Origin of the sequence: Mesorhizobium loti (assembly GCA_014189435.1) — a bacterium.
Taxonomy (GTDB): Bacteria; Pseudomonadota; Alphaproteobacteria; order Rhizobiales; family Rhizobiaceae; genus Mesorhizobium; species Mesorhizobium loti_G.
On record CP050294.1, the window covers coordinates 57,672 to 288,357 of the forward strand.

The following is a 230,686-nucleotide window of genomic DNA, read 5'->3' on the forward strand; positions in this document are numbered from 1 at the left end:
ACGTCTGCTCGAGCCTGCTGCTTGAGGCGAAGGATGCAAAGCCCAGCCCGACGCCCCATCAATCCTTTCCTCCCCGGAAATCGGCCGAGCAGTAGGTGATTGCAGCCCAGCTGCACGCTTCCTCAGCGTCTCCAGGATGCCTGCGGTCGGCGAAGACGCCGAAGGCTCGATCTCGCGCAGACCTATTCTCAATTCCTCGTTCCACGTCGACGCAGGCTGACGACTTCCTGGCTTTCGTTACTTCCACCGATTGTAACCGCACTGAGGTCATGACCGAGGGGCGCAGACCGCGTCAACTGTGATCGGGCCGTGATGCCTCTGAGGCGAGCCTGAGAAAACGGGCTGCTAGGTTGGGCTCGTGAATGAATCGGCCGCAATCGTACCGAGGCGGCTGCTTTTGCTGACCAACGGAGGAAATGGCCATGGCTTTGAGTGAACCGGACGTGACAGCGTTCCTGAAGACGTTCGTATCGACATACGAGAAGGGCGACGCGTCGTTCTTCGATCTGTTCGCTGGCGACGCGTCTGTTTTCAGCGTGTCGGTTCCGACCCGCATCGACGGTGCGGAGGAGTACCGGCGAGGCTACGAAGAGCAGTTCCAGGGAAAAAACCGGCGGGCGCAAATCCTTTCACCGGAAATCCGCATCGCCGGCGACGTAGCGGTCGTCACCTATCACAACCGCGTTGCGCTAGACAATCAGTCGACCAACCTGCGGTCGACCCTGGTTCTCTCGCGTGTCGGCAAAGACCTTAAGATCGTGCATCTGCACAACTCACCTCTTGCCTCGCCGGGCGTCAGTGCGACCCCGCGGCGGCCGGAGGACGTAACGCTCCTGGAGGAGCGCGTCGCCACCGCTGCGGCCGCTGTGGGCACGCCGAAATAGCGTTAGGATGGGGAGAGGTATCCATGTCCAAAAACGCCCGTCGCAGGACTGCGCTTGTCGGCATCGACGGATTTGCTCCTGCGTTCATGGACCAGTTCCTGGACGCAGAGACGATGCCGGCGCTCGCGGCCCTGAGGGGGCGTGGGTGTGAGGTGCCTCTCCTGTCCACCATTCCCGCATGCACGCCGGTCGCGTGGGCGGCGATGATGACCGGCTGCCATCCCCAGACCAACGGCATCCAAGGGTTCCTCACGGCGCGGCCCGGGCAGCCGCTCGACTGTCGCGTTCCCGGGGTCTTTGCCGACCGGCTCAAGGCTGAGCCGATATGGCAGACGGCCCTGCTCAATGGCCGCCGATCCTACGTGGTGAAGTTTCCAGTATCGTATCCGTCGCAGGCATCGCTGCGCGTCGACGGTGCGGCGGGATGGGGTGGAATCACATGCTTGCACGAAACGGCAGTGGCCGGCACGTCGAGATGGCCCGGGACCGGACAGATTGGCGAGGGGCCGGCGTGGGCCGGCGCAGCGCCCGGTGGCGGCGCGGTGGCGTTTTTTGGCCGCCTCTCGCTACCAAACATTTGGGGGCATAGAGCGGTCGAATTCTCATTGGCAATCTTCGATCGGAATACTCATCCTGTTTTGGCGATCGCCTCCACACCGGACTGGTCCCGGCTATGTACGACGCTCGAGATTGGTCAATGGAGCGAGCCAATCGTGCTGCCGGTCGAGGGACGAACGGGTCACGAGGACCACGCGCTGCGCTTCAAGCTCATGAGTCTGGAGGCCGCGCCAACGCGGATCGCATTGTTCAATACTTGCGTGCACGCTTTGTCCAGTCACAGCGCACCAGTGGAAATATGGCACCGGCATCTCGCGGCTGCAGGTCCGATCGAGGAGCAGACGGACCCGAGCCTTCTATTCTCCGGCGCGATCGACATCGCCACACAGATTGAGCGGTGTCGACTCAATATCGAGTGGCTCTGTAAGGTCTCGCGCTCGATCCTTACCGCGGAGTCCTGGGATTTCTTCGCGGTCCAGCTCCACTTCGTGGATTGGGCTCATCATCTCCTGCACGGAGCACTCGATCCACGGCACCCACGCTATGACCGCGCCCGGCATCGCGAAGCACATGATTTGTTGCGACTGTTTTATGCCATGGCCGACGAACTTGTCGGCGCGGTAACGGCGGCCGCAGGTGACGCCGATATCATCGTAACTGGGGATCACGGCCAGGACCTGCATCATACCACCGTGCGACTCAACGAGTGGCTCGCGGAACGCGGCCTGCTTAGATTCATCGCGGGCGGCGAGGCTGTTGATTGGGCCGGTACCCGCGTCTGCGCGCTCGGTAACACGCTGCACATCAATCGCAGCAGAACGATTCCGGGAGGCATCGTGTCCGAGCAGGAGGCCGAGTATCTGATCGAACGGCTGTGCTCCGAACTTACGGCACTCATCGTGCCGGACACTGGTGAGCAACCGATCCAGAGCATTTGGCCGCGTCAGCAGCTTGCCTATCTCGGCGGAGCCGGCGAGGGAATGGGCGACGTTGTATTCTTCTGCGCCAGCGGCTATCAGGCCCGCAACGACCGTGGCCCGCTGTTTCAGGTGACGGAGCCGTGGTGCGAGTTCACGAGCGGGCACGATCATTTTTCGCCATTGGATCCGCGCCTTCACAGCCGTCTCTACGCCGCTGGTCCACATGTCGCCAGCCGGGCAGCGCAAGCGCCCCTGCACTCCGTGATCGATGTCGCGCCGACCATCGCCGCGCTGCTCGGTATCGCGCCCTCGCCGGACACGGAAGGGCACGCGATCGACGAGCTGCTGGCTGCGGGCTTCGATGAGATCGACCCGACCAACAACCCTGCCGAGAAGCACGCGGTGCACGCATGAACGTCCAGAATCCAATCATTCAGCCCCGTCCTCGACTGGCCATCGATGGCGGCGACCCCGTGGTGCCGAGCGGCTATGTCATGATGTCGCGTTGGCCGCGGTTGGACCGGGCCGACCTCGACGCCGTGATCCAACAACTCGAGTCCGGCCTGTTCACCGAAATGTCGTGCACGGCCCAGGTGCACGAATTCGAAACCGAGCTTGCAATCCTGACCGGAAACAAATACGCGCTCGCGCTCAACAGTGGCACTGCCGCGCTGCATTGCGCGCTGGCCGGGGTTGGCGTCGAACCGGGCGACGAGGTCGTGGTTCCCGCTCTTGCCTACATCGCCTGCGCAGCTGCGGTGCTGCATCATCAAGCGATTCCGATCTTTGCAGACGTAGACCCGTACTCCTACAACGTGACCGCGCACTCGATCGCAGGGGCAGTCACGCCGCGCACGCGCGTCATCATGGTGGTGCACCTACACGGCCATCCGGCGGACATGAACGAGATCCGCACCTTGTGTGATGGGTTGGGGTTGCCGCTGATTGAGGACTTCTCGCAGGCCGTCGGAGCCAGCTATGGCGGCCGGCCGACCGGGGGGCTGGGGACGGTCGGCGCCGCCAGTCTGATGTCGGGAAAGAATCTACCCTCGGTCGGGGAGGCTGGGGTTCTGGTGAGCCGCGATCGTGGCATCCGTAACCGGGCCGCACGGCTGAAGGCTTTCGGCGAAGAGATCGACAGCGATGGCGGTTATCGCGTGATCGGCACGACCATGGGTTGGAATTATCGTATCAACCTGTTGTCTGCGGTGATGGTCAGCCGCCAAATTTATCACCTCGAATCCTATACGGCGTTGCGGCGCGCTAGCGCAGCCCGGCTCAATGCGGTCTTGGCCGAAATCACAGGCTTTTCCGGTCCATCTGAGGGCGCCGATCGCGAGCATTGCTATCACATGTACCGCTTCCGCTTCGATCCGGCTGAGGCGGGACTCGCAGTCTCCGTCGACCAGGCACATGAGGCGCTCAAGCAAGTGTTCTGGGCCGAAGGCCTGCCGGTGGTCGAATTCCAGAATCAGCCGCTGCCCGGCCACGATCTCATGCAGGGAAAGCTCGGCTATGGACGCGGCTGTCCATGGACTTGCCATGGACGAGGGGACCACAACTACCGCATCGAGGATTATCCAGGCGCGCTGGAGGCAATCCGCAACTCGCTCGTGGTCGGCTATCCGTCGCAGGCGGTGCTGGCTAATCCCGAAGTCGTGGACGCCTATCTCGCGGTCTTTCGCAAGCTGGAGCGGAACATGCGCGTGTTCGAACGTTTCGCAGCTGACCTGCCGTCTGCCCCGCCTTGGCTCGCACCTCCACGGATCTTCTGATGCTCATCGAATATCCCCATGTTGCCGCTGATTTGGCCAGCCAATTGGCCGAGCGCGCCCACGCTTTGCGGATGCTGATCCTCCGGACGCACGCGGCGGCCGGCCAGGGCCATCTTGGAAGCTCGTTGTCGATCGTGGAGATCCTCGTCGCGTTGATGTCGAGCGGGGTCGAAACCGGCTCCTGGGGTAAGGCGCCGCATGGTGACCGCATCGTGCTGTCGAAGGGGCACGCCGCTCTTGCGTTTTATTGTGCGCTCGCCCAAGCCGGCCTGATACCGCAGCGTGATCTCGAATCGTTCAGCCGTAATGGCGGCAAGCTTGAGCCGCATCCTAACGAGCGCACCGTTCCTGCGGTGCAAGCGTCAACCGGTTCGCTTGGGCAGGGATTGTCGATCGGTGTTGGCCTCGCGTTGGGTAGCCGCATATGCGGTCGCAACGACTCCTGCTTTGTTATTCTGGGGGATGGCGAACTGAACGAAGGACAATGCTGGGAGGCTGCGATGTCGGCCTCGCGGTTGCGGCTTGGCAATCTCGTGGCCGTGGTCGACGCCAACGGCTTCCAGCAAGATGGCCCGATGGACGAGATCATGCCGGTCACCGGCCTGGCGGAGGCCTGGCGGACGCTTGGCTGGGCGGCCGCTGAGGTAGACGGCCACGATTGCGCCATGCTGCTTAGCACGCTGGCGGCGACACGCAGCGCCGATCGTCCGGCGCTGATCGTGGCGCGGACTGTGAAGGGCCGTGGCGTACCCTTCATCGAACATATGACCGAGAGTCATTTCCCTCCGCCGCTGACCGCCGCTGAACTCGTCATGATCGACCAATTGGCTGCAAAGGGGACGGCAAATGCCCGCGGCTGAGGTCTACGGCCCGTTGCTGGCGGCGCTTGGTGGTCGAGACGAGCGGATCGTCGTCGTCGATGCCGGGCTCGGCTCATCGATGCAGACCGGTGCATTTCGCGCCAGCTATCCCGAGCGCTACGTCAATCTTGGCATCGCCGAGGCCAACGCGGTCGGCGTCGCTTCGGGGCTCGCCCGGCGCGGCCTACGGCCTTTTGTCCATTCGTTCTCCAATTTCCTGGCGCGCCGCGCCCACGACCAGATCGCGATCTCGGTCGGGGTAGGGGGGGCTGCCAGTCACGTTGATCGCAGGATCGTGCGGTATATTCGATGGTCGCAACGGTCCGTCGCATTTCGCCGGCGATGACTTGGCCGCGATCTGCACAATGCCGGGCATGACCGTCTACGAACCCGCCGATACCATCGATCTCGAAACGTCGCTCGAATGGGCGCTGGCCAGTGCAGGCCCGGTCTATATCCGGCTACGCCGGAACGGCATGCCGCAGAGCATCGGCGATCCGTTGCTGACGCGGGAAGCGGTACGTCTGGTTCGGCTCAGCGTCGCGCCGCCGGTCGTCACGGTCGTGGCCGTCGGCGCCATGTTGGACGAGGTTCTGACCGCCTGCTGGATCCTGCTCGACGACGGGATCGTCCCCGAACTCGTGCACGTGCTCAGGATCAAGCCGTTCGATGAATCTGCAATTCTCGCGTCGGCTCGGCGGACCGGACGCATCCTCGCGGTCGAAAACCACGTCACCCATGGCGGCTGTGCGGCCGGCATTGCGATGCTTGCTGCGCGCGAAGCAATCAGATTTTCTGCATTGACGCTGCCAGATGCCATCCTCCCCGCAGGCGACCCGCGTTGGTTGTTGGCCCATTGCGGCCTCAATGCGACGTCGATTGCCGATCACCTCTCAAGCCTGTTGTCTTGAAGGAGCACCTAATGCTTCAGCATATGGCCCCACTCGCCCATGGTCACCGCGCCGAGCTGCCCGACAAGACCCGGCCGCTGGTGCGATGGCGACGCGAGGCATTCGGCCTCCTTGCCGCCTTTCCGGATGGGCACGTCGCCGTGCTGGACGCGGAAGCGGCGCCTTTGCTGGAGGCCGGCGCCGATTACGCCAGCTGTTCGGGCTATCGCCTCCCTCGGCTCGAAGTGGCGACGGATTTTCATTTCTCGGCGCCGCTGATGGCATGGCTGGAGCTCACCCGCGCTTGCAATCTTCGTTGCCCTCACTGCTTCGTCGAAGGCGGGGTGGCGCGCGCGGGCGAAATGCGCACGGACCGCATTCTCGCCCTGCTCGACGAATGGGCGCGGATGGGGGTGTTCTCCGTCATCCTGACCGGTGGCGAGCCTACGATGCATCGGAATTTCCTCGAAATTGTCCGTCACGCGCACAGCCTCGGCTTCGTGGTCGGGATTGCCACTAACGGCATGCCGATCACCGAGCGCATGCTGTCGGCGATCCCGCGCGACGACGTGATCATCAGCGTCAGCATCGACCATCTGCACGGGCAGGGCGCACGCAAAGGCCTCAGCGATTTCGAGTTCGCCAAGGGCAAGCTCCTGATGATGAAACAGGCCGGATTCAACACGTCGATAATGACGACGACGTCCAGCCAGAACGTGCATCAGCTGCAGGACATTATCGACTGGGCGATCGAGAACGATCTCAGCCTGCGCAGCGTGCCGTTCGTCGAGATGGGGCGCGGCAAGCTCCACGGGCACCTGCTCAACCAGAGCCAGGACGTAGAAGCAGCCGCCCGGTTCTGGATGACGGAGGAAGAGTGGGAGCGCGTGCGTGATCCCAAGCTCGGCCTGTGCGCCGGCAAGGTGTTTAATTTCCTGCTGACGATGGTTTATGCGACCCGCCGCTGCATGAGCGGCCGGGGCATCGCATATGTCAATTCCAACGGCGACGTTTATCCCTGCAGCACCTGTTCCGGCAACAAGGTCCTATGCGCCGGCAATGTGGCCTGGAGCGATTTTGCCGAGATCTGGGAAGGCAAGTGGGACATCCGCGCCATCACCTGGGACACCTTCGAGAGCACATGCAAGGGCTGCGCGGTCGCTGATCGCAAGTATTTCTGCACCGGTCGCTGTCCTGGTAGTTCCAGCGTCCGCCACGGCCGTCTCGACGGCTGCGGGAGCACGGACTTCCAGAAGGCTAGCATCCTGCGGCGCGAGGAATTGTTCAAGGCCAGCATCCATGCGGAGCCGGCCGTACCGGTGCGTGCTCCGCAAACCGTTTCGGATCCACCCGTCAGCGCTTGAGGCGAAAGAAATCGATGCGTATCTCGCTCGCAACCAGCCTTCATCTCGACCATGGTGCACGTCGCTTTGACGCCCGGCCAGGCGATCCGATCAATGTCATGCAGGCATTCGTGCCGGTCGGTCTTCTGTCGCTCAAGGCGTCGTGTCATGCCGCCTGCCCGAGCGCGGCCGTGGACGTGGTCGAAGTCAACACGCTGATTAATGCCGGGCAGATCCAGAACAGCAAGGACTTTTACGATGACCTCGCGGACGCGATCGTCGGCGCCGGCACCGATCTCGTCGGGCTTATGACCGACTCCGACTCGCTCCACCACACCGTTGCGATCGCCAGCCGCGTCAAGGCACGGGCGCCGCGCGCGATCGTTGGCCTTGGCGGCCCGGCATCGTCACCGCTCGCCCGCCCGCTGTTGCAGCGTTTCGAGGCGATCGACTTCGTTGTCCGCGGCGAAGGCGAGGAGACGTTCGCAGAAGCCATCTGTGCGCTTGAGCGTGGGGTGACGTTGTCCGGCATCGCCGGCCTGACCTGGCGTGATCGCTTGGATGTCGCGCATAATACCGATCGCAAAGTGATCGAGGATCTCGACACGCTGCCGATCCCGGATTTCGCCGCCTACTCTGGGATTAGGGACGCCGCACTCTATCTAGACGTCGGCCGCGGCTGTCCCTTCAAGTGCTCGTTCTGCGCGACAGCTCCGTTCTGGGAGCGTCGTTATCGGATGAAGTCGATCCCGCGTATCCAGGAGGAGATTTGGCTGTTGCGCGACCGCTGGGGTCGTGGTCACGTCAATTTCTCGCACGACATCTTCACCTGCGACGCCAAATGGACACATCGTTTCTGCGATGCGATGAAGTCGGCCGAACTCGGCGTCACCTGGAGTTGCTCGACCCGCACCGACGTGATCGACCCGGAGCTGCTCGCTCACATGGCCGAAGCCGGCTGTGTCGAGATCTACTACGGCATCGAGACCGGCTCCCAGGCGATGCAGGCGGTGATCGACAAGGATCTCGATCTCGCACGGTCACGCGACATCGTGCGCGCGACGGCATCTGTCGGCATTCGTCCGGTTACTGGCTTCATTCTCGGTTACCCCGAGGAGACGCCCGAATCGGCCTCGGACACCCTCACGCGTTTCTTCGACTTTCTAGAAGTCGGCGGATATCGCGCGCACATCTTCACGCTTTGTCCGTTCCCGGGGGCACCGATGTTCGCTCGCGCGCAAGAGCTGATCGGGCGGCGGTCCGAATGCCTCGAGCTTCCACTCGCCGCCGAGGCGGCGGCGGAAGCCGACCGGACGATCAGTGAAAATCCCCACATCTTCGTCGGACATTTCCGCTACGCGACGGCGGGCATTTCGTCGGAGCTCGTCGCCGCCGTCGAGGAGATTTCACCCCATCTCGTGCTGCTCAAGCGGCTCTGGCCGATGTTGTTGCCGCACTACGATGCACCGATGACCCTATTGATGCGCTGGACGCATTGGATCGCCGAACGTAATGCGGAGCGACCATGGCGGGGCCGCCATCACGGCGACGCCGGCGATCTGATTGACTTCCTGGCCCGCGAACTTGCTGAACTCGGCATCGCCGATGGACGGCTCGGCGAACTCCTGCGCTACGAGGCCGTGAAACTTGCCGCCGCGGCGTTGCCGGCGAATTCACTCGACGACACCGAGCGTCCGACGCAGGTGAGCAGCGACACCATCCTTGGGCAAGCGAGGCATTACCTAATAGCGGCGTTCGCGGTCGATATCGGCGGGTTGATCGCCGGTCATGCGCAGCCGGCCAACGATGTTGTTCTGCCGCAATGGGTGCTGTTCGCGCGCGGATCGAGCGGCGCAGTCGACACGATGATGATCAGCGATCGCGCCCGCCGGATCCTCGAATGTGCGCAGCGGCCACGAAAGGCCGGCGAACTCGCGCGCGCCGCGCTGATCGATGCTGCCGGACGTGGAGGCGGGCCTACCGAGTGCGGGCTGGACACCGTTCATGCGTTGCTCGAACGAAGGCTGTTGAAGGAGGTGATACCGTCATGACCGTTCCGTCCCACGTCCTCGCCCACGCGCTGTGCTTCGATGGTCCCGTCTATGTTTATGATCTCGCTGTGTTGCGCCAGCGTCTGGCGCGATTGGAAGCGCTGCCGGTACGCCGCAAGCGAATCCACTTCGCTACGATGGCGAACGACAATCCGCAGGTCCTCTGCGAGATTGCGGCCGCCGGACATGGCGTGTTCGTGAATTCAGCCCGCCATCTGGCGCTGGCGTTGTCGGCTGGTTTCACGCCCAATCGGGTCATCTTTGCGTCCAGCAACATGACGGCGGCCGAGATGCGCCATTGCCACACGTGCGGCGTCCACCTCGTGCTGGACTCGTTGGCGCAGGTCGAGACTTTTGATTCGCTCGCCTCACCCGGCACTGCGGTCGGCGTCCGCGTCAATGTCGGCAGCGCTATAGACACACCGGAGATAGGCAACGAGCCGTCTTATCGCTTCGGCCTGTTGCCGGCGGAGCTCAATGCGGCTGTGGAGCGCGTTCGGAGGTTGCGGATCTGCGGTGTGCATTCATATTTCGGCACCGACATCATGGCCCCGGAGACGCTGGCGGAGGGGCTGCGCCGGCTCGTACGCGTCGCGGCATCATTGCCCGATCTGAGCTATGTCGACAGCGGCGGCGGTCTGGGCGTCCCGGAGGACCCGGACGCACCAGAGTTCGACCTGAAAACCTATGGAGGGCTGGCTGCCGCCGAGCTCGCCGAACTCGAAAGCAGGCTCGGCCGTCCGATTGAACTTGTTATCGAGCCGGGACGATGGCTGGTCGCGCCAATCGGCTGGTTCTTCGCCCGGGTCGTCGACATCAAGCGGCGTCCAGATCGAATCTTCGCCGGCACCAGCGCGAGCGTCGCCCAATTTCCGCGACCGCTGGTCTATCCGGACCGGGCTCACCATGCATGCGAGATCATGACCGGCGAGCGTCCACGCGCGCTTGCCGATCGTCCGGTCTGGCTCTCTGGCAATTCGACCTATTCCCGCGACTTTCTCGCCCGCGCCGTAACGCTACCTGAACCGGAAGTCGGGGATCTGATCGCATTCCACCATGCGGGTGCATATTGCCGCTCGATGGTGACCCGTTTTCTAGGCAAGGAAATGCCTGCGGAAATCGCCCTCAACGCCACGGTTCGCCACAATGCTAGGCCGGAGCAAGCCGCTCTGCTCAGCGTCGCAGATTGAAAGGAAGTCGCATGTCGGCACTCGGTATGTACAGTCTACTGCGTCGGCTCGAACCGGCGCGTCACCAACTTGTAGGTCATGAAGTCTATGCGGCGCTCAGTTGCATCGAGGACGTACGCGTGTTCATGGAGCACCATGTGTTCGCTGTCTGGGATTTCATGTCGCTGTTGAAGAGCCTGCAGCGGCGCCTCAGTTGCGTCGAGGTTCCCTGGCTGCCGGTTGGCTCGCCGCGCATGAGGCGACTGATCAACGAGGTCGTGCTCGAAGAGGAAACCGACCTGATCGATGGTGAGGCGACAAGCCATTTCGAGCTTTATCGTTCCGCCATGCTGGCGGCCGGTGCGAACACCCGGCCGATCGATACCTTCGTGAAGGCGCTTCGCGATGGCGCCGAAGTGGCTGTCGCGCTGGCCAGCTGCTCCGCCCCCGTCGGCGCGCGCGCCTTTGTCGGCAAGACCTTCGAGATCATCGCCTCGGACAATCTTCATCAGATTGCTGCCGCGTTCACGTTCGGGCGAGAGGAGGCAATCCCTGGCATGTTTCGCACCTTGGTCGATTCCCTGTCGCGGCAGCAATCCAGCTCGCTGACGCCGTTTCAGGTCTATCTCGATCGTCACATCGGGCTTGACGAGGACACGCATGGACCGATGGCCGTGGCGATACTTGCGGAATTGTGCGGCGACGACGAGCGGAGATGGGAACAGGCGGCAGATGCGGCGCATGCCGCTCTAGCCGCCCGCCTCACCCTCTGGAGCACCGTATCGAGCGAGGTTTCGCTGCGACGGCTCGGTGTTCCCGGCCTTGTGGCTGCCTGAGTCCTCGGGGCGCGATGCCGATGCAGCGGGCGTGCGAGCAGGGTACACTTCTCACGGTCGGCCTGGCCTGGCCGCACGGAAGTCCGGTGCTGCAGACTACGCGGTTCGCAGCCTATTGCGAGGGTACCGAGGCAGCCGGCGTGGGGCGGCACAGCGGTCCGCCTCCGGCGGAGTGGGGCGTTCCCAATGTCGATAGGCCGCCCGTGACGCCGCCGGACACGGCACGTCTGAGGCTCTCGGAATTTGCGGCCGCGGTCGGACTGCCGGCATCACTGCGCTACAGCCGAGTCGCTGCGCAGCGCTGGGTCTTGGAGCCCTTTACCGGCTGGTGCCGCCGTCCCGTCGACGTATTCGCGCTCACGGGGCGGCTGCATCTGGCCAACGGCCGGTTCATGCCGGTGGGATGGAGTGGCACGGGCGATGGACTGGCGCGCCTGCAAGGCGGCGCCCTGCGGCAGCGTCTCGTGCAGGTCGCGCGCGGCGCCGGAATGGCCCAACCCACCGTGTCCTGCGATGGCCCGGCCGTTCTGGCTTCCCAGCCCGCAGCCTTGATTGCGCACGAGGCGATCGGACATTTCGCGGAGGGTGCTGCAGACCCGAGAATCGATCTGCGTCACCGACTCGGCTGCCGGCTGGGGGCGGATGATCTCGAGGTGCTGGATGATCCGACTTGTGGCGCTGCCGCGCGCTACGATGTCGATGACGATGGGATCGTCGCAACGGGAGCCACCCGGATTCTGCAGAACGGGGTGCTGGTGCGCCAGCTGCATGGTCGCGCATCGGCGGCAGCGGCGGGCGAATTGCCAACCGCGAACGCGCGCTCTTCACAGATCACGCTGCCACCGATTCCCCGTATGTCCAATCTGATCGTGTCGCCCGGCACCAACTCGTTCGAGGAGCTCGTCGACGGAGTGGGCAGCGGCGTCATTATTCATCACCTGTCGCACGGTTTTTCGCGCGGGCTCCACGTCGAGGCACGGATCATGCTCGGCGAAGTTGTCGCCGCAGGGCGCGCCACTGGCCGCTTCTTCACCGGTGGTCGGGTGGAGGAGCGCGTCGATGTACTCACCGGCTGTCTGGCGCGTGCCCGTGAGAGCGAACTCAACCCTAACGCCCTGTGCGGCAAGCATGGCCAGATTCTCTACGATGTCGGCACCTTGGCGCCGGCGATGCGGCTGTCGCGATTGAGGATTGTCGCATGAATCAGATCGATCGCAGCGTGGTGTTTGCGCGCACGTCGGACGGCTTGGCGACAAGCCATTTCAGCCATCGCCTCGTCATCGACGGAGCCGCCGCCGACGTTCGGTCCTGCAGCATCGATCCGCGCGATTGCGACGGACCGGCGCGGACGGCGTGGGCGCGGTGGCAAAGTCGAGTACCGGTCAGCCGGAGCCGGGCGGTCACCGCCGAGTGCGGAATCGTGCGGGAGGGTCGACAGACACGGACCTACACAGTTGTTCATCTCGATGGCGCGATCCTGGAGATCGACGAGATAGACTTCGACCACCCCAAGACGACCGACGAACTGGAATGGTCGCAACGTCCGCAACACGCAGCTATGGTGCTCGGGCCGTCCGCGGTTCTTGCGCTGGTGGACTTCGCCATTGATGGTGTGCTGGCCCCGCGCGGGCCGGCCGGTGCCGGCGCCCTCGCACCTTTGAGTATTATCGACACATCGACTTCACCTTATCCGCCCCAGCACCGGGAGGACGGCGCGACGCGACCGCTTGGTACCGCCAATTCCGGCGTGGTCGACGATGCCACCTTCTTGCTGCTCCAGCGCAGTGAACGTTGGCAACGTCCCCTCAACGCGCTGTACAATGTCAACCGCCGCAACTTAGCGCTCTACCATCCGGCCGCAGTCGATAATCCGCCGGTCGCCCTAGTGATCGACACGCTGGTCGCCGAGGGGGAGCCGACCACAACCGCGTCGAATTGGATCGGCAGATGGTACCTGCGCTCGCCCACAGGGGGGGCTGGGGCAGTGGGCCGTTATCCATCCGCTGGGACGTGTCGCAATTGCTCGAAGCCGCCCTTGGCGCAGTCTCGCCGCCGCTTCCCGCATGCGTGCGCGACCCGATCGAAGGCGACATATTCGGGCTGGCTCCGTCGTTGCTCGTTGGCCGGCTGCCGCAGGGATCTAAGCTTGATAAGGTGCGAGGATGACGATGCATGCGATCGACCTCGCACCGCACTGCAATGCCTGCGCGGCCACGTTCGACAGCGAGAGGTCAGCCGGCTGCGTCAACATCTGGGGTAACAGCTTCCCGGCTGAGGATGTGCCCTTCGGTCGCCCCATCATCGTCGGCGGCGTGACCTACCAGCTGGTCGCGAAGCAGCCCGGTGCCCCCGACCATGTCGAAGCGCTTGGACAGCGGATTGAGATCGGTGTGGTTGCAGTTGGGTACGCGCTCGGTGTGCTGGGATTTGGCGAACTCGGACCACAGACCTTGATGTTGCGGTTGACGGACCGCTTCGGCGCGGTCGTCGGCGTTCGCGTGCAGCTCCCGAACTGGCTCTTGCCGCGGGGGGGCTCCCGCCCGCACTGCGACTTGGCGCGCCAGCCACCTGCACTATGTTGGCGACTACGAACTTGACCATCTATGCCCGGCGATGTTCAGCGCGACGGTCCCTCTGCTAGCCCCGTTCTGGCCGGTGACGCTGACAATTGAACCCAACCCGCTTGCCCATGTGATGGCGGTGACCATGTTGCAGAATGGGGGCGGCTATGTCTGATTCGATTGCACCGATCCTGGTGCCGAGTCCCTTGGCAAATCTGCAGACGATTCTCGATGCCCTCCTTGGCGTGCCGAGTGAGTTCATGCTGGCGAGCGTCTGGTCGTTCAACCGCTTTGATCCCGATGCGGCGTCAATAGCCGAGTTCGACGTGCCAGGCGGATGGGACTTGCTCGGCGCACGCGTCGCGGCATATGCGGGGCTGGAGCTCGTGGCGGCGGAGTCCGATCCAACCGAACTCGCTTACCTGCGTCTCGAGCTTGGACAGCCGGTCGTGCTCGCGGTGGATAGTCACGAACTGCCGTATCGTCCGGCCTATGGCAGGGTGCACAGTGCAAGGACCATTCTCGCCACGCGGATCGACCGGTCCGCTGGAACGGTCGATGTGCTCGATCCTTGGCCGCCGACCTACACTGGGTCCATTCCAATCTCCATGTTGGATCGCGCCAGACAATCAGATGTGCCCGAGGACCGTGTCCGCGAGCCGCTCTATGCCGGTGTCGAGCTGAAGCGCCGCTGGTGGACCCTCGCGCTCGCGGCGGATGCCAGGTCCAGGACGGTCGACGGAGCCATGACGGCGATCGCAGAGCTTGCGCATGAAGCCGAAACGACAGCAAGCGCCGACGCCATTGAGCGGTTTCGGGTTATCGTGGCGGAGGCAATGTCAAAGGGGGACGGCGCGTGGCAGGTTCGTCGGGCGGCTGCGCTGCACCTTCGGGCAGAGGTCGGGCTCCGGGCCTACCTGTTGGCGCTGTTGCGCCGGACTGCGCAGCTGCTCGGCGATACGCTGTTCGCCGCCGAGGTCGATCGCTGGGCGACGCATCTCGACGCGCTCGGATTTGCCCGCGACGTACTGATCAAATCGCTCGGCTTCGATCGGAGCGAATACGCCGTGATCCTCGCCCGTGCGCTGTGCGAAGCGAGCGGCCGCGAGCGGCGGTTCGTGCAATTCCTGCGCGCGTTCTGCCTCCTCGACCACACGGACGAATTGACCAAGGGGCAGGCGTGATGGTGAACCACATCGTCTGGGTTATCTTCGACAGCGCGCGCTATGACTGCTTCGAGGCCGCGCATACGCCGGCCATCGACCGTATCGGCCGGGCACAGAAGCGCTACAGCTATGCAAGCTGGACCGCACCCAGCCATCATACCTTCCTGATGGGGCTGCCGCCCCATGCCAACGAGCCGGGTGTGCTGTCGTCCGATGCGCAGCGCCGAGATTTATCGCTCTGGCAGACCCGCATCGGTGGCAACAGGCAAGACGCGATCACATTCGCAGATTTCGCACCGACGCTGTCGTTGCCGCTGTTCCTCAGAAGCCTCGGCTACCGGACCGAGGCCTATGTGTCGATGCCAGTGCTGAATCCGAAGACGCTGATCGCACCCCATTTCGACATATTCGAGCTGATGCCGGTGCACAACGATCTTCGCGCCATCATCGGCCGGCTGAACTTCGACGGAGGCCCGCGCTTCATGTTCATCAACGCTGGCGAAACGCATTATCCCTATGCCTTGCCTGGAGAAAATGCCGGTGACCTGCCCCACATCCCCGGCGTACACGGGGTATGGCGTGGCATGGACGAGTTCGTGAGAGAACCGCAGGCATCGCGCGGCGAGGGCGCGGCGGATCGTTTCGACGTCGATCGTCTGCGGCCACTCTGGAACAAGCAGGTACAGTGCATCGAGTATCTGGACGGTGTGATCGGCGAGCTGATCGAGATGGCGCCGCCGGATACTTGGTTCATGGTGACGTCCGATCACGGCGAGCTGTTTGGCGAAGGCGGCTATTTTGGTCACGGCCCGGTCATGCATGAAAAGGTATTCGAGGTCTTCTTCGTCGAGGGCCGTAATCCACGTCGTAACGGCGGCGAAATTGGCCGCGATGAACTGGAAGCCACAGTGCTGGGTAGGCTCAAGCAGCTTGGTTATCTCTGATGTTTCTGCATGCGATCAGCCTCGAGGATCTGCGCTATGTCGGCATCGGACACCGAAACAGCCATAATACCGTTGCGCCTGAGGACATGGGGGCTGATCGAGAGTCTTTTCGGATCACAGGTCGCGACCGGATGTTGGCGCATGTATTGGCGTGTCGAGAAGGGCGGACGCAGCTCGCATGCAGTGAGTGGGCCGCAGGCGCGGCCGCAGTTTCATGCGCTGGTCGCCGACGGCCGGATCCACGACCTGCTTGCATTCGCGAAGCGGGCACCGGGCGGATGGGCTCGCGTCGGCCCCTGCGAGGACTTTCTGCGGTTTTAGCGCGGGAGCGACCACACGAACCCGGCCCATCATGGTTCTCCATTCAGACGAAATGGCGCGGCTTGGGAGTCGGATCGCGCCTACTCGAACCTGCGATTTTGCCTTCGTTGAGGGCGCGAGCTGCCTGGAAGGCTATCCGGCCATTCCCGCCATTCCCAGCCAGACGTTACCCGGTGCTTTCGTCTGGACCGGCGTGCCCGCGATGTTCGCGGCGGCAGGCTTTCGCGCAATTGCCTGCAAGGGGAAGCTCCGGCGGCTCTCGGACAGGGACTCGAACGAGCAGCCAGATTGATTGAACCAGCGCTTTGCATGGAATATGGAGACGGACATGCCGGTTGCCCTCGTAACTCCTCTCGAAGACCCCTTCGGTCTGTTCGAGCCTGCCATCTTCGATGATCCCTATCCAATATATCACATGCTGCGGCATGCGGATCCGGTTCACTGGTGTGCGCCGATCCAGTCGTGGTTGCTGACCCGCTACGACGACGCGAATTCGGTGCTTTCCGATCGCCGCTTCGCCAGCGCCGCGCGCCGTGCAGTGGCAACTAACCGTATGCCCCTGGAACTGCGGCAGCGCATGACGCCGATCGACGACTTCATTTCCGAGTGGTTGATGAATATGGATCCGCCGAAGCACCTTCAGCGGCGTGTGCCGCTCAATAAGCTGTTTGCCAAGCCAGCGGTCGACCGCATTGCTGGCGAGATACAGCGGGTTGCGGATCAACTGATCAATCGCATGCTCCGGGCGGGCGGCGGCGACTTCATTGAGGACTTTGCCCAACCATTGCCCGTTGCGGTGATCGCCGCGATGGTCGGGATTCCGCCCGAGGATCACGCGAGTCTTTTCACCTGGTTCAGCCGAATGACGGCCTATTTTGAGTTGGGGGCCTCACGGCCGGAGACCCTCGATGGCATGACGACCACCATTGCGGAAATGAGTGACTATTTTGATGCGTTGCTGGACCTGCGGCGCCGCAGTCCCGAGGATGACGTGCTCACTCGTCTGCTTGCACTTGAAGAGCCTCCGTTCGGCCGGGAGTGGACGCGCGCAACGCTCGCTCTGCTACTGTTCGCCGGCCACGAATCGACGCGAGCGACGATCGGGAATGGCATGCTCGCGTTGCTCACACGACCTGATGCGATGAAGCGTTTGCGCAAAGATCCGTGTCTTCTGGACCGCGCGATAGAGGAAATGTTGCGCTTCGATGGCCCGTTTATGCGGCTCGATCGCGTCGCCTCGGGCGACGTCGACATGCGCGGACAGCAGATCACTTCCGGCGATCGCGTGGTCTTGATCCTCGGCGCTGCAAATCGCGATCCGGCACGTTTTCCGCAGCCCGACGTCTTCGACATCGACCGCGCCAATATCGATCATCTTGCCTTCGGTCACGGCGAGCATTTCTGCCTCGGGGCGCGGCTCGCCCGCATGGAATTGGCGATCGGGTTCGAGGCGCTGCTGCGACAGCTGCCGCTGCCGCGTCTCACCGGTGAGGTCGTCTGGCGGCGTCACTTCAATCATCGCGGCCTCCGTAGGATGCCGCTGACTTTTGGAAGCTATATGATCCATTGAAGCCTTTGCGTAGTTGACAATATCCTTATGTGCCGATGCCTATTGCCGACGGCCCCTCCAGGGCACTTCGGCGCCAATGGCTCGAGTTTGAGGACAGCCCCCTGGCACTTATTGATGAAGGGCGCAGCTCATCGCCCGCGACCTTGGTATCAGCAAGAACACCGTCGCAGACGTCGATCTGAGCTTGGTCCAGGCCCACGGCCATCAGAGCTATAGCCTTGCCGATGCAGGAAAAAGATGGTCGGTATGCCCCTAACGCAATAGCGCTGAGCCTTGCAATTTCAGTGACGTTGCACCTGCTCGCCATCTTGGCCTTTGGACTTTCTCCGACCAGGCAATCGCCGCCTCCGCCAACCGAGCAAAGCATCACCGTCGAAATCCTGAGTGACCCCCAGGCTGCAGTAACCGCACAGCCCACTGTTACTCAAAACGACAACAAGCCCATCGCGTTGCCTGCACCGATTGACCGGGCACCTGAGCAAGATACAAAACCAGCGATAGCCAACGAGCCGGCCCCTCAAGGAGACGGTATGGTTCGGGCCAAGGAGTTATTCTCAGCGACAGTGCTGGCAGACCCGCGAAGCAAGGAAGCTTTGGTTGCGCTGAGACAACTGGGCACGGATGATCGTATCATCCAACTCTGCAACGTCGAGGCTATGGAACAGGTCCGTATATGGAAGTCCGACTTCCAGCCGGATTTCGTCGTCGCCTACGCCATGGCCGACACAAAGCTTTCCGGTCTTACACTCCAGGCGGACGGCGCGGCGCTCCGAAGCAAACGGCATTGGTACGACATCAAGTTCAGATGCGAGGTAACCCAGGATTTGGAAAGGGTGGTTGCCTTCGAATTCTCGCTGGGCGCGGAAATCCCCAAGAACGAGTGGGAAACGCATTCGCTTCCCGTCGGCGACGGTCCATCCGACTAAGGTCGAAGTCACTGTATATGCTTAGAGTGTCATTTCGCCCCCCTACCGGCCGACCCCACCTTCTCCGACTGCTCGAGATTGCGGAAGTAAAGCGTCGTGTTTAGCGCATTGTCGAGATAGCCCGTACCATCGCGACCAGCGTTGGTGCATGGATCCTTTGTCAACGGTTTGGCGATAGGCAGGCAGGATCGAAATCAGCTTGATTTGAGTGCCATGCCGTACAAACACAACGCAGATCGTCGTCATCACGTCGGAAAGATGACATTCAGGGTGACGAATTGGCGTGACTACGAAGCAGGTCTGCGCCGGCGTGGTAGCCTGACCTTATGGGTAACGCCGGAGGCACTGGCGGGATGGCGCGCTCCGCGACGCAAGACCCGCGGCGGCCAAGCCCGGTATTCCGATCTCGCCATTGAGACAGCGCTGACGCTGGGTTGCGTCTTCGCAATGCGGCTGCGCCAGACCGAGGGATTGCTTCACTCGCTGCTGGATCTCATGGGGCTGAAAGTCCCAGTTCCAGATCATACGACGCTGAGCCGTCGGGCACAGAAGTGGGAGCCATCAGCCCGACGAAACCCGCCGCAGCCGGACGGCCCGCTGCATGTGCTTGTCGATAGCACGGGATTGAAAGTCTACGGCGCCGGGCAATGGCTGGAGCAGAAACATGGCGCCAGATCACGTCGCAACTGGCGCAAGCTGCATCTGGCAGTGGATGCCAAAAGTGGCGCGATCATTGCCCAAAGGCTGACAGATCAGGACACGGATGATCCTTCCCAGGTGGCACCGCTGCTCGATCAGATCGACGGCGAGATCGACCAGTTCACAGCCGACGGAGCCTATGACGGCAAGCCAACCTATCGGTCTATCCTGCAGCACAGCGCAACCGCGAACATCGTCATTCCACCGCGTTCCACGGCGGTGGAAAGCGGTGATGCCGGACCGCCTGGTCAAAGGGACAAGCACATTGCCGCAATCGCAAGCGACGGTCGGCTGAAATGGCAGGCAGCCACCGGCTACGGCAAGCGGGCGCTGAGCGAAACGGCCATCGGACGATACAAGGGGCTGATCGGACGGCGCCTGCGAGCACGCTCTCTTACGGCTCAACAGACCGAGGTTGCCATCGGTTGCATCGTTCTCAACCGCATGCTGGCATGGGCACGCCCGGAGTCTATCCGGCGTCAAGTCACGCAGGCATAACCAACTACATTAATGATCGAAATGCGTTCGATTTCATATCCGCGCACCAACGCCCAAGGGGACCACCCATCTGGTTTCCGGGACGATCATGCCGCCTTGGCGTCGGTCAGCGCCCTGTCCAAGGCGTCCTTGATCGGCTTGGTGACGGCGGCCACTCCCTTGGTACACTGAGGGCCTGGAATTCCTTGGCCTGCTCCACATACATTTCGACCCGCTTGCGCCAGAAGCTCGACTGCAGCGCGATAACTTGGGACGGCAACTTGGCGCCAACCAACGCCTGTAGATGCGAGAGGTCTGCCTCGGCATTGGCCCGCAATGCAGCGATCGTCTTCAGCGACAGTTCGGCACCGACCGTTTTTGGGGCTTGTCGCAAATTCGGACCCTTAACTGTGTATTGACGTAACCGGGGCAGATTACCGGGCGGTGGGGGTTTGCAGGCGCGTGCTTTCGTGATTCACCCTTTGCGTGACGCTACCACCGACTGATTCGCTTGAAGGCCTGTCGCTCGCGGAACTCCGCGGGCTGGTTTCTGCGCTGATCGGCGAAGTGCGCGGTCTTCAAGGCCGGGTCGAGAGCCTTGAGATCGAGAACCAGGCGCTACGCGCCGAGAACCAGACCCTGAAGGATGAGATCGCCCGGCTGAAGGACCTGCCGCCGCGTCCCCCGGTCAAGCCGACCAAGCCATCGGGCATGGAGAAGGCGACGCAGCCGACATCTGGCAAGGGCAAGCGCCGCCGGCGCGGCGCCAAGCGCGACGGCGGTCGCGTGAGCCGCGAGGTGACGGTTGCGGTGAGCGCTCCTGCGGGCTCTCGCTTCAAGGGGTATGAGACGATCCTGGTGCGCGATCTGGCGTTGTCGGCCGAGGTGGTGCGCTATCGCCGCGAGCGCTGGGTGACACCGACCGGCGAAACGATGGTGGCGCCCTTGCCGGCGGGGATCATCGGCGGCTGGGGCGCGAACCTGCGCCGCTTCATTCTGGCCTGTCACATTCAAGGCCAGGTGACGACGGAGCGGTTGACGGCGTTGTTGACCGGGATCGGGGTCGACATTTCGAAGCGCCAGGTGGTGCGGCTGATTTCGGAGGGCCTGGAGGCCTTCGCGGCGGAGGACCGTGACGTGCTGCGCGCCGGGCTGGCTACGGCGCCCTGGATCACCGTCGATGATACGTCGGCGCGCCACGCCCACCAGGACGGCTACACCACCCAGATCGGCGATCGCCGCTTCACCGCGTTCCGCACCGGGCGATCGAAGTCACGGGAGGCGTTCCTGGCGACGCTGCGTGCCGGGCACAGCGATTACTTCATCAATGAAGAGGCCCTGGCCTATATGCGCGGCCGCAACCTCGCCGGTCCGGTGATCGCGCGGCTAGCGGCTGCGCCGCACAAGGCATTTGCCGACAGCGCCGCATGGCAGGCGCATCTGGCCGCACTCGGCCTCGACCAGCTCGCGGTTGAGCCCAACCCAGTCAGGATCGCCACCGAAGGGGCGATGTGGGGAGCGATCCGCCACCACGGCTTTCTTGGCGATACCGTGGTCGTGTCCGATGATGCCGGCCAGTTCCGCATCGGCGACCATGCTCTGTGCTGGGTCCACGCCGAGCGGCTCGTCCACAAATTGATACCCGTGACCCCGGATCAACGTCAGGCCGTCGACATCATGCGCCAGTTGATCTGGTGGTTCTATCGCGACCTCAAGAGCTACCAGCGTGCTCCTTGTCCGCGCCACGCGGCGGCCCTGCGCGCCCGCTTCGAGCGCCTGTTCAAACGACGAACCGGCTACGTCATGCTCGACCGGCTTCTTGCCAGGCTGCATCGCCGCAAGCATGAACTCCTGCGCGTTCTCGATCGTCCCGAGATCCCGCTCCACACCAATGGTTCGGAAAACGACATCCGCACCTTCGTCACCAAGCGCAAGATCTCCGGCGGAACCGTCAGCGAGGCAGGCAAGAACGCCCGCGACGTCCTGCTCGGCCTGATGAAGACCTGCATCAAGCTCGACGTCTCATTCTTCCGCTATCTCGGCGACCGCCTCGGCATACCAACACAAGAGTCGATTCCGCCGCTCCCGGATCTCGTTAGGCAAGCCGCTCAAGCCTGACTGCCCGGTAATCTGCCCCGGTTACTGTATTGACGATATGACGAGCGAATCGCGCTCCCAATGTTGTGGAGCGTACCGATGATTCTGAATGCTGTTGCCGAGAAGCTGAAGCCAGTCGAAGGATGATTTCAAGGGGCGGCATTTCGAGGCATGGCTGATTGTGCAGGCGGTGTCCTGGTATCTGCGCTATCCTCTCAGCTACCGAGACCTTGAGGAAATGTTCCGAGAGCGCGGGTTCGAGGTCGATCACAGCACAATCAATCGCTGGGTCTTGACCTATGCGCCGATGATCGAGAAGCGGCTGCGCCAGTTCCGCCGACCTCATTGCGGATCGGTCCGGATCGACGAGACTTACGTGAAAATTCGCGGCAAGTGGCGCTATCTGTACCGCGCCATCGACAAGCACGGCAATCCGGTGGACTTCCTGCTCACCGCGAGGCGCGACCTCGACGCCGCCAAGCGCTTCTTCCGCAAGATGTTGAAGGATGAGCGAAAGCGCGAATTTCTCTGCACCTTTTTCCATTGAGCGTGTTTTGGCATGAAGTGTCCACTTTGGAGGTGGACACCACGTGATTGAGGACGATGAACAGAAACTGCTGGTGAGGCGAATTTTGCGTAACGGCCGCCGGCGGTACGACGCGGCGTCAAAAGAGCGGCTCGTTGCGGCCTGCCTTGAGCCTGGCGTGTCGGTATCGGGACTTGCGCTTGAACATGGGATCAATGCCAACCTTCTTAGGAAGTGGATAAAGACGACCAAAGACGCCGTTGCTTTGCCGCCACCTGCGCCGTCGGCGTTCATTCCAGTTCAAGTCAGCGCCGCGGAGTACAGCCTGCCTATGCAGGGCAATTCGGTAGAGAGGCCTGCCACGCGTGGTGAAGAGCGGCTGTCGAAGTCGTCGCCACTCCCAGCCAAGGTGAGCGCGTCTTTGCCGAACGGCGTGAAGTTGACGCTGGAATGCGGTGATGTGGATGCATTGACGGCGATCATCGGAGCACTGGGTCATGTTCAGACTGGGCGCTGACCTGACAGTCTACCTGCATCGCGAACCGATCGACTTCCGCGCCGGCATCAACAGCCTTGCGGTCCTGGTTCAGGAGGTGATGGAGCTCGACCCGTTTGCGCCTGCGGTCTTTGCCTTTTGCAATCGCCGTCGCGACCGGATGAAACTCTTGTTCTTTGACCGGTCCGGCTTCGTGCTGGTTCTAAAGCGGCTGACCGAGGACAAGTTCCGGTGGCCGCGCCGGGAGACGGCGGTGGTTACGCTGACGACCGAGCAGCTCCATTGGATTCTCGACGGCATCGACATCGACGCAATGGTGCGCCATCCGGTGCGGCAATATCAGGTTGCGGGCTGACGGCTCCCGAATTGTGCGGTTGACGCGTCGGTGCGGTTCAGATTCAAAACTACGATGAATCGACCTGGCGAACCGACTGTTGAGGAGTTGATGGCGCGCATTGCTGCGCTGCAGGCGCAGAACCGCCAGCTCGCAGAACGCGTGGCCAAGCTCGAGGAAGAGTTGGCGCTAGCGCGGCTGCATCGTTTTGCGCCGAAGAGCGAAAAGCACGTTGATCGCCTCTTCAATGAAGCCGAACAGATTGCCGATGAAGACGACGCCGGCAGCGAAGATGGCAATGTCGTCGACCTGCCGGACACCGGCTTTCCGTCCACCGAAAAGCCGGAGGGAAAGAAGCGTGGCCGCAAGCCTCTGCCGGAACACCTGCCGCGCGAGCGCGTCGAGTATGACCTTGCCGACGGTCAGAAGGCCTGTCCTTGCTGCCGCCACCAGATGCATCGCATGGGTGAGGCCGTCACCGAGCAGCTCCATATCGAGGTGAAGGCGAAGGTCCTGCAGAATGTGCGGTTCAAGTATGCATGCCGCCATTGCGACCGGACCGGCATCAATACGCCTGTTGTCATTGCCCCGATGCCCGCGCAGCCCTTGCCGGGCAGCATCGCCACGGCCTCGACGCTGGCCTTTGCGCTCGTCCACAAATATGTCGATGGCACGCCGCTCTACCGTCTGGCCCAGGCCTTCGAGCGTGCCGGCGTTCCCGTCAGCCGCGGCGCTCTGGGCCATTGGGTGATCGGATCGAGCGAGAGGCATCTCTCCCGCATCTATGATGCCCTGAAGCTACGGCTTCGGTCACAACCGCTCATCCATGGTGACGAGACGACGGTCCAGGTCCTGAAGGAAAAGGACAGGGAAGCCACCAGCACATCCTTCATGTGGGCGTATCGGAGTGGAGAGGACAGCGACGAACCGATCGTGCTGCTCGACTATCAGCCCGGCCGCGGCCAGATCTATCCGCAGGCCTTCCTCGGTGATTACCGCGGCATCCTGATGAGCGATGGCTATACCGCCTGGCGCACGCTGGCAGGAGCGACCCATCTGGGGTGCATGGCCCATTCCAGACGTCGCTTCGTCGATGCACTGAAGACCAGAAAGAAAGGCGGCGGCCCGCCGGAGCAGGCGCTGAAGTTCTTCGAAAAGCTCTACCGGATTGAAAGCCAGACGCGCAACGAAAAGCCGGACAAGGGCGAAACGCGACATCAATGCATCCGCCGTTTCCGCCAGCAACACAGCGTCCCCATCATGAACGCTCTCAAGGCATGGCTCGACGACATAGCCCCGAAGGTCCTGCCCGACAGCAAGATCGGCGACGCCGTGTCCTACACCCTGAACCAGTGGGAGTACCTGACGCGCTACACCGAAGACGGCAGGATGCCGATCGACAACAACCTGCTTGAGCGCGACATCAGGATTTTTGCCACTGGAAGAAAGAGTTGGCTGTTCAGCGACACTGTGGACGGAGCCAGGGCCAGTGCCGTCGTCTACAGCCTCATGCTGACATGCCGAGCATGCGGCATCGAGCCCTTGGCCTATTTGCGCCACGTCCTCACGGAATTGCCGCAGCGCGCGGACAATGCCGACATCACCGATCTCTTGCCATTCAACTTCGCCAAAACCGCCGCTACTTGATCCGATGCAACTGGCCGACAACGACCCCGGTCAAACGGGCCGCGTCAACGCGCATGGAAATGAGCGCTTACAAACGATCTGCTCGCGCGCCTCTTCGGACTTCAAAAGGTTAATAAAGCGTGAAAAACACCCTGTTCGAAAGGGAATTGCGGCCCAAACCAATCTTTGCGACAAGCCCGCTGAAATGGCAGGCAGCCACCGGCTACGGCAAGCGGGCGCTGAGCGAAACAGCCATCGGACGATACAAGGGGCTGATCGGACGGCGCCTGCGAGCACGCTCTCTTCCGGCTCAACAGACCGAGGTTGCCATCGGTTGCATCGTTCTCAACCGCATGCTGGCATGGGCACCCCCGGAGTCTATCCGGCGTCAAGTCACGCAGGCATAACCAACTACATTAAAGATCGAAATGCGTTCGAGTATAGCGCGACATATGTGGAACGGCCCGCGTTGCAAGGGCTTTTTTAGTCGATTTCATCACGCGGGAACGGTGCAGTCATATGTCCGGCCTTTCAGCGCGGCCCATGACCGCTGGCCTCGATGAAGTCCGCGAAGCGGGTGGCTGATCAATCTGACGTGCTCGAAGCACATTGTCGCGCAAGCCTCTCCCGCGTCGGGATTTCGTCCCGTGGAATCATCGTCTGCTCAATGCACCTCGCCTCTTCCTGGCTCTTCTCCGGTAGCTCGTGTCGGTACTCTGCCCTCAGGCGTTTGCCGCACGAACCGCCATCCCACCAGGTTTCCGATAGGTCCCGCCCTTCGTTAGCAGGGCCCAGATGATCCTCGCGATCTTGTTGGCAAGCGCGATGGCGACGACCTTGAAGGGCCGACGCGCTAGCAACGCGGTCAACCAGGGCAGTGCCCTGTCGTTGTTTCTGGCATGGCGCAGGACAGAGGTAGCGCCATTTACAAGGAGAGATCGAAGCTCCGTGTTGCCCATCTTCGAGATGCCGCCCAACAGCTCCTTGCCGCCGCTCGAATGCGACCTCGGCGTGAGCCCAAGCCAAGCGGCAAGGTGACGGCCCGACCTGAACCCGTCCGGATCGGGAACCAGCGCCTTGACGGTCGCCGCTGTGATCGCGCCGACGCCCGGGATCGTGGTCAGACGGCGCATGTCTTCGTCATGCTTTGCCTCGGTGACGATCTCGCGCTCAAGTCGTTCGACCTGTTCGCTCAGAGTGTCTAATTGGTCGACAAGGGCCGTCAGGGCGAAGCGCGCCGCCGCAGGCAGGCGAGCATCTGTCGGGTCACGCACGATCGCGGCTAATGCCGCCACCTTCGCCGGGCCGGCAGCCGCAATGATGCCCAATTCGGACATATGAGCGCGCAAGGCGTTGATCACTTGTGTTCTTTGGCGCAGCAGCAGAGCTCGCGTCCTCAGCACCATCGCCGCCGCCTGTTGCTCGGCCGACTTGATCGGCACAAAGCGCATGGTCTTGCGGGTTACCGCCTCGCTGATCGCCTCGGCGTCGGCAGCATCGGTCTTGCCGCGCTTGACAAAGGGCTTGACGTAGGCCGGCGGGATCAACCGGACGTCATGGCCGAGTGCTGCGATCTCACGCGCCCAGTAATGTGCCCCGCCGCAGGCCTCGAGGCCGACGAGACAGGTTGGCTGCTTCTCGAAGAAGCGCAGCACTTCGGCCCGGCGCAACCGCCTGTTGAACAGCGGCGCGCCTTCGGCGTCTGCGCCGTGAACTTGGAAAACCTGCTTGGCCAAATCTAGCCCGATGGTGTTAATCTGCGTCACGGAACGGTCCCTCCTTGGTGGCGTTGAAACAACGGCCACGTTAGCACTTGATGCTGTCGGAGCGGGCCGTTCCACCTCATCAATCTGGATGAGAATCTGGTGTCGCGGTGATGCTGATGATCGCGGCATTGATTGTCGCGCGCAAGAGGTTTTATCGGTTTGATTGTCGCGGCGCGTCAATCAGGATTGACGTTTGCGGGCGTCGCATATGAGGCCGGCCGGCCTGGCCCTCGCTTTCGCTCGATGGCCTCGCGCCGCCGATAGCTCTCGACATTCAGCTCGAAGATTGTCGCGTGGTGGACAAGGCGGTCGACCGCGGCGAGCGTCATAGCGGGATCTGGGAAGACCTTCCCCCATTCGCCGAAGGGCTGGTTGGCGGTGATGAGCATGGAGCGCCGCTCGTAGCGGGCGCTGATGAGCTCGAACAGCACGCTCGTTTCGGCCTGGTCCTTGGTGACATATGCGAGGTCGTCGAGGATGATCAGGTGGAAGCGATCGAGGCGATTTATGGCGGCCTCGAGGCCGAGTTCGCGGCGCGCGACCTGAAGCTTCTGGACGAGATCAGTGGTGCGGGTGAACATGACCCGCCATCCGGTCTCGATAAGGGCAAGTCCGATGGCCGAGGCGAGATGGCTCTTTCCGCCGCCTGGAGGGCCAAACAGAAGCAGGTTAGCTCCCTTCTCGAGCCAGCTGTCGCCGGCGGTAATGGCCATCACCTGAGCCTTGGAGATCATCGGCACGGCTTCGAACTCGAATGTGTCGAGGGTCTTGCCCGGCAGGAGGCGCGCCTCGGCGAGATGGCGTTCGATACGTCGCCGGTCGCGCTCAGCCAGTTCATGTTCAATGATCGCAGCCAGGAAGCGAGCGGCCGGCCAGCCTTCCTTGTCGGCCTGTTCGGCAAACTGCGGCCACATAACCTTGATGGCCGGCAGGCGCAGTTCGTTGAGGAGCAAGCTCACCCTGGCGGAATCGACAGCGGGGTTCGTCTTCATGCCGCATCTCCTGTCAGGTTGGCGCCAAGCAGGGCTTCATAGGCGTTGAGCGGAGCAAGACGCACGACGACACTCGGCAGCCGGGCGGGATCCGGCGCGAACCGTTCGCGCAAAGCAGCCATGTCGGGCAATCGCCGTGCCTCTAGCGAGGCGGTCAGTAGATCAGCCAGTTCGCTCTCGCAGCCGCGCTCGTGCGCCATGGCCAGAAGCTCGACCATGGTGCGGCAGGCCTGCCGCTCAGGCAGTCGCTTTATGAGCACGTCGAAGGTTCGCCGGTAGGCCTCGCGGGGGAAGAGCTGGTCACGATAGACGAGGTTGAGCAGCGCCATCGGCTTGCGGCGCAGCGAATGGATGACATGCCGATAATTGACGACCTGGTCGTGCTTGCCGGTTGAAGAGGCGCGCCCGCGCGGCAGCGTCATGAGATGCGTGCCGCCGATGAAGATATCCAGCCGATCATCGAAGAGCCGCACTCTGAGGCGGTGGCCGATCAGGCGTGAGGGCACGGTGTAGAACACCTTACGCAGCGTGAACCCGCCCGATGACGTGATGCGCACGGTGACCTCCTCGTAGTCGGAAGTGCGCCGGGCGGGCAGTTCCTGGAGTTCGGCCCGCTCGATGTCGATGCGCTTGGAGTTGCGAGCATTCACGCGGCTGACGATCTCGTCGACAAAGCGACGGTAGGCTGCCAGGTCGTCGAAATCGCTCGATCCCCGCATCAGCAGCGCGTCATTGATCGCCCGCTTGAGATGGCCGTGCGGGCCTTCGACGGAGCCGTTCTCATGCGCAATGCCGCGATTGTTGCGGGAAGGGATCATGCCGTAGTGGCCGCACAGTTCGTCGTAGCGGCGCGTCAGGTCCTCCCGGGCGTCCTTGTCCAGGTTGCGGAATGCCGCCGAGAGGCTGTCGCTGCGATGCTCGCGGGGAGCCCCGCCGAGCGACCACAGCGCGTTCTGCAGGCCTTCCGCCAGAGCGACGAAACTCTCGCCACCGAGCACGACATGCGCATGCTCGAAGCCGGAATAGGCGAGCCGGAAATGATAGAGCCGGTGATCGAGTGGCTGGCCGGCGATCGTGACGCCGGCGGCGGCCATGTCAGTGAAATCCGACAATCCCATGCGCCCGGGTACGTGAAGCTGCCGGAAGATGACCTCCTGTTCCTCGCCATGGACGGCGCGCCAGGCTCGGACCCGGCGCTCGATCGTGCGGCGAATGCCGGCTCCAAGCTCGGGATGACGCCGGATCATCTCGTCGAAGATGGCGATCGCCCGAATACCCGGAGCTGCCCTCAGCATGGGCACGACCTCGGCTTCGAAAATATCGGCGAGAGGGTCGGCACGGCGCCGTTGCCGCGGCGCCTTCTTTTGTGACGGCAGTCTTGAATCCTTCTCGATGCGATAGGCCGTGGCGATACTGATCGACGCCTTCGCCGCCGCGACGGCCGTCGTATTGGTCTGCCGGAACTTCATGAAAAGCCTCATCTGGTGATCGGTTACGTGGCGGCCGGGCACAAAGTGATTCCTCCCCAACAGGAAAAACCACCGGCATACCCGGCCGACCGTGATCACCAGACGAACGCCCCCGAAAAAGGAACGCGCCGCCGGCGGATTGAAACTCCAGTCGGGCTACGCCCTCCCTGCGTTCCAATCCGCCGGCATTCTCATCCTGATTGACGCTGCGCTCTCACATTGATTGCCGCGCCGCATTCGAGTTCATATCCGCGCACCAACGCCACTCGGCGGCATATTCTGGTTTCGCGAACTGCCCTCAAATCGCCTGTTCTTTATTGGAAACGAATTTTTCGATCAGCCACATTCCAGCAGGACCCAGTGCCTTTTCCTTCCTGCAGGCGATAACCAATGGAAAGCTTGGCATCAAATCAGAGCCCTCCCAGCTTTCTGGCCTCAGCTCGATCAATCGTCCGGCGGCAATATCCCCCTCAACCCTTGACCTTGGCATTGAACCCCAGCCGACGCTGGCGAGGATGAGGTCGTATTTCGTCTGAAGGTCGTTGACGCGCCACCGGTTGGCTGCATGCACCCCATAGTCTCGCCCACTATCAACTTCGGCAGCCGGGCTGATAACCAGTTGGGTGTAGTCACGCAGTATCGTTGCGCTGAACGTCCCGTTGATTTTGCCAAGCGGATGAGTTGGTGCCGCGACCGGCACCAGATCGATTCGACCGCACACCCGGCGTTCGAATTCATCTGGGTGGCGCTCGGCAAGCAAACCCAGGTCAGCAATTCCGTCTCGCAAGGTTTTCGCCGCTGCATCGAAAGTTTCAGTCAAGATGCGAATTTCGACGAAAGGGAAGGCCTGGGTGAATTCCCCAAGCACGCTGCTCAGCAGGATCGCTGGCGCGTAGGAGACAACCGCCAGAGTGAGTTCTGCCTCGAGTCCCTTTGAAATTCCCTGCGCTTGGTGCCGCCAGTCTGCGACGTCGTCAAGAATCCGCCGCGCGCGCGGTAACAAGGCTTTGCCCGCTTCCGTGAGAACCGGGCGGTAGGGCGAGCGATCGAAAAGAGGAAACCCGCTCTGTTCCTCCAATCTCTGAATGCTATAGGTGATCGCCGATTGCGCCCGATTCATCCGGCGAGCGGCTGCGGCAAAACTGCCTTCGGCGACAATCGTTACGAATACCAGGAATTGATCGAGGGTGAGCGCGTCCATAGTCATGCTCATGCCTTCCCTCCCTCGATTGTTGGGTCTTAACAGACCGGGGTCCCAGATCGTCGACTTAAAGAAACGTCAAGTGACTATATCAGTTTATTTGAACGATTATGCCGAAATTTCATCCCTTTCTTTGGTGGCTCTGCGATCTAAAACCGCTCGGAAAGGCAGGAAGGAACGCGCTCAGCCGGCGTCCGTGCTTGCAACCTGCCTGCGCCACAAGAGGTGGTGATTTTTTTGATTTATGGAGTTGTTCAGATGTCAAATACCTTTAGCTTTGCGCCCACAAAGCCAACAGGCAAGCCGCTGCGAGCCGGGCTCTGGATCGCCCAACTTCTTGTTTTCACGTCCTTTACGCTGTTTGGCAGCATGAAGCTGTTTATGCCGGTCGATCAATTGGCGGCAATGTGGGTTTGGCCCGGCGCTGTACCGCCTTGGTTTCTGCACCTTATGGGTCTGATCCGACATTGCAGGCGGATCTGGAGTGCTTTTGCCCGCATTGATTCGGATTCAGCCACGCCTCACCGTCCTGGCTGCACTTGGTTGTGTGCTGCTGCAAATTGCAGCGACAATCTTCCACTTGTCGCGGGGTGAAGCCTCGGCCTTACCACTCAACATCATCCTGCTCGCCCTTTCGGCGTTCATTCTGTGGGGCCGCGCTAAGAAGGACCCAATCCCGTCGCGCGCATCAGCGTCGGGAGGTAACTGCGAACTATCCGATTGCTGCCCCCATCGTTAGTTGCTTTTTGCATGCCGAGTCGCAGCGGCCACCTGTTCGGCCTTCCAGCACTCCACGTGCCTGGATGAACAGGCTGCGATAGATCGTTTCGTGCGACACCTGATTATGCGGCTCCCCTGGGTAGGTGCGCTTGAGCCAGCCGGCTATGGATAGCTAAAGACATGCGTTTCAAAGGGCTTGACCTAAATCTCCTCGTTGTGCTCGACGCGCTGCTGGTGGAGCGCAATCTCTCGGCGGCGGCCCGCCGCATCAACCTCAGCCAGCCGGCCATGAGTGCGGCCGTCGCCCGGCTGCGCGATTATTTCGGCGATGAACTGTTTACGACAAGCGGCCGCGAACGTTTTCTGACCCCGCGTGCGGCAGCACTTGCCCCCGCCGTCCGCGACGCTCTCCTGCACATCCAGTGCTCGATTATTTCCTCGGATCCGTTTAACCCAGCTCAATCCGATCGCCGCTTCAGGATCATTATTTCCGATTTCGCCACGCTCGTGTTTTTTGAGAAAGTCGTTGAGCGTGTTGCACGCGAAGCCCCCGCCGTCAGCTTCGAATTGCTGCCTATCGACGACGGCCCCGATGAGCTTCTCCAGCGCGGTGACATCGATTTTCTAATTCTTCCGGATTTGTTCACGTCGAGCGCGCACTCAAGCGTGGCACTGTTTGAGGAGCGACTCGTGTGCGTAGGCTGTCCCACCAACAAGCAGCTGCCACGGCAGATTACGTTCGAGAGATACATGTCGATGAGGCACGTCTCGGTCAGGTTCGGGCGTACGATGAAGCCCTCCATCGAGGAATGGTTCTTGCTTGAACATGGCCTCAAGAGACGTGTCGAGGTCGCCGTGCAGGGCTTCAGCATGATCCCGCCGATGGTGTCCGGCACGGCCCGTATCGCGACCATGCCCTCCCGGCTGGTCAGGCATTGCGAAAAAACGTTCCCCCTGCAGATCGTCGAACTTCCGCTGCCGCTTCCCGCATTCATCGAGACCCTCCAATGGCCGTCACTCCACAACAGCGATCCGGCAAGCATCTGGATGCGGGAGATCATGATGCAGGAGGCATCTCGGATGGGCGTTGGTGCGCGGATATGAACTCGAACGGGCTTGTCGCAAATTCGGACCCTTAACTGTGTATTGACGATATGACGAGCGAATCGCGCTCCCAATGTTGTGGAGCGTACCGATGATTCTGAATGCTGTTGCCGAGAAGCTGAAGCCAGTCGAAGGATGATTTCAAGGGGCGGCATTTCGAGGCATGGCTGATTGTGCAGGCGGTGTCCTGGTATCTGCGCTATCCTCTCAGCTACCGAGACCTTGAGGAAATGTTCCGAGAGCGCGGGTTCGAGGTCGATCACAGCACAATCAATCGCTGGGTCTTGACCTATGCGCCGATGATCGAGAAGCGGCTGCGCCAGTTCCGCCGACCTCATTGCGGATCGGTCCGGATCGACGAGACTTACGTGAAAATTCGCGGCAAGTGGCGCTATCTGTACCGCGCCATCGACAAGCACGGCAATCCGGTGGACTTCCTGCTCACCGCGAGGCGCGACCTCGACGCCGCCAAGCGCTTCTTCCGCAAGATGTTGAAGGATGAGCCTTTGCTCGCACCGGAAAAGATCGGCACGGATGGGCGTTGGTGCGCGGATATGAAATCGAACGCATTTCGATCATTAATGTAGTTGGTTAGTAAGCGCTCATTTCCATGCGCGTTGACGCGGCCCGTTTGACCGGGGTCGTTGTCGGCCAGTTGCATCGGATCAAGTAGCGGCGGTTTTGGCGAAGTTGAATGGCAAGAGATCGGTGATGTCGGCATTGTCCGCGCGCTGCGGCAATTCCGTGAGGACGTGGCGCAAATAGGCCAAGGGCTCGATGCCGCATGCTCGGCATGTCAGCATGAGGCTGTAGACGACGGCACTGGCCCTGGCTCCGTCCACAGTGTCGCTGAACAGCCAACTCTTTCTTCCAGTGGCAAAAATCCTGATGTCGCGCTCAAGCAGGTTGTTGTCGATCGGCATCCTGCCGTCTTCGGTGTAGCGCGTCAGGTACTCCCACTGGTTCAGGGTGTAGGACACGGCGTCGCCGATCTTGCTGTCGGGCAGGACCTTCGGGGCTATGTCGTCGAGCCATGCCTTGAGAGCGTTCATGATGGGGACGCTGTGTTGCTGGCGGAAACGGCGGATGCATTGATGTCGCGTTTCGCCCTTGTCCGGCTTTTCGTTGCGCGTCTGGCTTTCAATCCGGTAGAGCTTTTCGAAGAACTTCAGCGCCTGCTCCGGCGGGCCGCCGCCTTTCTTTCTGGTCTTCAGTGCATCGACGAAGCGACGTCTGGAATGGGCCATGCACCCCAGATGGGTCGCTCCTGCCAGCGTGCGCCAGGCGGTATAGCCATCGCTCATCAGGATGCCGCGGTAATCACCGAGGAAGGCCTGCGGATAGATCTGGCCGCGGCCGGGCTGATAGTCGAGCAGCACGATCGGTTCGTCGCTGTCCTCTCCACTCCGATACGCCCACATGAAGGATGTGCTGGTGGCTTCCCTGTCCTTTTCCTTCAGGACCTGGACCGTCGTCTCGTCACCATGGATGAGCGGTTGTGACCGAAGCCGTAGCTTCAGGGCATCATAGATGCGGGAGAGATGCCTCTCGCTCGATCCGATCACCCAATGGCCCAGAGCGCCGCGGCTGACGGGAACGCCGGCACGCTCGAAGGCCTGGGCCAGACGGTAGAGCGGCGTGCCATCGACATATTTGTGGACGAGCGCAAAGGCCAGCGTCGAGGCCGTGGCGATGCTGCCCGGCAAGGGCTGCGCGGGCATCGGGGCAATGACAACAGGCGTATTGATGCCGGTCCGGTCGCAATGGCGGCATGCATACTTGAACCGCACATTCTGCAGGACCTTCGCCTTCACCTCGATATGGAGCTGCTCGGTGACGGCCTCACCCATGCGATGCATCTGGTGGCGGCAGCAAGGACAGGCCTTCTGACCGTCGGCAAGGTCATACTCGACGCGCTCGCGCGGCAGGTGTTCCGGCAGAGGCTTGCGGCCACGCTTCTTTCCCTCCGGCTTTTCGGTGGACGGAAAGCCGGTGTCCGGCAGGTCGACGACATTGCCATCTTCGCTGCCGGCGTCGTCTTCATCGGCAATCTGTTCGGCTTCATTGAAGAGGCGATCAACGTGCTTTTCGCTCTTCGGCGCAAAACGATGCAGCCGCGCTAGCGCCAACTCTTCCTCGAGCTTGGCCACGCGTTCTGCGAGCTGGCGGTTCTGCGCCTGCAGCGCAGCAATGCGCGCCATCAACTCCTCAACAGTCGGTTCGCCAGGTCGATTCATCGTAGTTTTGAATCTGAACCGCACCGACGCGTCAACCGCACAATTCGGGAGCCGTCAGCCCGCAACCTGATATTGCCGCACCGGATGGCGCACCATTGCGTCGATGTCGATGCCGTCGAGAATCCAATGGAGCTGCTCGGTCGTCAGCGTAACCACCGCCGTCTCCCGGCGCGGCCACCGGAACTTGTCCTCGGTCAGCCGCTTTAGAACCAGCACGAAGCCGGACCGGTCAAAGAACAAGAGTTTCATCCGGTCGCGACGGCGATTGCAAAAGGCAAAGACCGCAGGCGCAAACGGGTCGAGCTCCATCACCTCCTGAACCAGGACCGCAAGGCTGTTGATGCCGGCGCGGAAGTCGATCGGTTCGCGATGCAGGTAGACTGTCAGGTCAGCGCCCAGTCTGAACATGACCCAGTGCTCCGATGATCGCCGTCAATGCATCCACATCACCGCATTCCAGCGTCAACTTCACGCCGTTCGGCAAAGACGCGCTCACCTTGGCTGGGAGTGGCGACGACTTCGACAGCCGCTCTTCACCACGCGTGGCAGGCCTCTCTACCGAATTGCCCTGCATAGGCAGGCTGTACTCCGCGGCGCTGACTTGAACTGGAATGAACGCCGACGGCGCAGGTGGCGGCAAAGCAACGGCGTCTTTGGTCGTCTTTATCCACTTCCTAAGAAGGTTGGCATTGATCCCATGTTCAAGCGCAAGTCCCGATACCGACACGCCAGGCTCAAGGCAGGCCGCAACGAGCCGCTCTTTTGACGCCGCGTCGTACCGCCGGCGGCCGTTACGCAAAATTCGCCTCACCAGCAGTTTCTGTTCATCGTCCTCAATCACGTGGTGTCCACCTCCAAAGTGGACACTTCATGCCAAAACACGCTCAATGGAAAAAGGTGCAGAGAAATTCGCGCTTTCGTTGGTTATGCCTGCGTGACTTGACGCCGGATAGACTCCGGGCGTGCCCATGCCAGCATGCGGTTGAGAACGATGCAACCGATGGCAACCTCGGTCTGTTGAGCCGGAAGAGAGCGTGCTCGCAGGCGCCGTCCGATCAGCCCCTTGTATCGTCCGATGGCCGTTTCGCTCAGCGCCCGCTTGCCGTAGCCGGTGGCTGCCTGCCATTTCAGCCGACCGTCGCTTGCGATTGCGGCAATGTGCTTGTCCCTTTGACCAGGCGGTCCGGCATCACTGCTTTCCACCGCCGTGGAACGCGGTGGAATGACGATGTTCGCGGTTGCGCTGTGCTGCAGGATAGACTGATAGGTTGGCTTGCCGTCATAGGCTCCGTCGGCTGTGAACTGGTCGATCTCGCCGTCGATCTGATCGAGCAGCGGTGCCACCTGGGAAGGATCATCCGTGTCCTGATCTGTCAGCCTTTGGGCAATGATCGCGCCACTTTTGGCATCCACTGCCAGATGCAGCTTGCGCCAGTTGCGACGTGATCTGGCGCCATGTTTCTGCTCCAGCCATTGCCCGGCGCCGTAGACTTTCAATCCCGTGCTATCGACAAGCACATGCAGCGGGCCGTCCGGCAGCGGCGGGTTTCGTCGGGCTGATGGCTCCCACTTCTGTGCCCGACGGCTCAGCGTCGTATGATCTGGAACTGGGACTTTCAGCCCCATGAGATCCAGCAGCGAGTGAAGCAATCCCTCGGTCTGGCGCAGCCGCATTGCGAAGACGCAACCCAGCGTCAGCGCTGTCTCAATGGCGAGATCGGAATACCGGGCTTGGCCGCCGCGGGTCTTGCGTCGCGGAGCGCGCCATCCCGCCAGTGCCTCCGGCGTTACCCATAAGGTCAGGCTACCACGCCGGCGCAGACCTGCTTCGTAGTCACGCCAATTCGTCACCCTGAATTTCATCTTTCCGACGTGATGACGACGATCTGCGTTGTGTTTGTACGGCATGGCACTCAAATCAAGCTGATTTCGATCCTGCCTGCCTATCGCCAAACCGTTGACAAAAGATCCATGCACCAACGCTCCCAGGAAGAGAACGCGGGAGCCCCATCTTCGAAAGCCGACTAGACAGCGTTAACGTCTCGGCCGGCGTGACGGCGGGCCATCCTAGGGATGTTGCGCAGGGAGGGCTTCCGCGCGCTCCCGCCGCCACGCCCGGCATCATATAGGCAAAGCGAATGCTGCCGCCAGCCGGGCGAGTTTAAGCTTCTTCTTCCAGGTTGATTTGCGCAATCTGCATGGCGCCGCCATTGAGGCGGGATGCAATCAGGTGGCCGATCGCCACCGCGCCAATGCACAACGCCACCGACAGGCCGATGTTTAAGGCCGCCCGAGTCGCGCCGCCGGCGCGGATCAGGTCGAGGGTCTGCAGGCTGAACGATGAAAACGTCGTGTAGCCGCCGCAGACGCCTATCATCACGAACAGGCGCAGCGGTTCGGACACCGGAAACCGCCCGTTGGCCAAGGTAATCGTGCCGAAAAACCCGATCAGCAGCGAGCCGGTGATGTTGATGATGATGGTGCCCCAAGGCAGCTGGCCGCTGATGGGCAGCGCCAGGAATGACACCAGATAGCGCGCCAAGGTGCCGATCGCACCCCCGGCCATGACCACAAGGCAATTCGTAAAAGACATGCTCGATCCTCTTGTTGAGGCGAGCTACAGCCCGCCGTGCGGCGGGGATCTGGGCGGATTCCTACCGCGATTTGTCGCGGTAGGAGTCATCAGCCTTACTGGCGGTTTCGGGAGAACTCCATTCCCATCAGAACTAAATTAGCGCGCTTATCGATCCTTGGAAAGGCCGCCGCGAGCGCAGGCAGGAGGACACCGTTTGGCACAAGGGCTGGATTCCCCAACGGGTGACCGTGAGAGACGAAGCTTCGGCTGGCTGGAAACGGGACCAGCCTCTGACTGCTCGACATGAGATGCGTGGCTCTGGATCCTGAACCTCCGACGCACGAACGAGCCTCGGCGGCATTTCCCTGCACTCCCGCGCCGTAGAGGACCGGCAAGCGATGCTGCTCAGCGCTCGTAATCGTTACCATTCGAGCGATGGGTCTTGCGGTCCTGCTCTTCAGCCTGTTGAGTCTTGTGCTTTTTGGCGTCCTTTTGCTTGGCTCTCTTCTCCTGCTCGGTGCCGGTGCGCGGCTGCTCCGGCTGGCGAGGATCGTCCCGGGTTGGAAGGTCTCGCCCTCGCGCCTCGCGCTCGGGGATCGGTTCCTCACCGCCACCACCACGACGGTGCTGCTGCCGCTCGAACTGCAACCGCGCGAGACGATCGTGCATCTTGTCGTTGACCTCTTCGCGATACTCTTCAAACTGTCCTTGATGCGTCGGCGGCAGCGTCTCGCGTATGTTGTCCAGAGCCTGATTGACGCGGGCCATCTGACGCCGCATTTCCAAGGGGGTTTGCGCCATGTTCAAATCTCCTATCAGTGCATTCAATTCTCTCATACCGGGATGGGACAGGAAAGACTTCTGCCCCGATTGATCAGCTCCGCGACCCGCGGCAGGACCTGGTTGCCCCTCCCCTGCCCGATCGCGACGGAACCGCAGAAAATCGTTGCCGATCGACTCCGCTGCCGTGAGAGCCTGACCGACCACGCCGGCGGTCCGCATCGTCGTCACAGTCTTTTGCCATGCGGCAGCGATTGCATCGCCGTTCACGACAAGGGATTGTCCATCCAAACGGCGTTGCCGCTTGGCCTCCACTCGCTCGATCGTCCTGGCGCTGACCTGATAGCGCGGATCGCTCTGGGCGCGGCTGTAGGCTCCGGCATGCTCCTTCGTGAATGGCCGCGTCATCGCATGATCCATCCGCCGCGTCGCCACCATCGCAATGCCGTTCTCGCGTGCTTTTTCCGCAAAGGTCTCGCGCCAGGCGACCAGATCTGGCTTGTAGAATTTCAGGCGTTCGCCGTCGGCTGACCGTGCTTGCACCATTGCATGGACATGGACGTGCTTGGTGTCCTTGTGATGCGCCAGGACGAACTTGTATCCTGGCGCACGCTCCTCGAGCACGGCGCGCGCCGCGGCCATGACGGCGTTGGCATCGGTGCCGGCCTTTGCCGAGAAAAGCAGGTGATAGGCATTGCGGCGTTCACGCCCTGAAAACTGCGGGCGCCATTGTTCGTAGACCGAAGCCGCCGCCTTGGTCGAATTCTTCCCCCGGGCACCGGCTCGCCATTTGCGAACCGGACTTGGCTGTGGGTGCGGATGAACTTCTGCAGGAAATATTTCGCTTTGGGTTCACGACCGACGGCCGCCATCACCTCTGCCTTGGCTACCACGCCAGCCGCGCCCATAGCCTCAGACAAACGCGCCTCGATCTTGTCGAGCGCCTTGCTGCGCGAATTCTCCCGACCACCGGCCAGGACTCTCGCAAGCGGCCCTGCCCGCTCATCGGTGTGTGCATAAACCTCCACCGCCTGTCCATCCTGCGCATAGATGAACGGTTTTGCACCGAAGGCCTTGTTCAGCGCCTCGCTCAAGGCAGCACCGGTGACTTCGCCGGCGAGTTCGAAACGAACCTCGATAAAATTGGTGTTTTCCAGGGGTGGTTCGAACGTCTCGCAAAACGTTTCCAGGAACGCCTTTCGTGCGCCGCCTGTCGCAAGGACCTGTCCATCCTCGTCAAAAATCTCGATGTCGTGCTTCTCGCCTTTTTCATCCTCGCGCTTTCCGATGTAATTGAGCAGCCGAGCGGCGGCTTCCTTGGTTGATGGCGGATTGGGCATGACCTTGAACACAGCAGGCTGAGCGCCCGCCGCATAGCCTGCCCGTGCCGCGACGGCCCGCGCCTGATAGGAGACCCGCGCTGCTCGGCCTGGACCGCTTGCGCGACCCGCACCACGGCCGCCACCACCACCGCGCCGCTTCCAGTCTTCCTCCTCCTCTTCCGGCCGGAAACCGGCGAGCGTGGCGCCATAGACCATGATCGGCGCGCTAGCGGCCTTGGGCGAGCTCGCAGCAGCCGTCGCTGATTTCGGAGCACCGCTGGAGACGGAGCTTCCTACAACTCCTGTCCCTCCCGGCGACGAACGAAGGGCGTTCCTGCCGCCACCCAGCGTCGAGCCGGCTGGTCCTGGCCTAAGGTGCCCGCCGCCGCCGGTCCGCTCATAACTCTTCATCACCTGGAATTCGCTGGCCTCGCGTCGGGCGCCCGTCAGAGACTTGTCATCGTCCAACTCCTCACGCTTCACGCCGGACTCGCCCCGCAGATAGCGTTCGATTTCGACCGCATAGCCAGCAAGACGACCGCTCATGGCCTGGCCTCCCTCGCCTTGCGGGACCCGCCAGTCATCGCCTTCAGTTCCTCGCGGAACTGCCGCACGAGGTCGCCCACGGCGATCAGCGCCTGCTCAAGATCCTCATCCTGGGCAACCCGGCCGTCGTTCATGGCGCACACGGCCTGATTGAAATTGACGCCGACGCGCCGCAGCTGATCGGTCATGTCCACGATCGCCGGCCGCAACGCCTCTGACGCGATAGGCAGATGCCCGGCCTCAGCCCGCACCAGACGCCGGACGACCTCACTGACGGTGACGCCGTCCCGCTCCGCGATGGCTTTGAGGCTGGCCAACTCGTTAGCCGAAAACCGGATGTGCGTCACCTCGCCGTAGCGTCGTGACGCGCTCTTCACCGCTGCTTTCTGGGCGTCTGCATTCATCTCTCAAGCCCGCTTGCGGGCGCTAAGGCCCGCCAGGGCCGCGCCGCCTATTTTGTGTGTATCACAAAATAGGCTATCCTGCCAGTAAGAAGCAAATGAGGAGGAACGAAAATATGGTCGCGTCTTCTTACCAGCCCAGTTATCGGCGGCGGCAGCGCGGGCGAAATGTTCACATCGTGATTTGATGCAATGTGTCTATGATGGGTTGGCGACTTGGTTCCATGTTAACATGGAACCATCGGCCTTCTGATGGGAAGCCGGAAAGCGTAGTCGGAAATGCGCAGTCGATGGGCCACCGGACCTTCTTTTCTGACGAAAGCAGCTGCGCAAAAACTGCATCTTTAGCGAGCCCTTATCTGTGAGCGCCTGGGTTGCCAAACCAGGCTTCCCCGTCGACTATGTCATGATGTTTCGACCGTGATCTTGTTTCCATGTGTCCATGATGACTTGTCTCCATGTTAACATCGAAACAAGGAGCCAACGCCGGAAGGAGGCCCCCATGATCATCTCCGCTGCGATCCCAAAGGGCGGCACTGGCAAATCGACGATGCTGCGCACCCTCGCATCCGTCGCGCTGCATAGGGGTTATTCAGTCACTCTTATAGACGGCGATCGGCGGCAGAACATGAACCGCTGGTTCCAGATGCTGGGTGACGCTGGCAATCGTCCTGACAGCCTGCAACTGGTGAGCGCGATGACCCCGCAGGAAATCCTTCGCGCGGCAGCCACTCACAACGGTGAACGCTCCGTCGTCTTGATCGATACGGAAGGCACTACAAATGACAACCTCATGGCCGGGCTCTTCGCGGCCGATATTGTCGTCGTGCCGGTCTATTTTGCCCTCGACGACGTGACCGCCGCCATCCAGATCACCGACCACTACATTCCGCTGGCGGTCGAGAGCCGGGGTAGACCGCTGCCTGCGATATTCGTGCTGACCAAGCAGACCATCATCGATGGTCGGGCCCGAGCCTTGACCGAACTGCGGGCCATCATCCAGGCCAACGGCACGCCGATTGCAGAACACGTCCTGCACAATCGTGTTGCCTACCGCGATCTACAGACCGGACAGACCCTTTACAGCTTCGCGGTGCCCGATGCGAAGGCGGTTGCCGAGAGCGAAGGGGTCTTCGACGACCTTCTGCAAACCTTCATCGAAGCCACAAGGAATGCGGCATGAGTGAAGAAACCGCACCGAAACCCGGTGACGACAAGAAAGCGCGCATGATGAAGGCGATCTCCACGCAGCCGCCGGCGCTGCCGAGCATGTTCATCACACCGAAGGTCGAGACGTCAGGGACCAAGGAGCAAGCTACGCCACAGACGCAGGAACCGACAAAGCCGTCCCCTCCAGTCGGGCCCGATTTTCGCAAGCTGCTGCGGCAGGGTCAGAAAAAGGATCCCATCGCCGGCAAGAAGATTCGCGAGGAGGAGATGGTTCGCTGCGGCTACTATCTGATGGCCGTTGAGCAGCGCCAGTTCAAGTTGCTGGCGATCAGCAACGGGCACAGCATGACCGAGCTGCTGCGAAAGGCCGTGCAGGATTATATCCGCATTCATAAGCACAAACTGCCGAAGGAATAATCGGCGGTCGGGAGTCGCTGTCGCATGCTGTGACGGGCGATGTTCCTGGCTCTAGGCGACGCGCAAAAAAAGGGCCCGCGACGGAGCATTCCGTCGCGGGCCCTGAGACGTGTTTGCCTAGTTGGGTTGGTTGAGGTGTTTCAGCAGTTCACCGAGGATTCCGTCCCGTTCCGAACGATCGCCGGCTGCCGCTTTGTCCTCGACCAGCTTTGCAGCCATTTCGGGCGGCAGCGGCATGAAGTCGTAGCCGTGCGCAGTCGCGGCGTGGCGAAGATATCCAAGCGTTTCGAACGCGCGATCGGCGGTGCCAAGCCAGAGCGCGGGCTCGTCGGTTTCTTCGTGCGGGAACGCTTGCAGGAAGTAGGTCCGAAGCGGTGGATCGTAGCCGATGACAGCGTCTGGATCCGAGCGGACTTTTCCGGTGACGGTGCCCGTGACAGTGATGGTGTAGCGGCTCATTGCAACCTCCTTTTGTCGGTGGGGAAGCCGGCCCCTCGAGGGGCCGGCCACCGATGCCTCACTGGGGGTTGTTCCAGAGGATGACCTTCTTGTTTTCCTCGCCACCCGGGGCGGGAGCGAGATTGCCGAAGATGACGCCGATCTCGGGGGCTTCCAGCTTGACCGAGAGGTATTCCTCGCCCGAACGCTGGGAGATGCGGTGCCAGCCGGCTCCGATCTCGAAGCCCGTGCGCTTGTTGACGATCCGGTAGTCGGGCGCGTCCTCGCGCGACTTGTTGGTGTTCGGGATCAGGGTGATCGGAGCGTTGACCCGGAGCGTGGCAAAGACGCCTTCCATCGAGCCGTCGGCCTTGGTGGTGAGGTTTGCGATCGTGGTGGCCATGGTAGTTCTCCTTCGGTTGCATCGGGACCATTCCCGATGGCGCCAAAGGAGAGGGCCGTCCTGCTGCGGTCATCTCGGCGAAAATTCTGGAAAATTCTATTTGCCGAAAAACAGCGGGCAGGCCCTTCGCCTGTCCGCAGAGAAAACACAGAAATCGAATTTTCCTGAATATTCGCCGAGTGTACCCCCAACGGGGGTTGACCGCACAAAGCAGGCGGTCGTCTACAAAGGCGACATGAAACGGGAATGGCCCCGGATGCGGCAGATGGACAAGAACTCAGGCCGCCATCGCTTGGCCGACGCAACGCTGCCGGATCGCAGGAACAGGCTGCAGCCTCTCGGGTCATGTCGTCGGCATCGCCAACACATCGAACAGCAGCAATGGCGCGTGAACCGCCTTGCGCGTTCGGTATGGCGGCACAGCGGTTTCGAGATCGGAGCCGGCTGGCAGCGAACTTCACGCCCCACGGTGGCGATGCCTCGCAGCTAGGTTGGATGACCGCAAGCCCGGATGTTCGGCACGCTTGCACCCGCTTCAGAAGCGAGACGGGTCAAGATGATCATCCTGCACAACGCCCTGCGGCTCTGCGCGTGGGCCGGTCTCGAAAGGGGCCGGCTCCGGCCGTTCATAAAAGTGAGTAGGCAGCGCGGGGTCGGATCAAGCATATCGGATCGGACCGGCCGGGCTGTCGGCGGGACCGGGCGTACATCATCCTGGCAGCGCCAGACGCTCGTCCGCCGTCATGCGCGCTTCGGCTTGGCGGCGAATGTCCGGACCGGCATGGCGGAGCAGGGCGCACCAGTCTTGCACATTGTACGTCGTCGCCATGCTGCCTCTGGCCAGATCGTAAATGACGCACGGCTTGTTCGCCATGGCGAGCCGAAGCACGTTGACGGCCGTGCCGGGTGATGCGCCGTCCCAGACCATCATGCCAAAGTCGGCGCGCCGCGCCATCTCCCGGTCCTTGGCGGCGTGGACCCAGTATCCTCTGGCGCCCTCAGGAGAAGGAACATGGTAGGCGGCCCAGTCGCCCAGATTGTTCCGGGGTTCCTTGCCGGCATGGAAGACCCCGACATGCTCGTACTTGTAGCCCGCGAGCAGGCCCTGCGCCTCTGCATCGGCTCCCGACGCGTCGCCAACCAGCACGCCGTGCTCGGCAGCGACGATTGCGCCGATGCGAGCGATCGCAGGTTCCGGCAGCTCGAATATCTCGCGCGATCCACCTATGAATACCATCGACATGGTGACTTTCCCTTCCTGTCCAGCGCCCCTCGCCCCGCTCCGGCCGCCCTCTCCCCCTGACCCGGCGCGAGGGATCGTCACCCGAAGGCCGAGACGGCGAAGCCGGCTCGGGAAGCGGCGGGACGCCGCGACTAGAGCCCGGCCGGCCGCAGGCCGGCGCGCCCGGATCGGATGGGAACGAAAGACGACCTGTCGAAGATCTAGGGGGTGGTGTTTGCCAGTCAGAGGCGCACGTCCTGAATCGAGCGCATGAGAACGGAAGAATTGTCGCTTGAAGCAATGAACTCCCAACTCTGCCAGTAGCACTCGGCCTCGGCATCGATTGCCCTGACCCCGACCGACATTGGCCGCGTCGAGCGGCGTTGCGCGACTGGTTCGGACAGGTGCACGCGACGAATCCGACCGCCAGCGGTCGGGTTCGTCGACATGGCGATGGAAGCGAGTTCTGAGCGCGGACGCAAGGAAGACGGCGCTTCACGCGCCGTCCTCCGCGAACCGCCAGACGGGGATGCCGAGCCGACGGGCCTTGTCGGCAAGGTTCTCGGTGATGCCGGAGCCGGGAAAGACGATCAGGCCGTAGGGCACCACTGAGAGAAGCTGGTCGTTGCGGCGGAACGGAGCCGCCTTGGCGTGCCGGTTCCAATCCGGCTTGAAGGCGATCTGGGTGACCTTCCGGTTCTCGGCCCAGCAGGCGGCGATGCGTTCGGCGCCGCGCGGGCTGCCACCGTGGATCAGGACCATGTCGGGATGCTTCTCGCGGGCCTTGTCGAGCGCGTCCCAGATCCGGTCGTGATCGTTGCAGTCGAGGCCGCCGGCGAAGGCAATCTTGGTGCCGGCCGGAACGAGCACCTCGTTTTCGGCGCGACGGCGGGCGGCGAGGAAGTCGCGGCTGTCGATCACCGACGCGGTCATCGCCTGGTGGCTGACCTTGGAGCCGGTGCGCGGCCGCCATGCCGATCCGGTTTGTGCCTCGTAGAGGTCGGCGGCCTCATCGCGCATGATTTCGAGCACGTTGCGGCGCTCGATATAGGTGATGCCCTCGGCAGTGAGCCGCTCCAGCTCGACCGACTTCACCTCGGAACCGTCCTGTTCCTGCTGGCTTGAACGCTGGGCCTCCTCGTTGCGGTCGAGACTGCGGGCGACGCGCTCGGCGGCACGGTGGAAGACGTTTGCGAAGGACCAGAGCAGGTCATCGAGATCGGGTTCGAGCCTGGTGTCACCAAGCATGCCGGCGAAGGTCTCGACGATACCGGCGAGGCCGGCCCGGATCACCTCGTCGTCGGGAAGTGGCCGAGCATCAGGTTCGTCCTGATGCGGGCGATGGCCGTACATCTGCAGTTCGAGGATGACGCGATCGGTCGGCGAGGAGGCGTGGTAGGGTTCGTAGGCGTCGTCGAGGGGAAGCTCGTAGGTCATGGCGTGTCTCCGTCGGTTGTGGCCGCGCCCTTCGCGGCCTGACAGCGCATCCCGGCTACGCCCCGGGCGCGGCGGCACCGAAGGCCGGAGCGCGAGCGGAGGACGGCGCAGCCGTTGCGGCCGTGACCGGGGCGTGGCAGGGGTCGCCTCTCGGGCAGGCCGCGGGCGCGGCCTCTCCGGCGGACCGCCGCCATGCCTGCAAGTCTCCCCGTGACGCCACCCCTGCCCGCCTGCCGGTCAGGGCCGTTCATCCGGGCGGCAGAAAGAGACGGGCATCCTCCGGGACGAGCTGATCGCTGAGCCATGCCGCGAGATGGGCGGGTCCGAGATGGCGCAGATCGTCGTTGAAGTCGCCGAGCTGCGGCCGCAACACCAAGGCGAGGATCCCGGCGTCGCCTGCGCGCTGGCTGAGACGCTCGATGCCGTGCCGGCCGGCGGCGTCGGCATCGGCTGCGATGTAGAGGCGACGGCAGCCAGGCGGGAACGTCAGGCCGGCGAGGTGATTGGCCGAGGTGGCGGCCGCCGCCGGCAGCGCCGGCATCACCACCTTAAGCGAAGCCATCGTCTCGAAGCCCTCGCCGGCGGCCATGACCGGGACGGGCTCACCGGGCTGGTGGCCTAGCCAGATGCCGTTGCCAAAAAGATGCCCAAGCGAGCGGCGTGGATCGGCGAGTTGCGCCTTGCCGACCTTGCCGCTCGGGTGCAGCCCAGAGGACAGGTAAGTGCGCTGCAGGCCGGTGATACGCCCGTCGAGGCTGGTGACAGCGGCAATCAGGGCAGGCAGCGTCTGCGTCTCGCCCGTAACGAGATCCCTGTAGTAGCAGCCGGGATGGAAGCGCAGCGCGCGCTCATGCGTTGAAAGCAGAATGCCACGACCGGCAAGATAGCGTTCGGCCAACGTGCCGGCGATCGGTTGCGACATGCCGAACAGGCGACGCGCGGCGTCGGGAGAGCCCCGTGCCGCGGCAAGTTGGCGCTGCGCGCCAAGGGGATGGGGCGGTGGCAGCGGCATAGAGAGGAAGCGGCGTGCTTCATCCGCGACCTCGCGGAAGTCGACCAGACCACAGCTCTGCTCGATGACGTCAAGCAGGTCGCCATATTCGCCCGACGACTCATCGACCCATTTTCCGGCTGCCTTGCCGCCAACCGTCTTAAGCCGCACATGCATGGAACGGGCCGCGCGTGTTGCGGACATCGCCGACCATCCAGTAATTGCCGGAGCGATGGCCGTTGCAGAGATATTCGCGGCACACCGCCTCGGCATGTTTCGCCAAGGCGGCGTGCCAGCTCGGAGGCCGAGCCGGTCATGATCGCCTCCCTCAAGCCGCCGACGTGCGGTCGGTGACGCCGACCAAGCGTATGGCGGTCGAAGAGGGAGGCGAGGATGGCGGACCCTTGCGCGGTCGTCGGGATGAACAGCCGCAGCTTCCAGGAGATGATCTCGGAGATCAGCCCCAGCGCCTTCAGCCGGGGGACCATCGCGTCGGTGAAGCCAATCAATTCGACACGGTAGTCGTTCATGACCCGGCTGCGGCGCAGAATCAGGCCATCGGCGAGTTGCAGCCCGATCCTGCCTTCCACGAAGCCCGGTCCAGGCATCTTCCGGCGCGAGCTTGGGTACATCGTCGAGCCCCAGATTGCGGAACATGGTCGCGACAAGCGCCGGCGCGATGTGACGGCCGATGATGCGTTCGCCGGCATCGGTCTGGATCCGGTAGACCTGACAATCATGGTCTGGCAGCCGACGCCAGATCGGCAACAGCAGACCCGTCACGATGTGAAAGGTGCTGGTGGTGAACTCCGGGACGGCGGCGACTTCTGCCTGCCACAGGTCGCAGAACAGTTTTCGGTCGGCCGGCTGCCAGTGGGTTTCGGCAAGGGCGTCGAGACCGTAGCGCAGCTCGTCCGTCGGCCGCAGCAGGCGCACGCGGTGCTCTATCGCGCCGTCGTCGAGCATCAGGCTCGCCGTTGGCATCCGGATCGCCGCACGGCTCGACCGCGTGTTGACCAACAGGATCGCTTGCGGCTCGGCCCGGGCGATCGCCAGCGCGTCGACCAGGCCGAGCGGCCGCATACGGTCCTTGCGCGCGACGGTCAGCACATGCGACTGCGCGCCCGAGACCGGATGCGTGTAGACGGTGCGACGATCGGTGACGACGATGCTCTCCGCCGCAATCGTCTCCAGACCTTTGTCATAGGAGCCGGCAGCGATCGCGCCCTCGACCTTAGCCGTCATCAGTTGCTCGAACACTTCGAACAGCAGGTTCTGGGTCTCGATCCGCAGCGCCAGCAGGCGGTTGAGCCAGGTCGTGATCGGCGGCAGCTCGTCGCGCAACCCGCCCTCGTCGGTCGTCAGCGACAGTCCGGTCGCGGTCTCGAAGGTCGAAAGCGAGCAGCCCTCGATCTTGCCCTGGTGCAACAGCCTGTAAAATTGGCGAAGTGCGGCCCGTGCATAGGGGCTTTCCAGATTGTCCTCGGCACGGAACAGCCCCGCCCCACCGGTCTGGCGCTGGCCACGCGTGATCGCGCCCAGCGTGTCGAGCCGTCGTGCGATGGTCGACAGGAAGCGCTTGCCGGCTTTCACGTTGGCGGCCATGGGCCGGAACAACGGCGGTTGCTTCTGATTTGTGCGGTGGGTCCGTCCGAGACCCTGGATGGCGTTGTCGGCGCGCCAGCCGGCCTCGAGCAGATAGTGTTTGCGCAGCCTCTGGTTCTTCACCCCAAGATCGGCATGATAGGAGCGGCCGGTGCCGCCGGCATCCGAAAAGATCAGCACGCTCTTGTCGTCGTCCATGAAGCTCTGGGTCTCGGCGAGGTTGGCCGAGACCTGGCGGTTCTCGACGGCAAGCCGGTCGACGCCGTCGCGGCCGGTCTTCTTGACGATGCGGCGCGAGCGGCCGGTCACCTCGGCGACGGTGTCGGTGCCAAAGTGATGGATTATCTGGTCGAGCGCGCTGCCGACCGGCGGCAACGACGCGAGCCGCTCGATCATCTCGTCGCGCCGGCGAACGGCGTCCCGGCACTGGACCGGGTTGCCATCTTCGTCGTGGACAGGCCGCGAATAGACGTTGCCCTCCGCGTCTGAATATTCCTCGAACAACTGGGTCGGGAAGGAGTGCATCAAGTACCCGCCGACATATTCCCGCGGCGTGATGTCGACATGCAGGTCCGACCATTCCTCGGTCGGGATCTCGGCAAGGCGTCGTTCCATCAGCGCCTCGCCGGTCGAGACGATCTGTACGACCGCCGAATGACCGTCGGCGCGGTCCTGCTCTATCGCGCCGATCAGGGTCGGCGCCATCATCGAGGTGATGAGATGGCTGAAGAAGCGCTGCTTGGTGTTCTCAAAGGCTGAACGCGCCGCCGATTTTGCGTCGCGGTTCAGCGTGCCGGCCTTGCTGGTGATGTTGGTCGCCTCGAGTGCTGCGGTCAGGTTGTTGTGAATGACCTGGAACGCGTCGGCATAGGCGTTGTAGATGCGGATCTGTTCGTCGCTCAGTGCATGCTCGAGCAGGTCGTATTCGACCTCGTCATAAGAGAGCGAACGCGCCGCATAGAGGCCGAGCGATTTGAGATCGCGGGCGAGTACTTCCATCGCCGCGACACCGCCATCCTCGATCGCGGCGACGAATTCGGCGCGGTTGGCGAAGGGAAAATCCTCGCTGCCCCAGATGCCGAGGCGCTGCGCATAGGCCAGGTTCTCGACAGCGGTGGCGCCGGTTGCCGAGACGTAGACGACGCGCGCGTCGGGAAGGGCGTGCTGCAACCGCAGTCCCGCCTTTCCTTGCTGCGACGGGGCGACGTCGCCACGCTCGCTTTTGCCGCCAGCGGCGTTGGCCATGGCGTGGGCCTCGTCGAAGACGATGACGCCATCGAAAGATTTTTTCGCCCCCGACGGGTTTTCTCCAATTCCTGTCTGGCTTTCGGCCCTCCCTGCCGACTCTTCTCCGTTCCCTGTCGGGCCTTCGGCCCTCCCCGCCTCTTGGCCAACCCAGTCGAGGATCTGGGCGATCCGGGATTTCTTGCCTTCCCGCTCCTGCGAGCGGAGCGTCGCGTAGGTTGTGAACAGGATGCCCTCGGCAAGGCGGATCGGCGTGCCCTGGCGAAAACGCGACAGCGGCTGGACGAGAAGTTTTTCCTGACCAAGTGCCGCCCAATCGCGCTGGGCATCTTCCAGTAGCTTGTCCGACTTGGAAATCCAGATCGCACGGCGGCGCCCCTGCAGCCAATTGTCGAGGATGATGCCTGCGACTTGCCGTCCCTTGCCGCAGCCGGTTCCGTCACCCAAAAACCATCCACGGCGGAAGCGGACAGCGTTCGCAGCCCCTTCTGGTGCGGCCGAGACGACATCGCAGGTCTCGTCAACCGTCCAGGTGCCGGCGAGATGGCCGCAATGGGCTTCGCCGGCATAGACGACGCTTTCGAGCTGGGCGTCCGACAGCAGGCCCTCGTCGATGATCGCATCAGGAAGAAGCGGCCGATAGGAAGGTTTTGGTGGCGCGACGGCGGCCATTGCGGCCGACTGCACGAGCGGCGTCGGATGCGGCTTTGCGCGGGGAATGTCGATCGACTGTAGCGCGTAGGGTTCGTAGATAGTGTCGGTGAGCCGCCCGCCCTCTTCCGGCATCCAGTCGCGCAGCTCATAGGCGAGGGGGGCCACCGGCGTGCTGTTTGCCTTGACCTGGCTGGCGGGCTTCGCTCGTGCCATCGTACGGACCGGTTGGATGGCCTTTGGAGCACCCGTTGAGACACCGAGGAGGGCGGCTCTCGCCCCCGATCGGCCGCCCATATGCATGGCGGCATTGCGCGGGATGCCGTTGGACAGTGCGCCGATCGAATCCGGAAAGCCGCCCGGTGTCCGGGGCGGCAGAGCCGTGATCCAGGCGAGCAGCGTTTCGACATCAGTGGCCTTGCCGGGCGACCGGACGAAGTTTTTCGGTTCGGCGGCCGGTACCTTGTCGATAATTGTCAGGCGGGTCTCAGTGGTGGTGCCATGGCGGGCGTAGACACGGCCGTCGATCGCCGCGGTAAAGACAATGGTGCCCTGTTGCTGCAGTTGTTCGAAAGCCGGCCGCCATTTGGGGTTTTCCGGACACAGCCCGGTGCCGGTGATGGCGACCAGGCGCCCGCCAGCGCGCAGGCGTGCGAATGCGGAAGAGAGGTGCCGCCATGCCGCGTCAGTGACATGGCCGTCGACATAGGCGCCGACGCTGAACGGTGGATTGATCAGCACAACGGACGGCTCGATGGCCGCGTCGAGATGATCGTCGATATGGGCTGCGTCGTGCCGCGAGACGGGGACCCTTGGAAACAGCAGTCCGAGGAGATCGGCCCGCGTCGCGGCAAGCTCATTGAGGGCGATCGAGGCGCGCGCCATCTCGGCGTGGACGGCGAGCAGACCGGTGCCGGCCGAGGGTTCGAGAACGAGGTCGCAAGATGCGATCGCCGCGGCGTGCGCCGTGACGAAAGCCAGCGGCAAGGGCGTGGAGAGCTGCTGCATGGCCTGGCTCTCGTCGGAGCGCCGCGTGTGGGTGGGAAGAAGTTCCGCGATGCGCCTCATCATCGCCAGCATTGCCTGAGGCGTGCTCGACCGCGACAAGATCGCCGGACCGAACCGGCGCAGAAACAGCACCTGGGCGACTTCGAGCGCCTCATAAGCGTTCTTCCAGACCCAGAACCCTTGCGCATCGCTGCCGTCAAAACTGGTCGTCATGGCGGTGCGCAGTGCGGCGGTGGTGACAGGCTTGCCCTGTTCGAGAGACGGCAGAAGCAGCATTGCCGCCTGATAGATCGCCTGGGCGGTGTCGATGGCGTCTTGTGCCGGCGCGGCGAGGGAAGCGGCCGTCCGGCCAATGGTCGAGGTGGTCGAAACAATGTTCATGGAGATGTCCTTCGCGAGAGGGGGAGTGGCGCCCGGGCCGGCACTCTCTCCGCACCAGCCGGGCCCCAATCTTCCCGCCTCCCCTCTCCCTCTGGCGCCGATGCACCAAAGGGGTTGCGCTCCGCGCAAAGCCAGACTTGAATGCCCGGACAGGGATGCGGCGCGACCTGGAGCTGTGGAGGGGATGCGACGGTTTAGAATTGGCAGTGCGGTCTACGAGGAGGCAGCGCCTGACCTGCAGGCGGCTCTGGCGAACGCCTATGCCCGCACCGAGCGTCCGCTATGCCTGTGCCGCGAGCCGGGCTGCCCGATGTACATCGCCCGCATCGGCGACCTTCACCTGATCAAGCGCATGCCGCTTAGCGGCGGCGGGCATGATCCATCCTGTGATTCCTATGAATCACCTTACGAACTGTCCGGGCTGGGCGCCTTGATGGGCAGTGCGATACAGCTCGATCCGCAAAACGGCTTGGCCGCCCTCAAGTTGGACTTCAGCCTGTCGAAGACAGGGAGCCGCGCGGCATCGGTGCCTGCGGGGCAAAGTTCCGCCAGCGTAACGGCCGATCCCAGGAGGATGTCGCTGCGTGGCCTGCTTCATTATCTCTGGCACGAGGCTGAATTGACTGTCTGGACATCGAGGTGGGCCGGCAAACGGCATTGGTGGAATGTCCGTTGGCATCTGCTCGAGGCAGCCGGGCAAATGACAGTGAGGGGCGGACCACTCGCCGATATCCTGTTCGTGCCCGAGCCGTTTCGGGCCGAGAACAAGCAAGCCATTGAGCAGCGTCGCAACGCGGTTCTCGGCACGGCGCTCCCGCCGAAATCCGGCCCCCGAAAGTTGCTCGTCCTGGTCGGCGAGGTGAAGGAGATCGTGCCCGCCCGCTCCGGTCAGAAACTCGTCATCAGGCATTTGCCCGGTTTTCCCTTCATGATCGACGATGCATTGCACCGCCGTTTGCAGGCACGTTTCGAGAGAGAATTGTCGCTGTGGGCAGCGGATCCGAACTCACATCTGATGGTGATCGCGACCTTCGGACTGAACCCGGCCGGCCTCGCCATTGTCGAGGAGATTGCGTTGATGGTGGTCTCCGAGAACTGGATTCCTTACGAGACGGTCCCGGAGAAAAGGCTCGTCGATGGGCTCGCCCGCCTTCGCGAGAAGAGCGTGAAGGGATTGCGCTTTGACCTGCAACCCGACCAGCCGATCGCCAATGCATTGCTTCAGAACAGGGACGACCCGATAGCGCTCTTTGTCGTTCCGGCCGGAGCGGACGAAAACTACGAAGCGTCGCTCGACGAAATGATCGCCGCGCGACCGGAGATCGGCTCCTGGGTGTGGCGGGTCGGCGAAGGCGATATGCCGCCGCTACCCCTTTGAGCGTCGGGCGGAATTTCCAACGCGCCTCAGTATGCCCTAGGTCAGGCCGAGCTTCTTCTTGAGCTCGGCATTTTCCTTGCGCAGACGGTCGGCAAGCAGGTTCTTGAGACGTTTGTTTTCTTCTTCGAGCGCGACAAGATCACGGAGATCGCCGCTGTCAGAGGAAGGTGCGGCAGCCCTCTTCCAATAATAGTAGGTCTGCTCCGATATGCCGGCCTGGCCGACCGCAATCTTGCTGGTCGCGCCGGCAGCGATCGATTTCTCGATCTGGGCAAGCTTCTGGGAGCGTTCCTTCTCGGAATATGTCTTGCGGACGGTCTTCGCTGCCACCGGCGCTTCCGCGGCCGGGGGCGCAGGTTTCGCTCCGTTCTTGCGGACCGGCTTTACGAGCTCTGCCTTCGCTTTCTTTGCTCGCGGAACTTTCTTCTTGGATTCAGGCACTTCCACTTTGGCTGGGGCTACTGTCGTCTGAACAGTCTGGGCGTCCTGAAAATCGGCCATCATATACTCCGCTTGTGGTTTATCCCCTTCTTCAGCATCAAGGGGTCTTATACTGAAGTCAATGACCTCCGAATTTGGGAGCGGAGCAGCATAGCCCGGCTGCGTCATCTCCGTGGCAATCTTGGGGAGGTCGAGATCGCCCCAGATCGAATGGCTTGGCTTCTGCTTACCGCGCCTCTGTTTCAGTTCCACGATGAATGGCCGGATCTGGCGCTTCATAGTCTGTTCCTTGATGTGAGCATGACTTGCAAGCCAAGTCGCAGTTTGGGTTAGCGAGTACCCGACGTATCATATCGCTTTCGCCGTGCTTTATCGGAGAAGCCCCGCAACGAGCAAGCGGTGTGTCATGGGCCTAGGGCAATCGGCTCAATGAACGGGGGCAAACATGCCTACCGAGAGAGCGCTGCCTCATACACGCGATGCTCAGGCGTCTAGCCGGCCGAGTGCGATGACTGTGCACAATCCGGCTGGACCGATTGCAATCCTTATATTCTTGGGAACTAATCTTCTCATGGCGGCGGATGAGCTGGACGCGCTTGTTTTCGGGATGGCGGTCGACAGCGTTCGTGCGCTTTCTGTTCCTTTCGCGGAAAAAGTCGCGGAAGTCGCCCACAGAAGCCTGGGCGTTGTGCTTTTCAATTTGCGCATCGATGGCGACATGGAACTTCAGCGCGTCGCCGCCATCCGGTATCCAAGTAATCAGACAGGGGTTCTGGTGCTGGATAAGCAGGGCTTGTTGACCAGCCATTGCATGGTCAATGGCACTTTCTCCAGCTTTATCGCTCCGTTGGAGGACTGGAACACGCTGCCGCTCGCAGCGCAGGCCAGGACGAGTATCGCCGGCCCGGCCAGCCTGTTCATCGGCGCTTTACGCAATGCCGGATACCTCCCGCGTGGCAGGCACTGACCCCAAGTTTTGCTGAGGACCGGATGCTTGTATCCTCGGGGCAGTTGGCCATGCGGTCTCGAAGGTCTTAACAGCTGAGGATGGACGCGGGTGCATCCATTGAGCGAAAGTCGGTCACCGTGATGGAGACTTTCGCCGCCGAAGCGCGTTTCTTATAGATGCCCATCGTCGCCTTCCTTTGTCAGCTCCGACGCAATCGCACTCTGGACAGGAATTCGTCGATCTCGAGATCCGACAGATCATCGAGCAGCCTGAAGGCAGCATCATGCCTTCCGGCGTTAACGAGAATCGTGCGTTTGCCGCTATGTTCGGCCCACCCGGTCTCGGGGTCTGCATTGCGGGCGGTCCCCCTGAGCTCGACAGGGGTTATGTTCCAGATCGCCTCGAGCTTTTCCGCGCGGGTCATGCTGTCGCTCGCGCCGGTCTCGTGGGCGATGGTGGCGGCGCGCATCTTGTCTGGCGACTGCCGATCCGTGAGATCGCAGAAGCCATGAAACCAGCGCTCGCGGCCCCGGATCCGGATCGCGAAGAATACGCTGGTCACGTTGCCCGCCTTATACTCCGACATTCCCAACATGCCGGTGCGCATGAAGAGCGGCGGCAACAAATCTAGCATGAAGTGGTATTCGGACGCGGTGATCTCAAACCACTCGCCTGAATAGGGAGTGCCGGAATTGGGATCGATGCCGGGAGTGTCTTTGTGGCGGCTGAACAGTTGGAACATCTGCTCGCGGGTGGCGACGCCGTCGAGCACCTTCCTGAAGGGTGGATGTGCGGTCATGAGGTTCTCCTCAAGGCAAGTCGGCCACGCGCGGCATCGCCGCGCCATGGCAACTGCTTGCTGTGTTGTGGCTGGCGACGGGCCGAGCCTGCGGCCGGCACGTGCACTGGCGATGATGGGGTTTGCAGGAGTTTAGGCGGCGCGTCGCTCGGAGGAACACGAAGCGTCTCGACCAACCCCGGTGATGGCACGGACGGCGGCGGCGAGCGCCGGGATATCGTCGAGCATGCCGAGTGCGACGAAGTGGTTGGCCCCGCCGATGTAGTCTTTACGGCCCTTGCAGGTGCGGATCAGGATACCGTGACCTGAGGACAAACCGAACTGGCCGACCTGGATGTAGGCGTCGTCGTGGTGCAGGGTAATTTCACCGCAAACGGCGATGCCCGCCCTGTTGGAGCGCAGGTCGAAGCTTCCCTGCGGCAGCGCGAGTTCGGCGGCGAGTTTCTTCAGCCGTGAACGGGCTGTGGTGTGGAAACGTCTCTTCTGCTGCTCGTCGTAGGAGCAGGATCTTTTCCAGTCGAACATGTCGATCTCCATGAAACAAAAACTCCCCGGGCGCGCTGTGGCGATCCCGGGCTTGAGGGTGAGTTGGAACTGGATTGGGCCCGGCGGGAGTGCCGGGCCCGGTGCGAGCGTGAGGCCGGCTATTCGGCGGCCTGAAGGTGGTCGGCCTCGTCGCTGTCTATGGTCACCGGCTTAGCCTCGTCCGACATCTCGCTGGCGGCCGCGTCGCCAGCATCGGCAGACACTTCATCGACCTCAACGCGCAGCGGCTCTGGCAGCCAGTTCGAGCCTTCGAGAAGACGGGCAGCTTCACGGGCCATGATGTCCTTCTTCATGTGGTCGATCAGCTGCGCGGAGTCTGCGCCACGCGCTTCACGGACAGCCTGTAGAATCCGCGCCTTGGTGAGCCTCCCGAGGAACTCGACCGTGGGCGTCCAGCCGGCGTCGACCATGTCGAACTGGAGCGAGCGGCCAAGCACGTCTACATGCTCGAGCGCCTTCGCTCGCCTGTTCCAGGGTTCGACCACCGCATTGAGGGTCAGCGAGACGCAGTGCGCGAAAAGCGCCTTGCGGCTTGCTTCATCGAGGCCGAGAAGGAAGTCCCACAGGCCTTCCGCCTCATCGGGCAAATCGCGGTCCCAGGCTTCGTGCCGCTCGGCGATCTCCTTGGCCCAGGAGGTCTCGGCAAGACCGTCAACCTGGCTGAAGCTGCCGCTCTTCATGCAGATCTCCAGGCACGTGTTCGGCGCGAAGCGATAGAAGACCTGCAGGACGAAGGCATGGAGTGCGGCGATGATGGCGATATCGACGTCGCCGGCGAGCGCGTTGCGTAGCGCCAGCGTGCGCTGCGCCGTCAGGTCGAAGACGAGCCGATCAGGGAGGGGCTTGATGCCATCGTCCTCGCCGTCGTCGCCAGAGGCGTCGTTCACCGGCTGGCCGTTGACGACAACGCCATCGCCGTCGTCGTCGCCATTGGATCGGGTTTGGCCCTCGGTGCCCCCTTCCTCGCCCTCATCGACGTCGCTGGTTTCGGGCCGCGGCTCGTCCTCGGACCGAACGAAACCGGCGTCGACCTGGGGCTTACCGTTCGCGGCAAGCATAACGAACACCCCGGCAATGGTCTTCTGGCCGGGATCGTAGCTTTGAGGACGATCATCGATCGCATCGAGCTCGGCACCCAGTTGGTCAAGCTTCGCCTCGATTGCCTCGTCGGTCTCCTCTGCCTCGGCATAGTCCGCATCCAGCTTGTCGTATTCGGCCTTCAGCGCCTCGTAGCGTTCGATCTCCTCGGCGCTGAGCTCCTGCGCCTCGGCGTAGATGCGCCGCATGCCGGAGGTGTGGCCATAGGGAAAGCTGATCGCCGCCTCGACCCATTTCCAGCCTTCGGCGCGGATCGCCTCGGCATCCACCTTCAGCCTGTCGAAGACAAGCTGCTCGAGGAGCGCGGCATCCTGGAACCAGCCGCCGGAATCCTGCTCGAACAGGTCGCGAAGGACGACGCCTCCAGCCGCTTCATAGGCTTCGGCACCGACATAGACGGCACGGCGATCATCGGCCCGCACCGTCGTCTCCGTCAGCAGGCGCCTGATGTAGTATGGTTCCTGCGTGTGCGAGCTGGCAATCCGCTCCCAGACCTGTTCCTGGCGCGCGTGATCGTCGGAGATCGAAAACGCCATGATCTGTTCGAGCCGGATTTCGTCCTTCTCGTAGAGATCGAGAAGTTTCGGTGACACCGAGGCCAGCCGCAGGCGCTGCCTCACCGTCGCCGGCGATACGAAGAAGCGGGCGCCGATCTCCTCCGGATCGAGGCCCTGATCGCTGAGCGTCTTGAAGGCCCGAAACTGATCGAGCGGGTGCAGGTCGGCGCGCCGCAGGTTTTCGGCAAGCGAATCCTCCTCGGCCGAGGTCTCCTGCCCGCGGTTGACGATGCAGGGGATCGGCTCGTTCTTCGCCAGGCGCTTTTGCTTGATGAGGATGCCGAGCGCGAGATAACGCCGGCCGCCGGCGGGCACCTCGAACGTGCCGGTCTCCTCGCCCTCGCCGTCGAGCACGGGACGTACGTTCAGGCTCTGGATCAGCTTTCGCCGTCCGATGTCTTCGGCCAGCTGCTCGATCGACACCCCGTCCTTGATGCGCCGAACATTCTTCTGCGACAGCATCAGCCTGTCATAGGGAATATTCTCCGCAGCGTTCATCGCGATCTTCTGAATGGCGTTCTTTGCCATGGTCAGGTTCTCCATGACGGGCGGCCCGGGGCCTCTCCCCGAACCTCCAAGCCCGTCAGAACCCTCCCCTCCCCCCTCCGCCTCCAGGCCTCACGCCGACCTGACCCCGGCTCGCGGATCTCGACGCGACCGAGCCGCCCGAGGGGCCTGCAGCATGTTGGCGTCACGGTTCTCCCACGAAAAAAGCGCCGTCCTCTTGCTTCGGAGGACGGCGCTGGGGATTGATGGAGACTGCGCGGAGGCGAGGCCGGCGACGAGAGTTTTCGCCGCTGGGCTCCGCAAAGGATCAGGCGGCGAAATCGAGAAGCTTCTTGGCCTTGCCCTCCATTTCCAGGCGGACATCCTGATGCGACTTGTCCCGCGCGACCCGCGTGATGCCCTGCACGAAATCGAAAATCGATTCTGGCGGCCGGCCTTCCTCAAGCAGCACAGTATCGATGATCTTAGTGGTCTCGGACTTGGAGAAGCCCCGCTTGCGCAGGAAGCTCAGGCGCTCTTCGTCGTCTCTGGCAACGATCCGTTGCCGCGCGGTCTTGATGCCGTTGACGAACGGCATGGGGGAGGAATCGGCAAACTGGATCAGGGCTGGTTCGGCTTCGAGGGCGAAACGGGAGGCCGCGTATTTTGAATGGCGGATGGTGATTTCCTCGAAATCTTCGACCCCCCACAGATTGCGATTCTGACAAACCGCGCGCAGATAGAAGCTGGCGATCCCGAGGGTGCGAGCTCCGACTTCGGAATTCCAGCAGTAGAAGCCGCGGAAATAGAGATCCGGTTCCCCATTCGGCAGCCGCCCGGCCTCGATCGGGTTCAGATCGTCGACGAGGAAGACAAAGATATCGCGATCAGACGCGTAGAGCGTGGTGGTATCGCTGGAGATGTCGACGTGCGGATTGTAGATCCCTGTCGACCAGTCGAGCACTCCGGGGACCTTCCAGCGCGTGTCTCCTGTACCGTTGCCGGCGACCTTTTGCACGGCGTCCACCAGCTCTGAGTCATATATTCTGCCATAGTCAGGGCCTGTTACCGCCCGCAGCTCGAGGCGTCCGTTCTCAATTTCCAGCGTCTTCACCTGCTCGGCGCGGTGGTTGAGGAGACCGTGCTGAAGGTTGATTGCCGCGAGCGGGGCCGGAAGCTGGCGCAGATAAGTGGCCGGCGCGCCGACCAGGCTGGCGAGTTGGCCAAAACTCCAATGCGTGGGGGCGACAGGCGCACGCGCATCGGGCAGCATTAGTCTCAGGCGCTCCGGATCGTCGCGGCTGGCCTCGACGCGGATCAGCTCACTTTCGACGATGCGGGTCTTGCTGGGCTCCGATCGGCTCTTCACCGAATTCCGGAGGTCGGTGAGCGACAGGTATCGCTCGTCCGCCGGCCGGTTGAACCATTCTGACGAGACGCGGCCGATGCGCTGGCCGCGGCTGACGTCAACCTTGTAACCGCCACGCTCGTTGCGCTTTGGCGTGTGAATTTCCATCTGGGTCATGGGTGTCGCTCCTGGGCGGGCGCCGGAAGACTCTCTCCCGAACCTTTACCCGTCACCGCAACCCGCCCGCCCTTTTTCTCTCCCGGCACCCCGCGCCCCTAGAAGCGTCGCCATTGCGGCAGCGGCCTCTTCAAGGCTTGCAACCAGGAAAGAAGGCCCGGCCTTCTGGAAAGCCCGAGCCTAGGACCAAGCGCCGCTGCACCTTCCGGACGCTACAGAATTCCGCTGTGCTCCTTGCGCGAGAAGACCGAGGCAATCCGGGTTGAGGTAGCGGCCTGCTGAAATTGGACAGGCAACTTCTCTCGAGATTGTTTCTCTTCGGTGCCTAGCCAATACCTGTATAAACTGACCCAACGTCATGATACGCGAAGTCCGTGTCATGGTCTGAATTGAAAGTGTAATTGCATGTCGAGCAGGTTCGTCCGGCCCGTGGTGGTGCAAGTTGGCCGGCAGGAGCGTGAGCGCGTCATATTCGACGTGAACGACGCAGCCGCGATCCTGCTGCGCAGTTTCCCCCATCAGACGACGAAGCGAAAACTGGCTATGGATGCATGTCTTCAGGTTCTGCGCGGTGAAGCTCAAACGCCGGTTGCGAGACGGGCCTTCGTCGCAGCGGCGTTGGAAGCAAACATCCTACGCAGCGACTGAGGTCCAAATTGATAGTAGCCTCAATGGCTTCGAAAGTGGCTGTGAAAAGTTGAGCTTCAAGTCAGCACCGCGATACCGGGATTTGTTCAGCCGGCAACAGAGCATCGAGTCCTGCCATCGCGGGAAACAACCCGACGTTCATCTTAAGCGACATTGGTCAGGAAGACCGTAAGTAACGCGATCGGAGATGGGATATGCGAGATTTGCCGGGCGACATCGATGCTGACGTTGTGATTGAAGTCAGTCGGCTTCTCGACGATGCCGAGGATCTCGCACCTTTGCCGGTGCACGAACTGGTCAAGCGGATTCGTACGACACTGCAGACCCGCCTTTCCGATCTAGCAATCGAAAAACTGGTCGTCGAGATGGCGTCTAAACGTGGATTGCCCATGGTCTTCGACAAGCCTGCATGACCGGAGAGACCGGCAGGCCGAGAAAGCGGCCATGTACAAGTCTTCGCCTGCCGGGCTGGCGAAGATAAGCCGTTGGCTTGACAGCTCTGACCATGGTTCTCAGTTCACCGGTGAACCGGCAACGCGATATTGGACGATCTTGGTAGCGGGATGGCCAATCAGTGGCCGGACTTCGTCGCCCCAGTTTTCCAGTTTCTCGCGCGCAAGAAAAAGGCCGAACCAAGGGTCCGGCCAGGTATGAAGGTCAAAACCTCCAGAGGGGAACGCGCCAGACGAATGGGATGAAACATCCGACGCACCGCGCATATGGGTTAGCAAAGATGACACTTCAACGACGCGCCGGTAGGCCACCAGACCTATCCGCTTGGTGCACTGAAGCTTGAAGCTTGCGTGCCTGATGCGCTTGCCTAAATCACATGGCTGGTTCAGCCAGCCTTGCTCAGGTTGCCGGTCCGCCGATCTTGTTCTATCCTATAGTTGACCTTCTGGCCGTCCACGAGCGTCGACACGCCAGCGCGCTCGAGAGCAGAAATATGACAAAACATCCTGTCCACCACCGTCGGGCTGAATGAAGCCAAAGCTCTTGGTCGCGTTGAACCACTTTACCGTTCCAGTCGCCATACGCGTCTGAAGATCGACCGCGTCTTTGTTGACCGAATGGCGACCCGCGCCGGCGACGCAGCCATCGTCAAGGCAATCGTCAGCCTGGGTCTGGGCTTTGGCCTCAAACTCGTCGCCGAGGGAATTGAGAGCGGAGAGCAGGCCGCGACGCTTCGTCGTCTCGGCTGCCCCGAAGGCCAGGGTTACCTGTTCGGCCGGGCCATGCCCTTCAACGAACTCCTACAGGCGGTCGAACAGGATGTACTTCGGGGTGCAAAATTGCCCCAAAAGGCGGGGGGGTCAGCTTCGCGCTCAAAGACGTTCAACGGTCTCCCGCTGCACCCCGACAGCTGACATTTCGCGGACCATGCGAAGCGCTGCGCCGTGAGCGCAAAGATCCATCGCAATAGCGCTGGGTCAGAACACGCCTAGTTCAAAGGCATCTCTGGCCAGTCATCCGGCACTAGCGCCGGCGGCTTGGTCCACGGATCCTCAACTAGGGCCGCCTGGAACCAATCATCGCGAAGATTGGCGTGTTCGGTTACGATCAGTTGAAATCCAGGCACGTCCTTGGTGGTGAAGCGCGCAAGCAATTCAAAAAGCCGTCTAACCGCATTGAGATCAGCGTCCTGCTGCTGCTCGGTCTGCTCAACGGACCCGCCAGCAGCCCGGTATGCACTCTCGGACGGGAAATAGACCTGGGTCGGCTGATCAATCACCATGAATCTTGGAATAGGTTGACCATACTCCGCGGCGAAGCGATGCAGGGATAAAAGCGCCGCCAAATGGTAAGCGAGATGGCTGGCTCCTCCCCCGGATTTGTTCATGTAGACCGGCCTACCCGGACGATCTATTACTACAGTCAGATTGTGCATATCCAATCGTGCTGGATATTGGCTGAACTCACCATTCAAGTCCTTAATGTAACCGGACATATGCATAGCGATGTTGCTAAGCGTCGCCACTAACTTGGATTCGGAATCGTCCGCGCCAAGCCTGCCCTCGATATCGGCAATGTGAGCTTTGAGCCTGCGTTCCTCGCTTAAAAGCCGCTCCAGTTCGTCGTCCGTGGCCAAATTTTCGAGGAAAAGGCTGATTCGACCAACGACGCGGGACGCCGCGTTATTCCTATTGCCCATCTGGGCGATGATCTCGTTTGTGGAGATAGCAGATGACAGTTCCAGTTCCTTGCCACGCATGTCGTCGGTCAGGATGGTGACCTCCCTTCGCTGCCCCAAAAGGAATGCCTCAAGCGCCGGACGTTCGCCCGTTACAGCAGCAAGCTCACGGTCAAGGTTTTCGAGTTCGGCCAGCATCGCTTTTGCGATTGGCGTTTCGATACCCAGATTCGCCTGGGCAAACGGCCATTGCCACTCGCCGGTCGCCTTGTTGAACGGAAGCGCTTTGATCGAGGTGAGCCGGTCGCGCTGCTCCACAACTTCTCCTTCAAAACCATTCGCCCGCTTCGCGAACTGTTCGGCGCTTTCAATCTGTTTTTGGATCTCACGGCGGCGATCGCGCATTGAAGCGAGTTCATCCTCGATCGATGATACGCGGTCACTGTCGTCATCCGGCACGGACTGAGGCTGCCAATCGAGGGCCTGGCGGAGCATCTGGATGACATCGGTTCCAGTATCGCCTCGAACAGGAATTCCTACCGCCCTGGCCTCGGATAAAAGCCCTATGGCCCGTTGTTCCGAATTGTCGATTGCATCCCGAGCCTGATTGACCAGCTTCGCATTTAGCCGAAGGTCACGCTGAGCGGCACGCAGTTGTCCTTCCCAGGTGAACTTATCTCGACCGGAGACGCCCAGCAGGATCGGTAGCGTGTCCTTTATCGCTTGAGGCTGAAACGGCTCATTCTGACGGTAGAAAAGTTGGTCCTTGTTCGCGACGATCCCCTGTTTCTGGAACAGGTAGTAGAGGGTGTGCTTGATGTTGGCGTCGTAGCTCTCCCGGCTGCTCTCGATGGCCACCTCGGTGGTGTTCTCGGGAATACCCAGCAACTGAGATAGTAGCGAAACCACCCCATCATCGTTGTCGTTGATCGCAAGCTCATCGTGATCAGGGGCTTGGACGTCGGCGCCGCGCCTGATCATAACGCTGCTCGCGCTCAGGGCGCCCGGTGCCGGCGCGGGCTTGGCCACCAAGACCTCCTCGCCGGCGAAGCGATAAATAACAGCATACCAGGCCACCTTATCTCGAATAACACCTTCTGGGACGTTGAAGGTCGACCGTCCCATGCAGTACTCGATAATCTCCGAAAGTGCGGATTTGCCGGTGGAAGACTGGCCAGTAATGACGTTGAGCCCATCTTGGAACTGCAAATCGCGGCGGCGGCCATCATCGCTGTAGATGTGGATGGATTTGATCTTCATGGCCGTATGCCCATGGTTGAATAAATGGTGCTGCTGTGACCAATGCGCGCAAATTGCTTGCCCAGGAAAGCCGCGGCGCGTTGAGTGGCTTTGGATTCCTCCGTGCCGGTGACGGTCTTTTTAACGCCATCGCCCACTACGATTAGCCGTCCTTCGGACTGCACGCTCATCGTGCCGACACTGTTGAGCACTCCCAAAGCCTCAAGCGTGAATGGGAAAATGTCGATGCACCGTTGGCCAAAATCGACCTGCAATTCCGGATGATCGGCGATGACCTTGAGCAGAAAATTCTTATTGCCACGTTGGATGACTTCACGCGACTGCCGCTGCAACGTCAACGGCAGGATCAACAATGACATGGAGAACGGCATGCCCCTGTCATCGATCTCCTGAAACGTGGCCATGGCCCTGTATAGTACGAGCCCACAGAAGGCCGGATTGAAGAGGTTTCTTACCTCGATCGGTCGCCTGTCCCAGTGCTTCATGCTGCCGCCTCCAGTATCTTGACGAGGCGTTCAAGAAACCTCGGATGCCAATGCACCCTCGGTGTAGGTCGGTCATTGGCCAGCATCTGAAAGGCGCCTCGCACAACGTAGGGCTCGGTGACCCTCTCGCGTATCCGCAGGTGTGAGGTGTTGGTCAGCGCCCACAGATAAAGCGCGTTGCCCGCCTCGACACAGGCGTCATCGTGGCTTCCCTCGTTGATCTTCTCGCAAAGGATGGCCTTGTGCCTATCCCACTCCTCTACCAGGCGATCTTCGTATTCCTCAATTTCGCCAGCTATGACCAATCGTTCACGCGCCCAGAGGGAACGCTGCTCGAAGGCGCGATAATAGTCGATGATTGCGTGCTGTATCCTCTTCTCCGAAAGCTTTAGGGCATGGAGCTGGATAACGAACGTGCGTTTGTCGTTGGATGGATCGATGTCGCCGGGCTTCTTGTTCTGGAAATCGATCGGCAGATTGTCCGATCTGAACTGTTCTGCCAGGAGCACTAGAGCATTTTCCGTGAACGCCGAGTCACATTTGGGATTCACGCGGTGGCGGAAGTCTGTTTCATTTTCCCTGTGATTTGCAGGGAGATGACGATGACACGCAGCTTGAGTGCGGACCTTCGCGGTCGGGTGATTTTGGCTATATCGGAGGGTGTTTCGACGCGGGAGGCAGCACGCCGGTTCCGGATCGGGATTGCTACGGCGGGGAACTGGTATCGCCGCTATCGCGAGACGGGTGAGATGGCGGCACGCAAGCAGGGCCAACCGTCGCGCTCGAAGCTTGATCCTCACGAAGCCTTCATCCTCGGCCTGATCGAGGAGACGCCCGACATCACTCTGGCGGAGATTGCCGAGAGGCTGGCGGCCGGGCATGGCGTGCGCGTGGTTCCTTCGACGATCTGGATGTTTCTCGACAGGCGCTGCGTCACGTTTAAAAAAAGACGGCGCATGCCAGCGAACAACAGCGCCCCGACGTCAAGGCGCGCCGTTGCGCCTGGTTCGACGGCCAGCTCGATCTCGACCCCGAGAAGCTGATCTTCATTGATGAGACTGCGGCCTCCACCAAGATGGCGCGGCTGCGCGGGCGGGCCAAATGTGGCGAACGCTGCCGTGCGCCGGTTCCTCATGGTCATTGGAAGACCACGACCTTCACCGCTGGACTGCGGCTGAACGGCCTGACCGCACCGATGCTGCTCGACGGGCCGATGAACGGCGCCGCCTTCCTGGCCTATGCCGAACAGGTGCTCGCGCCTGAACTTTCTCCCGGCGACATCGTCGTCATGGACAACCTGCCGGCTCACAAGATCACCGGCGTTCGCGAGGCCATCCAAAGGACCGGCGCACGGCTTCTGCTGCTGCCGCCATATTCGCCCGACTTCAATCCCATCGAGATGGCGTTCTCGAAGCTCAAAGCCCTACTCAGAAAAGCAGCCGCCCGCTCCATCGATCAACTCTGGTCCGTCATCGCCGACTGCCTCGACGCCTTCAAACCGGCCGAATGCCGAAACTACTTCGAGGCAGCCGGGTATGACCCGGAGTAACTCGAATCTGCTCTAGCTTATCAGAGACTTCCTGGACCTTTATAGACGGCCCTGCCTTGCCAGTGAGGACAAGGATCACCAAATCCGACCACCACCCCTCCAGCCGGGAGAATAGGGCCTCGCGATCCTCCTTTCTGGTCGTGCGCAGTCGTTGGTCGATCAGCGCTGGGATATCATCGATCCGCGGAGTGCTCGGCGAGATCGTGATGCGCCCGTAGAAATCCTGGGCCTCGACGGTGGTGAGGCCTTCGAGGTCTGCCTTCACCTTGTCGATGTCCTTGGACACGCTGGAGGCCAGGGCGCTGGCGGCCTCGGTGGCGCGGAGTTCACTCGACCCACCTGCACCAACGAAATGTTGCAAGAACGAACCTGGGGAGACGCTGGCGGTGCTGTACAGGATGAACCTGGCGTTGGAACCCGACCTGCCCGACGATTTATAATAACTCACCCACACCCGAACCGACTTCCAGAAATCCACGGAAAGATCGGAAAGGCTCTCACCCTTGGCCTTGTGCTTGAGCGAGCCCAGCGACACCTGGCCATCTGCCGCAACGAACTCGACGTCATCGTTCCGCTCGATGTAGACTTCGCCATCCTCAGGCAAATCAAACATCCTGAGCAGGGCATATCTGGACTGGAAGATATAGCCGAGACCTGGTTCTGCTGCAGAGAATTGGGACGTGATGCCGCTCATGCTGTTCCGCCGGCCCAGCGCAAAATGATTTCGTCAGATGCCAATGCTAGGTCCCCTCCCAGAGCAGTCTGTTCAATACTGAGGTCTATGCCAATTGGAATCAATGGCAATCGAGGAAGAACGATTTCCTAAATATTGGTGGCGAGGCGGCGACCACATGGAATGAACGGGAGTTGCTCAGATGTTCGACTGCGCGAACGAATGGCAGCTTTGATCTTCGGCTTCCCAGAACCGGCCAGTCCCCTCTCGGCCCCACACCGGTCGTTCGGTTGCTCCGGCTTAGTGGACGCTTCTGGCGCTACAGCCCTCTCGCCAAGCGATACGGATCCGAGCTGGATCTTTACACCAACCCCACTCTGAAATCCTCCAGAACCTGAGCCAGCCCTCGCGCGCCGAGAAGGGCCGTAACATGCTTCGCCTGAAGCTTCGGTACCGCGCGATCGTAAATGGCAAGATTGGTCGCCTCATTGAGGCGCGAGGGATAAATGATCCCGTCGGGCTCAGATGGGTGCTTGTGAAACGCCAGAGACCACCGGCGTGCCAGGTTCTGGCGCTGTGCCCGAACGACATCGGTCGGCACACCCGTCCGAACGGCATTGTCGCCTCTGAGATCGACCAGGCGTAGGTCTGTCGTGGTCGCGATCTCCGCGTAGCGCCGTCGGGTCAGCTCCACCTCCTCTATTGGAAGATCGTCAAGGATTCCTTCGCGGCGGTCGCGTAGCACGGTCTCTAGGAAGCACACCTTCAGGGAGTCACCGAGGTAAAGAACGCCAAACCGGTTGGCGTCAAGACGGCGTCGAGGATCGCTGAACCGGCTCGGCGACTTCCCGTACCCCAATGGATCAGGATAGGTGCTCCAATAGATCCGACCGAACGACCGACCCCGCGGTATGGTCTCGATTTCGAGCTTTGCGCGCGCGAAATCGGGTGGAGGTGGAACGCCGGGCATTCAGTCGAAATCGCCCCTGGCCATGCCTTCCGCCGCGGCCAAAACCGAGGCGTCATCGCCTTTTTGAAGGGCTTGAAGGCCGGTCCGCCCATCGAGGGCACCATGGCGCGACACCAGAAACCGATAGACGGCCCAGGCACTATTGCCCAACATGGCATGCAACGCCGGCAATGCGCCGAAGGGACGACCGTCCTTGTCGAGTTGCCAGACAGGGAAGCGGAAACCACGTTTGGCCCCATCGATCCCGAGCACCTGTCCGCTTTGCCGCCTGGCGTTGACCGTCACGCGCGACGTGCCAAGCAGCTTGGCAAAGGCATCCGCGCTCAGCATCTCCTCGCCGGCGACAATTTCGGCGACACGCTTGCGGCCGCGCGCGCGCGCTCCGGCAAGAGCCGCCTCGAGTTCGGCATCGGGCATGCCCGCGTCCTCGACGGGAAAGGTATCGTCCGAAGCGATCGGTTGCTCTTCGACCGGCGTGATCGTCTGCGCATCAGCCGCCGGATCGACCTCTACCCGAAACGATACGCGGTGGCCGATCTTGCGGCTGCGTGCGATCGCTTCCTGATAGCGTTCGAGCAATACCTTCTTGAAGTCTGCCTGTGCCGGAAGCTTTGTCGTGAAGCTCAGGGTGGCGACTCCCGCCTGCGATGCGGTCCCGCTATGATTGCTGCGTTTTGGAGCGACCATGATGACAACCTCCTGCTGGCACCAATATGGTTGCAAATCGAAAGTTCGTCAAGTTCGATAATTTCGTAAAGTTAGTAGCGAATGGCTGCGGACTAAACAATTCCTCATGCCCGAAAATTTCCCCTGCCCGTCATCTCGCGCAGGTCGAGCTCGCCGACCAGGTTGAGCGCTCGCTGTTCTGTCACCTTCAGCCCGTCCTGGATCAGGCTTGTCGAGACAAGTGGCCGCGAGACCACCAGTTCGACCAGGTCGGCCAATTTCGAGTTGGAGCGCCGTTGTTTGAGCCGCCGCTCCATCTGGCTTTTCGCCAGCACGAGACAGTCATGCTCCTTCAGGCCACTGCTGCATCGTGAATGGCATCGAGAGAGGCCAGCAGGCGATCGCTCCGATTGCGCGCCTGCCGCCGCTCCCTCGGAATGTCTTTGGCGCCGAGATGCAGGCTGGAGCGATGGTGCGCGGCAAGCGCCTTCCTGCCGCAGGAGCGCGGCCACCAGTGGCGGCCCTAGCCAGGCGGCGTGCTGCAGCACTTCGATGTTTTGCCAAGCCTCGAGCAGAATCGCGGCGCGCATCACCGACGGCCACTCCCGCGTGGCGGCGAGCTTGGCCTGCCGTGGCGCTAACGATCGACAAGACCGCTCTCTCGCGCTTGAACTAAACGCAAAGCGATAAGCTGCGGGATTGGCGACCGTCATCCCGTCATCCTCGCCGTCGCCCCGTTCGCCTTGAGCGCCGCCATCAGCATCGGCCCGACTGAGAACTGCCCTGCCGTCGCTTTTTCGGTCAGTACCCGCAGATAGCCGCCGGCCGAGCTGATGTGCTGCGCCCTTTGTAGGATGCAGGCAATCACGATCGCCGCGACCTCCTGGCCCATCACATGGCAAGCCTCCTCATACGCTGACGGCGAAACGCCCAGATATCCCCGCACCTGAGCGGCGGTTATCATGAGATCGCGCCAATTGCCGATGCCGTCGACGGCATAATCCCCAATTTCGGGGCAGGCCTTCAGCACCATCCCCAGCGGGTATGTTTTCGGCGCCTCTGCGGTCCTCGTCCTGGGCTCGGCCGTTGCCCCGCTTTTCTCTAAAGCAGGTTCAAATTCAAGAATAGAGTCGGTATTTGAATCAGATTGCTGCCGCTCGTTTTGAGAGTCATTGCCGATCGGATTCGTGGATTTCATATGGATTTCCAGCAGCTTATCCACATCATCACGCAAGGCGGCCAGATCGGCAACGATGGGCTCGAGCTCGGCAATACAAGCTCGGCGCGGAATTGCCTCCACAACGCCGCGGAAACGCTTCCACAGGCCTCCCCAGTCTCCCGGGACATCCTCGTCAAGGGCCGCCTCTATCAGCTTGTGGATGTCACGGCGGTGCAAGGTGATCCGCTCGCGCATAAGCCTGAGCGCCCTTTTGTCGGCGCGAATACGCTCGGCCGCCGCCTCGAACTCGTAAGCACGGGCCAGCAGGGGCGCCAGGGAGAAGCCGAATGCTTCCTCGATCTCCCCTCCCCGGCCCTTGCGGGCGTAACGTTTGCCGTTCGGGCTATCCCGACGGATGATCAGCCCGCAGTCAACAAGAGCCGCCAGGTGCCGCCTGACGGTGGGCTCAGGCATTCCGTGCGCCCTGAGCGACAGCTGTGCGTTCGAGGGAAAGACGATGAGGTCGTTTTCCTCACTCAATTCGCTGTCAGGATAGAATGATATCAACGCATTCAGCACGGCCAAAGCGCGATCGCCAATGCCGACGACGCTCTTGCCCTCGCACAGGTTGCGGTAGATCTGCCACTTGTCGACGACCCTGCCCTTGGGGATTTCACGTGAATCGTTTTGCGCTGCCAGCATGGCAAGCGACATCGGCCGCCGCCCAAAGGGCGTCGTTGCAATACCCGTCTCCATTTTCTTTCACCCTCTATCAGGCAAAAGAAACCTGCTCGCCAAAACGACGCCAATGACTCTTGACAGTGATTCGTGGAGATGCGATTCTCAGAGTGCTTAGTTCAGAGAGAGGCTTCCACGGCTTGCCGTTTGGGGGCCTTTTTCTTTTGCGGTTTCAGACTCCTTGTTTCGTGGAGGACTTCCGAAAGGCCTCAAACAGGTCGTCCAGTTGTCCGGCGATAAACGCTGCGAAACGCGATCCTTCAGCCTCTCCCACCGCAATCATGGTAGTTTTTCCGTTGTCTTTGAGGCTGACGCTCACTGTTTTGTCTGGAGCAGCCCAGGATTTCATAGCAATCGTGGGCTTTGATGGCTTGGCCGGACCCGCAGGGTCTTTGATCGCATCACGATCCAATGGCAGCGTCTCAAGCAGAATAATGAATCTGTCGTCGGACGTTGCCTCGCGGAATTTGTTTTTGCGAACAAGATCGGAAGCTTTTGCGAGTGAGCCGTCGATGGAATAGCGGTTCGAGAATTCCTGCCATCGTCCTCGACCAATCCCGGGAGCTTTACCAATCGATTGCAGTATCTCCTTATCGACAGAGGAGGCGATTTTGATCATCTCGGAGACATGCGATTTTCCTGTCGACAACGAAGCGCAGATGGTGTCCCGTTTGTAGCCCGCTTCCTGCTGCGCAAGCGCAAAAGCGCACTTTTCAATGTATGAGAGATCCTCTCGAGCAGTGTTTTCTTCGCCTTGGAAAATGACTGCTTGTTCATCAGTTAACTCGCGGACGGCCGCTTTGAATCCGATCCCAAGCTGCTTAGCCGCCGCTAGTCTTCTGCGACCATAGACGATTTGAAACTCGCCATCCTTGCCTTGTACTGGCCGAACCAATCCAGGGACAATTTGACCGCGCTCCCGCATGGATTCTGTGATCTCAGCAATGGCTGAAACTTCGTAGGCGTCATCATATCGATCGGTGATAGATGACGGCCGTATTTTGTCGGGATCGAGTTCAATGATCTGTTCGCCTGACTTCAGTAACTTGTCGGCGATATCGCTACGCTCTTGCATTTGGCGAACACCAGCCGCCACCTTCATCAGGTGTGGCGATGATGTGCGGCGGCTAACCCCCTCCTCCGAATTCTCCTCCCCGAGTTGCCCCAAAACAGCAGCAAACATGCCCTTAGAATCTTTACGGCTCACTGTTCACGCCTCCATGCCATTGTGATGAGGCTTTCTATTTCCGCGTTCGCGGCGTTGATCGATTCGATTGCACGATCATAAGTTTTAGGTGCCGAGAACCGCGATCGTTGCACTTCATAGAGGCTCTGCTTCCAAGTAAGAGCGTCCGCTACCGCAGTGGATTTGGAGACCGAATTCAGAAGTAGATCCTCGCCAAACACTTGGCGCATTAGGGCCTGCATGTTGGCTTGCGGGTGGTCGTTGGCCTCAAACTTTGTGATGAGGAATTTGGCGAAATCCCAACGCGCGCCTGCACCAGCCTCATCCAGGATTTGCATATAAGATGCGGCCAGCTCCAAAAACTTCCCTGTGGAGTCAACATCGAGCATGTGCGCTGGTACTGGGATTAGGACTCCGGTAGCGGCAGTGAGCGACGAAAGCGTCAGGAAATTGAGTGACGGCGCGCAGTCGAGAAGAACGATATCGTAGCTATCGACGATCTGTTCGAGGGCCTGTGACACTCGAAGCAGGAAACTGGTTCCTCCGCTCTTGCGCATCTCAAGGGTAACGGCCGTTTCGAATTCTGTTAGCTCAAGACCGGCGCAGATGACGTCGAATCCGATGATATGCGTCTGATGAATAATCTTTTCCGTTGGCACCGGATCATCAAACCGAATCGCCGAGTAAAGGGTGTCACCTTCTCGGTAGTCAAATCCGGGTAACGCTCCCTGCAGACTTGTTAACGACGCCTGGGGATCCATGTCGACCGCGAGAACACGATATCCACGTAGTGCCAACCAATGACCCAAGTGAATAGTGGTCGCTGTCTTGGACGATCCACCTTTGAAGTTCGTGATCGCGATGATCTGGCAATCCTCGCCCTTAACACGACGAGGATTGATCCATTTCTTCCGCGCCTTTTCCGCCAGGTGCATCCGTAGGTCCAGCACCTGCTCCACGGAATATAGGCGCTTTCCGGTGGTCGTTGTCTCTGGCTCGGGTCCCTGCCCTTTTAAGGAGACCTGCCGTATGTAAGCTTCGGTCACTCCTAGCAATGCTGCCACTTCCGTCGAAGTGAATTTGCGCATCGTGCGAACCGCGTCAGGAGGATACTGAGCCAGCGAAAGATTGTTGAGTGCCTTCTCGAGTTTCGTCGAGAAGGTATTCATGAACTGAAGGCTACTTAGATGCCGCGTCACCCAGATTCTCCTCTTGCACCCAGCGCCTATTGATAGCGACTGTGGTTAACAAGCTGTTAACGCCACGCCAACTACGCCAACTTTTCGAATTACGCGGTTTTCCCGTTACTGGGCTTATGCCCGATTCGGAGAATTCGGGCAAATGGACATAAGGCGGTTCCCAGCTGGGAACTTTTCGTGATCGCGGGCTTCCTGTACCGTCAAAGTTGCGCATCAGGTCTTGAAAATTGCAGCTATGAAGCTGGAGCATGGGCGCACGGGCAAGCCCGTTGCCCGCTTTGTTCTCGCACATAGTCGACGTCGGTGTTCCGGTTGGCCTCTAGCTTCCGCGTACGGAGGCGAGCGACCTACAACAGCGTGGGTAGCTTCGGCGCATGGAGAGAGACCGCCACATTGGGGCGGCGGCGAAAATCCCGTTGTGACGGCAGGCACGGAGCTCGCACAGGTCCTTCGCGTCGGAGACGATGGGTTGTGTTTGTGATGCAGCCATGCCACCCACTTCCGATGTCGCTTCGGTGATAGCCTCTACAAGGCTGGCCAGTTAGACGCCCCAGGACCCCTTCCTGCAATAAGGTATTCTTTCCGGGCGGGTTCCTGTGAATGGCACTTCAACGAAAAGGATTTGTCGCCAGCCGTCACACGCGATTTGACAGCAATCAACACCGTTTGGCACGTGGGCGTCCGTCCACGCACCCTCCCCGGTGGGTCGACGACGAGGCAAGCAAGAGGCTGCTGCAGTCGCCAGGCAACTTCCCTCTGGGTCCAAGTGTTGGTGAAGGATCCTGAGGACGTATCGAAAAGCAAACTTCTCGCACAACTCTAGCCTAGCACGCACCACCCGTACTTTGAGTTCCCAGCTGGGAACTGGATTGACGCATCCAGAGTCACCTGCGGTTGGGGGCGAACCAGACCCTACAATGACGCCTTAGGTTAGATAGACTCGAAATCGGTCACGCAGTCTCTGATACTTGCGTGTCATCTCCGTCGAGGCGTGGCCATCTGCTTTTGCACATAGCGCTCGTCGACCTCGGCTGAGGAGGCGAGGCCGGCGCGCAGTGAATGCCCGGAAAACTTTGGCCGCGCTCGCCTTCCGAAGGATCCCCGCGCACACCAGCGGCCAAGGCCGCGCGTTTGACCAGCCGCGCCACCTCCTGATCGTTCAGCCGTTCGGCTCCCACCGCTTTGCCCTGACCGGCGACGCAGCGGAAGAGGGGCCATGCGCGATGCGGGCCAGCTTCAGCCAAGTCTGCGGGGCGACGACCAAGCAGGTGGTGTTGGACGAGCCGCGACCAATTTCGTTTTCGCGCCAGCCGGTCTTGCTCCGCAACGTAACCAGCACGCCCTTGTCTGGATAGAATTCGATCGAGCCGCGACCGTCCTCGGTTTGATCGCGCGCAACATCGAGGCCGACGATTTCAGATCGGCGCAAGCCGGGCGAAGCCCAAAAGCAGCATGGCGTGGTCGCGCAGACCGCGCAGTGTGCCGCGGTCGAGTGTTTCCAGCATGGCAACAAGATTGTCGCGCAGGATGGCTTCCTTTTGACGGGAGGGGAGGCGTGTCTGTTGCGGATGCCGGCGAGCACGGTGGCGATATGCCGGTCCTTCCGGTCGAGCGGTTGACCGCGTCGCATATAGTTCCAGGTCAGCGACGACAGGCGGCGCTCGATGGTCGACACCCGCTTGTTGTCTCTTGGCGTTCCCGAGTCCTGTGGGCCGTGATGTAGAGGCCGACGATTTTTGGGTCTGGCGTCAGCGGATCAAGCGACTGTCGCCGGCACCAGGCGCAAAAATGCTTCCAGTCGGTGGTATGGGCGCGACGGGGGTTTGCCGAACTTGCTGCCTCGACATGATCGCGCGCACGGTCAGCTTGATCCGCGTGCGTGCTAGGGCGGTGGCAGCAGCTTGAATTGGTCGGTCCTGGACTTGAAAACTGTCGAGAACTGCCATATCTTTTGCACACGAAATATGACTCTCAATATGGTAGGATGAATTCTGTGGCCCACGCACTCAAGATCCCCGAGCAGAACGGACCTCTCATCTTGTCCTATATGGACCGGAACGGGAAGATTGCGATCGAGCAGGTCGCGGACGGTTTTGGCATGTCAAAGGGCCAGTTGGCCCAGACCGCCGGTCTTGCTCGCGAGACCCTTTATCGGTCAGAGCGCAGCGCTACGGTTAAGACACAGGGGCGTCTGCGGGAGATGCTTGAGATCATCAGCCGCGTGACGGATTGGGCGGGCGGCAAGGAGCAGGCGATGGCTTGGTACCGAGCTCAGCCGCTTCCAGCATTTGGCGGACGCACTGCTGAAGCGCTGGTGAAGGACGGCAAGGCCGCTGCGGTGCGTGATTATCTCGATCACATGGCCGTTGGCGGGTTTGCGTGAGGTTCGTCAGAACCTGCTACCGCGCACACGATCCACGTTGGGCATTCAAGCCGACTTCCGGCGAAGGGGCGGCAATCCGAGGCGCCCGATTCAATCCCAAAGGCGTGCCGGCGCTCTATCTGGCACTGACCCTCATGACAGCGATCAAGGAGGCCAACCAGGGCTTCGCGCAGCGGATCGATCCGTGCGTGCTGTGTTCCTATGAGATCGACTGTAACGACATCGCGGATCTGACAACGCAAGAGGGGAGGGGAGAGTTTTCTGTCGCTTTCGAAGACATGGCCTGCGCCTGGGCGACGGCGCTTAGCGACGGAGAGCGCCCGGCGTCCTGGTCCATCTACGACCGGCTGCGGTCTCGAAACATTGCCGGCATTGTGGTCCCAAGCTTCGCGCCAAGTGCTGAGATGGAGGATCGCAACCTGGTCCTTTGGGACTGGGGTCCGGATCTGCCGCACAAGGTAACTGTATTCGACCCGAGCGGTCGGCTGCCGAAGGACCAGCTATCCTGGCGATAACGCACTCGGGCATCCGAACGGCAGGGGAGGGGTCGTTTCGTCCTACAGGCCTGATGCTTTGGTGAGATTGACACGGAAACGATCGCGTCTGCGCTGATAGCGGCGAGTCATTTCAGCCGAGGCATGTCCGAGTTGTTTTTGCACAAAGCGTTCGTCGACCTCGGCCGAGGAAGCAAGGCCCGCGCGCAAGGAATGGCCCGAGAATTTTGTGGCGCGATCCCCTTCGGACAGGTCGCCGCGCACGCCGCCGGCCAACGCCGCGCGTTTGACCAGCCGCGCCACCTCCTGATCGTTGAGCCGCTCGGCGCCCACCGCTTTGCCTTGCCCGGTGACGCGGCGGAAGAGGGGGCCATGGGCGATCCGCGCCAGCTTCAGCCAAGTCTGCAGGGCGACGACGGGGCAGGTGGCATCGGACGAGCCGCGGCCGATTTCGACCTCGCGCCAGCCGGTTTTTCCGCGCAGCGTCACCAGCACGCCCTTGTCGGGAAAAATCTCGATCCAGCCGCGACCGTCTTCGGTCTGATCGCGGCCGACATCGAGACCGACGATTTCGGAGCGGCGCAAGCCGCCGGCGAAACCCAGGAGCAGCATGGCGCGGTCACGCAAGCCGCGTAAGCCGGCCCGGTCCAGCGTTTCCAGCATGGCAATCAGGTCTTCAGGCAGAATGGCTTCCTTTTGCCGGGGAGGGGAGGCGTGGCTGTTGCGAATGCCGGCCATGACGGTGGCGATATGCCGGTCCTTTCTGTCAAGCGGCTGGCCACGCTGAGAAAAATTCCAGGTCAGCGAAGAGAGACGGCGCTCGATCGTCGAAACGGCGTTCGGTTTTTTATCCCCTGTTACCTTTCCCGACGCACAAGCGGTGATGTAGAGCCCGACGGTTTGGGGATTTGGCGGCAACACATCGAGATGCTGGCGGCGCGCCCAGGCGCAAAAATGCTTCCAGTCGGCGGCGTAAGCGCGCCGGGTGTTGGCCGAGCTTGCTGCCTCGACGTAATCGCGAGCGCGCTCGGCGAGCCCTTCCAGGTGAGCCGGAAGGCTGACAATTGGCGGCGCCGCCGCTGCCGTGTTTTCCCCCGAAAAATCGTCCGACGGCTGTCCCATGGCGAGGACGACATCGATGATATCGGGGAGATCGTCGGCGACTGCCTCCGCCGGCGAATGATCGATGACGGCGGCCGTGCCGTGGGACGGTCCGGAGGTCGGGTCGACGTGTTTTTCGGGCTTTTGCGCGACGAAAATGGCCATTTCTCACCCTAGCGCAATTACGAACGATAATGCAACATTATCGATCGTGTTCGTAGCACGACAGGCGCTGCGCTTTTTGTCCATTTCTGTTGCCAAAAGCGCCGTCGTGATTCATCGTGCTTTCGATGATTCTGCGTCCCAAACCCTCTCCGCGCCACCACGCCACGCTTGTTGGTGCCCCCTTGATGGCAACGGTGCCGACCTGGCTACGCCGGGCCATCCCGGATGCGCAAAGTCTTGCGGGAAAAGAAGTTGACGACCTCGCGCACACCGCGGGCGCCACTATCGGCGCGAAGGAATATGCCTTGGTGAGCGCTTCGAGAACGTCGAAGTTGACTCCGCAGCCCTTGCCGTCAACGGGAGGGTCGGACACCGAACCCCTCGGTACCGGCGCTCCTGAGCATGAAGAAACTTGCACACCGGGTCTTTGGCGCCTTGCCATTGACCGAATGAAGGGCGGACACTTGCCCGAGCGCCTTGCTCACAGCACTTGCCGCCGGCCGCCGAATCCGGCCCTTGCTTTCGAAGACATGACTCTCCGTGCGGCGTATGCCGATGAAATGCGGCTGGCAGGGACGCGCCCGTCTTCGGGGTAAGCGGAGTAGTCGGTGAAGTCCATGTGCAACTCGATAGCCCACCCACATGGACGAGATATTCAATCTTCATCCTGTCTTGCGCGTACCAATGGGTGAATGCCTCGCCGAGCAGGAACGAAACACCGACCTTCTCCGACTGCTCGAGATTGCGGAAGTAAAGCGTCGTGTTTAGCGCATTGTCGAGATAGCCAGTCGCCATGGCGACCAGCATTCGTTCCCTCCACCTACCCACGACGCGCACGGCCGCCCTTCGGCTCGGATACCCCACGGTCAGCAGTGACCGGATAATGTCCGCGCGCGTTGCGGTCAGTGCGACGGTTCCGTTCAGCTTCTTGAAACGTCCCGAGAAATTCACCGACGTAATGTTCCCGGCCATCGTCAGGCACCTCCTCGAAGGGAGACACCAATAGACTGCAGAGCAGCTATCAGGTCTGGGTGCCGCACTAGATTTGTTGCTGGTGACGCGCCCAGCTTTCCCTCAATGGCTCTATCGTAAACGGCCACACACTCGGCGGATGTGAGACGGGATGCATAAAGCAGGCCGTCAATCGCGAAGGCGCCATGAATCGCCGCGCTGAGTTGTCGCCCTCGCCAATGGTTTTTGGCTCGAGCGGCGTCAGTGCTGACTCCCAACCTGAGGAGGCCCGTGGTCCGCAGATCGAGTACCGTGAGCGGAGACGTCGCCGTAATCTCCGCTACGGCCCACTCTTCGATCTCGCTTTGATCAAGGACACGCTTCATCCTGCCCTCGAACCTGTCCCGGACGATGGTCTCGGCAATTGCCGTTGCAAGGTCGTGGGCGGGTGGTGTCACATTGATTGAGGGGTAAGGAAATTGAGGTAGCAGCGCGCCCATGACCGTGAGTGCACCGACCTACAAGAACCACCGCTATCCGATCGAAATCGTGGCCCGTGCTGTTTGGCTCTACTTCCGCTTCAATCTGAGCCTGCGCGATGTCGAGGAAATGCTGCTCGAACGCGGGATCGTCGTTTCCTACGAGACCATCCGCCGATGGTGCCGAAAGCACGGCCCTGATTATGCGCGCCGCATACGCCGCAAGTCGCCGACGAAAGACGATGTCTGGCACCTGGATGAAGTCGTGGTGCGCATCAACGGTCAGAAATGCTGGTTGTGGAGAGCGGTTGATCAGGACGGATATGTGCTCGACGAGATTGTCCAGACGCGTCGCAACACCAAGGCCGCCCGGCGCCTGCTGACGCGACTTCTGAAGAAGCAGGGTCTGCCGCCAAAGCGTATGATCACCGACAAACTGCGCTCCTACGGGGCGGCCCAACGCCAGGTCATGCCGAACGTGGAACACCGCTCGCATAAAGGCTTGAACAACCGGGCGGAGAATTCTCACCTGCCGTTCCGAAAACGGGAACGAACGCGACAGGGTTTCCGGTCGGTCGGCTCATTGCAGCATTTCGTGTCGATCTTCTCCGCCGTTCGAAATCTCTTCGTCCCATCCCAGACCAACCGCTCCGCCGCACAAATTCGAACCCATCGACGCCAAGCCATGGCCGCGTGGGAAGCCGTGAGTGCACGGCCTGCCTGAAAAGCGCGGTATCGGCCTCACGCGCCCACATTGCAAACAACGTGACAACGCCCTGACGGCGCCTATGACGGAAACCCGACTTACGACGCAGTCATCGATCATAGCGCTGCCGCCGCAATCGTCATTCCGCCTCGTGCCAACGCGGTCGAACCATTCGACGATAAGACCTGCCGGCCAAAGGGAGCAGCATATCGCCGCAATCGGCAGAGACGGCCGGATGAAATGGCAGGTCTCCAACGGTTATGGCAAACGCTCGCTGGTCGAGACCGCCATAGGGCGATACAAGTCCACCATCGGGCGGCGTTTGCGGGCACGGTCGCTTCCCGTTCAGCAGACCGAAGTCGCCATCGGCTGCGCCGTCCTCAACCGCATGCTTGCCTGCGCACGCCCGAAATCCGCCCGCCGCAAGGCGGCCACGGCATAGTCTGCCGCTTCAAAGATCGACATCCGCTCAAGTCCGGACCCATGCACCAACGCCAGCTGGCATCGCTCTGCCACACAACCTCGACGAACAACTCGCCTGAGATCACCCCCAAAATGTAGTGGTAACACGCGCCGGCGCGCGCCTAACGTGCTGATATAATAACATATTCTTACAGGCGGTGTTTAAGTGGGGTATGACCGCTGTGCGCACACCTTCATGTCTGCAATCTGCATCGCAGCAACCGTCATCTTCTGGATCAATCAATGAGTCCTGAGCCTAAGTTGACGCTCAAATATTGCGCCAGAGGCCGCCGTTGAGGCGTAGATTTTCTGGACCCGTTACCAGTACATTCGTCACTTCCTCGAAGAAGGCTTGCTGCCAGCGACTGGAAAACTGTCTCAACCCCTCACCTGCCTCGGCGGTCGGCAGCCTTTTGACAACAAACCGAAATTGGTTTTCTGCCCAGAGGGGAGAGGTAAAGATCGTAGGCACTTTGGTCTTGTAAGAGAGCATCGCGCAAAACGGGGAATATGTTATGGACTTTCCCTCCCAGGTGATGCGTGGCGCATTGGGGGACATCGCGCCGTCGGCGGCGAGGGTGACGAGGCAGCCGGCACGCAGCGAATCGATGACACATCGCGCCACTTGAACTTCGTTTAAGTCTGCCGTGGAGATCAAGGTATTCGCAAAGCCGGTGGTCAAAATTCTTGGCGTTGACGATAGCCACCTGTAGGGCGTTCCAAACGAGTGGATGGCTACAGGGCCTGCAAACATTGGGCCGATATGCGCGCTGACTAGCAACACGCCTTTGCCTTCGTCACGGGCCTCGATGACGGTGTTTCTATTGGCATCGCTGACATTGAAAAAGCTGGCAATCTCTCCAGCTTGATCAATAGAGCACTCCAGCCAATCTTGGATAAGTTTGTCTAGAAGATGTCCCCATTTTGCGCGCCGATCCCAGTCCTCGCGATTGGGTGAAGGTGGGTATCCGAGCTTCTGGCTCACGATTTCCCAAGCCCAGTCGAGTCGCCTCTGCGGCAGCTTGACCTCATCCAGACGTGCATCGAGCGCAGCCAATCCTGCGGAGAAAGTCCTTGTTAACTTGTTCTTCCGTTCGCTCACCATGTCGCCATAAAGCTGCTTTGCCTCGGCTTCGCGCCCGACCTGCAACAGCAAGGCAACTGCGCTGCTCCTGTTCGTTACGGAGGGATCGAGCTTCACAGCGGTCAACATCTCGGTACACGCCTCCTCAAGCCGGTGAGCATGCTTGAGAGCACGGGCCAAAAGAAGCCGGGTATTAGTCGTGTTGGGCCTCAACGATACAATAGGGGCGAGGACATCGACAGCCTCTGCGTAACGCCCGGCAGACAGCAGAAGTTCGCCGTAGGCACGCAGGAAAATACCGTCGTTGCCGGCCGAACTTTTAGCCTTTTCAAGGATCTCCAATGCTTCTGAGACCGGTTTATCGCTGGCGAGAGCGGCGCGCGCCGCCGCTTCGGCGAGACGAGGTTCGACCTTTCCGTTGCCCTCAAGAAGAGTGCGGGCAAAGGCGTAGGCATCGCCGGCTCGATCAGAGCCAAGCAAATGTCGAATGGCCAATACGGCGACTTCAGGCGATGCCTTGCCTTTTGCGACTACGTTGTCGACCAATCGTGTCGCCGCATCGTTGCGACTACCCTTCAAAAACGCCTGCAGAGACACCTGCGCAAGCCGGGGAAAGTCCGCAGCATAAGAGATGTGGGCGAGAGCAAGGTGGATCGCTTCTTCGATATTGCCGGTCTGACCGGCGCGCAAAATGCCGACCGATGCCGCAGCGACGGCTCTCGCGTCAGGTTTTTGGGCAGCGATTTCTACACTCATGTTAGGGGGTCACCTTCGTAGTTTCCTGCGAGCAGTTGGATGGTACGAAGCACCATCGCTTCGGTTGAAAACCGCTCCTCGGCAATCAGACGAATTCTGGCCAGCGCCTGCGGATCGGCCTGGTTGAATGCAAGCACCTCGTCCACCTTGTCACAGCATTCCTCCAGATCGACATCTTCTACTGTCGACAGGACGCAGCCAGTGATACCTTCTACCACCGTGTCGGCCGCGCCGCCCGCCGGCGTGGTGACAACCGGAACGCCGCACAACTGCGCTTCAATAAGTGCATTGGGCAAGCCTTCAAACCGGGAAAGCAGCACGAACGCATCCATGTTCCTCAACCAGAAACCGACATTGTCGGATAAACCAGTGAATAGTACGCGATCGATAATGCCGAGGCGAGCGGCCTTCTCTTTTGCCTCCTTGAGCATGCGCCCACCGCCGACTAGCACAATCTTCGTCTGCGGATGGCGCTGAAGATAGGCATGAGCGAAATGTATCCAGAGAGAGGGCCGCTTATCGGTATCGAAGCGAAAAACGCTGCCGATGGTGGTCGTCGCATCAGCGTTGGACAACTGAAAGTGTTGCCACAAATCGACATCGCCATCGGCGGCAGGAAGCAGCGGAACAAGAACGCCGTTATGCACAATGCTAAAACGCAGGTTGTCGACTTTCAGCCAATCCGTATACGCCTTCACTGCCGCCTCACTGTTGGAGGAAAAGCGCACACCAGGAGTCACTGCGAGTGCGCGATACATATCTTGATAAGCAGGATGAAACAAATGTACACGCAGTGAAGGTGGTAAGCCGCGAACGGAGACGACGATTCGGGGAACACCCGCTATTAGCGCGGCCAAGGCGGCAAATAAGACTGCCCCATCCTGCCAGATGAATGCGACTTCGATCTTCTCCTCCCGAAAATAGTTCACCATCCTCTGGACGCCATAGAGCGCAGACTTGGGAAGCATTGGCAGAAGAGTTGATATCTCGTCGTCGCCCAAGGCAAGGTCTTGAATGCGTACAGTAGGAAAATCATCGATCTCACGTGTTTCCACGTCGTTTCGACGCACGGCTGGGAGGAAAAAATCGTATCCCTCCGCGCTCTTGAGCGATTTAAGCACGACATGGCACGGCTCGGTTAATACGATGCCCGCGAGGGGTCTTTTCATCCGGAAAGCATCCGTCAAGCGAATGCCGACGCGCGCTATCTGGCGTTCCGCCCCTCCCGCTGCTAAGCTTCCGGTAATAAGCGAGACTTTCCCAAGTCGGTTCGTTGCCGTCGGCTCCTCGCGTCTGGATGCGTACTTCTCGATCGCTAAAGCTAGGGCCAATCCTGAAGTGTCTCGCGACTTGACCGAATCATCGTCATAGCGTTTTGCAAGGACCGCCATGCCATCGCGCAGCTCCTTAATGAACTGCCCGGAGGCATGGGAGCCGACAGTTGCGGGATCAATGCCGTCCAAAACGGACAGGGCCACGAAACTGTTGCCCCAGTCCTTAAGGCGGCGCGCATAAGATATCCTTCCGCGCATATCCTCTGGAAATCGTTCGATAAACTGCGTGAAGTAAGTCTGAGCGCGCTCGGTTTTACGCAGTTCGCAGTACAGTTCTCCCTTTTCTAAGAGGTCGTCTGCGGCTTTCGGCACGGACGGCAGCACGGCTTCGATGAAATCGCACGCCTCGTCCACGCGCTTTTCCCGGTAGAACCACCGGACGATGTAGCGCAAAGGTTTGAGTTCTTGAGGGAACCGTTCGTGCAACTGGAGCCACAGCGAGAGCATATCATCCCTCGTGCGACACAACTCCAAGGCGAGGACATGGTTGTAATTGACATCAAATTCCAACGGACAAACGGATACCAGTTCCCGTAGGCGAGGCTCCACGCGCCGCGCGCCCGTGGCGGTTCCGGTCTCATGCATCAATTGCCGAATTTCGATAAGGTAATCGGCGCTCTGTGGAGAGGGAATTCCCTTGAGTGCCGCGTTCACGTCCAACATTGCTTGCCCCTTTAACAGTATGCGGGAGTTGATGTTATAGCAATGACAATCACAAGCCTCGCGAGGCACAGGTCAATAATGGTACAAACCTGCGCTGCGACTCGCTAGAAGTAGGCACTTGCGCATTCGGCGCTTTGAAAGCTTTCGCAGACCATTCCGATTATGTCGCGATGCGGCCTCGACTGTCCGTTTTGCAGCCTTTCGTGTCAGGTGCTTGAGCTTGGCGAAGACCTGCTCGATCGGGTTGAGGGCTCGGCTGTAGATGGAGCGGCAGGTAGAAGAGCATGGCGACCGCGGCGCGAATGGGCGCGACGAGTGGCTTGCCCCTTGGGGCTGCCAAGATTGTCCGTGACGACGATGTCACCGGGCGAGATTGTCGGCACTAGGAACTGCTCGACCCAGGTCCAAAGCTTGCGATTGATGGGATCGTCGATGATGCAGAGCGGGTCGATGCGTTCGCGGCGCAGCACGGCCAGGAAGGTCAGCGTGCGCCGTGGATCAAGCCCGCCCGGTACTTCCTCCGTTGCGCCCGGCGCGTGCAGTCACCGACCTGTCCTACTCGCTGGCGAGCAGCGTTTTTTTAAAGCTGAATTCTTTCAGCACCCGCCACACCGATATAGGGCTGCCAGGATGCGGCGCTCGGCAAGCGCCAACGCGACTGTGAGGCTACCCGCTCCAGCAACCCGCGATGTGGTTCCAAATCCCGTCCGGATTGGCGTCCCATGCGTAGCGCTGACGCGCTTCCGCTCGAGCGCTGGCGTTGCGACCACCTCACAACATCGCGACGCTCGCCTGAACACTGCTCCCGTTTCCCGACATGTCCAGCCGGTGCCAACCGCCACGCCAACGCGCTCACGAATCACAAAATCACCCGAGCGTGACTCCGAACCGATTAACATCAACGGTAACACTCTCTTGAGTTTTGGAGACATGGCCGCTTTCGTCTAAACAGCTTGCCGAGTTGGACTTCCGCCTCTGTTATGGCCGGTTCCTAGTCAGTTAAGGTAGGCCTCGAGAGTTAGCGCAAGCATGTTGTCAATTGAAAAACGTTCGGTAGCATAGTCCCGAATTTGCTCCGCCAAAAGCTTCTGCTCAGGACGAGGACGACACCAAGAAGTCAACACCTTAGCAATCTGCTCCGGGTCTACCTTATCTATGCTGGGTAGCAGTGTTCCCGTTCTTCCGTTTTCAAAAGTTGCCCCGGAACCTCCAGCGGGCGTGGCTACCACAGGCAACCCAGAGTATTGAGCCTCAATGAGGACATTGGGCAAACCCTCATGCCGAGACAGCAGCAAGAAAACATCCATTTGCGAAAGCCAAAAGCCTACATGTTGCGATCGTCCGGTGAAAAGAACCCGATCTTCAATGCCTAGCTTTCGAGCATGGTTCATCGCTGCGCTACGAAGCGGTCCGTCGCCGACCATTATGAACCGCACGTCGGGACGAGATGAGGCGAAGGTTGCCGCGATATCAATCCACTCCAATGGCCTCTTGTTGTTGTCAAATCGCATTGCTGAGCCAACAGTAAAGCAGTCGCGGGGGTTATTTTTACTGAAGGCTCGCGCCATTGCCAAAGTTGCCTCGTCGGCGGCCAAAGACAACGGCTCCAAACCGTTCGGAATGATCCGGACGGTTCCGCGCGGTAGATCGAGCCACTCCTCGTAACGCTTAGCCGCTGCGAGGGAGTTAGAGACGATCACCACACCCGGAGCGGACAATAGTAACCGATACACGATTTTATATTCAGGTTTATTTCGTTCGGCTCGGTCGACCGGCGGCAAAGTTCGTACACCCAGCACTATACGCGGTACGTTGGCGAATAGCGCGGCTAGTCCCAAGGCCAATACAGACCCGTCCTGCCAGATGTGTATGACATCCGGCGATGCCTGACGCAGAACGTCGGCCGCCTGAACCAGGCCCTCACGCATCGGAAATGGAAGGTAGGGGAGACAATGGATTACCTCCCGTAGGCATGACCATCCTGGTCGCCCGGCAAACTTGTCGAATTCCACATACTGGTGAACATTGAATCCCGCGTCCGACATCAGCGGAGCAAAGAAATCGGACCCCGAGCGGGAATTGAGCGATCGACATAGAATTTGAACCGGGCCAATCACGTCATTCCCGTCAATTGAGCGCCCCGCTTCCATAGCCGATTTGATTGCGAGAGCGGTATTGGTTAACTGGCGCTCGGCGCCACCGGAGCCAAGGCCGCCATTGACAAGAATTAGGTGCCCCAAAAATCCTTTATTGTCCGTTGGGCTGCTCGGTCGGAGGCGCTTGGCTTCATTGAAGACGTGTTCGATAAGAAAGTCTTGTGGATCAATGTCTGCGCCGCTACTGCTTTCGACAGCCTTTTCTAGCGCAGATATATTCGCGTCGACCTGTGAAGCGACGCTTATATGTTTTACGGTAAGGCCAAATCGATCCTGGCTCGCATTAACGATTTCTCGCGCTCTAAGCGGTTGGTTTATGGATAAGTATAGCTTCACCACGTCAAGAAGTATGGCCTCGGAAACATCCGCCATTTGGGTTATTTTCGATAGAGCTAGCTCTGCCTCTTCAAAGTCTTTTAGTTCTATTAGCGCACGCGCAAATACGAACATGCCTTCAGAGTGCTTGGGCTCTTCAGGGTATCGCTCAGCGTGGATATTTCGCCCGGCATCTGTCCCGCCTAACCGTATGGTCCAGCGCAAGAGGCGTACATATGCATGGCGCGAATTTAGAAATCGAGAGTCGATGCCGCGCCAAACGGCTAATGCACGCGGGTCTTGGAACCTTTCGAGTGCCTGCGCGGCCATCTGTTGAAGCCTCTCTTCGTTGGGGAACCGCGCGATTTCTCCTAGAAGATAAGAGAGAGTGTCAGGCAATTCTGCCATTTCTCGCAATGAACTAACTCGCTTTTGCGCCCTGCCAACCGCTTTCGTGTCAGCACGTGCTGCGATCTTGCTTTCTTGTAGCCCCTGAAGAACTGCAACTGTGACGGGATCGACATCATGTCGCTCAATTGATTGTACCTTGTCGATCCGATTTGGACCCCGCAACCACTTCTTGGCGGTGAATAACATGTTAGCCGATCCAGTTCGTATGACGATCAATAACAAATTTTTGTGGTTCAAAGAGCCGATCAAAAATACCTAATGTAATAGAAGATCCGGCTAAAAGCGCGTGGCGAACGCCTTATCTCTATTAGAGCCATCGCGCCAGTATCGCGCAAACAATGGGGAACGACTTTGGCGGTTGCCTATACGGCGTACTTACAATACGTCGCATCTTTACTTAGTTATTCTATGCCTGCACTAGGCGTTCGGCGGCGGCTGCGACGGTCATGTCGTGGGCTGCGTTGGTTGCTGCTTGCGAAAGTTGTTCCAGGCTGCCCGGCTGAAGGATGAAGGTCGAGACTGCGTCAACCATTGCCGCGACCATCTCCTCTCCTAAAGCCTCGATGGTTTTCAGGCTGGGTTTCACGGCGCTTGCGATCGGCCCTGCCGCGAGTACAGGGCGCCCATACGCAAGGGCTTCTGCGATCTCGAAGCGTGATCGCCCACAGCGCTGGGTCACTGGCATCGCTGGGATGACGACCAGATCAATCGCGGCAAAGGCGGCTGCGATATGTCCGTTGCGCGGGCGTCCAGGAAATAGGCATCGGTCTCCGTGGCCTAGGGCTTCCAGTTTATCGCGAATCCGGTGGAAGCGCGTGCCGACGCCAAAAATGAGCAGCCTAACTGGAAGCCCGCGCTTGACCAGTTCATCCAGGATCGCCGGGAAAGATTCGAGATCCACTTCGTCGTAAGCGTCGCCGATATATCCGATGACGAAGCCGCCTTTGAGAATCGGCGATGAGGACCAGTCGGAGGAATTCTTGTCCGCGTTGAATTGGAAAACCGATTCTCCGATGGATAGAACCTTATGTGCCGACACGCCAGCTTCGGCTAAGCGGTCAGTGAAGAAGTCGTCACGCACCAGGACCGTATCGGCCTCGGCCAAGAGAGCGTTTTCCAGCGCAATAAGGATTTCCTCGCGCTCGCTAGCCGGATTGCTCTTCGCTCGAGTCATAGTCGTACAATCGAAAATGAAGCGAGATCCGTTAAGGCGCGCCGCTATCGCCGCCGGATAGGCAAGTTCAATCGAGCTTGGTGCGACAACAGCCCCGGCATTCGCGGCAGCGATCCTCTCCGCGAGCAGTTCGCTGGCATCCCAGGAGTAGGTGTCGAGTATGCTACCGTCGACTTCGATAGCCGGCAGTCGGAAGTGGGCAATGCCCGCAACTATATCCTTGGTAAGTTCGACGCGGCCGGATTTGTCGATTGCGGGGTAGCCAGGGACGGTCACTATCTTGACTTCGTTGCCGGCCTTCTGGAAGGCACTAGCTAATGAGAGGCCGCGCAAGCTGGAAGCGGACCAGTGGCCAGGGAAAGAGTTCGGCCAGTAGAAGATGACCGAGTTGGGACTGCCGTTTTGGCTGGCGCTACGGTTCGGCAAGGAAAGCCCAGTCACTTCGAGCCTGGCAAGCGCGGATAATTCGTCGAAGCGTTTGAGTTCGCTCGGGTTGAAGTTGACACCGGCGGCGATCGCCGATCGCATCACCTCCAAAGCCTCTTTGACCACCCCAACATCCGCGAGAACGAATGCGAGATGCTTAACTCTCCACTGTTGCGGATCGGCTGCCAGGGCGGCCTTGGCCAACGAGACGGCGACGGGAATATCGCTAAAGCGCGCGCGCCGCGATAGTTCCAAAAGCACCCGCGATAAGACGCCCGCGGGCAGCCTCTGATCGCGAACCCATTGCTCGGCAGAATGCCAGCCATCATGCCCGGCGATGGCCAGAGCGCGTTCGGCATGCTGTAGGGCTTCGGCCGTTGCCAGATCGAGGCCCAGCTCGACCGGCAAAGCGGCCTTGTCCTTCATCGCCTGTTCTTGAGCGGCACGGTATTTGGCTGGTAGCGAAAACGCGCGTTTCCAGTCTCCCTTGATTGCCAAGATATCTTCACCCAAACTGAAGATCGGGCTACTACGCAGCGTCTCGAGCTTATTATTTATAGTTTTGACCTGGGCCAGGAGGTCGAGGTTGAGAACATCAACATTCTTTTTCGCTTGCTTATAAGATTCCAGCTCCTTCTCGATCTGGTTCACTCGTAACGAAATGTCGCCTCTCGATCTTTCGATGGTGAGCGCATGAATATTGGCTTCGAGCTCACGGATACGCTCCCGGTCCCGGGCCTCCTTTTGGCTGGCCAGGTCGATCTGCACTTCATAAGCTTTTCGCTCCGCAACTGACAGCGCATCTATCTGCGCTGTCTTGAGAGGTTCCCCATTCTTGGCACCTTTGGGGAGCGGCGGGAGATTTTCGTCGATCAATCGCGAAACCGACTTCGTCCCGAGACCTTCCCCAAATAGACTATTGAGCAGATGACCGCTTTGATGATCTTTAGCCCCTGCCATTGGTCTGCCCCCTGAAAAGTGGTCCTCCCTGATGTATGGCTTTCGAGCCGATGGAGGACTTAAGAATGCCGAGAAAGAGACACGCTGCAGAAGAGATCGTCACGAAGCTTCGGCAGGTTGACGTGCTGAGTTCGCAGGGCAAATCGATGGCCGAAGCGATCCGATCGATAGGCGTGACGGAAGTAACATATTACCGTTGGCGGTCCGAATACGGCGGTCTGAAGGGCGACCAGGTTAAGCGTCTGAAGGAACTTAAGACGGAGAACTCGCGGCTTCGGCGGGCCGTCTCCGACCTGACGCTGGACAAGATGATCCTGGCGGAAGCTGCGCGGGGAAACTTCTAAGCCCCGCGCGTCGCCGTGCTTGCGTGGATCGTGTTGTTGCTGAACTTGGCGTTCCCGAACGACGGGCGTGCCGGGTTCTCGGTCAGCACCGCTCCACGCAGCGCAAGGTTCCGACGACACCTGATGATGAAGTGGCCTTGACCGCCGACATCATCGCGCTTGCCCTCCAATACGGCCGCTACGGCTATCGTCGCATCACGGCGATGCTGCATCGTGCGGACTGGGTGAACGTCAAACCCGACTTGAACAGTTGGAGGTGAACGGATGGCGAACGCTGTCCGTTAAGCTATTGAATTCACTCGCCTTGAGTTTTCGGCGCGAAAATGTGTGGTAACAACAGTTGATCTGCTCGCCGTATGTTGTATGGATTTTATGGCATTTATTCGCTAACAACGCTGGCATGTTTGTCGTTGAGAGAGTCGCGCGCGGCCACCGCTATCTTTACCTCGTGGAAAGTGTCCGCGACGGCAAAACCGTTCGCCAGCGCACGATAAAGGCGCTGGGCCGCAAGGATGCGCTGGTTGCCAGCGGCGAACTTGACAGATTGGCGGCCTCGATTGCGCGCCATGGCGAACGCAGCCTCATCCTGTCCGACATTGACGCGGGGCGAATTGCCTCTCGCCGCATCGGCGGTCCGCTGTTGTTCGGGCGGCTGTGGGAGCGGCTCGGGATCGGCGAGGTGCTGGAAGAGGTGCTGGAAGGGCGCCAGTTCGGCTTTGCGGTGGAACGGGCGGTGTTCGTTGGCACGCTGCATCGGCTGTTCGTCTCGGGCTCGGACCGCGACTGCGCGAACTGGATGGCCGATTATGGTATCGAGGGCGCCGAGGGTCTGGCGCTCCATCACTTTTACCGGGCAATGGCGTGGCTGGGCGAGGAACTCGGCGAAAAGGCGCAAGGCGCGCTGGTGGCGCGCTGCGTGAAAGACGCGATCGAGGAAAAGCTCTTCGCGCGCCGGCAGGACCTGTTCACCGACCTCAGCCTTGTGTTCATGGACACCACCTCGTTGTCCTTCTACGGCGCGGGCGGCGAGACGCTGGGCAAGCGCGGGCATTCCAAGGACTTCCGCCCCGATCTGGCGCAAATGATCCTGGCGCTGGTCGTTGATGCCGAGGGCCGGCCGATCTGCACCGAGATGGTGCCCGGCAACACCGCTGACGTGACCGTCCTGTTGCCGGTGGTCGATCGGCTGCGAACGCGCTTCGGCGTCACACGCGCCTGCGTTGTCGCCGATCGCGGCATGATCAGCGCCGATACCATCGCCGCGCTCGAAAAGCTGGGCATGGAATACATTCTGGGGGCCCGCGAACGCTCGAGCAGCGTGATCCACAACGTCGTGCTCAATGACGCGGCACCGATGGTTCCGCTCGTTCTCGAGCGCCAGCGCGGTGAAACTCAGTTGTGGGTCAAAGAGGTCAAGGTCGGTAAAGACCGCTATATTGTCAGCCGCAATGACGCCGAGGCCGAGAAGGACAAGGCCGACCGCCAGGCGATCCTCGCCGGCCTCGAGGCACAGCTCAAGAAGGGCGACAAGGCACTGGTCGGCAACTCGGCCTACCGGCGTTACCTCAAGGCCAGCGGCAAGAACTTCAAGATCGATGTCGGCAAGCTTGCCGAGGAAGCCCGGTACGACGGCATCACCGTGGTGCGGACCAACGCGAAGGTGACCCCGCTCCAGGCCGTGCTGCGGTATCGCGATTTGCTCGAGGTCGAGAGCCTGTTCCGCGCCGCCAAGGCAACCTTCAATACCCGGCCGATCTTCCACCAATCCGATGCCGCCATCCGCGGGCATGTGTTCTGCTCGTTCCTGGGGCTCGTACTCAGCAAGGAACTGCGCCGCCTCTGCCGGGCCAAAGGCCTGACGCCCGAATGGCAGCCGCTCCTACGCGATCTCGATCGCCTCCAGGAAGCCACCATCGAAAAGGATGGTCGCATCGTCACCACCAGAACCCACGTTACGGGCCAAGTGGGCAACGTCTTCAAGGCAGCTGGCATCGCTCTGCCACACAACCTCGACGAACAACTCGCCTGAGATCATCCCCAAAATGTAGTGGTAACACGCGCCGGCGCGCGCCTAACGTGCTGATATAATAACATATTCTTACAGGCGGTGTTTAAGTGGGGTCAAACGGGTCGAACGGATCTGGCGGCGTGAGGGGCTGAAGGTTCCGCAGAAGCAGCCCAAACGTGGCCGTCTCTGGCTGAATGATGGTTCGTGCATCCGGCTGCGGCCGGAATATCCCAACCATGTCTGGTCCTACGACTTTGTTGAAGATCGCACCCACAATGGAAGGAAATTCCGCATGCTCAACGTGATCGATGAGTTCACAAGGGAATGCATCTCTATCAGGGTAAGCCGGAAGCTAAAGGCCGTCGACGTGATCGATGTTCTGGCCGACCTTTTTATCCTGCGCGGCATCCCAGGCCACATCCGGTCCGACTACGGCCCAGAGTTCATCGCCAAGGCTTTGCGCGAATGGATTGCGGCTGTCGGTGCCAAGACGGCTTACATCATGCCCGGCAGCCCTTGGGAGAATGGCTATTGCGAGAGCTTCAACTCAAAGCTCCGTGACGAGCTGCTCGACGGCGAAATCTTCTACACGCTGAAGGAAGCCCAGATCGTCATCGAAGGATGGCGACAACACTACAATCCTGTTTCATAACACCCATCTGTCTATGTTGTTGAAGCGAATAGGTTTTGCTGGTCAGGGTGCGATCCTGTGGGGTGTCTTGGGTTCTGCCTCGCACGCCAGACAATGCTCTGAGCCCCCGGTTCGCCGAGCGTTGATCGGCTGTAGATCCACGGACCATCCGGTAGGGGATGAACACCTTCGATCTCGCCTGCTTCTGCGGCGAGCCTGAGCGTCTTCGGTGCAATGCCGAGCAAACGCGCCGCCTTGTTCAGATTAAGCCATGGCTCATTCCCGTCTGGCGCCGGCCGGAATACTGGAATCTTGTGATGCGACCTGAGCGCAGTGACCCGCTCCCGTGTCCAGCGATTGCCGTGGCCGGTCACCAGGCCGTTCCGGTTGAGGATGCCGGCAATCAGGTCATCATTGGCGATGAGAACCAGTTGCCGGACGGCGGCCAGGATGTCGGCCGAAGTGCTGTTGCGCTGTCCGCGCCGCCTCCTCGGCAGGCGCAGTTCGGTGTGGACGCCGCCAATCCAATGGATCAGGAGAACGATCTCTGACGCTTCTTCATCGATATCGGCGACCACCTCGTGGATGACGGTGCGCACGATGCGCTTCTTGAGCCTCGCGTCGGTCGTCGGCGCCGACCAGACAGTCTTGAGATCGGCGGCGAGCGCGGCGGCGTGTATTGGCGACAGAAGTGATGGTTCCAATGTCGAGCCATCATGCGCGGCAATCCTGCTCTCTATCTCGCCGACACGCGTGAGCGCCCGGTTCCATCGCAACTCCAGTTCCGCCGCGACCAGCCGGTTCTGCGGATCGATGGCGTCGTACTGCCGGAATGCCCGATCAGCGCTGTAGCGTGCCGCCTCGAGATCGCGCACCAGCGCATCACGAACCTGATCGCGGCGACTGGCCGCTTGTGCTTCGGCCTCGACGGCCGCGGTAATCGCTCCCGGCTCGACAACCCGCAGAAGAGCTTCCTCGATGGCGTCGTCGACGCGCAATCCTCCGAATGCGATGCAGCGCGGCTCGCCATTGTCAAGCAAGCCCCGCCAACACGAATAGCGCGGAATGTTATGTCTGGTCCCTGTGTAGCGGACCGTCAGCTTGCGTCCACAGCGCCGGCAGCGGACAAGGCCGGCGAGCAGAGCGTCGCCATGCTTGGGCGCTCCGTGATGCCGGCCGGTGGGCACGTTGTCGCTCACCATCTTGCGGATCGCCTCCGCCCGTTCCCAACTGACATAACCCTCATGGACATCCGGGATCAGAGCCAGCCACTCGGCTCTCGCCTTACGGCGGCTCCTGGGTCGGATCACTCCCGTTGCATCATATCCTGTCGCGACACGACTCTTACCATAGGCGTAGGCGCCGCCGTAGATCGGGTTCTCGATCATCCGGTGGATGGTCGCATAATTTGGCCGACGCCAGACCACGTCACCGTTGTTGCGGCTTGGCTGGCAAATCCAGCCCATGCTCGAGGAACCAGAGCAGGGCCTGCCGGGCGCTGCCGAGTTCGGCCACCTTGTCGAAGACGAGAATGATGGCGTCCTGGACACGGCGATCGGGATCCTTCTCAAGCCTGTCGCCGACCTTCACGAAGCCGACCGGGGCCGTGACAATGAGCTCGCCGCGCCGGGCCTTCTCGTAGCGTGCCGACAGGGAGCGCTGACGCAGAAGATCGAGTTCGTACTCGTTGAGGCTGCCCTTCAATCCCAGCAGCAGCCGGTCATTGCCCTGACGCGGCGCATAGACCGTCTCTTGGTCGACCAGTACGGTGTCGACCACGCGACACATCTCGATGAGTTGCTGCCAGTCGCGGCTGTTGCGGGCAAACCGGGACACCTCTCGCGCCGCCACTGCGCCGACCTTGCCGAGACAGACCTCGGCAACCATACGGTCGAAACCGGCGCGTGCGACGCCGCCGGCGGCAGAGCGGCCGAGATCGTCATCAATCGTCTCAATGCGAGACCAGCCGAGCGCTGTTAGGCGGTCGCGCATGGCATATTGAAGCGTGCTGTCCCAGTAGAGCGCGGAAAACCAGCGCCGAACATGCCGGGTTCAGTGACCTACGCCCATTCTTGCGCCTCTTTGCCTCAGAAACGGCGGTAAATCGAGGTGTCCAATGGGGTGCCCGAAGCGGGTGTTACATCCTGCAGCAGCGTCGCCAAGGCGCGTAGCGCAGCAATATCGACATGGGGAGCGGCGCCAACCTGCAAGGCGGCATTAGCCGCCCGATCAAACATCCATGCTGGAATCTCCAGCCACCGATCGGATCCCCGACCAGAGAGGCTGCAACGGAAAACCTCTCTACCAGCCTTCTCGACCACCTCATGAATATGGACCAGGCTCCCGGCCCAAGGATGCCACGGGTAAAAAAGCTCGTGCTCCGCGATCCCGTGGGCGTTCTGTCGTCGTGTTGTACAACACGGTGCGCCCGCATTCATCTTTAGGCTACAGACCCCCGGCGCCAGAAGCAATCCTGTGGCCGGCTGCGCAACCCGGACCAGCTTCGCCGGCCACCCCGGCTGTAGCGCCGAGACCAAGCATGCACTAACATTCAACATGGATCACCCGATGGGGGCCGGCCACCATGTCGAAATCCTTATGATCCGATTTTCCGCGACGCCATGTGCAAGAAGATGAGCGCAGGGCATCGCGCCCTTAAGCTACTGGCGCAAAAGCGGTGACAATTTGCTCTGCAATTTGATTTCCAGGCTCAATGGAAAGGCATCTCCTTGCGGCTTCAACAGCTGCGGGAAGATCGCCAAGCTTTTTGCGGCTGCGGGCCAGTCCGATCCAAGCCTTCACATTCGACCCGTCTACGGATGCCAACCGCTCATAGTAGGATACTGCCTGTTCGAAATTTGTGACCTTGAAGGAGTATTGGGCGAGGTTCGCCAACGCAAATTGATTGTTGCTGTCGATATCCAGCACCAATTCTGCCAACTGGGTAGATTCCTTAACGCTCCCATCCTTCATTAAGCGTTTGTACTCACGGACGGTGCCGCGGAAGACGCGCTCCTCGATGTTGTCGTATCTGGACAAGTCCAAAGAGGATTTCTTAAGGACGGAGAAACGATGGGCAGCCAAGAGATAATTGTGGGTGCGCAGGAATTCCCTAAGCTGAAGGAAGACAGCGCGTCGGGTTGCTTCGCCGATCTTATCATCGGGCACGGCAGCACCTACGCTCGCCAAAAGGACAAGAGCGTCCAGTTCCTGGTTAGTCAAAAGCGCCAGCCGCAAAACGCGACGCACCACCGATGGATTTTCAGGTGTCAGGCGCACCAGACGCGCCCATAACTCCAGAGAGGCTTCGTTATGTCCGCCTTTTTCATACGCGGTCGCCAATCTTTTCAAAGCGGTACTGTGATCGGGACTGAGCGCCAGGACACCGTGCCAGGTTCGAATATAGGTATTTGCGTCCGTTTCAAAATTGGCCTCGATCGCCTTTACGGCGGCGGCATGAATGAGTTGGCGCAACCTGCGCTTCATCTTGGCGTCTCCGGGACTGAGGCTCAGTCCCAATTGCCAAAGCCTGGCAGCCTTCTCTTCGTCGCCTTCGTTTTTCGCCTGGAGTCCGGCGGCCGCCAATTGGGCGGCGATGCGCCGTGACAAGGTTTCGCGCTGTTCCGTTTTCTCCGCGTTTTCCGGTAGAGCTAGCAGTAACGTGGCTGCATCCTCCCACCTTCGTTTCGCGGCGAGCTGGTGAGCCGCACTTTGCACGTCGGGCGCGGCAATGGCCGCTGCGGCGCGAGCAGTTGCGACGAGGTCTGTGTCGTCCCCTCTGCGAATGGCGGCTTTCAGTTGGAGTTTAAGCGCATTCTGGTTGTCGGGGATCAGTGCCAACAGCGTTGCCGCGGCGTCTCCGACGCGGACATAGTCTCTCTGCTTCCAGGAGACTTTCAACTCCCTGTGTGCGCTGACGACGCTTTCAAAAAATCCGAGATCAGGTGATATACTGGCGGTGGCGGACACGTTTTCGGGGTTCCTCATTTGCGTTTTAGGTTGGTACTTTCGAGACTTGGCTTTCATGCTACCTAATCCTATTTTCGCGTATACTGGCTATTGGTAGGGCAACTCGACGGTCTCTGAGCAGGCCCAATCATACATTTCCGTATTGTCGTGCGGATCTACATAGTACCGAACTTTCGTACGAATGCCGCTTCGCGCTCCTTCATGTCGCCCGCAATTAGTCCCAGTTATGCGTGCAGCTATGAAAAGCTTGGCGCCAGATCGGCTTATTGGGTTCGAAAAATGTATTTCGAGGAGTTTGTCGTCGCGAGCGGATATGGCGAGGGAAGTTATTGTCGGGCCAGCCGCTCCCATCCCTACTGCATCAATACCTAACCCAGCCCCCAGATTTGATACATTTATGCGGTCATCGTTTTGCTCGAGCGTGATTGTTCTGGAATATTCAAGACCGATCACATTTGGTCGCAGCAACCGGACATGACTGACGCGTAGCGGTTCCAATCCAGGCCCGAAAAGGTCATCAAGTATAAAATGGCCGAATTGGAAGCCAATGCGGCGGTAGCCGATTGCTTTCAGATGAGCCGACCGACCATCGGAACGCATTTCGGGCTCGTGATGGTAAACAGGCCCAACACATCGTATATGCGGGTCAGCTTTTGCCACCCGAAGCTGTGACCAGACGCTTTCTGCTATTATTCCTGGTCGCGATGCTCCGCGATTGGCTTGATATGTGAGCATAGGTACAGAAGCCACTTGGCCAGTTAGGTGCCGGATATCCGCGTCATATTGCTGCCGGAGCAGGATCAGGCCTCGCTGATAAGAATCGGCAGGCGTTCCCCGTCCGGCGTCGGACTCGCCGTGTGCGAGACAAATCGCCAGGACTCGGACACGTTTGCCTTCGGCACGGGCAAATTCCGCTGCCTTCGCCACCAAACGCATGACCTCCAGATGCTGTGCTGATCCTCGAAGTAACCCGTCAGCGCTCCCCTGATTAAGCCCGCTCAGGGTTGTGCCCCCGCGTCCGACAGAGGCAAACACCACGGTGGGCTTCTTTCCGAATCGACTTTCGCAGGTACGCATCAAGTAATCGGCCAAACCTCCGCAGGGTGTTTCCTTGGTCGAGCCGGTGGCCCGCTCAAACAGGTCAACCAGTTTTGACACGCGCCTGCCTCGAGGAGCAGATCCGGCATCGAACATCAGCGCGCGCCCAGGATGTTCTGGCACGGCGGTAAGAGGCGCGTCCCCTGCCTCATCGTTATTGCCCCCAAGTGCCCAAGACTGGCCGACGACAAGAATCATGTTGAGCACATTCGCGTCGAAATCGAAATGAGACGCCGTTTCCGGGTGATAAACGAGATCGTCTGCGCTCAACGTCCCACAGTCTGTGCCCGGTTGTAACTCTCCAGCATCTCTCGGGGGAATCTCACGCCCAACCGTTGAGTTGTCCTTCTCGCTCTCGTCGACGCTAGTGGTTTCGCTCGGACGCTTGTCTGGACTCTGGCTCTTATTTGGGATCTGTGGTGGTTCGTCGTTTTCGAGCTCGGTTGGAACGAACGTCCTCTCAATGAGATCCTCCGGCGTCCCTCGCCCGGCGACTCTGCTTATGAATTTATATAGATGGTTGGCGATCTCGGGAAAAAACTCGGGGTTCCAATGACGGCAATCATCGGCGAGGACACGTTTCACGCCGTGGCGTGCTACGAAAGGGGCAAAGTCCATCTCGTAGGCTTTGAGCCGATGTGCGACCTCGATCGATTGGTCCTTAAGTTCAGTGGGCCAGGAGATAGGTCGCCCGTCGGGCATGTATCTAAAATTGTGATGAACCATCGCTAGCGGGACATCCAGCGTTTCTTTGATGCGCCCGATGTAATTGGTCATATCGTCAACGTTCAATTGACGCGTAGTCGTTCGTCCGACTAGATCGTGAAGCCACTCGAACTTCTCCGTAAGAGGAACCAATTCGAGGAGATGTTGTGCATACTTGGCGCGTTCGGATTCGTTCTGTTTAACAAGAGACGACCTCCATTTGGCCACTATGCGTGGCGGCACATTTAGATGTTCTAGCTCTGGCAGGATGATTTCTTGAAACCGATTCGTGTTAACAACGAAGTCATCGTACAAGATATCGATAGAGGTGCTCATTTCGACAATTATTATGTCAGCCGTATATGGGATGCCCATCTGCTCTCTGTTAGGCTCTCGGCTGCTATCGAGATAACAGAACCGCCGCACGTGCGGCGGGGATTGTTTTGCCGCCCGTTATAAAGCCCAGGAGCTGGACAGCACTCGCGGCAGAAATAGAGAACGGCGTCCTGAGAAATCCCATCTCCTTGTATATTCCGCCCAGCTTATTATTCTGATGCAGAGCCGAAATTAAATTATTGAGCAAGCAACCGCCGAATGATATCGGGCGAATATTATCCAATGCGATAACTCCTTTCATCGGCCACAACGACTCTGCTCACAGCGTTTTTAACGCCAATCCATCACCAATAACGGACGCGATTTGGCTCGCACATCGGTGCGCTATGGATCTTCGCCCTTCCTCAAGGTGAATGACTAGAGCATGTCCTGTTTAATCGGGTTCATATCCTGCGGCTTTGAAGTAGTTGGCACATTCGGCTGGGGTGAAGAGGTCGACGACCGCGCCGACCGCGTCCCACAGAGCCTTGATGGTTCTCTCGGCCTTTGCTCGCAGCAGCGCCTTGAGTTTGGCGAAGGCGTTCTCAATCGGATTGAAGTCGGGACTGTAGGGCGGCAGGTAGAGCAGGCTCGCGCCTGCGGCCTCAATCGCGTCGCGCACGCCGGCGGCCTTGTGGGCGGGCAGGTTGTCCATGACGACTACGTCGCCCTCCGACAATGTCGGGACCAGCACCTGCTCGACATAGGCCAGGAACACGTTGCCGTTCATGGCGCCGTCGTAGACGAAGGGCGCAGTCATGCCCGTCAGCCGCAGCGCTCCGGTGAAGGTCGTGGTCTTCCAGTGATGGGATGGACGCCCCCCTGACGGCATCGATGTGCCAGAGTGGTGGCGTTGAGAACCACCGAAGGGAGACGTCCATGACACAAGTTAGCACCATTGGCCTGGATCTGGTATAGCGCGACATATGTGGAACGGCCCGCGTTGCAAGGGCTTTTTTAGTCGATTTCATCACGCGGGAACGGTGCAGTCATATGTCCGGCCTTTCAGCGCGGCCCATGACCGCTGGCCTCGATGAAGTCCGCGAAGCGGGTGGCTGATCAATCTGACGTGCTCGAAGCACATTGTCGCGCAAGCCTCTCCCGCGTCGGGATTTCGTCCCGTGGAATCATCGTCTGCTCAATGCACCTCGCCTCTTCCTGGCTCTTCTCCGGTAGCTCGTGTCGGTACTCTGCCCTCAGGCGTTTGCCGCACGAACCGCCATCCCACCAGGTTTCCGATAGGTCCCGCCCTTCGTTAGCAGGGCCCAGATGATCCTCGCGATCTTGTTGGCAAGCGCGATGGCGACGACCTTGAAGGGCCGACGCGCTAGCAACGCGGTCAACCAGGGCAGTGCCCTGTCGTTGTTTCTGGCATGGCGCAGGACAGAGGTAGCGCCATTTACAAGGAGAGATCGAAGCTCCGTGTTGCCCATCTTCGAGATGCCGCCCAACAGCTCCTTGCCGCCGCTCGAATGCGACCTCGGCGTGAGCCCAAGCCAAGCGGCAAGGTGACGGCCCGACCTGAACCCGTCCGGATCGGGAACCAGCGCCTTGACGGTCGCCGCTGTGATCGCGCCGACGCCCGGGATCGTGGTCAGACGGCGCATGTCTTCGTCATGCTTTGCCTCGGTGACGATCTCGCGCTCAAGTCGTTCGACCTGTTCGCTCAGAGTGTCTAATTGGTCGACAAGGGCCGTCAGGGCGAAGCGCGCCGCCGCAGGCAGGCGAGCATCTGTCGGGTCACGCACGATCGCGGCTAATGCCGCCACCTTCGCCGGGCCGGCAGCCGCAATGATGCCCAATTCGGACATATGAGCGCGCAAGGCGTTGATCACTTGTGTTCTTTGGCGCAGCAGCAGAGCTCGCGTCCTCAGCACCATCGCCGCCGCCTGTTGCTCGGCCGACTTGATCGGCACAAAGCGCATGGTCTTGCGGGTTACCGCCTCGCTGATCGCCTCGGCGTCGGCAGCATCGGTCTTGCCGCGCTTGACAAAGGGCTTGACGTAGGCCGGCGGGATCAACCGGACGTCATGGCCGAGTGCTGCGATCTCACGCGCCCAGTAATGTGCCCCGCCGCAGGCCTCGAGGCCGACGAGACAGGTTGGCTGCTTCTCGAAGAAGCGCAGCACTTCGGCCCGGCGCAACCGCCTGTTGAACAGCGGCGCGCCTTCGGCGTCTGCGCCGTGAACTTGGAAAACCTGCTTGGCCAAATCTAGCCCGATGGTGTTAATCTGCGTCACGGAACGGTCCCTCCTTGGTGGCGTTGAAACAACGGCCACGTTAGCACTTGATGCTGTCGGAGCGGGCCGTTCCACCTCATCAATCTGGAAGAGAGGTGCGCGACATATGTGGAACGGCCCGCGTTGCAAGGGCTTTTTTAGTCGATTTCATCACGCGGGAACGGTGCAGTCATATGTCCGGCCTTTCAGCGCGGCCCATGACCGCTGGCCTCGATGAAGTCCGCGAAGCGGGTGGCTGATCAATCTGACGTGCTCGAAGCACATTGTCGCGCAAGCCTCTCCCGCGTCGGGATTTCGTCCCGTGGAATCATCGTCTGCTCAATGCACCTCGCCTCTTCCTGGCTCTTCTCCGGTAGCTCGTGTCGGTACTCTGCCCTCAGGCGTTTGCCGCACGAACCGCCATCCCACCAGGTTTCCGATAGGTCCCGCCCTTCGTTAGCAGGGCCCAGATGATCCTCGCGATCTTGTTGGCAAGCGCGATGGCGACGACCTTGAAGGGCCGACGCGCTAGCAACGCGGTCAACCAGGGCAGTGCCCTGTCGTTGTTTCTGGCATGGCGCAGGACAGAGGTAGCGCCATTTACAAGGAGAGATCGAAGCTCCGTGTTGCCCATCTTCGAGATGCCGCCCAACAGCTCCTTGCCGCCGCTCGAATGCGACCTCGGCGTGAGCCCAAGCCAAGCGGCAAGGTGACGGCCCGACCTGAACCCGTCCGGATCGGGAACCAGCGCCTTGACGGTCGCCGCTGTGATCGCGCCGACGCCCGGGATCGTGGTCAGACGGCGCATGTCTTCGTCATGCTTTGCCTCGGTGACGATCTCGCGCTCAAGTCGTTCGACCTGTTCGCTCAGAGTGTCTAATTGGTCGACAAGGGCCGTCAGGGCGAAGCGCGCCGCCGCAGGCAGGCGAGCATCTGTCGGGTCACGCACGATCGCGGCTAATGCCGCCACCTTCGCCGGGCCGGCAGCCGCAATGATGCCCAATTCGGACATATGAGCGCGCAAGGCGTTGATCACTTGTGTTCTTTGGCGCAGCAGCAGAGCTCGCGTCCTCAGCACCATCGCCGCCGCCTGTTGCTCGGCCGACTTGATCGGCACAAAGCGCATGGTCTTGCGGGTTACCGCCTCGCTGATCGCCTCGGCGTCGGCAGCATCGGTCTTGCCGCGCTTGACAAAGGGCTTGACGTAGGCCGGCGGGATCAACCGGACGTCATGGCCGAGTGCTGCGATCTCACGCGCCCAGTAATGTGCCCCGCCGCAGGCCTCGAGGCCGACGAGACAGGTTGGCTGCTTCTCGAAGAAGCGCAGCACTTCGGCCCGGCGCAACCGCCTGTTGAACAGCGGCGCGCCTTCGGCGTCTGCGCCGTGAACTTGGAAAACCTGCTTGGCCAAATCTAGCCCGATGGTGTTAATCTGCGTCACGGAACGGTCCCTCCTTGGTGGCGTTGAAACAACGGCCACGTTAGCACTTGATGCTGTCGGAGCGGGCCGTTCCACCTCATCAATCTGGATGAGAATCTGGTGTCGCGGTGATGCTGATGATCGCGGCATTGATTGTCGCGCGCAAGAGGTTTTATCGGTTTGATTGTCGCGGCGCGTCAATCAGGATTGACGTTTGCGGGCGTCGCATATGAGGCCGGCCGGCCTGGCCCTCGCTTTCGCTCGATGGCCTCGCGCCGCCGATAGCTCTCGACATTCAGCTCGAAGATTGTCGCGTGGTGGACAAGGCGGTCGACCGCGGCGAGCGTCATAGCGGGATCTGGGAAGACCTTCCCCCATTCGCCGAAGGGCTGGTTGGCGGTGATGAGCATGGAGCGCCGCTCGTAGCGGGCGCTGATGAGCTCGAACAGCACGCTCGTTTCGGCCTGGTCCTTGGTGACATATGCGAGGTCGTCGAGGATGATCAGGTGGAAGCGATCGAGGCGATTTATGGCGGCCTCGAGGCCGAGTTCGCGGCGCGCGACCTGAAGCTTCTGGACGAGATCAGTGGTGCGGGTGAACATGACCCGCCATCCGGTCTCGATAAGGGCAAGTCCGATGGCCGAGGCGAGATGGCTCTTTCCGCCGCCTGGAGGGCCAAACAGAAGCAGGTTAGCTCCCTTCTCGAGCCAGCTGTCGCCGGCGGTAATGGCCATCACCTGAGCCTTGGAGATCATCGGCACGGCTTCGAACTCGAATGTGTCGAGGGTCTTGCCCGGCAGGAGGCGCGCCTCGGCGAGATGGCGTTCGATACGTCGCCGGTCGCGCTCAGCCAGTTCATGTTCAATGATCGCAGCCAGGAAGCGAGCGGCCGGCCAGCCTTCCTTGTCGGCCTGTTCGGCAAACTGCGGCCACATAACCTTGATGGCCGGCAGGCGCAGTTCGTTGAGGAGCAAGCTCACCCTGGCGGAATCGACAGCGGGGTTCGTCTTCATGCCGCATCTCCTGTCAGGTTGGCGCCAAGCAGGGCTTCATAGGCGTTGAGCGGAGCAAGACGCACGACGACACTCGGCAGCCGGGCGGGATCCGGCGCGAACCGTTCGCGCAAAGCAGCCATGTCGGGCAATCGCCGTGCCTCTAGCGAGGCGGTCAGTAGATCAGCCAGTTCGCTCTCGCAGCCGCGCTCGTGCGCCATGGCCAGAAGCTCGACCATGGTGCGGCAGGCCTGCCGCTCAGGCAGTCGCTTTATGAGCACGTCGAAGGTTCGCCGGTAGGCCTCGCGGGGGAAGAGCTGGTCACGATAGACGAGGTTGAGCAGCGCCATCGGCTTGCGGCGCAGCGAATGGATGACATGCCGATAATTGACGACCTGGTCGTGCTTGCCGGTTGAAGAGGCGCGCCCGCGCGGCAGCGTCATGAGATGCGTGCCGCCGATGAAGATATCCAGCCGATCATCGAAGAGCCGCACTCTGAGGCGGTGGCCGATCAGGCGTGAGGGCACGGTGTAGAACACCTTACGCAGCGTGAACCCGCCCGATGACGTGATGCGCACGGTGACCTCCTCGTAGTCGGAAGTGCGCCGGGCGGGCAGTTCCTGGAGTTCGGCCCGCTCGATGTCGATGCGCTTGGAGTTGCGAGCATTCACGCGGCTGACGATCTCGTCGACAAAGCGACGGTAGGCTGCCAGGTCGTCGAAATCGCTCGATCCCCGCATCAGCAGCGCGTCATTGATCGCCCGCTTGAGATGGCCGTGCGGGCCTTCGACGGAGCCGTTCTCATGCGCAATGCCGCGATTGTTGCGGGAAGGGATCATGCCGTAGTGGCCGCACAGTTCGTCGTAGCGGCGCGTCAGGTCCTCCCGGGCGTCCTTGTCCAGGTTGCGGAATGCCGCCGAGAGGCTGTCGCTGCGATGCTCGCGGGGAGCCCCGCCGAGCGACCACAGCGCGTTCTGCAGGCCTTCCGCCAGAGCGACGAAACTCTCGCCACCGAGCACGACATGCGCATGCTCGAAGCCGGAATAGGCGAGCCGGAAATGATAGAGCCGGTGATCGAGTGGCTGGCCGGCGATCGTGACGCCGGCGGCGGCCATGTCAGTGAAATCCGACAATCCCATGCGCCCGGGTACGTGAAGCTGCCGGAAGATGACCTCCTGTTCCTCGCCATGGACGGCGCGCCAGGCTCGGACCCGGCGCTCGATCGTGCGGCGAATGCCGGCTCCAAGCTCGGGATGACGCCGGATCATCTCGTCGAAGATGGCGATCGCCCGAATACCCGGAGCTGCCCTCAGCATGGGCACGACCTCGGCTTCGAAAATATCGGCGAGAGGGTCGGCACGGCGCCGTTGCCGCGGCGCCTTCTTTTGTGACGGCAGTCTTGAATCCTTCTCGATGCGATAGGCCGTGGCGATACTGATCGACGCCTTCGCCGCCGCGACGGCCGTCGTATTGGTCTGCCGGAACTTCATGAAAAGCCTCATCTGGTGATCGGTTACGTGGCGGCCGGGCACAAAGTGATTCCTCCCCAACAGGAAAAACCACCGGCATACCCGGCCGACCGTGATCACCAGACGAACGCCCCCGAAAAAGGAACGCGCCGCCGGCGTTCTCATCCTGATTGACGCTGCGCTCTCACATTGATTGCCGCGCCGCAATCTGGCCAAGAACATCTTCCAAGCCCATGGCGCAGATGCCGCCGGCACCGTTGTGTTCCGCAGGAAGCTGCAGCGCGAACAGGTGCTGGCCTTCTTCGCTGCCAGCCGCCATGCCTTGTGGCGATGGAGGCATGCCCAGGCGCTCATTATTGGGGTCGTGAGATCGGCACGCTCGGCCATACCGTCAGGCTGATCGCACCGGCTTACGTGAAGCCTTTCGTCAAGCGTCAGAAGAACGATGCCGCCGATGCCGAAGCGATCTGCGAGGCCGCGCAACGGCCGACGATGCGCTTCGTGGCGGTGAAGAGCCAGGAGAAGCAGGCCTCGGCTGTGATCTTCCGAACCCGCGACGTGCTCGTCGGCCAGCGCACTCAGCTCATCAACGCGATCCGCGGGCATATGTCCGAGTTCGGCCTGATTGCGCCGCAAGGCCCCTCGCATGTCGAGCGGCTCATCACGCAGGTTGAGGATCCTACCTCGGGCGTGCCGGAGGCCGCTCGCTGTTGCCTTGCCATGCTCGTCGAAGCGCTACGCCGCTTGCAGGATCAGGTTAGGTCGCTGGACGCGGAGATTGCGAAGCGGGCCAAAGCTGACGAAACGGCCCATCGGCTAATGAGCGTGCCTGGCATTGGGCCGCTGATCGTAACCGCGCTTGAGGCGATGGCTCCACCAGCAGAGACGTTCCGCTCTGGGCGCGATTTCGCAGCCTGGATCGGGCTGACGCCGATCCAGCGTTCGACCGGCGGCAAGGAGCGCCTCGGACGAACGTCGCGGATGGGAGAGCGAACGCTGCGACGCCTGCTCATCATCGCATCCAGCGCGGTAGTGCGCTGGGCCAAGCGCAAAGGCGTGCCATCCGGCTCGTGGCTCCATCGAATGCTGGCGCGCAAGCCGCCAATGCTGGTGATCGTGGCACTGGCCAACAAGACCGCGCGCATCGCATGGGCATTGATGACGAAAGGTGGAACCTACCGAGCTCCGACCGCCGCCGCATGAGTGCAGTGCAGTGAGCGAACGCGAGGCTGCCAGGAGGACGTGAGAAGGTCGAAGGACAGGTATGGCGCAACGTCGGCGAGGCGGGATCAGGAGAACCAGACGCATGGGGAGCGCTTCGAGCGCGTTCCAGTGATGTGGACCTGATCCTCGAACTCCCATACGGGCCCGCGGCCATGACGAAGCCGCAAAGAGAGGCCGAACACATGGCAGCACCCGATCACGCGCAGCAGCCTGAACCGAAGATTCTTCTTGCATCCGGCGGGGCGTCCACACATGGCCATGGGGCACGCCGGCCCGGCAGCGCTCGCCGCGCGGCGCTCTTCCACGCAGGCGGGCCATCTTTGTGGAGAGGCCGGTCTCATCGATGAACACGAGCTTCGCCGGATCGAGATCGAGCTGGCCGTCGAACCAGTCCCGGCGCCGCTTCAGGACGTCGGGGCGATCCTGCTCCAGTGCGTGCGCGGACTTTTTTTGAATGTCCAGCCGTGGCCGCGAAGCCAGGCGCTCAAGGCGCTGCGGCTGATCCGCACCGACTGCTCGGCGACGAGCCGCTCCACCATCTCGTTCAGCGTGATGTCCTTGCGCTCCTCGATCAGCCCGACGATGAAGGCTTCTTGCGCATCGAGGCTGGAGGCGCGGCGGCGGCCCTGCGGGCGTGGCGCCAGTTCGCCGATCTTCGCCCGCGCAATCCAGCGGATCGCGCTGGACACTCCCACGCCGAACCGCGCCGCCGCTTGCCGCGCCGACATGCCCTCGTTCGAAGCCTTCAAGACCCGCGACCGAAGATCCCCGCTCAATGCTCTTCCCATCGTCAACCTCCATCGAGGTGGATGTTGAATCAGCACAAAACGCAGCCGTCACATCACAATCGATTCATCGATCACAGGACGTGCTCTAGTTCTCGATCCGACCTATTGTGGATTACGGACCAGAACGCGAATCGGAAAGTCAGATTCAGATTGACACTGAAATCCTAGCGATTTGTGCAGTTTTATGACGATCGCGTTTGTGTTCGCAGCGTGTAGGTATATTGGAGTATTAGGATAGCGATCAAGCACATGATGCATCAACCGCCGCGCAACTCCTTTTCCCCGAGCCGCCTCGGCCACGGCCATACGCGGGAGATATTTTCCCTCCCCTGATGCAAGGGTTTCAACATTCGAGCCATGGCCTTCGAGGGCTCTCTTGAAATTCATCCTAGCGTCCCGATCCAGGTGCCGCACGATGTCCAACATTCCCATCCGCTGGGATGCATCCAGTTCGCCTGCGTCGACAACTGATAGAAGCCCCAAAATTGCACCCTCTTCCCACAGGGTCCAAGTTTCTGAGAGCTCGGTCGACGGTGAATCAATTTGATCGGCTAAAATGAGGTTGAGCTTCGGACGGTCGATCGGAACCTTGTCATACAACTCCGGCAACGCTTGATATACGAGGTCACCCAAAAACGCCTTTCCCTCTTCTGAAAAGTCGTTCTCAATCTCTCCCTTCACCAATCGCCTGATATTCTGGTCCAAGGTATCCACCTCTTGTAATATAAGAATAATGCACGCTGAATATAAAGAAGCTTATTTCTTACTTCCTCGATATCTTCTCTTTAAGAACATCGAAAAGGCCGCCGACATTATCGAAAGTGACGATCTCCGCACCGATGAAACGAACGCTGAATGCCTCTTCAATCATTGCGATGAGACTAACATGCGCCATGCTGTCCCAACCAATGACATCTTCCGCAACGGTCTCCCGTGCAATTTCGGTGTCATTCTCAGGAAACTCGCCGTTTATGATTTCGACGACTTTCTGAAACAATTTGCTGTCCTCTATCATGTCCGCTCCTTCTTCATAATAAGATTGTCCTCGAACCAGACTGCTGCTGCTGTGCGATCCAGTTTGTCATTCTCGCTGCGCGGTGCTCTCTGAATCTCAAGGATCCATGTCGGTATGGCATGGGCTTCGACGATTTCTGACAACGCTGCTTTCAACTCGCGCTCATTGAGCGGTCCCAGCCCGTTAGATTCCACGACAGCCGCGAGTCCATCGCCTCGTTTAAAGACGACAGCCACAGGCCACCCGCACTGCCGAATGGCGGAAACGATCTCATCGAGCTCGATCCGGTATCCCTTTACCTTAACCTGAAAATCAATCCGCTCCTTGAAGAACAAGCGATCGTCACGGATTTCCGCCCAGTCACCGGTCAGATACCCACGCTCCCCCGACAACTCATCCAATACGCGGAACTGCTGCTCGGTCTTTTCCGGATCGTTCCAATAGCCCTCGGCAAGTTGGGGACCGCTAATCACAATCTGACCCTCGGTGGGAGAACGCCCGCCAATAAGCGAGATCTTCATGCCTGGTATGGTCTGACCCAGGGCGGCAGACGTATGGCAGTAAGATCCGTAGTTGTCGGAGGTCAGAACTTGCTCAGTTACAGAGATCGTAGCTTCGGTGGGGCCATAGGTATTTTGGGCGAGCGTGTCTGGCAATGCGGAAAAAATGGCGTCCAGTTGCTGTCTGACGAGCGGTTCCCCGCAGAAATTAAACAGCCGAACACTCCCTAGGTCTTTCCTTGTTACTTGCCGCGCCCGCATCATCAAGCTAACGGCGCTAGGCGTGGAATTCCAGATCGTAATAGCTTGCCTCGCGATAAATTCGGCGGGCGACATTCTGTCGCCCTCATCCAGCAAGGGGTGAAGCGAAGCGCCATGGCATAGTGCCCCAAATATATCTGTCATGCTGATATCGAATGCTAGATTTGGCTGTTGCGAGAGACGATCATCCGGGGTGATATGAAGGCTCTCCAGCCAGGACACGTAGTTTGCCAATGCTTTGCGTGAAACCATTACGCCCTTTGGCTCGCCAGTCGATCCTGACGTGAACATGACATAGGCTAGTTCGTGGCGCGTTCCATTACCCAAGAAACAGCGATCTGTATTGATCATATCTGGATCCAAGACCTTCAAGTTAGGAACTGCAGTGACAATTTCAGCCGCCAACTGTGGCTTGGCCACGAGAAGATCAGGTTGCAACCGATGCAGGATTCGCCGAAGCTTTTGTATCGGCGCAACCGTGTTCAGGGGCGTATGGAAGCCCCCGGCTAATCCGGACGCCAGGATGCACGCATAAGCATCGGCCTCTTGAGGGAGCGCGATCGCAATTCGCGGCTGCTCGAATGACGAATAAATCTGTGCGTAGATTCGGACTCGCTCCTCAAGCCAAGCATAAGAATATTGACGCGCGCCAACGTCTATGGCCAAGCGCCCAGGATGGCGAGAAGCTACCGAGAGAAACCTGTCAACTACATCCACCATCATTTCATCTATCTCCGCGTAACGATAAGAATATTAGCCGTTGGCTTCCGGAACGGAGTGTCCACTTGACCTTGCACCCGCGCCTGTCAACTGCAAATGGTGACGCGATGCATGACATATCCGAACCGAATGACCGGCAACGTCATACAGGATCCTTAAGTGTGTAGACGACCATAGGCGTGTGAGAAACCGTAGGGCCTTGTTGTGAGTATCTCGTGCTTGTCGCAGGCAAATTGTTCACACGAGCACGACGGCTGGCGGGGGCAAATTCAATTGGCGAAAGCGACACCTCGCAACGAGCCTGCTGTTGAGGTAATCCCTCTGACCATCGTTACAAATTTGTTGAACTGAACCACCGGCGAGTTGGCGACGTATATGATGTCCCTATCACGAATGGCGAGCTGCTGTGCATAGAAGTAGTTATCCGCCTTATTGAGTCGCAGACGATAGATAACTGGAACTGGGTCAGACCCCATAAGATGAGTTGAATTGGGCTTCAATGCGCGTACTAAGCTTGCCTCTTCGCGCCGAAAAAGAAATATCGCACTACTGTCGGCTTGCGCATCGTGAAGCCCGCCCGCTTTGGCGATGGCTTGAAGGAGAGACATGGGTTCTTTGTCTATGGGGTAGTCTTTTTGGGCGGTAACGGCACCAAGCGCCACAAAAATCGGAGGGTCGCGATACACATAGATATTGTCCCCCGGATATACGAAGACATTTTGACTGGGATCTTTTAGGATCGTGTCGAGAAGAGTCACCTCGCTCAGGGCGCCGCGTGTTAGGCGAACCTTGGTCTCCTGCGGCATTGTCCTTATGCCTCCAGATTGAGCAATAACCTCCAGTAGACGATCACCTTTCAAAGAAAGCGCCACGCGCGCCGAGCCGGTCGCGTCGCCTGAAACCGTCGCGGTAGCCGCGCTGCCCTGCGTCGAAACGATGACCTGTGGCTCAACGGCTTTATTTGCCAATCGCGCCTCTATCGCCTTTGCCAGGGAGCCTGGCGTGCGGCCGGCTGCAGTGATACGGCCTGCGTAGGGCACGCTGATTGATCCATCACGGTCGACGGTTTGCTGTGGAAGTGAAATGCTGTGCGAGCTTCCCATGGGCGCACCTGGCGTCGATGATCCGGAGAAAAGTCCGCCGGAAGCCGCTTCGAAAATCGTCACGACAATCTGGTCTCCGATCGTGAGTGCCTGCGAAGGCGCTGGCGGATGGCGTGAGAATTGACTGGCAAGATCACCGGATGGGCGGTTACGTAGCACAGCCAGGGTAGCATCAGTGATATCGACTACCTCATAGAGTGCGGAATCGGCACCTTTACCCTGCGCATTAACCACTGCACTGGCCGTGGGCCCCGAGGCCGGCAAGTTAACGCAGCCCATCAACAGCGCGGGCAAAAGTAATAATAAGTGACTTGTTTTTTTCATCAGCTTGATAATGTCCCCTAGCGGTAGCAGCTATTGGTACGGAATCGTCGTAGAGCAAGCGGAAGGAGACCTGCACTGGACTTCGGACCGACACTCGCCATCGGCCGCGGCGGCGACGATCGTAATGGCGAACTGCATAGCTATGTTGACCTTGAGGCGCGCAGGCGCGGCGCCGTCGTCATCGACCCTGTTGCGCTGGCCAAAGCCTGCCGGACGTCACGCGGCGAATTGTGATCGAACGATGCTTACTATCAGAGAGCCGAAAAAGGCGAGACCGACACCGATGATCGATGCCGCCAGTAGGCTTGTGATCGGGTCCGGATAAGACGGTCTTCCATCCGCCCTGGGCTCGGCGATCACAATCACATATTTTTGCTGTCGGATGGCGGCTTGCCGAGCGTAATCGAGCGCCTGCCGGGCCGATGTCAAATTGGTCTCGGAATATTCCAGGGCAGCGTTCAGAGCCTCATAGCGGGAGATCTGGTCAGTTGCTGATCCACTGGGGCCGACTAATCGCTTGCGCGTCTCCGCGATCCGATCCGTCAATGTCTTGATGTCGAGGAGGAGCGGTCGACGCCGAGGATGATCGCTCGCACCGGACGCGTCGATCGTGGCGAGCTCGTTTTGATCAGCTGTCCGCTGTGTTTCCAATTGATTGATCAATCCGTTTAGCATTGTCACGTCAGCCGTCGGATCGACGATGCCGGTCTCGCTCCGCCAATTAGCCATTTGCTGCCTGGCTTCTGTGGCACGCCTCTCTGCGCGGGCCAATTCTTGCTCGCTGAATCGCAAAGCATCTTCACGAGCGCGTTGGTTCATTTGATCTGCGAATTCCTCGGTCATCCGAACGAGAGAGGACGCGATGAGCACCGAGTCCTCTGGCTTAAAAGAGCTGACGTCCATCACGACGATCTGTTCCAGCATATTGAAGCGCGCTGTCACGCGCGCCCTATAAGCGTCGAAGAGCTGATCGTCATCCGCATTCTGCGGTAACCGCACCAAGGGATCGGAATTCGTTCTGATAAATAGCTTCCGGATATCGATCCGGTGTCCTAGCCTCGCCAAAGCCTCCCGCGAAACCAGAAAGTCCCGGGCCGCATATCCATCAACATAGCCATCCATCGGTCCACTACCTGACGAGAATAACGAGCTGACAGGTGACGTCGCTTGCATGGTGTCGGATCCTCCGCGGATGGCGAACCTCACCTCCGTCGTATACATCGGGGTGGCGATGAAGAAAACGAACAGCGACGTCGTCAAAATCGGCAGCGTTACACAGAGAGCCGCCGCCCAGGTACCCCATTTTGATCGCCTGCGCGTTACGCGACGTAGTTGGATAAATCGGGCTTGGTCGTCCACCCCTCCAGGTGAGACTGGGAAGGTTGGAGCCTCTGCAGGTGAGACCGGGAAGTTTGGGGTTTCTGCATCAGAGAGGGTCGTCGGCAAGGTCGTCTTCGAACTCTTTCTGAGCATCGTAAGAGGCAACACGAGGCGGATACCGATCAAGGGCCTTTTTGAGATCATTCGCAATTGTCACTCGTCCCCTATTAACGACAATAGCCCTGTCGCAGTATTTGCTGAGATCGGCAACCCGATTGCTCCCTGCTATGAGCATCTTGCCAGCCGATCGCTTTTCGAAGAGTGTCTTCCACAGGTAGCTGAAGCGGTCTTTAAGGAACGGGAATACCGCTTCAACTATATAAATATCGAAAGGCGGCAGAAGCGCGGCGGCAAGGCCGTATTCATACCGAAATTCCGCCGGCCAATGTTCTACTTTCCCATTTATATGCCTAGGGTCCGTAACCATCGTCTCTAGCATCGCATTTGATACATGCATATCCAAGCCGTAAAGCCTGCATATCAAGGCAATCACGTGTCGGCCAGTCACATTGCCACGCAAAAAAGCCGGCCGGCCAATCGGCCACGACGTCAAGCCAATGAAACTTATCCTCCCCACCTGCGGAGGCCTGAGCCCGGCCAGAAGATCAACCGCGGGCTTTTTCGCAAGCGGATCACTTGTAAGCAGTGCATATCGTCCCGTTGGGATATCGAGGTCTACAGACGAAGCGATTTGTCGACGAATGCCAGCGATCTCAGGCTCGTCTGATGTTCGTTGAAAGGAAATCATCAAACTTAGCACATCGCTGGCGATGCAGTTGCTTTCCAGCGATTTATTTCTGCTACCAGTCTTGTTATATCCGTGCTGCCACGCGCCGCGGAAGCCGGCGGCCATCTCATCCACGTTTGCGCCAAAACTGCTGGCATTAGGAGTTGGGAGCTCCAGCAATTCATGTCAGTCTCACCCATGTTGTCGAAGGCCGCCAAGCGTTTCTAGAGACCAGTTAGACCGGCTGCACGTGTCGCCGGAACCATCCCTCCAAAATAAGGGCAGAGCAAGCCAAGGAAATAACCGCAAGCCAAAAATATGAAGGCTTTGCGTCAGTGCATGGATATGAATGGAAATACGCGCCACGTAAAAGTTGCATCCCATGACTCAAGGGGTTCCAAAGAACATAGTTTCTATATACTTCTGGGAATTGCTCCGTAACGTAAAACACCGAAGAAACAATCTGCAACGAACGCTCGGCGGCGCCGGTCAATCGCGCAAAAAACGGCCACACCCCGATAATAACACCAAAAATGAAACCTATACTTACGCCACACAGCCACATACCAACGAAGTAAAAAAACGCGGTAAGAATATCGTCCGGCAATGATATCACACCAAGATAGCGGCCGATACCGAAGAGAAGCGCAATAGAAACCATGTAAACGATCAAGTACAGTATTGCTGTGGTTATGCCCTGGTGGAAAGGGGAAACCATTGGCAGGTTTAACATTACGCGGTTGTGAGCTATTTGCCCACTCACGCGAAAAATCGTCATGCGGCAGGCTACCCACGTTCCTGATCCAAGCAGGGCAAATGTAGGAACGTCCATGTTGAGAATGTAGTGAGTTCCGACCAATAAATAGACCGAGCTAATAATTCCCAACATAATCATCGGTTGAATCAATAGCCATATAAAAGCAAATGGGCCGTCTCCGTTTATAGCGTGGAAATTATGGATAAATAGCGCCCATATTATTTTTATCGACCTCAAGGTATGTTTGTGAGCGTCGTTTGCGTTACCAGCTAGGCTGGTATTGAAGTTCGTAATGGCGTCCATGTATTCTAATGTTTCGTCGTGGCTTTGTATTAGCGCGGCGTAGTCGCCGTCCTTCTTTGCTCTAAGTGTCTCTCGCTCTGCACGTATCACCATTAAATCGCGACGTGCCTGGATGTTAATTTTAGCCTGTTCGTTCTTTTGAATGAGCGCGTCCAATTCCGCGGGTTGGTATCCCGCGCGCCAAACATCTACGCCGGCTCGAATGTCTTGCTCCAAGAGACGGATCGTCTGTCTTAGTATCCTAAGTTCGATATCCTGCAGCTCACTGTCGAGCGGAGCGCGCATATTTCCCATGGAGATCTTAAGTTGCTCTTGAGCTTTATCATAGATTTCGCGCCGCTCGCCCATCTTTATATTCGGGTTACGTGCCAGAATTCGAAGGATTATCCTCAAATATGGGACTCTTCTTGATGATGTGCCGCCGACCGTAGATTCCATTCCTCATCCTCAAGCAGCCAGGTGGTCGCCAACTGAGCCTTGTTCGTCTGAGCCGGCGTTTCACGAGCGCCGCAGCTAGTACGACCTCGTGTCGGAGCCTCGACGCCGGCCTATGTGGAACGCCGACTGAAGTGGATCGGTGGCAATCGCCTTTTCGGACCGGCGACGACGAACGACACGATCGCCCCGATCGAAGCCAATTCGGCCGATGCGTCAGCGGGCATCAATGTCGGGAGAGGCCCAAGTTGACGTCGACGCCGGAGCGAGATGAAAGTCTTTCAAAATTGCTGAAAGCATGGAGCGTTCATCATCGGAATGCGCTGCCGCCGAAATACGCCTGATACCAGTCCACAAACCGGCCGACGCCCTCGGGCACGGACGTGCCCGGGCGGTAGCCGACGGCCTGCTCCAGCGCCGAGGTGTCGGCGAAGGTATCGGGCACGTCGCCAGCCTGCAGTGGCAACAGTTCGACAATCGCCCTTCTGCCCAGCGCAGCTTCCAGCGCCATGACATAGTCGGTCAGCTTAACCGGATTGTTATTGCCGATGTTGAAAACGCGCCAAGGTGCATTGCTGGTGGACGAGTCCGGATTGGAGGAGTCCCACGCATCATTGGGTGTGGCTGGCTGGTCGCTCGCGCGCACCACGCCTTCAGCGATATCCTCGACAAAGGTGAAGTCACGCGTGTGGTTGCCATTGTTGAACAGCTTAATCGGGAGTCCAGCAAGGATGTTCCTGGTGAACAGGAACAGCGCCATATCGGGTCGACCCCAAGGACCATAGACCGTGAAAAAGCGCAGGCCTGTGGTCGGCAACCGGAACAGATGGCTGTAGCTGTGCGCCATCAGCTCGTTGGCACGCTTGGTGGCCGCGTAGAACTGCAAGGGGTGATCAGCTGGCCTGTGCTCGGAAAACGGCATGTTTGTGTTGGCACCATAAACGCTGGACGTGCTGGCATAGGTCAAATGCGCTACGCTAGCATGGCGGCACGCCTCGATGATGTTGGTGAAAGCAATGATGTTGCTCTCAACATAGGCATGCGGATTCTCTAAACTAAAGCGCACGCCTGCCTGCGCGGCAAGATGGATGACGCGGTCGAAGTTGTGCTCGGCAAAGCAGGATTTGACGGCGGCGCGATCGGCCAGGTTGGCGCGGATGAAATGGAAGCCGGAATTGTTCGTCTTGTTGAATTCCTGAAGGAGTTTCAGGCGCCCTTCCTTGATGCCTGGGTCGTAATAGGCGTTGACGCTATCAATGCCAACGACCTCGTCGCCGCGCTCCAGCAATCGCCTAGCGACATGATAGCCGATGAAGCCGGCCGCGCCGGTGACCAGAACCTTCATCAGAAACGCCCATCCGTATGTTCCTTAGGGAAGATGCCTTTTATATCGTAGATAACTCCGGGATTCTTGCGCAGCTCCTTCAGGCCGACAATGCCATTCGTCTGGAACTCTCTGTGCCCGACCGCCACGACGATTCCGTCATAGCGGCCTTCGGGCTTGCTCCTCGTGCTGGGAAGGCCGACTTCATAGGCGCATTCTGCTGGCGAAACCCAAGGGTCCCAGATATCTATTACGGCATTGTATTCTTGAAGCCGACTGACGATGTCGGCGACTTTGGAATTGCGCAGATCCGGGCAGTTTTCCTTGAAGGCCGCGCCCATAACCAAGATCCTGCTGCCGACGACCGATATGCCCTTGCGCATCATCAGGCGCGCCGCTTGGTCCGCAGCATGCTGCCCCATGCCGTCATTGATACGGCGGCCGGCCAGGATCACCTCGGGGTGGTAGCCAAGCTCCTGCGCCTTGTGCGTGAGATAGTAGGGGTCGACGCCTATGCAATGGCCGCCAACCAGGCCGGGCGTGAAACGCAGGAAATTCCATTTGGTACCGGCGGCGGCCAGCACCTCGGATGTGTCGATTCCCAGCCTGCCGAAGATCAGCGAAAGCTCATTCATTAGCGCGATGTTGAGATCGCGCTGCGTGTTCTCGATGACCTTGGCGGCTTCCGCCACGGCGATACTGCCGACCAGATGTGTCCCCGCAGACACTATGGAAGCATAGAGCGCATCTATGGCGTTGGCTGCTTCCGGGGTCGAGCCGCTGGTCACCTTCACGATCGTTTGCAGGCGGTGTTCGCGATCGCCTGGATTGACGCGTTCGGGGCTGTATCCCAAAAAGAAATCCTTGTTGAAACGCAGGCCTGAGGTTTTCTCTATCCACGGCGCGCAGACTTCCTCGGTACAGCCGGGATAGACTGTCGACTCAAAGACAACGACAGCGCCCGGAGAGATCGCTTCGCCCACTGTCTTTGATGCGGCAACAAGCGGTGCCAGATCGGGGCGATTGGCCTTGTCTATGGGGGTCGGCACGGTGACGATGAAGATCCCGCAGGCTTTGAGTTTCGTCCTGTCGGTCGTGAAAACCAGGCCTGTAGCAGCAGATATCTCGGCTCCGTCGGTCTCGAGCGTGGAATCCTCGCCGCGCCTTAGGGCGGCAATGCGCGCCTCGCTTATGTCGAAGCCTATAACGGGCCGCCTCACGCCAAAGGCGACGGCGAGTGGAAGCCCGACGTAGCCGAGCCCGATAATCGCTATCTTCTTATCATCCAGATTCACCTGTCCCGGCTCCGTATCTTTACCTGTTCATGCTCAGGATTATCGGACGTAGCCAAACCACAGCTACCGCACTTCCGGGTGAAACCGGAAGTTTTCACATGCAGTCGTGAAATTGCGAAACGAGAACGAACGCCCTCTGATCACGCAATTCCGACAAGACCCCTGGACTCCAGATCGACAGGGATTTCGCCATTCATGAAAGAGATCAGGACCCGGGCGCGCCCTGTAGGATCAAGCCTATCAAGGCGACCTATCAACTCCGCAAAAGGACCTGATACAATTCGAACCGAAGATCCCGGCAAAAGGCCACCGCTGAAATCAAGCAGGCCGTCTTTGCCGGTCAATGCAATGAACCGCTCGACTAAGCCAAAAGGGACCGGAAGCGGCCTATCCCCTTGCGTGATCAAAGAGCGGATACCGATAGTCCCGTTGACAGAGCGCCAGCGTTGCTGAGTGACGTCGAAGGCTACAAACATGTACCCGGGAAAATACGCTGATATTCGTTTTGAGAGCCGCCGGGCGTGACGAACTGTTCTCTCCCCACGTGGCACGAAAGAAGCAAAACCCTGCAGGCGAAGATGTTGTTCAGCTATGGACTCCTTACCCTGAAGTACGCCAGCCACATGCCAACGGACTCCAAGGTCGGCGCGTGCCTTCTCATGCTCGCCGTTGACGCCGGCTGCCGTCATCGGCACTTCAGACACGGCCATGGTCTCAGCCCGATTCCCTGTTCTATTCATGTTGGTGGGCCATGCTCACCCGTTGACCAATATACGCCGTCGCAAGCGTGAGCCTCTCAAAAGGGTCTCGCTTGCGTTGATCATAAATCTTGGCAAGCGGCAAAATATCCAGCAACTGGTCGGCTTTGGCAGGGTCTAATGCCGGGAAGTGGACTGTTTCGACGTCTTGATCTTCGGTCTTGGCCATTTCGTTATCCTTCTGGTCGACGATCTCACTGATGTGCGCATGCTCTTTTTGCATTGCACGAGGGCTCCTTTCGCGCTGGGCAAGCCAAGCGCCGAGTTTTCGTTCGCCGGTCGTTATCTTCTCTACCGTTTCTCACTAGTCGAGGATGGCGATGTCACACGCGGCTTACCGAGTGCAAAATGACATGTACACGTTAGCACAGTATATAACTGTCCAAATAATTTTAGTTGTTAAGCTTATGCTACATTGTGGCGCGCGCCCTTTACAATTTTGACGCGGTTATGATTTTGTCATTGCGGAAGATCTGAGCGTGCCGTTTCAGCCATACTCAAGTAATTACTCACGCCCTTGTCAGGGGCAAGAATCCCTGAACCTATGGGGATTATGGATCGCACTGGCACCGTAACGTTAACCGGGCATCGATCAAAATGTGGGATCTGGCGGCATGACCAGATTTTCCCGTGATCCTCTTTATCGTCGCCACCGATTTCCGGCGCAGGTGATTGCCCATGCCGTTTGGCTCTATTTCCGGTTTCCGCTCAGCCTGCGGATGGTCGAGGATATGCTGGCAGCTCGTGGCGTCATCGTCTTCTCACCAGACCGTGCGACTTTGGGCTGAGAAATTTGGCAGACACTTTGGGCGTTGGTGCGCGGATATGAAATCGAACGCATTTCGATCTTTAATGTAGTTGGTTATGCCTGCGTGACTTGACGCCGGATAGACTCCGGGCGTGCCCATGCCAGCATGCGGTTGAGAACGATGCAACCGATGGCAACCTCGGTCTGTTGAGCCGGAAGAGAGCGTGCTCGCAGGCCCCGTCCGATCAGCCCCTTGTATCGTCCGATGGCTGTTTCGCTCAGCGCCCGCTTGCCGTAGCCGGTGGCTGCCTGCCATTTCAGCCGACCGTCGCTGCGATTGCGGCAATGTGCTTGTCCCTTTTACCAGGCGGTCCGGTATCACGGCTTTCCACCGCCGTGGAACGCGGTGGAATGACGATGTTCGCGGTTGCGCTGTGCTGCAGGATAGACCGATAGGTTGGCTTGCCGTCATAGGCTCCGTCGGCTGTGAACTGGTCGATCTCGCCGTCGATCTGATCGAGCAGCGGTGCCACCTGGGAAGGATCATCCGTGTCCTGATCTGTCAGCCTTTGGGCAATGATCGCGCCACTTTTGGCATCCACTGCCAGATGCAGCTTGCGCCAGTTGCGACGTGATCTGGCGCCATGTTTCTGCTCCAGCCATTGCCCGGCGCCGTAGACTTTCAATCCCGTGCTATCGACAAGCACATGCAGCGGGCCGTCCGGCAGCGGCGGGTTTCGTCGGGCTGATGGCTCCCACTTCTGTGCCCGACGGCTCAGCGTCGTATGATCTGGAACTGGGACTTTCAGCCCCATGAGATCCAGCAGCGAGTGGAGCAATCCCTCGGTCTGGCGCAGCCGCATTGCGAAGACGCAACCCAGCGTCAGCGCTGTCTCAATGGCGAGATCGGAATACCGGGCTTGGCCGCCGCGGGTCTTGCGTCGCGGAGCGCGCCATCCCGCCAGTGCCTCCGGCGTTACCCATAAGGTCAGGCTACCACGCCGGCGCAGACCTGCTTCGTAGTCACGCCAATTCGTCACCCTGAATGTCATCTTTCCGACGTGATGACGACGATCTGCGTTGTGTTTGTACGGCATGGCACTCAAATCAAGCTGATTTCGATCCTGCCTGCCTATCGCCAAACCGTTGACAAAAGATCCATGCACCAACGCTACGCCGAACGCTTGCGCGACCTCGGTCACCGACGACCCCGCCGCGCTCGCTAGGTCGACCAACGCGCGCTTCTCGGTGCAACTCCACAGCCTTCGTTGCCGCACGCGCCCGGGCACCGTTGTAAGATCTTCGGCCGCCGCGGCGCCGCTTAACTCGGCGACCATATCGCCCCTTGCATGTTCCAATGTCATGGCCCGAAACCTCCATGTTCATCGGCCTCTTGCAAGGTGCCTTGGCGCACCGCTTACGATCTTGTCTTCACAGCGTTAAGTTTACGGTGCCCGTTTCAGCCATGACGCGACCGTGTTGGCATTTCGGTCGGGCAACAGATCGAGGACGCGGTTGCGCTCCAGATCGCAGATGATCGTTCCGTAGCGCTGCCCCTTGCGCCAGGCCCAGTCGTCGATGCCGACCACCCGCGGCGCGGCCGGCGGCTCGAACCCGGCTGCGCGGATCATCCGCAACGTAAGCGATGCGCCAAGGCACCTTTCCCGAAATAGTGCTCTATAGTAGATAGTAGGAAGCCGTTGGTCCGCGTCGCCGCCGATCACTGCGGATCGTCATAACGGGTGACGTAGTGGAGTTCGCGCAGGGCGGGGATGACGAGGGCGATGTCTTTGTAGGCCTCATGCTCGATGAAGCGCGCGGTCTCTGGCCCTGGCCTGGGCTTGCCGAGGACGGGCCGCCCCTTTTGTCGACGCAGTAGATCAGGATCGGCAGCAGCAGGCCGTGGTTGGGGTTGTCGAGGTCGAGTAGCCGTTTCCATTTTTTGATGTTGAGATTGATGGCCGCGTAGAACCCCTGGCACCACGGCCGCGGGTCGATGCCGCCGCTGGGCTTGGTGGCGAAACGGGGCGCATAATCCTGCGGTCTGTCGAAGAGCGTCTCGTTGATCCGGTTGTGGATCCTGGCGACGCTGGCAAACACGGCGTGATCGGTTGCAGATCCTTTGGCCAAGACGTCGCGCGGCAACCCCATGAGCGGGCACATCCAGTATTGCGGGTCCGGGAACCGCGGCCCGGTGACCGCCGCCGTTACGAAGCCATCCAGCGCCGACATCGTCCGCACCAGCGGGCGGGGGGCGGGTTTGATGGCCATCCAGGCCTCGAGCGCCTCGTCCGACAGCGCCATGTCATCGATTGCGCTCATGCCGCCAAGGAGAGCGGCATCGCTTGGCGGCGCACCCAATTCCATATGTGGACGGCTCCCACTTGCAAGTGTTTTTTGCGGATATTTTTGATCGGATCGCTTGCATCCATATGTGCGGCCTTTGTGTGTGGTCGCACATGACCACTGGCCAAGATGGTTTCCGCAACGCGTGTTCCTAACACGGCAACGACCTCGAAAGGCCACTGGAATTGGCGGAGTGTCACGCGTCTTGGATCGATCGATCGCACCATCTGCTTTTCTCTTGCAAGTTCACAGCATCAGCTCAACACGGTAGCATTTTTATCGTGCTCGCCGTGGTGGCCAATTTCCTAAATTGCCTGTGTTTGTTCTTCCGGTCGCCGGTACGTTTCGCCGCTCACCATAAGCTTCCAGGCAATTCGGGCGATCTTATTCGCGAGCGCCACCGCCACAAGCTTCGGTTTCTTCCGTTGCAGGAGTTCGATCAGCCATCGGGAAGCATGTCTGCTTCGACCTGTTCTGACATGCTGAAGAAGGGCAGTTGCGCCAACCACCAATATGCTCCTCAGCATTTCGTCGCCAGCTCGGGTGATCACCCCGAGCCTGATCTTGCCTGCGGTGGAATGGTCTTTGGGCGTGAGTCCTATCCAAGCGGCAAAATCGCGACCTGACTTGAACGTTCGGGGATCTGGGGTCTTCATCATCAAAAGCGACGCGCCGACCGGTCCGACACCCGGAATTTCGGCCAGGCGCCTGCTGCATTCATCGGAGCGATGCAACGCGGTTAATTTCTCCTCGACGACTTTCGTTTCGGCAAGCAAGTCTCGATACTCAACGCCATGCATGGCAAAGAGCTCGCGGGCCAATTCAGGCAGGGCTTGATCGGCCGCAATGCGCTCCAATAGCGGTTCGATCCGGCACATGCCGGTGGCCGCGACGATGCCGAACTCCATGGCAAAACCGCGAATAGCGTTGGCAAGCTGTGTCCGATTGCGGATGAGTCTCTCTCGCACACCGACCAGCATTAACGAAGCCTGCTGTTCCGCGCTCTTTACCGGCACGAAGCGCATGGTGGGTCGGCTCATCGCCTCACACAAGGCTTCCGCATCCGCCGCGTCGTTCTTGCCGCGCTTGACATAAGGCTTGGCCAATTGCGGCGCGATCAATTTTACGTCGTGGCCAAAGGAACCTAACAACCTCGCCCAATGATGAGAGCCACCGCAAGCTTCGAGTGCGACGGTGGTCGGTGGTGCTTTCTCGAAGAATTTCACCATCTCCCTACGCGAAAGCTTCTTGCGCAGGATTGGTTGCTCGGCTGCGTTCACGCCATGCAATTGGAAAACGCTCTTTGACGTATCGACACCAATTCGGATAATCTCTTCCACGGACGGTCTCCCTCGATTGAGCTTTCAACGAACTCATTCTGGCACATCGCGATGCCGTTGGGAGCCGTCCACCCCAACACGGCATCAGCTCATCCCATCGCGAGGCTGGCCAGTCGTTCTGGATGCGCTCGGTGACATCGGCCATGTAGGCTTCGGCATCGACGCCGCAGAGCTTGCAGGTCTCGATGATGCTGAGCATGACCGCTGACCGCTCCGCCGCGGCGAAGTTGCCCGAGAAAAGCCAGTTGCGTCGGCCGACTGTAAATCCACGAATGGCCCGCTCCGCGATCAGGTTGTCGGGCTCGAGCTGGCCATCGTAGAGGAAGCGATTGAACGCGCGCCATCGTCTGGTGCCATAGGCGAAGGCCTTCGCAATATCCGCATGGCGCGACAAACCGTTGCCCTGGCGCGTGAGCTGTCGTCGCAGCGCCCGGACCAGTGGTCGGGTCCGACTTCGTCGTGCGGCCAATCTCTCGGCGGGCGGGAGTCCCCGTATCTCTTCCTCGATCCGGTAGACCGCCTGGATACCGGCCATCGCCGTCGTGCTGAGCTCGGTCGGCTGGCTGTCGTGAACGTCGAATATCTTGCGACGCAGATGGGCCAGGCAGGCTGCTTCTCGAATGGCGCCGCCCTTGTAGAGCTGGTTATAGCCGCTGAATCCGTCGGCTTGGAGCGTGCCGGCAAATCCGGCGAGTTCGCTCATCACGCTCTCGCCGGCGCGGCCCATGGTGGCGCGATACCAGGCGATCGGCGGCTCCTTCGAACCCGAGTTGCGGTCGTCGGCGACATAAACCCAGAGCGCGCCCTTGTGTGTCTTGCCGGTGCCGGGCGCCAGGATCGGAAGCCGCGTGTCGTCGGTGTGAATCTTGCTGCGGGTACGGCCGATCTCACGGATGCGGTTGTAGATGGGATCGAGCAAAGCGGCGGCGTAGCCGGCGCTGCGCGCAAGCGTGGAACGCTCGATATCGACGCCCTTGGCGGCCATCATCTGTACCTGACGGTAGAAGGGCAGATGATAACCCCACTTGGCCATCATGATATGGGCGAGCGCAGCATAGCTGAGCTTACCGCGTGCAATGGCCTTGGCTGGTGCGGGCGCCTGGATGATTTTATCGCAGGTCCGGCAGCTGTACTTGGGTCTAATGGTCTCGATCACCTGCCAGGCCTGAGCCACCAGATCGAGCATCTCGTCGCCATCTTCGCCCATGGCGCGAAGATCGCCGCCGCAGCCCGGGCAACATGCGCAAGAGGGCTCGCGAACGACCCGCTTGCGCGGCAGGTTCGGGTTGAGCTTACGCACCGGCAACACCCGCACCTTGTCGCTGTCCGCGACGATAGGCAGTTCGAGATCGGGCACGCTGGCGGCGAAATCGGTCTCGAGATCTTCGAGTTCGAGCTGCATCTGGCCGAGCTTCTCGGAGGAGCGGCCGAAGGCCTTGCGGTTGAAGCGATCGATCCGCAGCTGCAGGCGCTGGATGCGAAGCGCGGCCTCGGCGCGCTCTCTTCGCAGCTGCTCATCCCGTTCGGCAATGGCGATGTCACGGGCACAAACCGCCGCCTCCAGAGTGGCGATCCGGGCGAGGAAATCAGCGATGGAGGGAGCTTGTTCCGACACCCAAATTACATACCCGAAAGACCTCGTCTACGGAAGCAAAATCGACACAAAATCAATGAGAACGGCCGAATTTAGCCGGCCAGACGTGGTCGATAAATCTTGTTCGGCCGGCGCCAATCGATCCCGTCCAAAAGTAGCGAAAGCTGTGCCTTAGTGAGCGACACGGTCACCTGATCCTTGGTGGTCGGCCAGGCGAAACAACCATCGGAAAGCCGTTTTGTAAAAAGGCAGAACCCCTGGTCGTCATGCGCCAAAACCTTGATGATATGACCCTTGCGTCCACGGAAGCAGAAGATCGCGCCGGTATGCGGGTCGAGCGCGAGCACCTGCTGCACCATCCGCGCCAGGCTGTTGATCCCGCGGCGCATATCGGTCTCACCGCAGCACAAGTAAATCCGGTCGGTCGGCACCACTGTGATCAACTGGTCAACTCCGCCAGGACGATACGTAGCGCCGTCGGATCGACGGTCCCCTCGATCCGCAATCGCGCGCCGTTCGGAAAGGCCACGACGATCCTGCCGGCCGGGTCCGGGCAATCGGCGACGGGACGCTCGACCTCGGGCAGATCGTTCACTTCGATCCGCGCGAAAGTTGCCATCGCCTGATCGGCCTCGAGCTCGCCGCCGGCCATCTGCTTGCGCCAGGCATAGAGCTGTGACGGAGCTACGCCGAACGCCTCCGCGACCTCGGTCACCGACGACCCCGCCGCGCTCGCCAGATCGACCAACGCGCGCTTCTCAGTGCAACTCCACAGCCTTCGTTGCCGCACGCGCCCGCGCACCGTTGTAAGCTCTTCGGTCGCCGCGGCGCCGCTTAACTCGGCGACCATATCGCCCCTTGCATGTTCCAATGTCATGGCTCGAAAACTCCATGTTCATCGGCCTCTTGCAAGGTGCCTTGGCGCATCGCTTACCCGCAATCGGCAGAGACGGCCGGATGAAATGGCAGGTCTCCAACGGTTATGGCAAACGCTCGCTGGTCGAGACCGCCATAGGGCGATACAAGTCCACCATCGGGCGGCGTTTGCGGGCACGGTCGCTTCCCGTTCAGCAGACCGAAGTCGCCATCGGCTGCGCCGTCCTCAACCGCATGCTTGCCTGCGCACGCCCGAAATCCGCCCGCCGCAAGGCGGCCACAGCATAGTCTGCCGCTTCAAAGATCGACATCCGCTCAAGTCCGGACCCATGCACCAACGCCGTCCATATGCCACTTGCCGGTGACGGTCCGCTTGCGTTTGTTGAAACGCTCCAGAAGCTGGGGCGAGAAGTGGACGACCCAACGATGCACGGTGGAGTGGTCGACGTTCAGGCCTCGCTCGGCCATCATCTCTTCCAGATCACGCAAGCTCAGATTGTAGGCCAGATACCACCGCACGCACTGAAGGATCACGGATCGATCGAAGTGCCTGCCTTTGAACATTGAGCGCTCCCGAAAATCGAAGAGCTGTCATGCCCCAGTCAAGTTACCGAAAAGTTTGCGACACATCCCCGATGGCGGCATCACCTTCAAATCGGCCGTAGCTGTCTTTGGTTGATAAAGGCCGCGTTGTTTGGCGTACTTTCAACGCGATGCCCTCTCCTTGGCCTTGGCACGTTAAGTTTACGATGCCGTCGCCGGAGTTCCGCTGGCTCGAATTCCATCATTGATGGGAAGGCGGTTTCATCATTCACAGCTGCCGGGGCTCTTCCTCGTGCGGCAAACGCCTCCTCAGCCGGTCTTGCAGCGCCTGCCGATCAGCGACGAGGTCGTCAAGGGGCAGCGGCTGGTGGTCCGGCCCCTCCCCGCCGATCAATCGTCCAACCAGCGCCCACGTGCCGTCCAGCACATAGACGCCGCAATCAACAAGGTTGTCCTGCTGGGCCATGGCGGGTGTCACCAGGGTAGCCTTCATGATTTCTGCTAGCTGTTGTGCAATGCGGCGGTTGCAGTGCCCGGCGGAGTCGTAGTGATAGGCGACCGCTCTTTCCCGGTTGCGGCGATCAACGAACAGCAGTGACCAATGGGTGCCGAGGGAACTAAGATCATCAGGACTGGCATTGTTCACCGGCAGGAACAGGAAGTCGGCTGTGTCGTTGTCGCGACCATAGATGCCCTGCAATCTGCTTTGCACCTGCTGCTCGTCCAGGTGGGGCGAACGCAGTTGCACGGATATCAGCCCTTCCAGCAGCCGCGTCCGGGCGGCGAGCGCTGGATTGGCCCCCTGCAGTTCCTGCTCCAGCAACAGGTAATCCCTGCCGATATGGGCGTCGCTCAGGTGTTCGGTGGCGCCGAGCACCGTCGCCTCGGCCAATGCGGTCGCATCCAAGGCTTCGATCTCAGCATCGGAGGAGGCGGTCAGATCAACCACGGGAACACCGCGATAGGTGTCTGACAGCCCGGCCGTCACTGGCGAGGCGGGTTGGGGAGCCCTTGCCGGTGGCGCTGGCGCAGCTTCACTCATCGGCGAAAGTCGACCGCGATGGACGGGCTGAACGTCATCGGACCCTCCCGCCCCCGGGACGGCGGCGGACCCTGTCCCGTGCATCATGGGCTGCCACTCCGTGTCGCGGAGCATCTGCCCGCGCGGACGCACCGGTGCAGAATGAGCATCATCACGCAAGTCGGACGGCGTGGGCGCATTCAGATCAACAAAAGATTGAAGGCCGCCGAAAATGTCGGAGCGAGCCCGGGCAGAGGGCGCTGGCGCAGCAGCTTCCCCGACGCGCCTCGCGACCGCGTCTTCGGGACGAGGAACAGGGGCAATATGGCCCCCAGATCCCAACTCTCCAGCGCCCGATTGCCGCAGTTGCACCAGCGCGGCGCGGATCCCTATGTAACCACCGGGATAGAGCTTGGCGTCATCATCCAGCGTCTTGTCGTTGAGCCGAGCGGCAATGCCCGTCTTTCCATTTTTCTGCAGGAAATCACTAAAACGTCTAAGAGCAGATGAGTACCTCATGACTCTATCTCTGTCGGCGTTTTTCGCAGACGGAGTTGCATTGTACAGTTTGATGAGGGCTTCGTCCTGGGGATAGGGATTGCGGAGAGCGTGTCCTGCAATTGGCACGCCGCCGGCCTTCGCAGTCTTGACATGGCGCATCGACGCTTCGAGGGACGGACCACCCGATCGCTCGTACTGCTTCAAATCCTGTTTCAGTGACGCCTCGTCAAGGCGAGTAGCAAAGCCCTGCTTTCCGCTGTCAACGAGCCAACGAGCGAACTGCAAAAGAGGATTTACATTGTACTTGAAGGTGGTCTCCGCTACCTTGCCCTTGCGGAGCGCTTCCTCCAGCACTCCGATAAGGGACGCATCTTTGGAACAAAGAGCACGCCTGTCGCCACCCACGGTAACCAGTGTTGAATTTTGGGTCACATTGGAAGGACGCTTGAATCCGTCAAGATCTTTCTCCGGCGCATCAGGGTTGTTGATTCGGCCCCGCCCGATCTGCGCTTCGTTGACAGCGGGCCGCAACCAGGTGGCGGGCTGCATCAGCACGCGAGCGCTTGAATTACCGCTTTCGCTCAGCAGCCCCTGAACGGCGACTTCTTGCCGATTGTTTAGTGTCCTCTGCCTCTTCGCCGGCGCGCCATCCTCATCGGCCCGATCCGCGGCACTACCCAAAAGCCGCTCCTCACCGAAACTTTGCACGGGCAAGTGGGCCGCTGATGGTAACGCCGGTTCTTGGATCCGCCGCTGCACCAACTCCTCGCCCAACCACGCCAAAGCTTCATCGTCCGAGGAGGCTGGCACGGGAGAAAGCCCCTGCGGCGCGCCGGGTTGTCGAGCGCCCTGGTGATGAACCGGTACTGGCCCGGTAAACGGCGGCGGAAAATCAGGCGCTGGAACCCAAGCATTGAGCTCGAATGGTGTGGGCGGATTCTGATGGACCATTGCCTCGAACCCGCCGTCCTGCCGCCTCGGCAGGACGTTGCTCCCGGCCAACTCGTCCGCGGCCGACTGGTAGTCGTGGCGCCCGTTCAAAGCATGAACGGCTCCTGCAGAAGCCGGCGGCTGATAATGGCTCGCACTTGACCCTAGAGATGGCAGTGGGCCGGCCTTATCCACTCCCTCCCAAAGTAGATCCTGATCGTAATCTTCCATAGGAACGACGGATCGCGAAGCGATAGCGTCATGCGGGGCACTGTGCTGCGCAGTGGCGCCTCCGATGCCTCTAGGCTCCGACTGCAGCCTTGGGATGTATTCGGACTCGCTCCCGGGCATCAATGCGCCCACCTCGTAGGTGGAGGGCTGGATCGGCCTGCGGCCGCCTAAATTGCCGATCCCGCTCAGCTGCTGCTGAATGGCGACGGCTGGCGGCGCATTCAGGTTCCTCTGCCGCTTCGCTGGCCTCAACAGCGCTGTGGAATGTTCATTGTTGATGTTGACCCACTCGGTTGGCAGGAGGTTGCCCCTGTCAGGCGCGCCAGGCGCGCCAGGCGAGCGGCGAATCTGCTGTTCGCTAAGCGCTAACGACGGCCGGGCGGCAGCCTGAACCCCAGCGTGCCGAGAGCCGGCTGCTCCGAAAGCGCCCGCCCCGATGCTGTTAAGGTTATCCGGCCCAGCGGGCAACTTCCCTGGAGCGATGAAAAATGACGGGGCTGGTTGATTATCCTGCTGTGCCCGAAGCTCCTTTGGCCAACTGACAGCTTCCTGCGACGCGCTGTGCTGCGCAATCGCCTCGCCGACCCGCGTCGGCTCCATCAGTGCCGCGTCCACGGGAATAGGAACGAGGGGAACCCGGCGCTCGAGCTCCATCGCTTTAACGCCGGCCTGCGATTTTCGGAGATCAGTCAGTGCGTAACCGATGTTCCGATGACCACCGGCGTCCTCTTTATAGCCCTTGACATCTCCATCCAGCTTCTTGCCGGAAAGCCGACCAGCAATGCCCTCCTTGTTGTTTTGACGCAGGTAGTCACTGAAGCTCCTAAGATCAGCTGCATACCTCTTGCCGGTATTTGTCGCCACTTCGTTTTTGTACTCATCGATCAGGGCCACATCCTGAGGATACGGAATCAACTCAGCGCAGCCTGCGATCGGCACGATTCCGCCCGTCGACTGCGAGGTCCGGAGATGATCTATTGCCGTAAGGAGTGTCTTGGGATTACGCTTTCCGATGAACTCGCGCGCATCATCGGCCAGCGACTCGTGATCGAGCCGATCCTTAATGGTGTCTTTGTTGTTTACGAAAAGCCAGTGGCCAAAGCGGAGAAGAGAACCTAAATAGAACTTGGTGGTGTTCTCGGCGGCGTTGCCCTTGATGAGGGCCGCCTCAAGGGCCGAAATAGACTCAGAATCCCCGGGGTGAAGAGGGCGATTGCTGAGCCTTTTCACAAACTGAGGCGGCTGCGGCGCCGAGCCGGTCGGCATTGCTCCACCACCTCCACCTGAATTGGCGATCTCGCTCAGTTGCCGCTCAAACGCGGCCGCACCTGCGAACGGAGCCGCACGTGAGCTATCTTGCAGGCCGGCCCTGTTCGATTGTCCGCGCACCCGCTTGGTTGAGGTGAAATCCATCCGTTCTCACTTTCAGCAATATAAGCGCGTTTGAAGCTGGGCTTGCATCTGACATAGAGAAGCTGTCGAGAACCTGACGACAAGTGCCCGCTAAGACGGATGTGCTGCAAAGTTTTCGGCAACCCTTCGGTGTTTTGCCGGAGGGCTCAGACGTTCAAGCCCAGCGGCTAATGAAGACGATTTCAGTCTGAAGGCGCGCTGCCTTCATGACCGTCGAAGACAACGATGCGGTTGACGCAATGAAGCTCCTTGCAAATCCGAACGGATTCGATCCCGCGATCGTGGCTGATGAAGCGGCGGCGTTGGCGTGGCAGCGCTCTTCAAGGTGGCCTCGGACAAGAGGCTTCGGAAGTCGGCCTCGATCGCGGGATCGAATCCGTTCGGATTTGCAAGGAGCTTGTTGGCGAAACGCCAGAGGAAGTCGCGGCTAAGAATTTCTTGAGAGCCGGAGCGCTGGAACCGCTACCTGACGACGGTAGCTCCCACCAGAGCAACACGAGAAGCCATCGCAACGGCGTTGGTGCATGGGTCCGGACTTGAGCGGATGTCGATCTTTGAAGCGGCAGACTATGCTGTGGCCGCCTTGCGGCGGGCGGATTTCGGGCGTGCGCAGGCAAGCATGCGGTTGAGGACGGCGCAGCCGATGGCGACTTCGGTCTGCTGAACGGGAAGCGACCGTGCCCGCAAACGCCGCCCGATGGTGGACTTGTATCGCCCTATGGCGGTCTCGACCAGCGAGCGTTTGCCATAACCGTTGGAGACCTGCCATTTCATCCGGCCGTCTCTGCCGATTGCGGCGATATGCTGGTCCCTTTGGCCGGCAGGTCTATCGTCGAATGGTTCGACCGCGTTGACGCGAGGCGGAATGACGATTGCGGCGGCAGCGCTGTGATCGATGACTGCGTCGTAAGTCGGTTTTCCGTCATAGGCGCCGTCAGCAGTAAACTGTCCGATCGGACCGCCAATCTGGTCGAGTAGTGGCTCACTTGAGAGACATCGCCAGTGTCCTGATCAGTCAGGGTATGGGCAATGATCTCGCCGCTGTCGGCATCCAGTGCCAGATGCAGCTTGCGCCAACTGCGACGGGATCTGGCGCCGTGCTTCTCCTCCAGCCACTGACCCGCGCCGTAGACCTGCAGGCCGGTGCTGTCGACAAGAACATGCACTGGTCCCTCCGGCGCAACCTGGCGATCATGCCGTTTGTTGGGCGATTGCCATTTCCGCGCCCGACGGCTCAGGGTGGTATGATCGGGGACAGCGAGCGCCAGCCCCATCAGTTGCAGCACCGATTCCAGCAAGCCTTCTGCCTGGCGCAGCCGCAGGCCAAACACAAGGCCCAGCGTCAAGGTGGTCTCGATCGCCAGATCAGAATAGCGGTGCTGGCCGCCACGTGTCTTGCGTCTTGGCGCTTGCCACCTGGACAGGGCTTTCGGCGTCACCCACAGGGTCACTATCTACCCCGCCCGACTATGTCGGGTAGCTAGAGTTCTGCCCACGAATCCAAGGGTTTATGCGATAACATGTAGAGATAGTTTGTAGCCCTTCCGGCAATCCAGCTTGGAAAGGGAGCAAACAATGAAGTGTTTCATCAATGATGATTTGGCGTTGTCGCGGCCACCAGAGGGCCCGGTGGCGAGTTATATCGTTCCGTTTGCCGAATGGCTCGGTGATCGAGGCTACGGTCTTGTTTCCATGAGGAACCAGGTGCTGCTGGCCGCAGGCTTTAGCAAGTGGCTCGGGCAAAAGGGGATTGAGCTAAGCGACATAAGTGGAGACCATCCTGGGCGTTATTTGCTGGACCGAGCGCAGCGGCCAAAGCTTGGAGATACCGCCGCTCTTCGACATCTACTGGCTTTTCTGCGAAGCCAGAACGCAATCGCCGAAGAGATTGAGGCCGAGTACAACCCATCACCGGTAGAACAACATGTGCTCGCATATGAGCGGTATTTGCATCACGCGCGGGCGCTGTCTGGTCAAACGATGGTGCTGTCACATTGATTGAGGGGTTAGGAAATTGAGGTAGCAGCGCGCCCATGACCGTGAGTGCACCGACCTACAAGAACCACCGCTATCCGATCGAAATCATGGCCCGTGCTGTCTGGCTCTACTTCCGCTTCAATCTGAGCCTGCGCGATGTCGAGGAAATGCTGCTCGATCGCGGGATCGTCGTTTCCTACGAGACCATCCGCCGATGGTGCCGAAAGCACGGCCCTGATTATGCGCGCCGCATACGCCGCAAGTCGCCGACGAAAGATGATGTCTGGCATCTGGATGAAGTCGCGGTGCGCATCAACGGTCAGAAATGCTGGTTGTGGAGAGCGGTTGATCAGGAGGGATATGTGCTCGACGAGATTGTCCAGACACGTCGCAACACCAAGGCCGCCAGGCGCCTGCTGACGCGACTTCTGAAGAAGCAGGGCCTGCCGCCAAAGCGTATGATCACCGACAAACTGCGCTCCTACGGGGCGGCCCAACGCCAGGTCATGCCGAACGTGGAACACCGCTCGCATAAAGGCTTGAACAACCGGGCGGAGAATTCTCACCTGCCGTTCCGAAAACGGGAACGAACGCGACAGGGTTTCCGGTCGGTCGGCTCATTGCAGCATTTCGTGTCGATCTTCTCCGCCGTTCGAAATCTCTTCGTCCCATCCCAGACCAACCGCTCCGCCGCACAAATTCGAACCCATCGACGCCAAGCCATGGCCGCGTGGGAAGCCGTGAGTGCACGGCCTGCCTGAAAAGCGCGGTATCGGCCTCACGCGGCCACATTTCAAACAACGTGACAACGCCTGAAATCCGTCCTCCTTCGAGGTTCGCTGCCCTCCGCGCCTGCTGATCTTTTCGCGGAACCAGTACCCGTCGGGAATTCGTGCGTTAATCATACCTCTCCTTCCGCCCTGCTTTCACAAGGATATGCGCCCGCCGTATCAAGATATTGCCGGAAACGTGACGACAAAGCAGGCGCCGCCGTCGGATGGCGATTCGTGGTGCACGGTTGCGCCGTGACGCAAGGCGATCTTGCGCACCAGCGACAGGCACCGAGGCCCCAGCCGGCGGCCGTCTCGCTGCGGCCCTGTGGCCGGAAGAAGGGCTCGAAGACGCGCTCACCGGTTCCTTCCGGCAGGCCCGGCCCGTGATCGCACACCTTGAGCACCACCGAGCCGCCTTCGATCCCCACATGCGCGCTAACCGGCGGGCAGCCATGTCTCTGCGCGTTCTGCATGAGATTGCGAACCAGCCGCGTGAGCAGCTTCGGGTCGCCCGACACGACGCCAGGTTCGCCTGAGACGTCGACGCCGGCCCGTGCGCCTTCCTCGGCCGTGAGTGCCAGCAGATCCACCGGCTCCACCCGCTCCAGCTTCTCGATATGGTCGAGCCGGCCGGCAAGCAGGATTTCCTCCACCAGCGCATCGAGTTCGGCGAGGTTGCGCACGATCTCATCGCGCATCGGGCCGCTTTGTTCGTTGGCGATGAGGTCGATCGCCATGCGCAGCCGCGCAAGCGGCGAGCGCAACTCGTGGCTGGCATTGGCAAGCAGCGAGCTATTCGCGGCAAGCAGCCGCTCGAACTGCTCGGCGGCGCGGTTGAAGCTCGCCGCCACCGCCGCCACTTCGTCGCTGCCGCGCACGGCGACGCGCTTGTCGAGAGCGCCTGCGCCCCAGCGATCGACGCCCTGGCGCATTGCTTCAAGGCGGCGTGTGAGATGACGCACGACTGGAAAGGCGGCAAGCCCTATCACCGCGGCGATCAGCGCGAGAAAGCCTGCCTGGCCGAGCGGCATTCTCAGCCGCGCCGCGATCACACTTCCGTCCAGCTGCCGGCTGATCAGCAGGTGATGCCCGCCGGGGAGGATCCTGCGCGGGGATCCGAACTTTTGCGGGGAGATCGGCCGGCCGATCTCTGCAACCAGCCCCCCTTGCGGGCCGAAGACGGAGATGTCGGCATTGAAGGCCGCCGAAACCCGCTCGACCGTCGCCTGCAGCAGAGCGGGGTCGGAGTCCGCCGGCGGCATCGCCGCGAAGGCGTCGCACGCGGCATGGTCGCGTTCCCGGCTCATGTGCAGGAAGGTCGCGCTGGCGATCACCACTGCAGCGAGGCTGACGAGCACGGTGAGATAGATCTTGACGAAAAGGCTGTTGCGCATGGCTTATCTGTCACCGTCCTGGAAACGGGCAAAGAAATAGCCCGCGCCGCGTACCGTAATGATGCGGCGAGGATCTTTCGGATCGGTCTCGATCGCGGCGCGGATGCGCGAGACGTGCACGTCGATCGACCGGTCGAACGCCAGTTCTTCGCCCTTGACCATGTCCATGAGCTGCACGCGCGACAGCGTACGCCCAGCATTTTCGGCGAGCACCACCAGCAGGTTGAACTGGTAGCTGGTCATCGGGCAGTCGCGCCCGTCGACGCGGGCGGAGCGGGACGCGGGGTCGATCTCCAGCCGTCCGAAGCGCAGGATGCGGGGCGAGGCGTTCGCGCCGGCGTTGCGGCGGCGAAGGATCGTCTTCAACCGCGCCAGCAGTTCGCGCGGATTGAAAGGCTTCGGCAGATAATCGTCGGCGCCTATTTCCAGCCCCACGATACGGTCGGTCTCGTCGCTTCGCGCCGTCAGCATCAGCACCAGCACATCGGAGTTCGCGCGGATGCGCTTCAGCGCCTCGAAGCCGTCCATGTCGGGCAGCATGACATCGAGAATCACGGCATCGGGCGACAGCCGCGCGATCTCGGCAATGCCCGCGCCCGCTGTATCCGCCGTTCGCACACGAAAACCGTTGCCGGTCAGATATTCCGCGACCATGGCGGACAGGCGCCTGTCGTCGTCGACGATGAGAACCTGGTCCGCCATGCTCGTTTGTCTACTCCGATTCGAACCTGTGCCGGTACAGAGCTTACCAGCGTCGGTGCCAGCTGCGATCCTAGAAAAGTTCGACCAGCTCCGCCCGCTGCTCGGCCGTCAGCACCGCGGCGGCGTCGAGCATCGCCGTCGTCAGCTTGCGCGAGACCTTGTCGACCGCCGCGATACGCTCGGCGCGCAGCTTCTCCACTGCCTCGCGGTCGATGGTTGCGGCGCCGAGCAGCTTGGCGACATCGTCTCGCGTATCGCGGAAGCCGCATATGATCGGGCGGACATCGTCGCGGAACTTGTCCATGATCGCCTCCAGCTTATCTTCCTGCTCGGGTGTGGCGTCGACCTTCCCGAACATGCACCCAAAGTTATGCCCGCCGAACCCCATCCCATCGCTGAAGTTGGCCTGCATGTGCATGTCGGGTCCGCCGTGGCCCCCGCCCATGCCGAAGCGCTGCATGCGCCCGTAATCCTGGCTGAGCGCGCCAGGGACGCCGACGCCGGCAAGCGCCACTATCGCGATGCCGCCTATGGCGATGCGCTTGCCCCAGCTCTTCTTCTGCGCGGTGCCGGAGAGGCTGGCCGGTTCCTGATGATGGTTCGTTTCCATGATGGTCCTTTCGCTAATGCGGCATCTCTGCCGCGACTGGGCGAAACTACGAGCGTAATGTTTCGGCTGTTGCGGGCGAATGTAAAGTTGTGTGAAGCCGGCAAGGCGCTATTGCGGCGGGGAAGCGCGGAAGAGAGCTGGCTCGGGAAATTTGGACGGGGGTTATAAGTGGAATTTCTGGTGCGCCAGGAGAAGCTGGCGTGATCCAGCCGGTGGAAGTCCGGCCCAGGTAAGGAGTAGCGTCCGCCTGGTAGCGAGTGTTGCGTGAGCCCGCCGGCGACGGCGGCCGCGAAGCGTACACAGCAATCGTGAGGGGTAGGTTATTGAGCCGCGATATCCACAATGTCGCAGAGGCCGAGACGGTCAGAAACGTCGAAGGCGAAATGTGCGGGGCCGCTATGCGAGGCCTTGACGCTCTGCCGCGGTCGAAGATCCTATCACGCACGAACGGATTGCGTCGGAACCTGGGATATCTCGCGTCTGACCGAAGGTGGGAAACCGCCTCGGCCCGCATCGGGAAGGTGAGGAGCCGGAGCCGATGATGCACGGTCGCGAGAAGTCGGATCCCGCCATAGTAGTGAAGAAGCCGACGAACAAGGCCGGGTCACCGGCGGCGGAGACGGTGGAGCGAAGGGCGGGGGCCAAGGGGAATGCGGAACAGCACCGCACACTCCGGACACAGGGACGGGAGAGTGTGGCACATGGGTTGGACCGCATACGGCAAGTGGCAAGGCACAACAAGGAGACGAAGTTCACTGCCCTTTTGCACCATGTCAGCATTAACCGGATGCGGGAAGCCTTCTACGCCCTCAAACGGAAAGCTGCTCCGGGAGTAGACGGAGTGACATGGCAAAACTACGAAGCCGATCTCGAAAGCAACCTCGCCGATCTCTATGATCGGGTTCACCGAGGGGGACCGTATCACCCGCTTCCATCCCGCCGGCAGTACATACCAAAGGCGGATGGGCGACGACGGCCTCTCGCGGTGGTAGCTCTGGAAGACAAAATTGTCCAAAGGGCGACGCTGGAGGTGCTGAATGCGGTCTATGAGGAAGATTTCCTCGGGTTCTCGTATGGGTTCCGACCTGGACGTAGCCAGCACGATGCGCTGGACGCCCTTGTAGTTGGGATTGGCAAACGGAAAGTGAACTGGGTTCTTGACGCCGACATCCGGTCATTCTTGGATCCATTGTCATAATACCCCCTGGTTCACGGTATCTGTTCGAAGAGGCTGGGATTTTGGTCTATCGTCTTGATCCATAGGCCTTTTCTCTGTCCACGCACGACATGGACGGCTTCGAGTTCGCCGCGTTTTACTCGCTGCAACACGACCTGGCGCGACAGGCCGAGGTTCTCCATGGCGTCGCGGATGGGCTCAAAGCCTTCGCCAGGCGTGGCCAGGAAGCGGGCCTTGAGTTCGGCGGTCAGGCGAATGCGCCATGGCGCACCGGGTGTCACCTGTTCGCCCGGGATGAGGCCGTCGTTGACATGGCGGTGAAGCGTCGATGGCGCCACGCCGAGCGCGGCAGCGGCCTGACGGACGGTGACGATGTCGCCGTCGGCGGCTGGTGGCTTGGCCTTGCAGGCGGGAATCTTCCAGTGCTTACGCAGATAGCCGACGCGGTTGGCGTCAAACCGGTGGCCGTACGCCGTTCGGCGGCCCTGGCGGTTGAGGACGCCGGCAATGACCGCGTCGGGATAATGCGGTGCCAGCCGCCGCAGCAGCGCCAGCGTGTCCTCGTCGGTACGAACCGTCGCCGGCCGCGAGCGCGGCAAGGCGACGGTGAGGCGACTCGTAGCGTCGCCCTTCCAGCGCAGGACGAGAAGCGCCGCTGCCTCGTCGCGATCGACATGGAGGGTGACCTCATCGAGGAGCGTGCGCAGCAATTCCTTGCGGTCACGCGGCGTGGTGGTGGGCGCGTACCAAACGCTCGCCAGATCGGCCCCGAGGGCAAGCAGCTTTTCCCGCTCCGTGGCCGACAGGACGCGCGGACGCTGCTCCTCGCGCCGCGCCAGTTCCGCCTTTGCCGCCTCCAGGGCGCGCAACGCCTCCTCCCACTCCTGCTCGAGCCTGCGGGCGACCAGGCGATTGTCGGGATCGACGGCGCAATAGCGGCGCTCGGCGCGGTTGACGGCGAAGGCGGCGCGCTCCACGTCGAGCCGCCATTGCTTGAGTGCTGCGTCGCGATCGTTCTCCAGCCGCTCGGCCGCTTCGAGCGTGGCGGTCAGGCGCACCGGCTCCAGCGCCTCCAGGAAGGCCGCCACCACGGCTTCATCGATCTGCCCGCCGCCAACATTGAGGCAATGGACGCCTCTGCCCTCGACGACCACCTTGCCGGGACAATGGTAGCCCGGCGTCACGGTGCGGCCGCGATAATGGGTGTGCAGCCGTCGCCCGCAGTGGCCGCAGCGGGCAATGCCCTGCAGCAGGGCGCCACCCTCTCTGGCGGCGCCACCGGCCTGTTCCTGCGCCTTGGCGTGCGTCCGGGGTTGGGTGTTGGCCGCCATGCGCTCTCGATTGGCCTCGAAGGTGGGCCAATCGATATAGCCCTGGTGGTGGTCCTTGATCAGCACTTGCCAGTCTTCCATCGGCAGCTTGCGTATCCGCTTGCACCGCGCGCCGGTTTCGTCGAGCACCGTCTCTCGGCGATACTTGCCATAGACATAGGCGCCGGCATAGACTGGATTGGCAAGCACGCTGTGAACCGCGTGGTAGCTGGCCTCGCCCCAGCGCAGCTCGGTGCGTGCATTAAGCCACAGCGGGAACTTCATCGCTTGCTCGCGGAACCACAGCCACACGCGGCGCGCCGAGCCGAGCTCGGCAAAGCGGGCAAAGACGGTGCGGATGGCATGGGCGACGGCCTCGTCGGGATGGATCAGGATCTCGCCGTCCGCCTCGCCCCAGACGAAGCCGATCGGTAGGCCGCGGCGCAATTCACCGCGCGCTGCCTTGTTGCGGATGCCGCCATTGAGGCGGGCGCGCAGGACGTGCAATTCGGCCTCGCTCATGGCGCCTTTCAACCCGAGCAAAAGCCTATCGTTGAACAGAGCCGGGTGGTAGATCCCGTCGGCATCGCCAATCAGCGTATCGGTCAGCCCGGCCAACTCGATCAGCCGGTGCCAGTCGGCATTGTTGCGCGCCAGCCGCGAAACCTCCAGGCCAAGCACGATGCCGACCCGGGCCAGCGCCACCTCGCTGGTCAGCCGCGCAAAGCCGGCGCGCATGACGCTGCCGGAGCCGGACAGGCCAAGGTCCTCGTCGATGACCAGGACACGCTCGTCCGGCCAACCCAGCTCGCGCGCCCGACCGGAGAGCGCGTATTGCCGCTCGGTCGATTCACGGTTGTTCTCCACCTGTGAGGCGCTCGACTGGCGCAGGTAGACGACAGCCAGCCGGGCCTGGTGACCGGCGGCGATTTTGCTGTGTTCAGTCATGACCGGCCTCCCTCACTGTCAGCATGCGCGCGATCACGAGGGCGAGCCGGCGCAACGCCTCCGCCCGCGCCTCGGCGTCCAGCGTCTCCCAGGTGGGTGGGTCGGGAGGCCGCTTGCGGTCTTCCTCGGCGAATCTCAGCTTCAGTTGCATGTCGCTCCTCCTTGTCATCGGGCGGCGACTCGCCGCGCCGTTCAAGAAGAGCGTCGGTCAGAAAGCGCAGATGCAGAAGGTCTGAAAGCCGCCCAATGCTGGAGTGATTAGCCGGCGAGGCTGTGGAATCACCCCCCAGGCCCCCGAGATCCGTCCACGCGACGGGAATGTAGGTCCGGCTGCCGTCCGGCAATTCTAAAAGCAGCGTTGGCTCGCCGCGGCGTTTGAGGCGGCTGATTACGGCCAGAGGCCGCCCTTCAAAGGCGTGGCCCTCCCGCATGATCGTTGCCGAGGCGGGAAGGTCCTGGTGATGGGCAGTCTGGAGATGTTTCCTTCGACTCGGTAAGCCAAGAATGGCTCATCCGGTTCCTGGAACATCGGATTGGCGACAAGCGCATCATCCGCCTGATCCAGAAATGGCTGAAGGCGGGCGTCCTAGAAGATGGGGTGGTGGCGGTCAGTGAAATGGGGACGGGACAGGGCTCGGTGATCTCACCGCTACTTGCCAACGTCTATTTGCACTACGTCATCGACCTGTGGGCCAAGCGCTGGCGGCGTCGGGAAGCATCCGGCGACATGATCGTTGTGCGCTATGCCGATGATCTGGTCGTTGGCTTCGAGCACGAAACTGACGCAAGGCGCTTCCTCGATGCGATGCGAACCAGGCTTGAGGAGTTCTCGCTATCGATGCATCCGGACAAGACCCGCACGATCGAGTTTGGCCGCCACGCGGCGGCAAATCGCGAGATGCGCGGGCTCGGAAAACCGGAGACTTTCAACTTTCTGGGCTTTACTTTTATCTGCGGCAGATCTCGGCAGGGTAAGTTCCTCGTCAAGAGGAAAACCCGGGCCGATCGCCTGCGGACAAAGCTCAAGGAGGTGAAGGCCACGCTGCGACAGCGAAGGCACCAGTCGACCCCCGAACTGGGGAAATGGCTGGGGCAGGTTGTCCGAGGATTTATGCACTATCACGCTGTGCCGACCAACTACGAGGCCAACGTGGCGTTCCGCCGCCAAGTCATATCACACTGGCGTCGAGCCCTTATTAGGCGCGGCGATCGGGACCGAACGACAAGGCAGCGGATTGAGAAATTCGCCGACGACTATCTCCCCAAGGTCCAGATTATCCACCCTTGGCCGGAGCAGCGCTTCGCCGTCAGACACCCGAGGTGGGAGCCGTATGCGGGAAAGCCGCACGTACGGATCTGTGCGGGGGGCGTGCAGCAATGCGCGTCCCTACCCGCAACCCTGAACACGGCGTTGGTGCATGGGTCCGGACTTGAGCGGATGTCGATCTTTGAAGCGGCAGACTATGCTGTGGCCGCCTTGCGGCGGGCGGATTTCGGGCGTGCGCAGGCAAGCATGCGGTTGAGGACGGCGCAGCCGATGGCGACTTCGGTCTGCTGAACGGGAAGCGACCGTGCCCGCAAACGCCGCCCGATGGTGGGCTTGTATCGCCCTATGGCGGTCTCGACCAGCGAGCGTTTGCCATAACCGTTGGAGGCCTGCCATTTCATCCGGCCGTCTCTGCCGATTGCGGCGATATGCTGGTCCCTTTGGCCGGGAGGTCTATCGTCGAATGGTTCGACCGCGTTGGCACGAGGCGGAATGACGACGTGTCTTTGGAAGAGACCGCGATTTGCGTGGTCGCGGAGGTGCTAATGTTTCCGATTGGGCGCCGCTTCTGAGGCGAGCTCCATGGCCGCCACTCTGAACCATGGTGAGCAAATCCTCCCAGAACGCAAAGAAGCCCGCCCCGGCGTGAGCCGAGACGGGCAATAGAAATGGTCCCAGGCGCGCGTCCACGGAAACAGCGCCGGCAGGTGAAATTCAGCAGAATGTCCATCCTGGCGCACGTCATGTTCCCCAAACTGAGAAATTGACCGATGCCGTGGGAAAACTCGACTGCGCGCCTGTCACCCTACTCCGGTTTCTTATAGGTGGTCGGGTAGCCCCTCCCGATCACCGTGTACCCCTCCTCACCCTCCGAAAGAATCCTGAGAATGTTGGAGGGGGGCAGCTTGTGTTCGACGCCGAGATCGAGGCCTTCGCGAAGGAATTCGGATCCCAGGCTGCACGCATATTCCCTGACGGCAATCCTGGCGGCGCTAAAGCCTGCCAAGCCACCGTTGGCTTCCGCAAGCGGTACCGTGATCTCGAAGACTCTGCCGCGGCCGATTTCCTTCAGAACGCTGATCACGTCCTCATCTTCCGTTCCAACAAGCAGCCAGTAAGCGGATTCGCCGCCCCAGTGCTGGACGAGCAGCTTCACGGCGGATTCGTCCGGATGGAGCGGCACAGTTGTTGACCAGAAGCCTTTGCGGACGCCGAAATCCGTGCGCAGGCGGGGTCGCTTGATGATCCTAGTGCCCTGTTCCGGTGTCAACCCTCCGGCAGCGACCTGACGATCGACGCGGTTGTTATCAGGCATGAATAGGCGCGACGCGCCAATCCGTATTTTCTTGCACGGATGGATCGACTACCGTCCACCTACCGGGATTGGGGTGTCGGGAGCACGCATGGCGGGCAGGCCGAAGTACCTGATGAACTGAGAGTTCGAGTTGTTATCTGGCCGCCCCCTTCGACTTGCCCGGTTGCGCTGCGAGCGCGGATCCGTAGTTGTCGTGTAGCCCGCCGGCTCCCATGGTTGCTGACCCTGGAAAGGAGCCGGGAATGAGAATCATTGCCCTTGATGTTCACCGATCATTCGCCCAAATGGCGATCTTGGAGAAAGGCAAAATCCGGGATGCGGGGAGGATCGATCTTGAACGCAGCCGCCTGTTGCAGTTCGCCATGAAGCTCAAGCCGGATGACGAGATCGTCATCGAGGCAACAGGCAATACAAGTGCGATCGTGCGACTATTGTCGCCTTTTGTGGGCCGCGTGGTTATAGCCAATCCGATCCTGGTCCGGGCCATCGCCTGGGCCAAGGTCAAGACCGACAAGATCGACGCGGCAGTGCTGGCGAAGCTTCATGCGAGTGGCTTTCTGCCTGAAGTCTGGATGCCGGACGAGGAAACCGAGACGCGTCGTCGCGTGGTGGCCGAACGAACGCAGCTCGTCTCCCAGATGACCCGTCTCAAAAACCGAATCCATTCCGTTCTGCACGCCAACCTGATCCCGCCCTACAAGGGCACCCTGTTCTCAAAGCGGGGCAGGGCTTGGCTGGAGGCTCAGCCGCTCGCCGAGGATCAGCGCCGTGTCGTCCTTCGCCATGCCGGTGAACTCGATCGCCTTGGTGGTGAGCTTGCACAAGTAGACAAGAGTCTCGCGCAGACGGCCCTCCAGGAGCCTCGGGGCAAGCGACTGATGACGATCACCGGCGTGAACGTCACGGTCGCGCTGAGTATCGTGGCGGCCATTGGCGATGTCGAACGGTTCTCATCACCGGAAAAGCTTGTCAGCTATTTTGGGCTCAACCCGCGGGTCCGGCAGTCCGGCGACAAGCCGGCCTATCACGGCCGCATCACCAAACAAGGCCGAGCCCACGCGCGGTCGATGCTGGTCGAGGCGGCGTGGGTCATTTCCGGCGTGCCTGGCCCGCTGCGGGCCTTCTTCATGCGCATCCGCGACAAGCGAGGTAAGCACGTTGCCGCGGTCGCGACTGCGCGCAAGCTGGCGGTCATCGTCTGGCACATGCTGACCAAGGACGAAAACTACATCTGGAGCCGCTCGGCGCTCCTGGATTGGAAGCTCCGAAAGCTGGAATTGACCGCCGGCTATCCGTCTCTTCGCGGCGGCAAGACAAAGGGATCTGCTGCCGACTACAGCAACAAGTCGGTACGCGAGAGCGAGCGCGAGACGATCGGCAACGCCGAGGAAGTCTACCGTCGCTTCGTCGCTACATGGAAACAGCAATCGCCGAAGGGGCGCTCGGGCGCCGCACATGAGGTGCGACGATCATAGGCTGAGCGACAGGGTTGCAACCTCGACCCTGTTCTTCGCCACGCGGTCACCCGAGCCGCGACAGAATAACAAAAACAGCTTCGCCGATCCATCCCGCAGCCGGCGAACGATAGCGACGTGCTCGCTCCGTCAAGGCCAAGTCGTGCATACTGCTCGCTGGCCTGCCGGCCAGCCCTGACTTTGCTGCGCGCGCCGCGGTCTCGACCGTCTGCCGGGACAGAACGCCCTGAGAGCACACTTCCAGGACATCAGAGCAGAACGGCCCTTGTCAAATACATCCGTCAGGGAATCCACCGAGGTCGGAACCATGCCTTCGGCCTGCACGGATTCAACCTCGTCGTCAGTCATCCGGGTGTAGTGGAATGTCCGCAACGTTTTCGTTGACATGATTTCGGCAAGGCCATCGACCGTCGCCGCGTAGTCGCCTTGGAACCGGTTCGGCTGGATCGGCACCCAGGTCGCCAGCTTGGCGACCATGATGTCCTTCTTCCGCTCGAGGGCAGAATAGCCGTCGATGATGTCTCGGTGGGACTCGAGATAATCCTTTATCTCGCTGTCGTAGGTGCCGATGTCCCAGAGATCGATCATTCGGTCCGTCCGCCGCGCCACAGTACCCTCAGCGACCTCAACCAGAAACGGATCTCGGTCATTGCGACCGGCGAGCCGTCGCACACTTACCCCCTCGGGCAAACTCACGCGATCGCCAGCGCAAGGCTGAGCGCATTTCGGCAGCTCTGCGAATCAGGCAAGCCGCCGAAAATCCGTTGCCTAAATGAATGCGATAAAGTCGTCGACTACGATCCAGCATGGCCAGGGATATTCGAAGAGCAAAAGCGTCGGATCTTGGAGGTGATCGGCGACGGTCGAGAGCATCCATCACAGAGCTATGACGGATTTTGGGTGACTGGGTTGATCAAGCGGCGCTTTGCGGCTTCATTTCGATGACCTCGATGCCGTCCTGGAACCTGGCACCTGCGAGCAGTTTGGGCGGCGTTTTCACGTTGTTTGAAATGTGGCCGCGTGAGGCCGACACCTCGCTTTTCAGGCAGGCCGTGCGCTTACGGCTTCCCACGCGGCCATGGCTTGGCGTCGATGGGGTTCGAATTTGTGCGGCGGAGCGGTTGGTCTGGGATGGGACGAAGAGATTTCGGACGGCGCAGAAGATCGACACGAAATGCTGCAATGAGCCGACTGATCGGAAACCCTGTCGCGTTCGCTCCCGTTTTCGGAACGGCAGGTGAGAATTCTCCGCCCGGTTGTTCAAACCTTTATGCGAGCGGTGTTCCACGTTCGCCATGAGCTGGCGTTGGGCCGCCCCGTAGGAGCGCAATTTGTCGGTGATCATACGCTTTGGCGGCGGACCCTGCTTCTTCAGAAGTCGCGTCAGCAGGCGCCTGGCGGCCTTGGTGTTGCGACGCGTCTGGACAATCTCGTCGAGCACATATCCGTCCTGATCAACCGCTCTCCACAACCAGCATTTCTGACCGTTGATGCGCACCACGACTTCATCCAGGTGCCAGACATAGTCTTTCGTCGGCGACTTGCGGCGTATGCGGCGCGCATAATCAGGGCCGTGCTTTCGCACCATCGGCGGATGGTCTCGTAGGAAACGACGACCCCGCGATCGAGCAGCATTTCCTCGACATCGCGCAAGCTCAGATTGAAGCGGAAGTAGAGCCAGACAGCACGCGCCACGATTTCGATCGGATAGCGGTGGTTCTTGTAGGTCGGTGCACTCACGGTCATGGGCGCGCTGCTACCTCAATTTCCTTGCCCCTCAATCAATGTGACACCACCGCTCCGCCAACTAAGCTATCAGGAACTGGCCTTTCACCTGTAGGACTCCTATGGAACCTTGCAGCCGGCGTTCTCGTGGCATTTAACCCACTGCGGCGGAAAGGTGGCCGGCGCCGAAGGGGCGGGGGGTGCCACAATAGGCGCCGGCCAAGCGGAAATCAGGTCCGCCGCAGGACCAAGCTAGCAGAGGTCAGGGCAGTCGGTATGGCGTGTTCGCGGAAGGCCGTCGCCTACGCGCTGCCGTGACGTGGATCTGGGGCACAGGTTCAGTCATGGAATCAAAGGCGAGAGCTGGAATTGACTATGAGTTGCCGGGCGCGTTGAGCAGATTCTCGATGTCCTGCGCGCAGACCGGTTTGCTGAAATGATAGCCCTGCATTTCATCGCAATTGTTTTTGAGCAGGAAGGCCACCTGATCGTCTGTTTCGACGCCCTCGGCAATGACCCTCATGTTCAGCTTTTGACCCAACGAAATTACGGCGCTGGCAACAGCCTGATCGTTTTCGTCGTCGGCGACGTCGTTGATGAACGACTTATCGATCTTTAGCCGCGCAACGGGAAAGCTCTTGAGTGCACTGAGGCTGGAATAGCCCGTCCCGAAATCGTCGATAGAGATCTGAACGCCCAGGCTTTGCAGTTCGTTCATCGTTGCGACTGCCAATTCTGTGTCCTGCATGATGAGGCTTTCGGTCAACTCCAGCTCAAGGTAACAGCCCTTCAGGTCGCTTTCTCTAAGCGAGTGGACGACACGTTCAACCAGATTCCTTTCCCTAAATTGCCGTGCCGAGACATTCACGCACACAGTCATCGGCGGCAATCCTGCATCCTGCCAGGCCTTGTTCTGTCGACAGGCTTCATGCAGAATCCAGTCGCCGAGCGGCACGATCAATCCTGTCTCCTCGGCCGTCGGGATGAACGTCATCGGCGGTACCACGCCCAGTGTCGGATGGTTCCAGCGTATCAACGCTTCTACCGCAAAGACGCGCCCCGAGCGAAGATCGACTTGCGGCTGATAGAGCAGCACGAATTCCGAGCGGGCCACGGCGTTTCGCAATTCCTCCTGAAGCACGAATTTATCATGCGCCCTCGAGTTGAATTCGGGAGTGTAAAACTGGAAATTGTCGCGGCCGAATTCCTTCGCCCGATACATGGCCGCATCGGCGTTGACCAGGAGTGTTTCCGAGCTCGCCCCATCCTTGGGGTAGTTTGCGATGCCGATGCTGGCCGTCGTCCTCAGGCGATGCTCTCCGATATGAACCGGCGCTGCAATCGCCGCCCGGATCATTTGCAAGGTCTCCGAAATGAGATCGACATTCGTCGGCTGGTCGAACAGAATGATGACAAATTCGTCGCCGCCAAGCCGCACAACGGTATCGGTCGCCCTTACGCATTCAACCATACGACCGGCGACAGTCTTCAGGAGTTCGTCTCCGGCATTGTGGCCCAGCGTGTCATTGACGAGCTTGAAATTGTCCAGATCGATGAACACCACTGTCACCCAGCGATCGTATCGCTGCGCGTACAAGATCGCTTGAGAAAGCCGGTCCTCCAGCAAGGCGCGATTGGGAAGCCCCGTCAGCACATCGTGATTGGCCATGAAGTGGATCTGATCTTCTGCCAGTTTGCGCTCGATCGCGATCCCGGCGATGCGGGTCGTGAAATCAATCAGCCGGGTCTCGGCCTCGATGGGTTCGCGCACCGTCATCGAATACATCGCAAAGACACCTATCACAGCACCCTGATGCGACAGGATCGGGGTCGACCAGCAGGAACGATAGCCGTAGGGCGCCACCAGCTCGCGGTAATCTTCCCAGAGGGGATCCTGCAGGATGTCGGCGACAATGACCGGCTCCCGCCGATAGACGACGGTTCCGCAGGAACCTACCTTTGGACCGATCGCGATCCCGTCAATGGCGTTCGTATAGTCTTTCGCCAAGCTCGGCGCGGCGCCGTGCAGCAAGTGGCTGCCGTCCTTATCGAGCAGCAAGACCGAACCGAATATCCCCCTCAACTGGGATTCCACGAGGCGCATGAGACGGTCGAGCACGTCCTCGAGCCGAGAGCTCATCGCGATCATTTCCAGGATATGCGCCTGCCCGTTTCGAAGGATGTCGGCTTGCTTGCGGGCCGTGACGTCATGGGCGATGCCAACCAGACCAAATATCTCATTCTGAACATTGCGCAACGGCACCTTGGTCGACGAGAACCACCTGCCGGTGCCTGTCGCATCGATAACAAACTCCTCCTCGTCGATCATCGGTTGTCCGCTGTTGAGGACGCTCTGCTCGATGAAGCGGAACTTCTGCGCAAGTTCCGGGGCATGGAGATCAAAATCGGTCAAGCCGATCATGTCGCTCGTCTTCTCCCGACCACTGTCGGCCGCAAGGGCGCTGTTGACCACGACAAAGCGGCTTTCCCTGTCCTTGACCCACAGATAGTCGGGCACCCAGTCGATCAGCGTTTGCAGCGAGATGCGCTCGTCGGCAATCTGGCGATTGGCAGCGAGTTCCGTAATGTCCTCATGCGTGGAAACCCAACCACCGTCGGGCATCGGTTGGTGGCAGACCTGAATAGTTCGACCGTCGACAAGGTTGGCTGTCCAGACCCTCGAAGCCTTGCCCGAATTCACCGACCGGGCCAATGCGAGAAGGCGTCGGTAGCCATCGCGGATGTTCCTGCGGCAACGCGGCGTTCGACGATTTCGCTCAAGGCCAGGCCCGGCTGCAATTGCTCGGGCGCAATGCGATAGATCTCTGCATAGCGACGGTTCGACAGGATCAGCCGTTCATCGGCATCGAAAAAGCATATGCCTTGCGAGATGTTGTCGATAACAGTCGCGAATCGTAACGCCTGAGCTTCAAGGGTTTCAATTCTAGCTTGAAGATCGTTTTCGAGGGCCTCATACGAAGCCGTCGCCAGTTTTGCGAATGCGGCGAGCCCAGCCGCCTCCGACGCTTCCACAGCTTTTTTGGATGATTTCGTGACCAAACAGAGTTCCTCCGGTTTGGTACTTTGCGCAAAGCAAGAAAAGCCGTTTGCAACTGAGTTGGCAAGGGCTATTTAACATTTGCTAACTGCTAGTGAATCACAAATTCACAAAACGAATGCGATACCACCCAACAAATAAGTCATAACAAGCTGTACTTTTTGTCCCACTTTTCCACCACCTTCAAAAGTGGAACATTTTCGTTCTCTTTTCACCGAAACCAGAACTGCGGGCGGACTGCGCCACTTTCGAGCGGCGTGCTTTGCGGATGTAGTGATTGGGCTGCTGATACGTCGTCCAGCGGTGACTCGCCTTCGGGGATGTCACATTAACGAGAAATACTACTATCTACTCGTCAAGCGGAAAAGTTTCTGGCGAAGAAATCAAAGGGTTAGGGCGTCAAGAAGGTAACCGGGGCAGATTACCGGGCAGTCAGGCTTGAGCGGCTTGCCTAACGAGATCCGGGAGCGGCGGAATCGACTCTTGTGTTGGTATGCCGAGGCGGTCGCCGAGATAGCGGAAGAATGAGACGTCGAGCTTGATGCAGGTCTTCATCAGGCCGAGCAGGACGTCGCGGGCGTTCTTGCCTGCCTCGCTGACGGTTCCGCCGGAGATCTTGCGCTTGGTGACGAAGGTGCGGATGTCGTTTTCCGAACCATTGGTGTGGAGCGGGATCTCGGGACGATCGAGAACGCGCAGGAGTTCATGCTTGCGGCGATGCAGCCTGGCAAGAAGCCGGTCGAGCATGACGTAGCCGGTTCGTCGTTTGAACAGGCGCTCGAAGCGGGCGCGCAGGGCCGCCGCGTGGCGCGGACAAGGAGCACGCTGGTAGCTCTTGAGGTCGCGATAGAACCACCAGATCAACTGGCGCATGATGTCGACGGCCTGACGTTGATCCGGGGTCACGGGTATCAATTTGTGGACGAGCCGCTCGGCGTGGACCCAGCACAGAGCATGGTCGCCGATGCGGAACTGGCCGGCATCATCGGACACGACCACGGTATCGCCAAGAAAGCCGTGGTGGCGGATCGCTCCCCACATCGCCCCTTCGGTGGCGATCCTGACTGGGTTGGGCTCAACCGCGAGCTGGTCGAGGCCGAGTGCGGCCAGATGCGCCTGCCATGCGGCGCTGTCGGCAAATGCCTTGTGCGGCGCAGCCGCTAGCCGCGCGATCACCGGACCGGCGAGGTTGCGGCCGCGCATATAGGCCAGGGCCTCTTCATTGATGAAGTAATCGCTGTGCCCGGCACGCAGCGTCGCCAGGAACGCCTCCCGTGACTTCGATCGCCCGGTGCGGAACGCGGTGAAGCGGCGATCGCCGATCTGGGTGGTGTAGCCGTCCTGGTGGGCGTGGCGCGCCGACGTATCATCGACGGTGATCCAGGGCGCCGTAGCCAGCCCGGCGCGCAGCACGTCACGGTCCTCCGCCGCGAAGGCCTCCAGGCCCTCCGAAATCAGCCGCACCACCTGGCGCTTCGAAATGTCGACCCCGATCCCGGTCAACAACGCCGTCAACCGCTCCGTCGTCACCTGGCCTTGAATGTGACAGGCCAGAATGAAGCGGCGCAGGTTCGCGCCCCAGCCGCCGATGATCCCCGCCGGCAAGGGCGCCACCATCGTTTCGCCGGTCGGTGTCACCCAGCGCTCGCGGCGATAGCGCACCACCTCGGCCGACAACGCCAGATCGCGCACCAGGATCGTCTCATACCCCTTGAAGCGAGAGCCCGCAGGAGCGCTCACCGCAACCGTCACCTCGCGGCTCACGCGACCGCCGTCGCGCTTGGCGCCGCGCCGGCGGCGCTTGCCCTTGCCAGATGTCGGCTGCGTCGCCTTCTCCATGCCCGATGGCTTGGTCGGCTTGACCGGGGGACGCGGCGGCAGGTCCTTCAGCCGGGCGATCTCATCCTTCAGGGTCTGGTTCTCGGCGCGTAGCGCCTGGTTCTCGATCTCAAGGCTCTCGACCCGGCCTTGAAGACCGCGCACTTCGCCGATCAGCGCAGAAACCAGCCCGCGGAGTTCCGCGAGCGACAGGCCTTCAAGCGAATCAGTCGGTGGTAGCGTCACGCAAACGGTGAATCACGAACGCACGCGCCTGCAAACCCCCACCGCCCGGTAATCTGCCCCGGTTACGTCAAGAAGTAACCGGGGCAAAAGCGGTGGCGTTTGCGGGCCGATCTGCTGTTCGGTTTCAGCGAGCGGCGAGGAGAACGGGAAGCGGCAGGATCTTGCTGCCAGGGATGCCGAGGCGGTCGCCGAGATAATCCCAGAAGCTGACACCGAGTTTGTTGCAGGTCTTCATCATGCTGAGCATGGTGTCGCGGGCGGCACGGCCCTAGTCGCTGTGGGTTCCGCCGCTGATCTTGCGCCGGGTCACCACGCTGCGGATATCGTTCTCTGAGCCGTTGGTGTGGAGCGGAATGTCCGGGCGTTGGAGGATCTTCAGGAAGCTTTGGCGGTCGGTCCGGATGCGCGCGAGTAGACGGTCGAGGGTCACGAACTTGGTCTTCATGCCGACGATCCGGTCGAACCGCCGGGCAAGTTCCCTGGCTCTTCGGGGCGTGGGGCTCAGACACCACGCCTTGATGTCGTTGTAGAGCCACCAGATCCGGCTCTGGATCAGGGCCTTGGCGCGGCGCTGCGGTTCGGTGAAGCTATCGAGGGCATGGATCTGGCGCTCCATATGGACCCAGCACCGCGCGTGCTCGCCGATTGCGAACTGGCCCGCCCCATCACTGAGGATGACGGTGCCGTCGAGGGACTTTGCCTCGGTCAGACCGCCCCACAACGCGCCTTCACTGGCGATGCGGAACGGGTCCACAGGGCCATCCTTGGGCTCCAGGCCATGGGCGAGTAGATGGGCGTCCCATGACGCCGCGTCCTCGAACCCGGACGGCTCGCGCCCAGCATGCAGAAGATCCGTCGTGATCACCGGCAGCCCGCGCTCCAGCATGTAGGCGCGTGAGGCGGCGTTCAGGACCCACCGGGCCGACCCGCCGTGCAGGAGCTGCAGGAAGTTCAGCCGGCTCTTCGACTTGGTGGTCGTGAACACGGCGAACCGGTCATTGCCGATTTGCGTGCACACGCCATTGACCGCGCCATGGCGGGCCCCGGTGTCGTCGACGCTGACCCAACCGGCCGAAGCGAGCCCGGCCGTCAGAACCTGCTTCGCTTCGGCGACGAAGGCGTCGATCTTGCTGGTCAGGATCCGCACGACCTGACGCTTGGAGATCGACACGCCGAAGTCGCGCAGCAACGCGACGATCCGCTCCACGGTCGATTGACCCTGGTGATAAAGCGACAGCACCAGACGCCGAAGCTCCAAACCGAAGTGCCCGTCGACCCCGTCCGGCAGCGGAGCGACGACGATCCGGCCATCCGGCAAACGCCAGCGGTCCCGATGATAGCGGACCACCCGCACCCCGATCGTCAGATCCTGCACCACGAAGCTTGTCCGCCCCACAAACCGCGAGCCCGGTGGCGGCTCATAACAAAGACGGCGCTCTTCGGTGACGATCGCCCGGTTCGAGCCACGCCGCTTCGGACCCGTTGCCGCAGGTGAGCTCCGCTTGGACGACTGCTCCATCCCGCTCGGCTTCAGCGTCGGGCGCGGCGGTAGACCTTTCAGGCGCCGGATCTCATCCTTCAGAGCCGCATTCTCGGCGCGAAGCCCGGCGACCTCCGCCCGCAACTGCAGGATCATGTCGAGCAGGTCCGCAGGGGTCGGCGTTCGAGAATCTGGTGGCTCCGCCATGGCCCGACAGAATCACGCCGCCCGCCAAACCGCCACCCACTCTAACGATACACCGAGTCATAACGCCGCGCCCGCCACCGCTTTTGCCCCGGTTACGTCAAGCCCCACTTAAACACCGCCTGTAAGAATATGTTATTATATCAGCACGTTAGGCGCGCGCCGGCGCGTGTTACCACTACATTTTGGGGATGATCTCAGGCGAGTTGTTCGTCGAGGTTGTGTGGCAGAGCGATGCCAGATGCCTTGAAGACGTTGCCCACTTGGCCCGTAACGTGGGTTCTGGTGGTGACGATGCGACCATCCTTTTCGATGGTGGCTTCCTGGAGGCGGTCGAGATCGCGTAGGAGCGGCTGCCCTTCGGGCGTCAGGCCTTTGGCCCGGCAGAGGCGGCGCAGTTCCTTGCTGAGTACGAGCCCCAGGAACGAGCAGAACACATGCCCGCGGATGGCGGCATCGGATTGGTGGAAGATCGGCCGGGTATTGAAGGTTGCCTTGGCGGCGCGGAACAGGCTCTCGACCTCGAGCAAATCGCGATACCGCAGCACGGCCTGGAGCGGGGTCACCTTCGCGTTGGTCCGCACCACGGTGATGCCGTCGTAGCGGGCTTCCTCGGCAAGCTTGCCGACATCGATCTTGAAGTTCTTGCCGCTGGCCTTGAGGTAACGCCGGTAGGCCGAGTTGCCGACCAGTGCCTTGTCGCCCTTCTTGAGCTGTGCCTCGAGGCCGGCGATGATCGCCTGGCGGTCGGCCTTGTCCTTCTCGGCCTCGGCGTCATTGCGGCTGACGATATAGCGGTCTTTACCGACCTTGACCTCTTTGACCCACAACTGAGTTTCACCGCGCTGGCGCTCGAGAACGAGCGGAACCATCGGTGCCGCGTCATTGAGCACGACGTTGTGGATCACGCTGCTCGAGCGTTCGCGGGCCCCCCGAATGTATTCCATGCCCAGCTTTTCGAGCGCGGCGATGGTATCGGCGCTGATCATGCCGCGATCGGCGACAACGCAGGCGCGTGTGACGCCGAAGCGCGTTCGCAGCCGATCGACCACCGGCAACAGGACGGTCACGTCAGCGGTGTTGCCGGGCACCATCTCGGTGCAGATCGGCCGGCCCTCGGCATCAACGACCAGCGCCAGGATCATTTGCGCCAGATCGGGGCGGAAGTCCTTGGAATGCCCGCGCTTGCCCAGCGTCTCGCCGCCCGCGCCATGGAAGGACAACGAGGTGGTGTCCATGAACACAAGGCTGAGGTCGGTGAACAGGTCCTGCCGGCGCGCGAAGAGCTTTTCCTCGATCGCGTCTTTCACGCAGCGCGCCACCAGCGCGCCTTGCGCCTTTTCGCCGAGTTCCTCGCCCAGCCACGCCATTGCCCGGTAAAAGTGATGGAGCGCCAGACCCTCGGCGCCCTCGATACCATAATCGGCCATCCAGTTCGCGCAGTCGCGGTCCGAGCCCGAGACGAACAGCCGATGCAGCGTGCCAACGAACACCGCCCGTTCCACCGCAAAGCCGAACTGGCGCCCTTCCAGCACCTCTTCCAGCACCTCGCCGATCCCGAGCCGCTCCCACAGCCGCCCGAACAACAGCGGACCGCCGATGCGGCGAGAGGCAATTCGCCCCGCGTCAATGTCGGACAGGATGAGGCTGCGTTCGCCATGGCGCGCAATCGAGGCCGCCAATCTGTCAAGTTCGCCGCTGGCAACCAGCGCATCCTTGCGGCCCAGCGCCTTTATCGTGCGCTGGCGAACGGTTTTGCCGTCGCGGACACTTTCCACGAGGTAAAGATAGCGGTGGCCGCGCGCGACTCTCTCAACGACAAACATGCCAGCGTTGTTAGCGAATAAATGCCATCACATCCATACAACATACGGCTAGCAGATCAAATGTTGTTACCACACATTTTCGCGCCGAAAACTCAAGGCGAGTGAATTCAATAGCTTAACGGACAGCGTTCGCCATCCGTTCACCTCCAACTGTTCAAGTCGGGTCAAGAAGGTAACCGGGGCAGATTACCGGGCGGTGGGGGTTTGCAGGCGCGTGCGTTCGTGATTCACCCTTTGCGTGACGCGGCCTTTATCAACCAAAGACAGCTACGGCTGATTTGATGATGATGCCGCCATCCGGGCTTCGGCGCATCTGACGACCCGTGGCGGTGCGAAAAACATTCGTCAATTGCAGCGCAGGCGGCACGCGCGACCACAGGGTTCGCACGCTCTCCCGGCCATGCCGGGTTTTGCGAATGACGTTTCCTGTGACGACGCGCTGCGACCATCGGAAGCCGATCTCGTGGAAATACAGGTCGGCATGCTGCGGGCTGATATGATGAAAGACGCCGGCGATGGTACGGCGGACGCGGGAGTTGAAGCCCTCCACCGAATTGACGTGGACGGCCTCGCGCACATACTCACCGCTGGAATGCTTCACGGTCTCATGCTTGGCAAAGCTCTCACCAATGGCCATGAATGCCTTTCACTCGTCGCTCATCAAATGAGCTCCCAATTCGATCTGCGCTTCAATGACGCGTTCGCTTGCTCGCGCCGAGAGACCGGTCACGACCGCGGCACGCGCGTCACCGGCCAGAGTGCCAGGCATGACGTCAGTCGGCCGCCGCACCATTACCATGACTGGCGTTTTATCCGTATTCGCCTGGCCTTTCCGGCCGCGGCCCGGAGGCGGGTCGTCGGGATTCTTTCTGGGCCTTCCACCGAGATGGAAATGGTCGATCTCCACCGTGCCGGCGAGCATGTTCTCCCGCGCCACCATGAGACGCAGTGCATGTCCCATCCGCCAGGCCGTTGGCTGGCTCACCCCGAGCGCCTCGGCCAGGCGCACCGACGACAAGCCCTTGTCGGATTGCACCGTTGCCCGGCACATTGCTGTCATTGTTTTCGCAGATCCCCGATCCACGCCGTGGCCAGGGGCAGATGTATCCCCAGGCGCCGATCCTGCTGTTCACGGTGCTGGCGATGCTGGCCGGGGCGGTTTCGTATCGTCAGGTCCACGCCTTCATCCGCATCCATCTTGTCCGCCTGAACGGCGTGTTCGGGGTCTCGGTGCGAAAGGCCCCAGCCTACTCGACGGTGCGGTTCATCCTTCGCGGTCTCGACGGGGCGGAGGTCGAAAGGGTGTTCCGCCAGCATGCGGCCGGCCTGCCGACGCCCCCGGCCCAAGAGCCGGACGACGCCATGCCGGACGACGTCATGCCGGCGTGCGTGGCCATTGACGGCAAGACGCTGCGCGGCAGCTTCGACGCCTTCAACGATCGCAAAGCGGCGCATCTGCTGAGTGCTTTCGCCAGCGATGGTCAGATCATCCTCGGCCATCTGGCGATCGATGAGAAGAGCAACGAAATCCCCGCCGCCCAGGACTTGATCGCCACGCTGGGCCTGACCGGGCGCATGTTCACTCTCGACGCCATGCATGCCCAAAAAAACCTTCGCCGTAGCCCTGGCCACGGGTAACCATCTGCTGGTTCAACTCAAGGAGAACCAGCCCAATCTGGATGACGAGATTCGCGCCATCGTCGACAGCCGCACTCCCAGCGACACGGCCTCCTCACGCGACACAGTGCGATCCCGGCAGGAGGATCGAACCGTGGACGTCTTTCCCGTCGGCAAGGCCCTCGTCGACAGCGAATGGCAGCCCTTCGTCAAGACCATCATCCGCGTCACCCGCCAAACTTGGCTCCGCAGTGCCGCCACGGGCATGTGGCAGCCGCGCGGCGAGGTCTCATACTATATCTCCTCCGAACAGGGTCTCCCCGCCAAGACTTGGGCCGCCATCATCCGAGGCCACTGGGGCATCGAGAACCGCAACCACTATGTCCGCGACGTGTCCTGCGACGAGGACCGCAGCCGTATCCGCGACAACCCCGGCATCATGGCCAGAGCCCGCAGCTTCGCCCTCAACATCCTGCGTCACAACGGCACGAAAAACGTCGCTCAAGCCCTCTGGAACGGCGCTCTCTCCCTCGATCTCATCCTCGCTTACAAGGCTCTGTAATCAGCGTTGAACAGCCCTGCAGCCGGAACAAGGCCGTCTCGACCGTCTTTTCATAGGCTTCAAACTCTGCTCGCGTTGTCTCGCGCATTTCCTGACCCTCCAAAACGACTTTCTGCAAGGTTACCAGATTGGCGCGGAATTTTGATCCGAAATCTGCATGGACGACATTTACGCTCGCTTCCGCCTGACCTGCCGAAAGGCTTGCTGTCAAATGATCCCGCTGCTGTTCTGCATAAGCGACAACACGCCGATCACCGCTAGCGAGCGCAATCTTCTGCCAACTCTGCGTTGCCTTTATGGCATACTCCCGGCTTCTTTCGGCCTTCGCCAGACTGCGCCGTCCGCCCCGCTTGGCGTCGTACCGTCCCTGTGCCGCCTCGCTGGTCCCGACGTGCTCGGTCCGCCCTTCACTGCTCACCGGCCTCACCTGATTGCGGGTAAAGGCGGGCGGACTGGCGAACTCGCGACGATCGGTCATTTCCATCGCTATTCCCTGCGCCCGAGCCATCTGCGCCATTGTGGCCCGCCACTCCCGAAACACCTGAGGGGTCGTCTCGATCCGATCGCCTGATTCCGATCGCATGGTGATGATCGCGTGGGCATGGACATGTGGCCGCTTGCCCCCCTCGCCTTCTTCCTTCGGGTCATTGGCCGGATCATGCATGGCAAACACATAGCGATGGCCGGCGAACTGCTCGGCAAGGAAGTCACGTGCAGCGTTTTCAAACGCCTCGACATTCGTGCCGGCCCGGGCCGACATGATCAGATGCATCACGTCGCGGCCTTTGCGGCTGTGCAGATCACCGCGCCATTCCTTTTGCACCAGATCGCCAGCGAGCTTTTCGTCACCAACGATTTGGCCGCGGTCGTCGCGAACGTCGCCGTCATGACGTTCGACCAGGCTCCGCAATTTGCCGGCGCCATACTCGACACCGTTGCCGTAGCCTTGGAACGAGAACCGTGCTGCCCCTTGCGCGGCTGCACTGGCGTCATATCGCGCCTGAATGATGCTGGCAGCCCTGTCGTCGCCAGTCAGCCGCTCGCCTTGCCCGCTTCTGAGCACGATCGCCCCTTGAACCGTCAGCGCGCCGTCGGCCTGGCGCGTCACCGCATAAGCATAGCGTCGATCGCCGAATGCGCTCGTCAAACTGTTCCTGACCAGCTCATGCATCGCCTCGTCTGACGAAACCGCCGCAGTCGCAATCTCTACGGTGAAGCTGCCGATATCGCGGCTCTCTGCGCGGTTCTGGAATAGATGGTTCCAGTCGCCCCGCAACCGCGCCAGGTCCTCGCGGCTGCTGATGCGCTCGCCGTTCTCGTTCTCGACGGCGAGCTCGCCGCCGCGCGACACATAATTCAGCATAGCACTGTTGCATGGATTAGACTTTGGACGAGGCAACCCTATCCACTGCATTTTTCATGCAACGCGCTCGAACTTGGGCCGGCCAAGTTCTGTCATCCGGTTAAGAACACGGACGCCAATCTTCGCTTCAGTCTTCTGATTGTCAAAATGTCGCGCTTTGAGTTTGGGCCCGATCACAGCCTTCCATCGACCCATCTGGGTCTCAGCGCGACTGCGCTTGTTGTAGCCGGTGGATTTCTGCCATGCCATCCGCCCTTTGGTCTGGATTTCTGCAATATGGCGATCGCGGACAGATGGAACCAGCACCGATTGAGGGCTGGCAACGGCAGTCTTGGGAGGTGGGATAATGACCTCCACGATCTCACCAAAGCGTGTCGCCAGAAGATCTCGGGTTGGCGTTCCATCATAGGCGCCGTCGGCAATGAACTTCTCGACGGGGCCACCGATCTGGTCCAGAAGTCCTGGTAACGCTGTCGGATCGCCGACATCATCCACGGTCAGATCGGAACAAACAATCTCACCACTGACAAGATTGAGACCAAGGTGCAGTTTGCGCCATCTTTTGCGTTTGGCCTTGGTTTTGTGCTTGTTTTCCAGCCACTCGCCCTCGCCGAAGACCTTCAAGCCGGTGCTGTCGACAACCAGATGGACCGGACCTGATGTTGTGGCTCGGGACTTTGTCGACGGCAACGCCAGCCCTTTGCTCCGGCGAGACAGGGTGGAGAGTCAGGCACGGCAATATCGAACCCCATCAGCGCCGCGACACTGCGCATCAAGCCTTGGGTCTGGCGTAGCGCCAGCCCGTAGACGACGCGCAGGGTCAAGCACAACGTAATCGCCAGATCCGAGTATTTCGGCTGACCACCCCGCGATGTCCGCCTCCGCGCCGTCCATTAAGACAGGGCCTCATCCTTCACCCAGATGGTCAAATCACCACGTTGACGCAGGCTTTCATTATATGCCGGCCAATTCGTCACTTGATATTTCTGCTTGGCAATCTTGTCCCGCCGATCGGCATTGAACTTGTGCGGCATCGTCGAAATCCGGATCAGGAGACTGAAAACCACCGCTCAATATCAGTCGCCGGGTGATCCACGCAACAACGCCGGTTTCGCATGAATCCCTGCCGACCCTCCTACACGGCCGTTTGTTGCGCGTGTGCGGTGGCGGGGCGCCGTATCGTCATCGATACCGGCGCCCCGCGGTTCAGCGACCGGACGATTCGATCCTCTTGCCGTTCAGTATCCCGGCGGCACGACAGGAGGCCGGGGCAGCGAGTCCAGTTGGTTGGCTGCCACCAGAACTGAATCCACTGCGTATCGGTGCGTGTCCGAGGAAGGATCCATTCCGTAGGCTTCCTGAATCATCCGTGATGCGATTTCCCTTTGTTGGTCTTCAGGAACACGGGACAATGCGTTGCGTACACTGTCGGCGAACTCGGGTGAGATCACTTGTGCTTCTGCATATTTTTCCCACGCTACGGGTGCGTTTTGCCTCTGGCGCAAATTGTGGGCAGTGTCTTCATCTGTGTCCGGATGCACTAACGGAATCAACCCCTCAAGACGGTTTTTGAGGAATTCGGCGCTGCTTTTGTCCATCGACCAAGGACCTTTCTCGGCCGGCTCTCCGCTCCATGCGCTGTCTTTCAACCGAACAGCGGGACCGTTGGCCCAGGCATCCATGACCACGGTCGACCTCGGGTCGCGGCTTCCGCGCCGCAGTTCGTTCCAGGTGTGACCCGTCTTGACTGGGATCTCATCACCTTCGTCGGTTATCTCTTTCATTGACACGGAAGCAACAGAGGTCATACTCCGCTCGTTGGCCGCCATGTGTGGGGCGTGGACGATGGCGGAAAGGGGAGCGGCCTGATCGCAGGCCGCCGCTCCCATGACTACGGCCACTGCAACCTCGTTGTTGGCGTCTGGTGCCATCTTTGCAACCGACGATCCGATGCCGTTGTGGCCGTGCGAGGGAATGTCGTCCGCCTTAACGTTTCCCCGGCCATGCTTGAGCAGCAGACGGACGTCGTGAACGGTTTGCCCGGCTGTCGCGAGTCTTATCGGGCTCGTGACCTCGTCATCGACGACATACGCTCCCATATGGTAGGCGGCCTGCTGGATCTGATGTTGCTCCAGAGGAGCATCTCCGCCCCTTCGCAACCTGTCGGGACGCGTACCCAGGGGGACCCTCAGCGCTGATATGCGGCTCTCAAGGTCCGACGCCGTGGGTTCTCGCGGCGACTCTTCCGTGTCATATGTGGCATGTCGAGTCGATCCGGAGGATTTGGAGCAGCAAATTCCCATATCTACACCTGTAGCGGAGTTTCTGATCGCCTAGGGACGGGATACGCGGGAAGCCGCTTAACCGTGAAGGCAAAATATTTAGAGTGGCTACCTGTTATCTCGACTTTGTACGTTTTTGGTCAGGTCCAGGTCCAGAATAGGCTGTTGGTTGCGATGTGGCTGAGCGCCTGATCGAGGGCAGAACACAGCCGCCCATATCGTCGATGTCTTCCCATTTTCGCCGGTGTGACCAGTAGGCGATCCTGACCAGCGTTGGTGCATGGATCCTTTGTCAACGGTTTGGCGATAGGCAGGCAGGATCGAAATCAGCTTGATGCGAGAGCCATGCCGTACAAACACAACGCAGATCGTCGTCATCACGTCGGAAAGATGAAATTCAGGGTGACGAATTGGCGTGACTACGAAGCAGGTCTGCGCCGGCGTGGTAGCCTGACCTTATGGGTAACGCCGGAGGCACTGGCGGGATGGCGCGCTCCGCCATATCCGCGCACCAACGCCCAGCGAGATCCAACGGAGCTGGGGCGTCCCACGGGATGCGCAGACCTGTATTGCGTTCGGGCGAATGTCATGTGAACTCCTAGGCTAGAGACTGCGCGACGGGCCACGCCAAAACACGTATCATGGCTATGAATATGCAATTTGCATGCCACCAAACGGGTTGCGAGAGCGACCACAAATCGGAGGAGTCGCCCCCTGGCCAGCGTTGGTGCATGGATAGCGTTGGTGCATGGATCCTTTGTCAACGGTTTGGCGATAGGCAGGCAGGATCGAAATCAGCTTGATTTGAGTGCCATGCCGTACAAACACAACGCAGATCGTCGTCATCACGTCGGAAAGATGACATTCAGGGTGACGAATTGGCGTGACTACGAAGCAGGTCTGCGCCGGCGTGGTAGCCTGACCTTATGGGTAACGCCGGAGGCACTGGCGGGATGGCGCGCTCCGCGACGCAAGACCCGCGGCGGCCAAGCCCGGTATTCCGATCTCGCCATTGAGACAGCGCTGACGCTGGGTTGCGTCTTCGCAATGCGGCTGCGCCAGACCGAGGGATTGCTCCACTCGCTGCTGGATCTCATGGGGCTGAAAGTCCCAGTTCCAGATCATACGACGCTGAGCCGTCGGGCACAGAAGTGGGAGCCATCAGCCCGACGAAACCCGCCGCTGCCGGACGGCCCGCTGCATGTGCTTGTCGATAGCACGGGATTGAAAGTCTACGGCGCCGGGCAATGGCTGGAGCAGAAACATGGCGCCAGATCACGTCGCAACTGGCGCAAGCTGCATCTGGCAGTGGATGCCAAAAGTGGCGCGATCATTGCCCAAAGGCTGACAGATCAGGACACGGATGATCCTTCCCAGGTGGCACCGCTGCTCGATCAGATCGACGGCGAGATCGACCAGTTCACAGCCGACGGAGCCTATGACGGCAAGCCAACCTATCGGTCTATCCTGCAGCACAGCGCAACCGCGAACATCGTCATTCCACCGCGTTCCACGGCGGTGGAAAGCGGTGATGCCGGACCGCCTGGTCAAAGGGACAAGCACATTGCCGCAATCGCAAGCGACGGTCGGCTGAAATGGCAGGCAGCCACCGGCTACGGCAAGCGGGCGCTGAGCGAAACAGCCATCGGACGATACAAGGGGCTGATCGGACGGCGCCTGCGAGCACGCTCTCTTCCGGCTCAACAGACCGAGGTTGCCATCGGTTGCATCGTTCTCAACGGTGCTGTCACATTGATTAAGCGGTAAGGAAAGTGAGGTAGCAGCGCGCCCATGACCGTGAGTGCACCGACCTACAAGAACCACCGCTATCCGATCGAAATCGTGGCCCGTGCTGTCTGGCTCTACTTCCGCTTCAATCTGAGCCTGCGCGATGTCGAGGAAATGCTGCTCGATCGCGGGATCGTCGTTTCCTACGAGACCATCCGCCGATGGTGCCGAAAGCACGGCCCTGATTATGCGCGCCGCATACGCCGCAAGGCACCAACGAAAGATGATGTCTGGCACCTGGATGAAGTCGTGGTGCGCATCAACGGTCAGAAGTGCTGGTTGTGGAGAGCGGTTGATCAGGACGGATATATGCTCGACGAGATTGTCCAGACGCGTCGCAACAGCAAGGCCGCCAAGCGCCTGCTGACGCGACTTCTGAAGAAGCAGGGTCTGCCGCCAAAGCGTATGATCACCGACAAATTGCGCTCCTACGGGGCGGCCCAACGCCAGCTCATGCCGAACGTGAACACCGCTCGCATAAAGGCTTGAACAACCGGGCGGAGAATTCTCACCTGCCGTTCCGAAAACGGGAACGAACGCGACAGGGTTTCCGGTCGGTCGGCTCATTGCAGCATTTCGTGTCGATCTTCTCCGCCGTCCGAAATCTCTTCGTCCCCTCCCAGACCAACCGCTCGGCAGCACAAATTCGAACCCATCGACGCCAAGCCATGGCCGCGTGGGAAGCCGTGAGTGCACGGCCTGCCTGAAAAGCGCGGTGTCGGCCTCACGCGGCCACATTTCAAACAACGTGACAACGCCTCCGCCTACCATTCTGAAGCGTTCTGATGCTCGGCAGTCGCACGCGTTGTCGGTTTTGTGACAACGTCGAACGTGAAACACTGCACTATCATCGTGATCGTTTTGTTTTAGTTGGTTTTCCGGTTTGGCGCGGCAGTTGCTTGGATGTGGGGACAATACAATCTCGCGACGCGGACAACAGTTGGCAACGAGGCGCTCGGTTGTCCCGCCGCTTGATAAAGCCCGAGCGCAAAGACGCGCAGGAGGAAACTCGGGCGCCAACTGGTAAGCGGCTAAATCCGACCGGCTCCTGGCAGGTGACGGCAGCGGCGATTTCTCACAGGCTTGGCCGCCTTGGTGGCGATTTTTATTGTCGGCATGTGGCTAGTCGTCCTGACAATGATGATGCAGCGGATCGACATCGAGTTGGAGTTTTAGGATCGCGGCGTGACGATCATGACGTCGTTGCAGGTGCTGGCCTTCGCCGCGGCCGGAGCGCTGTGGGGCGTCAAAGTCCAAGAAAAGGAAACGGAGAAGGCCAAGGACGAGGCCAAGAAGTCGAAGGAGGATGCCCAGGCATCGAAGCTGGAGCCCCACTATGCGCATGCCGGGAAGGACTTGGCGCGGATGTACCTTGACACGATCGGCCAGAAAGCAACCGTCGATCTTCGGCACGAGAGCACTGGCGAGGCGGAAGACCTGAGCCGCCAAGCCACAGCGGTTTGGCCATGTAGAAGTGGTTTCTCTGGGCCTTGGAGGCGGATTGCGGTCCGGCGATCTGGCTCAAACCATCCTTCAGCCATCCGGCAGCATGGAATTGAAGTGAGGTTTGCGAGGATGATCGGATGCCTTTGATCGGTTACTGTGGAGGGTGGTTGGCGATGGATGACGAAATTGATGGCGCGCTGTTAGCGAATGCAGAGGCCGCCGCCGCGCGATGGAAGAACCGCACAAGGATTCGCGAAGCGCGCACTGACGCGCTGATCAGGCATGAGATTCTGGCGGCGGACAGTCCGGATCGCCTGGCTGCGCGATTGAACAACATCATCAGCGATGTCCGGAAATCGGGCGGGGGAATGCTCCCGCCGGAAAGCTCCATCTTGAGGAAGTTTGTGGAGCGCCCCTTGCCCGTGACTGTCGCAGAACTCAGCGACCAGATCGTTAACGAGGTTATCATCGGTGCCCGCGACTTTCTTTCCGTGGAGTTTCTGGACAGAGGATCGGCGGCCGCCCGAAGTGTCGGGCGAGTCCTTATCCGCGCTAATGGAACCCTGAGCGCACGAGGCACTGGCTTCCTCGTCGGACCGGGATTGCTTCTGACCAATGAGCACGTCCTGACCTCGGCGGAGCTTGCGGATCGATGCGTCGTTCAGATGGACTACGAGCAGAACCGCTTCGGCCTGGTGAAGCAGCCTCAGGAATTCGCGCTCGAGCCGAAGCGCTTCTTCCTGAATGACCACAAGCTCGACTACGCGCTCGTGGCGGTTTCTGTGAAAAGCATCCAGGGCGTTGAGATTTCTACATACGGATGGCTTCCGCTCAATGGCGCCCAGGGAAAGATCGCGATCTCGGATGAGGACCACATCAACATCGTCCAGCATCCTGGTGGCCGGGAAAAGCAGGTCGTAATCCGCAACAACCGGGTTCTCGACATGAGGACTGCCGCCGAAGGTCTCGGACCGTTCCTGCATTACGAAGCCGATACGGAGAAGGGCTCGTCAGGGTCACCTGTGATGAATGATGGATGGGAGGTCGTCGGGCTTCACCATAGCGGCGTGCCTGCGATCGACAGCCAAGGGAACTGGCTCCGGAAAGATGACCGCATCTGGGACAAGGAGCAGCACTCGGTCGCGGAAATCAAATGGGTCGCGAATGAGGCCGTGCGGACATCCAGCCTCGTTGCAGCGATCGAAATCGCGCCGCTGGAAAAGGAGAAGCGGGCCTACCTGAATGAAGCCATGTCGGCCACAGCATCCATGGAAACCTTCGCGCCTAGCCTGGTCCCCGAGAGCGTTGCGCACGAGCTGGAGGACACCCCAGTCGTTCGCGATGTGTCGTCCGGGAGAGGCAGCGGTCCCAACCGGGAAATATCGAAGGACAAATGGGAGCCGTCGGCCACCATCGAGGTTCCGCTGAAGATAACCCTTTCCCTAGGCCGGGCCGGCAATCGGTCCGCATCGGCGCCGATGCCGCGCCCGCGGCTTCCGGCCGAGTTGCTCGAAGAGAAATTAGAGGCGCAGGATTTCGCCGATCGCGATGGTTACGCCCGCAAGTTCCTGGGCGTTTCCGTTCCCCTGCCCAAGGTCAAGGCCGAGCCGAAATTCGGTGGTGGTGCCTTGGTCGTTCCCCGGCCCGCTCGACCGGATGATCGGACCGAACTGCGCTATCACAACTACAGCGTCATCCTCTGTGCGAAACGGCGCCTAGCCTATGTATCGGCCTGCAATCTGAACTTCGCCGCGAAGGAAACCGCGAGCCGGGCGGATGGGCGCAGCACCTGGAGGAAGGATCCGCGGATCGAATTCGCGGATCAGCTCGGCGCACGCTTCTATGACTACAACGACTACAACAAGGGACACCTGACACGGCGGGACGATGTCGCTTGGGGTGAGACATTCGAGGACGCCGTTGCCGCGAATGACGACACGTTCTTCTACACCAACTCAGCGCCTCAATATTTTCTCTTCAACCAGTCGGACGAATTCACTGGTGCCGGGCTGGACCTCTGGGGAGACCTGGAAAACTTCATCTCCGAGCAGGGGGAAGAGCAGCGTGCGCGTTTGACGGTCTTCAACGGCCCCGTCTTTGGTAAGCAGGACAAGCCGCTACACGACGCACTTGTGCCGCTGAGTTTCTACAAGATAGTGATTTGGCGCGACGTGAGAGAGGATCCGGGTGCAGTGGGCTTCCGGCTCGATCAGTCCGACCTGATCGCGTCATTACCCCAGGAGGCCATCGATCCGGGCCGTTTCGAACTGCGCCAATGTCGGATCGCTGACATAGAGGATCAGTTGGACCTCGACTTCGGGGTGGCGAAGAAGTGGGACCGGCTGGGGAAGGTTGATGTCAGCGAGGCCTTCGGGGCTGAAGGTATCGAAATCGCCAGCTTGAAGGACATCAGGCTCTGAGCGAAAAGTGCGGACAGTCCGAGTCGACATGGTGGCGGTCCCCGCTGGAGTGCACCCCCAGACTGAGACAAGGAAAATCGCGGACAGTTTCCCCGCGAGGAGAGGAAACTGGGGCATGGCCGGACGGCAAAGAGTTATTGATGAGGACCAAAAACTGGAGCTTCTCCAGCGCATGGAGGCGGGCGAAACCGTTAGCAAGTTGGCAGATGAGGTTGGCGTCAGTCGCCAACGTCTTTACGAGTGGCGCGATCACCTCAGGCTTCGTGGCAATTTGAAGTCACGTCGGCGCGGCCGGCCGGCCAGATCGACAGCAGGAGCTGACGGAGTCGCGCAGCCGCGGAGCGCAGTCGACGTGCCGGCACCTCAGGAAAAGGCACTGAACAAGGCCAGGCGCCGGATCAGGGTATCGGAGCAAAACAGCCGAGGCTCTAATCGCCGCTGGATGACACTTCAGTGGCAGGTCAGCAGGGGGGATTCGCGCTGGTCGCGGATTTGTTAGCGTGCTGTTTCGTGGTCAGGGAAGCGCGCCATGACCAACTGGACAGCGGAGAGTGAAGCATCGACAAGAGTATCCGTCACTCCCCGATCATACGAGGTGGGCAGTTGATGACGCTTACGTTTGAAACTGTGATGTGGGGGCGGAATGGCGCATTTCTGCGAAAGAAAGTCGGATGAGCATCTGCAGCACAGGTTCACGCCGACGATCGATCAATTCGTGATCGGGCTGATTGAAATAGGACAACAGGCAGCGATAGCAGCCCGCTACGCAGTGAGAGTCCTCAACATTTTCCAGTGCCTTCGGTCCACTAACCGCAGCCGCTGAGAGGCTTCCCGGAGCATAGTGCATTATCTCCAGCGCCTTCTTCGCAACGGCGCGAAAGGCACTGCCATCCTCGACCAACCTGGACAAGACCCCGGCGCCACCCTCCGCGGCCTCGTAAAACAACAGTGCTCGGCGATCCTTTCTTGAGGGCGTCGGCTGTCCCTGGATTTCGCCTTCTTCCACTTGGTAAATGGCCTCGATGCCACGCGCAAAAGCATGCTGGATCGTAGCAACTATTGCCTCCGCCTCGTCTCCAGCAGCAGCCAACCAAGCAGCAGGAAACCGGATGAGCAGCGCGTTTTTCCGGTCCTCTACAACCGGGGTGATGGGTTGCCGACTATTGATCGGTGATCCTTCTTCCGCGTCCTGCGCTCGGTTGTCACTTGCCCAATAGCCGCTTTTCGGATCGATCAAAAACCCGATCTTACTGATGTCCTTGCGGCGGCGGAGTCCCCGGTTGATACGACGCGCCTGTGCGGCAGGCGTAAATTCCGCGGAGAATATTTGCCCCTCTGAATCTTCAAACACTCGGGATCTGACGTCGCTCGGGTCTCGAAACGAGAAGGTCGTCTGGAGTTCATAGCCTTGGCGACGACGCTCTTCGTCGTTGGCGGTTATCCGCTCCACTTGGCGCGTACCAACATTCTCGATCCGATGAAGCTGCTTCGTTATGTTCGATTTGTTCAGAGCGCTGTTACATACGTGGCAGCGTTCTGGCGGCTCTCCGTCATGGGCGGCACCGCAGGCTGGGCAAATTGCCGTGCTGAATGTCGGGAGCAATCCATCTTGCTCGCCACCAACCTCCTTTAACAGGGCGCGATCGACCCGATAGGCACGCCCCTCGTGATAGACAAGGCTGCCTGGCCCGAACTCGGCGATCGCCAGAAAGCGTGCACGCTGAATATACCGCTGTCCTTTTCCGCCCTGATCACCTGGCACGAACGCCATAATAGGGAGACGTGGGAAGTTATAGCCAGGCAGGAACCCTTCCGTTGCCAGATACCGGTACACGTAGAAATCGGAGCCTTGGCCCTCGGCCCCCCGTAGCAAAAGCTTTATCTGGGTGTTTCCAGCCGCTTGCCGTGTTTCTGCGGCAAGGCGTTCCTGCGGTGAGATCGAATAATCTTTTAGAGTATGTGCCGCGTCTTCTACCTGCCGTTCGGCCGCAGCCCACAAATCCCTCCACCGGTCAAAGGTATCGGCAAGGCGTTGAGGCGCGGCAGCAACGACCCGGTTTGTATTGGCATCAACACCAACAAACCACTCCGGTGGCGTGGCGCCAAAGTCATCAGCGACAGCTGACAGAACGGCCGCAACGCGCTTTGCACCGGCACTCTTTGCCTCGTCAGCAGACACCCGGTTCCAGTGATGCGGCAAGAGAGGCTTGCCGGAAACTGTCATGTCGAGGTTATCGGCGATCGACGCCGACAATGCCGCTCCACTGGCAGCCAGCCACTCTGCGTGAAGATGGCTTTCGACAAGTTCGTGATTTTTCAGATCAATAGATGGCGGGAGCACCACGCCATCGACCATCGCGCTTGGACGCTCGAAGAAGTATTGGTCATGCGGGCTTTGTGCCGCGCAATAGGTGACAATTAAGGCTGCCTGACCGCTGCGGCCCGCACGCCCACCGCGCTGAGCGTAGTTCGCTGGCGTTGGGGGCACATTTCGCATGTAGACGACGTTCATCGCGGAGATATCGACGCCGAGTTCCATGGTTGGCGAGCAAAACAAGGTTGGTAGGAAACGGCTATCTTCTCGAAGCTCCTTCAATCGTTCGGCCTGGTCGATCAGAAGTTGCCGGTCGTCTATGCCATAACGAAAGCGAGCCTCGCGGATCTCTCGTAGATCACCCTCAACCTGCGCCGTATGCTCTCGGCCTTCGAAGCCGAAGATTGCCTCGCCGCCGTCGGCCAGAAGCGTCGCGATATGTGCATACAGACCACGGAAAAAAGGATTGTCCCGATCCGGAGCTTGATTTGCTGAAAGCGCAAAAGTGATCGATGACGGCACCAGACGCCAACCATCTCCGCCAACAGGGGAGACGACCTGTGTCGCCAGCCCGTAACGACCTGCTGCTTTCAACAAGCCTTCGACAATTTCCGTGATCTGCTTACCGGTTGCCCGTCTGCCACCGAAGGTCATCGACCGAAATTGCCGGCCGATCGTGCTGGTCGGACTGCCCCGAAGAATCAACTCTTCGTCTTTCGGCGACATCTCACGGCGGGTTGGCGGCTTCGGCATGAATACCGGGGCTGCCAAGAAGCGCTCCTCATCCAGTATCCATGGGGCCTTGATTGCGCTCCGCATTCGACTGGCGAGGCTTTCGATCTTCAGTCGATCCAGGGCATCACATTCGACTGCTAAGCCCTTGCGCATCACGTCCAACAACACCCGAAGCGCCGCCTGACGTTCGAGAGCTGAAGCCGCTCGCAACAAAGGGTAGGTTTCAAATTCCTTGTCGTCGTGTGCGAGGTCATCGAGGGAAATGTAGCGCGCCTCGATCAACCCAAGCTGCTCGAGATTGGGATTCGTGTAACGCCACCCCCGCCGTTGCTCGATCCAGAATCGATGCGTCAGCGATTCGCGGATCACCTTTTCAACGGCCAGCAGCTTGGCCCCCCTAAGATCCGGCTCTACCAACCATTCGGTTCGCCGAGATACATTGGATACCACAAAGCCCAGCATTCGCTGGATCGCCTTGCCGACCTCATCCTCTTGCAACCCTTCATCACCGGCCTGGGAAACGGCTGCCAGAATCGCGCCGCGTAGCAGCGTGACGAATAGAAAGTCGTTGAAATGCCCGGCCTGCAGGGCGGCATCCTGTCGGTTGTCAGTGAAGGCCAAGAGCTTGCGTCTCGTCGCCGGGATGGAGTTTTCCGTATCGTTCATCCAACGCAGGATGGCCGCAATAATAATCGTCGTCGCCGAACTGCGCCCCTCGGCGCCCAAGGCGGCGAGCCGGTTAATGTCACGAGTTGAATCGCTGTGGTGCTCCCCGCATGCCGGGCAGAATTTGAACTTACCCGGCATGAACCAGGCTCGTTGGCCGTCATTGCCGCAGGTGCCGTCCGGAAGCACCGATACAAGCTCAGCCCTCGTCTTGCGGTACGTCGCTTTTAACCGCAATTCGCCCGATTTTGTTTCTTCAAGCCAAGCCTCGGGATAGTCCTCATCCCGACCATGGAACGTGAACTCGCCATCCACGGGCTCGGGCATAAGGAAGCCCCAGCGTTCAACGATGCCCTCAGCCTCTTCGTCATCATTGAGGGGGACATCATCGATCTCACGCTTCTCAAATGATTTTGCGCCATTGTCGTCGACCAGCGTGACGGGATGGTTTTCCTGCCCACACCGCCGGCAGAAATAAGCGCTATATAGTCTTTTTGTCGGATTTTCCGGATCGAAGATTTGTCCATCAAATGTGACCGAGCGCGAACCCGAGGGATCGAGGGTCGTGTACAGACGACCTGCGCCTGAAATAAATTGATGTAGCTTAAACGCGAAAAGAGGCTCGTCACTGCCGCCGCTATGGCCTCGGAGTTTCTCCGGCAAGCTAAACGCCAGTAGCGCGTTTTTTAATGCCAGCTCGCATGTCTCGACGGCTTCGCCGGATTCACTAGATAGTAGGACCGCCGCCGTCTTCAGCGATAGGGAGCGCGCCCGCTGCGGCTTCTGGTCTACCTCTCGAGGGCCGAGCCTAGTCTCTACCCAGATGGCAAGATCATCACGAGCGATCTCACCATTTGATTTCCCGTAATAGGGCGTACCTGAAGCCGCGCTGACCACAGCGTCACTCAGTCGAGATAGCCCTCTGTCAGCGGATTGATCTGGATCCGTCGCGCGGCGCAAGGTTTCTGTAACGATCGCGTCTCGGCCGATGTTCGTCCCAAATAAGCGGGACGCGACATCAGCAACAACCTGATTGCGATCTTCTTCGCCGCCTTCGCTGGCCATTGTTGCCGAGGTGCCAATGCAAATCGGCGGATGCCGGGGATCGCCAGCACGCGCCCGCAGACGGCGCATCAGCATCGCAACATCTGCCCCATGGCGCCCTCGATACGTATGTAGTTCATCAAGAACAATAAATCGAAGGCCGCTACAATTTTCCACGACACGTCGGTCAAGATCTGACTGCCGCGTCATCAGAAGCTCGAGCATCATAAAATTGGTGAGCAAAATGTCCGGGGGATTGTTCTTTATCTGCTCCCGTTCCTCCGAATTCTGCTGACCGGTGTATCGAGCGAAGGTCACGGGCACTGCATGGTTTTGATCTGCGAGAAATTTCTTCAATTCCTCAAGCTGGCTATTAGCCAAGGCATTCATCGGATAGATGATTACCGCTCGGGTCCGCGCATCCTCGCCAGCCCGCTTCGCCTTAACAACGGCATCAACAATCGGAATAAAGAAACAAAGGGACTTACCCGACCCGGTGCCGGTCGTTACGACGAAGCTCTTTCCGTCCAGTGCAAGGCCAATTGCCTGCTCCTGATGGCGACGTAACTTCAGAGTCTTGTCGGAGGCGCCGGCAGCGGCGCGTGAGTCCCGGAATATCTGAGCGCAATCATCGATCAGCCCTTTTGGGCCAACAAGGCTTTGGACCGAGCCGCCACCTTCATAGTGCGGATTAAGCTGAATTATGGGTTCAGGCCAGAAACGACGCCCGGCGTAGAGATCGGTTACCTTCTCCAGAATTTCTGACGAACGTATCCGTGTAAAGGATCTGGCAAATCCGGTATATTGAGCCAATAGACTATTATTTAGCGAAAAGACGTCCACAAACTTACTGCCTTCCCAAAATAGAATGCCTGGATTGACAGAGCATTCTCTTTTTCTTTAGACCGGTGTCCGCCGGCAACCAGCTCTGTTCGTCATTTCCAGCATCAACAAGCGGAAGCAGAAACAGACGGAGATCGACGATAACGGCAGCGAACGTCTCCGGCGCGGCAGCCATGCGCTCGCGGCCGAGAAAGGTTTGCCATTGAACGCTCCAGGCCGCCGTGAATTCATCACTCAGCCCAATCGGAATATCTGCGGGCAGTGCCGTCCCCCGCCGTTCGAACGTACGCCTTACAGCCTCAATCAGGGTCTGACCGTTGATGCGAACCACGACTTCATTCAGATGCCAGACATCGTCTTTCGTCGGCGACTTGCGGCGTATGCGGCGCGCATAATCAGGGCCGTGCTTTCGGCACCATCGGCGGATGGTCTCGTAGGAAACGACGATCCCGCGTTCGAGCAGCATTTCCTCGACATCGCGCAGGCTCAGATTGAAGTCGAAGTAGAGCCAGACAGCACGCGCCACGATTTCGATCGGATAGCGGTGGTTCTTGTAGGTCGGTGCACTCACGGTCATGGGCGCGCGGCTACCTCAATTTCCTTACCCCTCAATCAATGTGACACCACCACTTCTGCAACTCGATTCATGTGGCGTTCCAGTTGGGTGGGGTCTGCCCGAGGATGTTGTGAACGAAGAACTGCAGGAGTTTGTACTGGCGATGGGTGCCTGGCGCACCGTGATCGGCGCCAGGCACGTAGACCATGTCGCAATCTTTTCCCGCCTTGATGAGCCGGTCGGCAAGCTGGAAAGCGGAGGTCGGGTCGACATTGTGGTCCATTTCGCCGACGACGATCATCGGCTTGCCCTGCAGCCTGTGAGCATTGTCGATGGAGGAGGATTGCGAATATTCAATGCCGACTGGCCCTGCGTCCATCAGTTTTTCCAGGCAACATCATGAAAGGCGCGCGAGCGGTGTTGGTACCCATGCCATCGATCTGCACAACGACGAAGCCCAACTGCGTGAGCGGCTCTGTCCGCCTTGAGAAGGATTTTGGCACGAAAGAGCCATGCGGCCCGGCGTAGATATCCTCCATCACCGGGTATTTCTTCGTCGGATCGAAATTGGCTGGCAGGTGGATCACGCCCCAGATATCAGTCTTGCCGTCTCGCCCCTTGGCGTGGAAGCTGAGTGGCGCCAGACGGGCCTGATCGAAGGCGGGCTGCTTCACACCCGTGGCAGCATCGACCCGCATGAACTGCTGCTCGCCGTGGCTAGTCCGGCGCGGTATATGAACGCGTCGGGAGTCAGCCAGAACGGCCCCTCGGGGACATTCACGGTGAGCCCGCCATAGCGATCGTTTATCGTCAGTGCCCGCTCAAAATCGCTCAGCGCCAGCGGCGGAGGTGCACCATTCGGACCATTGTCCAGCGCCCGAGCGGTTACCGATCCCGATGCCCCTTGAATTAATAGCGCGAGCGTCAAAGCGCCGGTTTTGTACATATCTGTTCACCTCTTTGGGTTTTCGGAAGACGCATGTTTGGATTTGGCTTCTCATCGCCGGTCTGCAGCAGCGAGCGCCGAGCGTCTTCGGAGGAGCCTGCACGCGGGTGCAGCCGGGGCCGCAGTCACCATGACAGGGCGCTCTTTGAGGACATCCAGGAACTGGTCGGGTGGACCAGATTGAAGAGTTGGCATCCGCGCCGATAACAACTGCCTATGCAGCCCTGACTCGACTATTCCTCGGCGAGTACGGCCTCTTCCTTTTCTGCATCTGGATGGTCCTGCTGTAGTAAGGCCGGATGTCGCCCCGGCAGAAATCATTGTGCTAACATTTTCGATATCATCGGTCCGTGACGCGTTACTGATGACCGGGAGCAATATGCGTGCCAAAGGAAAAACTCGTTGAATTATAAGGCAATCGATCGAACCGGCTATGTCGCATCTCCAACATCGTCGTACATCGGACAATGCCAGGCGACATGTCACGGGTGTCGTGTTGCCTCACCTAATTTTGTTACCGAGTGCCTCATCAGGAATGTTACCCGCAGCAAGACGTGCGGGATTTGGCGCGACGTATGGTGCAAGGCCGCTGACCTCGCCGATAAGCCGCTGCACGGCTTGTCGGCGCCACTCTCTTACTCGCTTTTGCAACGTGTGAAGCTGTCGCAAGGGTGCTGTCACATTGATTGAGGGGTAAGGAAATTGAGGTAGCAGCGGCGCTAAACGCCCGATCCAGCATCCACTCCGCCACCTGGATGATCTCACCCGGCCTGATCTCTACCCGGATGATCGCGCCATTGGCCCGGTCCTCACGACCTTCATGCCGAAAACGACCGCCGTAATATGGATGCCAGCGATAATGAAACTCTACCATCTGCCCGACATGGGCAGAATGACCCTGCGATGGCCGTTCAACGGAAGATCACCAACGGCTATCGCGCCATGTGGGGCGCAAAGGGCGAAGCCGACATTCGAACCGTTGTCGACACGGCTCGTCTCACGCCAGGCACGAACCCCTTCAAAATCATCCTTCAAACCGTCAGCGCCTGAAATCCGCTATGACTGAGCCCGCGACCTTGATCTTCCGAGCCTCTCTTCGGGCGCGGCTTTATCGGGACATCGAGGTGTCGAGTTCGAGCACGCTAGCGGATCTGGCCGAAGCCATCGTAGGGCATTCGGCTTCGACATGGACCACGCCTACGGATTCTATTCAAAGCTGACGGGAAAGCTGTTCGACTCGCCCCTGCGGTTCGAACTCTTCGCCGACATAGAGGGGAGCAGCTCTCGCAGCGTGAAGGGCACGCGCGTCACCACAGCCTTCCAGAAGGTGGGCTCGGCAATGACCTTCTTGTACGACTACGGTGACGAGTGGCGCTTCCGCGCTGAAGTTATTGGAACCGGGCAGGCGCAGCCCCATGCCAACTACCCGAGGATCGTCAGCAAGATCGGCAAGGCTCCCCCGCAGTACCCGGACATCGACGACGAGTGACGACGCACCGTGCCGCATCGAGGGGGCGAGGGGTGGGTAATTCCACTCTGATCATGGTTCAGTGTTCCAGAATAGAATACCCGTCAAATATTACGCTTATTACACAATGGTAAAATAGCCTTCAAAACCCTTAACGGAAACGTAATCCACGATAGGACTCCTCCATGCTAAAGGTCTAGGGCTTTCAACTCCAGAAGGGGTAACGTTATGTCAGAAAAAGTGATTCAGTGGCAGGCGGACACCCGCTGCGGCTTGGGTGTGAATGACCCGATCATCGGCGCCCCCGTGGGGCATTGGCCCCTCAGCGAATCAAGCGCCACGCTCGTTTGGAATATTGAGCTGAGCAAGAATGTCATTCTGCTCGATGCGGGAGGCAAAACCCTCGCCCTTGACTTCAACGACGGGGAGATCGCCCACCAGGTTCCGCTTATCCTTTCCGAATATAGGGGCACGCCGACAAGTCCCAGCAGTGGAACCCCATCGTGCGTCCAGGTTACATCACCTCCCTCGCCGACCCCTCCCTGGTTGCCGACGACCGAGATCGGAAGCCTGAGCCCGGGAGTCCCGCGTGGGCCCATTCGTTCAATGGCTCCGTAGCGCAGCAGTGGAAAGTCAAGGACCCGTTCCAAGTCCTCGCGGACCTCACTCAGGCCGCCTAGCAATTCTGTGAGCGGTGGGGCGCTAATGGCGGTACCAGCGGGCGATGATCTGCGGCGGGAAACGATGCGCTTGTAGCTGACGGTCGCGGTGTTCATGCCATCGGTCTATGCCGCAAATCCCTGAACGCGAGTTAAGGTGATAATGCCCGACCAGCAAAGATCGTGGTCCGAGCCGTCGTCCAAGGGAAGTCGACACCGCCGCTGCTGCATTGCTCGTCGTGTCCTCGGAGCACCCCGGTGCCGAGAGCTGAAGCGGGTACCTTTCCTCGGAGCCAGGATAGAGGAGCCAGGATAGAAAAGGAATTATTCCGCCTTTGCTTGACGTGAATCAACAAGGGGCGACGTCACCGATGACAGATTCCAATCGCCCGCCAAAAAGGAGAACTCACATGAAACGACTTGGTCTTATCTGTCTGACCGTACTTTCCCTCATCGGATTTTCCTTCTCTGCGAGAGCAGAAGAAGTTCACGGGCCCGTCGATGCAACCATGACATTTTCCGGCAGCAGCGTGGCTGCTGGCTTTGGCTACACGTGGGGTAACGGAGCCCTGAACTTCGAGGGTAAATCCTATCCTTTCACCGTTTCGGGATTGACCTTCATCGATGTCGGAGCCGAGCGAATTGACGGCGCCGGAACCGTTTACAATCTGAAGAAGGTCGAAGATGTCGCCGGAACCTATGTCGCGGCCGGCGCAGGTGCGACACTCGCGGGCGGCGGCAGCGTCGTGGCGCTCGAAAATCAGAATGGCGTCATCGTGCATTTCCATTCGACCACGGCGGGATTGAAGCTCAATCTGTCGGTCGGAGGGATTGTCGTGAAGCTGAAGTGAATTTTGTGGCTGGCTATTCATCTTTGGGTGACCAGCCGGATTCACACCGTATCCGCGCCAGACGGCTGGAACATCGCCAAATCAATCGGAAATCGACCTGACCGCATCAGAGCCAACGGCGTTATCACCTTAACTCGCGTTCAGGGATTTGCGGCATAGACCGATGGCATGAACACCGCGACCGTCAGCTACAAGCGCCATCGTTTCCCGGCGCAGATCATCCGCAGATCATCGCCCATGCAGTCTGGCTCTCCTACAGGTTCCCCTTGAGCCTGCGTCTGGTCGAGGAAATGCTGCTGGAGCGTGGGATCGTGGTTTCGTATGAGACAATCCGCCGGTGGGGCATCAAGTTCGGTCCGCATGACGCTCGCCGCTTGCGCCGCAAGCAGCGCAGCCGAAACGATGTCTAGAGCACGTCCGGTTTAATCCGGGTCATAGCCTGCGGCCTTGAAGTAGTTCTGGCATTCGGCTGGGGTGAAGAGGTCAACGAGCGATCCGACGGCGTTCCACAGGGCTGTGATTGTTCTCTCGGCTTTGGCGCGCATAAGAGCCTTGAGTTTTGAGAAGGCGTTTTCGATCGGATTGAAGTCGGGGCTGTAGGGCGGCAGGAACATGAGCCTCGAGCCGGTCGTCTCGATCGCCTCGCGCACGCCGGCCGCCTTGTGCGCCGGCAAATTGTCCATGATGACGACGTCGCCCTCCGACAGGGTCGGAACCAGAACCTGCTCAACATAAGCCAGGAACACGTTGCCGTTCATGGCGCCGTCGTAGACGAACGGAGCGGTCATTCCTGTCAGCCGTAACGCGCCGGTGAAGGTGGTGGTCTTCCAATGGCCGTGCGGCACGCCGGCCCGGCAGCGCTCACCGCGCGGCGCACGTCCCCGCAGACGGGCCATCTTGGTCGATAGCCCGGTCTCATCAATGAAGACGAGCTTCGCTGGATCGAGATCGAGCTGGCCGTCGAACCAGGCGCGACGGCGCTTCAGGATGTCGGGGCGGTCCTGCTCCAGTGCGTGTGCGGACTTTTTTTGAACGTCCACCCGTGGCCGCGAAGCCATGCGCTCAAGGCGCTGCGGCTGATCCGTACCGACCGCTCGTCCCCCAGCCGTTCCACCATTTCGTTCAGCGTGATGTCCTTGCGCTCATCGATCAGCCCGACGATGAAGGCTTCGTGGGCATCAAGGCTGGACGCGCGTCGGCGGCCTTGCGGGCGAGGCATCCGCTCGCCGATCTTCGCCCGTGCGATCCACCGGATCGCACTCGATATGCCGACGCCGAACCGCGCCGCCGCCTGCCGTGCCGACATGCCCGCGTCCGAAGCCTTCAAGACCCGGGATCGAAGATCGCCGCTCAGTGCTCTTGCCATCATCCACCTCATCAAAGGGGATGTTGAATCACCCATGCAGCCCGACGTCACATCACAATCGATTCATCGATCGCGGGACGTGCTCTAGCACCTGGACGAGGTCGTCATCACCATCGCCGGCAGGAAACACTGGTTGTGGCGCACCGTCGACCAGGATGGCTATGGGCTCGACGAGATCGTCCAGAACCGCCGCAACACCAAGGCGGCCAAGCGCTTGCTGACGCGGCTGCTGAAGAAGCAAGGCGTCGCACCGAAGCGCATGGTCACCGACAAGATGCGCTCCTATGGAGCGGCCAAGCGTCAAGTGATGCCGGCCGTTGAACATCGATCGCACAAGGGATTGAACAACCGGGCGCAGAATGCACATGTGCCGCTGCGAAAACGGGAGCGGATGATGCAAGGCTTGCGATCACCAGGAGCACTGCAACGCTTCGTCTCGATCGTCTCGATCGTCTCGGCGCTGCGCAATCTCTTCGTCCCGCCCCAGGCCTCAACGCGTATATATCCAGACAACGTGAATCGCCATGTTAAGCGGAAACTGCTAGGTCGCGGACGCCGCAAATAAGGTCTATGCAATACAACGGACAATCGTGAGCGATTCGATCGCAGAGGGCGACAGTATGAATATGAATCAGAGTGAATATCCTAATGGGGGTCGTGCAATTGTTCGTAGCTCAGAGATTTGTGACCTTATCAGTTATAACTCTCTAGGTTTCGTGGACAAAGGGCATCCAGAGCTTGATTGACGCGAGCGCAACAAAGCCGAGATATGACTCCCTGGTCTTGTCATATCGAGTTGCGACGCGCCGCCAGTTCTTGAGCTTGTTGAAGAGCCGCTCGATCTGATTGCGCCATTTGTATTTGCATCGATCATGCGGGGTGGGTTCGCGCCGGTTGCTTTTGGCCGGGATGACCGCCTCGACATCGGCCTTGGCGATCTCTTCGCGGATGGCGTCCGCGTCATATCCTTTGTCGGCAAGGAAAGCTTCGATCCGGACGGTGATCATCCGGAACAAGGGGGCAAAACCTTGCGTATCGTGCGTCTGTCCGGGCGTCAGCACGAAGCCAAGCGGGCGGCCTTTGGCATCGCATCGGGCATGAAGTTTTGTGGTGAAGCCGCCACGCGATCGGCCAAGCGCCTCGGCTTCCTGAGTCCCCTTTTTATGCCGACTGCACAATGATGTGCTCGGACGATGGTGCTGTCGATCATATCGGCGCTGACGTCTCGCTCGACCATCTCGGCCAGCGTTTCGAGCATGGCATCGAAGACGCCGGTTTCGACCCATCGTCGGTAGCGGCGAAACACGCTGTTCCACTTGCCATATTCGTCCGGCAGGTGTCGCCATTGCGACCCCGTCCGCGCCATCCACATCATGCCCTCGAAATAGAGCCGGTTGTCTTGTGCCGGCCGACACCCGCGTCCCCGCTCAGATGGAAGGAGCGGCCCGATCAGCGCCCACTCCTCGTCCGACACTCCGATCCGTTCGCCCAAGGCTGCCTCCAAATCGGAGCCTTGAATCAAAAACCGGATTCTCCGTCAACCTTTGTCCACGGAACCTAGCATTACAGTTGCATATTTATCTACGGTCTGAATCTATGGGTCTCCATGATTCGGAGGTCATGGATGACAGGTGCATCAATCGAGACGACGCTTGAGCTTTGGGCATCATCGCTGCGTGACGTGAAGGCTCGCATGCGCGGACTGTTTACGCAGGAGCGAGTTGCAGCCTCTGCGAACCTCTTCCTGGACGGCCTGCTGGGTGACGAGCGGCGTAAGACAGGTTGGATGCGCGCTGAGGCGGCCGGTGACCCCGGCCCGTGGCGGCAACAAGCCGTTCTGGGTCGCGGGCGTTGGGACGCGGACGCACTTCGCGACATCGTGCGAGAGTATGTTGTAGAAAACCTCGCCACGGATGATGCGGTCCTGGTCATCGACGAGACGGGCTTCCTCAAGCAGGGCAAGACGTCGTGCGGTGTTGCGCGTCAATATACAGGTTCGGCAGGCAAGATAACGAACTGCCAGATCGGTGTGTTCGCCGCCTATGTGTCCGCTCGCGGTCATGCCTTTATCGACCGGGCCTTGTACTTGCCCAAAAGCTGGACCGGAGATCGGGCAAGGCTTGCAGCAACCCATGTTCCTGAGGCTATAGCCTTCGCTACCAAGCCAGGCTTGGCTGTCGATATGATACGGCGTGCGCTGGCAGCCGATGTGCCGTTTTCATGGGTGGCCGCAGATGCGGTGTATGGCGTCGGGGACGTCGAAGGAACCCTGCGCCGAGCCTGCAAAGGCTACGTTCTTGGGGTCAAATCGGACCACCATTTCGGCTCCTGGTCGGGTAAGCCTCCGGTCGCCGGCACAGCTCAGGAGATCGCCCGTGATCTTGATCCAACTGCATGGCAGCGTCTTTCCGCCGGTGAGGGCACCAAAGGCGCGCGGCTTCATGACTGGGCCTACTGCGAACTCGCCGATCTCGATGCCGACGAATATAACGAGACGAAATCGGGGCTTTGGACCCGTGGCCTCCTAATCCGGCGCAATATCAGCGACGGTGATCTCGCATTCTTCACCACATGGTGCCCGGCCGGGACGGGCATCCAGACGCTCGTTTCCGTTGAAGGCCATCGCTGGGCGATCGAAGACAGCTTCGAGACCGCCAAGAACGAGCTCGGACTCGATCACAACGAAACCCGGTCATGGCATGGCTGGCATCGCCACGTCTCCCTCGTCATGCTGGCCTTCGCCATGATGGCGGTGATCCGATACCGCGCCAATGACGTGACGCCCCAAAAAAGACCGCGGATGCCGACCATCAGGATTTGATCCGCTGGTCTATCCAGGAAGTCCGGCGCATCGCCATCAGACTCGCCCAGCGTCGCATAAAACCCGCCTACGTCATCGCATGGTCATGCTGGAGGCGCGCCCATCAGGCGGCCGCTCGACGAGCTCATCTGAAATCTAAACCGCAACTGTAATGCTAGTTCTTGAACTGCACGCCCGAGGAATTCACTTTGAAGAAGTGCGCAATACCAGGCTCCCGGCCTACGCGCAGATGCATAACCACGATGCGGCGGTTCCCTATATTGTCATTAGCCCATTTAGCGAATGGGGGCTTTCCGAGACCCTGCGATTGCTGCGGCAATATCGGATCTATAACAATATTGCGGTCTCTGTTCGTGCAGGCGGTCACGGCTACTTCAACGGCGCATCGTGCGAAGGTGTAATGATCAATCTCTCCAACATGACCTCGGCGTGCATCAAGGATGACGTCCTAATACTCGATCCTGGCGGAATACTCGGGCAGACGATCCACTATCTAAACAAAGCCGAGAAAGTTGTTCCTCATGGTGATTGTTATGAGGTGGCAGCCGGTGGACACTTTACAACTGCTGGTTGGGACGTCATTCTTTCACGAAAATACGGTCTAGGCTGCCAAACTCTACTTGGTGGCCGCGTTGTACTTTGGGATGGAACGGTTTTGGAGGTAAACGAATCGTCATACCCTGATCTGATGTGGGCCATGCGCGGCGGAGCCGCAGCTGAAGTGGGCGTTGTGTCTCGCTTGGACCTTCAATTGGTCGATGCGCCAAAATACGCCACTTGGCGAGAATCAGTTCTTGACCTAAGGCAGTTGCGTGTCTGCATCGAAAACAACATCGTTGCAAAAGCGGTTGGCCTCCCGCGTGAGTTGTCAATTTACTTCAAGGTCGTATTCGTTCAGAAGAAAGAAGAGCCGGTTTGTCATGTCTCTCTATTCAGTCTACTGCCAGTTTCAGAAAATATATCTATATTGCGGGAGCATTTAGGGAATGGCATTATGGACGCCTTCTCTGACGTTGAGGGTGGGGCACCGGATCAATTGTTGACATCCGAATGCTGCCGGCCTCCGCCTTTCTAAAAAAGAATCCCGAAATGCTGTCGGAACTCCGCGCGACGACTTTCAAGATCGACCCCCTTCGCTTTTGGGAAAAATCTATGGTGGGTTGGGAAATGGGAGGGTCTCACTTCACAACGGTTGCGGACTGGCTGGTTCCAAACTGTGATCCCGTGCTTCTCGACATATGCGAGTGCTTCGAGAGCGTGAAGGACGAGGAATTCCGCCTGCGGATGTACGCGCTTGTCACCGTTGGTGGCGGGAGAATCACCGAACTTCAACACAAGTGCTCGATGCCGCTCGGTGACATCCTCACACGCTTTGAACTTCACTGGAGCGACAACGACGATGTTGATGTCGACCGGTATCACGCATTCACAGCGTCGGTCTATTCCGTCATGAGGAAATACTGGGATCACCGTCCTGGGCGACCCTATCGTGGGGATATCTGGGAAAAGTCTCAAGCATTTGACCCAAGGCTTGAAGAGATTAGACGAAAATACGATACTCGCGAGACTTCTTCACAAATCGGTCGGCGCCTTTGAAGTCAATCGGGCTGCTTTCGGCGCGGGCCGACGACGCCGAGAATGTCGAAGCAAAAATCAAGGCGTTGTCAACTTAGCCCGGAAAATCCACGGGGGTTGGCCGATGGGCTCTGTCGCAATTCCGGGATGTGGACGGGAAGAGCGTCGCCTGGGAGCATTGATCAGGCGGTGAGCATTTCGAATTGCTCGGCAATTGACGGACTCGGATTGTAGGCGAACCTCGCCTGTCGCTTTCGCATCATGTGGACCAGCTCGATGCCGGAGAGGGTGATCTGGGCATTCTCCATAGACTTGAAGCCGAGCATGGATCGAACGCGGCGCTTGATGCGCCGGTGATCCTGTTCGATCCGTGAGGTATTGGCTCTTGCGGATATGGATCGGTGGTTTGTGTGATCGCTCCCGCAGACGGCTTTCAGTATCGCAGGAAATGATTGCCTCACGATTGGTCTGACTGCCGTCGACGACGATGCGGTTCGGGCGTCCATGGTGTGCAAGCGCCTTGCGCAGGAAGCGTTTGGCCGCCGGAAGATCACGGTGTTCGCTGAAGAAGAATTCGACCGTGTCGCCGACGCTGTCGATGGCGCGGTAAAGGTACATCCAACGGCCGCGAACCTTGATATAGGTCGCGACAGCCCCGGCTGGCCCGCTCTCTCACATAGGGCCCGTAGGGGCGGTCGGGGCTGGATGCAGAGCGCGAACGCCTGGCCCCTATTCCTCATTGTCCCGCAAGGCGGCTTCGTAGTCCTGGCCGCCATAATAGACGCCGATAATATTCACGGTGTCGTCCGCTACCTCAAACAGAATCGTCACGCGTCGGCGAAAACCAAGCGTTCGCAGGCCCGGCCGAAGATCGTCGCGCCGCGTACCTCGGTGCGGAAATGTTTGCAGATTTTCGCAATAGTCCACGATGTTATCGACATATCGCGCCGCCACGTTGGGCGACCCCACCCCGGCGATATGGGTTTCCAGCTCGTCAAGCTGTTGCTGGGCTTCCGGGGTGAAATGGACCGTATGGGTCACGCAGCGGGCCGCTTGCGCTTGTCGGCCAGGTGCTGCCGCACCTGGTCCACACTGAGCGCGCGGCCAGGATCGGCTTTCAGGTTGTCGTAGGCGGCAACGCCTTCCGTGCGCAGCCAACTCTCAAGGGCCTTGTCACGCGCCTGCAAGGCACGCAGCCCGTCGCGGATAACCTCGCTCTCGCTGGCATACTCGCCCGATGAAACCTTGGTCTTGACCATCTGCGCCATTTCGTTCGGCAACGTGACGCTGAATTGTTGCGTGCTGCGCATTGGGAACCTCCATTCATCAATCGCGCTCAATAGGATTGAACACTATCACATATAGAGCCGATCGGAAACCGCACTACCCCTCGCTGTCGATAAGCGCACTCATCGCCCGCTCGATCGTCTCCGCAAGCGTGATCTCGTGGCGGTCGGCATAGGCATAGATCGCTTCGAGCGTATCGGCGCGTAACCGGGTCGCAAACTGCTCCGTGCGGCCTGTCTTGCGCCGCGTGCGGCGTGGCGGCCGTCCAGGGGATGACGGAAACAGCTCGGGGGCTTTCGGGGTTTCACGGAATCCCGCCGCGCGTGTCGCCGCCTTCACCGCGTTCGGATCGACTGGCGGGGCTGGTGGCGTTTCTAGTTCATCGCCAAAGTCGAGCGTGGCGCGTTTCTTCTCGTCGCAGCGTTGGTGCATGGATCCTTTGTCAACGGTTTGGCGATAGGCAGGCAGGATCGAAATCAGCTTGATGCGAGTGCCATGCCGTACAAACACAACGCAGATCGTCGTCATCACGTCGGAAAGATGAAATTCAGGGTGACGAATTGGCGTGACTACGAAGCAGGTCTGCGCCGGCGTGGTAGCCTGACCTTATGGGTAACGCCGGAGGCACTGGCGGGATGGCGCGCTCCGCGACGCAAGACCCGCGGCGGCCAAGCCCGGTATTCCGATCTCGCCATTGAGACAGCGCTGACGCTGGGTTGCGTCTTGGCAATGCGGCTGCGCCAGACCGAGGGATTGCTCCACTCGCTGCTGGATCTCATGGGGCTGAAAGTCCCAGTTCCAGATCATACGACGCTGAGCCGTCGGGCACAGAAGTGGGAGCCATCAGCCCGACGAAACCCGCCGCAGCCGGACGGCCCGCTGCATGGGCTTGTCGATAGCACGGGATTGAAAGTCTACGGCGCCGGGCAATGGCTGGAGCAGAAACATGGCGCCAGATCACGTCGCAACTGGCGCAAGCTGCATCTGGCAGTGGATGCCAAAAGTGGCGCGATCATTGCCCAAAGGCTGACAGATCAGGACACGGATGATCCTTCCCAGGTGGCACCGCTGCTCGATCAGATCGACGGCGAGATCGACCAGTTCACAGCCGACGGAGCCTATGACGGCAAGCCAACCTATCGGTCTATCCTGCAGCACAGCGCAACCGCGAACATCGTCATTCCACCGCGTTCCACGGCGGTGGAAAGCGGTGATGCCGGACCGCCTGGTCAAAGGGACAAGCACATTGCCGCAATCGCAAGCGACGGTCGGCTGAAATGGCAGGCAGCCTCCGGCTACGGCAAGCGGGCGCTGAGCGAAACAGCCATCGGACGATACAAGGGGCTGATCGGACGGCGCCTGCGAGCACGCTCTCTTCCGGCTCAACAGACCGAGGTTGCCATCGGTTGCATCGTTCTCAACCGCATGCTGGCATGGGCACGCCCGGAGTCTATCCGGCGTCAAGTCACGCAGGCATAACCAACTACATTAATGATCGAAATGCGTTCGATTTCATATCCGCGCACCAACGCCGTGCCCGACGGCTCAGCGTCGTATGATCTGGAACTGGGACTTTCAGCCCCATGAGATCCAGCAGCGAGTGAAGCAATCCCTCGGTCTGGCGCAGCCGCATTGCGAAGACGCAACCCAGCGTCAGCGCTGTCTCAATGGCGAGATCGGAATACCGGGCTTGGCCGCCGCGGGTCTTGCGTCGCGGAGCGCGCCATCCCGCAAGTGCCTCCGGCGTTACCCATAAGGTCAGGCTACCACGCCGGCGCAGACCTGCTTCGTAGTCACGCCAATTCGTCACCCTGAATTTCATCTTTCCGACGTGATGACGACGATCTGCGTGGTGTTTGTACGGCATGGCACTCAAATCAAGCTGATTTCGATCCTGCCTGCCTATCGCCAAACCGTTGACAAAGGATCCATGCACCAACGCTCCGGTATGGCGAACGACAATCACGAACAGACGCAACAGCTCTCGCCGCATAACCGCCCCACATTCCTCATGCTCCCCTTCATGGGGGCGTATGAATATATTGTATAAAGGTTTATATGATTTGATAGTTTTATTTTTACTTATGACTTCCTGCGTAAAAACCATAACATCGAAATTTAACGCGTAATGCGAAGGTTTTTACGCTGATTTTACTATCAGACAATTGAGCCGTCTGGCTACCCTGCGGTGGCAATCGGACCTTGCCAATGTCGGTCCGATCATCAACCTTCAGGAAAGGGATGCCAATGTCTATTCACATCAGTTATGCCGACAAAGAGATGCCGCATGACCTGCGTGCGTCTCAGCAGGCAAAGGCTGCGCTCGCTCAGGGAACGCAATATTCGCTGTTGCTTAAAAATCAATCCGCCCAGCCATGGACCTTTTATGTTTATCAAAAGATGCCGCAACAGGTGGCGGATGTCTTCTCTCTGGCATGGTTTTGCTCGCCATATCAGATCCGCGTCGGCGACCAGATCAGGTTCACCTGGGAAATCGACTACAATTTCGTTTGGAGCGACACCGGCCAATTGATCCCAGGTGTCGATTTTCTGGCTTCCGGCGCGAAGAATTGCAGTCCGGCCGGGAAGAATACGACGGAGTTTTCCTTAACGCCGGGACCTGGTCTTAGCGACCCGATCCAAGGGCCACCCAGCGGTTCTCTGGTCATCAACGATGGCGCCGATGTCCCGAACAACAGATTTTCAGTTGGCATCGGCATGTCCGGTACCGGTACCTATTGTGTACAAGCAGGGACCAATCTGAAGCACACATTCACACCCACGCCGAGCTATTGGGTAGCGGCGGGATCAAACTTGAGGATCGGCACGGTGCTCAACATCAACACAGTCACACAGACGGAAGAGGCGAAATTCCCGGCTGCAGTCTACAATCTCAACTGCGTGCTTCAGGGCGACAATACCTGGGATATTTCCCCGGCCTAGTCCGCCCGAAAATCCAGTTCCTGGCTTCGCGCAGAACTGTGCGGAGCCAGTGAGACGTGATCCGTAGTATTCGGGCGGTTGCACTTCCGAGGCAAACGGCGCCGCCACGCATCAAACCGTCGCTGTTCCATTCAAAGAATAGCGAAATGAGGGATGCCATCGTGTCTGCAGGAATTCCCATCGGTACCGTCTGCCCTTTCGCTGGGCAGGTACATCCCGTTACCGGCTCCAGGAATACGATCTGGGCCAACGCAGCTTGCTCAAACTCGGAATCGAAGGCAGGGACAAAAGCCGATGCCCCACTTAGCCGCCTTGATGCACGGCGATGAGGTTTTGGCGGCCTGAAGCGGCGATCTGGCCGCCGTTGCGGTGTTTTTTGACAAGCCTCGTCAGGCGCCGGCGGTGATCCGTCGTGATGGGAAGGCGGGGTTTGCAGGTTGCGGTCGGCGGGTTCGTTTCGGGGCGTCTGCGCCCCTGCGGTTATGTCGCGAGCCGCGGGATGCGGTCGAGGACGATGCGCAGAATACGCTGGTCGGGGCAGGATGTCGGCAGGTGCAGGCGGATTTGCGTTTTGATCTCGACCACCCGCGCGGCGATTTTGATGAGGCGCAATCGCAGCGTGTCGAATTGGGCGACGGCAAAGCTCGAGCGTTTCGGCATCGCAGCGCGCAGGCCCCACATCAGCCAATAGGCGCCGGCATGCAGGAAGAGCCGGAACTGGTTGGCCGTCGCTCTTGTGCAGGATGTGCGGTCGGCGGCAAGATGCGTCTTCCCAGGACTTGATGTGGTTCTCGGCCGCGCCGCGCCGGCAGTAGAGGTCCTCGTAGAGCGCCTTGGCCTTGCCACTGGCCAGATTGGTGACGATGAAGCGGGTGTCGGCTCCTTTGGCGCCGACCTCGACCCGCGCGATGATGCGCTCCACGCGGCTCCAACTGGCGGCGCCGTCAAAGAACTCCTTGAAGCGGCGGACCTTGTTCGATTTCGCCGACGCCTCAAAACGCGCCAGCGTGGTGGCTTCCAGATGCGCGACATGCTTGTGCAGGGTCGTGGTGGGCGCCAAGCCGAGGACGAAGTCGACACCGTTGGCGCGGCACCAGCCAATGACCAGTGGACTGCAATAATGGCTGTCGGCCCGGATCAGGATCCGTGTGTTCGGCCAATTGCTCCGGATCGCCCGCACCAAGGCGGCGCAGGTGGGGGCGGATCTCAGCCCCGCTCGGCCGCCTGGCCGGCCGCAGGATCGCGCTGACGAACCGGCCATCGCCATCGAACACCACGATCGGCTGGAAGCCGTATTCGTCGTAATGCGCGTTGAACAGGCGCAATTGCTGACCGCCATGCACGGCATCAAAAGTATCGTCGATATCGAGCACGATCCGCTTCGGCACCTGCCGGAAGGAAGCGCAATAGAGGTCGATCATCGCTCGCCCCATGGCGACCAGCTCCCGCACGCCGGGCAGATTCTCCAGCCGGCACAGCGTCGATTGCGAGGCCAGATCCCGACCCGACGGCAGCGCATCCTGGGCCATCTTGAAGACCGGATCGGAGCGCAGCCGGTTGGCGTCGTTGCCATCCTCGTAGCCGGCGGCGATCATCTTCATGCGAAAGCCGATCATGTCCGCCAGGCTGTGGACCACCTGGTCCGGGCAGCGCGGATCGTCGATGCAGCGCGCCAGACGCTCGGCCACCCGCAGCCGCTTTTCCACCTCGGCCAGAGCCAGAACACCGCTGTTCGACGACAGCATGCCGCCGTCAAAACGGGCGATGACGGATTTGCCGCCCACTGATGACAAACCGCTCAGCGGCAGCGTAAGATCGTTCATGGCGGGTGTGGTCTCCGGGAAATGATTCGGATCGGCCTTAGCAACCAAATCCTACGTCATTTCAACGGTTTGCTCCACATCCGCCAACCTGCCAGTAGAGTCGAGGAAGGGCGCGGTGGCTTGGGCCGTGTTGGCATCGCTCCGTTTCCCTTCCCCGCTCATCAAACCGGACGTGCGGATTTCCCGCATCCGGCTTTCCGACTGGTTTCATCGTGAGGCACACGGCGGCGGTCCAATGTGCACGCGTCGAAGACGCAGGACACCAAGTTTTCCGAAGACAATGTCGTCGGAGAAACGCTGTGTGCCGCGTCCCTGCACCTTGTGCCGTTTGCGCAGGAAGGTGCGAACACGGTCATAGACGTGGTTGTCGACCGCTCGATAGGCCGGCAAGCGTGTTCCATAGCCAAAGTAGCCTGACCAGCCGCGCAGAAGCCTGTTCAGCCGGGTGCAGACCACGGGCCACGGCTCTTTGTTACCGTTTACCAAGTGATCGCCAATCTTCGTTTTGATCCGTTGCACGCTCTTCTTGGATGGGCTCGCACCCAGGTACCAATGGCCGTCTTTCCGGTAGCGGTGAGGTCCGAACGTATAGCCAAGGAAGTCGAAAGGCTCCGTGCGGGCATCCTTCACCGAGGTCTTGGCCTCGTTGAGTGTCAGCCCGAGTTTCGTCATCACCGTCCGCGTCCACGCCAGCGCCTCGACCGCGTGCCCGCGGCTGAGGATGACGAAGTCATCGGCATAGGAGATGACATGCGCACGGAACGCCTCGCCGCGTCCGGTGAGCCGCCAATGTTTCAGGAACCGGTTCATGTAGATGACCGAGAGCAGCGGGCTTGCGACCCCACCTTGCGGCGTGCCGCGCGTGCTGCTCTTACCACCGCTCACGTGCCGTTTCCCGTCACCGTCCCGCTCTTCGATCGGCGCTTTCAGCCACAGCTTGATCAGCCGCAGCACGTGCCGGTCGACAATGCGTCGGGCCACCGATTTGAGGAGGTCCGAATGCGGAATCGTGTCGAAGTATTTCGACAAATCGGCGTCTACCACGTCCGTGTGGCCCCGGCAGACAAGCCGGTGCACTTCCTTGATTGCGTCGGTCCCACTGCGTCTGGGCCGATAGCCATAGGCACCATCCTCGAAGTCCGCCTCGAATATCGGTTCCAGCACCAGCTTCGCGGCGGTCTGAACCACCCGGTCCCGAATGGTCGGGATGCCGAGCGGACGTTCGCCGCCCCCCGGCTTCGGGATCATCACCCGTCGCACCGGCTGCGGCCGATAGGTCTTCGAGACAAGTTCCTCGCGCAGGCCCGCCAGCCACCTCTCCGCGCCTTCCGCCTCGATCTTCGCGAAGGTCACATTGTCCACGCCCGGCGAACCCGCATTGGCGCGGGCCAGCGCATAGGCATGGCGCAGCATGTCCTCACGGCAGATCTTGTCGTAGAGCACGTAGAAGCGGAAAGCGGGCTCCGCCTTCGCCTTACGGTACAGCTTCCTCTGAAGGTTCCTGATCTTTTCGGGTGTTTCGAGGCTCATCGCCAATCACCCCCTCCTCACCAACGTCAAAAGCACACCAGAAGTCAGGGCCCTTCCCTCCACCGGCATTACCCGGCTTCAGCGGTATTATGACCCTGTCCGACTCCCACCGGCACCGCCGCCCTGACGGCTGCGTTGAGGCCGCTACCCTCATGCCGAGCGGGTCTCCCCCGTTACCCGTATCACCCTTCCGACGTGCCGTGCCCATTACCCCGGCGGATCGAACGGGTGCACATGTCGATTGCTTCCCCGTTCGCGCGGCCTTCCCCGAAATTCAGGCGGGTCGGCATCCACATCATCACTTTCGAGGCCTGCTCAGGCTTCACTCACGTTACGGCCCATCGGATTGCTCAACCGCCCAAGGCGGCCTTTGTCACGAGGCTTCGACCCGGCCAGTTGCCCGACCGAGCCGCTCGTCAGCTACCAGACCAATCGACTACTATCTGGGTGGAACCTTCCTCCACTGGTGATACGCCCCATCGGGGCGCACTGAATTTTCCGGGTTAGTTACATCGAAAGCCAGGGGTGGATGCTCTGCGACGGACGCTATCTGAACGTCGCTGCTCACCCGGAGCTCTATGCCGTTGTGGGTACGCTTTACGGTGAAAGAGGTTCAGGTGGCGATCTGGAATTTCGAATTCCCGACTACCGCGGGCTATTTCTGCGCGGCTTCGACGCGGGTGCCGGAATGGATTCAGATGCGGATCAGAGACTCGATCCGACAGGAAACCACATCGCAAACGTCGTCGGCTCGCTACAGTGCGATGCCATGCAGGATCATACACACTCCTACGACGTGATCCAGCCGGCGGGCATTTCGCAGCAGGGCAATGCTGCGGGAACATCTATTTCAAGCAAGTCGACAAGCTCGCCGACAGCTCCGGCGCGAATGGCCGTTGAGACGCGCCCCAAGAACATCGCTGTTAACTACATCATCAGGTTCCGCTAGGGCCTGTGCAAGCACGACCTCATTTCAGGCGGCAGAGCGCCTGAAATGTCCATGCAACTGACTTCAAAAGAGGAGAGGACTCATGACTTCGAAAGCAAAAACATTCGGCTGTTTACTGGCTCTCGCCGCTGCCTGTGCTGCTGTTCAGCCAACCGTTGCCCAGGACAACAGTGCCAAAGGAACAACACCTGTCACCACCGGCGTGGTCATTCGTGGTGTAACGATAGGCGGCGTTCCAGGGGCACCAGGAACCTCCACGGGCCGAACCTGCGACTTCAGCAAGGAAGAGGTCGGATCCGACGGACGTATGACTGGAGCCAGCGTCAACTGCCGGCCAGGGGGAAATCTAGCGACCACGTTGCCGGGACTTCCTAGCCGCTTCGATGCCTATTGCATCATCAATGCCCCAATAAAGAGCGCTCGTGTGATCCAAGCACCTATGCCGGACAACACCAATCATTGCGATCTTTCCGGAATCACTCCAAAAGACGCGACCGGCCAATTCAAGGGCGCGGTGTGGCGTTAGAACCGGCGCTCGTGGCGACGTTCAGAGCCGCGCCGCGCCATATAGCTAAAGCAATGAGACGACTGACTTTATTCAGGGCACATCCATGTAGCGTTGGTGCATGGATCTTTTGTCAACGGTTTGGCGATAGGCAGGCAGGATCGAAATCAGCTTGATTTGAGTGCCATGCCGTACAAACACAACGCAGATCGTCGTCATCACGTCGGAAAGATGAAATTCAGGGTGACGAATTGGCGTGACTACGAAGCAGGTCTGCGCCGGCGTGGTAGCCTGACCTTATGGGTAACGCCGGAGGCACTGGCGGGATGGCGCGCTCCGCGACGCAAGACCCGCGGCGGCCAAGCCCGGTATTCCGATCTCGCCATTGAGACAGCGCTGACGCTGGGTTGCGTCTTCGCAATGCGGCTGCGCCAGACCGAGGGATTGCTCCACTCGCTGCTGGATCTCATGGGGCTGAAAGTCCCAGTTCCAGATCATACGACGCTGAGCCGTCGGGCACAGAAGTGGGAGCCATCAGCCCGACGAAACCCGCCGCAGCCGGACGGCCCGCTGCATGGGCTTGTCGATAGCACGGGATTGAAAGTCTACGGCGCCGGGCAATGGCTGGAGCAGAAACATGGCGCCAGATCACGTCGCAACTGGCGCAAGCTGCATCTGGCAGTGGATGCCAAAAGTGGCGCGATCATTGCCCAAAGGCTGACAGATCAGGACACGGATGATCCTTCCCAGGTGGCACCGCTGCTCGATCAGATCGACGGCGAGATCGACCAGTTCACAGCCGACGGAGCCTATGACGGCAAGCCAACCTATCGGTCTATCCTGCAGCACAGCGCAACCGCGAACATCGTCATTCCACCGCGTTCCACGGCGGTGGAAAGCGGTGATGCCGGACCGCCTGGTCAAAGGGACAAGCACATTGCCGCAATCGCAAGCGACGGTCGGCTGAAATGGCAGGCAGCCTCCGGCTACGGCAAGCGGGCGCTGAGCGAAACAGCCATCGGACGATACAAGGGGCTGATCGGACGGCGCCTGCGAGCACGCTCTCTTCCGGCTCAACAGACCGAGGTTGCCATCGGGTGCATCGTTCTCAACCGCATGCTGGCATGGGCACGCCCGGAGTCTATCCGGCGTCAAGTCACGCAGGCATAACCAACTACATTAAAGATCGAAATGCGTTCGATTTCATATCCGCGCACCAACGCCCTTCCTGGGCGGCGAACACGTTGTGGGCGTAGGCGTCCAGAATGCCCTCGCACTTGGTGAGCCAGTCCTGCGCCACCTGGGCGAGGGGCGCGGCGTAAAAATCGTTCTTGCCGATCTTGGCGAACCAGGTCTTGAACTTCGCCGATTCCTGCTCATTTTCCTCAAGCTCCGCGTAGGTGAAGTGCTTCACCCGCGTCTCTTCGGCGATCTCTTTTTCAAACGCCTCGCACTTGCTGATCAGCTCCTTGTATTCCTCGTCGCGGTCGGCGTTGAAACGCCGCACGATCTTGTCCTCTTCCCTGGGATCAAGCCCGGTCGTGGTCATCAGCACCGCTTCGCCGTCCATTTCCGCGATTTCGTTTTCCAGCATCTTCAGGCGGCGCAGATGGTCGTCGGATTTCGGCAGCAGGCACACGCCGCCCTGCATGTAGACCGCCCCCATGCCCTTCAGCTTGCGCCACACCGCAATGCGTTTGCGCGCCGGCTCCGGCGGAACTTTATACGTCAACAAGAGCCATTCGAGTGTTTTCATGGAACACCTTACATGTGACCATCGTTACATTAAGAATCAATGGACCGTATGATGAGACCGGGACTTCCACAAATTCTCAAGCTACCCTTGCCAGCGTTGGCCCGCGTTGACCAGTCCGGTGGCGACGAGGACGGCATTGGGACCACGCCCCAACGTATCATTCTTGGAATCGGCGCGATCGTCGCCGCAACCTGTCTCTTTGTCCGCGAGGTTGATCTCGCGGCCTGTCCCGGCGGCAATTGGGTGCTGGGGGTCGGTATCTTCTTCGTGCTGGCGCGCACGCTTCCCCATTGAAAGTGCGATCCGCCATGACACCGGCCTTGCGCAAGCCCAAACCCCTCTGGCGTCGTGCGGCTAAGACCCTGGTTGGCGCCGCCATCGGGGTCGCCGCCGGGATGGCCTTATGGGCGGGCTACCTCCAGCTCACCGGCAACATCCACGAGGTCGAGCCGGGCGTGCTCTACCGCTCGGCGCAGCTCGCGCCGGAACGGCTCGATTCCGTGATTCGGGGGCGGCACATCCGCACCGTGCTCAACCTGCGCGGCGCATTCCCCGGCACGCCCTGGTATGAGGCGGAAGTGGCAAGCGTCCGCGACGCCGGCGCGCAACTCATCAGCCTGCCGATGTCGGCCACCACCCAGCCCGACGCCGCGCTGCTGGCGTCGCTCGTGCAGACGCTGCGCACGGCGCCCCGTCCGATCCTGATCCATTGCAATTCTGGGTCCGACCGCACCGGGCTGGCCTCGGCCCTGTTCGAGCTGCTCGAAGAGGGCAAACCGGCGGCCGAAGCTGATAACCACTTGTCATTCCGCTATGGGCATTTCCCGTGGCTCACCAGCCGCACCGGCGCCATGGATCGCACGTTTCAGCAGGTGGTCGAAAGCAGCAATGCCACCTTGAAAAGCTCTGCCGATGTCCAAGCCCAATAGTCTTTCCCCTCGTTTGCGTTTGATACTGGCGCATCCGAGTGCCAGTGAGATCTGGCCCATAGCCGCCCTATTCCTGGCCGGGTGCCTGATCTTAGGCTTCGGCCTGCTCGCCGAAGAGGTTCTGGAAGGCGATACGTCCAAATTCGACATGACGGTGCTGATGGCCCTGCGCAGCGGCGGTAATCCCGCCGACCCCATCGGCCCGGCCTGGCTGGAAGAGGCAGGTCGCGATGTGACGGCACTCGGCAGCTTTACCTTCCTCGGCTTTGTGTTCGCGGCAACGGTCGGCTATCTGTTGCTGATCCGCAAGCGCGCCCTGGCGCTGCTCATGTCTGTAGCGGTGCTTGGCGGTGTTGCCATCAGCACATTTCTCAAGATGGGCTTCGACCGGCCCCGACCGGACATTCCGCATGCCGCCCGCGTCTTCACCGCAAGTTTTCCGAGCGGCCATGCCACGCTATCGACGATTGTGTTTTTGACGCTGGGCGCCCTTCTGACGGGCGTCAACGCCGATCGGCGTGTCAAGTTCTACTTCGTCGCGCTGGCTGTGTTTCTGACCGTCATGGTCGGGCTGAGCCGCGTCTATCTGGGCGTGCATTACCCAACCGACGTGTTCGCCGGCTGGTCCGTCGGAGCGGCCTGGGCAATCCTGTGCTGGTCAGGCGCACATTGGCTCCAGCAGCGCGGCGCTCTGGAGCCGGCCGGGGCATCCTCCATTCATTCAACGAACGACCAAAACAACAAAGAGGTTAAGTCATGATTTCGTGGGCAACGGCGGCGCCGGCCGTGACAGCGGCGTTCCTGGCCTCATTGGTGGAGGCGGTGGAAGCGCTGACCATTGTGCTGGCGGTCGGCACCGTGCGCGGCTGGCGGCCGGCCCTGACCGGCACCGGGGCCGGTCTGGCCTTGCTGGCACTGCTGGTGCTGGCTCTCGGGCCGCTGCTTGACCGGGTGCCACTGCACGCGCTGCAACTGGTCATCGGCATATTGCTGCTGCTGTTCGGCCTGCGGTGGTTGCGCAAGGCGATCCTGCGCTCGGCCGGCATCATCGCGCTGCATGACGAAACCAAGGCGTTCGCCAAGGAAGAGGCCAGCCTGCGGGCGGCCGAAGGCCAGCACGCAACGCAACTCGACTGGATAGCAGGTATCACCGCGTTCAAGGCGGTGGTGCTGGAAGGGCTGGAAGTCGTGTTCATCGTCATCGCGGTGGGCGCGGGCAGGGGGCTGCTGGTTCCCGCTTCCATGGGCGCGCTGGCCGCCTGCCTGGTCGTGCTGTTGCTCGGCATCATCATCCACCGACCACTGGCCCGCGTCCCCGAAAACCTGCTCAAGTTCGGCGTCGGCATCATGCTCTCGGCCTTCGGCGTGTTCTGGACCGGGGAGGGGCTCGGCGTTGACTGGCCAGGGCAGGATCTCGCCATCGTGGCGTTTGTCGCGGTGTTCCTGCTGGTCGGCCTGGTGACGGTCAGCTTGTCCGTGCGTAAGGCTGTGGAGGTCACGCCATGAACGTCGTTTCACTCATTCTGCGCGAGCTGTTCGGTCTGTTCGTCGACGACGAATTCCTGGCCCTGGCAGTGCTGGCGGTGGTCGCCATCTGCGGGCTGCTCGTCTGGCTCGCCGTGCCGCAGTTGCTGGCGGCCTGCTGCTGGTCGGATGTGTTGCCGTGGTCATGTCCAGCGCGCTGAAAGCCAGCCGGAAATGACCTCGCCGTCCACGACCACGGACGCGGCCCTGCGCCGCATCGTCCTCATCGTCGCGCTGCTCAACCTCGGCTATTTCGGCATCGAGTTTGTGGTGGCGCTGGCGATCGGCTCGGTGTCGCTGTTCGCCGACAGCGTCGACTTCCTCGAAGATGCCTCGGTGAACCTGTTGATCGTGCTGGCGCTGGGCTGGTCGCTGCGCGCGCGGGCGCGCCTCGGCATGGCGCTGGCACTCATCCTACTGGTGCCGGGCCTGGCGACCCTCTGGACCGCCTGGGAAAAGTTCAACGTCCCGGTGCCGCCGCAACCGCTGGCATTGGGCCTGGCCGGCCTCGGCGCCCTCGCGGTCAACCTGTCCTGCGCCTACATGATCGCCGCCTACCGCCACCACAGAGGCAGCCTGACCAAGGCAGCCTTCCTGTCGGCGCGCAATGACGCGTTCGCCAACGTCGCCATCATCGCGGCCGGGCTGGTCACGGCGTTCCTGTGGCGGACGGCCTGGCCGGATTTGCTGGTGGGATTGGGGATTGCCGCGATGAACGCGGACGCGGCGCGGGAGGTCTGGACGGCGGCGCGGGAAGAGCACCAGGCCAGTGCATAAAGCACGCCATGGTGATGTCGCAGACGCATATCCTGACCTGGCTCATCGCGGCGGTCGCCACCGCCGGCGTCATCCTGCGGCCGTTCCACTGGCCGGAATTCATCTGGGCGGTCGCCGGCGCCGTGCTGCTCGTCGCCATCGGCCTGCTCGCCCCGGCCGACGCGCTGGCCGGAATCGGCAAGGGCACCGATGTCTACCTGTTCCTCATCGGCATGATGCTGCTCGCCGAGGTCGCGCGCCAGGAGCACCTGTTTGACTGGCTAGCCGCCGTCGCCACGCGCCGGGCGAAGGGCTCCGCCACCAAACTGTTCCTGCTGGTCTACGCGGTCGGCACGGTGGTCACGGTGTTCCTCTCCAACGACGCCACCGCCGTGGTGCTGACCCCCGCCGTCGCCGCCGCCGTCAAGACCGCCAAGCCGACCAGCCGCTGCCCTATCTCTTGATCTGCGCGTTCATCGCCAACGCGGCGTCCTTCGTGCTGCCGATCTCCAACCCCGCCAACCTCGTCATCTACGGCAACCACATGCCGCCCTTGCTGGAATGGCTGCCGCGTTACGGGCTGGCCTCGGTGGTGTCGATCGTCGTCACCTATGCCGTGCTCTACTGGACCCAGCGCCAAGCGCTTACTCAGAAAATCACCGGCGACGTCTCGGTCCCGAAACTCTCCGGCGCCGGAAAGACGGCGGCGATCGGCATCGCCGCCACGGCCGTCGTGCTACTCGTCGCCTCGGCGTTCGGCGTCCAGCTCGGCCTTCCCACTGCCGCTGCCGGCATTGTCACGGCTGTGGTGGTCCTGGTCCGCGAACGCAAAGCCCCTTGGGATACGGTGAAAGGCGTCTCGTGGGGCGTCCTGCCGCTGGTCGCCGGCCTGTTCGTGCTGGTCGAGGCCCTCGACAAGACCGGCCTTGTCGGCCTGGTCAGCGGCGAGTTGCAGCAAGGCGCCGAACGGGCGGCCGGGTGGACGGCATGGGTCGCCGGCGTGGCGGTCGCCCTCGGCTGCAACCTGATGAACAATTTGCCGGCCGGGCTGATTGCTGGTCACGCGGTGCAGGCCGCCCACGTGCCGGACCAGGTCGTCCGCGCCGTGCTGATCGGTGTGGATCTCGGGCCCAACCTGTCGGTTACCGGCTCGCTGGCCACGATCCTGTGGCTCACCGCGCTCCGCCGCGAAGGCCTCACGGTCGGCGGCTGGACGTTCCTGAGGCTCGGCGTTCTAGTCATGCCGCCCGCCCTGCTCGGCGCAATTGCGGTAACGTGGATAATCTGAATTGGGAAGGGGGTGCCTTGGTCTTGGGTCTATATAGACCTATGCGACCAGCACCACACACCGGTCCGGCGGCAGCGAAAAGGTAAGCGAGGCCCCAACCGGCGGCGCTTCGGGCCAGTCGAGCCGCACGCGCTGCGGCCCCAGATCGACCGCCAGCCGCCAGCATCGGCCCTGGAAGGCGCTCGACAGAACCCTGCCTTGCAGGCGGTTGTCCGGATAGGCGTCGGCCGGACGCGCATCCTCGGGGCGAATGACCAGCATGCCGGCACCGGAGCGGGCGCCCGGCGTGCGCACCGTTTCGGCGTCGCTGTCGGCGATCTTGAACAATTCGTCACGGACCTGCCCGCGGACGATCGAAAAGCCGCCGATGAAGCTGGCGACGAAGGAATCGGCGGGTGCTTCGTAGATTGCCCGTGGCGTGTCGAACTGGACGATCTCGCCGGCTCGCATGATGGCGATGCGGTCGGAGACGGCCATCGCCTCCGCCTGGTCGTGCGTCACATAGACGACGGTGATGGCTTCGCGGCGCACCAGCTCCATCATCTCGATGCGCATGTCCTCGCGCAGTGCCGCGTCGAGATTGCTCAGCGGCTCGTCGAACAGCATCAGCGCTGGCCGGGCGGCAAGGCAACGCGCGATGGCGACGCGCTGCTGCTGGCCACCGGACAATTCCGTCGGATAGCGATCCCGGTAGGGGGCAAGACGGGTGACGTCGAGCGCATGGTTCAGCCGCTGGGCGATCTCGTGATCCGAAAGCCGCTGTGCCTTGAGCCCGAAGGCCAAATTGTTGGCGACCGTCATGTGCGGCCACAGCGCATAGTCCTGGAAGACCATGCCGATCCGTCGCTTTTCGGGCGGTATTACCGACTTTTCGCTCCACACGACACGTCCGTCCAACGTGATCGACCCTTTTTCGGGCTCGACCAGCCCGGCAATGATGCGCAGCAGCGTGGTCTTGCCGGAGCCGCTGGCGCCGAGAAGGGATACCACCTCGCCAGCGTCGATCTTGAGATCGAGGTTGGTCAGGACGGCGCGGCCACCGAGCGACTTGCAAATGCCGGCGCAATGCAGGGAAGCGGTCATGACAAGGTTCCCGCTGTGGCGGTGGAACTGCTACCGGCATCAACATGCCCGGCACTTCGGCGCGGTTTGACGAACCGCTGAAGCGGATACCAGACTACGGCCGCGCCTATACCCGCGGCCGCCATGGCGACCAGCGCGATGGCCGATGCCAGTCCGTCCCGGTCATGGCTGAACAGTTTCAGGATAAGCGTCGGCGCTGGTGGGCCGCTTTGGGGAATGAGCATCTGCGAGATCGGCAGTTCGAACACGGTGCGGATGAACGTCAACAGGAAGGCCGTCACCACACTCAGCAGGATCAGCGGTAAGGTGATCGCCAGCAATCGCCGGATTGTCCCGACGCCCTGCAGGCGCGCTGCGTCCGTCAGGCTCGGCGCCAGCTGGCCGATGGCCGAAAGGATCACCACCAGGCAATAGGGAAGGGCCGCCGCGACATAGCCCATGACCAGCAGCGAGCCATCGCCATAATGCGGAAACGGCCAGTCACGGAAACCCGGCAGGCGATTCCAGACGAGGATGTAGCCGAAGCCGAGCACGATGCCCGGTATCGCCACCGCGCCCAGCGACAGGCCGACGACCGCGGTGCGCAGGACCGGGCTCGCACGGTCGAGCTGTGCCGACAACAGCAGGGCAAGCGCGCTGGCGATGACCGCCGCCAGCCCGGCATAGCCGAGGCTGCGCAGCAGACCGTCATTGGCCGCCGTGTTCGGGCTAAGCGCGGCCACCACATTGACCGTGGTGACATTGCTCCAGATCAGGCCATGGCCCAGCGTTTGCGTCAGCGCGCGCGCCGCGATCGCGGCGAGCGGCAGGGCGAGCGCCAGGAAGGCAATGGCAAGCGCCGCCGCCATGGTGAGCCAGCGCCATGTGCCGAGATTGTAGAGCCGGGCCGGCCTGGCGCGGCCCGAAATCAGGCGCGGGTCGGCGCGGCGACGCAACAGCCGGTCGGCCACGACGACGAGCAGGACAAGACCGAGCAGGACGAGAGCCTGGGCGCCGGCAGCGGGAAAGTCGACGGGATAGTCGCTGGCGGCCGCGTAAATGCCGTAGGTCAGGACACCGAAATTCGACATTCTGGCAATGGTCGAGGCAAGGCCGAAATCGGACAGCACCTCGGCGAAGGTGGCGATGAAACTCAGGGCGATAGCTGGCGCCAGCAAGGGGCCGTTGATGCGCAGCCAGATCCTCAGCGGCCTAGCGCCGGAAAGCCGCGCGGCATCTTCCAGCTCGCAGCCCAGTCCGGCCAGCGCGCTGCCGGTGATAAAGGCCGCCAGCGGGAACAGGCTGAGCGTATGGACGAACACCAGGCCGGCCAGCCCAAAAAACGACGCGCCCAGCCAGGACGGCAGCAAGCCGAACTGCGCAAGATAGCCGCCGGGCGACATCAGCAGCACCCAGGCGAGTGCCTTCAGGTAGGACGGCGTCAGGAAAACCAGCCACGGCACCGCGGAAATCGTTGTTCGCAGGGGAATGTCGCAGCGCTGGACGAGGATCGCGAAAGCGCCGCCCAAAGCCGTCGTGGTGAAGGCGACGAGCATGCCGAGTTCGAGCGAATGCAGAACCGATCCGGCGACAGAGGGCGAGCTGAAAACACGCGCCAGGGGCTCGAGGCTCAAGGCGTTGCTGGCCCCTTGCGCGGCGAACAGGCCAGGTATGACCGCCTGGACCAGCACCAAGGCAAGCGGCAACCCGATCAGCAGGGCAAAGACGGCGTAGATGGCAAGCGGTCCGCCACAGCGGACGAGCGCCGGCAGGCCGCCTAGCGGCAGCTTTCCGGCGCCGGCGCCGCGGACCAAAGCCGCGGCGCCGGTATGCTGGAGGATCGTCATTGCCAGGACAGCCTGGGATCAAACAGCCGGATCACCGGACGAAATTGTCCTTGTACCACTGCTTCCACTCAGTCTCGTGGGCGGAGGCTGCGGCGTCGTCAAGATGCGTGTAGGTAATGTTGGTTTCGCGGCCGGGCTTGGCGTTGATGCCCTTGATGATCGGGATGTAGAAGAAGTCCGTGTCGTCGCCGTTCTGCATGGCGGCCTGGCCTTCGGCGCTGGTAACGAAATCGATGAATTTCTGCGCCGCGTCCATGTGCTGGGTATTGGCGCTGATGCCGAGGCCTTGCGGCAGCGATACCGAACCTTCGCTCGGATAGACCGCGACGACGGGTTCGCCGGCAGCGATCTTCGAAAAGATGGCGCTGTCCTGGTTGATGCCGACCGAGGCATCGCCTGTCAGCACGGCCTTGTTCACCTTGCCTCCGCTCGACAGGCCCGACAGCGTCTTGTTGGTCAGGGTTTTGGCCAACAGAGCCTTGCCGGCATCGAGACCGTTGGTCTGGAAGAAGCCGGCCAGCCATTGATAGGCAGGGCCTGACAGATTGGGATCCTTGGCCGCGACGCTGCCGGGGAAGGACTGAAGATCGGCCCAGGACTTGGGCATCTTGTCGGCCGGCACCTTCTTGGTGTTGACCTCGATGGCAGTGGTGCTGGTGCCAGTCGGCAGGAAGGCGCGGCTTTGCGGGATCAGCGACTTGCCGAGATCGGTGAAGGCCACCTTGTCGTAGGCTGCGGTGGGACGGCCTGCAGCACATGGTCGGCCGCCATGCGCTCCATGACGGCGGAGCCATCGAGCCAGACGATGTCGAATTGCGGGTTGTCGCCTTCCGCGGCGATCTTGCCCAGCGTCTCGCCGGTGCTACCGGGCTCGACGACGTCGACGGTGAGCCCGGTCTTGGCCTGGAACGCCTTTGCCACTGGGCCGGCGAAATCGAGCGCGTCGTAGAGCACCAGGTCGGATGCCGAAGCAGGCGCTGCCAGGGAAAGCGCGCTCAAGCCAATAGCAAGGCAGAATGTCGTACGGATTTTCATCTTGTTCTCCAGTAGTTTATCAATGGGCACAACACTTCCCATCATATCATGCCAATTTACTTTGAATGTTTTGTGTCATTTTCGCGAGTTATTCGTACTATTCTTGCGAACTCCTGTTTTGTCCACGCTTTATCAATTGAGCCACGCAGCGAGCTCAACCGTTCAAGACTGTCAAAGGCGGCTTCGCTGTTGCGCTTCGCCAGCCCGATGATCATCGCCTCGATGAGAACGATCGTGCCGCCATGCATGGCCAGATGATCGGCTTTGCCGCGCGGAACCGGGAGCGTTTCCGCCACCTTGCCGGAAACCAGCGAAGCCAGATTGTCGCTGATCAGCACGACCGGAACGCCGAGCTGCATGGCCTGTTCAAGGACGATCTCGACCTCTCGATAAAGCGGCGCGTAGGCCATCATCAGCACGGCATCGCCCTTGCCAAGCCACAGCAAGCGGTCGGCGAGCGCAATTCCCGAGACCGACAGGGCGCTGGTCGGCAGGCCGATCCGGTTGAATTGCAGGCTGGCATAGTCGGCCATGGCGCCTGACGGGCCGATGCCGAAGACATGGCGGCGACTGGCTCGTGCCAGAATGTCGACGCTGCGCTCGAAGGCGGCAGCCATCTCCGGACGCTTGAGTACGTCGAGTACGCTCTCATGGAGGTCGATCACGTGCCGCAACGCCCCGGCGCCGTCATCGCCGGCCTCCTTCAAGGTACGCGCCAGGCGCTTGCCGGGGGATGGCGTGCCAGTGAGATCCGACAGCAGCATCTGACGGAGCGCGGAGAGGCTTTCAAAACCAAGCGAACGCGCTGTTCGCACGACGGTCGCGTCGCTGGTGCCGGCCAGCTGGGCGATCTCGGCCGCCGAGCCCAGAAGCACCGACTGCTTCTGATCGACGAAGAACCGTGCCATGCGCTGCTCGGCCGGCGGCAAGCTGTTAAGCGCGGCCTGGACTCGTGTATCGAAGGCAACCAGCGTCTCCGCTGGGGTATCGTGTGTCATTGTCGGGCGTTGTCCGGCACAGTTGTAGTGTCTGCTACCGGGCTGACTATCCGAAATGTCTGTTACACGATTGTGACAGTCAGACAGAGGAATCGGACTGGCTCTGCCAGCCCGATTCTTTGGTTTCGCGAGGCTACTTGGCCTGATGAATGCTCGATACCGACAGTTTTCCGGCCTTGGTGGTGTAGGTGACACTCACCTTCTCGCCGACTTTCAACGTCTCGGCTTCAATGCCTTCCGGGAGGGTGAAGGTTTGCCCGTCGGACAGCGTGATTGAATCCCCATTCTTGTCGACGCTGGTGATCGTACCGGTGGTTGCCTTGGCAAACGCCCCGGTCGCCGATGCGACGGCGAGCAGCATTGCAGTCGCGATGACTGTTTTCTTCATGGTCGTTTCCTTTGTGTTGTCGGGACCTAAGGAGCCGCGGCTCCTTGGCCTCAAGCGATCGGCTGCGCCTCGCAGTCCGATCATGGCCTCTCTTCGGCGAGAGGAACACGATGAACCTATGTGATGGAGTTGTCAGGAAACTGTCCAACGGCTTACGATTCGGTAATTCGAGCGTCAAATGTCTCTAAGCTGTTCTGCAGCCTTGTCGGAAGGCCGCCTCGCCGTCAGCACTGCCGCCGCGACGGAGATCGCAACGAGGGCAAGAACGACCCCCAGATCCAGCCAAGGAATCGACAGTCCCTCGGGAGGGGGATCGAACACGCCGGTCAGCAGCTTGACCAGCATCCACGCCGTGAGAATGCCTGAGACGAGGCCAAAGACCAGTCCGCCAGCGAAGATCAACAGCGCTTCGCTCCACAGAAACGCGGCCAGCTGATGCGGCCTGGCGCCGATGGCGGCGAGAATCGCAAACGGCCGCCGGCGCTCTGCGAAACCCAGCGCCAGCATCAACCCGGCGGCCGCAGCGGCCATGACCACCGAAAAGCCAAGCTCGATCGCGGTGAGCCCGCCCAGGTCGACAGCGGTCAGGCTCGACCCGATGAGATGGGCCGCCTGGCCGATATCCCTGACCTTGAGCGAGGGATCGGAGCCAAGCACGGAGGAAACCTGACGTGCTAATGCCGAGGCATCCGACCTCGCCCGCATCAGCACATACTCCGATGCGTCCGACCCGGTCATGCGCGCGACGTAGGCGGCATTGGCGACGAGGAAGGAGTCCTTCGGCGCTGTCGGAAACTCGCGCGCGACACCGATGAATTTGAAGGCCACGGGATGGTATTGGTGATCCCGCGCATCGATCAGGCGGAGATTGAGTGTGTCCCCCATTTGCAGCTGGAAATCCTGAACCGTTTCTTCCGACACCAGGATGCCGTCGGGGTTGGCGGCAAGCTGGGCCAGGGTGTCGGCCGCGCTGCCGTTGCTGAAATACGCATCCGAGAGGCTGGTGGCACGCTGGATGCCGCCCGGATCGATGCCGAAAAGATCCTGCAGGTCGGCGCCGACATAGGCAAAACGGTGCTGCATCGGCTCGACCGCCAGCGCATCCGTCAGCGCGGCCAGCGTCGCCCGGTGCGTTCCGGCCGGTTGGTCGGACGTACCGAAAACGGTGACATCGGATCCGTTTGTCAGCTCGGCGTCGATACGCGACTGCGCATTGTAGGTGGTGTTGAAGATTGCGGTCGATGTGGCAAACGAGATGGCCAGTGCCGTCATTGCGATGCCAACTGTCAGGCGACCCGACTGTCTCGACAAGGTGGCGGCCACGATTGGCGCGAGAGGGCCGGCCGCAGGAGTGATCAGCGTCCGCAAGGGCCGGCCGTTGTGCGCGATAACCATGCCGGACACTCTCATGGTCAGGAGCGCCATGCCCAGCCAGAACAGGGCAGGGGCGATGAAGGCCTTGTAGTCGACCGAGGTTGCCGCCACCCCCTCCGGTGCCAGCACGATCTGGTAGCCCGTACTGGCCGACAGCCAGAAGAAGAACCCGGCGCCGGCAAGCAGCAGGCAGTCGAGCCACAGGCGCTGCCACAGCGGGACCGTTCCGCGGGTGACGCTATGCCGCGACGCGTTGACGTTCAGCCACCTCGCATCGCGCCACGCGGGCAGCAGGAAGGCGACGATGCCCACCAGCAGCCCGAACATGGCAATGGGTAGGATGATCGACCCGCTGGCGCTTATCGAGCCCGTCAGGCCGGGGACGGCCAGAGCAAAGAGCAATGTAGCGGCCAAGCCGATCGCGGTGCCCGCAAGCGCCGCCATCACAGCTTCGCTCGCGGAGAGGGACAGGATTGTTGACATTGTCGCGCCCCGCATGCGCAGCAGCGCCTGCTCCAGGCGCCGGCGTGACGCGCCGGAAGATGTCACGGCGAAGGTCAATGCTATGGCCAGCGCAATCCCCGGCAGGCCGAGAAACAGGAACAGGACCGAGGCATAGAGCGCATCCGCGCGGATGGCGTCCAGGCGGGCGCTCAGATTGTCTGCGATAAGGACCTGGCCGACTGTTCTCGCCTCCAGGTTCCGCTGCGCCCCGGTGACATAAGTATAGGCATTGACAGGGTCGGCGGGGAGCGCCTCGCGGTCCAGCCGCACATGCCATTGCAGTCGCCCGGTGTCGGGACGCAGCTTCAGCTGCGGGTCGAACAACTGCTGCCACTCTGCCTGCGGCAGAATAAGCACATTGTCGGGCGGCGCCTGTGGGGCCGCCTGCGGCGGCAAGCCTACCGTCTGGAAGAGGGAATCAGCGTCGGGAAGATCTATGACGCCCGCAATCTTGATCTCGACCGGCGGCAAGCCGATCCGCTTGATCGACACCAGGTCGCCGGGGCCGACATGCAGGTTGGCCGCCGTTTGTTGGGCGACGAGCACGCCGTCCGCCTTGCCGGATAGTGGTCGGACCTCAGCCGGAAAGTCATCGGCGTAGCCGTTGTCAAAGGAAACGACCTGGCCTGGCCCGGTGGTTTGCGTCGTACCTCCAGCCTGCGCTTCGAAACCCGCGACATCGGCGTAGCGGGCTTGGTGAATAGCCTTCACCCCCGGGGTTTCGACCAGCGCTTTGCTGACCAACGCAGGATCGGCGCTGGAGATCATCTGGACCTGCCAGTCGATCGGCACCGCCATGACGGCGCGCGCCGTCATCGATGTGCTGGCATTGGCCAGGAACAGCGCCATTGCCGCAAGCAGAGCCACCATAACAGCGATGCCTGCCGCCGCGCCAGCAACGCGCAGCAAACGGCGGGCAAGAACGCCCCGAACCCAGAGCAGAAGGATCATGCCCCACCGCCTTGGGATCGCGGGGTGACAAGCCGGCCGTGCTCCATGATCCAGCGCGTCGCCATCCGTGCCGCCACGGCGTCATCATGCGTCGCGACCACCAGGGCAATGCCCGTCCCGTCAAGAAAACGGAGCACCGTGTCGAAGAAAAGTTGGGCGGTCATGCTGTCCAGCTGCCCCGTCGGTTCATCGGCCAGCACGAGTTTCGGTCCGATCGAGAGAGCGCGGGCCATGGCGATGCGTTGTGACTGTCCGCCGGACAATTCGTCGGGTAGCTTGTCGGCGAGCCCGGCGAGGCCGAATGACTCCAGCAATGTCGAGGCAGTCCTGTCCGCGGCCGCCCCTTCGCCGGCAAGGACCATCGGCAGGCCGACATTCTGCGCGACGGTGAGGGCCGGAAACAGGCTGGGCGACTGGAAGACGAGGCCGATCTGCCGCGGTCTGAGTTCATCGAATGATCCAAGTCCTGGCCATTCGACAGTGCCTGTGGTCGGCCTGTCCAGCCCGCCGAGGATATGCAGCAGGCTGGTCTTGCCGCTGCCGGAAGGCCCTACCAGGGCGATACGCGCCCCCGAAACGATCTCGCAGTCGACATCACGCAGGACAACGGTTCGACCTGCGTCTGCGTCCTGAAATTCGCGGCCGATGCCTTTGCCGACAACGAGCACCTCATTCATCTTCGACTCTCCCGTCCTTCAGACGGATTACGCGGTCGGCCTTCCGCGCCAGCGCTTGGCTGTGTGTGGCCAGCAATGTCGCCAATCCCGCGTCGCGCCTTGCTTCGAAGTGCCGGATTAGCCTTGATTCCGTGTCGGGGTCGACCTCGGCGGTTGGCTCGTCGGCAACCAGGATTGGCGGATTCGCGGCCAACGCCACGGCGAGACCCGCCCGCGCCGTTTCCCCGCCGGAAAGATGGATGGGAAAGGCCCTGGCGCGGTGTGCAAGCCCGACACTATCCAGCAAGGGGCCGATACGGGCCTCGTCTGGCTTGCCCGACAGCAGCATTTGCAGGCGCAGGTTCTGTTCGACGCTCAAATGTCCGAACAGATTGCCGGATTGCTGGAGGATGCCAAAACTGGCGGCGCGGATGCGCGAGCGCTGGGCCTCTGAGCGCCGGGTCAGGCGCCGGCCGGATACCTCGACATGGCCACCGTCGGGTTCGTCCAGGCCTGTCACGCAGGACAGCAGGGTCGACTTGCCGCTGCCCGAAGGCCCGACCAGGGCAACGATTTCGCCGGGCGCCAGGTGGAGGCTTACCCCGCGCAGCGCAGCCGTCTCGTCGTCACCAACATGGAAGAACCGGTAGAGTTCGTGCGCCTCGAGCGCGTGCATTTCATTTCCACCGCAATGAGGTGGACATCAGCTGCCACTGGTCGACATTGTCCGCGCCCTTGGGGGCATAGAGGTCGAGCGTGACCAGCTTGCCGTCCTTGAAATAGAGGTAGCGCTCGTTTTCCAGGCGAACCTGCTTGTTGGTCACCGCATTCGGCTCGGAGTTCGACGTATAGACGATACGGATCGCGAGCCCCGCCGGCAGCTTGACTTGCTTCACCGCGGTCACCTTGATGGCGCGACCGCTGGCTTCGAGCTTTGGAACGACATCCGCCTTGACGCTCGCGACGGTGGGGGCGCTCGTCGCTTGCACCACGGACATGACGACCCCATCCAGCTTGTCGACAAAGCTTGCGCCATCGGCCTTGTCCGACCTTGCCCAGCCCTCCGGCACCTTCATGGTGAAGCCTTGCGGCGAGGCATAGTCGATAAAGACCTGGGAATCAGGAATGTCACCGGGCGGGTTTTTCTCGGCCGGAACCGCCGTTTCCGCAGCGACTGCTGCGGAAATACCGACCACCCCCGTTACATTCGCCAGTCCAAGTGTCATCGCGACCATCACTGTCGGCAGGATGTGTTTCATTGTTGCGGCCTTTCCCGATTAAAGTGCATTGCGTCCAAACTAACGCAGCAAGCTTACGAGCAGGTCGCCGCGCTCATACCGATCTGTAAGTTTCCAGAAACACTTGCCGGGTCTCTTCAGGCCGCGGTTTCAGCGGCAGGGAAGGTCACGACAACCGCTAGGCCTGGCCGGCAATCTTCGAGAATGATGGTGGCGTTGTGTAAATCGGCTATGGCTCGAACGAGGCTAAGCCCAAGGCCGCTGCCGGGCGTAGAGCGGCTTGTGTCAAGTCGATAGAGCCGTTGAAAAACCTTGTCGTGCTCTTCGGCCGGTATTCCTGGGCCATTGTCAGCAACCGTTGCCACCACGCTGCCGCCACGACGGCGGGTAGATAGGTTGATAAGCGTGCCGTTGGGACAATGTCGCAAGGCATTCTCGACCAGATTGGCAAACAGTTGCGCCAGCAGTTCCCGATCGCCGTGGATCTGGGCGGTCCCGGCGGCCTTGGCGCTTGCGAGCGACAACGACTTTGCGTCGTCTTCCGCAACGCTTGTGTAAACGTCCGCTATAGCGCCGACAATCTCGTCGAGATCCACGCGTTCAAACCGGGCCTTGCGGGCGCCAGCCTCGATCTGGGCGATGCGCAGGAGCGCGTCGAAGGTCTCGTTGATTTCATGGCTTTCGGCGAGCGCCTCCCCAACTTCCGCCTCTACCGTCTGGCCCGATTCGGTTTTCTCCATCGCGACGTTGAGGATCATCTGCAGGCGGTTGAGCGGCGTCTTGAGATCATGGGCAATGTTGGCACTGACCTGCTTCATGCCATCGACAAGGGCCGACAGGCGGTCGAGAGCGGCGTTGATCTGGGTCGAAACATCATCGATGTCGTCCCCGTTGCCAATCAGCGGAATACGGGCGCTAAGCCGGCCATGCGAGACGTCAACCATCGTTGCGGCAATACCATCCAGGCGGCGCTGGACGCGGGACGCGAGCAGCGCGCCGCCGGTGATGGCCAACCCCGTGATGAGGACCGTTCCCCAGCCGAAGCTCATCAGCGCGATCTCTTCCAGATCCTCGGTTTCGGACAGGCTGAAGGCGACCGTCAGCCTGTTCCCACCGATCTTACCCGAATAGGCCCTGTAGCGGGCATCGGCCGCCACGCCAGGCCCCGGTGCCCCAATAATCGAGAACCCCTCCGGAAGCGCCGTTGCGAGAAAATTGCCGGCCAGATGGCGGCCATCCGGGCCGGTGAGTGAAAACAGCTGCTCGTTGCGCGAACTCAGGTTGGCATGGCTGTCGACCGCGGCAGTCAGATCTTCCAGGTCATTCTCTGCATAGGTTGCCGCCACCACCGAATAGGTTTCCCTAATGGACCCGTCGAGGCGATCTGCGAGATTGACGCTCATCAGGCGATAGACAATCCCGCCCGAGAACACGAAAGCCAGCACGAACAGGAAGGCAAACGTCAAGGCCAGCCGGAACGGGGTGCTGCGCAGCAGGCTAAACCGGCGCATGCAGGCTGTAGCCGGTGTTGCGCACGGTGTGGATGAGAGGGGGATCAAAGGGCTTGTCGATCTTGGCCCGCAGCCGGCTGATGTGGGTTTCGACCACGCTGGTCTTGGGATCGAAATGGAAATCCCAGACGCGCTCGAGCAGCATCGTTCGGGTGATAACCCGTCCTTCCCCGCGGATCAGGACCTCCAGCAGGCTGAATTCCCGCGGCTGCAGGTCGATTGTCTGACCCTGCCGGGTCACACGGCGCATGATCAGGTCCATCTCGAGATCGGCAACCCGCAGGATGGTTTTCTGTTCGTGCGCTGCCGGCCGGCGCCCAAGGGCATGAATGCGAGCGAGCAGCTCGGAAAAGGCAAAGGGCTTGACCAGGTAATCGTCACCGCCGGCTTCGAGGCCTTCGACACGGTCGTCGACGCCCCCGACCGAGGTCAAAAAAATCGTCGGTGTACGAACGCCAGCCGCGCGGGCGGCCCGGACCATCGAGAGGCCGTCCAGGCCAGGAACCATCCGGTCCGCCACGATCACATCGTAGGCGTCCCGTGTTGCTGCGAACAAGGCGTCGTGCCCGTCATTCAAAACATCGCAAACGTGGCCGGCCTCGGATAGGCCCTTCAATATATATTGGGCCGTCCTCACGTCATCCTCCAGGAGGAGTATCCGCATCTTTTTGAAACTCCTTTATATATTTACTGAGCTAAGTATAATACGCCCGACGGCGATGCGTCTCTTAAAATGGAAAAAGTAAATCGATGGTGGCGTTACGGGCCACCATCGAGCGCGAGGTTACGCCTTCAGGTAGGCTTTAGTTGGGTTCGAGCACAACTTGTTCGGCCGGAACGGAACCTCTCTTCATGCTCATGTAAAGGACCAGCGCGACAATACAGCCAAGGAAAATGACGCTTGTCACGGTAGTCCCAAAGCCCAAGCCGCCATATTCACGCGGTTGCGAAAGCAGATCTCCAAACGACGCACCCAAGGGCCGCGTCAGGATATAGGCTAGCCAGAAGGCGAGGATGCCGTTGAACTTGAGGACGTAGTAGGCAAACGTGATCAGCGCGATCACGCCCCCGAACAGCAGGCCGGTGGTCAGGTAGCCCATGTCGAAGGTTTCGGCGACCAGGTCGCCCGCCGCCGTGCCCAGCGAGAACGTGAACAGGATCGCCAGCCAGTAGAAGGCTTCGCGTCGTGTCGTGGTGATGCTGTGAATCGAGAGGGTTCGTTCGCTGGCATACCAGACCGCGAATGTGGCAGCGAGCGCTATGCTGAACGCGATCGTCGTGGTTTCGAGCCGCACGCCGAAGTTATCGACGAGGTTGTCGGTGACCAAGGTTCCCACCACGCTGATGAGCACAACTGCCAGCCAGTAAGCCCATGGTACATAGCGTTTGTGCGCGAATTGGAGAACCAGGGCGACCAACAGGACACCGGTCATGATGAGCGAGGTGGCGGTGAGGCCAAGACCGAGATTGACGGCGAGATAGTCGGCGGCCGTTTCACCCATGGTCACGGCCATGAGTTTGATCAGCCAGAAGTCGACCGTGACCTCGGGCACCCGGTTGGCGGGCGTTGGCGCGGGCAGAGTGGCGGGGAGGGGCATGGGTCTATCCTGTGGTTGGCTGTGCGTCGTTTCCGGGCTACTTGCCCATGACCTTCATCGCCTGGGCGAAAAAATCGTCGGCGCGTTTATCGTCGTCCGCGTTACAGCGCTCGATGCCCTTGGTCTCCAGATCGGTAATCTTGGCCTTGTCGGCATCACTCACCTTGGCTTTGTCTTCAGCTGCACGCAGCGACTTGAGGGCTTCCTCACAAGGCACGTTGGCCGCGAATGCAGACGGTGCCTGGCTGGCGAGGATTAGTGTGCCCAAGGCGAGGACGAGGGTTCGGGTCTTCATGCGCAATCTCCTTGTTTTGGCCGGTCACCGCCGACCTGGGTGCCTTTCGGTGAGCCGAAAGCAGTTGCCATGATAGGGAAGGGACTTCACCTCAACCTGTCTGCAAAATTACGGTTTTGTAATAATGCACGTGGCAGCACTTTACATATCTGTAAGAATTTGGACAAATGGCAGACATCACCAGGGTATAGATTGATAACGAGTGCCGTCAATTCGGTGCCTTAGTCGCCGTTTTTAAGTCGCCTCGGTGAGAGATGTTGAACACGTCCAGAACGATACGTTTCGGGATTGCTACCATGGCATCCGCATTTTTGGCGCCTGCCGGATACTCCCGGTCGGCGGAAAACGCCCGCCCGAAGCTCTGCGCGCCGTTGGTCGTCAAGGAATGCTACGTGGGCTATGTCACGCCCGCAGGAGCTCTGCTGGTGCTCCTCTCCACAAAAGACAATGATCCGCTTGTGAGCCTTGAAGTACCGGTGTCTTCCGCCAGCCCGGACGCTCCGTTTGCTCCGCTCGACCTGTCAAAACAGATCGGCAGCATCGTCATGCTCGACGCGGTGGGGACGCACGCCATCTATTCGGCTCGGATTGTCTCGACCGCCGACCCGATATTCACCGCGCTTTACATGGCTACCATTTTGAAAGTTCCCGCTGACGAGCCGCAGCAATGAATGCGCAACGCAGGGCACGAGGAACGCGACGCCAAGGTTCATCTCACCTTGACGCAACAGCGATTCCGTGGCTGCTGGCGCACCAAATGCGGCCTGTGCGGTTGGGCGGGAGGCTCGTTGTCGGCGATCGCCGTAGATTGCTCGGCTAATCGACTAGATCAGGCAAAGCATCTTCGACGATGCTCAGATTTCGATCGAAAGTCTCGGTGTCGGATGCGGTGGAGCGCAGTGAACGCACCTTGTTCAGGATTGCCGCAACCGCCGCTTCTTTGTCCGGCGCTATGCGTGTTGTCACCGCTTTGGCTGCCAAAGCGGAAAAATCTATGGCGGCACAAGCCGGGACGGCTGCAGCGTCGGTTGCTTTCAGTCTTTCTTTTACAATTGCGCGCCGGCCCGGAGGCGGAGCTATACGGCCTGCCTTTGCGGCAAATGTCGCGCCGCGCCGTAGCCGGGTTTGCATAAGGCCTGAGCGGTAGGTGGGCGCCTTCGGCACAATCGTCGGGAGCGCAGGAGATGGAACCGCCGCGGTAGCGTCCAATGTAGGGCTTTTCGTGCGCGAAACGTCGACAGAGGCTGGCAGAGGCATGAACGCGCGTTTAGCGAGCTGGCCGTCGGCGAAATAGAAATTGCGCGTGCCGAGGATCGGCAGTTCCCCACGCGGCAATATGATGACCTTGTTCTTGTCGAGCGTGCGGATTTCATCTGGCCGCATCAAGGGCCGCCGCACTTCCTTGCGATGCTCAGAGCGCGTGTAATAAGTGTCGAACAATGTTGTCTTGGTGCGCGTCACGTCCTTTTGCACGTGCGACGTTTCGCCGAGCTGCTCGGAAACGTAGCGCAGATCGTCAGCGTCCTGCGCACCAAAAAAGATCTGCACACGAGCAGCGTTGATGAGCGTCTTGCGCCCTTCCTGGCGATAGATTTCGTCTACCGCCTTCAGCGACTGCACGAAAAACCACATGGAAACGCCGTTGCCGCCAAGCACGCTCGCCATTTCGGTCACGTTCTCGAGCTTGCCGAGGTTTTGGAATTCGTCGAGCAGCACAAGCACCGGATGCTCGCCAGGCTGCGGCAGACTTTCCGACATGAAATTCATCATCTGCGTAATCAGGACGTTGAACAACGGTCCAAGCGACGTAATCTGCTCGCGCCGCACGTCGAGATAGAGAGAAATCCGGTCGCACTTGAGGTTGCGAATATCGAACGTGCTGCGCGACGTAGCTCGCATCAGACGCTCGTTGAGAAAGGGAGCCATGCCGGTGCGTACGCCGGCGTAGATTCCGGAAAACTGCCGCTCAGACATTTCGAAATATGGCAGCAGGGTTTGCAGCGTAAAATGCGAGCATTCGCGGCGGCGTTCCTCGCGTAGCGAGCCGATGAACTCCAGGAGTGGCTGCTCGGCACCGTTCATAATCTCGAGGATTGTAGAGAAGGTCTTCCTCTCGTTCGGGATCGCATGCGATTCCATGACGAAGGACGCGATGCCGGTAAAGAGGAGGCGGGCATCGTTGACCCAATAGGGATCCGCGTTCGAAGGAGGGCGCGGAAACAGTGCCGCAGCGATGTTGCGAAGGTCGATGTCGCGCTGGGCTGAGTCCAGCGAGATGAAGTCCATCGGATTGTAGCATGCGGTATTCCCGTCCGGATCAGCCGGCGCGAAACGCACCACGCGGCTCATGGTCGAACGGTAACCAGCAGTCGCTGCATAGGTCTCGCCCCGCAGGTCGAGAACCACGAGCGAATGCGGCCAGGTCAAGGCGTTCGGGATGATGAGAGACGTGCCCTTACCGGAGCGCGGCGGCCCTATGACGAAGCCGCCGACATCATCGCCATCAACCCACAGTTTCTTGCCGCCGATCAGCTTGCGCCGGGTCAAGTGAATCTTGCCGGACCGCTGATCGCGGCCAGGCGACAAAATTTCGGCAAGCCTGCCGCCGGCTCGACCGACGAAGACGCCGCCAACTTTCGCCAGGCCGGTTTTTGATACGTCGCTCATAGTCATGAAGCGAGAGTCATTGCGCTTTCTCGGGCGCATGAGAAATAGGCCGACCAGCGGCAAGAGAAACCCTAATGCTCCCGCCGCAACGGCATATTCTATCCGGCCAAAATTCCCCGCCATCGTGTCCGACCAGGCCTGACGAACGACCGGCAAGGGACTGGCGTTTAACCGGTCGAACAGGACGTGGGAGCCAGTCCGGTACCAATCTGTCGCGGCATAGGCGACCGTGAAGACCAGGGCGCCCAAGACCATCGCCATGAGCACCATGAAAATTGCTGTTGCGATTTTCTGCATGGATGGGGCCCGCTAGATCGTCTCGGCCTTGGTGAACTTGATCTCACTGATGCCGCGTCGTCCGCCTTCGGTGCGGACCATCTGGACGACCACCGGGATGACCTCGCGCAGGTAGTCGAGGATTTCGCTTCGTGAGAGGCCTGAACTGCCCTGCATGACCATCAGCGCCAGCCGCTCGTAGGCGGACCGGGCGGAATTGGCATGGACGGTCGTGAGCGAACCAGGGTGGCCGGTATTGATCGCCTGGAGGAACGCGAAGGTTTCAGCGCCGCGCAACTCGCCCAATAGCAGACGGTCGGGCCGCATGCGAAGCGAGGCTTCCAGCAGCTGTTGCGCAGAGACTTTGGCAAGGCCCTGGTCGCCCTTCGAAGCTATCAGGGTGACGTTGTTGGGAGCCGGCAGCCTCAGTTCGCGGGTGTCTTCGATCGTGATGATCCGTTCATGAGCCGGGATCTCCTTCAAGAGCGCATTCAAGAACGTCGTCTTGCCGGTCGACGTACCACCTGAAACGACGATCGAGACGCGGTTGCGCACCGCGTACTGCAGGAACTCCATCGGCGACGTGTCGTGCAGCATTTCGACAAGTCGCTTTTCTTCGCTTGAAAGCGCCAGGCCGCTGCCCATCGCCGTGTTTTCGAATGCGCCGAGATCCTTGTAGGCATCAAGGCTCATATCCATGATGACCTGCTTGCGGATCGAGATCGCCCCGCCTTCGGGAGCCGCGGGCGGCAAGATGCATTGGATGCGCTCGCCCGAGGGTAGCGCGGCCGACAGGACCGGTTTTTCTTCGTTGATGACCTGATTTGTCGCCGAGGCGACGCCAGTCGAGATGTTGCGAATCCAACCGGGCGTGACCTCGCGCTTGACGACGTGCTCCATTTCCTTCGCGCCGAGGCGTTCGATGAACAATGCACCCGGCCTGTTGATTGCAATCTCGGACACCGTATCTTCGTTCAAATAGGGCCATATCGGTTCCAGATGAGCGCGCAGGACAGGGGCTCTCGCCCAAGGGTCGGGGAGGGGATGGACGGCATTCATTTCACCGGGCTCCCATAGCCCGGATAGAAATGATCCTTTGGCGTCGCGTAAAGAGGCGTCGGATCGATCGCCGACTTCGGCCGCCCACCTGCCTTCAGGCGCGCTACTTCTTCCTGAATGGGATCAGCATACAAATCCGAGAAATCGAGATCTCGCCGAACCAGCACGACAATCGATGTGCCCTGGTCGACGTAGACTGTCGGGCCAATGTTCTGCGTGTCGCGAAACGCCTCCTGCGCGAGTTGCTGCAAGGCGGTCGATGACTTGTCGAAGGCGATGCCGCGGGCGTCGCGCTGCGAGCCATTGCCACCATAAGTTACGGTCGTGGTCTCACCGGTTACGGGATCGATCGTCGACACCTGGCGCTGTTGGCCATCTTGGCCGCTGTCGCCAAGCGAGGACAGATATTCAGAGACGCCGCCAACGGCGGAAAGCATGATGGCGTTACCGTACCGTTCAACCCAGTGCGTATCGACACGGCCGCCCATGCCACCGCGGCCCAGCGCGTCGGCACCAGGCGACTTGATATCGACGGAAATGCCGTCCGAGCGAATGACCCTGTTCCAGACGATGAAGACACGCTTTTGACCGCGCGCGAGCCCCGAGCGGTATTCTCCGGTCAGGCGCGAGCCCTTCGGAATGAGGATCCGCCTGCCGTCGAGCGAGAAGACATCCTCACGCACGACAGCGCGCACTGCGCCGGGAAGGTCGGTGTTAACAGCGGTTTCCAAATAGCCGCGAATGATCGTTCCTTCGGGGATCAACGCATCGGTGCGTCGGAAGGCCCTGGCTTTGACGATGCCGGAAGAACTTGCCTCAGACTGCGCCAGGAATGCCTTGTTGGGATCACTGTCGGCGCCTGGGACCGGGATGATCTGACCGTCAGGCGCGATTTCGACCTGCGCCGCCTGGGCGCCGGCATCTGTCGAGCCGGTTTGATCATTCGTCACCATCTGGTTCGACCGCAGGCGTTCCCACACCGCTTTTTCATGCTCGGCGGCCTCCGCCTTGCGGCGAGCCTCGTCCTCAGCCGCGGCCTTGCGGCGGGCTTCTTCCTCTTCGGCCTTGCGGCGAGCCTCCTCGGCCGCCATTTGTGCCTCCAGCGCGCGTCGCTGCGCATCGAGATCCGCGCCCTCCTGCACGGTCTGATCGACATTATCGGCTTGTTGCGTGCCGTTCTGGTCGTCAGCCGGTGGCGGCACCACGATCTGGTCGATCGTGCCGTCGGCAGGTTGCGGCGGTTCGTTCAACGCCGGCGGGCGGAACTCTGGCGGATTGAAGTTTTCCTCGCCATCGCTGCGAACATCGCGCGATACAGGCTCCCGGGGCCAGTTAAGCCATATCAGCGCGCCTACCAGCACTACGCCGAGGCCGACCAGGACGATCCTGGTACCCGCGCCCGCACCGCGGCGCGCGACCGTCGGGCTGCCGTCCAGTTGGTTATAATCGATCTGGGTCATCACCGCCCTCCCCTGGATCCGAACAGGGTGGAACCGCCTGTCAGTTTCGTTGGACCGTAGACTTGCTCGACGGAATCGGTAGCGTTGGGTCGCGCCCGGTTGTAGAGGCAGAGCGTCTTGCCATCGGCTCGCAGGGTGAATTGCCGTGCCACCTTGTCGATGACGGTGTATTTGCCCTGAGTGCGAACGTTGACCAGCGACTCATGGCGCTTGTCGTCGACCACGAAAATCGCCGGAATGTCACCCTTGAACTCCAGAAACACCTTGGTGCCATCGTCGAATACGGTGCGCGGCTTCAGGCTGTCGTCGCCCTTGTAGGCATAGTCGTAGTTGAGATCGGCATAGTTCAGGTCCTTCAAATCCGGATCGGCGGCGCTCTCCTTGGCCTGTGAGAGCAGGCGCGCGTTGATATCCTCGTCCGGGTATTTGAACCGGACCTGGAAGGATGCCCGGTCACGGCTATTGTCAGTCGCCTGCAGCAGCAAGGAATAGACGCGCCGGTTGGTGACCACGTTGACGTTGGTCCACGCATCGCGCTCCAGCGGCTTGACGAAGAGGAATCGCGATCCGCGTTTGGGGATGATCGACCAGCCTTTCGTGTCGCCAGCCGACACGGTTTCGATGACTTCTGTCGGGCTGAGCTCGACCATGGTGGAAATGCCAAGGGCGGCGCGCACCGACGTCACGTCGTCGTTGTTGAAGGTGACATATCGGATCCGGCCGTCGCGTGCGGCCGCGCCGTGCATCGTGCCGAGCAGAAGGGTGGCCGACAGGGCGAGGCTCACGCGCCATCTCATTGCAGGCTCCCCGCGGCCGGCGCCGATTCCTGGTCGCGGCGGTAATCCGTAACCTGAAATCCCAGCGGGTTGTCGAAACGCCATTCGTTCTTGAGCGGCGTTGAAGTGTAGCGGAATTTTATCACCGCCACCCAATTGTCCGTGGTGGACGAATTGTCCCGCCGCGTCGTCGTGGCAAAGCGCACCGAGGCTGTGTTGCGATTGAGCAGGGAAACTGACTTAATCTCGACCGAGACAGTGACATTGCGGCCAAAAATCTTGTCCAGCGAATGCGGGTTTGCAGGCGTGAAAAGCCATGTCAAATCCTTGGACGCGGCACCGGTCGAATAGAGCTGTGCCAAGTCGTAATTCTGTTTCAGTTCACGCGAATCGTAGGTTTCGCGGGCTCTGATGTAGCGCACCAGATTGGCCGCCGTGACGGCCTCGTTCTGGGACAAATCTCCAGGCTTCAGCGCGCGCATGATCTCGAGGTAGCCCGTCGATTTGTCGACCTCGACAACATACGGTTCGAACTGTCGGAGCGGAAGGATCAGCACGAGCGCCAGCAGGGACAGCACCGCGACTAGTCCGGAAACGCCGCTGACGATCCAGGCCAATGTACGCGATCGCCGCATTGACCTGTGCGTGTCGTCTTCCCAGGTCGCGCCCGCCCTGTAATAGCGTCTGTCGACGAGCTCGCCGCCGCTGTTAGCAGCCGTTTCCGATGGAGTTGACACTTTGCTATTGCCTCGTTTGCGCGACGCATCCTGATCCAGCGTCGAGATCGGTGATCGTTCTTGTGTTCTAGGCCAGAGGCCTGGCGTTATCGCGCGCACCTTGCTGGATGGCGGACCGAGCTGCGTCGTCCGCCCTTGCTGCTCGCGGAGATCGGAAGCTGTTTGCTGCGAGCTGCCGGGCGCCCCGAGCGGCGCGGCCGGCAGCCCATCGTGCACCGGAGTAGCGCACGGCGTTTCTGCCGAACCTCCCATACGAGTAGCGAGCTCCCACGGTGCTGAGATACCCGCCGCCATTCAGGATCGAAGCAATCGAGGGTATCTGCATGAGAACGTAGATTCCGATGATCGTCACCAGCACCAAGGGCAGCACCAGCGACATCTTGCTGTCCATGGTCGCTCCGCCGGACGTGGCGGTGTTCAGCGCCGCATTGACGAGCGAGAAGTAGAAACCGAGAAAGCCGTAAATCAGGATTTGCTGAATCATCAGAAAGGTGGTGAGCGAAAGGAAGCCTTCGCTCATGCGCGAGGACCAGCGGTAAAGCCAAAGGATGATCCATATCGGCGCCAAGGCAAGCGTGATGAACAACATCACCTTGGCGGCTATGATCGCGGCAATGGCAAGCGCTGCGAAGACGATGGCTGACAGCAGAACGAGCAACGACAGCAGCGCGCCAAAAATGTCATAGAAGGATCCGCTATAGACCTGATTGGCGACGTCCTGCGCCCCTTGGTAGAGGTTGTCGATAAGCGCTGGAATTGCCGCCTGATCGCTGAGCTGATTGCCGGTGGCTCGCGACACGGCGCCGACGATCACCTTGCCGACCTCATCTGGAATGCTTTGAACAAGCTGGTAGATCGTCGCGGAAAATGTGCCCCATCCGGTCAGCAGCAGATAGATTATGACGGCCCGGCCCAGGCGATAGGCCGCTTCGAGCGGCGAAATCGACTCTCGCCCGCTCAGGATCGAGTAGCCCCACCACACGATATAGAGGGTGAGCATGAGGGTGAAGACGTTGCCCATCGCATTGCCCAACTGCATATAGACGGTGCGGACGAAGTCCTCGCCGATGTTGTCAATGCCACCGAGAATGCTTTCGGCAAGACCGTTCATGGATCCTCGTCAATGATGCTGGCGAACGGCGTTGAATTGACCGGCTTCAGCGCGCCGCATTCATCGGCCTCGGCATACGCCAAAGGCCCGCACGGCGCTTTCAGTTCGCGATTTGCGCATCCGAAAAGCACTGCGCCCAGCCCAATCACAGCGCATATGCGCAACGCCCGCCTCGACAAGCGCTAGCCTCCGCTCTTGCCAAATTCCGCGAACGGATTGACGTTGCGCGGCGTCATCATCTTCTGCACCTGGCTCTGGCGAAGAAGATCTCCCTTCAGCTTCTCATTCAGGGCCGCGACCGCACCATTCTGGACGCCGATCAATTCGTTGACCGCGCGCGCGTTTTCCAGCTGCATTCGTGTGTTCTGGTCCACCGATCCCTTGACGTCCTGCGACTGGCCGATTTGCCCACTCGCGGACTGCAGGGACTGTTGGCGCTGGGTGACGCCCTGCGAGGCCTGCGAAGTCAACGCGCTTAGCAGCGAGGCCACGTTGACGCTGCCGCCATAGGCTGTGTTGACGGCGCTCGTCTCCTTGCCAGCAATCTGCTGCAGCTGCTTCACCAGCTGCAGCCCATTGATGACGGCGCCGGCGATTTTCTGGATTTCGGGCGACAGGCCACCAAACGAAAGCGCGCCGCCGTTCAGGATCGATCCGAATGACGGAGCCTGGGCAATCGACATATTGCCGCCGAGGCCCATTTGTCCGATCCCGAGCGAACCGTCACGACTGCCGCTGAGAGCCTGCAAGATCTCCTCGCTCTTTTTCAGGATATCCTTGTTCGAATCCATGATGGAGTTGGTGTTGTCCGCATTCTTGCGGGCGACATCGAGATTGGCGCCATCAATGACGGCAATCTGTGCGTGGGCCGTGCTTGCCCAAAGCGCCAGACTGGCGGCAATCGCGAATTTCTTCATGTCAGCCTCCTATTGCTGTAGAGAATTGATCACGCTGGCAGCGCCGGCAGGATCACTGGTGATGATCATCGAGCGACTGTCGGCCGAGCTTGCCCCCGCCTTCTCAAGTGCGCATGGTAGCCACCGGCCGCGATCGATCCTCAACCGCTCCAATTCCGCGGGATCACAAGAGAACGGGTTTGGAGAGCCGCTCTTCGGCTGTTGCACCAGCTTGGCCGACTGCGATGCCTGAACATTCTGCAACGATAGAAGTTGGGCCAGCAACGTCGTAAAATCCCCCGACTGGCCGAGGTACTGGTTGGTGACATCGGCGTTGATCCCACGAGCCGATGAGTTCAGCTCCCACGCATCCTTGTATTCGGTCACCTGGCCAACGTTGCCCGCCAGCGCGTCGATTGCAGCGTTGTTGGCGCCCATCTGCGATGAGCTTGCATCGAGGCTGCCAGCTGCCTTCCTCACCGTGCCCATGGCCGCGCCCTGGGCCGAGCCGCCTGCGCCGTCGGCCGTTACGATCGAGAACGGTGGCGGCGCGGCGGCCGGAGCCTTGCCGCTCGACACATAGTCGTTGAAGTAGCTGTTCCAGCGGCCGACACCGCCGGCCCATTGGTTCTGCTCGCCAGCGTTTGATCCGTTGTAGAAGGAGGCGAGACAGCTGTAATTCGTCGCCCCGCATTGCTTCACGCCCATTCCGAGGTATTTGACGCCGCCTTCGACATTCTGCTCGTTCACGTCGCGGTCCAGTCCCATGGACTTGCCGGTGCCTTTGGTCAGCTGCATGACGCCTTTGACGCCTGTGTGGCTCCCGGCGCATGTGTCGAAGCGCGATTCCTGATAGGCAACCGAAAGCGCCAGGCCTTCGGGCACGCCGTACTTTTGCGCATAATAGCGGATCATCTTCACGTTGCCCGCGTCGCGCTGCAACGCTTCTGCTGGCGACCGGCGAAACATCTGTGAGCGGTATTTGTTCGAATAGGTGCAGACGACGCTTTTCTTCCTGTCGGTTTCGTCCTTCTTGGCCTCATCCGACTTCGTGCTGTGCTGCTCGTCCTCTTGCCGCTTGTCGAGGTTCGGCCCGTCGATGACCGCGATCTGAGCGGCAGCCATGCTCATGCTTTCCGCCGTCGCGAGAGCCACGGCCAGACAAGCGCTGCTAAGCCGCTTCGTCATGCTCGTTCTCCCATCCGCAGAAGTATGGCAGCCACATTTCCGGCTCGTCGCCGAAGGTCTCCCGGAGCCGTGCGCATTCCTTGCTGTTGGCTTCGTTCGAGGACAAGACCTTGATGAGATCGGGCATCGCCGACAAATCGAGCTTGGCTACGATCGAGTCGCTGTCGTGCTTGACGAGGAAGGTGCGAGTTTCCTTCGCGGTGCGGCGCACGAACTCGAATTCTTTCGCTGTCAGCGAGAAGCGCTCCATGTAGGACTCCTTGCTCGCCTTCGGGTTGGGGAAGAAAATGTTGGTCTTCGTTTGCTCGATCAGCGACGATGAGATGGAGGAACTGACGACGTCTTCCGCTGTCTGGGTGCCGAAGCCGACCACGCCGTTGCGGCGACGAATGGTCTTCAGTGTTTCATTGATGAAAGCAGCGAAAACCTCGTCATCCAGCAGCTTCCAACCTTCATCGAGGAAGAGCATGATCGGCGAGCCGTCGATGACCTCCTCAAGACGATGGAAGATGTAGAGCAACGCTGCTGAGCGCAGCTTTCGGTCGCCCAGGATCCTGGTCATGTCGAAGCCGACAACCGGCTTCGAGAAATCGATGAGATCGACGGGATTGTTGAAAAGCCAGCCCTTGTCCTTCGGGTCGAGCCAGGGCTGTATCCGCGCGGCCAGATCGTTCATGCCAGGCATGAGCGAGCCGCGCAGCACTTCCGGCAGCAGGTCGAAGGTCCGCTGTTCGCGCGGGATCTTGTAGATCATGTCGACGGCGGCGTTGATGACGCGCATCTCCGCCACATCAAGCGCGCCGCCTTCCGGCGTCAGAATATAGAGGAGCAAATCTTCCAGGAAAGAACGGTTTTCTGCCGTATCCTCAAGCTGCAATGGCGCGAACCCGGTCGGCTGAGAGGGTTCCATCACCTCGTAGCGACCGCCGAGCGCCCGAACGAAAATTTCAGCGCCGCGCATGTAGTCGAAATAAACGCATCGTGGCCGAGGCATGATGCGCATCGCCTGCGCCATCAGGAACGACAGCACCACAGTCTTGCCCGAGCCGGTGGGGCCAAACACCGTGAAGTGCCCGACATCGTGAACGTGGAAATTGAAATAGTATGCCGTTTGGCTGGTCGTTTCGAGCAAAGCGATGGGCCGTTTCCAATGCAGCCGCTCACGTTGGCCGGACGGGAAATTGTGTCCTGAAAAAGGCCGGCGAAATTTAGGGACGAGATCAAAGCACGTCGCGCGATGTAGCTGAAATTTCCCGGCAACTGCGCCCAGAAGGCCAGTTCCGTGTTCAGAGTCTCGCGTACCGGCACGATCGACATGCGCGAAAGCTCGGCCGTGATGTCGGATAGCGCACGGTTGAGGCCATTCATGTCCGGCGCCAATGCCATGACGCTCATGTGATGTTGTCCGAAGACGACTTCGCCACCGGCCAGCTTGTCGGCGCCATCATGGACGGACTCCTCGACCGTCGTGCCCGCCTCGTCGGAACCCTCAACCTGGTTGGCGATGGTGTTGATCCTGCGCATCGCCGTTACACGGTCTTCGATCGCGAAACTTTGAGTCAGAATAAACTCATGCGGCAGGCGCAACAGACCGTCCAATGAGCCCGGCGCGGTGAACGGCGGGTATTCCTTGATTGACACCATGGCGCCGAGCTTGGCTTGGTCCGGACCGCGAAGTTCCAGCGCGGACTTGCCGAAAAACAGCTGCCGCGTCGCCAGCACATCGCCAAGGCTCATGCGCGGCAAAGGCATTTCCAGGTCGACGCCGCCGGCGAGGATCTTCGCCAAAAAATCCGCGGGCTCGGAAAAGAAGCTGTCGCGGCGCTTCACGACACCGAGAAGGCGCCCCCCATAAGCGGTGAAATCCTTGACCATCCCGTCAAGGATGTCATGCAGTTCGGCAATCGCCTCTTCGCGGGTTTCTTCGCCTGCGGTACTGATGCGGAATGCGTTGAGCGCCTTGTCCACCCAGCCGACCCGGCCGACCATGGGGCGCCGTATAACCGTCAGATACGCCTCGTTGACGAAAAGGTTTTTCGACCCAAGCTCATCCATGTAGCGGGCGTCGAGCTCGGCCACGAAAGGATTGTCAAAGTCGCCTTCGATCTCCGGTGTCACATGGCGGCGAATGATCGTTGTGTAGACCGCAAAGCGAGAGGTCGAGAGATTGCGGAACGTGGTGTTGCGGTTGAACATGCGGCTGTTCAACTCGGCCTGGTCCATCGTCTGGAACGGCAGGCCGCTGAGCTGGATGGCGCCGACCAGAAAGCCGCTCTTCGTCACGATCAGATTGTCATCGACATGGCGAAGGTAGGGGATGTGCATCGCCGCGGGCTTTTCGCGGCGGCGCTCACGGCCAAATTTCAGGTCGGCATCGAGGTTCACGGCGAATAGCTCCTCGCGCCCCAAAAAGTAATGTTCGCCACCGCTCCGCGTTTGGAGATGCGCCGCTCGAAAATATGAAATATGTAGGGGTCGCGCTGGCACAGATAGGCGCTGACCAGATGCACCACGCCGAACACGCCGAGACCGAGCATGAAGCTGCTTGTGGCGATAAAACCGATCACCGCCAGGATGCCGTTCAGCGCGAAAACCTCGTAGCGCACCCCCCATTTCATCGGGGGGCGTGTCAGTGGCAGGCTGACCGGCTCGACATAGACTTCCTCGTCATCCATGTCTCAACTGCCTCCCGCGGTCGCGCGAACCGCATCCACCAACTGGGCAGCGCCGAAGATCAGAGCGATGCCAATGATGATGGAAAAAGCCATCATCCACGCCAGCCGGCCCGTCATGGCGAGGAAGCCGAGAAAACAGACCGCGATGATGGCGAATGAGCGCGCTATGTTGCCCTGCAGAACTCCGACGAACCACTCCAGTACGTTTTCGACCGGCGCGGCCGACTGGGCATACGCAGTGGCTGGCGCGAGCGCTATTCCGACCACTGAGGCCAAGGCCAGTTTTAGGGCAAACATGCCCGCTTTCCTGTATTCCACCGTTGGCTCCTTTCAGTTGCCGAAATCCATGACATGACCATCCTGCCAAGCGTCCTCGTTTGCTGGCGGAGCGTCCGCGAGCATTTCGGATTTGGTCAGGGCGGACTTCTTCACGACACCGCCGAACTTCCAGCGGTTCAAAATTTTCACGATGTATTCAGCCGTCTCCGGATTCACCGGAATGCCCTGCGCCTTGTAGACGCTGTTGGGCCCGGCGTTGTAAGCCGCAAGCATCAGCAGCGGATCCTGGAACTCGTCATAGAGTGACTTGAGATAGCGAAGGCCAGCCTGGACATTTGCCTGCGTATCGCAACGGTCCCGCACGCCGAGATCGGCCGCCGTGGCCGGCATCAGCTGCATGATCCCCAGGGCTCCGGCCTTAGACGGACCCTGACTGGCGCCGAGATCGCTTTCAGCCCATGCAATCGCCTCGGCCAGATCGGCGTCGAACCCTTCGTCTTGCGCGATCGAACGCACAAGTTGGGCGACCTCAGCACGATTTCCAGTCCTACACTCCCCCGGCCTTGGCGCCCCGACCGCGGCAATGGCTTTTGCCGGCGTTGCAAAGGCGACTGCTACGCGGTCTGATGCCAGGTCCCGGCCGGGCGCTTCCAACGGCATCGTAGCGCCACACAGGGTGAGCAGGAGAGCGAATCGAGTGTTCATACTGTCGCCAAAATTTAACACTTTACTATGGCTACACGCAGCCCTAGTAAAGTGTCAACACGATATGCGCCGCAGGGACGGATTTCGATGAAACAGACTGCCCTTTGCACCGTTTTGCTGCTCCAGGGTGCCGTGGCTTATGCTGCCGGCGCCGACGCCCCAAGTGCCTTCGCGCAGCCGTCGGAGCGCTACCTGCTCCAGTTTGCCAAGCCGGGCGAGAAGGTGTTCGTCTATGAACGCTACGATGGGAAAGGCGCGCTCTTTCAGCGCGACGCGGCCGCCCTCATCTCGCCGGTCAAGGTGCCGTCGGCGACCGAACGCGTCATCAACGGCGTGCCGTATCGACTGCGCGGCCTTGCGGCCTGCCCAAAACCGAAGATTACCTACAAAACCCAACAGTGGGACTGCACGCACGCCGCGCAGGACTATGAAGAAGGAATCTACAACGATCGTGCATCCGTCGTGCTTTGCAAAACACTTGTGCTGCAAAGCAAGAAGGGTGAACCCGATGCCGTGTCGTGTTTCTCTCTCGTGGGTGCGGGCAGCGCAAACGACCCGTACAACGTCGCCTACGACGATGACGAAATGGTCTTTTTCGACATGGCGGCAATCGGACGCAACAAGGACGGCAAGTCCCTGCGCCCCGACCTGGAGCACTCCGCCGAGCTCGGTGGACAGTTCCAGGAATGAAACAGGCGAGCTTTGCAGTGCTGGCCGCATTTTCCATGTGCGCATCGGCACAGGCGCAGGATGCCACCAACTCTAGGGTACCCACTCCCGTCGCGGTATCGAAATCGGCTCAACTGCTGACCGGAGATACCTGGCGTGACGGAGATCAGCTTTTCCGCCTCTATGGCGTCCAGTCATGTCTTCGCGGCACGTCAGCCGAAGAGCCAAATGGGAACAAAATCGATTGCGGGAACACCTCGCTGGCGCATCTGGCAGCCCTGTTCGATAGCGCCGCGGTTTCATGCCAGCCAATTGGCTACGCCCTAGACAAGGCGGTTTTTGTCGTTTGCGGTGCGCAGCTGAATGGCGAAACAATTGACGTTGGCACCGCGCTCATAGCGACCGGATACGCGTTTGCCGCAACAACAGCAAAGGGCAAAGCCGTCAATGAGAACTACCTTGTCGCGGAAATCAACGCTAAGATGAAACGCACAGGCCTGTGGGGCACGACGTTTCAGCATCCTGTGCAACTGCTGCTGAGCCAAGGGTCGGAGAGTCCACAATGAAACACGACGATGAGGCGCACAAATATTACTATCCCGTGGAAGGACGCACCGACGGCGCCATCGGCGATGCTATCGCATTCATCGCGATCATCTTGGTGCCGGCGGGAATCTACGTGGCCTGGAATACCGTGGCCTCATGGATTTCGGCACTCTTCTCCTAGGACTGCAGTTTCGTGAAGGAACCGAGCAACGCGCGCAAATCGTCGACGTCAATCTCGCACCAGCCATGAGCCGTCAGCCGTTGGAAATAAGCAGCCTTCATTTTCATTTCCGCGATAGTGGCTACTGGAGCAATGGCAGCACGCCTTCGCATCGCGGCCTCTTCCGCCATGACCGCGTCCAGCCTTTGACCCAGCAAGATCGCGTCCGTACCCTCGGCCTCCATCGCCCGCTTGCCGAGACGTTCAAGCTCAGCGACGCTCTGGCGATGTTTCGCAATCAGTTTCGCGACGCCTTCAGCCGCCACCATCTGTCCGTTGCTAAAGACTAATTGAATAGGCATCGACCGGCTCCACGTAACTGATACCTGGGGAGGCGAGAAAAGACGTTGATTGAGGACGAAGGCACGATAGGATACGAAGCCTAGCGAAATCGAACGAAAATAGAGCCTGTAAGTCATTGTTTAGAAACGGAAAGTTATTTCTCCCTCCACCGAGAGACGGGAGTGATTTCAAAGAATTATTCAAGCCACTGGCGGCGGCGGGTGCGGGTCGGCCTTTGGGCAAAGACGGGTTTCCTGCAGGCCCATGGACGCCCGAGCTTCTTGCAGAGGCGATTTCACAGATTGATTCCAACCACGTCGGGGTCGATCTGCGAACGGTGCAGCTTTGGTTTCAAGAGAACGAGAAGGGAATTAGCACTGCCAACATTCGTTGGCTGGCGAGGATTTTCGGATGCGATGATCCAGTCGCAACTAGCGAATGGCAGATCGAGCTTAGTGCGGCGCAATCGCGGTTATCCGCCAAGAGACGAAAATGGAAGGGGGCCGGAAGCAGCGTTGCACAGGAGATTCCAGATACGGCACTGACTGCGACCTTCGATGACGAGACAGACTCCCCGGCAGAGCTGACCCAGGATACTGACGCCAAGGGGCCGAGCCGGCGTTTTAGTTTAGCGAGGAAATCGGAGGCGTTTTTTAGTCGCGGATCTCCCCTGAATTTACCGGCGTCGGTGTTTGCGGGTGTCACCGCTCTTGGGTTTTTGTCGTATCTTACGGGGATTCACAGCGTGACATATGGCCGGGCGGATGGCGTCGTCAAGCAGGTTGGATTTCTTTGGACAGCGAATTGGACGTTCGTCTTCATGGTATTTTTGCCACTGTTTTTTGCCTTCGTGACCGAGCTGGTGACCTTTTGGAAAGATGAAGGCCGCCCAAAGCTTGTAGCGCAGGGCGACAAGATGGAAAGCGACGATGCCTGGGCGCGCAGCGTACAAGCTTCTTCGTATTCATATTGGGCGGTTTTTTTGATTTGTGTGGTATTCGCCGGTCTTTTCCAGTGGATCGGCGTGTCTTTAATCCCGTTGCTCAAAGGTGGTGGCAACTACGCGACGGATTGGGGCTCGTTAGCGATTGTGCGCCCTGAAGTCATATCGGTGCCGGAAGCGATCGTATTCACGGGGCTCGCTTACCTATACATGTGCCTCTGTTTTTATCTGTTCTTCGTAGGGCTCATTTTGCTTTATACAGTGATCCATGATCTTTGGAGAATTGGAAAAGCAGCGAGTAATCGGCCGGAGGTGGATTATCAACACGAGCTCCATGAAGCCAGCCTCAGGATTATGCGTGCGATTTTTCGGTGTACTGTTTTGGGGCTTTTGATCGCCATAGTCATGAAGCTCCAGAGTGCTTACCTCACATCGCGTGGAGAGAATATTGTGGCTTGGTTGGTCGGCGATATGTCTTCCGCCTTCTATGGGCGCAATGATGTCAGCGCCTGGATCAGCTACCGTAGGCCGACCCATTACAGTAGCCTTCTTATCGCTATTTCGACCTGTGCGGTATTTCTGTACGGCTCCATCCGTTTAGGTGTCGAACTTCGGTTTTGTATGTCTTTGTGGAGGATGTCAGCGACCGTAGCGTTACTCGTGGCTGGCTACTTGCTGATCGATGCATTTGCTGGCTTTTCGATCCTTCTGGGCGTTGGAGTGCTGTTCGCAATATACGGGCTGTTTGATCCAGGGTTGGGGCGATGGCAAGCGAGTAAGTTGGGAAACAATCAGAATGTATCATAGTTGGCTTGATCATTGGGATGAGCGGCGGGCGCGACGCGGTGAGGAAGGGAAGAAACCAACGGATTTCGCCCTTGACGCGGAACGCGCCTTTCCAGGTGCGAATAAGATAACAAGTATCGAAGAATTCTGTGCCCTTGCGGACCAAGCCGTGGCTGATCCAGCCTTTTTCGATGACCCGAATGTGAGTGATCAGGGGTTTGAAAGGCTAGATGGGTGGCTCCAATTTCCATCGGACATTTCTACTGATATCGAACAGAACAATGTCGTCTCGGCGAAAATCACAGAAAGCGGGTCGTTCGATCAGGCGATGGTGATTTTTCACCATTGGAATGCAAGCTCCCGGAATCGTCAGATTGCCAACTTTTTCTCGCAGCGTGGCATCACGGTTGTCGAGATTGCTATGCCTTATCACTTCGAGCGCAGCCGTCCCGGCTCCGTGCACGCCGACTATATGCTTAGCCCTAATCTCGGTCGAACGATCCAATCTGTAAGGCAGGCAGTGTTGGATGGGCGAAAACTCATACGTTGGTTGAAGATCGAAGGCTATCGAGAGATTTCGGTTCTCGGTATGAGCTTAGGCTCCTGGGTTGCGGGGGTGCTCGCGGCGCACGACTCGGCTGTGTCAAAAGCCTCGCTGTTTCTGACTGCGGGGAGTCTAGCGGATATGGTTTGGACGGGTCGCGCGACACGATTGATACGTGCTAGCCTCGAGCCTGAGATTGAGCTGACCGATCTCAAAAGGGCCTGGGGTCCACTTAACTTGGAGAATTACGCACCTAATTTGGCACGGCCTGATCTCGATCTTCACGTTGTGTTGGCTAAGAGAGACAAAGTGGTGTTGCCAGAGCTATCGGAGAGGTTCATGCAGAGGCTGAAGGACGCCGGAGCTAGGCCAAATATTTTGGAATTAAACTGTGGTCATTATTCGCTCGCCATGCCGCCCTACATTTTGTTGGCCGGTTTGAGCTTGAAGCGGTTTCTGTCGTGTGCTGACAAGTCGGCCCGTCTAGCATGAGTTTGGCGTTGGCCGGTCAGTTCACCAGCAAAGTTCTCTGTGGGCGCGCCTGCGCCTCCGGCTGCATCGATAACACGTAAATCAGGTTGGCGGGACCTTATCCCGAAATAGGAACGTCGCCGGATCCAGTTTCAACGCCTTGGCGATCGCGGCAATCGTGTCCACGCTGATGTTCCCGCTCGCGCGCTCCAGTTTCATGAATGTGGCCTCCGCCACGCCGATGAGCTCAGCCATCTCATAGCGGAGCATATTGCGTCGTTGCCGCTCCATGTCGATAATGTGTGCAAGGCGCTTGCGGATCGCAGTTTCGTCCAACTGATGCGCCCATTCGGGGAGTTTTTTCCCGCCGGAGAGCAGTTCTGCGACAGACACATGAAGCCCGTTTGCCATGATCTGCAGCGTCGTCAATGTGACATTGTTTTTCTGACGCACAGTCTGAATGTAGGTTCGATAGGCCAGTTTTTCGCCCTCGGGGGTCCGAAACAGTTCGGCCATGTGCATATGGGATAGGCCGCGTCTGGCTCTCTCCCGCTCAAGCGTCAGTGCAATGTTAGCGCGCAACGGGTTGTTGACCACGCCTCCGTCGTCTCGTTTCATAAATCGATGTAGTCGCACAAACCTGCCTTTTCGACCTGTCCTTTTTCGCGCGGATCATCCATAGTAAACTGTCAAATCTGCAGCGAGGGGCTATGACCATACTCAAATTCCTTCTGGGGGGTGCCGTCGCCATCGCGGGCGCAGCAGCTCTTCCATCCCAATCAAAAGCGTCGGAATGGGGCTGTCAGGTCCTCCTATGTCTTTCCGGCGACTGGCAAGGCACCCCCTCGTGCCACCCGCCAATTTACAAGTTGATTGCGGCGATGGAAGCCCCGGGTTTTAATTGGCCGACCTGTCCGCAAGCCAACTCCAGCGCGGCGAGATTTGAGAAGTATGAGGATTGTCCGTCTGGCTGGCAACCAGTTGGCAGCTCCGAATCCGATCGGCCGGGCTTAGGTCAGGAACGGAACATCTGCCGCATCGCGGCCGATAGGCTCTCCTTGCCCGTTGTTTTCAAAAACCACGCCCTCGGCGGGCATCATGGAGACGGATCACGTCCGGTCCAAATCGAAATCGACGGTAAGGTGGTTGCGGCAACAATTCAGACCGCGGGAAACGATCGAGGGCATTCCCTTGGTAATAGCCCCACCTGCTACACCATCTCTCGGCCGATGCGCGGAAAGCCCTGGTTCATCGAGTATGATGACGCGAACGGCGTGCGCCAGAAAAGCTGGTTCAATCTCAACATGCCATGAGCCAGGCGATCACGCAGGAAGAGGCACTATGAGGGTGACAATCCAGGGAGGTTTGTAGTGTTCAAGGCGCTTCTCCTGTCCACTGTGATTATGAACACAGGCGCAGTGTTGACGGCGGCGGGTCAGAGCGACAGGCCGCGATCAAGCGTGGACAATCCTATGTGGCCCGCTTCACTGAAATGGGACTGCAAGACCGCTGCCAAAATCGTGTGCGAGCGTGATGGCAGTTGCTCGGTGGCTGAGGACCACACTGGATTTGTGCTGAACTACGGCAGCAACGAAGCTGAGTTTCCGGCCAGCAATGTCAGGATCAAACGCCACTATCAACAGACCGTGCAGGCAAGCCCTTTGCAGCAGGAAGTCAAAGTCGAACTGGCCGACAATCGCGTTCTCTGGCTGACGGCCGTGGATGCCAGCCGCACTTATTCCGAAGCGTGGGTCGGCGCACTGAGCGAGTTGAAGGGTGGCGCGGTACTGATGGAATCCGAGGGGGTCTATTGCATGCCGCATAAGTGAGTGCGCCGAGAGGAGAGGGGAGCGAAGCCGGTATGGTCTGGCCTCGAGCGCTAGGCACTGCGAGGCGGTTGAGCGCCTCATGGGTGCGAGCTGAAGAAGTGCGCGGACATGGTCGATCGGGATCGGACTGCACGGCGGTCCGATATGGACGCTTGTCGAAATGCAGCAGGCCGTGGACCGCCTACGCGACGCGCGCAGCCGAGAGATCGCGGCGGGATAAACTAGCGGCGGTGCAGGGGTTCGTGTTCATGCACGCCAACGCGTTCAACGGCGATAGATGAAGCCACGCCGGCAAGGCAGTCGACCTCGATCCGACGGACGACACGCAGGAGCTAGTCACAGCCGCGACCAAGGCAGAGACGGCATGGCGGGGCGGTTACCGATATGCGAAGGCCGGCATTATGCTGACCGCTGGTGCAGCTCACCGTGGTCGAGACCTCATTGCTGGCGATGATCGACCGGGAAGTGCGGCGGCGGATCAACTCGGCCGTGAAACACTGGTTCCGGTCGCGATGAGATTGAAGCGCACCTGGTCGACGAAGTTCGAAAGGAAATCGCCCGAGGTCCCAGGGACCCGACCCTCGCGCTCCGCCCTCAGTTTGCCGCGATGTTTCGCCCTGCAGGCCGAAGAGCAAATTTTTTTGCGTAAACATCTTTTTTACCCTTACATTCTTTCGAAGCGACCACCAAATCTTCGGCATTGATTTTTTTATTGCCGAGGGAAACAATGTCGCTTTCGCCCGAAATACTCGTCGGATACCTGCGCAAAGAATATAAGAGTGCCGCGAGCCACCGCGTGTTCTTGTTTTGGCTGCAACTGCTTGTGGCTTTGCCGGGTGCTATCTCGGTCATCACAATCGACGAGACGTTGACCTATTTCCTGACCATCGGTGCCGTGGTCCTGTTGGTGATATGGTGGCTGGCTTACAGCCGCTACCAGCGTACCCGGGACGCGGCCGAGGCCGCGAGGCGAGCGGCCCTGCTCGTTGGTGGCCTTGGGTACAAAATGTCGGCCGACGAAACCCTCGCGTTCCGGGCTAAGATGACGGTCAGCGAGGAAGAAGCCGAAGCCTCGATCAAGGCCGACTATTACAATACCCAGATCCCGGCGGGTCCCGCGCGGCTCGCCGAAATGCTTCATGAGTCGGCATTCTACACAGCCGCACTGCAGAAAATCAGCGCATTCGCGATGATGGCCCTGTTTGTCGTGCTTGTCGTGGCCTTCGCAGCGGTCGCATTCGCGGCTCTGCCGTATGTCGAACATGCTACGGCACTCATCATCATGCGGATTTTCCTCGCGCTGATGGTGTTCTGGATGTCCACGGACGTTCTGGGCTCTTGTCTCGCTCACCGCAGCGCCGCCGCCGAGATCGAGCGCGTCAAGACCAGGCTGCAGATCGCGCGCAAGGACAATTATCCCCTGCAGGACGTGATGATGATCATGGGGGACTACAACGCCGCCGTCGGAGGCGCCCCGGAAGTCGTCCCTTGGGCTTATGACCTCTCAGCCCCGAAGCTCAACCGCATGTGGGACGAATATATCGCCAACGTTCATCAGGTCATAGTGCACGCATGAAGCTGCTCAATCATTTCAGCGACTTCCTGAAAGATGAAGTCAACCTCAACCAGACACGCATTGGAAGCCTCGAAACCAGCATCGACGCGATCGAGGCCTATATCGACGGATCCGAGTGGGCCGACATTGTCATTGACTGGGTGCCGCAAGGATCCTGGGCGCACAAGACCATCATCAAGCCCGTCGACAAAGGCGAGTTCGACGCTGACCTTCTCGTGTATGTAAATCCTGTCGAAGGGTGGGAGGCCAAAGATTACATCAACGATCTCTATGCCCAGTTCCGCGCCAGCGACACCTACCGAGACATGGTCAGGCGGTGGTCGCACTGCGTCACAGTAACCTATGCCAACGACAAGAAGATCGATGTCGCCCCGTGCGTGGTCGGCCGGCTCGTCAACGGCCAGCTTGAAGTCTGCAATCGTGATGCAAACGCTTTCGAACGAACGGAGCCGCAGCAATACACGGCCTGGCTGATCGAGCGGAACGGGTGGACGGGATCGAACACGTTCAGGAAGGTCACCAGACTGATCAAGTACATGCGGGACATCAAGACCCGATTTACCTGCTCATCGGTGCTGTTGACCACCATGCTCGGCGAGCGGGTGACAAGCCAGGACAACGGCCAGGCCTATGTGGCCGACGTCCCGACGGCGCTGAAGACAATATTCGGCCGCTGGGACGATTGGCTTCAGATCAACGCGACCAAACCTGCCGTTCGCAACCCATACATGTGGAATGAGGACTTCGCAGCCGGCCTGGCCCAAGAACAGTGGACAAATCTCCGGGACAAAATTCACACCTACAGGCAGTGGGTCGACGAAGCTTACGACGAGCCGAACCAGAATGAGAGCATCAGCAAATGGCGTCGAGTCTTTGGCGACAAGTTTGCGAAGAACGTCGACACCGAGGCGGCAGTGTCCGTATCCAAGGCCGCAGCAAATATCATTACGGAATCTGCAGGCGCACTGGCCGACGTTGCGGGCGATTTGATTGCCCTGCTGAAGCGTTATGGGGGGAGGGTGATCACCCCGGACTTTCCGCATCTACCCTATATGCGGCAGCCCAAATGGCGACGGTCGCCCGGACAGGGCATAGCCGTAAACATCAAGGCGTCCCTGTATCAATCCAAGGGCTACAACAGGATCCGAGATGTTAGGTCGCTCGAATTGCTGCCGGCGGGTCGTGAGATCGAGTTTCGAGCTGTAACGTCGACGGGTCTCCCGTTCCCCACAGACTTTGACGTGCAGTGGCGCGTCACCAACACCGATGAGGAAGCAAGACAAAGGGGTCAGCTGCGAGGTGGCTTTGAAAGCTCCGACACCCACGGCCAACGCTGGGAAACCCTGCAATATCGAGGCGTTCACATTGCTGAGGCCTTTGTGATCAGAAAGCAGGACAGGTCTCTCGTGGGAATCAGCAAGCCGTTCTATGTGGCGATTGAATAGGGCGGCAGGCCATTCTGCCCGGGTATTTGAAATGGCGCTGTCACATTGTTTGAAGCGTGGACGCGCGGAAGCCCACAGCTGTTTTCAGGCAATCTGCAACGCCTCGGCCTTCCATTCTGCCATGGCATTGAGGCGGTGAGTTCGGATCTGCGTGGCGGACCTGTTTGAGCGGGAGGGGACAAAGAGATTGCGTATGGCGGAGAAGACGGAGACGAAATGCTGAAGGGAGCCAATGCTGCGGAAGCCTTGCCGAATTCGCTCCCGCTTTCGAAACGGCAGGTGAGAGTTCTCCGCCCGGTTGTTGAGGCCCTTGTGCGACCGGTGCTCGATATCGGGCATGACCTGACGTCTTGCCGCTGAATAGGAGCGCAGCTTATCGGTGACGATACGCTTCGGCGACAGGCCTTGCTTCTTCAGCAGACGAATGAGCAGACGCCTGGCCGCCTTGGTATTGCGGCGGGTCTGCACGATCTCATCCAGCACATAGCCGTCCTGGTCGACGGCGCGCCACAGCCAGCACCGCCTGCCGTTGATGCGCACGGCTACCTCATCAAGATGCCAGACATCGTCTTTCGATGGCGCCTTGCGGCGCAGGCGACGTGCATAATCGGGACTGTGCTTCTTTCCCCAGCGGCGGATGGTCTCGTAGGAGACGACGATCCCCCGCTCCAGCAGCATTTCTTCAACATCGCGCAGGCTCAGCCCGAACCGGTAATAAAGCCAGACGGCATGAGCAACGATTTCGATCGGGAAGCGATGGTTCTTGTAGGTGGCGCATGCTTCGACCATGCCAACCTGACTTATCGTCAAACCGTTAAGCCAAAATCAATGTGACAGCACCCGGTCCTGGCCTTGCCGATGTGCTTGACGGCCTGCGCCGCGTCGAGGTTCACGGGCTTGCCGACCACGATC

172 protein-coding genes and 54 pseudogenes (2 of these 226 only partly in view) are annotated in these 230,686 nt (G+C 60.3%); 91 read left to right on the plus strand and 135 right to left on the minus strand.

Translation table 11 applies throughout. The annotated features are described in order from the left end of the window. The 18 genes and pseudogenes from HB777_35050 to HB777_35135 form a co-directional block, all read left to right on the plus strand. Positions 1 to 95, plus strand: partial view of a hypothetical protein gene (locus HB777_35050; protein ID QND69047.1) — the final stretch only. 865 nt of this gene lie to the left of the window's left edge; only the last 95 of its 960 coding nucleotides appear in the window; its start codon lies beyond the left edge, outside the window; its stop codon occupies positions 93 to 95. A 327-nt stretch (positions 96 to 422) separates the two neighbouring features. Next, positions 423 to 884 carry a nuclear transport factor 2 family protein gene (locus HB777_35055; GenBank protein QND69048.1) on the plus strand — a complete coding sequence of 154 codons (462 nt, stop codon included), beginning with the start codon at positions 423 to 425 and terminating at the stop codon, positions 882 to 884. Between the two features lie 23 nt (positions 885 to 907). Continuing rightward, complete coding sequence (locus HB777_35060; GenBank protein QND69049.1) at positions 908 to 2,776, plus strand: hypothetical protein; 1,869 nt, start codon at positions 908 to 910, stop codon at positions 2,774 to 2,776. Further along, a complete protein-coding gene (locus tag HB777_35065; protein ID QND69050.1) occupies positions 2,773 to 4,137 on the plus strand; it encodes a DegT/DnrJ/EryC1/StrS family aminotransferase in 1,365 nt (454 codons plus the stop codon). The genes HB777_35060 and HB777_35065 overlap by 4 nt, the downstream gene beginning before the upstream one ends. After that, positions 4,137 to 4,997 carry a transketolase gene (locus HB777_35070; GenBank protein QND69051.1) on the plus strand — a complete coding sequence of 287 codons (861 nt, stop codon included), beginning with the start codon at positions 4,137 to 4,139 and terminating at the stop codon, positions 4,995 to 4,997. Before HB777_35065 ends, HB777_35070 begins: the two co-directional genes overlap by 1 nt. Further along, positions 4,984 to 5,343 carry a hypothetical protein gene (locus HB777_35075; protein ID QND69052.1) on the plus strand — a complete coding sequence of 120 codons (360 nt, stop codon included), beginning with the start codon at positions 4,984 to 4,986 and terminating at the stop codon, positions 5,341 to 5,343. The genes HB777_35070 and HB777_35075 overlap by 14 nt, the downstream gene beginning before the upstream one ends. Continuing rightward, the gene (locus HB777_35080; protein ID QND69053.1) at positions 5,279 to 5,908 is read left to right on the plus strand and encodes a hypothetical protein; all 630 of its coding nucleotides are present in this window, start codon (positions 5,279 to 5,281) and stop codon (positions 5,906 to 5,908) included. The genes HB777_35075 and HB777_35080 overlap by 65 nt, the downstream gene beginning before the upstream one ends. Positions 5,909 to 5,931: 23 nt before the next feature. After that, positions 5,932 to 7,251, plus strand: a complete 1,320-nt coding sequence (locus HB777_35085) for a radical SAM protein (protein QND69054.1) — start codon at positions 5,932 to 5,934, stop codon at positions 7,249 to 7,251. Between the two features lie 98 nt (positions 7,252 to 7,349). Further along, positions 7,350 to 9,281: a B12-binding domain-containing radical SAM protein gene (locus HB777_35090; protein QND69055.1), complete on the plus strand. Its 1,932-nt coding sequence runs from the start codon at positions 7,350 to 7,352 to the stop codon at positions 9,279 to 9,281. Continuing rightward, positions 9,215 to 10,471: a hypothetical protein gene (locus tag HB777_35095; protein ID QND69056.1), complete on the plus strand. Its 1,257-nt coding sequence runs from the start codon at positions 9,215 to 9,217 to the stop codon at positions 10,469 to 10,471. The genes HB777_35090 and HB777_35095 overlap by 67 nt, the downstream gene beginning before the upstream one ends. Positions 10,472 to 10,482: 11 nt before the next feature. After that, on the plus strand, positions 10,483 to 11,286 hold the full coding sequence (locus HB777_35100; protein ID QND69057.1) for a DUF3050 domain-containing protein: 804 nt from the start codon (positions 10,483 to 10,485) through the stop codon (positions 11,284 to 11,286). Positions 11,287 to 11,489: 203 nt separating this feature from the next. Continuing rightward, the gene (locus tag HB777_35105; GenBank protein ID QND69058.1) at positions 11,490 to 12,488 is read left to right on the plus strand and encodes a hypothetical protein; all 999 of its coding nucleotides are present in this window, start codon (positions 11,490 to 11,492) and stop codon (positions 12,486 to 12,488) included. After that, the gene (locus HB777_35110; GenBank protein ID QND69059.1) at positions 12,485 to 13,546 is read left to right on the plus strand and encodes a hypothetical protein; all 1,062 of its coding nucleotides are present in this window, start codon (positions 12,485 to 12,487) and stop codon (positions 13,544 to 13,546) included. The genes HB777_35105 and HB777_35110 overlap by 4 nt, the downstream gene beginning before the upstream one ends. Before the next feature lie 468 nt (positions 13,547 to 14,014). Continuing rightward, complete coding sequence (locus HB777_35115; protein ID QND69060.1) at positions 14,015 to 15,031, plus strand: BtrH N-terminal domain-containing protein; 1,017 nt, start codon at positions 14,015 to 14,017, stop codon at positions 15,029 to 15,031. Beyond that, positions 15,028 to 15,870, plus strand: a pseudogene (locus HB777_35120) (metalloenzyme). Before HB777_35115 ends, HB777_35120 begins: the two are co-directional and overlap by 4 nt. 736 nt (positions 15,871 to 16,606) lie before the next feature. Continuing rightward, a complete protein-coding gene (locus HB777_35125) occupies positions 16,607 to 17,848 on the plus strand; it encodes a cytochrome P450 (protein ID QND69061.1) in 1,242 nt (413 codons plus the stop codon). Between the two features lie 530 nt (positions 17,849 to 18,378). Next, the gene (locus tag HB777_35130) at positions 18,379 to 18,774 is read left to right on the plus strand and encodes a DUF930 domain-containing protein (protein QND69304.1); all 396 of its coding nucleotides are present in this window, start codon (positions 18,379 to 18,381) and stop codon (positions 18,772 to 18,774) included. Positions 18,775 to 18,987: 213 nt separating this feature from the next. Then, the gene (locus tag HB777_35135; GenBank protein ID QND69062.1) at positions 18,988 to 19,971 is read left to right on the plus strand and encodes an IS5 family transposase; all 984 of its coding nucleotides are present in this window, start codon (positions 18,988 to 18,990) and stop codon (positions 19,969 to 19,971) included. An 86-nt stretch (positions 19,972 to 20,057) separates the two neighbouring features. Here the strand turns inward: HB777_35135 and HB777_35140 are convergent. Then, a pseudogene (locus tag HB777_35140) lies at positions 20,058 to 20,425 on the minus strand (hypothetical protein). Between the two features lie 11 nt (positions 20,426 to 20,436). Here HB777_35140 and HB777_35145 point away from each other — a divergent pair. The 6 genes and pseudogenes from HB777_35145 (at position 20,437) to HB777_35170 (ending at position 25,436) form a co-directional block, all read left to right on the plus strand. Then, positions 20,437 to 22,068, plus strand: a complete 1,632-nt coding sequence (locus HB777_35145; protein ID QND69063.1) for a transposase — start codon at positions 20,437 to 20,439, stop codon at positions 22,066 to 22,068. A 78-nt stretch (positions 22,069 to 22,146) separates the two neighbouring features. Beyond that, a pseudogene (locus HB777_35150) lies at positions 22,147 to 22,558 on the plus strand (IS6 family transposase). An 82-nt stretch (positions 22,559 to 22,640) separates the two neighbouring features. Further along, positions 22,641 to 23,090, plus strand: coding sequence for a transposase (locus HB777_35155; protein ID QND69305.1), 450 nt, complete (start codon positions 22,641 to 22,643; stop codon positions 23,088 to 23,090). Then, on the plus strand, positions 23,071 to 23,424 hold the full coding sequence (tnpB, locus tag HB777_35160; protein ID QND69064.1) for an IS66 family insertion sequence element accessory protein TnpB: 354 nt from the start codon (positions 23,071 to 23,073) through the stop codon (positions 23,422 to 23,424). The genes HB777_35155 and tnpB (HB777_35160) overlap by 20 nt, the downstream gene beginning before the upstream one ends. A 54-nt stretch (positions 23,425 to 23,478) precedes the next feature. Then, positions 23,479 to 25,050, plus strand: a complete 1,572-nt coding sequence (locus tag HB777_35165; protein ID QND69065.1) for an IS66 family transposase — start codon at positions 23,479 to 23,481, stop codon at positions 25,048 to 25,050. 179 nt (positions 25,051 to 25,229) lie between these two features. Beyond that, positions 25,230 to 25,436, plus strand: a pseudogene (locus HB777_35170) (IS5/IS1182 family transposase). Between the two features lie 315 nt (positions 25,437 to 25,751). Here the strand turns inward: HB777_35170 and HB777_35175 are convergent. From HB777_35175 to HB777_35190, 4 genes are all read right to left on the minus strand, one after another. Further along, complete coding sequence (locus HB777_35175) at positions 25,752 to 26,795, minus strand: IS110 family transposase (GenBank protein QND69066.1); 1,044 nt, start codon at positions 26,793 to 26,795, stop codon at positions 25,752 to 25,754. Between the two features lie 176 nt (positions 26,796 to 26,971). Continuing rightward, positions 26,972 to 27,787 carry an ATP-binding protein gene (locus tag HB777_35180; GenBank protein QND69067.1) on the minus strand — a complete coding sequence of 272 codons (816 nt, stop codon included), beginning with the start codon at positions 27,785 to 27,787 and terminating at the stop codon, positions 26,972 to 26,974. Beyond that, positions 27,784 to 29,298: an IS21 family transposase gene (locus HB777_35185; GenBank protein ID QND69068.1), complete on the minus strand. Its 1,515-nt coding sequence runs from the start codon at positions 29,296 to 29,298 to the stop codon at positions 27,784 to 27,786. Before HB777_35185 ends, HB777_35180 begins: the two co-directional genes overlap by 4 nt. 256 nt (positions 29,299 to 29,554) lie before the next feature. Further along, entirely contained in the window at positions 29,555 to 30,469 is a 915-nt protein-coding gene (locus tag HB777_35190) for a LysR family transcriptional regulator (GenBank protein ID QND69069.1), read from the minus strand. Positions 30,470 to 30,715: 246 nt separating this feature from the next. Between HB777_35190 and HB777_35195 the strand changes: the two are divergent. The 3 genes and pseudogenes from HB777_35195 to HB777_35205 all read left to right on the plus strand — a co-directional run bounded on the left by HB777_35195 (position 30,716) and on the right by HB777_35205 (position 32,820). Then, a pseudogene (locus HB777_35195) lies at positions 30,716 to 31,196 on the plus strand (DoxX family protein). A gap of 161 nt (positions 31,197 to 31,357) precedes the next feature. Next, complete coding sequence (locus HB777_35200; protein QND69070.1) at positions 31,358 to 32,281, plus strand: LysR family transcriptional regulator; 924 nt, start codon at positions 31,358 to 31,360, stop codon at positions 32,279 to 32,281. Between the two features lie 91 nt (positions 32,282 to 32,372). Beyond that, positions 32,373 to 32,820: pseudogene (locus tag HB777_35205) on the plus strand (IS6 family transposase). A gap of 126 nt (positions 32,821 to 32,946) precedes the next feature. Here the strand turns inward: HB777_35205 and HB777_35210 are convergent. The 7 genes from HB777_35210 to HB777_35240 all read right to left on the minus strand — a co-directional run bounded on the left by HB777_35210 (position 32,947) and on the right by HB777_35240 (position 40,145). Continuing rightward, positions 32,947 to 34,518 (minus strand): IS66 family transposase, encoded by a 1,572-nt coding sequence (locus HB777_35210; GenBank protein QND69071.1) that lies wholly within the window; start codon positions 34,516 to 34,518, stop codon positions 32,947 to 32,949. Positions 34,519 to 34,572: 54 nt separating this feature from the next. Continuing rightward, the gene (tnpB, locus tag HB777_35215; protein ID QND69072.1) at positions 34,573 to 34,926 is read right to left on the minus strand and encodes an IS66 family insertion sequence element accessory protein TnpB; all 354 of its coding nucleotides are present in this window, start codon (positions 34,924 to 34,926) and stop codon (positions 34,573 to 34,575) included. Next, positions 34,907 to 35,356 carry a transposase gene (locus tag HB777_35220; protein ID QND69306.1) on the minus strand — a complete coding sequence of 150 codons (450 nt, stop codon included), beginning with the start codon at positions 35,354 to 35,356 and terminating at the stop codon, positions 34,907 to 34,909. Before HB777_35220 ends, tnpB (HB777_35215) begins: the two co-directional genes overlap by 20 nt. 86 nt (positions 35,357 to 35,442) lie before the next feature. Continuing rightward, a complete protein-coding gene (locus HB777_35225; GenBank protein QND69073.1) occupies positions 35,443 to 36,426 on the minus strand; it encodes an IS5 family transposase in 984 nt (327 codons plus the stop codon). A gap of 253 nt (positions 36,427 to 36,679) precedes the next feature. Next, positions 36,680 to 37,111 (minus strand): fluoride efflux transporter CrcB, encoded by a 432-nt coding sequence (gene crcB / locus HB777_35230; protein QND69074.1) that lies wholly within the window; start codon positions 37,109 to 37,111, stop codon positions 36,680 to 36,682. Positions 37,112 to 37,498: 387 nt separating this feature from the next. Then, positions 37,499 to 38,713 carry a relaxase/mobilization nuclease domain-containing protein gene (locus HB777_35235; protein ID QND69307.1) on the minus strand — a complete coding sequence of 405 codons (1,215 nt, stop codon included), beginning with the start codon at positions 38,711 to 38,713 and terminating at the stop codon, positions 37,499 to 37,501. A 1,024-nt stretch (positions 38,714 to 39,737) separates the two neighbouring features. Beyond that, positions 39,738 to 40,145 (minus strand): ribbon-helix-helix domain-containing protein, encoded by a 408-nt coding sequence (locus HB777_35240; protein QND69075.1) that lies wholly within the window; start codon positions 40,143 to 40,145, stop codon positions 39,738 to 39,740. A 499-nt stretch (positions 40,146 to 40,644) separates the two neighbouring features. Between HB777_35240 and HB777_35245 the strand changes: the two genes are divergently transcribed. Both HB777_35245 and HB777_35250 read left to right on the plus strand, forming a co-directional pair. After that, positions 40,645 to 41,325 carry a ParA family protein gene (locus HB777_35245; protein ID QND69076.1) on the plus strand — a complete coding sequence of 227 codons (681 nt, stop codon included), beginning with the start codon at positions 40,645 to 40,647 and terminating at the stop codon, positions 41,323 to 41,325. Further along, positions 41,322 to 41,729: a hypothetical protein gene (locus HB777_35250; protein QND69077.1), complete on the plus strand. Its 408-nt coding sequence runs from the start codon at positions 41,322 to 41,324 to the stop codon at positions 41,727 to 41,729. The genes HB777_35245 and HB777_35250 overlap by 4 nt, the downstream gene beginning before the upstream one ends. Positions 41,730 to 41,846: 117 nt before the next feature. Here the strand turns inward: HB777_35250 and HB777_35255 are convergent, their stop codons facing one another. The 6 genes and pseudogenes from HB777_35255 to HB777_35280 all read right to left on the minus strand — a co-directional run bounded on the left by HB777_35255 (position 41,847) and on the right by HB777_35280 (position 51,110). Further along, positions 41,847 to 42,188 carry a hypothetical protein gene (locus tag HB777_35255; protein ID QND69078.1) on the minus strand — a complete coding sequence of 114 codons (342 nt, stop codon included), beginning with the start codon at positions 42,186 to 42,188 and terminating at the stop codon, positions 41,847 to 41,849. Between the two features lie 58 nt (positions 42,189 to 42,246). Continuing rightward, positions 42,247 to 42,570 carry a DUF736 family protein gene (locus HB777_35260; GenBank protein ID QND69079.1) on the minus strand — a complete coding sequence of 108 codons (324 nt, stop codon included), beginning with the start codon at positions 42,568 to 42,570 and terminating at the stop codon, positions 42,247 to 42,249. A 709-nt stretch (positions 42,571 to 43,279) separates the two neighbouring features. After that, positions 43,280 to 43,813 (minus strand): hypothetical protein, encoded by a 534-nt coding sequence (locus HB777_35265; protein QND69080.1) that lies wholly within the window; start codon positions 43,811 to 43,813, stop codon positions 43,280 to 43,282. Between the two features lie 474 nt (positions 43,814 to 44,287). Then, positions 44,288 to 45,229: a DUF2493 domain-containing protein gene (locus HB777_35270; protein ID QND69081.1), complete on the minus strand. Its 942-nt coding sequence runs from the start codon at positions 45,227 to 45,229 to the stop codon at positions 44,288 to 44,290. A gap of 247 nt (positions 45,230 to 45,476) precedes the next feature. Beyond that, positions 45,477 to 46,537, minus strand: a pseudogene (locus HB777_35275) (DNA primase). 99 nt (positions 46,538 to 46,636) lie between these two features. After that, positions 46,637 to 51,110 (minus strand): annotated as a pseudogene (locus HB777_35280) (methylase). Between the two features lie 184 nt (positions 51,111 to 51,294). Here HB777_35280 and HB777_35285 point away from each other — a divergent pair. Next, positions 51,295 to 52,488, plus strand: coding sequence for a DUF1173 domain-containing protein (locus HB777_35285; protein QND69082.1), 1,194 nt, complete (start codon positions 51,295 to 51,297; stop codon positions 52,486 to 52,488). Positions 52,489 to 52,524: 36 nt separating this feature from the next. On the opposite strand, the gene HB777_35290 is transcribed toward HB777_35285, so the two are convergent. Then, positions 52,525 to 52,989 carry a transposase gene (locus tag HB777_35290; protein QND69308.1) on the minus strand — a complete coding sequence of 155 codons (465 nt, stop codon included), beginning with the start codon at positions 52,987 to 52,989 and terminating at the stop codon, positions 52,525 to 52,527. 511 nt (positions 52,990 to 53,500) lie between these two features. On the opposite strand from HB777_35290, the gene HB777_35295 reads away from it, so the two are divergent. Further along, entirely contained in the window at positions 53,501 to 53,896 is a 396-nt protein-coding gene (locus HB777_35295; GenBank protein ID QND69083.1) for a hypothetical protein, read from the plus strand. Positions 53,897 to 54,077: 181 nt separating this feature from the next. Here HB777_35295 and HB777_35300 read toward each other — a convergent pair whose 3' ends face one another. From HB777_35300 to HB777_35315, 4 genes are all read right to left on the minus strand, one after another. Further along, positions 54,078 to 54,677: a DUF1419 domain-containing protein gene (locus HB777_35300; protein ID QND69084.1), complete on the minus strand. Its 600-nt coding sequence runs from the start codon at positions 54,675 to 54,677 to the stop codon at positions 54,078 to 54,080. 132 nt (positions 54,678 to 54,809) lie between these two features. Continuing rightward, positions 54,810 to 55,202 (minus strand): hypothetical protein, encoded by a 393-nt coding sequence (locus tag HB777_35305; protein ID QND69309.1) that lies wholly within the window; start codon positions 55,200 to 55,202, stop codon positions 54,810 to 54,812. A gap of 119 nt (positions 55,203 to 55,321) precedes the next feature. Continuing rightward, positions 55,322 to 57,406 carry a ParB/RepB/Spo0J family partition protein gene (locus HB777_35310; GenBank protein QND69085.1) on the minus strand — a complete coding sequence of 695 codons (2,085 nt, stop codon included), beginning with the start codon at positions 57,404 to 57,406 and terminating at the stop codon, positions 55,322 to 55,324. Positions 57,407 to 57,692: 286 nt separating this feature from the next. Beyond that, positions 57,693 to 58,889 (minus strand): DUF932 domain-containing protein, encoded by a 1,197-nt coding sequence (locus HB777_35315; GenBank protein ID QND69086.1) that lies wholly within the window; start codon positions 58,887 to 58,889, stop codon positions 57,693 to 57,695. A 405-nt stretch (positions 58,890 to 59,294) separates the two neighbouring features. Here HB777_35315 and HB777_35320 point away from each other — a divergent pair, with 405 nt between their 5' ends. Both HB777_35320 and HB777_35325 read left to right on the plus strand, forming a co-directional pair. Next, positions 59,295 to 59,537, plus strand: a complete 243-nt coding sequence (locus HB777_35320; GenBank protein QND69087.1) for a DUF982 domain-containing protein — start codon at positions 59,295 to 59,297, stop codon at positions 59,535 to 59,537. A 194-nt stretch (positions 59,538 to 59,731) separates the two neighbouring features. Beyond that, positions 59,732 to 59,950: a hypothetical protein gene (locus tag HB777_35325; GenBank protein ID QND69088.1), complete on the plus strand. Its 219-nt coding sequence runs from the start codon at positions 59,732 to 59,734 to the stop codon at positions 59,948 to 59,950. Between the two features lie 99 nt (positions 59,951 to 60,049). Here HB777_35325 and HB777_35330 read toward each other — a convergent pair whose 3' ends face one another. Together HB777_35330 and HB777_35335 are read right to left on the minus strand one after the other, a co-directional pair. Then, positions 60,050 to 60,301 carry a hypothetical protein gene (locus HB777_35330; protein QND69089.1) on the minus strand — a complete coding sequence of 84 codons (252 nt, stop codon included), beginning with the start codon at positions 60,299 to 60,301 and terminating at the stop codon, positions 60,050 to 60,052. 74 nt (positions 60,302 to 60,375) lie between these two features. Next, positions 60,376 to 60,571: pseudogene (locus tag HB777_35335) on the minus strand (cold-shock protein). Positions 60,572 to 60,607: 36 nt separating this feature from the next. Between HB777_35335 and HB777_35340 the strand changes: the two are divergent. Further along, positions 60,608 to 60,904: an EAL domain-containing protein gene (locus HB777_35340; protein ID QND69090.1), complete on the plus strand. Its 297-nt coding sequence runs from the start codon at positions 60,608 to 60,610 to the stop codon at positions 60,902 to 60,904. Positions 60,905 to 60,978: 74 nt separating this feature from the next. Here HB777_35340 and HB777_35345 read toward each other — a convergent pair whose 3' ends face one another. The 3 genes from HB777_35345 to HB777_35355 are packed head-to-tail and all read right to left on the minus strand — an operon-like array spanning position 60,979 to position 63,922. Beyond that, positions 60,979 to 62,928, minus strand: a complete 1,950-nt coding sequence (locus HB777_35345) for a DUF3732 domain-containing protein (GenBank protein ID QND69091.1) — start codon at positions 62,926 to 62,928, stop codon at positions 60,979 to 60,981. Beyond that, a complete protein-coding gene (locus HB777_35350) occupies positions 62,925 to 63,413 on the minus strand; it encodes a hypothetical protein (GenBank protein ID QND69092.1) in 489 nt (162 codons plus the stop codon). Before HB777_35350 ends, HB777_35345 begins: the two co-directional genes overlap by 4 nt. Then, complete coding sequence (locus tag HB777_35355) at positions 63,410 to 63,922, minus strand: hypothetical protein (protein ID QND69093.1); 513 nt, start codon at positions 63,920 to 63,922, stop codon at positions 63,410 to 63,412. The genes HB777_35350 and HB777_35355 overlap by 4 nt, the downstream gene beginning before the upstream one ends. Positions 63,923 to 64,015: 93 nt before the next feature. On the opposite strand from HB777_35355, the pseudogene HB777_35360 reads away from it, so the two are divergent. Next, a pseudogene (locus HB777_35360) lies at positions 64,016 to 64,962 on the plus strand (IS630 family transposase). On the opposite strand, the gene HB777_35365 reads toward HB777_35360, so the two are convergent. The 8 genes and pseudogenes from HB777_35365 to HB777_35400 all read right to left on the minus strand — a co-directional run bounded on the left by HB777_35365 (position 64,907) and on the right by HB777_35400 (position 72,892). After that, positions 64,907 to 65,656, minus strand: a complete 750-nt coding sequence (locus HB777_35365) for a hypothetical protein (GenBank protein ID QND69094.1) — start codon at positions 65,654 to 65,656, stop codon at positions 64,907 to 64,909. The pseudogene HB777_35360 and the gene HB777_35365 sit on opposite strands and share 56 nt — an antisense overlap. Before the next feature lie 340 nt (positions 65,657 to 65,996). Beyond that, positions 65,997 to 66,605, minus strand: a complete 609-nt coding sequence (locus tag HB777_35370; protein ID QND69095.1) for an RES family NAD+ phosphorylase — start codon at positions 66,603 to 66,605, stop codon at positions 65,997 to 65,999. Further along, positions 66,606 to 67,292 (minus strand): XRE family transcriptional regulator, encoded by a 687-nt coding sequence (locus tag HB777_35375; protein ID QND69096.1) that lies wholly within the window; start codon positions 67,290 to 67,292, stop codon positions 66,606 to 66,608. A gap of 104 nt (positions 67,293 to 67,396) precedes the next feature. Next, positions 67,397 to 67,984, minus strand: a pseudogene (locus tag HB777_35380) (DUF1612 domain-containing protein). Further along, positions 67,981 to 69,186: a replication initiation protein RepC gene (locus HB777_35385; GenBank protein ID QND69097.1), complete on the minus strand. Its 1,206-nt coding sequence runs from the start codon at positions 69,184 to 69,186 to the stop codon at positions 67,981 to 67,983. Before HB777_35385 ends, HB777_35380 begins: the two are co-directional and overlap by 4 nt. Before the next feature lie 154 nt (positions 69,187 to 69,340). After that, positions 69,341 to 70,375, minus strand: coding sequence for a plasmid partitioning protein RepB (gene repB / locus HB777_35390; GenBank protein ID QND69098.1), 1,035 nt, complete (start codon positions 70,373 to 70,375; stop codon positions 69,341 to 69,343). Then, on the minus strand, positions 70,372 to 71,553 hold the full coding sequence (repA, locus tag HB777_35395) for a plasmid partitioning protein RepA (protein QND69099.1): 1,182 nt from the start codon (positions 71,551 to 71,553) through the stop codon (positions 70,372 to 70,374). Before repA ends, repB begins: the two co-directional genes overlap by 4 nt. 975 nt (positions 71,554 to 72,528) lie before the next feature. Then, positions 72,529 to 72,892, minus strand: a pseudogene (locus tag HB777_35400) (hypothetical protein). Between the two features lie 654 nt (positions 72,893 to 73,546). On the opposite strand from HB777_35400, the gene HB777_35405 reads away from it, so the two are divergent. Further along, positions 73,547 to 73,936 (plus strand): DUF2384 domain-containing protein, encoded by a 390-nt coding sequence (locus HB777_35405; GenBank protein QND69100.1) that lies wholly within the window; start codon positions 73,547 to 73,549, stop codon positions 73,934 to 73,936. After that, positions 73,933 to 74,451, plus strand: a complete 519-nt coding sequence (locus HB777_35410) for an RES family NAD+ phosphorylase (protein QND69101.1) — start codon at positions 73,933 to 73,935, stop codon at positions 74,449 to 74,451. The genes HB777_35405 and HB777_35410 overlap by 4 nt, the downstream gene beginning before the upstream one ends. A gap of 42 nt (positions 74,452 to 74,493) precedes the next feature. Here the strand turns inward: HB777_35410 and HB777_35415 are convergent, their stop codons facing one another. Beyond that, positions 74,494 to 75,696 (minus strand): site-specific integrase, encoded by a 1,203-nt coding sequence (locus HB777_35415; protein ID QND69102.1) that lies wholly within the window; start codon positions 75,694 to 75,696, stop codon positions 74,494 to 74,496. 974 nt (positions 75,697 to 76,670) lie between these two features. Next, positions 76,671 to 77,147: an RES family NAD+ phosphorylase gene (locus HB777_35420; GenBank protein ID QND69103.1), complete on the minus strand. Its 477-nt coding sequence runs from the start codon at positions 77,145 to 77,147 to the stop codon at positions 76,671 to 76,673. Between HB777_35420 and HB777_35425 the strand changes: the two genes are divergently transcribed. Both HB777_35425 and HB777_35430 read left to right on the plus strand, forming a co-directional pair. After that, complete coding sequence (locus HB777_35425; GenBank protein ID QND69104.1) at positions 77,146 to 77,850, plus strand: IS6 family transposase; 705 nt, start codon at positions 77,146 to 77,148, stop codon at positions 77,848 to 77,850. The genes HB777_35420 and HB777_35425 overlap by 2 nt on opposite strands. Positions 77,851 to 77,904: 54 nt before the next feature. Continuing rightward, positions 77,905 to 78,274 (plus strand): annotated as a pseudogene (locus tag HB777_35430) (transposase). Positions 78,275 to 78,562: 288 nt separating this feature from the next. Here the strand turns inward: HB777_35430 and HB777_35435 are convergent. From HB777_35435 to HB777_35450, 4 genes are all read right to left on the minus strand, one after another. Then, positions 78,563 to 80,134, minus strand: coding sequence for a tetratricopeptide repeat protein (locus HB777_35435; GenBank protein QND69105.1), 1,572 nt, complete (start codon positions 80,132 to 80,134; stop codon positions 78,563 to 78,565). After that, positions 80,131 to 82,131, minus strand: coding sequence for a glycosyltransferase (locus tag HB777_35440; GenBank protein ID QND69106.1), 2,001 nt, complete (start codon positions 82,129 to 82,131; stop codon positions 80,131 to 80,133). The genes HB777_35435 and HB777_35440 overlap by 4 nt, the downstream gene beginning before the upstream one ends. Before the next feature lie 995 nt (positions 82,132 to 83,126). Next, positions 83,127 to 85,199 (minus strand): glycosyltransferase, encoded by a 2,073-nt coding sequence (locus HB777_35445; protein ID QND69107.1) that lies wholly within the window; start codon positions 85,197 to 85,199, stop codon positions 83,127 to 83,129. Positions 85,200 to 85,419: 220 nt separating this feature from the next. Continuing rightward, complete coding sequence (locus HB777_35450; protein QND69108.1) at positions 85,420 to 87,573, minus strand: glycosyltransferase family 4 protein; 2,154 nt, start codon at positions 87,571 to 87,573, stop codon at positions 85,420 to 85,422. Between the two features lie 65 nt (positions 87,574 to 87,638). Between HB777_35450 and HB777_35455 the strand changes: the two are divergent. From HB777_35455 to HB777_35465, 3 genes and pseudogenes are all read left to right on the plus strand, one after another. Next, positions 87,639 to 88,153 (plus strand): annotated as a pseudogene (locus HB777_35455) (transposase). A gap of 164 nt (positions 88,154 to 88,317) precedes the next feature. Further along, positions 88,318 to 89,946 carry an IS1634 family transposase gene (locus HB777_35460; GenBank protein QND69109.1) on the plus strand — a complete coding sequence of 543 codons (1,629 nt, stop codon included), beginning with the start codon at positions 88,318 to 88,320 and terminating at the stop codon, positions 89,944 to 89,946. A gap of 94 nt (positions 89,947 to 90,040) precedes the next feature. After that, positions 90,041 to 90,565, plus strand: a pseudogene (locus tag HB777_35465) (transposase family protein). Positions 90,566 to 90,588: 23 nt separating this feature from the next. On the opposite strand, the pseudogene HB777_35470 reads toward HB777_35465, so the two are convergent. Beyond that, positions 90,589 to 92,548 (minus strand): annotated as a pseudogene (locus HB777_35470) (recombinase family protein). 95 nt (positions 92,549 to 92,643) lie between these two features. Beyond that, positions 92,644 to 92,793 carry a hypothetical protein gene (locus tag HB777_35475; GenBank protein ID QND69110.1) on the minus strand — a complete coding sequence of 50 codons (150 nt, stop codon included), beginning with the start codon at positions 92,791 to 92,793 and terminating at the stop codon, positions 92,644 to 92,646. Positions 92,794 to 92,966: 173 nt separating this feature from the next. On the opposite strand from HB777_35475, the gene HB777_35480 reads away from it, so the two are divergent. After that, the gene (locus HB777_35480) at positions 92,967 to 93,104 is read left to right on the plus strand and encodes a transposase (protein ID QND69310.1); all 138 of its coding nucleotides are present in this window, start codon (positions 92,967 to 92,969) and stop codon (positions 93,102 to 93,104) included. A 107-nt stretch (positions 93,105 to 93,211) separates the two neighbouring features. Here the strand turns inward: HB777_35480 and HB777_35485 are convergent, their stop codons facing one another. The 7 genes and pseudogenes from HB777_35485 to HB777_35515 form a co-directional block, all read right to left on the minus strand. Further along, on the minus strand, positions 93,212 to 94,582 hold the full coding sequence (locus HB777_35485; protein QND69111.1) for a hypothetical protein: 1,371 nt from the start codon (positions 94,580 to 94,582) through the stop codon (positions 93,212 to 93,214). Positions 94,583 to 94,612: 30 nt separating this feature from the next. Further along, a complete protein-coding gene (locus HB777_35490; protein QND69112.1) occupies positions 94,613 to 96,664 on the minus strand; it encodes a hypothetical protein in 2,052 nt (683 codons plus the stop codon). A 433-nt stretch (positions 96,665 to 97,097) separates the two neighbouring features. Then, positions 97,098 to 97,508, minus strand: a pseudogene (locus tag HB777_35495) (IS630 family transposase). Positions 97,509 to 97,899: 391 nt separating this feature from the next. Continuing rightward, the gene (locus tag HB777_35500) at positions 97,900 to 98,943 is read right to left on the minus strand and encodes an IS110 family transposase (GenBank protein ID QND69113.1); all 1,044 of its coding nucleotides are present in this window, start codon (positions 98,941 to 98,943) and stop codon (positions 97,900 to 97,902) included. A gap of 376 nt (positions 98,944 to 99,319) precedes the next feature. Further along, positions 99,320 to 100,363, minus strand: coding sequence for an IS110 family transposase (locus tag HB777_35505; GenBank protein QND69114.1), 1,044 nt, complete (start codon positions 100,361 to 100,363; stop codon positions 99,320 to 99,322). 176 nt (positions 100,364 to 100,539) lie between these two features. Next, entirely contained in the window at positions 100,540 to 101,355 is an 816-nt protein-coding gene (locus HB777_35510) for an ATP-binding protein (protein QND69115.1), read from the minus strand. After that, positions 101,352 to 102,866: an IS21 family transposase gene (locus HB777_35515; GenBank protein ID QND69116.1), complete on the minus strand. Its 1,515-nt coding sequence runs from the start codon at positions 102,864 to 102,866 to the stop codon at positions 101,352 to 101,354. Before HB777_35515 ends, HB777_35510 begins: the two co-directional genes overlap by 4 nt. A 130-nt stretch (positions 102,867 to 102,996) precedes the next feature. On the opposite strand from HB777_35515, the pseudogene HB777_35520 reads away from it, so the two are divergent. Next, positions 102,997 to 104,006, plus strand: a pseudogene (locus HB777_35520) (IS110 family transposase). Positions 104,007 to 104,279: 273 nt separating this feature from the next. Here HB777_35520 and HB777_35525 read toward each other — a convergent pair. The 12 genes and pseudogenes from HB777_35525 to HB777_35580 all read right to left on the minus strand — a co-directional run bounded on the left by HB777_35525 (position 104,280) and on the right by HB777_35580 (position 115,940). Beyond that, a pseudogene (locus HB777_35525) lies at positions 104,280 to 104,815 on the minus strand (IS630 family transposase). A 102-nt stretch (positions 104,816 to 104,917) separates the two neighbouring features. Then, positions 104,918 to 105,520 (minus strand): GNAT family N-acetyltransferase, encoded by a 603-nt coding sequence (locus HB777_35530; protein QND69117.1) that lies wholly within the window; start codon positions 105,518 to 105,520, stop codon positions 104,918 to 104,920. Between the two features lie 58 nt (positions 105,521 to 105,578). Next, positions 105,579 to 105,830, minus strand: coding sequence for an acyl carrier protein (locus tag HB777_35535; protein ID QND69118.1), 252 nt, complete (start codon positions 105,828 to 105,830; stop codon positions 105,579 to 105,581). After that, positions 105,827 to 107,314 (minus strand): D-alanine--poly(phosphoribitol) ligase, encoded by a 1,488-nt coding sequence (locus HB777_35540; GenBank protein QND69119.1) that lies wholly within the window; start codon positions 107,312 to 107,314, stop codon positions 105,827 to 105,829. Before HB777_35540 ends, HB777_35535 begins: the two co-directional genes overlap by 4 nt. Positions 107,315 to 107,580: 266 nt before the next feature. After that, positions 107,581 to 108,738, minus strand: coding sequence for a polysaccharide export protein (locus HB777_35545; protein ID QND69120.1), 1,158 nt, complete (start codon positions 108,736 to 108,738; stop codon positions 107,581 to 107,583). Between the two features lie 216 nt (positions 108,739 to 108,954). Further along, a complete protein-coding gene (locus HB777_35550) occupies positions 108,955 to 109,860 on the minus strand; it encodes a hypothetical protein (protein QND69121.1) in 906 nt (301 codons plus the stop codon). Between the two features lie 304 nt (positions 109,861 to 110,164). Continuing rightward, a complete protein-coding gene (locus HB777_35555; GenBank protein ID QND69122.1) occupies positions 110,165 to 111,025 on the minus strand; it encodes an ATPase in 861 nt (286 codons plus the stop codon). Positions 111,026 to 111,080: 55 nt separating this feature from the next. After that, positions 111,081 to 112,343 carry a hypothetical protein gene (locus HB777_35560; GenBank protein ID QND69123.1) on the minus strand — a complete coding sequence of 421 codons (1,263 nt, stop codon included), beginning with the start codon at positions 112,341 to 112,343 and terminating at the stop codon, positions 111,081 to 111,083. A gap of 307 nt (positions 112,344 to 112,650) precedes the next feature. After that, a complete protein-coding gene (locus HB777_35565) occupies positions 112,651 to 113,685 on the minus strand; it encodes an NAD-dependent epimerase (GenBank protein QND69124.1) in 1,035 nt (344 codons plus the stop codon). Continuing rightward, complete coding sequence (locus HB777_35570) at positions 113,685 to 114,959, minus strand: nucleotide sugar dehydrogenase (GenBank protein ID QND69125.1); 1,275 nt, start codon at positions 114,957 to 114,959, stop codon at positions 113,685 to 113,687. Before HB777_35570 ends, HB777_35565 begins: the two co-directional genes overlap by 1 nt. A 140-nt stretch (positions 114,960 to 115,099) precedes the next feature. Next, positions 115,100 to 115,669: a transcription antiterminator NusG gene (locus tag HB777_35575; protein QND69126.1), complete on the minus strand. Its 570-nt coding sequence runs from the start codon at positions 115,667 to 115,669 to the stop codon at positions 115,100 to 115,102. 22 nt (positions 115,670 to 115,691) lie between these two features. Then, positions 115,692 to 115,940: a hypothetical protein gene (locus HB777_35580; protein QND69127.1), complete on the minus strand. Its 249-nt coding sequence runs from the start codon at positions 115,938 to 115,940 to the stop codon at positions 115,692 to 115,694. Between the two features lie 391 nt (positions 115,941 to 116,331). Between HB777_35580 and HB777_35585 the strand changes: the two are divergent. Beyond that, positions 116,332 to 116,475: pseudogene (locus HB777_35585) on the plus strand (IS6 family transposase). A gap of 104 nt (positions 116,476 to 116,579) precedes the next feature. Here HB777_35585 and HB777_35590 read toward each other — a convergent pair. The 7 genes and pseudogenes from HB777_35590 to HB777_35620 all read right to left on the minus strand — a co-directional run bounded on the left by HB777_35590 (position 116,580) and on the right by HB777_35620 (position 122,622). After that, positions 116,580 to 117,562 (minus strand): annotated as a pseudogene (locus HB777_35590) (IS5 family transposase). Positions 117,563 to 117,919: 357 nt separating this feature from the next. After that, positions 117,920 to 118,096 (minus strand): annotated as a pseudogene (locus HB777_35595) (transposase). A gap of 89 nt (positions 118,097 to 118,185) precedes the next feature. Further along, positions 118,186 to 118,787 (minus strand): annotated as a pseudogene (locus HB777_35600) (UPF0149 family protein). Positions 118,788 to 119,116: 329 nt separating this feature from the next. Next, positions 119,117 to 120,151, minus strand: a complete 1,035-nt coding sequence (locus HB777_35605) for an IS110 family transposase (GenBank protein ID QND69128.1) — start codon at positions 120,149 to 120,151, stop codon at positions 119,117 to 119,119. Positions 120,152 to 120,230: 79 nt separating this feature from the next. Next, positions 120,231 to 121,766: pseudogene (locus tag HB777_35610) on the minus strand (IS66 family transposase). 71 nt (positions 121,767 to 121,837) lie between these two features. After that, positions 121,838 to 122,188, minus strand: coding sequence for an IS66 family insertion sequence element accessory protein TnpB (gene tnpB, locus HB777_35615; protein QND69129.1), 351 nt, complete (start codon positions 122,186 to 122,188; stop codon positions 121,838 to 121,840). Continuing rightward, the gene (locus HB777_35620) at positions 122,185 to 122,622 is read right to left on the minus strand and encodes a transposase (GenBank protein ID QND69130.1); all 438 of its coding nucleotides are present in this window, start codon (positions 122,620 to 122,622) and stop codon (positions 122,185 to 122,187) included. The genes tnpB (HB777_35615) and HB777_35620 overlap by 4 nt, the downstream gene beginning before the upstream one ends. 59 nt (positions 122,623 to 122,681) lie before the next feature. Here HB777_35620 and HB777_35625 point away from each other — a divergent pair. After that, positions 122,682 to 122,909 (plus strand): annotated as a pseudogene (locus HB777_35625) (IS5/IS1182 family transposase). A 54-nt stretch (positions 122,910 to 122,963) separates the two neighbouring features. On the opposite strand, the pseudogene HB777_35630 reads toward HB777_35625, so the two are convergent. The 3 genes and pseudogenes from HB777_35630 to HB777_35640 form a co-directional block, all read right to left on the minus strand. Beyond that, positions 122,964 to 123,185, minus strand: a pseudogene (locus tag HB777_35630) (IS6 family transposase). A 247-nt stretch (positions 123,186 to 123,432) separates the two neighbouring features. Further along, the gene (locus HB777_35635) at positions 123,433 to 125,967 is read right to left on the minus strand and encodes a hypothetical protein (protein QND69311.1); all 2,535 of its coding nucleotides are present in this window, start codon (positions 125,965 to 125,967) and stop codon (positions 123,433 to 123,435) included. Between the two features lie 1,860 nt (positions 125,968 to 127,827). After that, positions 127,828 to 128,714, minus strand: a pseudogene (locus HB777_35640) (IS5 family transposase). A 121-nt stretch (positions 128,715 to 128,835) separates the two neighbouring features. Here HB777_35640 and HB777_35645 point away from each other — a divergent pair. Both HB777_35645 and HB777_35650 read left to right on the plus strand, forming a co-directional pair. Next, positions 128,836 to 129,246 (plus strand): annotated as a pseudogene (locus HB777_35645) (integrase). A 47-nt stretch (positions 129,247 to 129,293) separates the two neighbouring features. Next, a complete protein-coding gene (locus HB777_35650) occupies positions 129,294 to 129,998 on the plus strand; it encodes an IS6 family transposase (GenBank protein QND69131.1) in 705 nt (234 codons plus the stop codon). 189 nt (positions 129,999 to 130,187) lie between these two features. On the opposite strand, the pseudogene HB777_35655 reads toward HB777_35650, so the two are convergent. The 3 genes and pseudogenes from HB777_35655 to HB777_35665 all read right to left on the minus strand — a co-directional run bounded on the left by HB777_35655 (position 130,188) and on the right by HB777_35665 (position 132,716). After that, positions 130,188 to 131,404, minus strand: a pseudogene (locus tag HB777_35655) (HAMP domain-containing histidine kinase). 3 nt (positions 131,405 to 131,407) lie between these two features. Next, positions 131,408 to 132,106 carry a response regulator transcription factor gene (locus tag HB777_35660; protein ID QND69132.1) on the minus strand — a complete coding sequence of 233 codons (699 nt, stop codon included), beginning with the start codon at positions 132,104 to 132,106 and terminating at the stop codon, positions 131,408 to 131,410. Between the two features lie 70 nt (positions 132,107 to 132,176). Further along, on the minus strand, positions 132,177 to 132,716 hold the full coding sequence (locus HB777_35665) for a Spy/CpxP family protein refolding chaperone (GenBank protein ID QND69133.1): 540 nt from the start codon (positions 132,714 to 132,716) through the stop codon (positions 132,177 to 132,179). A gap of 541 nt (positions 132,717 to 133,257) precedes the next feature. Between HB777_35665 and HB777_35670 the strand changes: the two genes are divergently transcribed. After that, positions 133,258 to 133,914: a hypothetical protein gene (locus HB777_35670; protein ID QND69312.1), complete on the plus strand. Its 657-nt coding sequence runs from the start codon at positions 133,258 to 133,260 to the stop codon at positions 133,912 to 133,914. A gap of 11 nt (positions 133,915 to 133,925) precedes the next feature. On the opposite strand, the gene HB777_35675 is transcribed toward HB777_35670, so the two are convergent. After that, positions 133,926 to 136,151: a recombinase family protein gene (locus HB777_35675; protein ID QND69134.1), complete on the minus strand. Its 2,226-nt coding sequence runs from the start codon at positions 136,149 to 136,151 to the stop codon at positions 133,926 to 133,928. Continuing rightward, on the minus strand, positions 136,144 to 136,302 hold the full coding sequence (locus HB777_35680; protein ID QND69135.1) for a hypothetical protein: 159 nt from the start codon (positions 136,300 to 136,302) through the stop codon (positions 136,144 to 136,146). The genes HB777_35675 and HB777_35680 overlap by 8 nt, the downstream gene beginning before the upstream one ends. 285 nt (positions 136,303 to 136,587) lie before the next feature. On the opposite strand from HB777_35680, the pseudogene HB777_35685 reads away from it, so the two are divergent. Further along, positions 136,588 to 137,472: pseudogene (locus HB777_35685) on the plus strand (group II intron reverse transcriptase/maturase). A gap of 140 nt (positions 137,473 to 137,612) precedes the next feature. Here HB777_35685 and HB777_35690 read toward each other — a convergent pair. Continuing rightward, positions 137,613 to 137,918 (minus strand): annotated as a pseudogene (locus HB777_35690) (IS5/IS1182 family transposase). A gap of 305 nt (positions 137,919 to 138,223) precedes the next feature. Further along, complete coding sequence (locus HB777_35695) at positions 138,224 to 138,733, minus strand: hypothetical protein (protein ID QND69136.1); 510 nt, start codon at positions 138,731 to 138,733, stop codon at positions 138,224 to 138,226. Between the two features lie 242 nt (positions 138,734 to 138,975). Between HB777_35695 and HB777_35700 the strand changes: the two genes are divergently transcribed. Next, positions 138,976 to 140,208: an IS110 family transposase gene (locus tag HB777_35700; protein ID QND69137.1), complete on the plus strand. Its 1,233-nt coding sequence runs from the start codon at positions 138,976 to 138,978 to the stop codon at positions 140,206 to 140,208. Positions 140,209 to 140,337: 129 nt separating this feature from the next. Here HB777_35700 and HB777_35705 read toward each other — a convergent pair whose 3' ends face one another. The 7 genes and pseudogenes from HB777_35705 to HB777_35735 all read right to left on the minus strand — a co-directional run bounded on the left by HB777_35705 (position 140,338) and on the right by HB777_35735 (position 151,601). After that, positions 140,338 to 140,796: a hypothetical protein gene (locus tag HB777_35705; GenBank protein QND69138.1), complete on the minus strand. Its 459-nt coding sequence runs from the start codon at positions 140,794 to 140,796 to the stop codon at positions 140,338 to 140,340. 453 nt (positions 140,797 to 141,249) lie between these two features. Continuing rightward, positions 141,250 to 141,954: pseudogene (locus tag HB777_35710) on the minus strand (IS6 family transposase). A 352-nt stretch (positions 141,955 to 142,306) separates the two neighbouring features. Beyond that, positions 142,307 to 144,993 (minus strand): annotated as a pseudogene (locus tag HB777_35715) (EAL domain-containing protein). Between the two features lie 430 nt (positions 144,994 to 145,423). Continuing rightward, positions 145,424 to 147,055 carry a transposase gene (locus tag HB777_35720; protein QND69139.1) on the minus strand — a complete coding sequence of 544 codons (1,632 nt, stop codon included), beginning with the start codon at positions 147,053 to 147,055 and terminating at the stop codon, positions 145,424 to 145,426. Positions 147,056 to 147,179: 124 nt separating this feature from the next. Further along, positions 147,180 to 148,742: pseudogene (locus HB777_35725) on the minus strand (transposase). Between the two features lie 194 nt (positions 148,743 to 148,936). Beyond that, positions 148,937 to 150,565, minus strand: a complete 1,629-nt coding sequence (locus tag HB777_35730) for an IS1634 family transposase (protein ID QND69140.1) — start codon at positions 150,563 to 150,565, stop codon at positions 148,937 to 148,939. A 253-nt stretch (positions 150,566 to 150,818) separates the two neighbouring features. Next, positions 150,819 to 151,601 (minus strand): annotated as a pseudogene (locus HB777_35735) (IS1595 family transposase). Positions 151,602 to 151,603: 2 nt separating this feature from the next. On the opposite strand from HB777_35735, the gene HB777_35740 reads away from it, so the two are divergent. Both HB777_35740 and HB777_35745 read left to right on the plus strand, forming a co-directional pair. Next, entirely contained in the window at positions 151,604 to 152,203 is a 600-nt protein-coding gene (locus HB777_35740) for an ISAs1 family transposase (GenBank protein ID QND69141.1), read from the plus strand. Continuing rightward, positions 152,163 to 152,744, plus strand: coding sequence for an ISAs1 family transposase (locus HB777_35745; protein ID QND69142.1), 582 nt, complete (start codon positions 152,163 to 152,165; stop codon positions 152,742 to 152,744). The genes HB777_35740 and HB777_35745 overlap by 41 nt, the downstream gene beginning before the upstream one ends. Before the next feature lie 16 nt (positions 152,745 to 152,760). Here HB777_35745 and HB777_35750 read toward each other — a convergent pair. The 3 genes and pseudogenes from HB777_35750 to HB777_35760 form a co-directional block, all read right to left on the minus strand. Beyond that, positions 152,761 to 154,110, minus strand: a pseudogene (locus HB777_35750) (conjugal transfer protein TraA). Positions 154,111 to 154,161: 51 nt separating this feature from the next. Continuing rightward, positions 154,162 to 155,141 (minus strand): annotated as a pseudogene (locus HB777_35755) (IS5 family transposase). A 204-nt stretch (positions 155,142 to 155,345) separates the two neighbouring features. Beyond that, the gene (locus tag HB777_35760) at positions 155,346 to 155,795 is read right to left on the minus strand and encodes a hypothetical protein (protein QND69143.1); all 450 of its coding nucleotides are present in this window, start codon (positions 155,793 to 155,795) and stop codon (positions 155,346 to 155,348) included. A gap of 45 nt (positions 155,796 to 155,840) precedes the next feature. Here HB777_35760 and HB777_35765 point away from each other — a divergent pair. From HB777_35765 to HB777_35795, 7 genes and pseudogenes are all read left to right on the plus strand, one after another. Beyond that, positions 155,841 to 156,236: pseudogene (locus HB777_35765) on the plus strand (hypothetical protein). 498 nt (positions 156,237 to 156,734) lie between these two features. After that, positions 156,735 to 156,887: pseudogene (locus HB777_35770) on the plus strand (IS5/IS1182 family transposase). Positions 156,888 to 157,202: 315 nt separating this feature from the next. After that, positions 157,203 to 158,156 carry an IS5 family transposase gene (locus HB777_35775; protein QND69144.1) on the plus strand — a complete coding sequence of 318 codons (954 nt, stop codon included), beginning with the start codon at positions 157,203 to 157,205 and terminating at the stop codon, positions 158,154 to 158,156. Between the two features lie 24 nt (positions 158,157 to 158,180). After that, a pseudogene (locus tag HB777_35780) lies at positions 158,181 to 158,884 on the plus strand (IS6 family transposase). A gap of 478 nt (positions 158,885 to 159,362) precedes the next feature. Beyond that, positions 159,363 to 159,770 carry a hypothetical protein gene (locus tag HB777_35785; GenBank protein QND69145.1) on the plus strand — a complete coding sequence of 136 codons (408 nt, stop codon included), beginning with the start codon at positions 159,363 to 159,365 and terminating at the stop codon, positions 159,768 to 159,770. Between the two features lie 26 nt (positions 159,771 to 159,796). Then, positions 159,797 to 162,043, plus strand: coding sequence for a hypothetical protein (locus HB777_35790; protein QND69146.1), 2,247 nt, complete (start codon positions 159,797 to 159,799; stop codon positions 162,041 to 162,043). Between the two features lie 115 nt (positions 162,044 to 162,158). Continuing rightward, positions 162,159 to 162,542, plus strand: a complete 384-nt coding sequence (locus HB777_35795; protein QND69147.1) for a helix-turn-helix domain-containing protein — start codon at positions 162,159 to 162,161, stop codon at positions 162,540 to 162,542. A 114-nt stretch (positions 162,543 to 162,656) separates the two neighbouring features. Here HB777_35795 and HB777_35800 read toward each other — a convergent pair whose 3' ends face one another. The 5 genes and pseudogenes from HB777_35800 to HB777_35820 form a co-directional block, all read right to left on the minus strand. After that, a complete protein-coding gene (locus HB777_35800; protein ID QND69148.1) occupies positions 162,657 to 167,645 on the minus strand; it encodes a DEAD/DEAH box helicase in 4,989 nt (1,662 codons plus the stop codon). Positions 167,646 to 167,751: 106 nt separating this feature from the next. After that, a pseudogene (locus HB777_35805) lies at positions 167,752 to 167,946 on the minus strand (nucleotidyl transferase AbiEii/AbiGii toxin family protein). 9 nt (positions 167,947 to 167,955) lie between these two features. Then, positions 167,956 to 168,222: pseudogene (locus HB777_35810) on the minus strand (IS6 family transposase). 67 nt (positions 168,223 to 168,289) lie between these two features. Then, positions 168,290 to 168,839, minus strand: a pseudogene (locus HB777_35815) (prolyl oligopeptidase family serine peptidase). A 32-nt stretch (positions 168,840 to 168,871) separates the two neighbouring features. Further along, positions 168,872 to 169,147, minus strand: coding sequence for a hypothetical protein (locus HB777_35820; protein QND69149.1), 276 nt, complete (start codon positions 169,145 to 169,147; stop codon positions 168,872 to 168,874). A gap of 897 nt (positions 169,148 to 170,044) precedes the next feature. Between HB777_35820 and HB777_35825 the strand changes: the two are divergent. The 4 genes and pseudogenes from HB777_35825 to HB777_35840 all read left to right on the plus strand — a co-directional run bounded on the left by HB777_35825 (position 170,045) and on the right by HB777_35840 (position 172,532). Further along, positions 170,045 to 170,197 (plus strand): annotated as a pseudogene (locus HB777_35825) (IS66 family transposase). An 8-nt stretch (positions 170,198 to 170,205) separates the two neighbouring features. Beyond that, positions 170,206 to 170,636: pseudogene (locus tag HB777_35830) on the plus strand (plasmid pRiA4b ORF-3 family protein). Positions 170,637 to 171,684: 1,048 nt separating this feature from the next. Beyond that, complete coding sequence (locus HB777_35835; GenBank protein ID QND69150.1) at positions 171,685 to 172,125, plus strand: hypothetical protein; 441 nt, start codon at positions 171,685 to 171,687, stop codon at positions 172,123 to 172,125. Between the two features lie 168 nt (positions 172,126 to 172,293). Continuing rightward, a pseudogene (locus HB777_35840) lies at positions 172,294 to 172,532 on the plus strand (IS6 family transposase). A gap of 15 nt (positions 172,533 to 172,547) precedes the next feature. Here HB777_35840 and HB777_35845 read toward each other — a convergent pair. Continuing rightward, positions 172,548 to 173,491, minus strand: a pseudogene (locus tag HB777_35845) (IS630 family transposase). A gap of 88 nt (positions 173,492 to 173,579) precedes the next feature. Between HB777_35845 and HB777_35850 the strand changes: the two are divergent. Beyond that, positions 173,580 to 173,975: pseudogene (locus HB777_35850) on the plus strand (IS6 family transposase). Between the two features lie 223 nt (positions 173,976 to 174,198). On the opposite strand, the pseudogene HB777_35855 reads toward HB777_35850, so the two are convergent. After that, positions 174,199 to 174,971: pseudogene (locus HB777_35855) on the minus strand (IS5 family transposase). Positions 174,972 to 175,097: 126 nt separating this feature from the next. Between HB777_35855 and HB777_35860 the strand changes: the two are divergent. The 3 genes from HB777_35860 to HB777_35870 all read left to right on the plus strand — a co-directional run bounded on the left by HB777_35860 (position 175,098) and on the right by HB777_35870 (position 177,908). Further along, on the plus strand, positions 175,098 to 176,312 hold the full coding sequence (locus tag HB777_35860; protein ID QND69151.1) for an IS701 family transposase: 1,215 nt from the start codon (positions 175,098 to 175,100) through the stop codon (positions 176,310 to 176,312). A 151-nt stretch (positions 176,313 to 176,463) separates the two neighbouring features. Then, entirely contained in the window at positions 176,464 to 177,387 is a 924-nt protein-coding gene (locus HB777_35865; GenBank protein ID QND69152.1) for an FAD-binding oxidoreductase, read from the plus strand. Next, on the plus strand, positions 177,363 to 177,908 hold the full coding sequence (locus HB777_35870) for a hypothetical protein (GenBank protein QND69153.1): 546 nt from the start codon (positions 177,363 to 177,365) through the stop codon (positions 177,906 to 177,908). The genes HB777_35865 and HB777_35870 overlap by 25 nt, the downstream gene beginning before the upstream one ends. A 161-nt stretch (positions 177,909 to 178,069) precedes the next feature. On the opposite strand, the pseudogene HB777_35875 reads toward HB777_35870, so the two are convergent. The 4 genes and pseudogenes from HB777_35875 to HB777_35890 form a co-directional block, all read right to left on the minus strand. Next, positions 178,070 to 178,532, minus strand: a pseudogene (locus tag HB777_35875) (IS6 family transposase). Positions 178,533 to 178,616: 84 nt separating this feature from the next. After that, the gene (locus HB777_35880; GenBank protein QND69154.1) at positions 178,617 to 178,928 is read right to left on the minus strand and encodes a type II toxin-antitoxin system RelE/ParE family toxin; all 312 of its coding nucleotides are present in this window, start codon (positions 178,926 to 178,928) and stop codon (positions 178,617 to 178,619) included. Further along, the gene (locus HB777_35885; protein ID QND69155.1) at positions 178,925 to 179,197 is read right to left on the minus strand and encodes a type II toxin-antitoxin system ParD family antitoxin; all 273 of its coding nucleotides are present in this window, start codon (positions 179,195 to 179,197) and stop codon (positions 178,925 to 178,927) included. The genes HB777_35880 and HB777_35885 overlap by 4 nt, the downstream gene beginning before the upstream one ends. Positions 179,198 to 179,270: 73 nt before the next feature. Continuing rightward, a complete protein-coding gene (locus tag HB777_35890; GenBank protein ID QND69313.1) occupies positions 179,271 to 179,606 on the minus strand; it encodes a stability/partitioning determinant in 336 nt (111 codons plus the stop codon). Between the two features lie 63 nt (positions 179,607 to 179,669). On the opposite strand from HB777_35890, the gene HB777_35895 reads away from it, so the two are divergent. After that, a complete protein-coding gene (locus HB777_35895) occupies positions 179,670 to 180,653 on the plus strand; it encodes an IS5 family transposase (GenBank protein QND69156.1) in 984 nt (327 codons plus the stop codon). Positions 180,654 to 180,678: 25 nt separating this feature from the next. On the opposite strand, the pseudogene HB777_35900 reads toward HB777_35895, so the two are convergent. Then, positions 180,679 to 181,041, minus strand: a pseudogene (locus HB777_35900) (IS5/IS1182 family transposase). A 380-nt stretch (positions 181,042 to 181,421) separates the two neighbouring features. Here HB777_35900 and HB777_35905 point away from each other — a divergent pair. Continuing rightward, positions 181,422 to 182,117 carry a protein rhiA gene (locus HB777_35905; protein ID QND69157.1) on the plus strand — a complete coding sequence of 232 codons (696 nt, stop codon included), beginning with the start codon at positions 181,422 to 181,424 and terminating at the stop codon, positions 182,115 to 182,117. 480 nt (positions 182,118 to 182,597) lie between these two features. Here the strand turns inward: HB777_35905 and HB777_35910 are convergent. Both HB777_35910 and ltrA read right to left on the minus strand, forming a co-directional pair. Beyond that, positions 182,598 to 183,940: pseudogene (locus tag HB777_35910) on the minus strand (IS1380 family transposase). 207 nt (positions 183,941 to 184,147) lie between these two features. Next, entirely contained in the window at positions 184,148 to 185,476 is a 1,329-nt protein-coding gene (ltrA, locus tag HB777_35915) for a group II intron reverse transcriptase/maturase (protein ID QND69158.1), read from the minus strand. Between the two features lie 523 nt (positions 185,477 to 185,999). On the opposite strand from ltrA, the gene HB777_35920 reads away from it, so the two are divergent. The 3 genes from HB777_35920 (at position 186,000) to HB777_35930 (ending at position 188,094) form a co-directional block, all read left to right on the plus strand. Beyond that, complete coding sequence (locus HB777_35920) at positions 186,000 to 186,419, plus strand: tail fiber protein (GenBank protein ID QND69159.1); 420 nt, start codon at positions 186,000 to 186,002, stop codon at positions 186,417 to 186,419. Positions 186,420 to 186,501: 82 nt separating this feature from the next. Then, positions 186,502 to 186,945 carry a protein rhiC gene (locus tag HB777_35925; protein ID QND69160.1) on the plus strand — a complete coding sequence of 148 codons (444 nt, stop codon included), beginning with the start codon at positions 186,502 to 186,504 and terminating at the stop codon, positions 186,943 to 186,945. 165 nt (positions 186,946 to 187,110) lie between these two features. Continuing rightward, a complete protein-coding gene (locus HB777_35930; GenBank protein QND69161.1) occupies positions 187,111 to 188,094 on the plus strand; it encodes an IS5 family transposase in 984 nt (327 codons plus the stop codon). Between the two features lie 4 nt (positions 188,095 to 188,098). Here the strand turns inward: HB777_35930 and HB777_35935 are convergent, their stop codons facing one another. Continuing rightward, a complete protein-coding gene (locus HB777_35935) occupies positions 188,099 to 188,680 on the minus strand; it encodes a chromate resistance protein ChrB (protein ID QND69162.1) in 582 nt (193 codons plus the stop codon). Between the two features lie 39 nt (positions 188,681 to 188,719). Between HB777_35935 and HB777_35940 the strand changes: the two genes are divergently transcribed. The 7 genes and pseudogenes from HB777_35940 (at position 188,720) to HB777_35970 (ending at position 193,177) form a co-directional block, all read left to right on the plus strand. Beyond that, positions 188,720 to 188,974: a hypothetical protein gene (locus HB777_35940; GenBank protein ID QND69163.1), complete on the plus strand. Its 255-nt coding sequence runs from the start codon at positions 188,720 to 188,722 to the stop codon at positions 188,972 to 188,974. Between the two features lie 26 nt (positions 188,975 to 189,000). Next, positions 189,001 to 189,609, plus strand: a complete 609-nt coding sequence (locus HB777_35945; protein QND69164.1) for a dual specificity protein phosphatase family protein — start codon at positions 189,001 to 189,003, stop codon at positions 189,607 to 189,609. Then, the gene (locus HB777_35950; GenBank protein QND69165.1) at positions 189,593 to 190,369 is read left to right on the plus strand and encodes a phosphatase PAP2 family protein; all 777 of its coding nucleotides are present in this window, start codon (positions 189,593 to 189,595) and stop codon (positions 190,367 to 190,369) included. The genes HB777_35945 and HB777_35950 overlap by 17 nt, the downstream gene beginning before the upstream one ends. After that, the gene (locus tag HB777_35955; protein ID QND69166.1) at positions 190,366 to 191,115 is read left to right on the plus strand and encodes a TMEM165/GDT1 family protein; all 750 of its coding nucleotides are present in this window, start codon (positions 190,366 to 190,368) and stop codon (positions 191,113 to 191,115) included. The genes HB777_35950 and HB777_35955 overlap by 4 nt, the downstream gene beginning before the upstream one ends. Beyond that, positions 191,112 to 191,294 carry a hypothetical protein gene (locus tag HB777_35960; protein QND69167.1) on the plus strand — a complete coding sequence of 61 codons (183 nt, stop codon included), beginning with the start codon at positions 191,112 to 191,114 and terminating at the stop codon, positions 191,292 to 191,294. The genes HB777_35955 and HB777_35960 overlap by 4 nt, the downstream gene beginning before the upstream one ends. 13 nt (positions 191,295 to 191,307) lie before the next feature. Further along, positions 191,308 to 191,910 (plus strand): cation transporter, encoded by a 603-nt coding sequence (locus tag HB777_35965; protein QND69168.1) that lies wholly within the window; start codon positions 191,308 to 191,310, stop codon positions 191,908 to 191,910. Between the two features lie 8 nt (positions 191,911 to 191,918). Then, positions 191,919 to 193,177 (plus strand): annotated as a pseudogene (locus tag HB777_35970) (arsenic transporter). Positions 193,178 to 193,216: 39 nt separating this feature from the next. On the opposite strand, the gene HB777_35975 reads toward HB777_35970, so the two are convergent. The 14 genes from HB777_35975 to HB777_36040 form a co-directional block, all read right to left on the minus strand. Next, on the minus strand, positions 193,217 to 194,260 hold the full coding sequence (locus tag HB777_35975) for an ABC transporter ATP-binding protein (protein ID QND69169.1): 1,044 nt from the start codon (positions 194,258 to 194,260) through the stop codon (positions 193,217 to 193,219). Then, the gene (locus tag HB777_35980) at positions 194,257 to 196,086 is read right to left on the minus strand and encodes an iron ABC transporter permease (protein QND69170.1); all 1,830 of its coding nucleotides are present in this window, start codon (positions 196,084 to 196,086) and stop codon (positions 194,257 to 194,259) included. Before HB777_35980 ends, HB777_35975 begins: the two co-directional genes overlap by 4 nt. Positions 196,087 to 196,117: 31 nt before the next feature. Continuing rightward, positions 196,118 to 196,807, minus strand: coding sequence for an extracellular solute-binding protein (locus HB777_35985; GenBank protein QND69171.1), 690 nt, complete (start codon positions 196,805 to 196,807; stop codon positions 196,118 to 196,120). Then, positions 196,777 to 197,121 (minus strand): solute-binding protein, encoded by a 345-nt coding sequence (locus HB777_35990; protein ID QND69172.1) that lies wholly within the window; start codon positions 197,119 to 197,121, stop codon positions 196,777 to 196,779. Before HB777_35990 ends, HB777_35985 begins: the two co-directional genes overlap by 31 nt. 56 nt (positions 197,122 to 197,177) lie before the next feature. Next, positions 197,178 to 198,119 carry a MurR/RpiR family transcriptional regulator gene (locus HB777_35995; protein ID QND69173.1) on the minus strand — a complete coding sequence of 314 codons (942 nt, stop codon included), beginning with the start codon at positions 198,117 to 198,119 and terminating at the stop codon, positions 197,178 to 197,180. Positions 198,120 to 198,252: 133 nt separating this feature from the next. Then, positions 198,253 to 198,480 carry a DUF1344 domain-containing protein gene (locus HB777_36000; protein ID QND69314.1) on the minus strand — a complete coding sequence of 76 codons (228 nt, stop codon included), beginning with the start codon at positions 198,478 to 198,480 and terminating at the stop codon, positions 198,253 to 198,255. A 201-nt stretch (positions 198,481 to 198,681) separates the two neighbouring features. Further along, on the minus strand, positions 198,682 to 201,336 hold the full coding sequence (locus HB777_36005; GenBank protein ID QND69174.1) for an ABC transporter permease: 2,655 nt from the start codon (positions 201,334 to 201,336) through the stop codon (positions 198,682 to 198,684). Next, entirely contained in the window at positions 201,333 to 202,013 is a 681-nt protein-coding gene (locus HB777_36010; GenBank protein QND69175.1) for an ABC transporter ATP-binding protein, read from the minus strand. The genes HB777_36005 and HB777_36010 overlap by 4 nt, the downstream gene beginning before the upstream one ends. Further along, positions 202,006 to 202,668 carry an ABC transporter ATP-binding protein gene (locus tag HB777_36015; protein QND69176.1) on the minus strand — a complete coding sequence of 221 codons (663 nt, stop codon included), beginning with the start codon at positions 202,666 to 202,668 and terminating at the stop codon, positions 202,006 to 202,008. The genes HB777_36010 and HB777_36015 overlap by 8 nt, the downstream gene beginning before the upstream one ends. 1 nt (position 202,669) lies before the next feature. After that, complete coding sequence (locus tag HB777_36020; protein ID QND69177.1) at positions 202,670 to 203,251, minus strand: hypothetical protein; 582 nt, start codon at positions 203,249 to 203,251, stop codon at positions 202,670 to 202,672. A 116-nt stretch (positions 203,252 to 203,367) separates the two neighbouring features. Further along, positions 203,368 to 204,741 carry a HAMP domain-containing protein gene (locus HB777_36025; GenBank protein QND69178.1) on the minus strand — a complete coding sequence of 458 codons (1,374 nt, stop codon included), beginning with the start codon at positions 204,739 to 204,741 and terminating at the stop codon, positions 203,368 to 203,370. Further along, positions 204,728 to 205,405: a response regulator gene (locus tag HB777_36030; GenBank protein ID QND69179.1), complete on the minus strand. Its 678-nt coding sequence runs from the start codon at positions 205,403 to 205,405 to the stop codon at positions 204,728 to 204,730. Before HB777_36030 ends, HB777_36025 begins: the two co-directional genes overlap by 14 nt. 139 nt (positions 205,406 to 205,544) lie before the next feature. Continuing rightward, on the minus strand, positions 205,545 to 206,339 hold the full coding sequence (locus tag HB777_36035; protein QND69180.1) for a hypothetical protein: 795 nt from the start codon (positions 206,337 to 206,339) through the stop codon (positions 205,545 to 205,547). A gap of 37 nt (positions 206,340 to 206,376) precedes the next feature. Continuing rightward, positions 206,377 to 206,634: a hypothetical protein gene (locus HB777_36040; protein ID QND69181.1), complete on the minus strand. Its 258-nt coding sequence runs from the start codon at positions 206,632 to 206,634 to the stop codon at positions 206,377 to 206,379. Between the two features lie 296 nt (positions 206,635 to 206,930). Here HB777_36040 and HB777_36045 point away from each other — a divergent pair, with 296 nt between their 5' ends. Then, complete coding sequence (locus HB777_36045) at positions 206,931 to 207,305, plus strand: hypothetical protein (protein QND69182.1); 375 nt, start codon at positions 206,931 to 206,933, stop codon at positions 207,303 to 207,305. A 145-nt stretch (positions 207,306 to 207,450) separates the two neighbouring features. Here HB777_36045 and HB777_36050 read toward each other — a convergent pair whose 3' ends face one another. From HB777_36050 to HB777_36075, 6 genes are all read right to left on the minus strand, one after another. After that, positions 207,451 to 209,598, minus strand: a complete 2,148-nt coding sequence (locus tag HB777_36050; protein QND69183.1) for a type IV secretory system conjugative DNA transfer family protein — start codon at positions 209,596 to 209,598, stop codon at positions 207,451 to 207,453. Between the two features lie 12 nt (positions 209,599 to 209,610). After that, on the minus strand, positions 209,611 to 210,636 hold the full coding sequence (virB11, locus tag HB777_36055) for a P-type DNA transfer ATPase VirB11 (GenBank protein ID QND69184.1): 1,026 nt from the start codon (positions 210,634 to 210,636) through the stop codon (positions 209,611 to 209,613). After that, a complete protein-coding gene (locus tag HB777_36060; protein ID QND69185.1) occupies positions 210,633 to 212,096 on the minus strand; it encodes a TrbI/VirB10 family protein in 1,464 nt (487 codons plus the stop codon). Before HB777_36060 ends, virB11 begins: the two co-directional genes overlap by 4 nt. Next, entirely contained in the window at positions 212,096 to 212,893 is a 798-nt protein-coding gene (locus HB777_36065; protein QND69186.1) for a TrbG/VirB9 family P-type conjugative transfer protein, read from the minus strand. The genes HB777_36060 and HB777_36065 overlap by 1 nt, the downstream gene beginning before the upstream one ends. Further along, positions 212,890 to 213,609, minus strand: coding sequence for a type VI secretion protein (locus tag HB777_36070; protein QND69187.1), 720 nt, complete (start codon positions 213,607 to 213,609; stop codon positions 212,890 to 212,892). The genes HB777_36065 and HB777_36070 overlap by 4 nt, the downstream gene beginning before the upstream one ends. A 67-nt stretch (positions 213,610 to 213,676) precedes the next feature. Beyond that, a complete protein-coding gene (locus HB777_36075) occupies positions 213,677 to 214,720 on the minus strand; it encodes a type IV secretion system protein (protein QND69188.1) in 1,044 nt (347 codons plus the stop codon). 12 nt (positions 214,721 to 214,732) lie between these two features. Between HB777_36075 and HB777_36080 the strand changes: the two genes are divergently transcribed. Then, on the plus strand, positions 214,733 to 214,906 hold the full coding sequence (locus HB777_36080; GenBank protein QND69189.1) for a hypothetical protein: 174 nt from the start codon (positions 214,733 to 214,735) through the stop codon (positions 214,904 to 214,906). Here HB777_36080 and HB777_36085 read toward each other — a convergent pair. The 6 genes and pseudogenes from HB777_36085 to HB777_36110 all read right to left on the minus strand — a co-directional run bounded on the left by HB777_36085 (position 214,903) and on the right by HB777_36110 (position 220,463). Continuing rightward, positions 214,903 to 215,637 (minus strand): conjugal transfer protein, encoded by a 735-nt coding sequence (locus tag HB777_36085; protein QND69190.1) that lies wholly within the window; start codon positions 215,635 to 215,637, stop codon positions 214,903 to 214,905. The genes HB777_36080 and HB777_36085 overlap by 4 nt on opposite strands. 9 nt (positions 215,638 to 215,646) lie before the next feature. Then, positions 215,647 to 216,804 (minus strand): transglycosylase SLT domain-containing protein, encoded by a 1,158-nt coding sequence (locus HB777_36090; protein ID QND69191.1) that lies wholly within the window; start codon positions 216,802 to 216,804, stop codon positions 215,647 to 215,649. Then, positions 216,788 to 219,189, minus strand: a pseudogene (locus HB777_36095) (VirB4 family type IV secretion/conjugal transfer ATPase). Before HB777_36095 ends, HB777_36090 begins: the two are co-directional and overlap by 17 nt. Beyond that, a complete protein-coding gene (locus HB777_36100; GenBank protein QND69192.1) occupies positions 219,186 to 219,479 on the minus strand; it encodes a type VI secretion protein in 294 nt (97 codons plus the stop codon). Before HB777_36100 ends, HB777_36095 begins: the two are co-directional and overlap by 4 nt. 3 nt (positions 219,480 to 219,482) lie before the next feature. Next, complete coding sequence (locus HB777_36105; protein QND69193.1) at positions 219,483 to 219,797, minus strand: TrbC/VirB2 family protein; 315 nt, start codon at positions 219,795 to 219,797, stop codon at positions 219,483 to 219,485. A gap of 12 nt (positions 219,798 to 219,809) precedes the next feature. Continuing rightward, complete coding sequence (locus HB777_36110; protein ID QND69194.1) at positions 219,810 to 220,463, minus strand: transglycosylase SLT domain-containing protein; 654 nt, start codon at positions 220,461 to 220,463, stop codon at positions 219,810 to 219,812. A gap of 87 nt (positions 220,464 to 220,550) precedes the next feature. On the opposite strand from HB777_36110, the gene HB777_36115 reads away from it, so the two are divergent. Genes HB777_36115 through HB777_36125 form a run of 3 tightly spaced genes read left to right on the plus strand, consistent with a single transcriptional unit; the run spans position 220,551 to position 221,859 of the window. Continuing rightward, a complete protein-coding gene (locus tag HB777_36115) occupies positions 220,551 to 221,153 on the plus strand; it encodes a hypothetical protein (GenBank protein QND69195.1) in 603 nt (200 codons plus the stop codon). Next, a complete protein-coding gene (locus HB777_36120; GenBank protein ID QND69196.1) occupies positions 221,150 to 221,698 on the plus strand; it encodes a thermonuclease family protein in 549 nt (182 codons plus the stop codon). Before HB777_36115 ends, HB777_36120 begins: the two co-directional genes overlap by 4 nt. Beyond that, the gene (locus HB777_36125) at positions 221,695 to 221,859 is read left to right on the plus strand and encodes a hypothetical protein (GenBank protein ID QND69197.1); all 165 of its coding nucleotides are present in this window, start codon (positions 221,695 to 221,697) and stop codon (positions 221,857 to 221,859) included. Before HB777_36120 ends, HB777_36125 begins: the two co-directional genes overlap by 4 nt. Here HB777_36125 and HB777_36130 read toward each other — a convergent pair. Continuing rightward, positions 221,856 to 222,200 (minus strand): hypothetical protein, encoded by a 345-nt coding sequence (locus HB777_36130; GenBank protein QND69198.1) that lies wholly within the window; start codon positions 222,198 to 222,200, stop codon positions 221,856 to 221,858. The genes HB777_36125 and HB777_36130 overlap by 4 nt on opposite strands. A 116-nt stretch (positions 222,201 to 222,316) precedes the next feature. Here HB777_36130 and HB777_36135 point away from each other — a divergent pair, with 116 nt between their 5' ends. Together HB777_36135 and HB777_36140 are read left to right on the plus strand one after the other, a co-directional pair. Continuing rightward, positions 222,317 to 223,930, plus strand: coding sequence for a hypothetical protein (locus HB777_36135; GenBank protein ID QND69199.1), 1,614 nt, complete (start codon positions 222,317 to 222,319; stop codon positions 223,928 to 223,930). Beyond that, positions 223,920 to 224,945: a dienelactone hydrolase-related enzyme gene (locus HB777_36140; GenBank protein ID QND69200.1), complete on the plus strand. Its 1,026-nt coding sequence runs from the start codon at positions 223,920 to 223,922 to the stop codon at positions 224,943 to 224,945. Before HB777_36135 ends, HB777_36140 begins: the two co-directional genes overlap by 11 nt. Before the next feature lie 81 nt (positions 224,946 to 225,026). On the opposite strand, the gene HB777_36145 is transcribed toward HB777_36140, so the two are convergent. After that, positions 225,027 to 225,542, minus strand: a complete 516-nt coding sequence (locus HB777_36145) for a helix-turn-helix transcriptional regulator (GenBank protein ID QND69201.1) — start codon at positions 225,540 to 225,542, stop codon at positions 225,027 to 225,029. A gap of 92 nt (positions 225,543 to 225,634) precedes the next feature. Here HB777_36145 and HB777_36150 point away from each other — a divergent pair, with 92 nt between their 5' ends. The 4 genes from HB777_36150 to HB777_36165 all read left to right on the plus strand — a co-directional run bounded on the left by HB777_36150 (position 225,635) and on the right by HB777_36165 (position 229,774). Continuing rightward, on the plus strand, positions 225,635 to 226,237 hold the full coding sequence (locus HB777_36150) for a hypothetical protein (GenBank protein ID QND69202.1): 603 nt from the start codon (positions 225,635 to 225,637) through the stop codon (positions 226,235 to 226,237). A 57-nt stretch (positions 226,238 to 226,294) separates the two neighbouring features. Continuing rightward, the gene (locus HB777_36155; protein QND69203.1) at positions 226,295 to 226,753 is read left to right on the plus strand and encodes a hypothetical protein; all 459 of its coding nucleotides are present in this window, start codon (positions 226,295 to 226,297) and stop codon (positions 226,751 to 226,753) included. A gap of 727 nt (positions 226,754 to 227,480) precedes the next feature. Beyond that, positions 227,481 to 228,329: a hypothetical protein gene (locus HB777_36160; GenBank protein ID QND69204.1), complete on the plus strand. Its 849-nt coding sequence runs from the start codon at positions 227,481 to 227,483 to the stop codon at positions 228,327 to 228,329. Further along, complete coding sequence (locus tag HB777_36165) at positions 228,326 to 229,774, plus strand: nucleotidyltransferase (protein QND69205.1); 1,449 nt, start codon at positions 228,326 to 228,328, stop codon at positions 229,772 to 229,774. Before HB777_36160 ends, HB777_36165 begins: the two co-directional genes overlap by 4 nt. Before the next feature lie 84 nt (positions 229,775 to 229,858). Here the strand turns inward: HB777_36165 and HB777_36170 are convergent, their stop codons facing one another. Together HB777_36170 and HB777_36175 are read right to left on the minus strand one after the other, a co-directional pair. Further along, positions 229,859 to 230,563, minus strand: coding sequence for an IS6 family transposase (locus HB777_36170; protein QND69206.1), 705 nt, complete (start codon positions 230,561 to 230,563; stop codon positions 229,859 to 229,861). A 17-nt stretch (positions 230,564 to 230,580) separates the two neighbouring features. Continuing rightward, positions 230,581 to 230,686: the final stretch of a pseudoazurin gene (locus tag HB777_36175; GenBank protein ID QND69207.1), read on the minus strand. It continues 329 nt past the right edge of the window; the window shows 106 of its 435 coding nt (coding positions 330-435); the start codon falls outside the window, past its right edge — the gene reads right to left on this strand; the stop codon is at positions 230,581 to 230,583.

Bases quoted from the DNA above. Each gene is read 5' to 3' on its own strand.
- HB777_35165 (QND69065.1), top strand. From the start codon at position 23,479: ATGAATCGACCTGGCGAACCGACTGTTGAGGAGTTGATGGCGCGCATT.
- HB777_35545 (QND69120.1), bottom strand. From the start codon at position 108,738: ATGAAAAAAACAAGTCACTTATTATTACTTTTGCCCGCGCTGTTGATG.
- HB777_35925 (QND69160.1), top strand. From the start codon at position 186,502: ATGACTTCGAAAGCAAAAACATTCGGCTGTTTACTGGCTCTCGCCGCT.
- HB777_35440 (QND69106.1), bottom strand. From the start codon at position 82,131: ATGTTGGACGTGAACGCGGCACTCAAGGGAATTCCCTCTCCACAGAGC.
- HB777_35620 (QND69130.1), bottom strand. From the start codon at position 122,622: ATGACATTGGAACATGCAAGGGGCGATATGGTCGCCGAGTTAAGCGGC.
- HB777_35490 (QND69112.1), bottom strand. From the start codon at position 96,664: ATGAGCACCTCTATCGATATCTTGTACGATGACTTCGTTGTTAACACG.
- HB777_35870 (QND69153.1), top strand. From the start codon at position 177,363: ATGCTGCCGGCCTCCGCCTTTCTAAAAAAGAATCCCGAAATGCTGTCG.
- HB777_36160 (QND69204.1), top strand. From the start codon at position 227,481: ATGTCGCTTTCGCCCGAAATACTCGTCGGATACCTGCGCAAAGAATAT.
- HB777_35240 (QND69075.1), bottom strand. From the start codon at position 40,145: ATGAATGCAGACGCCCAGAAAGCAGCGGTGAAGAGCGCGTCACGACGC.
- HB777_36165 (QND69205.1), top strand. From the start codon at position 228,326: ATGAAGCTGCTCAATCATTTCAGCGACTTCCTGAAAGATGAAGTCAAC.
- HB777_36125 (QND69197.1), top strand. From the start codon at position 221,695: ATGAAACACGACGATGAGGCGCACAAATATTACTATCCCGTGGAAGGA.
- HB777_35575 (QND69126.1), bottom strand. From the start codon at position 115,669: ATGGCCGTGTCTGAAGTGCCGATGACGGCAGCCGGCGTCAACGGCGAG.
- HB777_36050 (QND69183.1), bottom strand. From the start codon at position 209,598: ATGCAGAAAATCGCAACAGCAATTTTCATGGTGCTCATGGCGATGGTC.
- tnpB (QND69064.1), top strand. From the start codon at position 23,071: ATGTTCAGACTGGGCGCTGACCTGACAGTCTACCTGCATCGCGAACCG.
- HB777_36030 (QND69179.1), bottom strand. From the start codon at position 205,405: ATGCGGATACTCCTCCTGGAGGATGACGTGAGGACGGCCCAATATATA.
- HB777_35090 (QND69055.1), top strand. From the start codon at position 7,350: ATGCAGGCATTCGTGCCGGTCGGTCTTCTGTCGCTCAAGGCGTCGTGT.
- HB777_35055 (QND69048.1), top strand. From the start codon at position 423: ATGGCTTTGAGTGAACCGGACGTGACAGCGTTCCTGAAGACGTTCGTA.
- HB777_35580 (QND69127.1), bottom strand. From the start codon at position 115,940: ATGCAAAAAGAGCATGCGCACATCAGTGAGATCGTCGACCAGAAGGAT.
- HB777_36130 (QND69198.1), bottom strand. From the start codon at position 222,200: ATGCCTATTCAATTAGTCTTTAGCAACGGACAGATGGTGGCGGCTGAA.
- HB777_35680 (QND69135.1), bottom strand. From the start codon at position 136,302: ATGCAACTGAAGCTGAGATTCGCCGAGGAAGACCGCAAGCGGCCTCCC.
- tnpB (QND69072.1), bottom strand. From the start codon at position 34,926: ATGTTCAGACTGGGCGCTGACCTGACAGTCTACCTGCATCGCGAACCG.
- HB777_35565 (QND69124.1), bottom strand. From the start codon at position 113,685: ATGAAGGTTCTGGTCACCGGCGCGGCCGGCTTCATCGGCTATCATGTC.
- HB777_35250 (QND69077.1), top strand. From the start codon at position 41,322: ATGAGTGAAGAAACCGCACCGAAACCCGGTGACGACAAGAAAGCGCGC.
- HB777_35730 (QND69140.1), bottom strand. From the start codon at position 150,565: ATGTTTGTCGTTGAGAGAGTCGCGCGCGGCCACCGCTATCTTTACCTC.
- HB777_35260 (QND69079.1), bottom strand. From the start codon at position 42,570: ATGGCCACCACGATCGCAAACCTCACCACCAAGGCCGACGGCTCGATG.
- HB777_35865 (QND69152.1), top strand. From the start codon at position 176,464: ATGCTAGTTCTTGAACTGCACGCCCGAGGAATTCACTTTGAAGAAGTG.
- HB777_35960 (QND69167.1), top strand. From the start codon at position 191,112: ATGAACGTCGTTTCACTCATTCTGCGCGAGCTGTTCGGTCTGTTCGTC.
- HB777_35450 (QND69108.1), bottom strand. From the start codon at position 87,573: ATGGCAGGGGCTAAAGATCATCAAAGCGGTCATCTGCTCAATAGTCTA.
- HB777_35510 (QND69115.1), bottom strand. From the start codon at position 101,355: ATGAAGACGAACCCCGCTGTCGATTCCGCCAGGGTGAGCTTGCTCCTC.
- HB777_35340 (QND69090.1), top strand. From the start codon at position 60,608: ATGGCGACCCGCGCCGGCGACGCAGCCATCGTCAAGGCAATCGTCAGC.
- HB777_35180 (QND69067.1), bottom strand. From the start codon at position 27,787: ATGAAGACGAACCCCGCTGTCGATTCCGCCAGGGTGAGCTTGCTCCTC.
- HB777_35350 (QND69092.1), bottom strand. From the start codon at position 63,413: ATGAAGCACTGGGACAGGCGACCGATCGAGGTAAGAAACCTCTTCAAT.
- HB777_35905 (QND69157.1), top strand. From the start codon at position 181,422: ATGTCTATTCACATCAGTTATGCCGACAAAGAGATGCCGCATGACCTG.
- HB777_35210 (QND69071.1), bottom strand. From the start codon at position 34,518: ATGAATCGACCTGGCGAACCGACTGTTGAGGAGTTGATGGCGCGCATT.
- HB777_35920 (QND69159.1), top strand. From the start codon at position 186,000: ATGCTCTGCGACGGACGCTATCTGAACGTCGCTGCTCACCCGGAGCTC.
- HB777_35965 (QND69168.1), top strand. From the start codon at position 191,308: ATGACCTCGCCGTCCACGACCACGGACGCGGCCCTGCGCCGCATCGTC.
- HB777_35975 (QND69169.1), bottom strand. From the start codon at position 194,260: ATGACCGCTTCCCTGCATTGCGCCGGCATTTGCAAGTCGCTCGGTGGC.
- HB777_35065 (QND69050.1), top strand. From the start codon at position 2,773: ATGAACGTCCAGAATCCAATCATTCAGCCCCGTCCTCGACTGGCCATC.
- HB777_35295 (QND69083.1), top strand. From the start codon at position 53,501: ATGGCGGCGGATGAGCTGGACGCGCTTGTTTTCGGGATGGCGGTCGAC.
- HB777_35535 (QND69118.1), bottom strand. From the start codon at position 105,830: ATGATAGAGGACAGCAAATTGTTTCAGAAAGTCGTCGAAATCATAAAC.
- HB777_36045 (QND69182.1), top strand. From the start codon at position 206,931: ATGGCATCCGCATTTTTGGCGCCTGCCGGATACTCCCGGTCGGCGGAA.
- HB777_35130 (QND69304.1), top strand. From the start codon at position 18,379: ATGGTTCGGGCCAAGGAGTTATTCTCAGCGACAGTGCTGGCAGACCCG.
- HB777_35540 (QND69119.1), bottom strand. From the start codon at position 107,314: ATGATGGTGGATGTAGTTGACAGGTTTCTCTCGGTAGCTTCTCGCCAT.
- HB777_35420 (QND69103.1), bottom strand. From the start codon at position 77,147: ATGGGCGCGCTGCTACCTCAATTTCCTTACCCCTCAATCAATGTGACA.
- HB777_35375 (QND69096.1), bottom strand. From the start codon at position 67,292: ATGGTCGCTCCAAAACGCAGCAATCATAGCGGGACCGCATCGCAGGCG.
- HB777_35135 (QND69062.1), top strand. From the start codon at position 18,988: ATGCCGTACAAACACAACGCAGATCGTCGTCATCACGTCGGAAAGATG.
- HB777_36010 (QND69175.1), bottom strand. From the start codon at position 202,013: ATGAATGAGGTGCTCGTTGTCGGCAAAGGCATCGGCCGCGAATTTCAG.
- HB777_35650 (QND69131.1), top strand. From the start codon at position 129,294: ATGACCGTGAGTGCACCGACCTACAAGAACCACCGCTATCCGATCGAA.
- HB777_36005 (QND69174.1), bottom strand. From the start codon at position 201,336: ATGATCCTTCTGCTCTGGGTTCGGGGCGTTCTTGCCCGCCGTTTGCTG.
- HB777_35860 (QND69151.1), top strand. From the start codon at position 175,098: ATGATTCGGAGGTCATGGATGACAGGTGCATCAATCGAGACGACGCTT.
- HB777_35795 (QND69147.1), top strand. From the start codon at position 162,159: ATGGCCGGACGGCAAAGAGTTATTGATGAGGACCAAAAACTGGAGCTT.
- HB777_36080 (QND69189.1), top strand. From the start codon at position 214,733: ATGATGCTGGCGAACGGCGTTGAATTGACCGGCTTCAGCGCGCCGCAT.
- HB777_35305 (QND69309.1), bottom strand. From the start codon at position 55,202: ATGTTCGACTGGAAAAGATCCTGCTCCTACGACGAGCAGCAGAAGAGA.
- HB777_35385 (QND69097.1), bottom strand. From the start codon at position 69,186: ATGGAGACGGGTATTGCAACGACGCCCTTTGGGCGGCGGCCGATGTCG.
- HB777_35660 (QND69132.1), bottom strand. From the start codon at position 132,106: ATGGCGGACCAGGTTCTCATCGTCGACGACGACAGGCGCCTGTCCGCC.
- HB777_36120 (QND69196.1), top strand. From the start codon at position 221,150: ATGAAACAGGCGAGCTTTGCAGTGCTGGCCGCATTTTCCATGTGCGCA.
- HB777_36075 (QND69188.1), bottom strand. From the start codon at position 214,720: ATGAACGGTCTTGCCGAAAGCATTCTCGGTGGCATTGACAACATCGGC.
- HB777_36085 (QND69190.1), bottom strand. From the start codon at position 215,637: ATGAAGAAATTCGCGATTGCCGCCAGTCTGGCGCTTTGGGCAAGCACG.
- HB777_36025 (QND69178.1), bottom strand. From the start codon at position 204,741: ATGCGCCGGTTTAGCCTGCTGCGCAGCACCCCGTTCCGGCTGGCCTTG.
- HB777_35665 (QND69133.1), bottom strand. From the start codon at position 132,716: ATGGAAACGAACCATCATCAGGAACCGGCCAGCCTCTCCGGCACCGCG.
- HB777_35365 (QND69094.1), bottom strand. From the start codon at position 65,656: ATGAGCGGCATCACGTCCCAATTCTCTGCAGCAGAACCAGGTCTCGGC.
- HB777_36150 (QND69202.1), top strand. From the start codon at position 225,635: ATGACCATACTCAAATTCCTTCTGGGGGGTGCCGTCGCCATCGCGGGC.
- HB777_35310 (QND69085.1), bottom strand. From the start codon at position 57,406: ATGGCAAAGAACGCCATTCAGAAGATCGCGATGAACGCTGCGGAGAAT.
- HB777_35695 (QND69136.1), bottom strand. From the start codon at position 138,733: ATGCCTGATAACAACCGCGTCGATCGTCAGGTCGCTGCCGGAGGGTTG.
- HB777_36100 (QND69192.1), bottom strand. From the start codon at position 219,479: ATGGATGACGAGGAAGTCTATGTCGAGCCGGTCAGCCTGCCACTGACA.
- HB777_35290 (QND69308.1), bottom strand. From the start codon at position 52,989: ATGGCCGATTTTCAGGACGCCCAGACTGTTCAGACGACAGTAGCCCCA.
- HB777_36110 (QND69194.1), bottom strand. From the start codon at position 220,463: ATGAACACTCGATTCGCTCTCCTGCTCACCCTGTGTGGCGCTACGATG.
- HB777_35435 (QND69105.1), bottom strand. From the start codon at position 80,134: ATGAGTGTAGAAATCGCTGCCCAAAAACCTGACGCGAGAGCCGTCGCT.
- HB777_36040 (QND69181.1), bottom strand. From the start codon at position 206,634: ATGAAGACCCGAACCCTCGTCCTCGCCTTGGGCACACTAATCCTCGCC.
- HB777_35560 (QND69123.1), bottom strand. From the start codon at position 112,343: ATGGAATCTACGGTCGGCGGCACATCATCAAGAAGAGTCCCATATTTG.
- HB777_35835 (QND69150.1), top strand. From the start codon at position 171,685: ATGAAACGACTTGGTCTTATCTGTCTGACCGTACTTTCCCTCATCGGA.
- HB777_35460 (QND69109.1), top strand. From the start codon at position 88,318: ATGTTTGTCGTTGAGAGAGTCGCGCGCGGCCACCGCTATCTTTACCTC.
- HB777_35950 (QND69165.1), top strand. From the start codon at position 189,593: ATGTCCAAGCCCAATAGTCTTTCCCCTCGTTTGCGTTTGATACTGGCG.
- HB777_36000 (QND69314.1), bottom strand. From the start codon at position 198,480: ATGCTGCTCGCCGTCGCATCGGCGACCGGGGCGTTTGCCAAGGCAACC.
- HB777_35425 (QND69104.1), top strand. From the start codon at position 77,146: ATGACCGTGAGTGCACCGACCTACAAGAACCACCGCTATCCGATCGAA.
- HB777_35820 (QND69149.1), bottom strand. From the start codon at position 169,147: ATGTACAAAACCGGCGCTTTGACGCTCGCGCTATTAATTCAAGGGGCA.
- HB777_35060 (QND69049.1), top strand. From the start codon at position 908: ATGTCCAAAAACGCCCGTCGCAGGACTGCGCTTGTCGGCATCGACGGA.
- HB777_35485 (QND69111.1), bottom strand. From the start codon at position 94,582: ATGAAAGCCAAGTCTCGAAAGTACCAACCTAAAACGCAAATGAGGAAC.
- HB777_35935 (QND69162.1), bottom strand. From the start codon at position 188,680: ATGAAAACACTCGAATGGCTCTTGTTGACGTATAAAGTTCCGCCGGAG.
- HB777_35890 (QND69313.1), bottom strand. From the start codon at position 179,606: ATGCACCAACGCTGCGACGAGAAGAAACGCGCCACGCTCGACTTTGGC.
- HB777_35200 (QND69070.1), top strand. From the start codon at position 31,358: ATGCGTTTCAAAGGGCTTGACCTAAATCTCCTCGTTGTGCTCGACGCG.
- HB777_35990 (QND69172.1), bottom strand. From the start codon at position 197,121: ATGAAAATCCGTACGACATTCTGCCTTGCTATTGGCTTGAGCGCGCTT.
- HB777_36065 (QND69186.1), bottom strand. From the start codon at position 212,893: ATGAGATGGCGCGTGAGCCTCGCCCTGTCGGCCACCCTTCTGCTCGGC.
- HB777_36140 (QND69200.1), top strand. From the start codon at position 223,920: ATGTATCATAGTTGGCTTGATCATTGGGATGAGCGGCGGGCGCGACGC.
- HB777_35930 (QND69161.1), top strand. From the start codon at position 187,111: ATGCCGTACAAACACAACGCAGATCGTCGTCATCACGTCGGAAAGATG.
- HB777_35475 (QND69110.1), bottom strand. From the start codon at position 92,793: ATGTTTGATCGGGCGGCTAATGCCGCCTTGCAGGTTGGCGCCGCTCCC.
- HB777_35885 (QND69155.1), bottom strand. From the start codon at position 179,197: ATGCGCAGCACGCAACAATTCAGCGTCACGTTGCCGAACGAAATGGCG.
- HB777_35705 (QND69138.1), bottom strand. From the start codon at position 140,796: ATGATCGATCTCTGGGACATCGGCACCTACGACAGCGAGATAAAGGAT.
- HB777_35085 (QND69054.1), top strand. From the start codon at position 5,932: ATGGCCCCACTCGCCCATGGTCACCGCGCCGAGCTGCCCGACAAGACC.
- HB777_35225 (QND69073.1), bottom strand. From the start codon at position 36,426: ATGCCGTACAAACACAACGCAGATCGTCGTCATCACGTCGGAAAGATG.
- HB777_35745 (QND69142.1), top strand. From the start codon at position 152,163: ATGCCCAAAAAAACCTTCGCCGTAGCCCTGGCCACGGGTAACCATCTG.
- HB777_36090 (QND69191.1), bottom strand. From the start codon at position 216,804: ATGACGAAGCGGCTTAGCAGCGCTTGTCTGGCCGTGGCTCTCGCGACG.
- HB777_35370 (QND69095.1), bottom strand. From the start codon at position 66,605: ATGCCCGGCGTTCCACCTCCACCCGATTTCGCGCGCGCAAAGCTCGAA.
- crcB (QND69074.1), bottom strand. From the start codon at position 37,111: ATGTCTTTTACGAATTGCCTTGTGGTCATGGCCGGGGGTGCGATCGGC.
- HB777_35300 (QND69084.1), bottom strand. From the start codon at position 54,677: ATGACCGCACATCCACCCTTCAGGAAGGTGCTCGACGGCGTCGCCACC.
- HB777_35100 (QND69057.1), top strand. From the start codon at position 10,483: ATGTCGGCACTCGGTATGTACAGTCTACTGCGTCGGCTCGAACCGGCG.
- HB777_35110 (QND69059.1), top strand. From the start codon at position 12,485: ATGAATCAGATCGATCGCAGCGTGGTGTTTGCGCGCACGTCGGACGGC.
- HB777_35445 (QND69107.1), bottom strand. From the start codon at position 85,199: ATGTTATTCACCGCCAAGAAGTGGTTGCGGGGTCCAAATCGGATCGAC.
- HB777_36035 (QND69180.1), bottom strand. From the start codon at position 206,339: ATGCCCCTCCCCGCCACTCTGCCCGCGCCAACGCCCGCCAACCGGGTG.
- HB777_35700 (QND69137.1), top strand. From the start codon at position 138,976: ATGAGAATCATTGCCCTTGATGTTCACCGATCATTCGCCCAAATGGCG.
- HB777_35270 (QND69081.1), bottom strand. From the start codon at position 45,229: ATGACCTACGAGCTTCCCCTCGACGACGCCTACGAACCCTACCACGCC.
- HB777_35980 (QND69170.1), bottom strand. From the start codon at position 196,086: ATGACGATCCTCCAGCATACCGGCGCCGCGGCTTTGGTCCGCGGCGCC.
- virB11 (QND69184.1), bottom strand. From the start codon at position 210,636: ATGAATGCCGTCCATCCCCTCCCCGACCCTTGGGCGAGAGCCCCTGTC.
- HB777_35415 (QND69102.1), bottom strand. From the start codon at position 75,696: ATGGCCATTTTCGTCGCGCAAAAGCCCGAAAAACACGTCGACCCGACC.
- HB777_35070 (QND69051.1), top strand. From the start codon at position 4,137: ATGCTCATCGAATATCCCCATGTTGCCGCTGATTTGGCCAGCCAATTG.
- HB777_35325 (QND69088.1), top strand. From the start codon at position 59,732: ATGCGAGATTTGCCGGGCGACATCGATGCTGACGTTGTGATTGAAGTC.
- HB777_35285 (QND69082.1), top strand. From the start codon at position 51,295: ATGCGACGGTTTAGAATTGGCAGTGCGGTCTACGAGGAGGCAGCGCCT.
- HB777_35670 (QND69312.1), top strand. From the start codon at position 133,258: ATGCACGGTCGCGAGAAGTCGGATCCCGCCATAGTAGTGAAGAAGCCG.
- HB777_36015 (QND69176.1), bottom strand. From the start codon at position 202,668: ATGCACGCGCTCGAGGCGCACGAACTCTACCGGTTCTTCCATGTTGGT.
- HB777_36145 (QND69201.1), bottom strand. From the start codon at position 225,542: ATGAAACGAGACGACGGAGGCGTGGTCAACAACCCGTTGCGCGCTAAC.
- HB777_35125 (QND69061.1), top strand. From the start codon at position 16,607: ATGCCGGTTGCCCTCGTAACTCCTCTCGAAGACCCCTTCGGTCTGTTC.
- HB777_35115 (QND69060.1), top strand. From the start codon at position 14,015: ATGTCTGATTCGATTGCACCGATCCTGGTGCCGAGTCCCTTGGCAAAT.
- HB777_35995 (QND69173.1), bottom strand. From the start codon at position 198,119: ATGACACACGATACCCCAGCGGAGACGCTGGTTGCCTTCGATACACGA.
- HB777_35940 (QND69163.1), top strand. From the start codon at position 188,720: ATGGACCGTATGATGAGACCGGGACTTCCACAAATTCTCAAGCTACCC.
- HB777_35635 (QND69311.1), bottom strand. From the start codon at position 125,967: ATGCCCGGGAGCGAGTCCGAATACATCCCAAGGCTGCAGTCGGAGCCT.
- HB777_35675 (QND69134.1), bottom strand. From the start codon at position 136,151: ATGACTGAACACAGCAAAATCGCCGCCGGTCACCAGGCCCGGCTGGCT.
- HB777_35550 (QND69121.1), bottom strand. From the start codon at position 109,860: ATGGATGGCTATGTTGATGGATATGCGGCCCGGGACTTTCTGGTTTCG.
- HB777_35320 (QND69087.1), top strand. From the start codon at position 59,295: ATGTCGAGCAGGTTCGTCCGGCCCGTGGTGGTGCAAGTTGGCCGGCAG.
- HB777_35775 (QND69144.1), top strand. From the start codon at position 157,203: ATGCCGTACAAACACAACGCAGATCGTCGTCATCACGTCGGAAAGATG.
- HB777_35075 (QND69052.1), top strand. From the start codon at position 4,984: ATGCCCGCGGCTGAGGTCTACGGCCCGTTGCTGGCGGCGCTTGGTGGT.
- HB777_35265 (QND69080.1), bottom strand. From the start codon at position 43,813: ATGTCGATGGTATTCATAGGTGGATCGCGCGAGATATTCGAGCTGCCG.
- HB777_35955 (QND69166.1), top strand. From the start codon at position 190,366: ATGATTTCGTGGGCAACGGCGGCGCCGGCCGTGACAGCGGCGTTCCTG.
- HB777_35895 (QND69156.1), top strand. From the start codon at position 179,670: ATGCCGTACAAACACAACGCAGATCGTCGTCATCACGTCGGAAAGATG.
- HB777_35190 (QND69069.1), bottom strand. From the start codon at position 30,469: ATGAGCATGACTATGGACGCGCTCACCCTCGATCAATTCCTGGTATTC.
- HB777_35345 (QND69091.1), bottom strand. From the start codon at position 62,928: ATGAAGATCAAATCCATCCACATCTACAGCGATGATGGCCGCCGCCGC.
- HB777_36170 (QND69206.1), bottom strand. From the start codon at position 230,563: ATGGTCGAAGCATGCGCCACCTACAAGAACCATCGCTTCCCGATCGAA.
- HB777_35790 (QND69146.1), top strand. From the start codon at position 159,797: ATGGATGACGAAATTGATGGCGCGCTGTTAGCGAATGCAGAGGCCGCC.
- HB777_35245 (QND69076.1), top strand. From the start codon at position 40,645: ATGATCATCTCCGCTGCGATCCCAAAGGGCGGCACTGGCAAATCGACG.
- HB777_36060 (QND69185.1), bottom strand. From the start codon at position 212,096: ATGACCCAGATCGATTATAACCAACTGGACGGCAGCCCGACGGTCGCG.
- HB777_35315 (QND69086.1), bottom strand. From the start codon at position 58,889: ATGACCCAGATGGAAATTCACACGCCAAAGCGCAACGAGCGTGGCGGT.
- HB777_36115 (QND69195.1), top strand. From the start codon at position 220,551: ATGAAACAGACTGCCCTTTGCACCGTTTTGCTGCTCCAGGGTGCCGTG.
- HB777_35255 (QND69078.1), bottom strand. From the start codon at position 42,188: ATGAGCCGCTACACCATCACTGTCACGGGCACCGTCACCGGAAAAGTC.
- HB777_36020 (QND69177.1), bottom strand. From the start codon at position 203,251: ATGAAACACATCCTGCCGACAGTGATGGTCGCGATGACACTTGGACTG.